199 protein-coding genes, 2 tRNA genes and 8 pseudogenes (2 of these 209 only partly in view) are annotated in these 230,686 nt (G+C 73.9%); 70 read left to right on the forward strand and 139 right to left on the reverse strand.

Annotated features, from left to right (window positions below; translation table 11 throughout):
- Both F1C76_04330 and F1C76_04335 read right to left on the reverse strand, forming a co-directional pair.
- Nucleotides 1–595, reverse strand: the 5' portion of a protein-coding gene (locus F1C76_04330) for an aldo/keto reductase (GenBank protein QNG35919.1). 407 nt of this gene lie to the left of the window's left edge; the window shows 595 of its 1,002 coding nt (coding positions 1–595); it begins with the start codon at nt 593–595; its stop codon lies off the left edge, out of view.
- A gap of 28 nt (nt 596–623) precedes the next feature.
- On the reverse strand, nt 624–1,406 hold the full coding sequence (locus tag F1C76_04335) for an aldo/keto reductase (protein ID QNG35920.1): 783 nt from the start codon (nt 1,404–1,406) through the stop codon (nt 624–626).
- Between the two features lie 97 nt (nt 1,407–1,503).
- Between F1C76_04335 and F1C76_04340 the strand changes: the two genes are divergently transcribed.
- The 4 genes from F1C76_04340 to nhaA all read left to right on the forward strand — a co-directional run bounded on the left by F1C76_04340 (nt 1,504) and on the right by nhaA (nt 6,082).
- Nucleotides 1,504–2,919, forward strand: a complete 1,416-nt coding sequence (locus F1C76_04340) for a cystathionine beta-synthase (GenBank protein QNG35921.1) — start codon at nt 1,504–1,506, stop codon at nt 2,917–2,919.
- Nucleotides 2,916–4,067 carry a cystathionine gamma-synthase gene (locus F1C76_04345; GenBank protein ID QNG35922.1) on the forward strand — a complete coding sequence of 384 codons (1,152 nt, stop codon included), beginning with the start codon at nt 2,916–2,918 and terminating at the stop codon, nt 4,065–4,067. Before F1C76_04340 ends, F1C76_04345 begins: the two co-directional genes overlap by 4 nt.
- A gap of 95 nt (nt 4,068–4,162) precedes the next feature.
- Entirely contained in the window at nt 4,163–4,657 is a 495-nt protein-coding gene (locus F1C76_04350) for a VOC family protein (protein QNG35923.1), read from the forward strand.
- A gap of 45 nt (nt 4,658–4,702) precedes the next feature.
- Nucleotides 4,703–6,082 carry a Na+/H+ antiporter NhaA gene (gene nhaA / locus F1C76_04355; GenBank protein ID QNG35924.1) on the forward strand — a complete coding sequence of 460 codons (1,380 nt, stop codon included), beginning with the start codon at nt 4,703–4,705 and terminating at the stop codon, nt 6,080–6,082.
- On the opposite strand, the gene F1C76_04360 is transcribed toward nhaA, so the two are convergent.
- On the reverse strand, nt 5,948–6,970 hold the full coding sequence (locus tag F1C76_04360) for a thioredoxin domain-containing protein (GenBank protein ID QNG35925.1): 1,023 nt from the start codon (nt 6,968–6,970) through the stop codon (nt 5,948–5,950). The genes nhaA and F1C76_04360 overlap by 135 nt on opposite strands.
- Here F1C76_04360 and F1C76_04365 point away from each other — a divergent pair.
- On the forward strand, nt 6,833–7,723 hold the full coding sequence (locus tag F1C76_04365) for an intradiol ring-cleavage dioxygenase (GenBank protein QNG35926.1): 891 nt from the start codon (nt 6,833–6,835) through the stop codon (nt 7,721–7,723). The two genes, F1C76_04360 and F1C76_04365, sit on opposite strands and share 138 nt — an antisense overlap.
- A gap of 50 nt (nt 7,724–7,773) precedes the next feature.
- Here F1C76_04365 and F1C76_04370 read toward each other — a convergent pair.
- From F1C76_04370 to F1C76_04385, 4 genes are all read right to left on the reverse strand, one after another.
- Nucleotides 7,774–7,850, reverse strand: a tRNA-Met gene (locus F1C76_04370).
- Between the two features lie 151 nt (nt 7,851–8,001).
- A tRNA-Met gene (locus F1C76_04375) sits at nt 8,002–8,075 on the reverse strand.
- A 62-nt stretch (nt 8,076–8,137) separates the two neighbouring features.
- On the reverse strand, nt 8,138–11,122 hold the full coding sequence (locus F1C76_04380) for a membrane protein (GenBank protein QNG35927.1): 2,985 nt from the start codon (nt 11,120–11,122) through the stop codon (nt 8,138–8,140).
- A 243-nt stretch (nt 11,123–11,365) separates the two neighbouring features.
- A complete protein-coding gene (locus tag F1C76_04385; protein ID QNG35928.1) occupies nt 11,366–12,400 on the reverse strand; it encodes a PDZ domain-containing protein in 1,035 nt (344 codons plus the stop codon).
- Nucleotides 12,401–12,531: 131 nt separating this feature from the next.
- Between F1C76_04385 and F1C76_04390 the strand changes: the two genes are divergently transcribed.
- The gene (locus F1C76_04390) at nt 12,532–13,968 is read left to right on the forward strand and encodes a zinc-dependent metalloprotease (protein QNG35929.1); all 1,437 of its coding nucleotides are present in this window, start codon (nt 12,532–12,534) and stop codon (nt 13,966–13,968) included.
- Nucleotides 13,969–13,972: 4 nt separating this feature from the next.
- Here F1C76_04390 and F1C76_04395 read toward each other — a convergent pair whose 3' ends face one another.
- Nucleotides 13,973–14,599 carry a M48 family metallopeptidase gene (locus F1C76_04395; GenBank protein QNG39006.1) on the reverse strand — a complete coding sequence of 209 codons (627 nt, stop codon included), beginning with the start codon at nt 14,597–14,599 and terminating at the stop codon, nt 13,973–13,975.
- Between the two features lie 374 nt (nt 14,600–14,973).
- On the opposite strand from F1C76_04395, the gene F1C76_04400 reads away from it, so the two are divergent.
- Entirely contained in the window at nt 14,974–16,065 is a 1,092-nt protein-coding gene (locus F1C76_04400; GenBank protein ID QNG35930.1) for a thiamine biosynthesis protein ThiF, read from the forward strand.
- A 31-nt stretch (nt 16,066–16,096) separates the two neighbouring features.
- Nucleotides 16,097–17,419 (forward strand): AarF/ABC1/UbiB kinase family protein, encoded by a 1,323-nt coding sequence (locus tag F1C76_04405; GenBank protein QNG35931.1) that lies wholly within the window; start codon nt 16,097–16,099, stop codon nt 17,417–17,419.
- Between the two features lie 289 nt (nt 17,420–17,708).
- Here F1C76_04405 and F1C76_04410 read toward each other — a convergent pair whose 3' ends face one another.
- The 4 genes from F1C76_04410 to F1C76_04425 form a co-directional block, all read right to left on the reverse strand.
- Nucleotides 17,709–17,939 (reverse strand): hypothetical protein, encoded by a 231-nt coding sequence (locus F1C76_04410; protein QNG35932.1) that lies wholly within the window; start codon nt 17,937–17,939, stop codon nt 17,709–17,711.
- Complete coding sequence (locus F1C76_04415; GenBank protein ID QNG35933.1) at nt 17,936–18,286, reverse strand: WhiB family transcriptional regulator; 351 nt, start codon at nt 18,284–18,286, stop codon at nt 17,936–17,938. Before F1C76_04415 ends, F1C76_04410 begins: the two co-directional genes overlap by 4 nt.
- A gap of 79 nt (nt 18,287–18,365) precedes the next feature.
- Nucleotides 18,366–18,581 (reverse strand): hypothetical protein, encoded by a 216-nt coding sequence (locus F1C76_04420; GenBank protein ID QNG35934.1) that lies wholly within the window; start codon nt 18,579–18,581, stop codon nt 18,366–18,368.
- A gap of 149 nt (nt 18,582–18,730) precedes the next feature.
- Complete coding sequence (locus F1C76_04425; GenBank protein ID QNG35935.1) at nt 18,731–20,809, reverse strand: ATP-dependent DNA helicase UvrD2; 2,079 nt, start codon at nt 20,807–20,809, stop codon at nt 18,731–18,733.
- Between the two features lie 76 nt (nt 20,810–20,885).
- Here F1C76_04425 and F1C76_04430 point away from each other — a divergent pair, with 76 nt between their 5' ends.
- From F1C76_04430 to F1C76_04440, 3 genes are all read left to right on the forward strand, one after another.
- Entirely contained in the window at nt 20,886–21,164 is a 279-nt protein-coding gene (locus F1C76_04430; protein QNG35936.1) for a mycoredoxin, read from the forward strand.
- A 281-nt stretch (nt 21,165–21,445) separates the two neighbouring features.
- Nucleotides 21,446–21,892: an ANTAR domain-containing protein gene (locus F1C76_04435; protein ID QNG39007.1), complete on the forward strand. Its 447-nt coding sequence runs from the start codon at nt 21,446–21,448 to the stop codon at nt 21,890–21,892.
- Nucleotides 21,893–21,894: 2 nt separating this feature from the next.
- Nucleotides 21,895–22,542: a uridine kinase gene (locus tag F1C76_04440; protein ID QNG35937.1), complete on the forward strand. Its 648-nt coding sequence runs from the start codon at nt 21,895–21,897 to the stop codon at nt 22,540–22,542.
- On the opposite strand, the gene nudC is transcribed toward F1C76_04440, so the two are convergent.
- The 6 genes and pseudogenes from nudC to F1C76_04470 all read right to left on the reverse strand — a co-directional run bounded on the left by nudC (nt 22,530) and on the right by F1C76_04470 (nt 30,267).
- Complete coding sequence (gene nudC, locus F1C76_04445) at nt 22,530–23,522, reverse strand: NAD(+) diphosphatase (GenBank protein QNG35938.1); 993 nt, start codon at nt 23,520–23,522, stop codon at nt 22,530–22,532. The genes F1C76_04440 and nudC overlap by 13 nt on opposite strands.
- Complete coding sequence (locus tag F1C76_04450; GenBank protein QNG35939.1) at nt 23,519–24,895, reverse strand: insulinase family protein; 1,377 nt, start codon at nt 24,893–24,895, stop codon at nt 23,519–23,521. The genes nudC and F1C76_04450 overlap by 4 nt, the downstream gene beginning before the upstream one ends.
- A gap of 28 nt (nt 24,896–24,923) precedes the next feature.
- A complete protein-coding gene (locus tag F1C76_04455; GenBank protein ID QNG35940.1) occupies nt 24,924–26,225 on the reverse strand; it encodes an insulinase family protein in 1,302 nt (433 codons plus the stop codon).
- A gap of 26 nt (nt 26,226–26,251) precedes the next feature.
- A complete protein-coding gene (locus tag F1C76_04460) occupies nt 26,252–27,136 on the reverse strand; it encodes a DUF2510 domain-containing protein (GenBank protein ID QNG35941.1) in 885 nt (294 codons plus the stop codon).
- 39 nt (nt 27,137–27,175) lie between these two features.
- Nucleotides 27,176–28,784 (reverse strand): annotated as a pseudogene (locus F1C76_04465) (serine/threonine protein kinase).
- 61 nt (nt 28,785–28,845) lie between these two features.
- Complete coding sequence (locus F1C76_04470) at nt 28,846–30,267, reverse strand: M20 family dipeptidase (GenBank protein ID QNG35942.1); 1,422 nt, start codon at nt 30,265–30,267, stop codon at nt 28,846–28,848.
- A 50-nt stretch (nt 30,268–30,317) separates the two neighbouring features.
- Here F1C76_04470 and F1C76_04475 point away from each other — a divergent pair, with 50 nt between their 5' ends.
- Entirely contained in the window at nt 30,318–31,151 is an 834-nt protein-coding gene (locus tag F1C76_04475; protein QNG35943.1) for an alpha/beta hydrolase, read from the forward strand.
- A 2-nt stretch (nt 31,152–31,153) separates the two neighbouring features.
- Here the strand turns inward: F1C76_04475 and F1C76_04480 are convergent, their stop codons facing one another.
- The 6 genes from F1C76_04480 to moeZ all read right to left on the reverse strand — a co-directional run bounded on the left by F1C76_04480 (nt 31,154) and on the right by moeZ (nt 41,109).
- Nucleotides 31,154–34,429, reverse strand: coding sequence for an ATP-dependent helicase (locus F1C76_04480; GenBank protein QNG39008.1), 3,276 nt, complete (start codon nt 34,427–34,429; stop codon nt 31,154–31,156).
- 53 nt (nt 34,430–34,482) lie between these two features.
- Complete coding sequence (locus F1C76_04485; GenBank protein ID QNG39009.1) at nt 34,483–37,629, reverse strand: ATP-dependent helicase; 3,147 nt, start codon at nt 37,627–37,629, stop codon at nt 34,483–34,485.
- A gap of 160 nt (nt 37,630–37,789) precedes the next feature.
- Entirely contained in the window at nt 37,790–38,113 is a 324-nt protein-coding gene (locus F1C76_04490) for a cysteine methyltransferase (protein ID QNG39010.1), read from the reverse strand.
- Nucleotides 38,114–38,115: 2 nt separating this feature from the next.
- A complete protein-coding gene (locus F1C76_04495) occupies nt 38,116–38,739 on the reverse strand; it encodes a hypothetical protein (protein QNG35944.1) in 624 nt (207 codons plus the stop codon).
- A gap of 541 nt (nt 38,740–39,280) precedes the next feature.
- The gene (locus F1C76_04500; protein ID QNG35945.1) at nt 39,281–39,865 is read right to left on the reverse strand and encodes a TIGR03086 family protein; all 585 of its coding nucleotides are present in this window, start codon (nt 39,863–39,865) and stop codon (nt 39,281–39,283) included.
- 83 nt (nt 39,866–39,948) lie between these two features.
- On the reverse strand, nt 39,949–41,109 hold the full coding sequence (gene moeZ, locus F1C76_04505; protein ID QNG35946.1) for an adenylyltransferase/sulfurtransferase MoeZ: 1,161 nt from the start codon (nt 41,107–41,109) through the stop codon (nt 39,949–39,951).
- A gap of 117 nt (nt 41,110–41,226) precedes the next feature.
- On the opposite strand from moeZ, the gene F1C76_04510 reads away from it, so the two are divergent.
- A complete protein-coding gene (locus F1C76_04510; GenBank protein QNG35947.1) occupies nt 41,227–41,670 on the forward strand; it encodes a VOC family protein in 444 nt (147 codons plus the stop codon).
- Here the strand turns inward: F1C76_04510 and F1C76_04515 are convergent.
- A pseudogene (locus F1C76_04515) lies at nt 41,667–42,616 on the reverse strand (DUF3152 domain-containing protein). The gene F1C76_04510 and the pseudogene F1C76_04515 sit on opposite strands and share 4 nt — an antisense overlap.
- Nucleotides 42,617–42,774: 158 nt before the next feature.
- Entirely contained in the window at nt 42,775–43,737 is a 963-nt protein-coding gene (locus F1C76_04520; GenBank protein ID QNG39011.1) for an alpha/beta hydrolase, read from the reverse strand.
- Between the two features lie 167 nt (nt 43,738–43,904).
- Here F1C76_04520 and F1C76_04525 point away from each other — a divergent pair, with 167 nt between their 5' ends.
- On the forward strand, nt 43,905–44,579 hold the full coding sequence (locus F1C76_04525) for a TetR/AcrR family transcriptional regulator (GenBank protein ID QNG35948.1): 675 nt from the start codon (nt 43,905–43,907) through the stop codon (nt 44,577–44,579).
- Nucleotides 44,580–44,688: 109 nt separating this feature from the next.
- Nucleotides 44,689–44,922: a DUF3107 domain-containing protein gene (locus F1C76_04530; protein ID QNG35949.1), complete on the forward strand. Its 234-nt coding sequence runs from the start codon at nt 44,689–44,691 to the stop codon at nt 44,920–44,922.
- A gap of 59 nt (nt 44,923–44,981) precedes the next feature.
- On the opposite strand, the gene F1C76_04535 is transcribed toward F1C76_04530, so the two are convergent.
- Nucleotides 44,982–45,647 carry a hydroxylase gene (locus tag F1C76_04535; GenBank protein QNG35950.1) on the reverse strand — a complete coding sequence of 222 codons (666 nt, stop codon included), beginning with the start codon at nt 45,645–45,647 and terminating at the stop codon, nt 44,982–44,984.
- A 330-nt stretch (nt 45,648–45,977) separates the two neighbouring features.
- Here F1C76_04535 and F1C76_04540 point away from each other — a divergent pair, with 330 nt between their 5' ends.
- From F1C76_04540 to F1C76_04555, 4 genes are read left to right on the forward strand one after another with little or no spacing between them, the layout of a single operon-like run.
- Entirely contained in the window at nt 45,978–47,711 is a 1,734-nt protein-coding gene (locus F1C76_04540) for a DEAD/DEAH box helicase (GenBank protein QNG35951.1), read from the forward strand.
- Nucleotides 47,712–47,748: 37 nt separating this feature from the next.
- Nucleotides 47,749–48,882, forward strand: a complete 1,134-nt coding sequence (locus F1C76_04545; protein ID QNG39012.1) for a PQQ-binding-like beta-propeller repeat protein — start codon at nt 47,749–47,751, stop codon at nt 48,880–48,882.
- A 20-nt stretch (nt 48,883–48,902) separates the two neighbouring features.
- The gene (locus F1C76_04550; protein QNG35952.1) at nt 48,903–49,820 is read left to right on the forward strand and encodes an alpha/beta hydrolase; all 918 of its coding nucleotides are present in this window, start codon (nt 48,903–48,905) and stop codon (nt 49,818–49,820) included.
- Nucleotides 49,817–50,680: a DUF2236 domain-containing protein gene (locus F1C76_04555; GenBank protein QNG35953.1), complete on the forward strand. Its 864-nt coding sequence runs from the start codon at nt 49,817–49,819 to the stop codon at nt 50,678–50,680. The genes F1C76_04550 and F1C76_04555 overlap by 4 nt, the downstream gene beginning before the upstream one ends.
- 1 nt (nt 50,681) lies before the next feature.
- On the opposite strand, the gene F1C76_04560 is transcribed toward F1C76_04555, so the two are convergent.
- The 4 genes from F1C76_04560 to F1C76_04575 form a co-directional block, all read right to left on the reverse strand.
- A complete protein-coding gene (locus F1C76_04560) occupies nt 50,682–51,491 on the reverse strand; it encodes a PD-(D/E)XK nuclease family protein (protein QNG35954.1) in 810 nt (269 codons plus the stop codon).
- Nucleotides 51,488–52,345: a PHP domain-containing protein gene (locus F1C76_04565; protein QNG35955.1), complete on the reverse strand. Its 858-nt coding sequence runs from the start codon at nt 52,343–52,345 to the stop codon at nt 51,488–51,490. Before F1C76_04565 ends, F1C76_04560 begins: the two co-directional genes overlap by 4 nt.
- A gap of 6 nt (nt 52,346–52,351) precedes the next feature.
- A complete protein-coding gene (locus F1C76_04570; protein ID QNG35956.1) occupies nt 52,352–53,029 on the reverse strand; it encodes a PH domain-containing protein in 678 nt (225 codons plus the stop codon).
- Nucleotides 53,030–53,328: 299 nt separating this feature from the next.
- Nucleotides 53,329–53,949 (reverse strand): hypothetical protein, encoded by a 621-nt coding sequence (locus F1C76_04575; GenBank protein QNG35957.1) that lies wholly within the window; start codon nt 53,947–53,949, stop codon nt 53,329–53,331.
- 182 nt (nt 53,950–54,131) lie between these two features.
- On the opposite strand from F1C76_04575, the pseudogene F1C76_04580 reads away from it, so the two are divergent.
- Nucleotides 54,132–54,484 (forward strand): annotated as a pseudogene (locus F1C76_04580) (NUDIX domain-containing protein).
- Here F1C76_04580 and F1C76_04585 read toward each other — a convergent pair.
- Entirely contained in the window at nt 54,481–54,987 is a 507-nt protein-coding gene (locus tag F1C76_04585) for a MaoC family dehydratase (GenBank protein QNG35958.1), read from the reverse strand. The pseudogene F1C76_04580 and the gene F1C76_04585 sit on opposite strands and share 4 nt — an antisense overlap.
- A gap of 95 nt (nt 54,988–55,082) precedes the next feature.
- On the opposite strand from F1C76_04585, the gene F1C76_04590 reads away from it, so the two are divergent.
- Together F1C76_04590 and F1C76_04595 are read left to right on the forward strand one after the other, a co-directional pair.
- Entirely contained in the window at nt 55,083–55,571 is a 489-nt protein-coding gene (locus tag F1C76_04590) for a hypothetical protein (protein QNG35959.1), read from the forward strand.
- A 20-nt stretch (nt 55,572–55,591) separates the two neighbouring features.
- Nucleotides 55,592–56,518: an MFS transporter permease gene (locus F1C76_04595; protein QNG39013.1), complete on the forward strand. Its 927-nt coding sequence runs from the start codon at nt 55,592–55,594 to the stop codon at nt 56,516–56,518.
- A gap of 21 nt (nt 56,519–56,539) precedes the next feature.
- Here F1C76_04595 and F1C76_04600 read toward each other — a convergent pair whose 3' ends face one another.
- A complete protein-coding gene (locus F1C76_04600; protein ID QNG35960.1) occupies nt 56,540–56,833 on the reverse strand; it encodes a hypothetical protein in 294 nt (97 codons plus the stop codon).
- 11 nt (nt 56,834–56,844) lie between these two features.
- Here F1C76_04600 and F1C76_04605 point away from each other — a divergent pair, with 11 nt between their 5' ends.
- Both F1C76_04605 and F1C76_04610 read left to right on the forward strand, forming a co-directional pair.
- A complete protein-coding gene (locus F1C76_04605; GenBank protein ID QNG35961.1) occupies nt 56,845–57,681 on the forward strand; it encodes an FHA domain-containing protein in 837 nt (278 codons plus the stop codon).
- A 1-nt stretch (nt 57,682) separates the two neighbouring features.
- A complete protein-coding gene (locus tag F1C76_04610; protein ID QNG35962.1) occupies nt 57,683–61,069 on the forward strand; it encodes a hypothetical protein in 3,387 nt (1,128 codons plus the stop codon).
- A 4-nt stretch (nt 61,070–61,073) separates the two neighbouring features.
- On the opposite strand, the gene F1C76_04615 is transcribed toward F1C76_04610, so the two are convergent.
- From F1C76_04615 to F1C76_04630, 4 genes are all read right to left on the reverse strand, one after another.
- Nucleotides 61,074–61,577 carry a hypothetical protein gene (locus tag F1C76_04615; protein ID QNG35963.1) on the reverse strand — a complete coding sequence of 168 codons (504 nt, stop codon included), beginning with the start codon at nt 61,575–61,577 and terminating at the stop codon, nt 61,074–61,076.
- Between the two features lie 33 nt (nt 61,578–61,610).
- Entirely contained in the window at nt 61,611–63,017 is a 1,407-nt protein-coding gene (locus F1C76_04620) for a wax ester/triacylglycerol synthase family O-acyltransferase (GenBank protein QNG35964.1), read from the reverse strand.
- Nucleotides 63,018–63,092: 75 nt separating this feature from the next.
- Nucleotides 63,093–64,373 (reverse strand): chromosome partitioning protein, encoded by a 1,281-nt coding sequence (locus F1C76_04625; protein ID QNG35965.1) that lies wholly within the window; start codon nt 64,371–64,373, stop codon nt 63,093–63,095.
- The gene (locus F1C76_04630) at nt 64,373–65,116 is read right to left on the reverse strand and encodes a flagellar biosynthesis protein FlgA (GenBank protein QNG35966.1); all 744 of its coding nucleotides are present in this window, start codon (nt 65,114–65,116) and stop codon (nt 64,373–64,375) included. Before F1C76_04630 ends, F1C76_04625 begins: the two co-directional genes overlap by 1 nt.
- A gap of 172 nt (nt 65,117–65,288) precedes the next feature.
- Between F1C76_04630 and F1C76_04635 the strand changes: the two genes are divergently transcribed.
- Nucleotides 65,289–65,528 (forward strand): helix-turn-helix domain-containing protein, encoded by a 240-nt coding sequence (locus F1C76_04635; GenBank protein ID QNG35967.1) that lies wholly within the window; start codon nt 65,289–65,291, stop codon nt 65,526–65,528.
- A 12-nt stretch (nt 65,529–65,540) separates the two neighbouring features.
- Here the strand turns inward: F1C76_04635 and F1C76_04640 are convergent, their stop codons facing one another.
- Nucleotides 65,541–66,110: a hypothetical protein gene (locus F1C76_04640; GenBank protein QNG35968.1), complete on the reverse strand. Its 570-nt coding sequence runs from the start codon at nt 66,108–66,110 to the stop codon at nt 65,541–65,543.
- Between the two features lie 90 nt (nt 66,111–66,200).
- On the opposite strand from F1C76_04640, the gene F1C76_04645 reads away from it, so the two are divergent.
- Together F1C76_04645 and F1C76_04650 are read left to right on the forward strand one after the other, a co-directional pair.
- Nucleotides 66,201–66,869, forward strand: a complete 669-nt coding sequence (locus F1C76_04645; protein QNG35969.1) for a hypothetical protein — start codon at nt 66,201–66,203, stop codon at nt 66,867–66,869.
- A 93-nt stretch (nt 66,870–66,962) separates the two neighbouring features.
- Nucleotides 66,963–67,499: a hypothetical protein gene (locus F1C76_04650; GenBank protein QNG39014.1), complete on the forward strand. Its 537-nt coding sequence runs from the start codon at nt 66,963–66,965 to the stop codon at nt 67,497–67,499.
- 67 nt (nt 67,500–67,566) lie between these two features.
- Here the strand turns inward: F1C76_04650 and secA are convergent, their stop codons facing one another.
- Both secA and F1C76_04660 read right to left on the reverse strand, forming a co-directional pair.
- A complete protein-coding gene (secA, locus tag F1C76_04655; GenBank protein ID QNG35970.1) occupies nt 67,567–70,557 on the reverse strand; it encodes a preprotein translocase subunit SecA in 2,991 nt (996 codons plus the stop codon).
- A gap of 37 nt (nt 70,558–70,594) precedes the next feature.
- Nucleotides 70,595–71,296: an SDR family NAD(P)-dependent oxidoreductase gene (locus tag F1C76_04660; GenBank protein ID QNG35971.1), complete on the reverse strand. Its 702-nt coding sequence runs from the start codon at nt 71,294–71,296 to the stop codon at nt 70,595–70,597.
- Nucleotides 71,297–71,382: 86 nt separating this feature from the next.
- On the opposite strand from F1C76_04660, the gene F1C76_04665 reads away from it, so the two are divergent.
- Nucleotides 71,383–71,775: a TIGR03618 family F420-dependent PPOX class oxidoreductase gene (locus tag F1C76_04665; GenBank protein ID QNG35972.1), complete on the forward strand. Its 393-nt coding sequence runs from the start codon at nt 71,383–71,385 to the stop codon at nt 71,773–71,775.
- A 79-nt stretch (nt 71,776–71,854) separates the two neighbouring features.
- Here F1C76_04665 and raiA read toward each other — a convergent pair whose 3' ends face one another.
- The 12 genes from raiA to F1C76_04725 form a co-directional block, all read right to left on the reverse strand.
- Entirely contained in the window at nt 71,855–72,526 is a 672-nt protein-coding gene (gene raiA, locus F1C76_04670) for a ribosome-associated translation inhibitor RaiA (GenBank protein QNG35973.1), read from the reverse strand.
- 78 nt (nt 72,527–72,604) lie between these two features.
- Complete coding sequence (locus F1C76_04675; GenBank protein ID QNG35974.1) at nt 72,605–73,378, reverse strand: ComF family protein; 774 nt, start codon at nt 73,376–73,378, stop codon at nt 72,605–72,607.
- A gap of 95 nt (nt 73,379–73,473) precedes the next feature.
- Nucleotides 73,474–75,177 carry a hypothetical protein gene (locus tag F1C76_04680; protein QNG35975.1) on the reverse strand — a complete coding sequence of 568 codons (1,704 nt, stop codon included), beginning with the start codon at nt 75,175–75,177 and terminating at the stop codon, nt 73,474–73,476.
- On the reverse strand, nt 75,174–76,673 hold the full coding sequence (locus tag F1C76_04685) for a HAMP domain-containing histidine kinase (GenBank protein QNG39015.1): 1,500 nt from the start codon (nt 76,671–76,673) through the stop codon (nt 75,174–75,176). The genes F1C76_04680 and F1C76_04685 overlap by 4 nt, the downstream gene beginning before the upstream one ends.
- Nucleotides 76,674–76,770: 97 nt before the next feature.
- Nucleotides 76,771–77,487, reverse strand: a complete 717-nt coding sequence (locus tag F1C76_04690; protein QNG35976.1) for a response regulator transcription factor — start codon at nt 77,485–77,487, stop codon at nt 76,771–76,773.
- Nucleotides 77,488–77,643: 156 nt separating this feature from the next.
- Nucleotides 77,644–79,131, reverse strand: a complete 1,488-nt coding sequence (locus F1C76_04695) for an adenosylhomocysteinase (GenBank protein QNG35977.1) — start codon at nt 79,129–79,131, stop codon at nt 77,644–77,646.
- A 128-nt stretch (nt 79,132–79,259) separates the two neighbouring features.
- Nucleotides 79,260–80,441 carry a mannose-6-phosphate isomerase, class I gene (manA, locus tag F1C76_04700; protein ID QNG35978.1) on the reverse strand — a complete coding sequence of 394 codons (1,182 nt, stop codon included), beginning with the start codon at nt 80,439–80,441 and terminating at the stop codon, nt 79,260–79,262.
- Between the two features lie 95 nt (nt 80,442–80,536).
- On the reverse strand, nt 80,537–81,502 hold the full coding sequence (locus F1C76_04705; GenBank protein ID QNG35979.1) for a cation diffusion facilitator family transporter: 966 nt from the start codon (nt 81,500–81,502) through the stop codon (nt 80,537–80,539).
- Nucleotides 81,499–82,641: an RpiR family transcriptional regulator gene (locus F1C76_04710; protein QNG35980.1), complete on the reverse strand. Its 1,143-nt coding sequence runs from the start codon at nt 82,639–82,641 to the stop codon at nt 81,499–81,501. Before F1C76_04710 ends, F1C76_04705 begins: the two co-directional genes overlap by 4 nt.
- 4 nt (nt 82,642–82,645) lie before the next feature.
- A complete protein-coding gene (locus tag F1C76_04715; protein ID QNG35981.1) occupies nt 82,646–82,843 on the reverse strand; it encodes a Trm112 family protein in 198 nt (65 codons plus the stop codon).
- A complete protein-coding gene (locus F1C76_04720) occupies nt 82,840–84,219 on the reverse strand; it encodes a phosphomannomutase/phosphoglucomutase (GenBank protein QNG39016.1) in 1,380 nt (459 codons plus the stop codon). Before F1C76_04720 ends, F1C76_04715 begins: the two co-directional genes overlap by 4 nt.
- Before the next feature lie 88 nt (nt 84,220–84,307).
- On the reverse strand, nt 84,308–84,670 hold the full coding sequence (locus F1C76_04725; GenBank protein QNG35982.1) for a DUF3499 domain-containing protein: 363 nt from the start codon (nt 84,668–84,670) through the stop codon (nt 84,308–84,310).
- A gap of 119 nt (nt 84,671–84,789) precedes the next feature.
- On the opposite strand from F1C76_04725, the gene F1C76_04730 reads away from it, so the two are divergent.
- Nucleotides 84,790–85,248 carry a metallopeptidase family protein gene (locus F1C76_04730; GenBank protein ID QNG35983.1) on the forward strand — a complete coding sequence of 153 codons (459 nt, stop codon included), beginning with the start codon at nt 84,790–84,792 and terminating at the stop codon, nt 85,246–85,248.
- Nucleotides 85,249–85,287: 39 nt separating this feature from the next.
- The gene (locus F1C76_04735; protein ID QNG35984.1) at nt 85,288–86,472 is read left to right on the forward strand and encodes a hypothetical protein; all 1,185 of its coding nucleotides are present in this window, start codon (nt 85,288–85,290) and stop codon (nt 86,470–86,472) included.
- Here F1C76_04735 and F1C76_04740 read toward each other — a convergent pair.
- Nucleotides 86,447–87,256 (reverse strand): hypothetical protein, encoded by an 810-nt coding sequence (locus F1C76_04740; protein ID QNG35985.1) that lies wholly within the window; start codon nt 87,254–87,256, stop codon nt 86,447–86,449. The genes F1C76_04735 and F1C76_04740 overlap by 26 nt on opposite strands.
- Nucleotides 87,257–87,347: 91 nt before the next feature.
- The gene (locus tag F1C76_04745) at nt 87,348–87,683 is read right to left on the reverse strand and encodes a WhiB family transcriptional regulator (protein ID QNG35986.1); all 336 of its coding nucleotides are present in this window, start codon (nt 87,681–87,683) and stop codon (nt 87,348–87,350) included.
- A gap of 304 nt (nt 87,684–87,987) precedes the next feature.
- Between F1C76_04745 and F1C76_04750 the strand changes: the two genes are divergently transcribed.
- On the forward strand, nt 87,988–88,938 hold the full coding sequence (locus F1C76_04750) for a 2-phospho-L-lactate transferase (GenBank protein QNG35987.1): 951 nt from the start codon (nt 87,988–87,990) through the stop codon (nt 88,936–88,938).
- Nucleotides 88,931–89,983 carry a coenzyme F420-0:L-glutamate ligase gene (locus F1C76_04755; GenBank protein ID QNG35988.1) on the forward strand — a complete coding sequence of 351 codons (1,053 nt, stop codon included), beginning with the start codon at nt 88,931–88,933 and terminating at the stop codon, nt 89,981–89,983. The genes F1C76_04750 and F1C76_04755 overlap by 8 nt, the downstream gene beginning before the upstream one ends.
- A gap of 48 nt (nt 89,984–90,031) precedes the next feature.
- Here F1C76_04755 and F1C76_04760 read toward each other — a convergent pair whose 3' ends face one another.
- On the reverse strand, nt 90,032–91,180 hold the full coding sequence (locus F1C76_04760; protein QNG35989.1) for a methyltransferase domain-containing protein: 1,149 nt from the start codon (nt 91,178–91,180) through the stop codon (nt 90,032–90,034).
- A gap of 221 nt (nt 91,181–91,401) precedes the next feature.
- Between F1C76_04760 and F1C76_04765 the strand changes: the two genes are divergently transcribed.
- Nucleotides 91,402–92,013, forward strand: a complete 612-nt coding sequence (locus F1C76_04765) for a dTDP-4-keto-6-deoxy-D-glucose epimerase (protein QNG35990.1) — start codon at nt 91,402–91,404, stop codon at nt 92,011–92,013.
- Here the strand turns inward: F1C76_04765 and F1C76_04770 are convergent.
- Genes F1C76_04770 through F1C76_04790 form a run of 5 tightly spaced genes read right to left on the reverse strand, consistent with a single transcriptional unit; the run spans nt 91,998 to nt 96,985 of the window.
- Nucleotides 91,998–92,924, reverse strand: coding sequence for a DNA-3-methyladenine glycosylase 2 family protein (locus tag F1C76_04770; protein ID QNG35991.1), 927 nt, complete (start codon nt 92,922–92,924; stop codon nt 91,998–92,000). The two genes, F1C76_04765 and F1C76_04770, sit on opposite strands and share 16 nt — an antisense overlap.
- A gap of 15 nt (nt 92,925–92,939) precedes the next feature.
- Entirely contained in the window at nt 92,940–93,710 is a 771-nt protein-coding gene (locus F1C76_04775) for an SDR family NAD(P)-dependent oxidoreductase (GenBank protein QNG35992.1), read from the reverse strand.
- 26 nt (nt 93,711–93,736) lie between these two features.
- Nucleotides 93,737–94,828 carry a mannose-1-phosphate guanylyltransferase gene (locus F1C76_04780; GenBank protein ID QNG35993.1) on the reverse strand — a complete coding sequence of 364 codons (1,092 nt, stop codon included), beginning with the start codon at nt 94,826–94,828 and terminating at the stop codon, nt 93,737–93,739.
- 49 nt (nt 94,829–94,877) lie between these two features.
- Nucleotides 94,878–96,683 (reverse strand): serine hydrolase, encoded by a 1,806-nt coding sequence (locus tag F1C76_04785; protein QNG35994.1) that lies wholly within the window; start codon nt 96,681–96,683, stop codon nt 94,878–94,880.
- Nucleotides 96,674–96,985 (reverse strand): hypothetical protein, encoded by a 312-nt coding sequence (locus F1C76_04790; protein QNG35995.1) that lies wholly within the window; start codon nt 96,983–96,985, stop codon nt 96,674–96,676. Before F1C76_04790 ends, F1C76_04785 begins: the two co-directional genes overlap by 10 nt.
- A gap of 431 nt (nt 96,986–97,416) precedes the next feature.
- Here F1C76_04790 and F1C76_04795 point away from each other — a divergent pair, with 431 nt between their 5' ends.
- The 3 genes from F1C76_04795 to F1C76_04805 all read left to right on the forward strand — a co-directional run bounded on the left by F1C76_04795 (nt 97,417) and on the right by F1C76_04805 (nt 101,989).
- Nucleotides 97,417–98,223, forward strand: coding sequence for an ABC transporter permease (locus tag F1C76_04795; protein QNG35996.1), 807 nt, complete (start codon nt 97,417–97,419; stop codon nt 98,221–98,223).
- Between the two features lie 80 nt (nt 98,224–98,303).
- Nucleotides 98,304–99,449 carry an ABC transporter ATP-binding protein gene (locus tag F1C76_04800; protein ID QNG39017.1) on the forward strand — a complete coding sequence of 382 codons (1,146 nt, stop codon included), beginning with the start codon at nt 98,304–98,306 and terminating at the stop codon, nt 99,447–99,449.
- Nucleotides 99,450–99,475: 26 nt separating this feature from the next.
- Nucleotides 99,476–101,989, forward strand: coding sequence for a glycosyltransferase (locus F1C76_04805; protein ID QNG35997.1), 2,514 nt, complete (start codon nt 99,476–99,478; stop codon nt 101,987–101,989).
- 44 nt (nt 101,990–102,033) lie between these two features.
- On the opposite strand, the gene F1C76_04810 is transcribed toward F1C76_04805, so the two are convergent.
- Together F1C76_04810 and F1C76_04815 are read right to left on the reverse strand one after the other, a co-directional pair.
- The gene (locus F1C76_04810) at nt 102,034–102,924 is read right to left on the reverse strand and encodes a glycosyltransferase family 2 protein (protein QNG35998.1); all 891 of its coding nucleotides are present in this window, start codon (nt 102,922–102,924) and stop codon (nt 102,034–102,036) included.
- Entirely contained in the window at nt 102,921–104,087 is a 1,167-nt protein-coding gene (locus tag F1C76_04815; protein QNG35999.1) for a glycosyltransferase family 4 protein, read from the reverse strand. The genes F1C76_04810 and F1C76_04815 overlap by 4 nt, the downstream gene beginning before the upstream one ends.
- A 109-nt stretch (nt 104,088–104,196) precedes the next feature.
- On the opposite strand from F1C76_04815, the gene rfbA reads away from it, so the two are divergent.
- Nucleotides 104,197–105,069: a glucose-1-phosphate thymidylyltransferase RfbA gene (gene rfbA, locus F1C76_04820; protein QNG36000.1), complete on the forward strand. Its 873-nt coding sequence runs from the start codon at nt 104,197–104,199 to the stop codon at nt 105,067–105,069.
- Between the two features lie 7 nt (nt 105,070–105,076).
- On the opposite strand, the gene F1C76_04825 is transcribed toward rfbA, so the two are convergent.
- Nucleotides 105,077–106,171 carry a glycosyltransferase family 4 protein gene (locus F1C76_04825; protein QNG36001.1) on the reverse strand — a complete coding sequence of 365 codons (1,095 nt, stop codon included), beginning with the start codon at nt 106,169–106,171 and terminating at the stop codon, nt 105,077–105,079.
- Nucleotides 106,172–106,237: 66 nt separating this feature from the next.
- On the opposite strand from F1C76_04825, the gene F1C76_04830 reads away from it, so the two are divergent.
- Together F1C76_04830 and F1C76_04835 are read left to right on the forward strand one after the other, a co-directional pair.
- Entirely contained in the window at nt 106,238–107,209 is a 972-nt protein-coding gene (locus tag F1C76_04830; protein QNG39018.1) for a glycosyltransferase family 2 protein, read from the forward strand.
- Nucleotides 107,206–108,288, forward strand: a complete 1,083-nt coding sequence (locus F1C76_04835; protein QNG36002.1) for a glycosyltransferase family 4 protein — start codon at nt 107,206–107,208, stop codon at nt 108,286–108,288. Before F1C76_04830 ends, F1C76_04835 begins: the two co-directional genes overlap by 4 nt.
- Before the next feature lie 7 nt (nt 108,289–108,295).
- Here F1C76_04835 and F1C76_04840 read toward each other — a convergent pair whose 3' ends face one another.
- From F1C76_04840 to rfbB, 7 genes and pseudogenes are all read right to left on the reverse strand, one after another.
- Nucleotides 108,296–109,642, reverse strand: coding sequence for a glycosyltransferase family 4 protein (locus F1C76_04840; GenBank protein ID QNG36003.1), 1,347 nt, complete (start codon nt 109,640–109,642; stop codon nt 108,296–108,298).
- Between the two features lie 59 nt (nt 109,643–109,701).
- Nucleotides 109,702–110,679: a class I SAM-dependent methyltransferase gene (locus F1C76_04845; GenBank protein ID QNG36004.1), complete on the reverse strand. Its 978-nt coding sequence runs from the start codon at nt 110,677–110,679 to the stop codon at nt 109,702–109,704.
- Between the two features lie 50 nt (nt 110,680–110,729).
- Entirely contained in the window at nt 110,730–113,204 is a 2,475-nt protein-coding gene (locus tag F1C76_04850) for a hypothetical protein (GenBank protein ID QNG36005.1), read from the reverse strand.
- Complete coding sequence (locus F1C76_04855) at nt 113,201–113,518, reverse strand: hypothetical protein (protein QNG36006.1); 318 nt, start codon at nt 113,516–113,518, stop codon at nt 113,201–113,203. Before F1C76_04855 ends, F1C76_04850 begins: the two co-directional genes overlap by 4 nt.
- Before the next feature lie 1,949 nt (nt 113,519–115,467).
- Nucleotides 115,468–116,769, reverse strand: a pseudogene (locus F1C76_04860) (hypothetical protein).
- Nucleotides 116,770–116,983: 214 nt separating this feature from the next.
- Nucleotides 116,984–117,841, reverse strand: a pseudogene (gene rfbD / locus F1C76_04865) (dTDP-4-dehydrorhamnose reductase).
- Between the two features lie 14 nt (nt 117,842–117,855).
- Complete coding sequence (gene rfbB / locus F1C76_04870) at nt 117,856–118,851, reverse strand: dTDP-glucose 4,6-dehydratase (GenBank protein QNG36007.1); 996 nt, start codon at nt 118,849–118,851, stop codon at nt 117,856–117,858.
- A gap of 176 nt (nt 118,852–119,027) precedes the next feature.
- Between rfbB and F1C76_04875 the strand changes: the two genes are divergently transcribed.
- From F1C76_04875 to F1C76_04890, 4 genes are read left to right on the forward strand one after another with little or no spacing between them, the layout of a single operon-like run.
- The gene (locus F1C76_04875; protein QNG36008.1) at nt 119,028–120,578 is read left to right on the forward strand and encodes a LytR family transcriptional regulator; all 1,551 of its coding nucleotides are present in this window, start codon (nt 119,028–119,030) and stop codon (nt 120,576–120,578) included.
- Nucleotides 120,578–121,372, forward strand: a complete 795-nt coding sequence (locus F1C76_04880) for a TIGR03089 family protein (GenBank protein ID QNG36009.1) — start codon at nt 120,578–120,580, stop codon at nt 121,370–121,372. Before F1C76_04875 ends, F1C76_04880 begins: the two co-directional genes overlap by 1 nt.
- 35 nt (nt 121,373–121,407) lie before the next feature.
- A complete protein-coding gene (locus tag F1C76_04885; GenBank protein QNG36010.1) occupies nt 121,408–122,190 on the forward strand; it encodes a CoA transferase subunit A in 783 nt (260 codons plus the stop codon).
- A 3-nt stretch (nt 122,191–122,193) separates the two neighbouring features.
- Nucleotides 122,194–122,862, forward strand: a complete 669-nt coding sequence (locus F1C76_04890; protein QNG36011.1) for a CoA transferase subunit B — start codon at nt 122,194–122,196, stop codon at nt 122,860–122,862.
- Nucleotides 122,863–122,900: 38 nt separating this feature from the next.
- Here the strand turns inward: F1C76_04890 and F1C76_04895 are convergent, their stop codons facing one another.
- From F1C76_04895 to F1C76_04905, 3 genes are read right to left on the reverse strand one after another with little or no spacing between them, the layout of a single operon-like run.
- Nucleotides 122,901–124,058, reverse strand: coding sequence for an acyl-CoA dehydrogenase (locus F1C76_04895; protein QNG36012.1), 1,158 nt, complete (start codon nt 124,056–124,058; stop codon nt 122,901–122,903).
- A gap of 20 nt (nt 124,059–124,078) precedes the next feature.
- Complete coding sequence (purE, locus tag F1C76_04900; protein QNG36013.1) at nt 124,079–124,588, reverse strand: 5-(carboxyamino)imidazole ribonucleotide mutase; 510 nt, start codon at nt 124,586–124,588, stop codon at nt 124,079–124,081.
- A 20-nt stretch (nt 124,589–124,608) separates the two neighbouring features.
- Nucleotides 124,609–125,802, reverse strand: a complete 1,194-nt coding sequence (locus tag F1C76_04905) for a 5-(carboxyamino)imidazole ribonucleotide synthase (GenBank protein ID QNG39019.1) — start codon at nt 125,800–125,802, stop codon at nt 124,609–124,611.
- A 78-nt stretch (nt 125,803–125,880) separates the two neighbouring features.
- Between F1C76_04905 and F1C76_04910 the strand changes: the two genes are divergently transcribed.
- Nucleotides 125,881–126,360, forward strand: coding sequence for a GtrA family protein (locus F1C76_04910; protein QNG36014.1), 480 nt, complete (start codon nt 125,881–125,883; stop codon nt 126,358–126,360).
- 97 nt (nt 126,361–126,457) lie between these two features.
- On the forward strand, nt 126,458–126,835 hold the full coding sequence (locus tag F1C76_04915; GenBank protein ID QNG39020.1) for an acyl dehydratase: 378 nt from the start codon (nt 126,458–126,460) through the stop codon (nt 126,833–126,835).
- Nucleotides 126,836–126,838: 3 nt separating this feature from the next.
- On the opposite strand, the gene F1C76_04920 is transcribed toward F1C76_04915, so the two are convergent.
- The 4 genes from F1C76_04920 to F1C76_04935 form a co-directional block, all read right to left on the reverse strand.
- A complete protein-coding gene (locus F1C76_04920) occupies nt 126,839–129,796 on the reverse strand; it encodes an SMC family ATPase (GenBank protein QNG36015.1) in 2,958 nt (985 codons plus the stop codon).
- Nucleotides 129,793–130,941 (reverse strand): exonuclease SbcCD subunit D, encoded by a 1,149-nt coding sequence (locus tag F1C76_04925; protein QNG36016.1) that lies wholly within the window; start codon nt 130,939–130,941, stop codon nt 129,793–129,795. Before F1C76_04925 ends, F1C76_04920 begins: the two co-directional genes overlap by 4 nt.
- Before the next feature lie 86 nt (nt 130,942–131,027).
- Nucleotides 131,028–131,594, reverse strand: a complete 567-nt coding sequence (locus F1C76_04930; GenBank protein QNG36017.1) for a PH domain-containing protein — start codon at nt 131,592–131,594, stop codon at nt 131,028–131,030.
- 34 nt (nt 131,595–131,628) lie between these two features.
- Nucleotides 131,629–132,366, reverse strand: coding sequence for a biotin--[acetyl-CoA-carboxylase] ligase (locus F1C76_04935; protein QNG39021.1), 738 nt, complete (start codon nt 132,364–132,366; stop codon nt 131,629–131,631).
- 167 nt (nt 132,367–132,533) lie between these two features.
- Between F1C76_04935 and F1C76_04940 the strand changes: the two genes are divergently transcribed.
- The 4 genes from F1C76_04940 to F1C76_04955 all read left to right on the forward strand — a co-directional run bounded on the left by F1C76_04940 (nt 132,534) and on the right by F1C76_04955 (nt 136,753).
- Nucleotides 132,534–134,108 (forward strand): acyl-CoA carboxylase subunit beta, encoded by a 1,575-nt coding sequence (locus F1C76_04940; protein ID QNG39022.1) that lies wholly within the window; start codon nt 132,534–132,536, stop codon nt 134,106–134,108.
- Nucleotides 134,105–134,320: an acyl-CoA carboxylase subunit epsilon gene (locus F1C76_04945; GenBank protein ID QNG36018.1), complete on the forward strand. Its 216-nt coding sequence runs from the start codon at nt 134,105–134,107 to the stop codon at nt 134,318–134,320. Before F1C76_04940 ends, F1C76_04945 begins: the two co-directional genes overlap by 4 nt.
- Entirely contained in the window at nt 134,293–134,919 is a 627-nt protein-coding gene (locus F1C76_04950; protein ID QNG39023.1) for a septum formation inhibitor Maf, read from the forward strand. The genes F1C76_04945 and F1C76_04950 overlap by 28 nt, the downstream gene beginning before the upstream one ends.
- A gap of 73 nt (nt 134,920–134,992) precedes the next feature.
- Nucleotides 134,993–136,753 (forward strand): ATP-grasp domain-containing protein, encoded by a 1,761-nt coding sequence (locus F1C76_04955; GenBank protein QNG36019.1) that lies wholly within the window; start codon nt 134,993–134,995, stop codon nt 136,751–136,753.
- Between the two features lie 73 nt (nt 136,754–136,826).
- Here the strand turns inward: F1C76_04955 and F1C76_04960 are convergent, their stop codons facing one another.
- The 4 genes from F1C76_04960 to F1C76_04975 all read right to left on the reverse strand — a co-directional run bounded on the left by F1C76_04960 (nt 136,827) and on the right by F1C76_04975 (nt 144,935).
- Nucleotides 136,827–139,349, reverse strand: coding sequence for a hypothetical protein (locus F1C76_04960; GenBank protein QNG36020.1), 2,523 nt, complete (start codon nt 139,347–139,349; stop codon nt 136,827–136,829).
- Nucleotides 139,350–139,454: 105 nt separating this feature from the next.
- Entirely contained in the window at nt 139,455–142,325 is a 2,871-nt protein-coding gene (locus F1C76_04965; GenBank protein ID QNG39024.1) for a hypothetical protein, read from the reverse strand.
- Nucleotides 142,326–142,743: 418 nt separating this feature from the next.
- Nucleotides 142,744–143,535: a phosphotransferase gene (locus F1C76_04970; protein QNG36021.1), complete on the reverse strand. Its 792-nt coding sequence runs from the start codon at nt 143,533–143,535 to the stop codon at nt 142,744–142,746.
- Nucleotides 143,532–144,935, reverse strand: a complete 1,404-nt coding sequence (locus F1C76_04975; GenBank protein QNG36022.1) for an NAD(P)H-quinone dehydrogenase — start codon at nt 144,933–144,935, stop codon at nt 143,532–143,534. The genes F1C76_04970 and F1C76_04975 overlap by 4 nt, the downstream gene beginning before the upstream one ends.
- A 126-nt stretch (nt 144,936–145,061) precedes the next feature.
- On the opposite strand from F1C76_04975, the gene F1C76_04980 reads away from it, so the two are divergent.
- Entirely contained in the window at nt 145,062–145,520 is a 459-nt protein-coding gene (locus F1C76_04980; GenBank protein ID QNG36023.1) for a gamma-glutamylcyclotransferase, read from the forward strand.
- Here F1C76_04980 and meaB read toward each other — a convergent pair.
- From meaB to F1C76_05005, 5 genes are all read right to left on the reverse strand, one after another.
- Nucleotides 145,517–146,506: a methylmalonyl Co-A mutase-associated GTPase MeaB gene (gene meaB, locus F1C76_04985; protein ID QNG36024.1), complete on the reverse strand. Its 990-nt coding sequence runs from the start codon at nt 146,504–146,506 to the stop codon at nt 145,517–145,519. The genes F1C76_04980 and meaB overlap by 4 nt on opposite strands.
- Nucleotides 146,506–148,713, reverse strand: coding sequence for a methylmalonyl-CoA mutase (scpA, locus tag F1C76_04990; protein ID QNG36025.1), 2,208 nt, complete (start codon nt 148,711–148,713; stop codon nt 146,506–146,508). Before scpA ends, meaB begins: the two co-directional genes overlap by 1 nt.
- Nucleotides 148,710–150,620, reverse strand: coding sequence for a methylmalonyl-CoA mutase (locus F1C76_04995; GenBank protein QNG36026.1), 1,911 nt, complete (start codon nt 150,618–150,620; stop codon nt 148,710–148,712). The genes scpA and F1C76_04995 overlap by 4 nt, the downstream gene beginning before the upstream one ends.
- Nucleotides 150,621–150,712: 92 nt before the next feature.
- Nucleotides 150,713–151,909, reverse strand: coding sequence for an amidohydrolase (locus F1C76_05000; protein QNG36027.1), 1,197 nt, complete (start codon nt 151,907–151,909; stop codon nt 150,713–150,715).
- Nucleotides 151,906–153,045: a glutamate--cysteine ligase gene (locus tag F1C76_05005; protein QNG36028.1), complete on the reverse strand. Its 1,140-nt coding sequence runs from the start codon at nt 153,043–153,045 to the stop codon at nt 151,906–151,908. The genes F1C76_05000 and F1C76_05005 overlap by 4 nt, the downstream gene beginning before the upstream one ends.
- Before the next feature lie 89 nt (nt 153,046–153,134).
- On the opposite strand from F1C76_05005, the gene F1C76_05010 reads away from it, so the two are divergent.
- Genes F1C76_05010 through F1C76_05020 form a run of 3 tightly spaced genes read left to right on the forward strand, consistent with a single transcriptional unit; the run spans nt 153,135 to nt 156,420 of the window.
- Nucleotides 153,135–153,959, forward strand: coding sequence for a purine-nucleoside phosphorylase (locus F1C76_05010; protein QNG36029.1), 825 nt, complete (start codon nt 153,135–153,137; stop codon nt 153,957–153,959).
- Entirely contained in the window at nt 153,956–154,789 is an 834-nt protein-coding gene (locus F1C76_05015) for an NAD(P)-dependent oxidoreductase (protein ID QNG36030.1), read from the forward strand. Before F1C76_05010 ends, F1C76_05015 begins: the two co-directional genes overlap by 4 nt.
- Nucleotides 154,786–156,420, forward strand: a complete 1,635-nt coding sequence (locus tag F1C76_05020; GenBank protein ID QNG36031.1) for a phospho-sugar mutase — start codon at nt 154,786–154,788, stop codon at nt 156,418–156,420. Before F1C76_05015 ends, F1C76_05020 begins: the two co-directional genes overlap by 4 nt.
- Before the next feature lies 1 nt (nt 156,421).
- On the opposite strand, the gene F1C76_05025 is transcribed toward F1C76_05020, so the two are convergent.
- The 3 genes from F1C76_05025 to F1C76_05035 all read right to left on the reverse strand — a co-directional run bounded on the left by F1C76_05025 (nt 156,422) and on the right by F1C76_05035 (nt 158,571).
- A complete protein-coding gene (locus F1C76_05025; protein QNG36032.1) occupies nt 156,422–156,985 on the reverse strand; it encodes a DUF805 domain-containing protein in 564 nt (187 codons plus the stop codon).
- A gap of 66 nt (nt 156,986–157,051) precedes the next feature.
- Nucleotides 157,052–157,948, reverse strand: coding sequence for a Gfo/Idh/MocA family oxidoreductase (locus F1C76_05030; GenBank protein ID QNG36033.1), 897 nt, complete (start codon nt 157,946–157,948; stop codon nt 157,052–157,054).
- On the reverse strand, nt 157,948–158,571 hold the full coding sequence (locus tag F1C76_05035) for a uracil phosphoribosyltransferase (GenBank protein QNG36034.1): 624 nt from the start codon (nt 158,569–158,571) through the stop codon (nt 157,948–157,950). The genes F1C76_05030 and F1C76_05035 overlap by 1 nt, the downstream gene beginning before the upstream one ends.
- A 57-nt stretch (nt 158,572–158,628) precedes the next feature.
- On the opposite strand from F1C76_05035, the gene deoC reads away from it, so the two are divergent.
- From deoC to F1C76_05050, 3 genes are read left to right on the forward strand one after another with little or no spacing between them, the layout of a single operon-like run.
- Nucleotides 158,629–159,618, forward strand: coding sequence for a deoxyribose-phosphate aldolase (gene deoC / locus F1C76_05040; GenBank protein QNG36035.1), 990 nt, complete (start codon nt 158,629–158,631; stop codon nt 159,616–159,618).
- A gap of 1 nt (nt 159,619) precedes the next feature.
- The gene (locus tag F1C76_05045; GenBank protein QNG36036.1) at nt 159,620–161,059 is read left to right on the forward strand and encodes an aldehyde dehydrogenase family protein; all 1,440 of its coding nucleotides are present in this window, start codon (nt 159,620–159,622) and stop codon (nt 161,057–161,059) included.
- Nucleotides 161,059–161,925, forward strand: coding sequence for an aldehyde dehydrogenase family protein (locus tag F1C76_05050; protein QNG36037.1), 867 nt, complete (start codon nt 161,059–161,061; stop codon nt 161,923–161,925). The genes F1C76_05045 and F1C76_05050 overlap by 1 nt, the downstream gene beginning before the upstream one ends.
- On the opposite strand, the gene F1C76_05055 is transcribed toward F1C76_05050, so the two are convergent.
- Nucleotides 161,922–162,416, reverse strand: coding sequence for a TetR/AcrR family transcriptional regulator (locus F1C76_05055; GenBank protein ID QNG39025.1), 495 nt, complete (start codon nt 162,414–162,416; stop codon nt 161,922–161,924). The two genes, F1C76_05050 and F1C76_05055, sit on opposite strands and share 4 nt — an antisense overlap.
- An 83-nt stretch (nt 162,417–162,499) precedes the next feature.
- Here F1C76_05055 and F1C76_05060 point away from each other — a divergent pair, with 83 nt between their 5' ends.
- Entirely contained in the window at nt 162,500–164,044 is a 1,545-nt protein-coding gene (locus F1C76_05060; GenBank protein QNG36038.1) for an MFS transporter, read from the forward strand.
- A 575-nt stretch (nt 164,045–164,619) separates the two neighbouring features.
- Here F1C76_05060 and F1C76_05065 read toward each other — a convergent pair.
- From F1C76_05065 to F1C76_05115, 11 genes and pseudogenes are all read right to left on the reverse strand, one after another.
- Nucleotides 164,620–164,832: pseudogene (locus F1C76_05065) on the reverse strand (hypothetical protein).
- 737 nt (nt 164,833–165,569) lie between these two features.
- Entirely contained in the window at nt 165,570–167,144 is a 1,575-nt protein-coding gene (locus F1C76_05070) for a DEAD/DEAH box helicase (protein ID QNG36039.1), read from the reverse strand.
- Between the two features lie 223 nt (nt 167,145–167,367).
- On the reverse strand, nt 167,368–168,426 hold the full coding sequence (locus F1C76_05075; GenBank protein QNG36040.1) for an adenosine deaminase: 1,059 nt from the start codon (nt 168,424–168,426) through the stop codon (nt 167,368–167,370).
- A 10-nt stretch (nt 168,427–168,436) separates the two neighbouring features.
- Nucleotides 168,437–169,249: an ABC transporter permease gene (locus tag F1C76_05080; GenBank protein QNG36041.1), complete on the reverse strand. Its 813-nt coding sequence runs from the start codon at nt 169,247–169,249 to the stop codon at nt 168,437–168,439.
- Complete coding sequence (locus tag F1C76_05085; protein ID QNG36042.1) at nt 169,246–170,166, reverse strand: ABC transporter ATP-binding protein; 921 nt, start codon at nt 170,164–170,166, stop codon at nt 169,246–169,248. The genes F1C76_05080 and F1C76_05085 overlap by 4 nt, the downstream gene beginning before the upstream one ends.
- A 71-nt stretch (nt 170,167–170,237) precedes the next feature.
- Entirely contained in the window at nt 170,238–171,518 is a 1,281-nt protein-coding gene (locus F1C76_05090; protein ID QNG36043.1) for a thymidine phosphorylase, read from the reverse strand.
- The gene (locus F1C76_05095) at nt 171,515–171,922 is read right to left on the reverse strand and encodes a cytidine deaminase (GenBank protein QNG36044.1); all 408 of its coding nucleotides are present in this window, start codon (nt 171,920–171,922) and stop codon (nt 171,515–171,517) included. The genes F1C76_05090 and F1C76_05095 overlap by 4 nt, the downstream gene beginning before the upstream one ends.
- Complete coding sequence (locus tag F1C76_05100) at nt 171,922–173,205, reverse strand: ABC transporter permease (protein QNG36045.1); 1,284 nt, start codon at nt 173,203–173,205, stop codon at nt 171,922–171,924. The genes F1C76_05095 and F1C76_05100 overlap by 1 nt, the downstream gene beginning before the upstream one ends.
- Nucleotides 173,202–174,464 (reverse strand): ABC transporter permease, encoded by a 1,263-nt coding sequence (locus F1C76_05105; GenBank protein QNG36046.1) that lies wholly within the window; start codon nt 174,462–174,464, stop codon nt 173,202–173,204. Before F1C76_05105 ends, F1C76_05100 begins: the two co-directional genes overlap by 4 nt.
- Nucleotides 174,461–175,990, reverse strand: a complete 1,530-nt coding sequence (locus tag F1C76_05110; protein ID QNG36047.1) for an ABC transporter ATP-binding protein — start codon at nt 175,988–175,990, stop codon at nt 174,461–174,463. The genes F1C76_05105 and F1C76_05110 overlap by 4 nt, the downstream gene beginning before the upstream one ends.
- A gap of 181 nt (nt 175,991–176,171) precedes the next feature.
- Nucleotides 176,172–177,242 (reverse strand): BMP family ABC transporter substrate-binding protein, encoded by a 1,071-nt coding sequence (locus tag F1C76_05115; GenBank protein QNG36048.1) that lies wholly within the window; start codon nt 177,240–177,242, stop codon nt 176,172–176,174.
- A 290-nt stretch (nt 177,243–177,532) separates the two neighbouring features.
- Here F1C76_05115 and F1C76_05120 point away from each other — a divergent pair, with 290 nt between their 5' ends.
- Nucleotides 177,533–179,047, forward strand: a complete 1,515-nt coding sequence (locus tag F1C76_05120) for a D-alanyl-D-alanine carboxypeptidase (GenBank protein QNG36049.1) — start codon at nt 177,533–177,535, stop codon at nt 179,045–179,047.
- On the opposite strand, the gene F1C76_05125 is transcribed toward F1C76_05120, so the two are convergent.
- The 4 genes from F1C76_05125 to hisC are packed head-to-tail and all read right to left on the reverse strand — an operon-like array spanning nt 178,794 to nt 182,759.
- The gene (locus F1C76_05125; GenBank protein QNG36050.1) at nt 178,794–179,888 is read right to left on the reverse strand and encodes a YihY/virulence factor BrkB family protein; all 1,095 of its coding nucleotides are present in this window, start codon (nt 179,886–179,888) and stop codon (nt 178,794–178,796) included. The two genes, F1C76_05120 and F1C76_05125, sit on opposite strands and share 254 nt — an antisense overlap.
- Before the next feature lie 38 nt (nt 179,889–179,926).
- On the reverse strand, nt 179,927–180,523 hold the full coding sequence (locus F1C76_05130; protein QNG36051.1) for a 2'-5' RNA ligase family protein: 597 nt from the start codon (nt 180,521–180,523) through the stop codon (nt 179,927–179,929).
- Nucleotides 180,524–180,533: 10 nt separating this feature from the next.
- On the reverse strand, nt 180,534–181,553 hold the full coding sequence (trpS, locus tag F1C76_05135; GenBank protein ID QNG36052.1) for a tryptophan--tRNA ligase: 1,020 nt from the start codon (nt 181,551–181,553) through the stop codon (nt 180,534–180,536).
- Between the two features lie 54 nt (nt 181,554–181,607).
- Complete coding sequence (gene hisC / locus F1C76_05140; protein ID QNG36053.1) at nt 181,608–182,759, reverse strand: histidinol-phosphate transaminase; 1,152 nt, start codon at nt 182,757–182,759, stop codon at nt 181,608–181,610.
- On the opposite strand from hisC, the gene galE reads away from it, so the two are divergent.
- Nucleotides 182,758–183,705 (forward strand): UDP-glucose 4-epimerase GalE, encoded by a 948-nt coding sequence (galE, locus tag F1C76_05145; protein QNG36054.1) that lies wholly within the window; start codon nt 182,758–182,760, stop codon nt 183,703–183,705. The two genes, hisC and galE, sit on opposite strands and share 2 nt — an antisense overlap.
- Nucleotides 183,706–183,802: 97 nt before the next feature.
- Here the strand turns inward: galE and F1C76_05150 are convergent, their stop codons facing one another.
- The 6 genes from F1C76_05150 to F1C76_05175 all read right to left on the reverse strand — a co-directional run bounded on the left by F1C76_05150 (nt 183,803) and on the right by F1C76_05175 (nt 189,782).
- Nucleotides 183,803–185,134 carry an HlyC/CorC family transporter gene (locus tag F1C76_05150; protein QNG36055.1) on the reverse strand — a complete coding sequence of 444 codons (1,332 nt, stop codon included), beginning with the start codon at nt 185,132–185,134 and terminating at the stop codon, nt 183,803–183,805.
- Nucleotides 185,135–185,289: 155 nt separating this feature from the next.
- Nucleotides 185,290–186,189 carry a DUF559 domain-containing protein gene (locus tag F1C76_05155; GenBank protein ID QNG36056.1) on the reverse strand — a complete coding sequence of 300 codons (900 nt, stop codon included), beginning with the start codon at nt 186,187–186,189 and terminating at the stop codon, nt 185,290–185,292.
- Between the two features lie 174 nt (nt 186,190–186,363).
- Entirely contained in the window at nt 186,364–187,581 is a 1,218-nt protein-coding gene (locus tag F1C76_05160) for an NADP-dependent isocitrate dehydrogenase (protein ID QNG36057.1), read from the reverse strand.
- Nucleotides 187,582–187,613: 32 nt separating this feature from the next.
- Nucleotides 187,614–188,567, reverse strand: coding sequence for a malate dehydrogenase (gene mdh / locus F1C76_05165; protein ID QNG36058.1), 954 nt, complete (start codon nt 188,565–188,567; stop codon nt 187,614–187,616).
- A gap of 48 nt (nt 188,568–188,615) precedes the next feature.
- The gene (locus F1C76_05170) at nt 188,616–188,915 is read right to left on the reverse strand and encodes a DUF3017 domain-containing protein (GenBank protein ID QNG36059.1); all 300 of its coding nucleotides are present in this window, start codon (nt 188,913–188,915) and stop codon (nt 188,616–188,618) included.
- A gap of 3 nt (nt 188,916–188,918) precedes the next feature.
- Nucleotides 188,919–189,782, reverse strand: coding sequence for a bifunctional methylenetetrahydrofolate dehydrogenase/methenyltetrahydrofolate cyclohydrolase (locus tag F1C76_05175; protein QNG36060.1), 864 nt, complete (start codon nt 189,780–189,782; stop codon nt 188,919–188,921).
- Between the two features lie 359 nt (nt 189,783–190,141).
- Here F1C76_05175 and F1C76_05180 point away from each other — a divergent pair.
- Nucleotides 190,142–190,612 (forward strand): annotated as a pseudogene (locus tag F1C76_05180) (hypothetical protein).
- A 2-nt stretch (nt 190,613–190,614) separates the two neighbouring features.
- On the opposite strand, the gene purH reads toward F1C76_05180, so the two are convergent.
- The 7 genes and pseudogenes from purH to F1C76_05215 all read right to left on the reverse strand — a co-directional run bounded on the left by purH (nt 190,615) and on the right by F1C76_05215 (nt 198,780).
- A complete protein-coding gene (purH, locus tag F1C76_05185) occupies nt 190,615–192,168 on the reverse strand; it encodes a bifunctional phosphoribosylaminoimidazolecarboxamide formyltransferase/IMP cyclohydrolase (protein QNG39026.1) in 1,554 nt (517 codons plus the stop codon).
- 8 nt (nt 192,169–192,176) lie between these two features.
- The gene (locus tag F1C76_05190) at nt 192,177–192,773 is read right to left on the reverse strand and encodes a phosphoribosylglycinamide formyltransferase (GenBank protein ID QNG36061.1); all 597 of its coding nucleotides are present in this window, start codon (nt 192,771–192,773) and stop codon (nt 192,177–192,179) included.
- A 37-nt stretch (nt 192,774–192,810) separates the two neighbouring features.
- Nucleotides 192,811–194,010, reverse strand: a complete 1,200-nt coding sequence (locus F1C76_05195) for a hypothetical protein (GenBank protein QNG36062.1) — start codon at nt 194,008–194,010, stop codon at nt 192,811–192,813.
- 124 nt (nt 194,011–194,134) lie between these two features.
- Entirely contained in the window at nt 194,135–195,484 is a 1,350-nt protein-coding gene (locus tag F1C76_05200) for a hypothetical protein (protein ID QNG36063.1), read from the reverse strand.
- Nucleotides 195,485–195,665: 181 nt separating this feature from the next.
- Nucleotides 195,666–196,544, reverse strand: coding sequence for a succinate--CoA ligase subunit alpha (gene sucD, locus F1C76_05205; GenBank protein QNG36064.1), 879 nt, complete (start codon nt 196,542–196,544; stop codon nt 195,666–195,668).
- A gap of 33 nt (nt 196,545–196,577) precedes the next feature.
- Entirely contained in the window at nt 196,578–197,741 is a 1,164-nt protein-coding gene (gene sucC / locus F1C76_05210) for an ADP-forming succinate--CoA ligase subunit beta (GenBank protein QNG36065.1), read from the reverse strand.
- 163 nt (nt 197,742–197,904) lie between these two features.
- Nucleotides 197,905–198,780 (reverse strand): annotated as a pseudogene (locus F1C76_05215) (hypothetical protein).
- Nucleotides 198,781–199,119: 339 nt separating this feature from the next.
- Between F1C76_05215 and F1C76_05220 the strand changes: the two are divergent.
- Together F1C76_05220 and F1C76_05225 are read left to right on the forward strand one after the other, a co-directional pair.
- A complete protein-coding gene (locus tag F1C76_05220) occupies nt 199,120–200,031 on the forward strand; it encodes an alpha/beta fold hydrolase (protein QNG36066.1) in 912 nt (303 codons plus the stop codon).
- 99 nt (nt 200,032–200,130) lie between these two features.
- Nucleotides 200,131–201,273: a M23 family metallopeptidase gene (locus F1C76_05225; GenBank protein ID QNG36067.1), complete on the forward strand. Its 1,143-nt coding sequence runs from the start codon at nt 200,131–200,133 to the stop codon at nt 201,271–201,273.
- Nucleotides 201,274–201,328: 55 nt separating this feature from the next.
- On the opposite strand, the gene pcrA is transcribed toward F1C76_05225, so the two are convergent.
- Nucleotides 201,329–203,620 (reverse strand): DNA helicase PcrA, encoded by a 2,292-nt coding sequence (gene pcrA / locus F1C76_05230; protein ID QNG36068.1) that lies wholly within the window; start codon nt 203,618–203,620, stop codon nt 201,329–201,331.
- Nucleotides 203,621–203,869: 249 nt separating this feature from the next.
- Between pcrA and F1C76_05235 the strand changes: the two genes are divergently transcribed.
- Entirely contained in the window at nt 203,870–204,154 is a 285-nt protein-coding gene (locus F1C76_05235; protein QNG36069.1) for a chorismate mutase, read from the forward strand.
- Between the two features lie 22 nt (nt 204,155–204,176).
- Entirely contained in the window at nt 204,177–204,914 is a 738-nt protein-coding gene (locus F1C76_05240; GenBank protein QNG36070.1) for a PIG-L family deacetylase, read from the forward strand.
- 62 nt (nt 204,915–204,976) lie between these two features.
- Here F1C76_05240 and F1C76_05245 read toward each other — a convergent pair whose 3' ends face one another.
- Together F1C76_05245 and F1C76_05250 are read right to left on the reverse strand one after the other, a co-directional pair.
- Complete coding sequence (locus tag F1C76_05245; GenBank protein ID QNG36071.1) at nt 204,977–205,624, reverse strand: response regulator transcription factor; 648 nt, start codon at nt 205,622–205,624, stop codon at nt 204,977–204,979.
- Entirely contained in the window at nt 205,621–206,817 is a 1,197-nt protein-coding gene (locus F1C76_05250) for a PspC domain-containing protein (GenBank protein ID QNG36072.1), read from the reverse strand. The genes F1C76_05245 and F1C76_05250 overlap by 4 nt, the downstream gene beginning before the upstream one ends.
- 134 nt (nt 206,818–206,951) lie before the next feature.
- Here F1C76_05250 and F1C76_05255 point away from each other — a divergent pair, with 134 nt between their 5' ends.
- Both F1C76_05255 and F1C76_05260 read left to right on the forward strand, forming a co-directional pair.
- The gene (locus F1C76_05255) at nt 206,952–207,887 is read left to right on the forward strand and encodes a PspC domain-containing protein (protein ID QNG36073.1); all 936 of its coding nucleotides are present in this window, start codon (nt 206,952–206,954) and stop codon (nt 207,885–207,887) included.
- Nucleotides 207,880–208,212: a hypothetical protein gene (locus F1C76_05260; GenBank protein QNG36074.1), complete on the forward strand. Its 333-nt coding sequence runs from the start codon at nt 207,880–207,882 to the stop codon at nt 208,210–208,212. Before F1C76_05255 ends, F1C76_05260 begins: the two co-directional genes overlap by 8 nt.
- A gap of 69 nt (nt 208,213–208,281) precedes the next feature.
- On the opposite strand, the gene guaA is transcribed toward F1C76_05260, so the two are convergent.
- Genes guaA through guaB form a run of 3 tightly spaced genes read right to left on the reverse strand, consistent with a single transcriptional unit; the run spans nt 208,282 to nt 212,495 of the window.
- Nucleotides 208,282–209,844, reverse strand: a complete 1,563-nt coding sequence (guaA, locus tag F1C76_05265) for a glutamine-hydrolyzing GMP synthase (GenBank protein ID QNG36075.1) — start codon at nt 209,842–209,844, stop codon at nt 208,282–208,284.
- A gap of 2 nt (nt 209,845–209,846) precedes the next feature.
- A complete protein-coding gene (locus F1C76_05270; GenBank protein ID QNG36076.1) occupies nt 209,847–210,968 on the reverse strand; it encodes a GuaB3 family IMP dehydrogenase-related protein in 1,122 nt (373 codons plus the stop codon).
- Between the two features lie 12 nt (nt 210,969–210,980).
- Nucleotides 210,981–212,495: an IMP dehydrogenase gene (guaB, locus tag F1C76_05275; GenBank protein QNG36077.1), complete on the reverse strand. Its 1,515-nt coding sequence runs from the start codon at nt 212,493–212,495 to the stop codon at nt 210,981–210,983.
- A 113-nt stretch (nt 212,496–212,608) separates the two neighbouring features.
- Here guaB and F1C76_05280 point away from each other — a divergent pair, with 113 nt between their 5' ends.
- On the forward strand, nt 212,609–213,007 hold the full coding sequence (locus F1C76_05280) for a hypothetical protein (protein QNG36078.1): 399 nt from the start codon (nt 212,609–212,611) through the stop codon (nt 213,005–213,007).
- Here the strand turns inward: F1C76_05280 and F1C76_05285 are convergent, their stop codons facing one another.
- Nucleotides 213,008–213,709: a response regulator transcription factor gene (locus F1C76_05285; protein QNG39027.1), complete on the reverse strand. Its 702-nt coding sequence runs from the start codon at nt 213,707–213,709 to the stop codon at nt 213,008–213,010.
- Between the two features lie 425 nt (nt 213,710–214,134).
- Between F1C76_05285 and F1C76_05290 the strand changes: the two genes are divergently transcribed.
- On the forward strand, nt 214,135–214,434 hold the full coding sequence (locus tag F1C76_05290) for a WhiB family transcriptional regulator (GenBank protein QNG36079.1): 300 nt from the start codon (nt 214,135–214,137) through the stop codon (nt 214,432–214,434).
- A 183-nt stretch (nt 214,435–214,617) separates the two neighbouring features.
- On the opposite strand, the gene groL is transcribed toward F1C76_05290, so the two are convergent.
- Together groL and F1C76_05300 are read right to left on the reverse strand one after the other, a co-directional pair.
- Nucleotides 214,618–216,261 (reverse strand): chaperonin GroEL, encoded by a 1,644-nt coding sequence (groL, locus tag F1C76_05295; protein QNG36080.1) that lies wholly within the window; start codon nt 216,259–216,261, stop codon nt 214,618–214,620.
- Between the two features lie 169 nt (nt 216,262–216,430).
- Nucleotides 216,431–216,739 carry a co-chaperone GroES gene (locus tag F1C76_05300; GenBank protein QNG36081.1) on the reverse strand — a complete coding sequence of 103 codons (309 nt, stop codon included), beginning with the start codon at nt 216,737–216,739 and terminating at the stop codon, nt 216,431–216,433.
- 197 nt (nt 216,740–216,936) lie between these two features.
- Here F1C76_05300 and F1C76_05305 point away from each other — a divergent pair, with 197 nt between their 5' ends.
- Nucleotides 216,937–218,175, forward strand: coding sequence for a methyltransferase domain-containing protein (locus F1C76_05305; GenBank protein QNG36082.1), 1,239 nt, complete (start codon nt 216,937–216,939; stop codon nt 218,173–218,175).
- Here the strand turns inward: F1C76_05305 and tsaD are convergent.
- From tsaD to F1C76_05335, 6 genes are read right to left on the reverse strand one after another with little or no spacing between them, the layout of a single operon-like run.
- Nucleotides 218,156–219,196: a tRNA (adenosine(37)-N6)-threonylcarbamoyltransferase complex transferase subunit TsaD gene (gene tsaD / locus F1C76_05310; GenBank protein QNG36083.1), complete on the reverse strand. Its 1,041-nt coding sequence runs from the start codon at nt 219,194–219,196 to the stop codon at nt 218,156–218,158. The genes F1C76_05305 and tsaD overlap by 20 nt on opposite strands.
- Entirely contained in the window at nt 219,189–219,608 is a 420-nt protein-coding gene (rimI, locus tag F1C76_05315) for a ribosomal-protein-alanine N-acetyltransferase (protein QNG39028.1), read from the reverse strand. Before rimI ends, tsaD begins: the two co-directional genes overlap by 8 nt.
- 14 nt (nt 219,609–219,622) lie before the next feature.
- The gene (gene tsaB / locus F1C76_05320; GenBank protein ID QNG36084.1) at nt 219,623–220,249 is read right to left on the reverse strand and encodes a tRNA (adenosine(37)-N6)-threonylcarbamoyltransferase complex dimerization subunit type 1 TsaB; all 627 of its coding nucleotides are present in this window, start codon (nt 220,247–220,249) and stop codon (nt 219,623–219,625) included.
- A gap of 26 nt (nt 220,250–220,275) precedes the next feature.
- A complete protein-coding gene (gene tsaE / locus F1C76_05325) occupies nt 220,276–221,229 on the reverse strand; it encodes a tRNA (adenosine(37)-N6)-threonylcarbamoyltransferase complex ATPase subunit type 1 TsaE (protein QNG36085.1) in 954 nt (317 codons plus the stop codon).
- Nucleotides 221,226–222,410 carry an alpha/beta hydrolase gene (locus F1C76_05330; protein ID QNG36086.1) on the reverse strand — a complete coding sequence of 395 codons (1,185 nt, stop codon included), beginning with the start codon at nt 222,408–222,410 and terminating at the stop codon, nt 221,226–221,228. The genes tsaE and F1C76_05330 overlap by 4 nt, the downstream gene beginning before the upstream one ends.
- A complete protein-coding gene (locus F1C76_05335; protein QNG36087.1) occupies nt 222,407–223,558 on the reverse strand; it encodes an alanine racemase in 1,152 nt (383 codons plus the stop codon). Before F1C76_05335 ends, F1C76_05330 begins: the two co-directional genes overlap by 4 nt.
- A gap of 138 nt (nt 223,559–223,696) precedes the next feature.
- On the opposite strand from F1C76_05335, the gene F1C76_05340 reads away from it, so the two are divergent.
- A complete protein-coding gene (locus F1C76_05340) occupies nt 223,697–224,854 on the forward strand; it encodes an IS30 family transposase (protein QNG36088.1) in 1,158 nt (385 codons plus the stop codon).
- A 17-nt stretch (nt 224,855–224,871) separates the two neighbouring features.
- Here F1C76_05340 and F1C76_05345 read toward each other — a convergent pair whose 3' ends face one another.
- The 6 genes in view from F1C76_05345 to rplM are tightly spaced (at most 32 nt apart) and all read right to left on the reverse strand, a layout consistent with a single transcriptional unit that may run on beyond the window.
- Nucleotides 224,872–226,299 carry an NAD(P)H-hydrate dehydratase gene (locus F1C76_05345; protein QNG36089.1) on the reverse strand — a complete coding sequence of 476 codons (1,428 nt, stop codon included), beginning with the start codon at nt 226,297–226,299 and terminating at the stop codon, nt 224,872–224,874.
- Entirely contained in the window at nt 226,296–226,670 is a 375-nt protein-coding gene (locus F1C76_05350) for a holo-ACP synthase (GenBank protein ID QNG36090.1), read from the reverse strand. The genes F1C76_05345 and F1C76_05350 overlap by 4 nt, the downstream gene beginning before the upstream one ends.
- A 1-nt stretch (nt 226,671) precedes the next feature.
- Complete coding sequence (gene glmS / locus F1C76_05355; GenBank protein ID QNG36091.1) at nt 226,672–228,534, reverse strand: glutamine--fructose-6-phosphate transaminase (isomerizing); 1,863 nt, start codon at nt 228,532–228,534, stop codon at nt 226,672–226,674.
- A 32-nt stretch (nt 228,535–228,566) separates the two neighbouring features.
- Nucleotides 228,567–229,919 (reverse strand): phosphoglucosamine mutase, encoded by a 1,353-nt coding sequence (locus F1C76_05360; protein QNG36092.1) that lies wholly within the window; start codon nt 229,917–229,919, stop codon nt 228,567–228,569.
- Between the two features lie 11 nt (nt 229,920–229,930).
- Nucleotides 229,931–230,350, reverse strand: coding sequence for a 30S ribosomal protein S9 (rpsI, locus tag F1C76_05365; protein QNG39029.1), 420 nt, complete (start codon nt 230,348–230,350; stop codon nt 229,931–229,933).
- An 8-nt stretch (nt 230,351–230,358) separates the two neighbouring features.
- Nucleotides 230,359–230,686 carry the 3' portion of a 50S ribosomal protein L13 gene (gene rplM, locus F1C76_05370; GenBank protein QNG36093.1) on the reverse strand. Its footprint extends 116 nt past the window's final position, so 328 of the gene's 444 nt are visible here — the last part of the coding sequence; its start codon lies beyond the right edge, outside the window; the stop codon is at nt 230,359–230,361.

Genomic DNA, 230,686 nt, shown 5'->3' on the forward strand with positions numbered 1-230,686 from the left:
TCCCGTGCGCACGCGCCTCGGCCAGCACGCCCGAGGACTCGAGGTCCCGGGTCCACAGCGACCACTCGCTCTGCAGCGCGGTGATCGGGTGCACCGCAGCGGCCCGGCGGACCGACTCGGCCGATGCCTCGGACAGGCCCAGGTACCGGACCTTGCCCTGCTGCACCAGCTCGGCCATCGCGCCGACGGTGTCCTCGATCGGCACCTGCGGGTCGACGCGGTGCTGGTAGTAGAGGTCGATGGTGTCCACACCGAGGCGGCGCAGGCTGTCGGTGCAGCGGGCGTACACGTTCTCCGGGCGGCCGTCGGTGACCATCGCCCCGGACGCGTCCCGGGACAGCGCGAACTTGGTGGCCAGCTGGACGTCGTCCCGGCGGGTGCGCAGCCGCTCGGCGAGCAGCTCCTCGTTGTGCCCGTCCCCGTAGACGTCCGAGGTGTCCCAGAAGGTGATGCCCAGGTCCAGCGCGCGGTCCAGGACGGCGAGGGACTCGTCGCGGTCGGCGGCCCCGTAGGACTGGCTCATCCCCATGCAGCCCAGCCCCTGCGCGGAGACCTCGAGCTCGCCCAGCCTGCGTCGTGCGATCGGTGCGGTCATGCCCCGATCCTGCGCCTGCCCGGCGGTGTCAGCCACGGGACAGCTCGTCCACGGCGTCCCGCTCGGCGTCGGTGAGGGCGAACCCGAGGACGTCGGCGTTGGCGCTGATCCGCGCCGGGGTGACCGACTTGGGGATGACGACGACGCCGTGGTCCAGGTGCCAGCGCAGCACCACCTGGGCAGAGCTCACCCCGTGCGCGTCGGCGATCCCGGTGAGCACCGGGTCGGCGAGGTCGGTGCTCTTGAACGGGCTGTAGCCCTCCAGCACCACCCCGCGCTGCCGGTGGCCCTCGAGCACGTCGGCGTCGAAGAGCGAGGGCGCCCAGCGGACCTGGTTGACCGCCGGCATCACCCCGGTGGCCTCGGCCAGCTCGTCGAGCATCGCCAGGGTGAAGTTGCTGACCCCGATGTCGCGGGTCCGACCGGCGTCCCGGGCGGCGACGAACTCCCGCCACACGGCGACGTCGTCCCCGCCCGTGGACCAGTGCACGAGCCACAGGTCGAGGGCCTCGACGCCCAGCGCGGCCAACGAGGCGTCCAGGGTGGCCTGCGCGGCGTCGGCCCGGTCCGGCGGCAGCTTGGTGGTCAGGAAGACCTCGTCCCGGGCGACGCCGGACTCGGCCAGCGCGCGGCCGACCTCGGCCTCGTTGCGGTACATCGTGGCGGTGTCCAGGTGCCGGTAGCCGGCCTCCAGGGCGGCCCGGACGGCGTCGGTGCAGGCGCTGCCGGTGATCTGCCAGGTGCCGAAACCGAGCAGCGGCATCGCGCCACCCCCGGGGAGAGCGGCGGTGGGCTGGGTGTGATCGGTCATGCCCGGGCCCTGCCCTGCCAGGGGTGGCCCGACACGTGGGATCGTCGGCAGGGACCGGGGACCCCGGCCGCCCCACCCCCACGCTGGAGGACCTCCCGTGCAGTACGCCGAGTCCGTCGTCGACCTGATCGGGAACACCCCGCTCGTCCGACTGACCAAGGTCACCGACCACCTGGGCCCCGACGCCCCCCTCGTGCTGGCGAAGGTCGAGTACGTCAACCCCGGCGGCTCGGTCAAGGACCGCATCGCCGTCCGGATGATCGACGCGGCCGAGGCCTCGGGTGCCCTGCAGCCCGGCGGCACCATCGTGGAGCCGACCAGCGGCAACACCGGCGTGGGCCTGGCCATCGTGGCGCAGCAGCGCGGCTACAAGTGCATCTTCATCTGCCCGGACAAGGTCAGCTCGGACAAGATCAACACGCTGCGGGCCTACGGGGCGCAGGTCGTGGTCTGCCCGACCGCGGTCGACCCGAGCGACCCCCGCTCCTACTACTCGGTGTCCGACCGGCTGGCCCGGGAGACCCCCGGTGGCTGGAAGCCCGACCAGTACTCCAACCCGGCCAACCCGCAGAGCCACTACGAGACCACCGGCCCGGAGATCTGGGCGCAGACCGACGGCCGGGTCACCCACTTCGTCACCGGTGCGGGCACCGGCGGCACCATCTCCGGCGTCGGGCGCTACCTCAAGGAGGCCTCCGACGGGCGCGTGCAGGTCATCGGCGCCGACCCCGAGGGCTCGGTCTACTCCGGCGGCACCGGTCGGCCCTACCTGGTCGAGGGCGTGGGCGAGGACTTCTGGCCCACCACCTACGACCAGACCGTCGCCGACGAGATCGTCGCGGTCTCCGACGGCGACTCGTTCGCCATGACCCGTCGCCTGGCCCGCGAGGAGGGCCTGCTGGTCGGTGGCTCCTGCGGGATGGCCGTGGTCGCCGCGCTGCGGGTGGCCGAGAAGCTCACCGCGGACGACGTGCTGGTCGTGCTGCTGCCCGACGGCGGCCGCGGGTACCTCAAGAAGATCTTCGACGACGAGTGGATGGCCGACTACGGCTTCGTCGAGGCCGCGGACGGCGAGACCGTCGGCGAGCTGCTGCGCGCCAAGTCCGGCGACGGCGACGCACTGCCGGCCCTGGTGCACACCCACCCCACCGAGACCGTCCGCGAGGCGATCGACATCCTCCGCGAGTACGGCGTCTCGCAGATGCCGGTCGTCCGGGCGGAGCCGCCGGTGACCGCCGGCGAGGTGGTCGGCTCGGTCGAGGAGAAGGCGCTGCTGGACGCGCTGTTCTCCGGTTCGGCCGCGCTGTCGGACACCCTGGAGAAGCACATGAGCTCGCCGTTGCCGATCATCGGCTCCGGCGAGCCGGTGTCCGCCGCGGTCGCGGCCCTCGGTGGCGCCGACGCGCTGCTGGTGCACGAGGACGGGAAGCCCGCCGGTGTCGTCACCCGGCAGGACGTGCTCGGCCATCTCGCCGGCATCCCCGCCGCGGTGCCTCCTACGGTGACGGCATGACCTCCGAGCCCACGCAGGGCTTCTCCACCCGGGCGATCCACGCCGGCCAGGAGCCCGACCCGACCACCGGCGCCGTCGTCGTCCCGCTCCACCTGACGAGCACCTACAAGCAGGACGGCGTCGGGGGGTTGCGCGAGGGCTACGAGTACAGCCGCAGCGCGAACCCGACCCGCACCGCGCTGCAGGAGGCGCTGGCCTCGCTGGAGCAGGGCACGACCGGGCTGGCCTTCGCCTCCGGGCTGGCGGCCGAGGACGCGCTGCTGCGCACGGTGCTCGACCCGGGCGACCACCTGGTCATCCCGATCGACGCCTACGGCGGCACCTTCCGGCTGATCAGCAAGGTGCTGGGCCGCTGGGGCGTCGACCACACCCCGGTCGACCTGGGCGACCTGGACGCCGTCCGCGCCGCCCTGCGCCCGAACACCAAGCTCATCTGGTGCGAGACGCCGACCAACCCGCTGCTCGGCATCGCCGACATCGCCGGTCTGGCCCAGCTCGCGCACGAGCACGGCGCGCTGCTCGCGGTGGACAACACCTTCGCCTCGCCCTACCTCCAGCAGCCGCTGACGCTGGGGGCCGACGTCGTGGTGCACTCCACGACGAAGTACCTCGGCGGGCACTCCGACGTCGTCGGCGGCGCGCTGGTCGCCGGTTCCGCCGAGCTCGGTGAGCGGCTGGCCTTCCACCAGAACGCGATGGGTGCCGTGGCCGGGCCCTTCGACGCCTGGCTGGTGCTGCGCGGGATCAAGACCCTCGGGGTGCGGATGGACCGGCACCAGGCCAACGCGGCCCGGGTGGTCGACTTCCTCACCGCGCACCCGGCCGTGTCCTCCGTGCTCTACCCCGGCCTGCCCGAGCACCGCGGCCACGAGATCGCGGCGCGCCAGATGTCCGGCTTCGGCGGGATGCTGTCGTTCCGGCTGGCCGCCGGCGAGGAGGCCGCCCTGGCGGTCTGCGAGCGGGCGCAGGTGTTCACCCTGGCCGAGTCCCTGGGCGGCGTGGAGTCCCTGGTGGAGCACCCGCACCGGATGACGCACGCCTCGGTGGCCGGCAGCGCCCTGGAGGTCCCCGCCGACCTGGTGCGCCTCTCGGTGGGCATCGAGGACGCCGAGGACCTCATCGCCGACCTGGAGCAGATGCTCGCCTGATCCGCCCGCAGACTCCCGCCCTCCAGGCGTGCTGCGCCCCTGCAGGGCCACAGGACGCCTGGACGGCGCGGGTCTGCGGTGAGATGGTTGAACGCATGACCATCGACCTGGCCGCCATCGAGGCGACCCGCGCCCGGATCCGCGAGCAGCACCTGCGCCCGGCCGGCGAGCGACCGGCCTCCACCGCCCGCGGCCTGCACCACACCGCGCTGATCAGCAGCGACGTCGAGGCCACCGTCGCCTTCTACCAGGGCGTGCTGGGCTTCCCGCTGACCGAGCTGATCGACAACCGGGACTACCCGGGCAGCTCGCACTTCTTCTTCGACATCGGCAACTCGAACCTGCTGGCGTTCTTCGACTTCCCCGGCCTGGACGTCGGCCCCTACGCCGAGGTGCTCGGCGGGCTGCACCACGTGGCGATCAGCGTCGAGCCCACCCGCTGGGAGGCCCTGGTCGCGAAGCTGACCGAGGCCGGCGTCGAGCACGTCGTCCACTCGGGGGTCTCGGTCTACTTCCGCGACCCCGACGGTGCCCGCATCGAGCTCATCGCCGACCCACTGGGTGAGATGTACGGGGAACACGTGCTGTGATGACGGGGTTGCGCAGCCGCTGACACTCGACCGGGAGGCACCCGCATGACCCAGGCCCCCCGCCCCGGACCCGCACTGCGCGTCTCGGTCCCCACGCTGTCCCCGTCCTCCAGGCTCTACATGGGCACCGAGGCCGGTGGCTCGGCGCTGCTGCTCGTCGGCACCCTGCTGGCCCTGGCCTGGGCCAACTCGCCGTGGGCCGCCGGGTACGACACGTTCTGGTCCACCCCCGCCTCGCTGGGCATCGGGGACGTGGAGCTGTCGATGGACCTGCGGCACTGGGTCAACGACGGCGCCATGGCGCTGTTCTTCCTCGTGGTGGGGCTGGAGATCACCCGCGAGGTGGCCACCGGCGAGCTCCGCGACCGGCGCTCGGTCGCCGCACCCGCCCTGGGCGCATTGGGCGGCCTCGCCGTCCCCGCGCTGGTGTACCTGGCCTTCAACCCGAGCGGGGAGGCGGCCTCGGGCTGGGGCATCGTGATGAGCACCGACACCGCCTTCGTGCTCGGCGTGCTGGCGCTGTTCGGCCCACGCTGCCCCGACCGGCTGCGGCTGTTCCTGCTGACCCTGGCGATCGTCGACGACATCGGTGCGATCAGCGTGATGGCGCTGTTCTACTCCGACGAGATCGTGCTGCCCGCCCTGGCCGTGGCCGGCCTGCTGGTCGTCGCCCTGCTGGTGCTGCGCTGGCTGGGCGTGTGGAAGCTGACCCCCTACGTGCTGACCGGCATCGCGCTTTGGCTGGCCGTCCACGAGTCCGGGGTGCACGCCACGCTGGCCGGCGTCCTGGTCGGCCTGCTGCTGCCCGCCCGGCCGCCGTCCCGCAAGGAGATCGACCGGACGGCGGCGTTCGGCCGCGCCCTGCGCGAGGACCCCGACGCGTCCAAGGCCCGCAGCACCAAGCTCGCGGTCGCCTCCACGGTGCCCGCCAACGCCCGGCTGCAGGAGTCCCTGCACCGGTACACCGCCTACCTCGTCGTGCCGGTGTTCGGGCTGGCCAACGCCGGGGTGGTGCTGAACGCGGAGACGTTGCGGGCCGCGGCCACCTCCACGGTCACCCTGGGCATCGCGGTCGCGCTGGTGCTGGGCAACGCTGTGGGCATCACCCTGGGGGCGTTCGTGGCGCTGAAGACCGGCTGGGGGGTGCTCCCGGGCGGGGTGCGCTGGTCGCACCTGATGGCCGGCGCCACGCTGGCCGGGATCGGGTTCACCATCTCGCTGTTCATCACCGACCTGGCCTTCGACGACGAGCTGCTGCGCGAGCAGGCCAAGATCGGCATCCTGCTGGGGTCACTGACCGCAGCGGTGATCGGCACCGTCCTCCTGCGCACCCTGGGCGAGCGGTTCCCGCTCTGCTCGCCGGCGTCCGACGAGCCACCGTCGCTTCCCCCGCGGCCCTGGATCGAGCCCGGCGTCCGGGTCTGAGCCCTGGCCGGCCGCGCCGATCGCCCGACGCAGCGAGGCCAGGTCCGGGCGGCCGCTGAAGAGCTGGCCGTCCACGAAGAGGGTGGGCGTCCCCGGCACCTCCAGCTCCACCCCGGTCTCGAAGTCGGCCACCACCTTGTCGCCAAAAGGCTGTGCCGCCTCCCCGGTGACCCGCGACGGGTCCAGCCCCAGCTCGACGGCGTAGCCGGCGAGGTCGGCGTCGGCCAGCCGGTCCTGGTGGCCGAACAGGTGCTCGTGCATCTCCCAGTAGGCGCCCTGGGCACCCGCGGCCTCCGCGGCCAGTGCCGCGGTCAGCGCGTAGGGGTGCACGTCGGCCAGCGGCCAGTGCCGGAACACCAGCTTCACCCCGCCGTCGGAGCCGTCGACCAGCGCCTTGAGCACCGGGGCGGCGGCACCGCAGTACGGGCACTCGTAGTCGCCGTACTCGAGCACGGTGACCGGGGCGTCCAGCGAGCCGTAGACGTGGTCCTCGGGCCGGACGTCGAAGGGCCCGCTCACGCCCGCTCCCCCGTCCCGACCTCGGCGCGCGTGTGGCCGGCGGACCCCGGCCGCCGGTCGCCCGAGGCGGTCCCGGACCGGCTGTCCGCCGGGTCGTCCCGCACGGTGGTGTCGTCCGGTGTCGTCATGGGCGCTGCAACGCCGGCGGCCGGCGGCGGCTTCCCGACGTTGACGGGCCCGGGCCCGCGGGCTTGACTCCGGCCGACCCCCGTCCGTCGTCGAGGAGACCCCATGCCCTCCCCCAGCACCACCCCCGACCGCGAGCTGTTCAGCGAGGAGCGCTCGGCCGAGGTGGTCGCGGCGTCCTTCGCCGGCACCACCGACCCGCGGCTGCAGACGGTGCTCACCTCGCTGGTCCGGCACCTGCACGACTTCGTGAAGGACGTCGAGCTCACCGAGGACGAGTGGGGCGCCGCGGTCGGCTTCCTCACCGAGACCGGCCAGGCGTGCACCCCGACCCGGCAGGAGTTCATCCTGCTGTCGGACGTGCTGGGGCTGTCGATGCTGGTCGAGACGGTGAACCACCGCACCGGCGGGACGGCCACGGAGTCGACCGTGCTGGGCCCGTTCCACATGGTCGACTCCCCCGTGCGCGAGCTGGGCGACGACATCGCCCTCGACGGCAAGGGGGTGCCCTGTCTCGTCTCCGGTCAGGTGACCGGCCCGGACGGGGACCCGCTGGCCGGGGCGACCGTGGACGTCTGGCAGACCAACGAGGACGGCTTCTACGACGTCCAGCAGCCCGACGTGCAGCCGGCCGGGAACCTCCGGGGGCTGTTCACCACCGACGTGGAGGGCCGGTTCTGGTTCCGCTCCGTCGTCCCCCGCTACTACCCGATCCCCGACGACGGCCCGGTCGGCCGGCTGCTCGCCGCCACCGGTCGGCACCCCTACCGGCCGGCGCACCTGCACTTCATCGCCGCTGCGGCGGGGCACCGCACGGTGACCACGCACGTCTTCGTGGCCGACAGCCCCTACTTGGACTCCGACGCGGTGTTCGGGGTCAAGGAGTCGCTGGTGCGCGAGGTGCCCGAGGTCGACGACGCCGCCCGCGCAGACCAGGTGGGGCTGGCCAACCCGTTCCGCACGCTGACCTTCGACCTGTCCCTGCTGCGGGACTGACCGGGGGCAACGCAGAAGGCCCGGACTCGAGGAGTCCGGGCCTTCCGTGGTGGTAGCGGGGACAGGATTTGAACCTGTGACCTCTGGGTTATGAGCCCAGCGAGCTACCGAGCTGCTCCACCCCGCGTCGCAAGAAGAACGTTACCCCGCGTCCACCGGCGACGTCCAACCCTTCCGGCGTGACGGTCCCCACCCCGACGAGGAGCGCCCTCCTCGTCAGGGGCGGGGAACGCAGCAGGCCCCGGACCTGAGGTCCGGGGCCTGCTGTCCTGCATCTGTAGCGGGGGCAGGATTTGAACCTGCGACCTCTGGGTTATGAGCCCAGCGAGCTACCGAGCTGCTCCACCCCGCGTCGGTGGACCAACCCTAACAGGGCCGGGGTGGGGGTCTCGACCGACCCCCACCCCGGCCTCGTCAGCCGGTCGGACTCGCCGCCGCTGCGGACTGGGCTGCCTCGAACGCGGCCGCCGCGGCCTGCAGGTCGGCCTGCGCCTGACCCACCGCGGCGAAGTCACCGGACTGCTGGGCAGCGGCCAGCGAGGCCAGCGCGGCCTGGATCGCCGCGACCGCGGAGTCCACGTCCCCGCCACCGGTGGCCGGGGGCGCCGAGGTGGTCGGTGCCGCCGTCCCGCTGGGTGCCGTCGTCGTCGGTGCCGTGGTCTCCCCGGCGTCCGGCTGGGTGGCGGCGTCCTCGTTGTCCGAGGCCACCGTCCCCGCGCCGGCCCCGAAGACCTGGTCCAGCGCCTCGGACAGGGTGTCGCCGTAGCCGATCCGGTCGCCGTAGTTGACCAGCACCTTCTGCAGCAGCGGGAAGGCGTTCTCCCCCGACCCCTCGACGTAGAGCGGCTCGATGTAGAGCAGCCCCGCGTCACCGATCGGCAGGGTCAGCAGGTTGCCGAACACCGCGTTGGACGTGTCGCTGTTGAACAGCGTCAGGTCCGGTCTGACCTGGTTGTTGGTCAGGAAGGAGTTCTGCACCTGCTCCGGCCCCCGGAACGGGGTGTTGCCGGGCAATCGGAGCACCTGGATCTCGCCGTAGGTGGCCGGGTCGGACGAGGCCGACACGAACGCCGACAGGTTGTCCCGCTGGAACGCGTTGAGCGCACTGGTCAGCTGGAACGTCGCACCGTCGTCACCCGGGCGCTGGGCCAGGATGTAGTACGGCGGCTGGAGACCGTCGGCCGCACCCTGGTTGGTCGGGTCGGTGGAGACCTGCCACCGGTCGTTCTGGTTGTAGAAGTCCGTCGGGTCGGTCACGTGGTACCGGGTGAGCACGTCCCGCTGGAGCTTGAACAGGTCCTCCGGGTACCGGACGTGGCTGATGAGCTCGTCGCTCATGTTCTCCCGCGGCTGGATGACCCCGGGGAACGCCTTCATGTACGTGGCCAGCAACGGGTCGGACTCGTCCCAGGCGTACAGGGTCACCGTGCCGTCGTAGGCGTCCACGGTGGCCTTGACCGAGTTCCGGATGTAGTTGAACTGGTCGTCGGGCAGCGCGGTCGTCCCGGTGCCGGTCAACGCGTCGGCCGCGGCCGTGCCCAGCTCCATCTGCTCGGCGTACGGGAAGGCGTCCGAGGTCGTGTAGCCGTCGAGGATCCACTGCACCTTGCCGTCGACCACCGCGGGGTACGGGTCGCCGTCCACGGTGAGGAACGGCGCCGCCTTCTCCACCCGGTCCAGCGGGTCACGGACGTAGAGCACCCGCGACTCGTCGTTCACCGCACCGGAGAGGATGAAGTTCCGCTCCCGGTAGTAGATGGCGAAGGTCAGCTGCCGGAAGAAGCTGCCGATCTCGACACCGCCGGTGCCGTCGTACGTGCGGTTGATCTGGCCCTCGTCCGACCCGCCCTCGGGCTGGTCGAACTCACGCGGGGTCTGGCCCTCGGGGGCGCCGACCACGGAGTAGACGTCGGTGCCGCCGTCGTTGAGCAGCTCGCCGTAGTAGATGCGCGGCTGGTCGACCTGGATGTCACCGGTGGTCGGCAGGTCGCCGGCACCGGAGAAGTTCGGCTCGCCGCCCTCCTGGCCGGCGACGACCTGGTTGGCCGGCGCGGCCACGAAGCCGTTGCCGTGGGTGTAGACGGTGTGCCGGTTGATCCAGGTGCTCTGGTTGTCCGTCAGCCCCGAGGTGTTGAGCTCGCGGACGGCGACCACGTAGTCCTGGGTGACCCCGTCGATCGTGTAGCGGTCGATGTCCAGCCGCTCCGGGAACCCGTAGACGTTGCGGATCTGCTGGCGCGCGGTGAACGTCTCGCTGAGCACGTTGGGGTCCAGCAGCCGGGCGTTGGGGATCGTCGTCTGGTCGTCCCGCAGGGCCGCGAGCGCGGCCTCGGGGTCGACGTCGGAGCCGTCGGTGTCGGTGGCGTAGTCCACGTACTCCACGTCGGAGAGCCCGTAGGCCTCCAGCGTGGAGGGGATGGCCCGCTGGATGAAGTCCGACTCCCGCTGGTCGGCCGAGGGCCGGACGACGAACTGCTGCACGATCGCCGGGTAGGCCACGCCGATGACCAGCGAGGACAGCAGCAGCAGCACGAGCGCGGCGGCCGGCAGCGCGAAGTTGCGGACGACGATGTTGGCGAAGAACGCGATCGCGCAGATGACCGCGACGAAGACCAGGATCGTCTTGGCCGGCAGCAGCGCGTTCACGTCGGTGTAGCTGGCACCGGTGAACACGTCACCGCGGGTGGAGTAGACGAGGCCGTAGCGGTCCAGCCAGTAGGCCACCGCCTTGAGGGCCACGAAGACACCCAGGAGCACCGACAGCTGCACCCGGGCGGCCGAGGAGAGCTTCTGGCCGGGGGTCTGCAGCCGCAGCCCGCCGAAGACGTAGTGGGTGACCAGCGAGCCGATCAGCGCCAGCACCACGATGGCGAAGCCGAAGCCCAGCGCCAGCCGGTAGAAGGGGTAGTCGAAGACGAAGAAGGAGTTGTCCAGCCCGAACTGGGGGTCGACCGTCCCGAAGGGCGTCGAGTTCCGGAAGGTCAGCCAGGTCTCCCAGCTGCCCTGCGCGGTGAACCCGGCGAACAGGCCCAGGACCACGGCCAGGCCGATGAGCACCTGCTTGCGGCGGGGCTCGACCGACTGGCGGTAGCGCTCCAGGTTCTGCTGCTCCAGGCTCATCGGCCGGAACGTGGGGCGGAACCGGTAGGCCAGGTAGACCGCCAGCGCGACCAGCCCGCCGGTGGCGATGCCGACGACGGCGAACAGGAGCAGGCGGGTCTGGATCTCGGTCCAGAACACCTCGGTGAAGCCGGTCTCGTCGAACCAGAGGTAGTCGACGTAGACGTTGGTGAGCGAGCCGATCACGGTGAAGAGCACCAGCAGGACGGCGATGACGCCGATGACCAGCTTGGCGCGCCGGGACAGGGTCGGCACCGGCACGGGGGGCCGCATGGCCACGGGCAGGCTCCTTCAGTTGCTGAGAACACACATCGCTGCTGTGACGTGCTGGGTCGTGCCGTTCGGGGTGTTCACGGCCCTGGGGTCACAGGTCCTCGACCGGTCCCCGACAGCCCCCCGACAGCCGGGCGGCCGAGGGTGACCGACGGTGGGGTCGTCTGCTCAACTGCCGCCGACGTCCGCTGGTTCCCTGGTCGTGGCGTCAAGGACACCACGTCGGGACGGCGTGCCGGTGGGAGGGCGTCAGCCGCCGGCGGTGCAGGGCTGCGGGGTGCCGCCGTCGCGGAAGACCTCGAGCGCGGTGAGCGCGTCGTCCAGGGTGGCCACCCGGGCCATGGTCAGCCCGGGCTGCGGCGAGGCGAGGGCCTCGGCGCAGTTGTCCGCCGGGACCAGGAAGAGCTCGGCGTCGATGTCCCGGGCGGCCACCAGCTTCAGCGGGATGCCGCCGATCGGACCGACCGCGCCGGTCTCGTCGATCGTGCCCGTGCCGGCGATGACGGCGCCGTCGGTGAGGTCGGTGTCCCCCACCAGGTCGATGATCCCCAGCGTCAGCATCAGCCCGGCCGAGGGACCACCGACGTCGTCCACCCGGATCGAGACGTCGAAGGGCGCCGACGGGGTCTGCAGCACCGAGACGCCCAGCAGGGCGCCGTCGCGGTCCTCCGAGGACGTCGAGGTGACCGTGGTGGTGCCCGCCTCGCCCAGCCGGGTGTAGGCGACCTCGACGTCGTCCCCGGCCGGGACGGCGGTCAGCGCGGCGTCGAGGGCCTCGGTGGTGGGGGTCGCGGTGCCGTCGATGCTCTCGATCGCGTCACCGGGCTCGAGCAGGCCGGCCGACGGGGAGTCCTCCGGCACGGTCTGGACGACGACCTTCTCCGGGTACCCCAGCTCGGACAGCGCGGCGGCGTTGGCCGACTGCTCGGAGGTGAGGAAGGCCTGCCGGTTCTGCTCCTGGGTCTCCTCGACCGTCTGCTCGGGCGGGTAGACGGTGTCCCGGGGGACGACGCTGACCTCGCTGTCGAACCAGCCCTGCACCGCACCGACCAGGGTGAGCGGCCGCTGCGGCACCCCGACCGTGGTCAGGTTGAGGTTGCCGGTGGTGTCGTTGCGCTCTCGGCCGTCGATGCTGATGATCGGGTTGCCGTCGACGTCACCCAGGGTGTTGTAGGTGGGTCCGGGCACCTGGGCCACGTAGGGCACGGGCAGGAACGTGCCGACCAGGCCGAAGGCCAGCAGCAGCACGACACCGGCGACGAGGACGGTCACACGACGGCTCACGGGCGTCGACAGTAGGTGACCGACGCGGCGCGGGCCTGCAGCTGAGCGGGCGCGGGGCGGGGGCTGGGTGTCCGCCCAGAGCGGACGGCAGGAGCGGGTAGCGGCCCCCCGGCGCGGTTACCGTGGGTGCCATGAGCGACGTGCCCTTCGGATTCGGCCTGCCCGACCGCGACCCGGAGCGCCGTGGCGACTCCGGCCAGGGGGGTCAGCCGAACGACCCGTTCGGGCTGGGCGCCCTCTTCGGCGGGGCCGGTGGCGGCTCGCCGGAGGACCTGCTGGGCAAGATGCCGCTGTTCGCCGAGCTGCAGAAGCTGATGAGCTGGTCCGGCGGACCGGTCAACTGGGACCTGGCCCGTCAGGGTGCGATCAGCCAGCTCGCGGCCGGCCACCAGCCGACGTCCGCCGCCGAGCAGAGCGAGGTCACCGAGGCGCTGCGCCTGGCCGACCTGTGGCTGGACCAGGCCACGGAGATGCCCTCGGGGATCGAGCGGACCGTGGCGTGGTCGCGGGTCGACTGGCTCGAGCAGACCCTGCCCGCCTGGGGTGCGCTCATCGACCCCCTGGCCGAGCGCGTGGTCGCCGCGATGACCGCCGCGCTGCCGGCCGAGGCGCAGGCGATGGCCGGTCCGCTGGCCGGGATGATGGGCCAGATGGGCGGCATGATGTTCGGCGCCCAGGTCGGCCAGGCCCTCGGCAAGCTCGCCGACGAGGTCGTCACGAGCACCGACGTCGGTCTGCCGCTCGCCCCGGCCGGCACCGCGGCCCTGGTGCCGCAGAACGTCGACGCGTTCCGCGCCGGCCTGGACCGTCCCGAGGAGGAGGTCCGCCTCTTCCTGGCCCTGCGCGAGGCGGCCCACCAGCGGCTCTTCGCGCACGTGCCGTGGCTCCGCCAGCAGCTGGCCGACGCCGTGCACGCCTACGCCCGGGGCATCCACGTCGACGCCGACGCGATCCAGCGGGGGCTGGAGGACGCGATGGGCGGCATGGAGGGCGGCTTCGACCCGCAGGACCCGGAGAAGCTGCAGCAGCTGCTGGGCAGCGGCGTCCTGGAGCCGGCCGAGACCCCCGAGCAGCAGATGGCGCTGCGCCGGCTGGAGACGCTGCTGGCCCTGGTCGAGGGCTGGGTCGACGTCGTCGTCGCCGAGGCCGCCGGCAAGCGGCTGCCCGGGCACGGGGCGCTGGCCGAGACCATGCGCCGCCGCCGCGCCTCCGGCGGACCGGCCGAGCAGACCTTCGCCACCCTGGTGGGGCTGCAGCTGCGCCCGCGCCGGCTGCGCGACGCCGCCACGGTGTGGGGCGCGATGACCGCCCAGCACGGCAGCGACGCCCGTGACCGGCTCTGGTCGCACCCGGACCTGCTGCCCACCGCCGACGACCTCGACGAGCCGCTGGACTTCGTGGGCAAGCAGGGCACCGGCTCCGGTGACCAGCGCGACGCCGACGGTCAGGACGAGTTCGACCGGCTCACCGCCGGGCTGGACCTGCAGGACCCCTCCACCGCCGAGGACGACGGCGACGGCGACGGCGACGGCGACGACCCTGCCGACGGGAAGCCCGCCACCAGCTGACCCCTCAGTCGGTGTCGCCCTGGTCCCCGACCGGGGCGGCACCGACCCGGGACTCCACGCCCTCCAGGAAGCCCAGCGCCCGCTCGGCCCGCGGGTACCGGCCGACCAGCGCCCAGAAGGCGTCGTCGTGCGCGGGCTCGAGCAGGTGGGCGAGCTCGTGCACCAGCACGTAGTCCACGACGTACTCGGGCATCCCACGCAGCCGGCTGGACAACCGGATCGTCCGGTCGGCGGGGGTGCACGAACCCCAGCGGCGGTTCTGGTTGTCCACCCAGCGCACGCTGCTGGGCAGCACGCCGCCCAGGTGGGCATCGGACAGCGCCCGGGCGCGGGCGGCCAGCTCGTCGTCACCGCCCAGGGTGCGGCGCCGACGGTCCTCCCGGGTCTCGAGCTTGGCGACCATCTGGGCCACCCAGCGACGCTCCTCGGCGGCGCTGAAGGAGGCCGGGATCAGCACGACGGTGCGGTCGTCCTCGCGGTAGGCGGTGACGGTGCGCCGCCGCCGGGGACTGCGGCGGACCTCGATCGCCCCCGTCCGCTGGGAGCCCGGCCCGTGTGCCTCGCCCGCCCCACGGTGGGCGCGGCCGGTGGAGACACCGGCGCGCCCGGACCCACGGAGGGCGGCCGGCACCGCGGCGGCGGTGTCGGTCGAGGTGGTGTCGGGGGTGTCCGGTGACTGCACCCACGCACGGTAACCACCGGAGGGCCGCTCATCCAGACCGCGGACACCCGGTCGGGGACGAGTGCACACGCTCGGTGGACATCCGGGCCGGGATCGGCCGCTCCGGGCGCCGTCCACAGGGTCCACGGGCCCTCCGGCCCGGCCCCGCGCGGACCCGGCCACCCGACCGGGCAGTTCCGCACCCGTCCCTCCCCTGCCCGTGCACAGCGCCGGGGCCACCCTCCCCACCTCGTCCACAGCTCCGTCCACAGGCGGTGGACAGAGCCCGACCGGGTTGTGGACGCCGGGCCGGTCCCGACCCCGTCCGGTGACACGCTCGGCCGGTGACCGAGAGCACCCACCCCCTGCTGCCCCCAGGGACCCCGCTGCTGCGGCTGGGCGCCGACACCCTGCAGATCGGCGGGGCCGACGGTGGCACGGGGTTGCGGGTGGGTCCGCTGGGCGAGCGGGCCCGTCGAGCCGTCGTCACGGTCCTGCGGTCCCTCGACGGGTCCCGGCCGGAGCGGTCGCTGCCCGCGCTGGCGGTCGCCTCGGGCGTCCCCGCCGACCTGCTGGCCGACCTGGTGGTCGGGCTGCGCTCCACCGGCCAGCTCGTGGACCTCTCCCCCGCCGACCTGCTGGCCACCGACCCCGGGCCGGCGGGGCGGGCGCGGGCCGGCACCGAGCTCCCCGCGGCGGTGGCGCCGGGCCCCGGTCGGTGGCGCGGGCGCCGGGCGTCGGCCGTCGTGGTGGACGGGGCCACCCGGGTGGGTGTCCCCCTGGCGGCCCTGCTGGCCGCCGGTGGGGTGGGCCGGGTGCACGTGGTCGACCGCGGACCCGTCCGGGCCGAGGACGTCGTGGTGGGCGGGCTGTCCGCCCTGGACGAGGGACGCCCCCGCGCGCTGGCCGCGGCCGACGCCGTGCGGCGGGTGGCCCCCCAGGTCGACCTGCGGCCGCTGCCCCCGGGGCGCCCCCCTGACCTGGTGGTCCTCTGCCGGCCGTGGGCGGCCGTCGACCCGCTGCAGGGCGGCCTGCACCGGGACGGGGTGCCGCACCTGGTGGCCACCGTCCGCGGCGAGACCGGTGTGGTCGGCCCGCTCGTGGTGCCCGGCCGGACCAGTTGCCTGCGCTGCGCGGAGGCGACCCGGCGCGACGAGGACCCCGGCTGGGCCGAGGTGGTCGCCGGTCTGCGGGAGCCCGTCGTCGGGTCACCCGGCGGCGGGCCGGCCAGCGGCAGCTCGCTGACCTGCCTGTCCACGGCCGCGGCGGCCGCCGCCCAGGTGCTCGCCCACCTCGACGGCGACGCCGCGCCCACCGTGGTGGGGGCGACGCTGGAGCTCCGTCCACCGGGGTTGGTCCCCGTCCGCCGGGTCTGGCCGGCGCACCCGGGGTGCCCCTGTCAGGCGGCCGGGGCAGCGGGCCCGCCGCCGATCTGACGCCTCGCTGCAGAACAGGGACACTGGAGGGGTGACGGACACCGGACGGGGAATCCCACGCACCTCGGTGTCGCGGACGGCGAAGCTGGCCTCGCTCCCGCTGGGCGCGGCGGGCCGGGCGACGCTGGGCATCGGCAAGCGACTGTCGGGCCAGTCGTCGGAGGAGGTCTCGGCCGAGCTGCAGCAGCGCACCGCCGAGCAGCTCTTCGCCGTGCTCGGCCAGCTCAAGGGCGGGGCCATGAAGCTGGGGCAGCAGCTCTCGGTGTTCGAGGCTGCCGTCCCCGAGGAGCTCGCCGCGCCCTACCGCGAGGCCCTGGTCAAGCTGCAGGAGGAGGCGCCCCCGATGCCGGTGCGCACCGTGCACGCGGTGCTGGCCCAGCAGCTCGGTGGCACGTGGCGGACCCGGTTCGCCGACTTCGACGACACCCCGGCGGCCGCGGCGAGCATCGGGCAGGTGCACCGGGCGACCTGGCGCGACGGCCGGGACGTGGCGGTCAAGATCCAGTACCCCGGTGCCGGTGCCGCGCTGATGGCCGACCTGAACCAGCTGTCCCGCTTCGCGCGGATGTTCGCCGTCCTGTTCCCCGGGATGGACGTCAAGCCGCTGATCACCGAGCTCAAGGCCCGGGTCGCCGAGGAGCTGGACTACGGCCAGGAGGCCGACTCCCAGCGCGCCTTCTCCGCCGCCTTCGTCGACGACCCGCAGATCAGCGTGCCCCGGGTGGTGGCCAGCGCTCCCAAGGTGATCGTGTCGGAGTGGATGGAGGGCACCCCGCTCGCCAAGATCATCACCGACGGCACCCAGGAGCAGCGCGACCGCGCCGGGATCCTGCTGACGGTGCTGCACTTCTCCGGCCCGCAGAAGGCCGGCCTGCTGCACGCCGACCCGCACCCGGGCAACTTCCGGTTGCTCCCCGACGGCCGGCTCGGGGTCATCGACTTCGGCGCCATCGCCCGCCTCCCCGGCGGGCACCCCGAGCCCATCGGCCGGCTGGTGCGGCTGGCGCTGGCCGACGAGCCCGAGCACGTGCTGGCCGACCTGCGCACCGAGGGCTTCGTCCGGCCCAACGTGGCGGTCGACGCCCGCGGGGTGCTGGACTACCTGCGCCCGCTGCTGGAGCCGGTCGCCACCGACCACTTCCACTTCACCCGGGCCTGGATGCAGGAGCAGGCCACCCGGGTGGGCGACCCGCGCAGCGAGGCGAGCCGCCTGGGCCGCCAGCTCAACCTGCCCCCGGCCTACCTGCTGATCCACCGGGTGACGATGGGGTCGATCGGGGTGCTCTGCCAGCTCGGTGCGGCCGGGGACTTCCGCGCGGTCTGCGAGGAGTGGCTGCCCGGCTTCTCCGCCTGAGGGCCGTCCCTCAGGGGTCCAGCCGGGCCTCGATCTCCCGGACGTGCCGCCGGACGCAGCCCGGGCACAGCACCCGCTCGACCCCGCCCCGGGTGGTCTCCCGGGCCCAGTCCAGCGGCACCGGCACGGGCGCCCGGTGGCCGCAGACCCCGCAGGCGGTCGGTGTCTCCATCCCCCGATGATGCCCGCCGCAGGACGACGACGGCCCCACCTGCTCCCTGGTCGGGGTGCGCGGGTGGGGCCGTCGGTGGTGCGCTCGGCGGGGTGGGTGGCGGGACGGGCGGCACGGTCAGCGCACCGCGGCGCTGGCCCGGGCGGCCCGGCGGGTCGCCCGCTCGGCGCGGCGCGCCCACCGTCGTGCGGCGACGACGCGGCGGGCCCGGGCGGCCGCGTCGGCATCGGCCACCAGGTGCTCCTGGTGCGTGCGCGCCACGAGCAGGACGCCGTCGTAGTGGTTGCTGGTGAGGTCCATGTCCCCTCCTCTCCGGGTCTGGTGGTGGTCGGTGCCGGGCCCGCTCACGCGGCGACCTTGCGGGGCCGGCCCCGGGGCCGCTTGCGGGCGATGACGACGCCGTGGTCGAAGATCTCCCCGCCCCAGACGCCCCAGGGCTCGCCCCGGTCCAGCGCGCCGGCCAGACAGTCGGTCCGCAGGGGACAGTCGACGCAGTGCGCCTTGGCCTCCTCCAGCCGGGCCGGGGTCTCGGCGAACCACAGGTCGGGGTCCTGCACCCGGCAGGGCAGGACGGGCCCGAGCTCGGCGTGCCGGTCCGGTGCCGGGTGTTCGATCGTGTGCTGCACGGCCGCTCTCCTTCTCCTCGTGCCGTGACCGGTCGACGGAGGTCCCGCCGACCGGGAGGTCGGTGGGATCGGCGGCGGACGTGACGGAGGCCGCGGATCCCGGGTGTGTCACCGGGTCCCGCGGCCTCGAGGAGGTCCGTGCGAGCTGCTAGCTCGGAGAGGTCCTCGAGGGCGGTGTGCCCGGGGTGGTGCTCTTCTCGTCGGTGGTGGCGCCGACCGGCAGACCGGTCATCGGGACGCGCAGCCGGACGGCGGCAGGCAGAGCGGTCCCCTGGAACCGGTCGGCCTGCGGGCTGGTGAGGCTGCCGCCACACGCGACGGAGACCCCGACGTGGATCGGGGTCTGGTAGGTGTTCGTGCCCATCTGGACCCCTCCTCTCGGGGCTCGGAGCGCGGCCGGTGGGCCGGGCTCGGGGTGGCGGTCAGGTCGTGCCCTCCGTCACCGGAGGGCGTGCTCAGGAGGCTAGGGGACCTCCCGGACAGCGGTCAACGCATTAAACGAGGCCGACCCGATCAGGTGTCCGCGGCCACCGTGGCCAGCACGTCCTCGCCGTAGGCCGCCAGCTTGCGGGCGCCGATCCCGGGCAGGGCGGCGAGCTCGGTGAGGGTGCGCGGCCGGGTCTCGGCGATGGCCTGCAGGGTGGCGTCACCGAGGACGACGTAGGCCGGCACGGAGGCCGCCGTGGCGGCCTCGGTCCGCCAGCTGCGCAGGGCCTCGAACAGCTGTCCGGCGGCGCCGTCGAGGACCACCGCGGCGCGCGCGGCGGGGGTCCTCCGGGCGGCTGTGGACTCCGGGGCGATGCCGGTGAGGAAGCGGCTGCGGGGGCGGGAGCGGCGACCCCCGGGCTGGCGGGACAGCGACCAGGACAGCGTCAGCTGCTCCCGGGCGCGGGTGACCGCGACGTACAGGAGCCGGCGCTCCTCCTCCACGGCGTCCGGGCGGTTCAGCGACTGCGCGATGGGCAGCACCCCGTCGACCAGGCCGACGACGAACACGGCGTCCCACTCCAGGCCCTTGGCCGCGTGCATCGAGGCCAGCGTGACGCCCTGGACGGTGGGGGCGTGCTGGGCGTTGGCCCGCTCGGCCAGGTGGGTGACGAAGCCGGCCAGGTCGAGCGTGGGCTGCTCGGCGACCAGGTCGACGGCGAGGTCGACCAGCGCCGACAGCGACTGCCAGCGGTCCCGGGCCGCCCCGCCGGGTGGGGGGCGGTGCTCGACCCAGCCGACCGACGCCAGCACGTCGCGCACGGTGGGCACCAGGGCGCCGTCGTCCCGGCCGGCGGCCGCACCGCGCAACAGCAGCACCGCCTCCCGCACCTCGGGCCGCTCGAAGAACCGCTCCCCGCCCTTGAGCACGTAGGGCACCCCGGCGTCGGCCAGCGCGGACTCGTAGACCTGGGACTGGGCGTTGATCCGGAAGAGCACCGCGATCTCTGCGGCAGGCAACCCGCCGTCCACCAGCGCGCGGCAGGCCGCGGCGACCGCGGCGGCCTCCGCGGGCTCGTCGGGGTGCTCCAGGAAGCGCGGCTCGGGGCCGCCGGCTCGCTGGCCGAGCAGGCGCAGCCCCGGCAGGCCGCGACGCCGGGGCGCCATCCCGATGATCCGGTTGGCCAGGCCGACGACCTCCGGCGTGGAGCGGTAGTCGCGCTCCAGCTTCACCACCTCGGCGTCGGGGTAGCGGTCGGCGAACCCGAGCAGGTGGTCGGGGTCGGCGCCGGTGAAGGAGTAGATCGTCTGGTTGGGGTCACCGACCACGCACAGCTCGGCCCGGCCACCCAGCCAGGCGTCGAGCAGCCGCTGCTGCAGCGGGTTGACGTCCTGGTACTCGTCGACGACGAAGTGCCGGTACTGCCCGCGCACCTCCCGGGCGACGTCGCGGTGCTCCTCCAGGGCGTAGGCGGTGACCAGCAGCAGGTCCTCGAAGTCCAGCGACCCGTCGCGGGACTTGGCCTGCTCGTAGCTGGCGTACACCGCGGCGACGGCGGCCGGCTCGAACGGGGTCTCCCGGGCCGCGGCCTTCGCCCGGGCCGGGTAGTCCTCCGGGGTGGCCAGGGTGGTCTTGGCCCACTCGATCTCACTCGCCAGGTCGCGCAGGCTGGCCCGGTCGGTGGTCAACCGGTTGCGGGTGGCGGCACCGGCGACGACCCGCAGCTTGTTCTCCACCAGCTCGGGCATGGGGCCACCGAGCACCCGGGGGGCGAAGTACCGCAGCTGACGCATCGCGGCGGCGTGGAAGGTGCGGGCCTGGACACCGCCCACGCCCAGCGCGGACAGCCGGCCCCGCAGCTCCCCCGCGGCCCGGGCGGTGAACGTCACGGCCAGCACCTGCTCGGGGGTGTAGACGCCGGTGTGCACGCCGTAGGCGATCCGGTGGGTGATCGTGCGGGTCTTGCCGGTCCCCGCGCCGGCCAGGATGCAGACCGGGCCGGTCACCGCCGCCGCCGCGGTGCGCTGCTGCTCGTCCAGGCCGGCCAGCACCGCCGCCGCGCTGTCGGGCGGGGGGCTCTCCGTCGACCCCGCACGACCCGACCCGAGCTCACCGACGACCACGGCCCGAGTCTGGCAGCCGGGTCCGACAGCCGGGGGAAGCATCCCCAGGGGGTCGTCGTTGTCCCGGGTGCGTGCGACCGCATGCCGTCGACCCGAGTGGCCGGCGTCCGCACCACCGATGGAGGATCGCTCCGTGAGCGCACCGACTGCCCCCGTGACCATGTACACCACCAGCTGGTGCGGCTACTGCGTCCGGCTGAAGAAGCTCATGCAGCGTGAGGGCATCGAGTGGGCCGAGGTCAACATCGAGACCGACGACGGTGCGGCCGACCTGGTGATGAAGGCCAACGGCGGCAACCGCACCGTGCCCACGCTGGTCTTCGCCGACGGCAGCGCCCTGACGAACCCCAGCATCGAGCAGGTCAAGAACCAGCTCGCACAGCTCCCCGGCGCGTGATCCCGGCTCCACGGCCCTCCCCGGGTGATGATCACCCTGGTGCGGGCCGTGGACGGCCCGCACCGCCGCGACCGTCCGGGTCGCCCCGAGGCAGGGAGGACGTGGTCGTGAGCACACCGGTCGGTCCCGCCGCGACCCCCGCCGAGCCCCACCTGGCCCCCGGTGACGACGTCGTGCGCACCGCGGCGGGGGCGCCGGCGTTCGTGGTCACCCGCACCACCCGGGGCTGGGCGGTGCTGACCCCCGCTGGAGCCGAGGACGCCCCCGACCTCGTCGAGGCCATGAGCCTGGCCGACCTGATCGCCGAGGATCTGGGCGCCTCGCCCGAACCCGGTCGCGACGCCCGCCGGGCCGCCCGGGGTGCGGTCGACGCCGCCGACGAGACCGACCCCCGCGACGCCCGGATCGCCGGCCTGGAGCGGACCGTCGCCCAGCTGGAGCACGCACTGGCCACCCGGGTCTCCACCGAGCGGGCCATCGGGGTGCTCGCCGCACGGTCGGGCTGCAGCCCCCGGGAGGCCTTCGAGGGGCTGCGCAAGCAGGCCCGGTCCGCCGGACGGTCGGTGCACGACCTGGCCCGCGAGGTCATCGACGGACTCACCTCGGCCCCGACCGTCCCGGCACCGGCCACTCCCCCGCCGGGCGACCAGTCCGCGCGGGGCAGTGCGCGTCGGGTCGAGCGCACCCGTGCCCGGCACGGGGCCGCCCCCGGTCCGGTCCAGGGCTGACCCTGAGCTCTCCGCTCCCGCTCACCCCCGTCGCGCTGGCCGACCGTCTCGCGGCCCTGCTGGCCGACACCCCGGCCGAGGCCGGCGCCGCCGCGCTACGGGTGGCCCTCGACGGGCCGGACGCCGCCGACCCCGAGGCGCTGGCCCGGGCGGTCGCCGAACGGCTCCCCGCGCTCGGCCGCCCGGTGACCGTCGTCCCGGCGGCCGGGTTCCTGCGTCCGGCCTCGGTGCGCCTGGAGCACGGCCGCACCGACCCCGACGCGCGGTACACCGACTGGCTCGACGTCCGTGCCCTCGCCCGGGAGGTGCTCGACCGGGTCGGCCCCGGCGGGCCCGGTGACGTGCTGCCCGAGCTGTGGGACGCCGTCCGGGACCGGGCGACCCGGGCCGTGCGGGTGCCCGCAGCCGGGGTCGTGCTGGTGCCCGGGGCGCTGCTGCAGGGCGTCGGGCTGGCCTTCGACGTGGTGGTGCACCTGCGGGTGGGCCCGGCTGCCCGGGCCCGCCGCACCCCGGCGGCGCAGGCCTGGGAGCTGCCGGCCTTCGACCGGTACGACGACGAGGTCGACCCGGTGGCGCTGGCCGACGTGGTCGTGCTCGCCGACCACGCCGACCGGCCGGCGCTGGTGCTGCAGGGCCGCTACAGCTCCTGAGCCAACCAGCGGTCGAGGATGTAGCGGGCGATGGAGACCGGCGGCGGCAGCGCGGCCGGTCCGTCACCGGCCAGCAGCTCGGCCCGGCTGAACCAGCGGGCCTCCTCGATCTCGTCGTGGTCGACCCGCAGCTCGGTGTCCACCGCACGCGCCGTGTAGCCCAGCATCAACGACTGCGGGAAGGGCCAGGGCTGGCTGGACACGTACTGCACGTCGGTGACCTCGAGACCGACCTCCTCGGCGACCTCGCGGGCCACCGCGGCCTCGGCGGACTCCCCCGGCTCGACGAACCCGGCCAGGATGGAGAACCTCCCGGCCGGCCACACGGCCTGCCGGCCCAGCACGCACCGGTCACCGCCGTCGTGCACCAGCATGATCACCGCGGGGTCGGTCCGCGGGAAGACCTCCTGGCCCGTGCTGGGGTCGCGCTGGGTCCAGCCGGCCTTCTCGATGGTGGTCGCCGTGCCCGTGTAGGGGCTGAAGCGGTTGCGCTCGTGCCACTCCACGATGCCCACCGCCTGGGCCAGCAGGCCGGCGTCCCGGTCGCCGAGCTCCCCGCCGACCTCGCGCAGGCCGGTCCAGCTGTCCACCGGCCGGCCGTTGACGGTCAGCGCACGCTCCCCCCGGACCACCGCGTACGGCACGCCGTCGGCGTGGCCGAGGTAGATGCCACCGGTGGGGAACCCCGGCTGGGTGTCCCAGACGAGCTCCGGACCGGCCGCCCCCTCGTGCACCGGCACCTGGCGCTTCTCGTCGATGGTCAGCACCTGCACCGGGCGGCCCTGTGCGGGGTCCTCGAGCAGCCGGTCCAGGTGGCCGCGGTCGTGGCCCACCCGGGACAGCACGGGCACGTCGTCCCCGGAGGAGGCGGTGGAGGTGACCCACACGCCGTCCTCGACGGGGGTCTCCAGCGGCGGGTGGCCTCCGGTCGGGGGCTCGGGGTTGTCGGCGGCGGTGCTGCCGCCGGGGGGGACGGTCACGCGGAGCTCCCGGGGGTCGTGGAGGGGACGGTCTCGACCGGGCCGAGGGCGCGCAGCTGGTCCTCGACCTCGCTCGCGTCACCGACCACGACCGTGGTGAGACCGGCGGGGTGCAGCCAGCGGCGCGCGGCCGCGGACACCTCGTCGAGGGTGACGGTGGCCAGGGCGGCCTGGTGCTCGGCCAGCCACTCGGGGGGCAGGCCGTGGCCGATCAGCGCGGACAGCGTGCTGGCCAGCCCGGCGTGGGTGGCCGTGGCCAGGGCCATCGTGCCCAGCACGTACCGGCGGGCGCCCTCGAGCTCGGCGTCGGTGACCGGCAGCAGGGCGATCCGGCCCAGCTCGTAGGTGGTCTCCAGCAGGGCGGGCCCGGTGACCCCGGTGGCGACGTCGGCGTCGACCAGGAACGAGGAGCCGGCGCCCAAGTGGTCGACCGCGCTGCGCGGGCTGTACGTGTAGCCGCGGCGTTCCCGGATGTTCTCCACCAGGCGGGAGGAGAAGTAGCCGCCGTAGACCATGTTCGCCAGCCGGACGGCCGGCAGCTCGGGGTCCAGCCGGCCGGGCGCAGGACCGCCGAGCCGGATGTTGGACTGCACGGCGCCCGGCCGGTCGACCAGCTGCAGCGGCTGGGGGCCGACGGTCGGCAGCGGCCCGGCCTCGACGCCGGTGCCCTCGCCCACCCAGTCGCCCAGGGCGGCGGCCACCGCGTCGGCGGCGGCCGCGGGGTCCAGGTCGCCGACGAGGACCAGCGTGCTGCCCGCGGGGAGCACCCGCTGGCGGTGGAGGGTACGTAGCGCGGCCGGGGTGACCTGCTCGACGAGGCCGGGCTCGGGCATCTGCACGGCGTAGGGGTGCTGGCCGTAGCGGCGGGTGGCCAGGGCAGTGCGGGCGACCACGCCGGGCTGGGAGCGGGCGATGCCGATCCGCTCGGTGACCCGGGCGCGCTCGGCGGCGACCTGGTCGGTGGGGTACGTGGGGCGGACGAGCAGCTCGGCGAGCACACCCAGCACGGCGGGCAGCCCGGCCGGGAGCATCGTCGTCCCCAGCAGGAGGCGGTCGGGGTCGGCCGACACCGACAGCTCGGCGCCCTCGGCCTGCAGCAGCTGGGCGACCTGGACCTGGTCGTGGGACTTCGTGCCCAGCAGCACCGCCCCGGTCAGGACCGAGGTGCGGGCCACGTGCACGGCGGCCGCGCGGGCGGAGGGGGCCGCGAACGGGATCCGCAGCCGCAGCTCGACCAGCGGGACCCCGGGCCGGGGCACGACGGCCAGCCGCAGCCCCGAGGGCAGCGTGCTCAGGTGCACCTCGGGCACCGGCTGCGGGCGGGGGTCACCCAGCGGCGGGACCAGGGAGAGGTCGAGGACGGGGGCGCTCACGAGGGGCCTCTCAGACGGTGGGGGGTGGTCACGATCGGGTGCGCAGCTCGAGGACGGCGGCGCTGTCGCGGGTGAGACCGCGGGCGGCCTGCTGCACGGCCTCGGGGGTGACGGCGGCCAGCCGCGCGGCCAGTTCGCCGGACAGCTCGGCGCGGCCGTGCACCAGCTCGGCGGAGGCGAAGCCCAGCGTGCGCCCCAGCACCGAGTCGGCGCCGCGGAGCAGCTGCGCGCTGGTGCGGGCCTGCACCCGGGTGAGCTCCTCGGCGGGCACGCCGTCCTGGGCGACCTTCTCGACCTCCTCGTGCACCGCGGCCAGCACCCGCTCGGGGGTGACGTCGGCCGGGTGGTGCACCTGGGTGGTGAGCAGGGTGGCGTCCCGGACGTCGAACGGGTCGCCGAACAGGCCCACGTAGGAGGCCTGGGCGACCGCGAGGTGGTCCTGGTGCACCAGCCGCAGCTCCAACCGGGAGGCGTCGCCCTCGCTGAGCAGCTCCGAGAGAAGCACGGTCCCGAGGTAGGTCTCCAGGTCACCCACCGGGTCGGGCACCCGCCAACCGATGGCCACCGCCGGTGCCGGTGCCAGGTCGTCGACCACCACGGCGTGCCGGGGGCCGGTCGGGGAGGCCTCCCCCGTGTAGGGCGTGGGCGGGGCCGCCCGGTGCGGGACGGCGTCGAACCACCGGCGCACCAGCGCCTCGGTCTCGGCGACGTCGAGGTCACCGCCCAGGCAGAGCACCGCGTTGGCCGGGGCGTAGTAGCGGTCGAAGAAGTCCTGCGCGTCGTCCACGGTGGAGGACTCGAGGTCGACGAAGGAGCCGTACCCGTCGTGGGTGTTGGCGAAGGACTCGAACGCGACCTCGGGCAGCTGCAGCCAGGGGAAGGCGCCGTAGGGCCGGTTGAGCACGTTGACCCGGATCTCCTCCTTCACCACGTCGATCTGGTTGCGGAGGTTCTCCTCGGTGATGGCCGGGGACGCCATCCGGTCGGCCTCCAGGAACAGCGCCCGCTCCAGCGCCTCGGCCGGCAGCGCCTCGAAGTAGTTCGTGTAGTCCTGGTGGGTGGAGCCGTTGAAGGTGCCGCCGGCGGCCTGGACGAGCCGGGCGTGCTCCATCTTCGGCACGTGCGCCGAACCCTGGAACATGACGTGCTCGAAGAGGTGGGCGAACCCGGTGCGGCCCTGCGGCTCCGAACGCATGCCGACGTCGTAGAAGACGCTGACGGCGACGACCGGGACGCTGCGGTCCGGGGCCAGCACGACGCGCAACCCGTTGTCGAGGGTGAACCGCTCCACCGGGTGCCGGAGGGTCAGATCGGCAGCGGTCGCAGTCACCGTCCGACCCTATCCGCGGGTACCGGTCACAACACCTCCACCGCCTCCAGCACCCGGTCGACGACGCCGTAGAGCTCGGCGTGGGTGTTGGGGATGGAGATGTAGAGCAGAGCCGGTGCCGGGCGACCGACGTCGACGACGAGCATCGCGGCGCGCTCCCCGCTGGCCTCGTAGCCCTCGACGTCCCAGCTGAGGGTGAACTCGTACAGCCAGGCGGGCGCGCCGTCGACGGTCATCGCCTCGTCGCGCAGCACCGCACGCTCGTTGGGTGCGGGGTAGTAGTTGCCCCGCGCGCTGTCGGCGACGGCCAGCGCGGTGGCCTGCTCGCTGCCCGGCCCGGCCCAGCCGTAGCCCTCGGCGACCGGCCCGGAGGTGACCTGGGCGATGAACTGCCCGCCGCTGGGCACGCCCTCCTGGGTGACGAAGAACTGGCCGGCCACCGACGTCGTCTCGAACGGGACACCGGAGGCGTACTCGTACCAGCCGTCGCCGAGGAACGGGTAGGAGATGCCGGCCTCCTCGTCGAGGATCCGCACCGTGCCCGGGTCGAAGGTCGGCCCGGCCGGGGCGGTGACCGCGGCCGACGTGGCGACCGGGGTGCTGCTGCCCGACCGGCCCAGGAGCACCGCCACGAGGACGACCACCACGACGGCGACGAGCACCCCGCCGCCCACCAGCAGCGGCGCGGTGCTGCTGCGCCGGGGCGGTGCGGCGGTCCACGGCGCGGCCGGACGCTGCGGGACCGGCTCGAACGCGGACCCGACGTCGACCCCGGGGCCGGCCGGTGTGGTGACGTCGGACCAGGTCACCCCGTTCCACCAGCGCACCAGGCCCGGGCCGCCGTCGGGGTCGGGGTACCACCCCGGTGCCGCCACCTGCGTCCCGCCCCCGGACTGCCCTGGTCCGCTCATGCCGGCGAGCCTAGGGGGCCCGGTGTCCGGGCCGGCGGGTCACAGGTCGTCCCGGTCGGCGGTGTCCCGCCACCAGGACAGCAGGGGCGGGAGGCCGTCGACGCCGCCACCCCGGGCGGACACGGTGGCCAGGCCCGGGCGGTCGTCCCAGGTCCAGGTGAGCACCGGGTCGCCGTCACCGTCCACCGAGCAGGCCAACCGGCCGACGGGCTGCTCGTCGAAGTCCGCCAACCGCACCCACCCCTGCTCGCCCTCGGACGCGGAGCACGTGTAGTCGTCGTCCCCCTCGAGCTGGGGCAGCCCGCCGGCGGCGACGACGGCCTCGAAGGCCGCGGCTGCCTCCGCCGGGGAGCCGTAGAGGTCGTAGCGCTGGGTGGCCGGGCCGTCCTCGGTGCCGCTGACCCCGCAGTCCAGGCCGGTGAGCACCGCGTCCGTGGGGTCGGTGACCGTGCAGGAGGACGGGTCGACGTCGGCGGGCAGCCCGACGGCGAGCAGGTCCTGTCGGGCACCGATCGCGTCGTCCTGGGCGTCCGACGCCCGGCCGAGGGCGAGCACGAGCCCGATCCCGAGGGCAGCCGCGACCAGCGCCAGGACGACGACGGTCACCGGCAGCACCCGGCCGGGAGCCCGCCGGGCGGGCGCCGTCCGGTCCGGCGCCCACGGCGGGGGTCCGGGGAACGGGGCCGGGGCACGCGGGGGCTGGGCCTGGACCGACGTCGGTGCCGGGCGGGGCCGTTCGGCCGTCTCCGGCCGGCCGCCGTCACCGGCGGCCAGGCCGATCGTGGTGGGCGCGGTGCCCTCGGTCGGCGGGAGCTCGGCGGGGCGGGGCACCTCGACGCCGCTGACGCTCAGCGCCGCACGGGCGGCAGCGGCCATGCCACCGGCCGAGGTCCACCGCTCCGCGGGGTCCTTGGCCAGCCCCCGCGCCACGATGGCGTCCAGCAGCGCCGGCACCCCGGGGGTGATCGAGCTCGGTGCCGGCGGCGGGGTGTTGACGTGGGCGTACATCTGGCTCGCGGCGTCCGCGGCGGTGAAGGGCCGCTGACCGGTGAGGGCCTCGAACAGCACGCAGGCCAGGGAGTAGACGTCGGCCGCCGCACCCAGCTCGCCGCCCAGGAACCGCTCGGGCGCCATGTACTCGGTGCTGCCGACGGTGAGCCCCGTGCCGGTCAGCGGCGGGCCGGTGCTGCTGTCCACGGTGCGCGCGATGCCGAAGTCGACGAGGTAGACGAAAGTCCTCCCCCGGCGCCGAGTCGGCCAGGTCGCCGCCGTCGGCCCGGCCGACGAGCAGCACGTTGGAGGGCTTGACGTCGCGGTGCACCAGGCCGTCGGCGTGCGCGGCGTCCAGTGCCCGGGCCACCTGACCGACGACGTCGACGGCACGGGCCGGGTCGAGCGGACCGGTGCGCCGCAGGAGAGCGGCCAGGTCCTCGCCCTCGACCAGCCGCATGTCCAGGAACAGCCGGCCCTCGATCTCGCCGTACCGGTGGATGGGGACGACGTGCGGTTCGCGCAGCCGGGCGGCCACCCGGGCCTCCCGGCGGAACCGCTCCCGGTAGCCCTCGTCGGTGGCCCACTGCGGGTGCAGCACCTTCAGGGCGACGTCCCGCTCGTGCTCGGCGTCGTGGGCCCGCAGCACCTCGCCCATGCCACCGCGCCCGAGCACCCCGAGCACCCGGTAGGGACCGAACTGCGCGCCCTCCTCCACCTCAGCGTCCGGCGAAGGGGACCGTGGCGAGCTCGCGCCACAGGTGGGCGGTGGCCTCGGCGCCGCGGTACAGCATCGGCAGCAGCACCCGCTCGTCCGGTGCGTGGATGCGGTCGGTGGGCAGGCCCGCGCCGAGGAAGAGCAGCGGGGCGCCGAGCACCTCCACCAGGTCGGCCTCCGGGCCGCTGCCGCCCTCGCGGGTGAACAGCACGTCCTCGCCCGGGACGTCGAAGGCCTGCCCGATGGAGCGCAGCAGCGCGTCCATCGCCGGGTGGTCCAGGTCGCTGGCGCACGGGCTCACCCCGCCGGCCGGCACGTGCACGTCGGCCTCGATGCCCGCGGGGGTGTGCTGCTCGACCCAGGCCCGCACCTGCTCCGCCAGGTCGGACGGCACCTGGTCGGCCACCAGCCGGAAGGTCACCTTGGCGTGTGCCTCCGACGGCACGATCGTCTTGTGCCCGGGCCCGGTGTAGCCGCCCCACATGCCGTTGACCTCGGCGGTGGGCCGGGCGCCGACCCGCTCCAGGGTGCTGAAACCGGCCTCGCCGGTGGCCGCGCGGGACGCCGCCGGGCCGGCCAGCCAGGCCGCCTCGTCGAAGGGCACCCGGCCCATCAGCGCACGCTCGCGCTCGGTCAGCGGACGCACCTTGTCGTAGAAGCCCGGCAGGGTGACCCGGCCGGACTCGTCGTGCAGGCCGGCCAGCAGCGACGCCATCGCGTGCAGCGGGTTGGGCACCGCGCCGCCGAAGGACCCGGAGTGCAGGTCGACGCCCGGGCCGCGCAGGGTGATCTCGGCATCGGCCAGCCCGCGCATCGCGGTCACCGCGCTGGGCACGTCGGCGGCGGCCATGCCGGTGTCGCTGACCACGACGACGTCGCAGTCCAGCCGGTCGCGCCGCTCGTGCAGCAGCTCGACGAAGTGCGGGGAGCCGGACTCCTCCTCGCCCTCGACCAGCAGCTTCACCGTCACCGCGGGGGTGTCGCGGCCGGTGGCAGCCAGGTGCGCACGCATGCCCAGCAGGTGGAAGGCGACGTTGCCCTTGTCGTCGATGGCGCCGCGGGCGTGCAGCTCGGGGCCGGCCGGGGTCTCCACCCGGGTGGGCTCGAAGGGCGGGTACGTCCACGCCTCCTCCGGGTCCACCGGCTGCACGTCGTGGTGGCCGTAGACCAGCGCGACCGGTGCGCCCGCGTCGGCCGAGGGCCACTCGGCGTAGACGGCGGGGGCGCCGGCGGTCGGCCACACCTCGACCACGGGGAAGCCCGTGCGGCGCAGCGCCTGAGCCAGCCACTGCGCGCTGGCGGCCACGTCGCCGGCCCGGGCCGGGTCGGCGGACACCGACGGGATCCGCAGCCAGGCGTCCAGGTCGGCGTGCAGGTCGTCCAGGTGGGCGGTCACGAAGTCGCGTTCGGCGTTGCTGCTCACCGCGCGACGGTAACGCGCCCCGCCGGGGCACCCGGGATACGTTCGGCGCCATGCCCCCCGGACAGCTGCAGGTGGACGTCGGCGACCTGACCTTCGACGTGCGGACCGACGGTCCCGAGGACGGCCGCCCGGTGCTGCTCCTGCACGGGTTCCCGCAGAACTCCTCCTCGTGGGCCGCGGTCAGCCCGCTGCTCGCCCAGGCCGGGCTGCGCACCTACGCCCCCGACCAGCTCGGCTACTCCCCCGGCGCCCGGCCCGACGAGCCCGAGGCCTACGCACTGCCCGCCCTGGCCCAGGTCACCGCCGACCTCATGACGGCCCTGGACGTGCCAGTCGCCGATGTCGTGGGCCACGACTGGGGCGCCAACGTGGCCTGGGCGCTGGCCGCCTGGCACCCCGACCGGGTGCGCACGCTCACCGCGGTGTCGGTGCCGCACCCCACCGCGTACACGCTGGCCTACCGGGCCGACCCGGAGCAGAAGGAGCGCTCGGCCTACATCAAGCTCTTCTGGCAGGTCGACAAGGCCGAGCGGGTCCTGCTCGAGGACGACGCCCGTCGGTTGCGCCGGCTGCTGGACGGGGTGGACCCGGAGGCCGTGGCCGACTACGTGGCCCACCTGCAGGCGCCGGGCGCGCTCACCGCGGCACTGAACTGGTACCGGCAGATGAGCGGGGACACCCCGGTGGACCCGGTCGGGGTGCCCACCACCTACGTGTGGAGCGACGCCGACGTGGCCGTCGGCCGCACGGCAGCCGAGGCCTGCGCGGACCAGGTGACCGGGGACTACCGCTTCGTCCAGCTGCCCGGGGTCTCGCACTGGGTGCCCGAGCACGCCCCGGAGGCACTGGCCCGGGCGGTGCTGGACCGGGTCGCCTCGGCCTGAGCTCACCGGTCCTCCCCGGAGACCAGGGCCAGGAGGCCGGCCTCGTCGAGCAGGTCGACCGGGCGCAGCGTCACCCCGGCGGCCACGTGGTGGAACCCGGCGCTGACCTGCTCCACCGGCACCCCGGTCAGCCGTGACCAGCCCAGCCGGTAGGCGGCCAGCTGCACCCCGGCCGCGGCCAGCTCCGCGGGGCCGGGCACCGGGCCGGTCTTCCAGTCGATCACCTCGTAGCCGCCGTCGGGGGTGACGAAGACGGCGTCGATCCGACCGCGCAGGGTGAGCGGGCCCAGCGGCGTCTCGAACGGCGCCTCGACGTCGACGGGCTGCCGGTCGGCCCACTCCCCGGCCAGGAACCGCTCCTGCAGGGCGGTCAGGGTGTCGTCCGGCGCGGCCGCGGCGTCGCCCGAGCCGGGCAGCTCGTCGATGTCGATGAGCCGGGACGCCCCGAACCGCTGCTCCAGCCAGAGGTGGAAGGCGGTCCCACGGCGGGCGAGCGGGGCAGGCGCCGCGGGCATCGGCCGGCGCAACCGGCGGGCCAGCTCGGCGGGGTCGCGGCGGAGCGCGACCAGGGCCGAGACCGACAGGTGGGCGGGCAGGGACACCTCGGTCGCCCCGCGGCCGGACTCGGCCCGCTCGCGGAGCAGCAGGTCGGCGTCGCGGACCCAGTCGGTGACCACGTCGTCGTCGTCGGCGCCCAGGCCGGGCTCCCCCAGCGGGTGCGCCCGGGTGGCCCCGACCAGCTCGGCGGCCGCGGTGAGCGCCCGTCGACGGGTGGCCGACAGCGGGTCCGTCGGCCACACCCCCACCGGCCACTCGGCCAGCGCCGGGTTGGTGGCGTCCTCGTCAGGGGCCTCGGCCCAATGGTCCACCACCCCGGCGCCGGCCTCGCAGGCCTCCCGGACGGCCTGCAGCAGGGTCGAGGGCCCGTTGGGCTTGACCCCGTCGCGCCACCAGCTGCCCGAGCAGAGCAGCAGCCGCTTGGCCCGGGTGACCGCCACGTAGCCCAGCCGGACCTCCTCGGCCAGCCCGAAGGCCTTCCACTCCTCGACGTAGGTGCCCAGCGCGTCCCGGACCACGGACTGGTCACCGGAGCCCGGGACGGGCAGGCGCAGCCGGGGCAGGTCCTCCCGGTCGGTCGCGCGCAGCTCGACCGGGACGGCACCCGGGTCGCTGATCCAGGAGTCGGAGGTGTCGGGCTTGCTCGGGAACTGCCCGACGGTCATCCCGGGCACGCCGACGACGTCCCACTCCAGGCCCTTGGCCGAGTGCCCGGTGAGCAGCTGGACCGCGTCGGGGTTGACCGCGATCTCCCCGGGTTCCAGGCCGCGCTCGCGGACCTCGGCGTCGGACAGGTAGCCCAGGAACGCCGGCAGCGAGGGCAGCTCGGCGAGGTCGGCGAACTGGGCCGCCACGGTGTGCAGCGCGTCCAGGTGGGTGCGCGGGGCACCCGGGGTGGCGTCGGGGTGGCTGGCCAGCTCGGTCTCCAGGCCCAGGGTGCGCACGACCTCGTCGACCAGGTCGGGCAGCGGCTCACCGAGCCGACCCCGCAGGCCACCGAGCTCGGCACCCAGCCGCCGCAGCCGCCGGTGTCCCTCGACGGAGTAGGCGTCGGGGCGGCCGAGGTCGTCCAGCGCCTCGACGATGCTGCCGCGCTCGGGGGCCAGCTCGACGACCGGCGCCGCGCCGGCCTCGTCCACGCGGGGACGGCGGTCGCGGACCAGCTGGCGGGCCCGGGCCTCCAGGGCGGCGAGGTCTCGGGGACCGATCCGCCAGCGGGCGCCGGTGACCAGCCGACCCAGCGCGTCCCCAGCGGTGGGGTCGACCAGCACGGTCAGCGTGGCCACCACGTCGGACACCTCGGGCACGTCGAGCAGACCGCCCAGGCCGACCACCTCGACCGGCAGCCCGCGGGCCCGCAGCGCCGCGGCGATGCCCGGGAGCTGGGCCCGGCGGCGGGCGAGCACCGCGATGGTGGGCCGCTCCCGGGCCGGGTCGGGCTCGGCGGGCCCGTGCCACTGCGCCGCAAGCCGGTCGGCCAGCGCCTCGGTCTCCTCGGCGATCGTGTCGTAGAGCCCGACGTGCACCTCGCCCGGGCCGGCCGTCGGCGCCGCGGTCAGGTCGGGCAGCGGGGACGCGTCCTCGGGCTGGGGCAGCCGCCCGGCGACGGTGTTGGCGATGGCCAGCACCGCCCGGTCGTTGCGCCAGCTGGTCGACAGGGTGAGCCGCTGCGCAGGCCGGTCGGCAGCACCCGGGAAGGTGCGCGGGAAGCGCTCGATGGTGCCCGAGGAGGCGCCGCGCCAGCCGTAGATGGACTGCCGGGGGTCCCCGACGGCCAGCACCGGGTGCTCGCTGTCCCCGCCGTACAGGGCCTCCAGCATCCGCAGCTGACCGACCGAGGTGTCCTGGTACTCGTCGAGCAGCACCACCCGCCACCGGGCCCGCTCCCGGCGGCCCACCTCGGGCGAGGCGGTGGCCACCCGGGCGGCGTAGGCCACCTGGTCGGCGTAGTCGATGGCGCCCGCGGCCCGCTTGCGCGCCTCGTAGGCCTCGACCATCGGCAGCAGGGCCACCCGGGAGCGCTGCCGGGCGAGCACCTTGAGCACGTCGGCGTAGGGCCCCTTGGTGCGGCCGGTCACCGGGTAGGCCCGGACCTGGTCCTCGAAGCGCGTGGTCCAGGCCCGCAGCTGGTCAGGGCTCACGTCGTGCTCGCCCAGCTCGGAGGCCAGCTGCAGGACGTCCTCGGTGGTGGTGACCAGCCCGAGCGAGACGTCGCTCATGTCGCCGGTGTGCGCGGCCACCGCGGTCGCCGCCTGACCCCAGCACATGGCCGGCCCCAGCACCCCGGCCCCGGGCTCGACGCCGATCCGCAGCCCGTGCTCGGCGACGATCCCGGCGGCGTAGCCGTGGTAGGTCGCCACCGTGGGCGCGGCCACGGCGAGCCGCTCGGCCAGTGCCGGAGCGGTGTCGGGGTGCCGGGCCAGCGCGGTCAACCGGAGCCGGACGCGGGCACCGAGCTCGCTGGCGGCCTTGCGGGTGAAGGTGAGGCCGAGGACGGCCTCCGGGGCCACGAGCTCGTTGGCCACCAGCCACGCGACCCGGGCGGCCATCGTCTCGGTCTTGCCCGACCCGGCCCCGGCGACCACCACCATCGGCCGGTCGACCGGGGCCGACACCACCGCGGCCTGCTCCGGCGAGGGGGCGTAGGAGAGCCCGCACCGCCGGGCCACCTCCGCGGGGTCCAGCAGCTGCGGCAGCGGGACGGCCGCCGGGGCGACCATGCCGGGGAGGTCGAAGGCGAGCTGCTCCTCGGGCTGCTCGCCGCGGCGGGGGGTCACCGGGTCACCTGCCGACCGGACTCCTGCACCGGGCAGCTGCGCTTGAAGGAGCAGCGGTCGCAGTCGGTGTCGGTGCGGGCGGCGAAGGTGGCCGCCCCCATGCCCTCGCCCACCTCGGCGACGAGCTCCCCCGCCCAGGTCTCCCGCGGGGGCACGTCGTCGGGCAGCGGGGCCTGCACGTGCTCCTTGGCCGCCTTCTGCGCCCCGCCGACCTGCAGCAGGGACGCCCCGCCGGGCACCGCGCCGTGCCGGGCGAACGCGCCCTCGGCCACCGCCACCTGGTAGGCGGCCAGCTGGCCGTGCTCGGCGACGGTGCGGGGTGCGGTCCTGCCGGTCTTCAGGTCCACCACGACCAGCCGGCCGGCGTCGTCGCGTTCGAGCCGGTCGACCTGCCCGCGCAGCCGCGCCCGGCCCACGGTCACGTCGAAGTCCTCCTCGGCGGCGACCAGCTCGCGGTCCCCCCGGGCGTGCCACCCCAGGAACTTGGTCAGCATCTCCTGGGCACGGTCCCGCTGGCGCTGGTCGAACCAACCGGGCCCCAGGTCGAGCCGGTCGAGCTCGCCGTCGAGCACCGCGGCGGCCTCGGCCGGCGGGAGACCCTCGGCGACCTGCTGGGCGACGTCGTGCACCGCCGACCCGACCGTCCGGGTGGTCTCGGGGGACGCCTCGGCACCCACCGCGCCGAGCACCCAGCGCAGCGGGCAGCGCTGGAAGGTGTCCACCGCCGAGGGCCGGACCCGTACCGCCTCGGCCGGGTCGACCAGCGGGGACTCGTCGGACAGCGGCGCCAGGCCCCACCAGCTCGACGGGTCGGCACCGGGCACCCGCTCCTCGGCCAGGCGGCGCAGCAGGGCGGCGGCGCTGGCCCGTCGGGCCGTCGGGGTGTGCGGGTCGGTGAGGGCCCGACGCAGGTCGGCCACCAGCGCCGGCAGGGTCAGCGCCCGGGGCAGCGGGGTGTGCGGGCGGGTGCCGTCGCCCTCGGCGGGCGGTTCGGCCACCAGGTCGAGGAACCGGCTGGCGTTGGCCCCGGCGTCGGCCCCCTCCAGGCCCCCGTCGACGGCGGTGACCACCAACCGGCGTCGGGCCCGGGTGACCGCGACGTAGAACAGCCGACGTTCCTCGGCCAGGGCGAGCGAACGACGGTCCAGCGTCGCGGTGTCGGTCCCGGCGGCCGCGTCGACCAGGTCCTCGGAGCCCAGCAGGCTGGCCCGCACCCGGAGGTCGGGCCAGACGCCCTCCTGCACCCCCACGACGCACACCAGGTCCCACTCCAGGCCCTTGGCGGCGTGCGCGGTGAGCAACCGGACCGTCTCCCCCGCCGGGGCGCGGGCGGCCCCGCCGTCCCCAGGCAGCTCCTGGGCCCCCACGTGGTCGACGAACTGGGCGACCGTGGCGTACGGCAGCCGGTCGACGAACGCGGCTACCGCGTCGAACAGCGCGACCACCGAGTCGAGGTCGCGGTCGGCCACCGCGCCAGCGGGACCGCCGCCGGCACTGGCGCGCGCCCACCGCGGCCCCAGACCGCTGGCCTGCCACATGGCCCAGAGCACGTCCTCCGCGCTGCCGCCGCGGGTGAGCGCGAGCCGCCCGGCGCCCAGCACGTCGGCGACCCGGTCGGCCGGACGCGCGACGTGGTCGGGCAGCGCCTCCAGCAGGGTGGCATCGGCGAGCACGTCGGCCAGCGGGGTGCCGCGCTCGGCCGGGTCGATCCCCCGGTCGACGAGCACCCGGCGGGCGGCCCGCCGGAGCCGGCGCAGGTCGAGCACGGTGGCCCCGCCGAGCGGGGAGGCGAGCAGGGCCTCGGCACCGGACTCGGTCACCCAGACCTCGCCGTCCTGGTCCGGTCCGGCTCCGGCGCCGTCCGCGGCCGGCGGGGGGAGCAGGGCGCGGAGCCCGGCCAGCAACGGCTCGACGGCCGGCTGCTGGGCCAGCGCCAGGTCGTCGGCGGAGACCGCGACCGGCACCCCGGACTGGCCGAGCGCCCGGCGGACCGGCGCCAGGGCCGACGACGTGCGCACCACCACGGCCATCTCCGACCAGGGCACCCCCTCGACCAGGTGGGCCCGGCGCAGCGTGTCGGCCACGTGCGCGGCCTCCACCGCGGGGGTGTCGAACACGTGCACCTCGGCCGTCCCGGCGGCGGTGTGCTCCCCGGGCTGCAGCCGACGGTGCTCCCACGGGCCGGGCAGCCCCTCGGCCACCCGGCGGCTCACCGCCAGCAGCTCGGCCCCCGACCGCCGGCACACCCCCAGCGACAGGCGCTGGGCCGGCCGGCCGTCGGCGTGCCGGAACCGCTCGGTGAACTCGGTGATGCCCCGGGGCTCGGAGCCGCGGAACGCGTAGATCGCCTGGTCGGGGTCACCGACCGCGACGAGGTCCCGCCCGCCGCCGGAGAGCAGGTGCAACAGCTCCACCTGGGCGGGGTCGGTGTCCTGGTACTCGTCGACGAACAGCCAGCGCGTGCGGACCTGTTCCACCCGCAGCAGCTCGGGGTCGGCCTGCAGCTCGGCGATGGCCTCGCGCACCAGCTCCGCCGGGTCGTACCCGCTGCCCGAACCACCGAAGGACGTCTCCAGCCAGGTGACGTCCTGGTACTGCTGGGCGAACCGGGCGGCGGCCACCCAGTGCGGCCGGTCCAGCGACCGGCCCAGCGCCGCCAACCGCGCGGGGTCGACCCCCCGTTCGGTGGCCCGCAGGACGAGTTCGCGGAGCTCCCGGCGGAACCCGGCGGTCTCCAGGGCCGGCCCCAGGTCGCTCGGCCACCGGAGCACGTCGTCCTCGACGTCCCCGCTCAGCAGTCGGCGGACGGTGAGGTCCTGCTCGGCCGAGGCCAGCAGCCGCGGCGGGGGGTCTCCGCGGCGCACCGCCGCCCGGTGCAGCACGCCGAAGGCGTAGGAGTGGAAGGTACGGGCGACGGGCTCCCGGATGGTGCGCCCGACCCGGGCGGTGATGCGGGTGCGCAGCTCGGCCGCGGCCTTGCGGCTGAAGGTGAGGACCAGCACCCGCTCGGGGTCCAGACCGGACTCGATCCGCCGGGCGACGGCCTCGACGATCGTCGTCGTCTTGCCCGTCCCCGGGCCGGCGAGCACCAGCAGCGGACCGCCGGGGTGGTCGACCACCGCCTGCTGGGTGGGGTCGAGCACCGGCCGCACGGCCGGTGGTGCGGTCGGTCGCACCAACCGGTAGCGGGGTGCGGCGACCGGCCCGGACACCTCCGGGTCGACACCACCGACGTGCGCCTCCGGCGCCTGCTGCGTTCCCCCCACGGCCACGGGTCGATCAGACCACGGGGCACCGACAGTCTCAGGCGCGGTGACGTCGGTCCGGCCAACCCACCTCTGCGAGGTCCACCCGGCCGCCCCGCAGCGGCACCCCGTCGGCGGCCAGCAGCTCGAGCTGGCGCACCCGCACCTGCTCGGCTGCGGTGCCGTCGGCGCGGACCACCCGGAACCAGGGCACCGCTCCCCCGCCCGTGGACAGCGCGCGGGCGACCCGCCGGGGTCCCACCCCGACGAGCCGCCCGATGGCGCCGTACGTGCTCACCCGCCCGGCCGGGATGGCCTCGACGACGTCGAAGACCGCCTCGTCCACGTCGACCGGAGCTCCGGTCGACGGCGGCTCGGACAGGGTCAGCCCACGTAGTTGCTGTTGACCCGCCACCACTCGTACAGGGCGGAGACGTCGGCCTGAGTGGTGCCCGGGCTGGTCACGTAGCCCTCGATGAGGAACTGGTCGTCGGTCCACACCAGCAGCACCGTGCCGTCGGTGAGGATCGCGCAGCCGACCTGGCCGGTCTGCGACCGGTCGTCGGTCGCCCACGGGTAGTAGCCCACGGTGGTGGAGCAGTCCTGCCCGGTCGGCAGCTCGCTGAGCCCGCCGCCGGTGACGTCGGTGAGGAAGACGTCGTCCATCGTCGTGGTGTCGGGGTACTGGTAGAACCGCGCCTGCGCCGGCCCGGGCTGGGTGAGCGCCGCACCGCACTGCGCGGCCGCCGTGTCACCGTCGCCGGCCAACGACGCCTCCTCGCAGTCGGTGAAGTCGCTCGGGAGCACCGACACGAGGTCCTCGGCGCTGCCGCCGGTCGAGGTCGGCTCGGAGGTCTCGGTGGACTCCGAGCTGGACGACGACGGGCTCGAGGACGTCGAGGAGGCCGAGCTGGAGCTGGTGGCCGAGGAGCTGCTGGCGATCGGCTCGTCGTCCCCGCCACCGAGGTTGACCACCAGCAGCACGGCGACGACGGCGACGATCACCACCGCGGCGACCGCCCCGATGATCAGGCCGGTCTTCTTGTTGCCCCCGCCCTGCGGGCCCTGCGGACCACCGCCGTACGGGCCGCCGGGCCCCCCAGGACCCCCGGGCCCGCCCGGGCCGCCGAAGCCGGGGCCGCCGGGTCCGCCCGGGGGCGGGCCGGCCTGGCCCGGCTGGCCGTAGCCACCGGCGGGCTGGCCGAACTGCTGGGTGGGCTGCTGGCCGAAGCCACCGGGCTGCCCCTGCTGCCCCGGCTGCCCGAAGCCGCCCTGCTGGGTCGGCTGCTGGCCCCACCCACCGGACTGGCCCGGGTCCTGACCGGGCGCCTGGCCCGGGGTCTGGCCGAAGACCTCGGTGGGCTGGTCACCACCGGGCTGACCCGGGAACGGGGGACGTCCACCGGGCGGAGGTCCGTAGGGGTTGTTGCCCTGGGGCGGCTGCGACATGGGTGCTGACCTCCTGCGATGCGGACTCGTCCGGTGCGGATCGTAGGTCCCCGGTGGCCGGTCCGCTGCACGGCACAACGACCCGCGCGCCCCGTTCGGGTCAGCTGCGGCGACCGAAGCGGGCCAGCAACCGGGTCTGCGCGTCGGCGCCGGCCGGCACCGGGACGGCGGGGTCGACCAACCCGGGGACGCCGTCGGGACCGAGCCGGTGCTCGGCGTAGACCAACCCGGCCTGCACGAGCTCGTCGTCCAGGACGGTGTCCCCGCCGGTGGCCCGGGCGAGGTCCCACGCGTGCACGGTCAGGTCCACCGTCATCTCGGCCAGGTAGTCGGTGCCGACCGTCGGCCCGGCCGAGAGGTCCACGGTCGAGGACATCGCGTCCGGGTCGGCCCAGGCGGTGAGCGCGGCGTCGGCAGCGGCCTCCCACGTCCCCAGCGGGTCGCCGTCCAGGAGCGCCTCCGTGCCGGTGGGCACCCGCGTGCCGGCCTCGGCCACCGACTCCCCGGCCAGCAGCGCCGGGGCCCACCGCTGCTCGGCCACGAGGTGTGCCACCAGGTCGGCCACGGTCCACCCGGGGAGGCACGCGGCGTCCCACTGCCCGGGCTCGACGGCGTCCACCCGGTCGGTGAACCGGGCCTGCGCCCGCTGGAAGAGCTCGAGGAGTGCCACGTGGTCCGGTGCCATGACCCCATGGTGACGTGCTGGAACGGCCCCCTCGCAGGGCCCCGGGCCGCGCGCAGCGTGGCCCGGGGAGCGAGGGGGTCCTTCTAGTAGGTGGGGAGCGCCTTGTCGATGCGGGTCGCCCAGGCGGTCACGCCGCCCTGCACGTGCACGGCGTCCTTGAAGCCCGCGGCCTTGACCGCGGCCAGCGCCTCGGCCGAGCGGACCCCGGTCTTGCAGTGCAGCACGATCGGCCTGTCCTGCGGCAGCGAGGACAGCGCGCGGCCGGAGAGGATCTCGTCCTTGGGGATCAGCGTCGCGCCCGGGATCGAGACGATCTCGTACTCGTTGGGCTCGCGGACGTCGATCAGGGCGAAGTCCTTGCCCGCGTCCATCATGTCCTTGAGCTCGTCGACGGTGATCGTCGAGCCGGCGGCGGCCTCCTGGGCCTCCTCGGACACCACACCGCAGAACGCCTCGTAGTCGATGAGACCGGTGATCGGCTCGCCCTCGGGGTCCTTGCGGATCTTGATGGTGCGGAAGGTCATCTCGAGGGCGTCGTAGACCATCAGCCGGCCCAGCAGCGTGTCGCCGATGCCGGTGATCAGCTTGACCGCCTCGGTCGCCTGGATGGCGCCGATGGTCGCGCAGAGCACGCCCAGCACGCCGCCCTCGGCGCACGAGGGGACCATCCCGGGCGGCGGCGGCACCGGGTAGAGGTCGCGGTAGTTCGGCCCGTGCTCGGCCCAGAACACCGACACCTGGCCGTCGAAGCGGTAGATCGAGCCCCACACGTAGGGCTTGCCCAGCAGCACGCAGGCGTCGTTGACCAGGTAGCGGGTCGCGAAGTTGTCGGTGCCGTCGACGATGAGGTCGTAGTCGGCGAAGATCTCCTCGACGTTCTCGGAGTCCAACCGGGTCTGGTGCAGCCGGACGTCGACGAGCGGGTTGATCTCCTTGATCGAGTCCCGCGCGCTCTCGGCCTTGGACCGGCCCACGTCGGACTGCCCGTGGATGATCTGGCGCTGCAGGTTGGACTCGTCGACGGTGTCGAACTCGACGATGCCCAGCGTGCCGACCCCGGCCGCCGCCAGGTACATCAGCACCGGCGAGCCGAGACCACCGGCACCGACGGCGAGCACCTTCGCGTTCTTGAGCCGCTTCTGCCCGTCCATCCCGACGTCGGGGATGATCAGGTGGCGGCTGTAGCGGCGGACCTCGTCGACGGACAGGTCGGCGGCGGGCTCCACCAGGGGTGGCAACGACACGTCGTTCTCCTCGTGACTGGGGGGCGTCCCCGGCCGGTGGCCGGGGTTCCTGCTGCGGGCAACAGCCTGGCAGGTGCCCCTCTTCCCACCCAGCGCAGACCCCTCCGGCGCCGCACCATGGGCGCCGTGACCAGCCCCTCCCCGCTGCGCCCGGGCGCGCCCACCCACATCCGCCTGACCGTCACCGACGTCCCCCGCGCGCAGGCGTTCTGGACCGACGTCTGCGGCTTCGAGACCGCCGTCGGCGGCCCGCCCCAGGACGACGACGGGACGGTCGCCGAGGCCCTGCAGGGCGGGGTCGTGATGGCCGGCCGGGGGGTCCGGATCGGGCTGCGGCCGGTGGACGCCGAGCGGGCCGGCGACCGCTTCGACCCCTTCCGGGTGGGCCTGGACCACCTCAGCCTGGCCGTGGACACCCACGCCGAGCTCGAGCAGGCGGCAGCCTTCTTCGACGAGGTCGGGGTGCCGCACGGACCGGTGCGCACCGCGATGGGCGCGTCCTACCTGGCCTTCTTCGACCCCGACGGCATCGCGATCGAGCTCACCGGGCCCTCCAGCTAGGGGAACGGCCAGGCGTTCTTCTGGCAGCCCTCCAGGCCCAGGGTCTGCTGCTGCATGACCGGGGCGAGCTGCCCGGCGCCGGGGCAGGGCTGGTGGCCGTTGCCCAGCGCGTGCCCGACCTCGTGGTTGACCACGTACTGCCGGTAGGTGGCGATGTCACCGCCGTAGTCGGGGACGGCGGTCTCCCAGCGGGCGAGGTTGATCACCGCACGCTCGCCGTACCGGCAGGACGTGTAGCCCCCGGTGCCCACACCGGGGCAGTAGGTCTCCATGCTGCCCGGGCTGACCAGGCTGACCCGGAAGTCGTACTCCCCCGCGGCGGCCTCCGCGGCGCCCACCCGCTGGAAGCTCATGGCCCCCCGGAGCCCCAGGACCGGGGGTCGCCGAGCGTGGCCTCGACCGCGGCGGCGAAGCCCGGGCCGTCGACCTGGATGCCGTCCTCGACCTCGACGACGAAGCGCTCCAGCGGTCCGCTGCCGTACACCGCCGAGCTGCCGTCCACGACCGTCACCGTGCCGGTGCCCTGCTCGACGTAGCTGGCCGGGCCGGTGGTGGCAGGGAGGTCGGTCGGGCCGGCGTCGCCCTCGGCGGGCGCGGGCTCGGCGGTGACCTCCGGCGCGGTCGTGGCGGGGGCGGCACGGGAGGAGACCGGCGCCGCCGAGCCGGCCGCCGTCGTCCCCGGGTCGGAGTCGGCCTGCCCGGTGCCGGTGACGGCGACGTCGACGAGCGCCAGCACGGTCAGCACCGCCAACAGCGGCACGGCGTAGGCCCGCCAGCCCCAGCGCGCGGCGAACCGGGCGAACCACCCGGTCGCGGGCCGACCGCCCCCGGTGCCGCGGCGGGTGACGAGCGGGTCGCGCCGGGCCACCAGCGGGCCGGGGCGGGGCACCGGCTGCGACGGGCGGGAACGCCGGGCACCGCGGGGCGGGCTGGGCCGGGGGCCCACGAGCGGGCGGTCGCGTCCGGAGCCCGCCCCGGGGCCGGCAGGCCGCTGGGGGTCGTGGTCCGGACGGGTCACGGCGGTGAGGCTCTCACGGCCACCGGGCCACCCGGTCGAGCGCACGGTCGGCCCCGGTCGTGTCGGACCGTCCCGTCCCACCCGCCTCAGCGACCCCGCTCGGCGGTCTCCTCGATCAGCCCGAGCACCGCGCGGGCGGTGTCCTCGGGTGCCTCGGTCATCGCCACGTGCCCGACCCCGGGCTGCACCTGCAGGCGCGCGTCGGGCAGCGCCGCCGCCAGCCTCGGGGCCATCCGGGGGTCGACCAGCTTGTCCTCCGCCCCCCACACCACCACCGTCGGGACGGCGACGGCACGGGCGGCCCGCCAGGCGTTGGCCCGGCCGACCCGCAGGTAGGAGGTCATCAGCCCACGCATGCTGCGGGTCAGCGCGCGGTCGGCCCACGGCTGGGAGTCCCGCAGCCGCATCTCCTCCACCGCCTCGTCGTACCGCGCCTTCGGGACCCGCGCCGGGTCGCCGAAGCACATCGCCAGGATCCCGCGGACCCGCTGCTCGGGGGTGCCCACCGACACCCGCCGCTCGGCCAGCGTGGGGATGCCGGGCAGCAGCAGCAGGGCGATGGCCCGGTCGAAGGCCGGCGGAACCCGGTAGACCGGCATCGCCGGGGAGACCAGGGTGAGGGTGGCGATCAGATCCGGGCGCCGGACGGCGACCAGCAGGCTCACCAAACCGCCCAGGGAGTTGCCCAGCAGGTGCACCGGCTCGCCCCGCCCCGACCCGGGCAGGTCGCGCACGTGCTCGAGGACGGCGACGACGGCGCGCACGTGCCGGGCGATGGCGTACCCGCCGCGGGGCGGCTCGGACTGCCCGAAACCGGGCAGGTCCACCGAGAAGCCCTCCAGCCGCACCGCCAGCAGGGCGGCCAGGTCCGTCCAGTTCGTCGACGCGCCACCGAGGCCGTGCACGTAGAGCGCCCGCTCGTGCGGGGCACCGTCGGCGGCCCCGTCGACCGGGCCGGTCCACGGGGTGTGGCGCAGGAAGACGGTGCCGCCGTCGGCCGGCACCTGCTCGCCGGGCCAGGCGGGGACGAAGGGCCGCAACCGGCGCATCCGGGTGGTCGAGAGCACGGCGGTGCGGGGCTCCCCCGTCGACGGGGCACTCGCGGGGGCACGGGTGGCCTCCGGGGCCGGCCGGGCGTCAGGCACGGCGGCGACGGTAGACCACCTCCGCACTCGGACCACCGGGTACCGAACCCGCCGGTAACATCTGCCGGGCCATGCACCCCTCCCGCCCGAGCTCCCCGCCCGCCGGCCCCGCTGTCGCGGCCCGCCGCACCTCCCGCCTGCCGCGGGGTGCGCGCCGCCTGCAGCTCCTGCGCGCCGCGCAGGAGGTCTTCGTGGCGCAGGGGTTCCACGCCGCGGCCATGGACGACATCGCCGACCGGGCCGGGGTCAGCAAGCCGGTGCTCTACCAGCACTTCCCCGGCAAGCGGGAGCTGTACCTGGCCCTGCTGGAGCAGCAGGTCGGCGAGCTGGCCGCGCAGGTCCGGCAGGCGATGAGCGGCACCGACGACAACCGCACCCGGGTCGACGGCGCGGTCGGTGCCTACTTCGACTTCATCGACGCCGACGGCGAGGCCTTCCGGCTGGTCTTCGAGTCCGACCTGCGCAACGACGACGAGGTGCGCCGCCTCGTCGACCAGGGCGCCCGGGCCTGCGTCGAGGCCATCGCCGAGGTCATCGCCGCCGACACCGGGGTGGACACCGAGCGCGCCCAGCTGCTCGCCTCGGGCATGACCGGGCTGCTGGAGACCAGCGCGCGCTGGTGGCTCCCCCGCAAGGGCACGGTGTCCCGCGACGAGGCCGTCGCGCTGATGAGCTCGCTGGCCTGGCGGGGCATCTCCGGCTTCCCGCGCATCGGGGACGACGACCACCCCACCCCCACCCGCTGAGCACGTTCGCTCTGGGCGCACCCCACCAGGCGGCTGCGGCCCCCGCGCTCGACTAGCGTCGCGGGCAGCAGCCAGACGAGGCCGCCCGACCAGAGGAGGCATCTCCAGCGTGGAAGTCAAGATCGGTGTCCAACACTCCCCCCGCGAGCTGGTCATCGACAGCCCGAAGACCCCGGACGAGATCGCGGCGGAGGTGTCGGCGGCCATGTCCTCCAGTGACGACGGCCTGCTGACGCTGGTCGACGAGCGCGGCCGCCGGGTCGTCGTCCCCACGAACAAGATCGCCTACGTCGAGATCGCCGAGGCCGACAGCCGTCGCGTCGGCTTCATCGCCGGCAACTGAGCAGCGCGGCCCACAGGGTCGCGAGTCCTCCCTGGGGGCGGTCCCGTCCGGGGCCGCCCTCAGGTGTTCAGACCGAGGGCCTGCATCCGCTCGGTGTGCGCGGCCATGATCCGCTGGAGCAGCTCGCCCACGCCGGCCAGCGAGCCCGTGCCCGCGATGATCAGCTCGGCGAGACCGTCGCGCTCGGCGATGACCACCTGCGACTGGGTGAGGGCCTCGCCCACCAGCCGCCGGGCCCAGAGCGCCAGCCGCCCGGCGACGGTGCGGTCGGCGGCGATCGCGGCGCGCACCTCGCGGACGGCGAAGTCGGCGTGCCCGGTGTCGGCGAGCACCTCCAGCACCAGGTCCCGGTCGGCGGGGGGCAGGAACGCGGCCACCTCCCGGTAGAAGTCCGTCGCCAGCCCGTCGCCCACGTGCGCCTTGACCAGGCCCTCGAGCCAGGTGCCGGCCCGGGTGGAGTCGTGGAAGGCGTCCAGCGGGGCGACGAAGGGCGCCATGGCCGCGGCCGGGGAGACCCCCAGCTCGACCAGCCGGGCCGAGAGCCGCTCGTGGTGCGCGATCTCGGCCGCGGCCATCCGGGCCAGCGCCGAGCGGCCCTCCAGCGTGGGTGCCAGCCGGGCGTCCTCGGCCAGCCGGTCGAAGGCGGTCAGCTCGGCGTAGGACAACACCCCGAGCAGGTCCACGACCGGCCGCACGTGGTCGTCGGGCTCGACGGGGCTGCTCACGGGTGGGGCCCTCCTGGTGGTCGACGGGTCCTCCCCCGGACGGGGGACGGCGCCCCGCGGGCGACGCTCAGGACCGGTGCGCACCGTATCCCGCGCTAGGATGGCGTCCGGCGGGCCGCACGGCTCGCTCTCCGTGTGCGCTGACGACCGCCGGACGACGACCGCCGGGGCCCTCCCCAGGGCACCGAGGTCGGTCTCCTCGGGCCGTCCACCACGACGTCCGGGTCTGCTGGCCGCGTCGGCGCTGGACCCAGATCCCGGAACCGACCGGGACCGTGCAGCGTCGGCGCCGCCGATGCGCCGGTCCCCCACCAGACCGAGGCGAGACCACTGACCTCCAGCCGACAAGACACCGACCAGACCGCCGTGAGCGCCCCGGAGCTGGAGCACGCCGAGACCGGCGCCCCCGCCCCCGAGCAGCTCGAGGCCCAGATCGACGAGCTGGGCGGCGCCCCCGTCCCGCCCGACGCGCCGCTGTTCAGCGACTTCGACGTGCACCCCGACGTCGTCGCGGCACTGGCCGAGAACGGCATCACCCGCACCTTCGCCATCCAGGAGCTGACCCTCCCGCTCGCCCTGGCCGGCAACGACCTCATCGGGCAGGCCCGCACCGGCACCGGCAAGACGCTGGGCTTCGGCGTCCCCATGCTCCAGCGGGTCTCCCCGCCGGCCGAGGGCGGCGACGGGGTGCCGCAGGCGCTGGTCGTCGTCCCCACCCGTGAGCTGTGCGTGCAGGTCTCCCGTGACCTCGGTGCCGCCGGTGCCAAGCGCGGCATCCGGGTGCAGGCCATCTACGGCGGCCGGGCCTTCGAGCCCCAGGTCTCGGCGCTGCAGGCCGGCGTCGAGATCGTCGTGGGCACCCCCGGCCGGCTGCTCGACCTCGCCCAGCAGGGCCACCTGATCCTGGGCAAGGTCAAGGTGCTCGTCCTCGACGAGGCCGACGAGATGCTCGACCTGGGCTTCCTGCCCGACATCGAGCGGATCCTGGCGATGGTCCCGGACAAGCGGCAGACGATGCTCTTCTCGGCCACCATGCCCGGCCCGATCGTGACGCTGTCCCGGTCGTTCATGTCCCAGCCCACGCACATCCGGGCGCACGGCAACGACGAGGGCTCGACGGTCCCCCAGACCACGCAGTACATCTACCGGGCACACAACCTGGACAAGCCCGAGCTGCTGTCCCGGGTGCTGCAGTCCCGCGACCGCGGTCTGGTGATGGTGTTCTGCCGCACCAAGCGCACCGCCCAGAAGGTCTCCGACGACCTCGTCGAGCGCGGCTTCGCCGCCGCCGCGGTGCACGGCGACCTGGGCCAGGGCGCCCGCGAGCAGGCGCTGCGGGCCTTCCGGGCCGGCAAGGTCGACGTCCTGGTCGCCACCGACGTCGCCGCCCGCGGCATCGACGTCACCGGCGTCAGCCACGTCGTGAACTACCAGTGCCCCGAGGACGAGAAGACCTACGTGCACCGGATCGGGCGCACCGGCCGGGCCGGCAGCACCGGCGTCGCCGTCACCCTGGTCGACTGGGACGACATCCCCCGCTGGCAGCTGATCAACAAGGCCCTGGGCCTGGACTTCACCGACCCGCCGGAGACGTACTCCACCTCGCCGTGGGTCTACACCGACCTCGACGTGCCGACGACGGCGACCGGCCGCCTCCCCCGCGCCCAGCGCACCCGCGAGGGCCTGGGCGGCGAGACCCTCGAGGACCTCGGCGAGACCGGCAAGCGTCAGAAGGCCGGCGACCGGGACCGTGGCGGTGACCGTGGTGGTGACCGTGGCGGCCGCTCGCAGGCCGGCGGTCGTTCGGGCCCGGGCCGGGAGACCGTGGGCGAGGACGAGGCCCCGTCCGTGGGCCCGGCCAAGAGCCGTCCGCGCCGGCGCACCCGGGGCAACGGCGAGGCAGCAGCCGGTGCGGCCGCCGCCAGCGACGGTCCTGCCGTCGAGGGCTCGGCCGCCGGCTCCTCCAGCGAGGCCCCCTCCGGGGACGGCACCACCAAGCCGCGGCGTCGCCGCCGCCGGGGCGGGGCCAACCGTGGCGGTGGCGGCTCGGAGTCCGCGGCCTGATGGCAGGTCGGCTCCTCGTCGCACCGGCGTGAGCCGGCTGCGGCGCCCGCCGCTGCGGGTCTGGGTCTGGACGGCTGCCGCCCTCGCGGTGGTCGTCGTCGCCGGTCTGCTCTGGCGCGGCTCGGACGCCGCGGCCACCACCAGCACCACCGCGGCCGAGCCGGCGGTCGCCACCGGCAGCCCGGCTGCCGAGCTGGCCGCCGCCTGGACGGCCACCCCGACCGGACCGGCACCCGACCGGGCCGTCGAGTCCGGCCGGGCGGTGCTGGCCCAGGACGACGGCTTCCGCGTGCTCGACCCGGGCACCGGGGACGAGGCGTGGCGCTACACCCGCAGCAACGCCCGGCTCTGCGGCGTCACCACGGTCTCCGACCGGGTCGTCGCGCTATTCTCCACCGGCGGCCGGTGCAACGAGATGGTCGCCTTCGACGCCGGGACCGGCGTGCGCACCTGGTACCGCTCCGCCGGGTTCGCCGCCGACGCGACGCTGTCCAGCACCCAGGGGATCGTGCTGGCCCGCAGCGCCGGGGGCGTGGCCACCGTCGACCCGATCGGCAACGGCACCCGCTGGCGCTACGAGGTGCCCGAGGGGTGTCGGCTCACCGACGCCGCCGTGGGCAGCTCCGGGGTGGCCGTGCTCCAGCGCTGCGGGGAGGACGCCAGCAGCGCGGTCCTGTTCGACGGGATCGACGGCACCCAGCTGTGGAGCCGCGACCTCGGCGTCCCCGAGGCCCGGCTCACCGGTGCCGACCGGCTGGTCGGGGTCGTCGCCGGCGACGCCCTGCAGGCCCTCTCCCCCGCCGACGGGACGACCCTGCAGGACGTCCCGCTGCCGGCCGGCGGAGGCGACGGACCGCTCCAGCAGGCCGGGACGGACGACGCGGTGCTCGTGTGGGCCCGCGGCACGGTCCTGGTGCTGGACGCGACCACCGGCGCACTGCGCTGGTCCCTGCCGGCGGTGGGCCTGCCGGCGGTGGACGAGGGCGGCAAGACCCCGGACGGTGCCGTGCTGGTCCCCGAGGACGGCGCGTTCGTCCGCCGCCAGCTCGCCACCGGGGACGAGGTGTCCCGCTCCACGGCGCCCACCGGCGCCCCGGTCGGTGGCCGGGCTGCCGTGGTGGGCTCGACCGTCGTCCTGGCCACGGCGGAGCAGGTCACCGCCTACCGCTGACGCAGGCGCACAATCGACGCATGCTCCCCGGCGGCTCCGAAGAGACAGCGCCCGACGACCTGCGCCAGCTGACCCGGTACGACGCCGCGCCGGTGTCCTTCCCCGGGGGCGCCGGTCCGCTCGCCGCGCTGGACACCGGCGCGGGCGCCCGCGGGGCGGTCCTCATGATCGCCGGGTTCACCGGCACGAAGGAGGACTTCGCCCCGCTGCTGGCCCCCCTGTCGGCGGCCGGCTGGCGGGTCGTCGTCCTCGACCAGCGCGGGCAGTACGAGTCCCCCGGGCCGGACGACCCGGAGGCCTACACCGTCGACCTGCTGGCCGCGGACCTCGTCGGCGTGGCCCGGGTGCTCCGCGAGGAGGGCCCCGACGCCCCGCTGCACCTGCTCGGTCACAGCTTCGGCGGCATCGTGGCCCGTGCCGCGGTGATCGCCGACCCCGGGCTCGTCGACTCCCTCACCCTGCTGGCCAGTGGTCCGGCCGGTCTCACCGGCCCGCGCGCCGAGCTGCTCGAGCACCTCGCGCCGCTCCTGGCGGCCGGCGGGGTGCGGCTGGTGCACGAGACGCTGGAGCAGCTGGCCCTCACCGACCCCCGGTCGCAGGACGTCCCGGTCGCCGTCCGGGAGTTCCTGGCCACCCGGTTCCTGGCCAACACCGAGGCCGGCCTCACCGGGATGGCCGCGGCCATGACCGAGGAGCCCGACCGGGTGGCCGAGCTGGCCGCCACCGGCGTCCCGGTGCTGGTCGCGCACGGCGACGCCGACGACGCCTGGACCCCGGCCGCGCAGACCGACATGGCCCGCCGGCTCGGTGCCCGGCACGAGGTGCTCACCGGCTCCGTGCACTCCCCGGCGATCGAGGTGCCCGCGCAGACGGTGCGGGTGCTGGACGACTTCTGGGCCGCCGTCCCGGCCCGCACCCACCAGGAGGCCGACGCGTGACCTCGATCAGGGACGTCACCCCCGCGCAGGACCTGGCCGGCTTCTTCGGCCCGGACTCGATCACCTGGCGGATCCACGCCGACCCCAGCTACTCCGTCGGTGGCCTCCGTGCCCTGCTGCTGCAGGCGCTGCACCCGGTCGCGATGGGCGGGGTCTCCCGGTTCTCGGTCGGCTTCCAGACCGAGCCGTGGGCCCGGCTCACCCGCACCGCCGAGTACGTGGCCACCCTGACCTTCGGCACCCGCCGGGAGGCCCTGCGCGCCGTCCGGGCCGTCCGCGGGGTGCACCGCGGGAAGTCCGACGTCGAACCGACCACCGGTCGCGCCTACAACGTCGACGACCCGGACCTGCTGCTGTGGGTGCACGCCTGCGAGGTCGACTCGCTGCTCTCGGTGGCCCGCCGCTCCGGCGTGCCGCTCACCGACGCCGACTGCGACGCCTACGTGGCCGAGCAGGTGGTGGCCGGCGAGCTGATCGGCTGCACCCCCGGCACGGTGCCCTCCTCGGTGGCCGAGCTCGCCGCCTACTTCGAGCGGGTCCGCCCCGAGCTCGCGCTCACCGACCCCGCCAAGGACGCCCTGCGCTTCATCCTGGTGCCCCCGATGCCCGGCTGGGTGCAGGTGCTGACCCCCGCCCGCCCGGCGTGGGCCGGGCTGGCCTCCCTGGGCGTGGCCACGCTGCCCCGGTGGGCCCGGTCGATGTACGGCCTGCCGGCCCTCGCCCTGACCGAGCCGGCCACCACCGCCGCGGCGCGGGCCTTCCGGCGCACCACCCTGGCGCTGCCGACCCGGGTCCGGGAGAACCCGACGCTGCGCGCCGCCCGCGAACGCGTCGCCGTCGGCACGCCCGTGGTCGCCTGACTCACCCGCGCAGCGCGGCCCGCCCCTCGGGGCAGGACCGACGGAACGGGCACCCCGCGCAGTGCTGCCCGGTGACGACCGGGAACGCGGTGTCGGGGTCCGCCCCGGCCTCGACGGCGGCCGTCGCCGCGGTGGCCTCCCGGGCGGTGGCCTCGGCCCGCTCCACGTGCTCGGCGAGGGTCCCCGGGGTGTGCTCGAAGGCCGCCACGGTCGCAGTGGGCAGGTGGTGCAGCTCCACCCGGGTGCAGGGACGACGGAACGTGCGCCGGACGCCGAGGACGTACAGCGCCAGCGCCTGGGAGTCCGCGGCCTCGGCCTCGGTGCTCGGCCGGCGACCGGTCTTGTAGTCCACGACGACCAGCTCCGCGCCACGCTCGTCGATGCGGTCCACCCGGCCCGAGACGCTCAGCGTCCCCGTCGTCACCGTGACCTGGCGCTCGGTGGCCAGCGGAGGATCGGCCGGGTCCAGTCCGGCGACGTGCTCCTCGACCCACCCGGCGGCCCGGGTGCGCCACTCCTCGGCGTCCGGGGCCTCCACGGCGGTGACCGTCGTCCAGTGCCGGTCCAGCAGCCGCCGGGCCGACGCCGGGGTGCGCTCGGCCACCGGCAGCTCCCACCAGGACCGCAGCGCGGCGTGCACCGCGGCCCCGACCGAGGCGTTCACCCGCGGCATCGACTGCGGTGGGGTGGGCCGGTCGACGTAGCCGAACCGGTAGCGCCGGGGGCAGGTGTCGTGGGCGGCCAGCTTGCTGGGGGTGGCGGTGAACAGCGGCTCGGGCAGCCCGGGCAAGTCGAAGGCCAGCTGGCTCACGCGGTCGCCGGGGCGCTGCCGGTGCCCAGGGACACCAGCCGGGCGTACTGCTCGGGGTCGGTGGTGCAGGCCGCGATCGGGGTCGTCTTGTTGCTGCCGTGGTAGTCGCTGGACCCGGTGGTCAGCAGGTCCAGGTCGGCGGCCAGGCCCCGCAGCAGGTCGCGGTCGGCTGGCACGTGGTCGGGGTGGTCGACCTCCAGACCCAGGAGCCCGGCCCCGGCCATCGCGGCGATCGCCTCGTCGCCGACGATCCGGCCGCGGGAGCGGGCCAGTCCGTGTGCGAACACCGGCACGCCACCGGCGGCGCGCACCAGGGCGATCCCCTCGAGGACGTCGGTGTCGGCCTTGGCCACGTAGTACGGGCTGGTGTGGTGCAGGAGGCCGGCGAAGGCCTCGTCCACCGAGCCGACCACCCCGGCGTCGACCAGGGCCCGGGCGACGTGCGGGCGCCCCACCACGCCCCCGGCGCTGCGCTCGACGAGCCGCGCCCAGCTGATCGGGTGCCCGTCGGCCGCCAGCGCGGTGACGATCCGTTCGCCGCGGCTGAGCCGCTCCTCGCGCAGCCGCTGCCGCTCGGCCGCCAGCTCGGGGGCGTCGGGGTCGAACAGGTAGGCCAGCAGGTGCACGCTGATCGGCGGCTCGTCGGCCGGGAACCAGCGGCAGGACAGCTCCGTGCCGGGGACGACGGTCAGCCCGGCCGGCGCGGCCGCGATCGCCTCGGCCCAGCCGTCGGTCGTGTCGTGGTCGGTGAGAGCGACGACGTCCAGACCGGCCGCCGCGGCCGCCTGCACGACGCCGGTGGGGGTGTCGGTGCCGTCGGAGACCGCCGAGTGGGTGTGCAGGTCGATGCGCATCACCGGTCAGCCTGCCGCACGGGTCCGACACCCGCGGCGGCGCCGCCGCTCAGCGCTTGGGGTTGCGGTACCCGGGGATCGGGCGGTGTCGACCCGGTGGTACGGATCGGGCGTCTCGGCCCGGGGCGGCGTACCGCCCGTCGGGCCGCCGCCCTCCTCGTCGTCCTCGCGCCGACCGCCGGCCGGGAACAGCAGCCCGGTGATCCGGTCGTAGAGGTCGGTGGCGTCGGGCAGGTAGGTGATCCGGGAGAGCGCCTGGTCCTGCCCGGCCGACTCGAAGCGGAACGTGCCGTAGCCGAGCACCTGCCCGACCGGGGTCTCCTGGTAGGTCAGGTCGGTGACCCGGCGCAGCGGCATCATCGCCACGGTGCGCACCAGCACCCCGCTGGTCATCAGCACCCGGCGGTCGGTCACCAGGAACTGCCGGACCCGCCACTCGACCACGTACACGGCCAGGTAGACCAGGGCGACCACGGTGACGACCAGCCCCACCGTGGCGGTGAAGCGGTTGTCCGGGTCGACCTGCAGCACCCACAGCCCGGCCAGCAGCGCGGGGACGCCGCGCACGGCCGGGCGCACCAGGACGGCCCAGTGCCGGCGGGCCGCGACGACGGCCTGCTCGTCGGGCAGCAGGTACTTGTCGGCGTCCTTGCTCGCGCGGGTGCGGCGCTCGGTGCCCGTCACGGGGCCGAACCCGCGGTCAGACCAGCGAGCCGACGAAGGACGCCAGCGAGGACGCGGCGTCCCCGAGGGCGGTGCCGGCGTTGCGCACGATGTCCGCCGAGTTCTCCGGCTGCTGGATCACGTAGAACAGCACGAAGGCGACGACGAGCCAGGTGAGGACCTTCTTGAGGTTCACACCGTCACCTCCGTCAGAGGGGGTGGGCAGACGCCGGGGCGTCGGCACGGTCGGGGAAGGACCGCGCCACATGAGTAACACGCGACGCACGCGTCACGTGGGCGCCACGCCGCGCGGCGCGTCGTCACGACCCGGGCAGGAGGTGTTCGGACGGCGGACCCAGCGGCAGCGTCGGCAGCACCCGGTCGCGCAGGTCGACCAGCACCAGGTCCTCGGCCAGCAGCCAGGCCGCCGACGCCGGCCAGGTCACCAACCACAACCAGACGCCGAACGCCTCCCCCACGAACGCCGCGCGGTCGTCGCTGGTCGGCACCTCCCACAGGGCCGCCCGCTGACCGGCCGCCTGCACCGCCGCCGACGACGGCCCGGCGACCAGCTCCCCGGGGTCCAGCCAGGGCAGCCCGGCGTACCCGGCACCCAACCCGGTGCCCGGCTCCTCCGCGACCAGCACGACCTCCGCCTGGCCGCCGAGCGGGGCGGGGCCGGCGCAGTCCACGACGATCCCCCGCGCACCGGGCTCGCCGCCCCAGGCCAGCCCGGTCACCGCCCAGCCCTCCGGCATCGGGTCCGGGACCCAGGCCGGGACCCGGGCGTCCACCGTCACCGCCGAGATCGTCGCGTGGTCGAGCACCGGCGTGTGGTGCAGCGGGGTCACCGCGGCGTGCAGGTGGCACCACGCCTGGTCCGACCCGGGCCGGACGACGAGGACCTCACCACACCGCGGACACACCGGGCTCGCGCTCATCCGGGCAACCGTCCAACCCCGGGGCCACCTCGTCAAGAGAAGGACCCCGTCGCCCCCCACCACTCGCAGGCTCGCGGCGTGGCCCGGCGACGGGGCCGTTCCATCCGGTCGCCGTTAGCGTCGCCGCCGTGACGGGGTTGGTGGCGTGTGTCGGGGGGATCGTGTTCGACCGGCGCGGGCGGTTGCTGGTCGTGCGGCGGGCCAACGACCCCGACGCCGGGGCCTGGTCGGTGCCCGGGGGCGGGTCGAGGCCGGGGAGGACCTGGCCGCCGCCGTCGTCCGGGAGGTCGCCGAGGAGACCGGGCTGACCGTGGTCGCCGGGCCCGAGGCCGGCCGGGTGCTCGTCCCGGCGCACGCGCCGGTCTACGAGGTCGTCGACCTCGTCTGCACCCCGACCGACCCCGACGCCCACCCGGTGGCCGGTGACGACGCGACGGACGCCGCGTTCGTCGACCGGGCCACCCTGGGTTCCCTGCGCTGCACGCCCGGGCTGGTCGCCACCCTGGACGGGTGGGGCCTGCTCCCCCGCTGCTAGCGGCGCACCGGCTCCGGACGACCGGGCTGCTCGCCGCCGCGCGCCTCACCGTAGGAGCGCTTGGGGATCATGACCTTGCGCCGGAACACGCAGACCACGGTGCCGTCCTGCTTGTAGCCGATCGTCTCCACGTGCACGACACCCCGGTCGTCCTTGGACGTCGACTCCTTCTTGTCCAGCACGGTCGTCTCGCCGTAGACCGTGTCCCCGTGGAAGGTCGGCGCCACGTGCTTGAGCGACTCGACCTCCAGGTTGGCGATGGCCTTGCCGCTGACGTCGGGGACGCTCATCCCGAGCAGCAACGAGTAGACGTAGTTGCCGACCACCACGTTCTTCCCGAAGTCGGTGGTCTCGCCCGCGAAGTGGCTGTCCAGGTGCAGCGGGTGGTGGTTCATCGTGATCAGGCAGAACAGGTGGTCGTCGTACTCGGTGACCGTCTTCCCGGGCCAGTGCTTGTAGACCGCACCGACCTCGAACTCCTCGTAGTACCGGCCGAACTGCACGGATCTGCTCCCGGTGTCGTCGTTGACGCAGGTTGGAGGGGCGCCGCACCGGTCACGGACCGGGTCGGACGTGGCGGCGATCCTACGATGGGCCGGTGACCCTCCAGTCCGCGCCCGAGGTGGCGGCCCCGCCGGAGGTCGAGCGGCTCTCGGCCGCCGGCCGCCGTGGTCGGCTGGCCGCCGCCGCCCTGGTCCTCGCACTGCTGCTGGCCGGCAGCGTCTGGGGCGACGACTCCGAGTTCCCCTTCGGCCCGTTCCGGATGTACTCCACCCGGGCCGCACCCGACGCCCCCGTGGTGTCCACCCGGGTCGTCGGGCTGACCGCCGAGGGCGAGGAGGTCCGGCTCTCCGGTGGCGAGGTGGGCCTGCGCCGCGCGGAGTTCGAGGGCCAGCTCCCCCGCCTCGTCGACGACCCGTCCCTGCTCGGTCTGGTCGCCGACTCCTACGAGACCGCGAACCCCGGCGGGCCGGACCTGGTGTCGGTCGAGGTCGTGCAGCGTCGCTTCGAGCTCGTGGACGGCGCCCGCACCGGCGCCTACACCGACGACGTGCTGGTCTCCTTCGACCTGGACGGTGCCGCGTGACCCGCAGCGCCGGCACCGCCGTGACCGACCGGCCCGAGACCGCCGCCGCCGTCCCGCTGACCCCCCGCTGGTGGTTCCGCCCGGTGCCGCTGGCCCGGATCGCGGTCTTCCGGGTGATCGCTTACCTGTTCATCCCGGTCGACGTCTTCCTCACCACTGCCTGGGTGCGCGCGCACGCCGACGTGCCGACCGAGTTCTACCAACCGCTGGTCATCGGTCGGCTGCTGCACCTGCCCACCCCCACGCACACCGTCGTCCTGGTCGTGCAGTGGGCGCTCGTGCTCGCCGCTCTCGCCGCCGCGAGCGGGAAGGCACCCCGGCTCCTGGGCTGGGCGGTCTTCCTGCTCTACGCGGAGTGGATGGTCATCGCGATGAGCTACGGCAAGGTCGACCACGACCGGATCGCCTTCCTCGTCGCCCTCGCGGTGCTGCCCACGATCGGCCGCGCCCGGTGGAAGGACCGGCGCTCCTCGGAGGCCGCGGGGTTCGGGGCGGCCGCCGTCCTGGTCACCGTGATGCTCACCTACTTCCTCGCTGCCTGGGCGAAGATGCGCTTCGGCGGCTGGGACTGGGCCACCGGCTCCACGCTGACCCGGGCCGTGCTCCGCCGCGGCACCGACCTCTCGCTGTGGACCCTGGACGTGGCCTGGCTGCTGCCCACCGCGCAGTGGCTGATGCTCGCCTTCGAGTTCGCCTCGCCGTTGATGCTGCTGGTGCGCTCGGACCGTGCCCGGGCCGCGCTCGTGCTGTTCCTGCTCGGCTTCCACGTGATGGTCTACGCCGGCGTCGGCATCATCTTCCTGCCGCACTGCATCGCGATCCTGTCGATCCTGCCGTGGGAGCGACTGCGTGGCGCCCGCGCCGGGCTGGCGGCCCGGCGGACACCCGCCACCGCCGGTGCCGCCGACGGGGACGGTGCCACCGGACCACCGGACCGCACCGGCTGACCGCCCCCGCCGGTCCGGGGGTCAGATCATCGCCCCGATCCGGGCGGCCATGTCGGCCTCGTGCTGCTGGTAGGCGGTCGCGACGTCGGACAGCAGGGTGCCCATGCCGGTCAGCGAGTCGCTGACGCCCTGGCTGGAGGCCCGCCACTGCTCGTAGAGCGCGCTGAACTGCTGCGCGGCCTGGCTGTCGCTCCACCCGTCGGTGACGCCGGAGTTGATGCTCGCCGAGAGCGTGCCCAGCCGGGACGACTGGTCGGCGGCCTCCCCCCGGCACTGCGCGGACATGGCCTGCAGGGTGGCGATGTCGACCTTCACGGTTCCTCCTCCTGGTCCGGGCACCTCCCGGTCGGTCCAGGACGCTAGGTCGGACGACGACCCGGCGGGCCCGGCCGTCCACAGGCCGGGGCGCTGTCCACAGATGTCCGTCGGCGCCCCCACGCGACCCCGTTCCGGGTGACAGTGCCCCCGTGTCACCGACCCCTGCCGATCCCGCGCCGGTGCCGCCGGACCGCCCGGCGCACCGGAGCTGGACCCTGCACGGCGCAGGGGGCGTGCAGGTCGACGTCGAGGTCCGCGCACCGGGGACGGCCACGGTGGCCGAGGTCCTCCACGCCCTCCCGGCCGCGGTGCCCGCCGGGGTGCCCGGCACGGGCGCGGACGGGTTGTGGTCGGGGTCGGACCGGTTGGACCCGGCTACCCCGCTGACCGACCCGGCACTCCACCACGGGGCCCGGTTGGGCCTGGGCCGCCCCGGTCCCCGCCCCGCGGCCGGCGGCTCCGCGGTGGAGCTGCACGTGGTGGGCGGTCCGGACGCCGGGCGCACCCTGCCCCTGGGCCGAGAACCCGTGACGGTGGGTCGCAGCCGGTCCTGCGGACTGGCCCTGGCCGACCCCGACGTCTCCCGCGCCCACGTCCGCGTCAGCGCCGGGACGACGGCTGTCCTGGTCGGCGACCTGGGCTCGGCGAACGGCACCGCGTTGGCCGCCGGCAGCACCACGGTCGACGGGGACACCCCGTGGCCACTGGGGCGCCCGGCTGCGGATCGGCTCCAGCACGCTGTGCCTGAGTGCCGCGACCGGCTCTCCCGTCGACCTCCGGCCCGCGCCGGGTGGACGCTGGGCGGTGCACCCGGCCGGCCGGGTGCCACCCCCGCTCCCCGGTGAGGTGACCGTCGCCGAACCCGCCGAGCCGCCCGAGCGCTCCCGCCGGGCACTGGCCTGGGTGGCCATCGCGTTGCCCGCGGTCGGTGGGGTGGTGATGGCCTGGGCCCTCTCGGCGCCGCACTTCCTCTTCTTCGCGCTCCTCAGCCCGGTCGTCGCGCTCGGCAGCTGGTTGTCCGACCGGGTGTCCGGTCGCCGGGGTCACCGGCGGGCGGTCGCCGAGCACGCCGTCGCCCTGGTCGAGGTCGAGCGTGCGCTCGCGGCGGCGGTGGAGCTCGAGGTCACGGCCCGGGAGACGGCCGTCCCCGACCCGGCCACCGCGACGACCGCCGCCCGCCGCCGGTGCGCGCCGTTGTGGAGCCGCTCGGCCACCGACCCGTGTCTGCTCGTCGTCCGGCTCGGGGTGGGGCCGGGGCCCACCCGGGTGCTCCGGCAGCCCGCCGGCTCTCCGGGCGTGCCGGTGACCGCCGAGGCCCTGCCGGTCACCGTCGACCTGCGGACGGGCGGACTCACCGTGCGCGGGCCCCGGGACCCGGTGCTGGGCGTGGCCCGGTCGGTGGTCGGTCAGGTGGTCGCCCTGCACCCGCCCCGCACCGTGACGCTGGCGCTGGTCACCTCCCCCGACCGGGCCCACGACTGGCGCTGGACCCGGTGGCTGCCGCACCTCGTGGGTCCCACGAGCGGGACCGTCGGCCACCGGCAGCTGCTCGTCGTGGACGCCCCGCTCGACGAGGCCCTCACCGCCCGGGTGCGCGCCGCCCGGGCCGCCGGGGTCAGCTGCCTGGTCCTCGCGGCCGGTCCCACACCCCTGGACGGTGACGGCACCGCCCTGCTGCAGGTGACCGGGGAGACCGGCAGCGGTGGCCGCCTGACCCGTCCTGCTGCCCCCGACCAGCCCCTGCTGCTGGACGCGACCTCGGCGGACGTCGCGGCGGCCCTGGCCCGCGACCTGGCGCCGCTGGACTGCCCACCGGAGTCAGGAGGCCTCCCCGCCGACGTCCTGTGGCGCGACCTCACCGACGCCGGCGCACCGTGGTCGGGCGACCGGACCTCCCTGACCGCCATCCTGGGCACCGGGGTGGACGGACCGGTGACCGTGGACCTGTGCGCCCAGGGCCCGCACGCCCTGGTGGCCGGCACCACCGGGTCGGGGAAGTCCGAGCTGCTGCGCACCCTGGTGCTGGGTCTGGCCACCGCCCACCCGCCGGACCGGTGCAGCTTCCTGCTCGTGGACTACAAGGGCGGGGCCGCCTTCGCCGAGGCCGCCCTGCTGCCGCACACCGTGGGCGTGCTCACCGACCTCGACGGCCCGTCCACCGCCCGCGCCCTGCGCTCACTGGGGGCCGAGCTCACCCGGCGCGAGCGGGTGCTCGCCGAGCACGGGGTCCGCGACCTGGCCCAGCTGCCCCCCGGCGTCGCGCTGGCCCGGCTGGTCATCGTCGTCGACGAGTTCGCCACCCTCACCGAGGACCTGCCCGGCTTCGTCACGGGCCTGGTCGGCATCGCCCAGCGCGGCCGCTCGCTCGGGCTGCACCTGGTGCTGGCCACCCAGCGGCCGGCCGGGGTGGTCAGCCCGGAGATCCGGGCCAACTGCACGCTGCGGCTGTGCCTGCGCACCACCGACGAGGCCGGCTCCCGGGACGTGCTCGGCGTGCCGGACGCCGCACTGCTCCCGGTCGACCGACCGGGGCGCGCCCTGCTGCGGACGGGCTCGGAGGACGTCGTGCCCGTGCAGGTGGCCCGGGTGGCGACCCCCGCGGCGGACCTCGGAGACCGCGTGCGGGTCACCCCGTCGTCGTGGCCCCCCGGTCCCCGGCTCGACCCGACCGCGCGCGACCAGGACGGGGAGACCGACCTCGCCCGGTGCGTGGCCGAGCTCGTCGCCCGGGCCGAGGCGGCCGGGGTCACGCGCCCGGACCGGCCCTGGCTGCCACCGCTGCCCGACCGGGTGGCGGCCGCCGACCTCGCCGCCGCCGGGCCCCGCCACGTGGCCTGGGGGCTCGTCGACCGGCCCGACCTGCAGCGCCAGGAGCCGTTGACCGTGGACCTGGCGGGCGGCGGCTGGCTGGTCGTCGGGGGCCCGGGCAGCGGCCGCACCACCGCGCTGCGCACCCTGCTGGGCGAGGCCGTGACCTCCCTGGGGCCGGACCAGCTGCACGTGCACGTGGTCGACCACGGCGGCGGGGCCCTGACGGCCCTGGCCGGGTCCGTGCCGCACACCGGGACGGCACTGGGTCGGGAGCACGGGCACCGCCTGCTCCGCCTGGTCACCCGCCTGCAGGAGGAGGTCGACCGCCGCCGCACGGCGGCCGGCGAGCACCCCGCGGTCCTGCTGCTGGTGGACGGCCTGGACTCCGTCGTGGCGGCGCTGGAGGAGGTCGAGCCAGGCAGCGGGGGCACCCTGCTCCTGCGGCTGGTCCGGGACGGCGCGGCCGTCGGGCTGACCTGCGTGCTGACCACCGACCGGGTCGTGCCCGGCAGCAGGTGGGCCGGTGCGGTCGGGGCCCGGCTGGTGCTGCCCCTGGGCGACCGGTCCGACTACGCGGCGGTGGGTGTCCCGGTCCGTCTGGTCCCCGGGCACCGGCCCCCGGGGCGGGGGCTGCTGGGCGAGGACGCCACCGAGGTGCAGCTGGCCGTGCCCCGCCCGCTGCCCACCTCCTGGCCGCCGCCGGTCACCGACCGGGGCCGGGCACCCGTCCGGGTCGTGGAGCTGCCCGCCGACCCCGTGCTGACCCTGCAGCGGGGACGACGTCCGGCCACGGCGGTGGCGCTGGGCCCCGGGGGCGACGAGGGCGACCCGGTGGTCCTCGACCTCGCGGTCACGGGCGGGCTCCTGGTCGCCGGGCCACCCGGCAGCGGCCGGACGACGACGCTGCTCGCGCTCGCCACCCGGCTGGCCGGCGCGGGGAGCGACGTCGCGTGGTGTTCCCCGCGTGGCGGCCGGACCCCCGGGGGCTGCACCGGGCTCCGGCCCGACGACGTGGACGGCCTGCGGGACTGGGCGGACGGACTCGGTGGGCGCCCGGGGGTGGTCGTGGTCGACGACCTGCCGGTGCTCCCGGACGCCACCGCCGACCTGCTGGGGACGCTCGGCCGACCCGGCGGGTCGGTGCTGCCCGTGGTGTCCGGGGGCACCGCGGACCTGGCCACGGCCTTCCGGGGGCCCGCCGTGGCCCTGCGCCGCTCGCGGACGGTCCTGCTGCTGCGCCCGGCCCGCGGGGACGCCGAGCTGCTGGGCCTGCGCCTGCCCCGGGCGCCCCTGCCACCGCGGCCCGGCTCGGGGTGGGCCGTGCTGGGCGGGGTGCCCGTGCGGGTGCAGGTCGCCCGGCAGACCACGCTCTCCGAGCCCCCCGAGCCCCCGGGACCCGAGGGCCGGCACCGTGCCCCGTGACGGGTCAGAGCAGGTCGAGCACCGGCCCGATCTCCTGGGTGGCGTACCAGGCGAGCTCGTGGCCCTCGGCCTGGTCGACCACGAACTGCGCGTCCTCGCTGCCCAGGTCGGCCTCCAGCACCACGCCCACGGCCCGCCGGACGTCGTCCTCGGCGTCGGCCACGTCGATGTGCGCGCTGGCGATCTCGGCGAGGGTGAGCTCGACCTCGGCCCGCGCGGCACCCCGGTCGGTGTCGGGGTCGCCCAGGGGCGTCACCGCTGCGTCGGGCACGTCCGCGGCCAGCACCACGCGGCGCCGGTGCGACCCCGGGTCGACGTCGACCAGGCGGAGGCTGGCCCGTGCCGCGCCGAGCAGGGCGGCGTACTCCAGCTCCTCGTCGTCGGCGTCCAGGTCGTAGAAGCCGCGCAGCTCGGGAGTGACCGCGAAGACGGTGTGCGGCCCGGCCAGCCGGCCCTCGTCGAGCAGCTGGCGCAGGAGGTTCGTGGTCGCCGGCAGGTAGACGCGCATGGGCCCAGTCTCCCGCACCCGGGAGACGCGACCTCAGCGGACCGCCTCGACGAGGGCGGCGACCTCCTGCTCGATCAGGTCGGCGAGCACGTCGACGTCGCTCACGCCGTCCCGGTCGGCGTTGAGCCCGACGTAGACGGTGCCGTCGTAGCTGGTCAGCCCGATCGACAGACCCTGTCCGCGCGCCAGCGGGACGACCGGGAAGACCTCCAGCATCCGGGCGCCGGCGGCGTAGAGCGGCACCTGCGGACCGGGCACGTTCGTGATGAGCAGGTTGAACAACCGCCGGGACAGCCCGCTGGCCGCCCGGGCGCCCAGGGCGTGCAGCGTCGGGGGCGCGAAGCCCGACAGCGCGACCAGCGCAGAGGCGCCCACCGACTGGCCCTGCTGGGAGGCACCGCGCATGGCGTAGCCGATCCGGGCCAGCCGGACGCGGGGGTTGGGCTCCCCCACCGGGAGGTCCAGGAGGAAGGAGGACACGCGGGTGCCGGCCTCGAACTCCCCGTCCCCGGACTCCGGGCGCACCGACACCGGCACCAGCGCCCGGATGGAGGTGGAGCCGATGACGGGCTCTCCCCGGGACAGCAGCCACTCGCGCAGCGCGCCGGTGATCGTGGCCAGGAGCACGTCGTTGACCGTGCCGCCGAGGGCCTTGCGGACGGTCTTGAGGTCGTCGAGGTCGGCCCGGGCGACGGCGACGCGCCGCTGGCGGCCCACCGCGCCGTTGAGCGGGCTGGTCGGGGCCGGGCGCACCGTGGTGCGGGCCAGGGCCGACAGCACCGAGCCGGCCGTGCCGAGCAGCCGACCCGCTGTGGTCCGCACGTCACCGGTGGCCGTCCGGAGGGTGTCCAGGACCGCGGTGGGGCGCTGCACGTACTCCTCGACGGCCTCCCACACCAGCTCCACCGACCCCGGGGGGCGCCGCGGGCGCCAGTCGTCGACCGGGGCCGGCCGGTCGGCGAGCACCGGGACGTCGTCCAGGATCACCTGCCCGATGTCGATGGCGCCCAGGCCGTCGACCAGGGCGGGGTGGGTCTTGGTGACCACCGCGATCCGGTCGTCGGCCAGCCCCTCGACCAGGTACATCTCCCACAGCGGCCGGCTGTGGTCCAGCGGTCGGGCGGTGAGCCGGGCGACGAGGTCCAGGAGCTGCTCCTCCGAGCCCGGGCGGGGCAGTGCGGAGCGGCGCACGTGGTAGGTCACGTCGAAGTCCGGGTCGTCCACCCAGGCCGGGTTGGCCAGGTGCCCGGGCACCTCGACGACCCGCTGCCGGAACCGGGGCACCAGCGGCAGGCGGGAACGCACCAGGTCCACGAGGTCCTCGTGGTCGAGCCCACCGCGGGGGGACTCGAGCACCAGGACGCCCGCGACGTGCATGGGCGTGTCGGGTTCCTCGAGGTACAGGAACGACGCGTCCAGCGAGGTGAGGCGATCGACCACGGTGCTCCTCCCGGTGAGGTGGCCCACGCTACGGGCGCGGGCGCGAGGGGGACACCCGACCGGGGACCACCGGGTTCAGCGACGTCGCCGCAGTCCCCGACGGGTCGGCGCGGGCACCTCGGCCAGCTCGGCGGCAAGGGTGCGGAGGGCCACCCGCAGCGGGGAGCGCTCGGCGACCTCGGCGAGGGTGCGGCCGGCGGCGAGGGCCGCGTCGGCCGCCCGCCTGTCGGCGGGCAGGAAGGCCCCCACGCGGATGCCGGCGAACCGGCTGAGCGCGGTGGCGATCTCCTGCTCGGGGTCTCCGGGCACCGGCCCCCGGCGGACCTGGTTGACGACGACCACCGGGGTGACGTCGGGCAGCACCTCGCGCAGCTGCCCCAGGGCGCGGACGGTGCGCTGCAGCGCGACCGGGTCGGCACCGCTCACGCACAGCACGGTGTCGGCCCGCTCCAGGACCGCCACCGTCGCGCCGTTGCGGCGCGGGGCGGCCGTGTCGAAGGACAGCTCCTCGTCCTCCTCCACGCAGAACGCGCAGTCGACGACGGTCAGCGCCGACAGCCGCCGGGCCTGCTCGAGGAGCGTCTCCACCGACTGCGGCCGGACCTCGGGCCAGCGGTCGGCCCGGGACAACCCCGTCAGCACCCGCAGCTGCGGCGCCACCGCCCACGCCGTCCGGGCCAGCCCGGGGACGTCGAGGGTGCCGGCCGATGCCAGCCGGGCCGCCGCGGCGATGCCGGGGGACTCGTCGAGCAGCCCGAGCACCTGCGCGACCACCCCGCCGTAGACGTCGGCGTCCACCAGCAGGGTGGACACCCCGAGCCGGGCGGCCTCGTCGGCGACGCTCACCGCGACCGTCGTCCGGCCCGGTGCCCCGGTCGGCCCCCACACCGCGACGACCCGCCCGCGCCCGGTGGGCCGGTCCGCAGGGTCCTCGGGCAGGCCCAGGACGGGCAGCGCGGCGCGCGGGTCGCCGACGTCGTGGCCGGTGGCAGGCACCCCGCTGACCGCCTCGCGCAGGGCGCGGGCGATCTGGGCGGCGTCGGCGTCGGCGGGGAGCACCCGGGAGACGCCGAGCTGGCGGAGCCGGTCGGCCCCGGTGCGGTCGCCGGGTTCGACCAGCCCGACCACCGCGACCCCGGCGGCGAGCAGCCGGGCCACCGCGTCGCCGTCGAGGCGACGGAGCTCGGCCGACAGCAGCGCGGCCTGCCCGGTCCCGGTCGCGGCGGCCGCGAGCAGGTCACCGATGTCGACGCACCGCCGGACGACCGTGACGCCGTGGTCGGCCCGGTCGAGCTCACCGACCAGCTCGGACTCCCAGGCCGCGCCGGTGACCGCGGTGAAGACCTGCAGCGCCATCAGCCGGTCGGCCCGGCCGTGGTCGGGGCCGTCGACCCCGGGGTCGCGGTCACCGGGCCCTCGGCGGACTCGCGGACCACGACGACCAACGCCCGGCCGCCGATCGCGGACAACACGTCCTGGGCGTCGTCGGCCCGGACCGCGACGACCACCTGGACCGTCGTGGTGGCGGTGGACAGCACGCCCTCCCCCCGACCGGACACCGCCTGCACGGGCGCGCCACCGACCACGAGGTCGACGTCGCCGGTGACGACGCCCGCCCCGGCAGCGGGGTCGGCGACGGCGTAGACGTCGACCAGCTGCCCGCGGGCCAGGCTGGGCGGCACGTAGCCGGCCTGGACGGGGAGGGCGAGCTGCACCAGGTCCGAGCCGGGTTCCAGGGCGGCCCGCGGGAGCAGCTCCCCCGCCGAGACCGCCCGGCCGAGCACCTGACCGGCGGGGCGCGTCGTGGTCGAGAGGTAGGCCGCGGCAGCGTCGTCGAGCCGGACGGAGGTGGCCACCAGGTCCTCCTCGGTCAGGACGGTCCCCGCCGCCAGGTCACCCGAGGCTGCCCAGACCGGCACCGTGGCGTCGGCGGCGGTGACCACCCGGGCACCGACCACGACGGAACCCAGCACGAGCAGCACGCCCAGGACCAGCCGCAGGTCCAGCCAGCGGGGTGGCCGCACCCGGCGTGGGGTGGGCCCGTCCGGTGGCGCGGCCGCGGACACGGCGTCCCTGCTCGTGCCTGTCCCCGTGGCCATGCCACTCCCCGTCGTCCCACGCGCCCCACTGGGCCCGGTCGGACGCAGATGATGACGTAGGAGACCGGACGAGTGCTCTGGTTGTCCACAGCTGCGGGTGTGGACTGCCCCGACGGGGTCACCGCCCGGGGTGCCAGACTGGGGCCACCTCACGAGGGAGACGACCGACACCGTGGCCACCCAGCGCTTCCTGACCCTCGACGACGTCGCGGAGATCCTCAACGTGTCGTGGTCGCAGGCCTACGCGTTGGTCCGCCGCAAGGACCTCATCGCCATCCAGATCGGCGGCCGGGGCCAGTGGCGGGTGGAGAACGAGGAGCTCGAGCGGTTCATCGCCCAGAAGTACGCCGAGGCCCGCGGGAGCACCCCTCCCCCGGTGTCGGCGGACGCCGAGGACGCCCGCACCTCGTGACGGCCGGGGCGCTCAGCCCCGGGACGACACCGCCGGTGACACGACGGCCAGAGCGGTGAGCACGACCGTCCGTACCTGACGGACGGCGGCCCGACGTCGCGGCTCGTCGGCGGGGTGCTCGGCGAGCTCGAAGTAGTCCGCGCCGACCCGGTCGACGGTCCCGGTGAGCACGCTGCCGTCGACCAGCACGCACTGCAGCGGCGCCCGGTCCCGGGCCAGTGCGCGCACCGCCCGGCGCAGGTCCCAGGCCCGGGCCACGAGACCGTCGTCCGCCGGGGCGGCGGTCGCCGCTCCCAGCCCGACCAGGGCGCAGACGCCGGCGGTCGCCACCAGGTGCTCGCGGCTGCGCTCGTCGACCAGCAGCACCCAGTCGGGTCCGAGATCGGCCACCCGACCCGACACCTCCCCGGCGCCGGTACAGGTCAGTCCGACCTCGTGCCCGCGGGCGCCACCGAGCCGGTCGAGCCACCGGAGCCGCCCCACCGCGGCCCGGGAGCGTGAGGCGCCCTCGGCCCGCTCCGCGGCGGACTCCGCGGCGTCGAACTGCGCCTGCAGGTCCGCGAACAGCTGCTCCCACCGCACACCGGCGAGGGTAGCTGTCCACAGATCCGTGCATTTGGTTGCGTTTGCTGTCTTTGAGCGTGTTCAGTGTCGACGACCGAGGAGGACGACGTGACGGTGCGACGCTGGGCGACGACGACGCTGGCCATGGCCGGCACGGCGGTGCTGCTCGCCCTGCTGGCCCCCGACCGGGCGCTGGTGGACGCCGTGCTGGCCGGTCCCCAGCAGCTGGTCGACACCCGGGGGTCCGACGTCCTCGTCGTCGTCCTCGCCTGGGTGCTCGCCGCGGCGTGCTGGGCCTGGGGTCTGCTCGGCCTGGTGCTCACCGGTCTCACCGCGGTGCCCGGGGTCGCCGGCCGGGTGGCCGCCGTCGCACTGCTGGTGCTGCTCCCCGCCGGTGCCCGGCGGGCGGCGGCCGTCGCCGTCGGCCTCTCGCTGGCGACCGGTGCCGTGCTCCTACCGGCGGGAGCGGCATCGGCGACCCCGGTCGTGACGGCCACCGCCGACGCCGTCCCCGACTGGCCGACGGCCGATCCACCCGCCCCCGTGCCCGACTGGCCCACCGCCCCGTCGGCGGAGGACCACGTGGTGCTGCGGGGCGACTGCCTCTGGGACGTGGCGGAGGCCTGGCTGACCGCCCGGTCCGGAGGCACCCCACCGACGACCGGCTCCGTGGCCGCGGCGGTGGCGGCGTGGCACCAGGCCAACGCCGACGTGATCGGCCCCGATCCCGACGTGCTGCTCCCGGGTCAGGTGCTCACCGCACCGCCCGCCCCCTGACCCGTTGCCCACCCGAGAGGACCGACGATGACCGTCGCACCCACGACCGCACCCGACCCCGCGCTGTCCGACCCCGGGGTGACCGATCCCGGGCTGACCGGCCGGGACGTGTTCGGCCGCCCGCGCCCGCACGGGGTGCACCTGCGCCTGGTGCGCACACCCGGCCCGACGGTCGACCCGCACCCGGTCACGTCGCTGGTGCAGCTCGGCGTCCGCCCACCCCGCCCGGTGTGGACCCCGGGCCCCCGCCCCCGGGTGGACGTGGTCGACGAGGACGGCGACTTCGGCCCCAGTCCCACGCGTCGCCTGGACCTGCCCGACCCCACGACCGCCGGACGCCGACTGGTGACCCTGACCCTGGAGGCCTTCACCGGCCGGCGGCCGTTCACCCAGCTGCGGTCCTCGTTCACCCTGCCGGTGTTCACCGCCGTCAGCCGGGGGCGGCGCCCCCGCTGGTGCGCCGAGGGGACCGGGCCGCTGCTGGTCACCTCGGTGCGCGTGTCCGAGCCGGTGGACGGGGTGGCGGAGGTCAGTGCGGTGGCCCGCCGCAACGGACGCGCCCACGCCGTGGCCGCCCGGCTCGAGGGCATCGACGGCGCCTGGCGGTGCACCGCCCTGCAGGTCGGCTGACGAAGGACCCCCTCGCCCCCCGGCCCACGCTCCGCGCGGCCCGGGCCCCTGCGAGGGGGCCGCTCCATCAGGTGGCGGCCACTCCGTGGCACTGCTTGTACTTCTTGCCCGACCCGCAGGGGCACGGAGCATTGCGGGCCGGGGTCTTCGTCCCGGTGACCGTCGCGGACTTCGCGGCCTTGGCCCGCCCGGACTCGGTGGTGGAGCTGTCCAGGCTCGGCGCGGAGTAGCTGAGCCGCTCGTCGGCCCGGGGCTCCTCGAGGCCCTTGACCGACAACGCCGGGCCGGTGCCGGTCTCCACCGGCGCGGGCTCGGCGGCAGGAGCCGGGGCCGGGGCCTGGGCCTGGGCCTGGGCCTGGGCCTGGGCCTTCGGGGTGCGCCGGGCCGTCGGCGTGGGGGCGGCACCGTCGGTCACCGCAGCCGCTGCGGGGGTCGCAGCCGGCGCGGCGGCGGCCGCAGCCGCCTGACGGGCGAGGACCCGCTCGTTGCCGGCCTGGGCCCGGGCGAGCGCCTCGGCCTCGGCGGTGTCCTGCTTGGCCTTGGCCTCCGCCTCCTGCTGCTCCTTGGTCTTGACCTCGAGGTTGAACAGGAAGCCGACGGACTCCTCCTTGATCCCGTCGAGCATCGCGTTGAACATGTCGTAGCCCTCGCGCTGGTACTCCACGACCGGGTCGCGGTTGGCCATCGCCCGCAGGTGGATGCCCGCACGCAGGTAGTCCATCTCGTAGAGGTGCTCGCGCCACTTGCGGTCCAGGACGCTGAGCAGCACGCGGCGCTCGAGCTCGCGGGTCACCTCGGCTCCCAGCGTCGCCTCGCGCTCCTCGTACTGGGCCTGCACGTCGGCGAGCAGCTCGCGCTTGAGCACGTCCGCGGTGAGCGCGGACTGGTCACCGTCGGCGTGCTCGTCGAGCAGGTCCTGCTGGTCCAGGCCCACCGGGTACAGCGCCTTGAGGCCGGTCCACAGCTGGTCGAGGTCCCAGTCCTCGGCGTACCCAGCCTCGGTGGCGCCGTCGACGTAGGCGCTCACGACGTCGTCGAGCATGGACTCGATCTGCTCGTGCAGGTCCTCGCCGTCGAGCACCTTGCGCCGCTCGTCGTAGATGACGGTGCGCTGGCGGTTGAGGACCTCGTCGTACTTGAGGACATCCTTGCGGGTCTCGTAGTTCTGCTGCTCGACCTGGGTCTGGGCCGACCGGATCGCCCGGCTGACCATCTTGGACTCGATCGGCTGGTCCTCGGGGACCCGCAGGGTGTTCATCATCGACTCGAGCATCGGGCCGTTGAACCGGCGCATCAGGTCGTCGCCCAGGGACAGGTAGAACCGCGACTCCCCCGGGTCGCCCTGGCGACCCGAGCGGCCGCGCAGCTGGTTGTCGATGCGCCGGCTCTCGTGCCGCTCGGTGCCCAGCACGTACAGACCGCCGGCGTCGACGACGTCCTCGTGCTCCTTGGCGACCTGGGCCTTGGCCTCGGCGAGCGCGTCGTCCCAGGCGGCCTCGTACTCCTCCGGGGTGTCCGTGGGGTGCAGGCCGCGGGCGCGGAGGGCGTCGTCGGCGATCACCTCGGCGTTGCCGCCGAGCTGGATGTCGGTGCCACGGCCGGCCATGTTGGTGGCGACGGTGACCGAGGCCAGCCGCCCCGCCTGGGCGACGATCGAGGCCTCCCGGGCGTGGTTCTTGGCGTTGAGCACCTCGTGCGGGATGCCCCGCTTGAGGAGCACCTTGGAGACCATCTCGGACTTCTCCACGCTCGCGGTGCCCACCAGCACGGGCTGGCCGGCCTCCACGCGCTCGGCGATGTCGTCCACCACGGCGTCGAACTTGGCCTTCTCGGTCTTGTAGATGACGTCGGAGCGGTCCTCGCGGACCATCGGGCGGTTCGTCGGGATGGGCACGACGCCGACGCCGTAGGTCTGGTTGAGCTCGGCGGCCTCGGTCTGGGCCGTGCCGGTCATCCCGGAGAGCTTCTCGTAGAGCCGGAAGTAGTTCTGCAGCGTGATCGTGGCGAGGGTCTGGTTCTCGTCCTTGATCGCCACCTTCTCCTTGGCCTCGATGGCCTGGTGCATGCCCTCGTTGTAGCGACGCCCGGCGAGCACACGGCCGGTGAACTCGTCGACGATGAGCACCTCGCCGTTGGTGACGATGTACTCGTGGTCCTTGTGGAAGAGCTCCTTGGCCTTCAACGCGTTGTTGAGGTAGCCGATGAGCGGGGTGTTGACGGCCTCGTAGAGGTTGTCGATGCCGAGCTGGTCCTCGACGAACTCGACGCCCTCCTCGGTGACGGCGACGGTCCGCTTGGACTCCTCGACCTCGTAGTGCCGGTCCTTCTTCATCAGCGGGACCATGCGGGCGAACTCGCCGTACCACTTGGCGGACTGCTCGGCCGGGCCGCTGATGATCAGCGGCGTGCGGGCCTCGTCGATGAGGATCGAGTCGACCTCGTCGACGATCGCGAAGTGGTGGCCGCGCTGGACCAGGTCGCCCTTGGTCCAGGCCATGTTGTCGCGCAGGTAGTCGAAGCCGAACTCGTTGTTCGTGCCGTGGGTGATGTCGTGGGCGTACTGCTCACGCCGCTGGGCCGGCTTCTCCCCGGAGAGGATCGTGCCGACCGAGAGGCCGAGGAAGCGGTGCACCCGGCCCATCCACTCCGCGTCGCGCCGGGCCAGGTAGTCGTTGGTGGTGACCACGTGCACGCCGTCGCCGGTCAGGGCGTTCAGGTAGGCCGGAAGGACACCGGTGAGGGTCTTGCCCTCACCGGTGCGCATCTCCGCGATGTTGCCCAGGTGCAGGGCGGCACCGCCCATGAGCTGGACGCGGTAGTGCCGCTGGCCCAGCGTGCGCCCGGCGCCCTCGCGGACGACGGCGAACGCCTCGGGGAGCATCGAGTCCAGCGACTCGCCGTCGGCGTAGCGCTCCTTGAACTCGTCGGTCTTGCCCCGCAGCTCGGCGTCGGTGAGGTCGACGACGTCGTCCTCGAGGGACTCGACCGCGTCGGCGATCTTGGACAACCGCCGGACGAGCTTGCCTTCACCAGCGCGCAGGATCTTCGAGAACACCACGGAGCCCAATGTAGTGCGGCCCTGCCACCGTCCCGGCTCAGCGCAGGACGAGCCGCTTCTCCTTCGGGTCCAGCACGACCTCGCGACTGCCCTGCCGCATCCCCTCGAGCACCGTGTCCACCACGGCCTGCTGGTCGAACCCGGCGGGCAGCTTCGGCGGCGAGCCGGCCAGCGCGCGGTCGACCAGGCCGGTGTCCACGTGCGGGGGCTTGACGTCCAGGACGGTCAGCGACCGGGCTCGCACCTCCCGCCGCAGCACCGACGCCCACGCCGACAGCGCGGCCTTGGAGGCGGAGTACTCGGCCATCTGCAGCGTCGGCGCGTCGGCCACGATCGCGGAGAGCAGGACGACCGCTCCCCCGTCGGTCAACCGGGGCAGCGCGGCCCGGACCAGGCTCATCGGGGCCAGCGTGTTCACCGCGAACAGCTCCTCGGTGACGGCGTCGTCGGCGTCGGCCGCCGGCCCGAACGCGACCACCCCGGTCGCGACGACGACCGCGTCCAGCCCGCCCAGGGCGTCGGCGGCAGCGGCCACGGTGGCCCGCACGGCGTCGACGTCGACGGCGTCCACGGTCCAGGAGGGCACCCCGCCGAGGTCGGTGGCCAGTGCCTGCACACGGCCGGGGTCGCGGCCGGTCACCGCCAGCCGGGCGCCGGCGCCGGCCAGACCCCGGGCAAGGGCACCGCCCAGCACGCCCGTCGCCCCGGCCACCAACACGCGCGCTCCCTGGAGTTCCACGGGTCGGTCCTGCCCCCGCCACGCGTGCGCCAACCGCGCTTCCGCAGGCGTACGGCACACCATGGGCCTCGCCGTACCCTGCGCCGGTGGCCCGTGACGAGCTCTCCGACGACCTGCGCACCTTCTTCACCGAGCGGCACCTGGCGACCCTGACGACGCTGCGGGCCGACGGGACCCCGCACGTGGTCCCGGTCGGGGTGACGTTCGACCTCGAGACCCGCACCGCCCGGGTGATCACCTCGGGCGGCTCGGTGAAGGCCCGGCACGTGCGGGACGGCGCCGGGACGGCACGGGTGGCGGTCTGCCAGGTGGACGGGCGGCGCTGGACCACGCTGGAAGGCGTGGCCACCCTGCGGGACGACGCGGCGTCGGTGGCCGACGCGGTGACGCGGTACACCGCGCGCTACCGCCAGCCGCGGGAGAACCCGGCCCGGGTCGTCCTGGAGATCGCCGTCGACCGGGTCCTGGGCAACCAGTAGGACCCCTCGGGACGCGCACGCCCGCCACGAGCCCCGGGACGGGGCCGGGGACTCGTGGCGGGCGCGCGGGTGTCGCTCCCTAGACGCCGGCGGTCTCCCGCGCGACGTCGGCCGCAATCGCATCGGCGTCGCCACCGGCGGAGTCACCGGCGAGCCGGATGAGGCCGTAGTCGTAGGCGTGCCGGCGGTAGACGACCGTCGGGATGCCGGTCTCCGCGCAGGCGAAGAGGAAGAAGTCGTGCCCGACGAGCTCCATCTCGTGCAGGGCCTGGTCCACCGTCATCGGGGTCGCGGGGTGCTGCTTCTCCCGGACGACGCGGCCGGGGAGGTGTTCCTCGGGCTCGAGCGGGTCGGCCCCGACGGGGGCCGGCTCACGGTCGACCGCGGGGGTGGCGTCGGCGAACGCCGCGCCGTCCAGGCGGACGCTGGCCGGGGTGCGGCGGCCGTGGTGCACCCGTCGCCGGTCGGCAGCACGGCGCAGCCGGTTCTCCAGCTTGGTGACCGCGGCGTCCAGGGCGGACTGGAAGTCCGCCGCACAGGCCTCGGCCCGGACGACCGGGCCCTTGCCCCGCAGGGTGATCTCCACGCGCTGGCAGTTGGCGGACTGGCGTGGGTTCTTCTCGTGGAGCAGTTCCACGTCGAAGCGCTCGATCTTGGCGTCGAAGCGCTCCAGCTGGCCGACCTTGTCCTCGACGTGCTGTCGGAAGTGCTCGGGCACCTCGACGTTGCGACCTCGGACGACGATCTCCATGTGACCTCCCGAACTCGGGTGTGATCGATCCGACGCTAGCCCCGCGCGGGGCAGCACCACAACGTGAACGACGGCGTCTCACCCCCACCGCCCGTGACGCACCGTGATCACTCCTGGCCCAGCGGTCACCGGGGGTCGAGCACCGGCCGGGGTCGCCGCGACCACGGCCGCCAGCACCGTGCCGGTCGCCGGCGCGACCGGCAGCGCGGCCGCCGCCTCGCACAGCGTCGCCCCGCTGGTCACCACGTCGTCGACGAGGACGACCAGTGCGTCCGGTGGCACCCCCGGGGCCCGCCGGGGCACGAAGGTGCCGGCCAGGTTGGCCCGGCGGTCGGCCGCGGTGAGCCCGGCGGAGTCCGCCACGCGCCCTCGTCGGGCGAGCAGTCGGGCACGTCGTGCGTCCAGCCCGGAGCCCCGCAGCTCGCGCACGGCGGCGGAGGTCAGCTCCCCCACGTGGTCCCGGCCGCGCTCGCGCAGCGCGGCCCGGCTGCTGGGCACCGGCACGAGCAGGAGGGGCCCGGGGCCGTCCCGTGCCGCCTGGCAGACCCCGACCACGGCGAGGGCCAGGGCCGCGCCGAGCGGGCCGGCGAGCTCGGCCCGGCCGTGCTCCTTGAACGCCAGCACCACCGGCTTGACCGGTCCGGCGTAGGGCCCGGCGGCGACCGTGGGCGGGAAACCCTCGGGATGCCGCCGCGGCCGGGCCAGGTGCGGGTGGGTCAGCCACCGGGCGCAGCGCGGGCAGACCACCTCCCCCGGGCCCCCGCACCCGGCACACACCCGCGGCAGCACGAGGTCGGCGAGCGGTGCGAGGAGGTCCTCGACCACGCTGCGCAGCACCCGGCGTCCGTCCACGGCCCCACCCTGGTGGGCCGTCGTCCCCCGCGGACGCCCCGCCGACGAGCTGTGGACAGACCCCACCGGTGTGGAGGACGGCGCCCGCGCCGTCCTCAGAGCGGGTAGAGGGGCGCCTCCCCGGGGAGCGGGCCGGCCCCCCGGACCAGCGTCGACCACGTGCCGCCCACCAGCTGCCAGAGCGTCCCGCCGGCCGAGACCAGCGGGGCCCGACTGGGCGCGGCGGCCACCGAGGTGGGCTGGCTCGGCAGCCCGGACAAGGTGACCGTCGACAGCCCCCAGCCGTCCACGCTGACGGAGTAGGGCACGGTGCTGTCCTCGGCGGCGTCCCCGGCGAGCACGACCAGGCTGCCGGCGTTGCGCCAGGCCACGTCGACCACCTGAGACAGCGCGGGGGCCACCGAGCGCAGGTCCCGCAGGGCGACCTGGTCGTCGCTGCGCACCACGGTGCCCACCAGGAGCTCGCCGCCGTCGGCGCCGCTGACCACGACCGCGGCCCGGACCCCGTCGGGGCTGAGCCGGAACTGCGTGGTCGGCCCCTGGCCGGCGAGGGTGGTGGCGGCGACGGTCTGCGGGGCGCCGGAGGCAGGGACCCGGATGACCTCGACGCCGTCCCGCACGGTCCAGACCTCGGGCCGGGTGGCCGCCGAGGTCGGCGGGGTGAGGGTGGTGGCGCTCAGCAGCGGCGCCAGGTCCCCGCCGTACGGCCCGTACAGCAGGGTGGCCTGTCCCCCGTTCCCGGAGACCGCCGCCAGCTGGCCGAGCGCATCGCTGCGCCCGTCGGCGGTGATCGCGGCCGAGGTGAGGCCGTACACCCCGGTGCCGGCCGGTCCCGGGGCCGCGGAGCCGTCCGTGGCCACCCGGAGCGCACCGGACGAGAGGTAGTGGCCGACCGAGGAGACCGGCACCGAGTCCGGGTCCAGCCCGGCCCAGTCGTCGACGGACTGCTCGTCGGGCACCCCCGGGACGTCCACCGGCTCGCCGTCGATGCGGATCCGCACCGCGCGCACCAGCGGGTCCAGGGACCACACGAGCTGGGCGGACAGGGCGCTGGCGTCGTCGTCCCCACCGGGCTCGGTGCGGGTGAGGTCGACGGTGGCGACCTGCCGCTCGACCACGACGTTGCTGCGCAGCTCGTAGCCCAGCAGCGGGTTGGCCACCCCGGCCGCGATGGCGGTGGAGGGGCCGGCGATGAGCCGGTCCACCAGCGACGTCGGCTGGTTGCCCCCGCCGACGAAGAACCGGGGGTCGGGCACGACCCGGGTGCCGGTCGGGTCGAGGAAGTAGGCGGAGACCTGGTCGTAGGTGCGCGAGAAGTCCGGTTCCAGGAGCACCAGCCCGTCGACCGGGTCGGCGATCCGCCACTCGCCGTCCTCCTGCACCAGCGTCGAGGTGCGGGTGAAGACCTGCTCGGCGCCGACGGTGAAGACGCCCTGTCCGTCGACGGTGCCGACCAGCTGGGCGGTGATCTCCACCGTGCTCCCGTCGGTGGCGACCGGGGCGTAGTCGCTGCTGATCACCGTGACGCTGCCGGTGTCCGACCACGTGTCGGCCGCCTCGGTGGTCAGGTACTGGCGGGCCACCGGGTGGTTGCGGGTGGTGCTGGCCATCGCCTCGACGAAGCCGCGGACGACCTCCTCGGGGCTGGCGCCGGCCTCGGGGGGCAGCGCCTCGATCCCGACGTCGGACGGCGGGTCGGCGACCTGGGTGATCTGCACGGTCGGGGAGCTGGTCGGCACCGTGGTGCAGCCGGTCAGCAGTGCGAGCAGCACGGCGACGCAGCCGGCCCGGGCCCTCACCGGGCCACCCCCGGACGACGGACGACGGCCGGGCGCAGCGGGAGGGGCGAACCGGTGAGCTCTGTGTCCGGGGACAGCGGGAGGGTCAACCGGAACTGGGCACCCTGGTCGGGCTGGCCCCAGACCTGCAGCCAGCCACCGTGCAGCCGGGCGTCCTCCAGGCTGATCGACAGACCCAGGCCCGAGCCGCCGACGGTGCGCACCCGGGCCGGGTCGGCCCGCCAGAACCGGTCGAACACGTGCTGGGCGTCCTCGGAGGACAGCCCCACGCCGTGGTCGCGCACGGTGATGGCCGCGGCTGTGCGGTTCGCGGCCAGCGTGAGCTCCACCGGCCGTCCGGCCCCGTGCTCGATGGCGTTGCCGACCAGGTTGCGCAGCACCCGCTGCACCCGGCGGGCGTCGACGTCGGCGATCACGGCGCGGTCGGGGGTGCGGACGTCGAGCCGGCAGCCGTGCCGCTCCGCGAGGGTCTCCATCCCGGAGACGACCCGGTGCAGCAGCGGGGCGAGGTCGGTGGGTTCGGGCTCGAGCACCGCGACCCCGGCGTCGTAGCGGCCCATCTCCAGCAGGTCCGACAGCAGGAGCTCGAACCGGTTGACCTCGGCGTAGAGCAGCTCGGCGGAGCGGGCGACGGCCGGGTCGAAGTCGGTGCGCGACTCGTAGAGCACCTCGGCGGCCATCTGCACGGTGGTCAGCGGGGTGCGCAGCTCGTGCGAGACGTCGGAGGTGAACCGCTGCTGCAGCTGGGACAGGCCCTCGAGCTGGGTGATCTGCTTCTGCAGGCTGTCGGCCATGGCGTTGAAGCTGCTGGCCAACCGGGCCAGGTCGTCCTCCCCGCTGACCGCCAGCCGTTCCTCCAGCTGCCCCTCGGCGAGCTTCTGCGCCCCCCGCGCGGCACGGCGCACCGGGTCGACCACCAGGCGGGTGACCAGCACCCCGATGCCGACGACGAAGAGGGTCAGCGCGATCCCGCTGATCACCACCGTGCTGCGGATGAGGGACAGGGACTCCTGCTCCTGGTCCAGCGGGAAGGCGTAGTAGAGGTCGACCTGCTCCCCGCCCTGGCCGTCGATGGGCACCGGGGCGCCGACCAGCAGCGTCGGTGCCGGTTGCTGACCGGCGTCGGGCATCTCGGCGTACTGGTAGTTCTGCGACCCGGCGTCCACGGCGCTGACCAGGGCCGGGGGCAGCGCGGGGTAGAGGAACTGCCGGCTGGCCGCGGGGCGGGCGGTGTCGCCGGTCCGGTAGACCATGACGACGTCGAAGTTGCCGGCCTCGCCGTTGCGGCTCTGCAGCTCCCGCACGGTGCGGTCCAGGGTGGACCGGACACTCGCACCGTCGCCGGTGACGATCCCGGAGACCTGCGACTGGGCGTAGGACACCCCGGCCTGCATCTGGTCGATGGCGGCGTTCCGCTTGACCTGCAGCAGCTGGTCGCTGATCTGCCGGAACAGCACGAAGCTCACGATGACGACGACGATGCCGGCGACCAGCATGGTGATCGCCCCGATCCGGAACTGCAGCTGCGACCGCCAGGCGCGCCACAGGGCCCGGGCCCACCGCTGGGCCGTGGCCCTCGGGTTCACCGGCAGGTCACGGCGGACCGGCCTTGTAGCCGACGCCGCGCACGGTGAGCACCACCTCGGGCCGCTCGGGGTCGCGCTCGACCTTGGCGCGCAACCGCTGGACGTGCACGTTCACCAGGCGGGTGTCGGCGGCGTGCCGGTAGCCCCACACCTGCTCGAGCAGCAGCTCACGGGTGAAGACCTGGCGGGGCTTGCGGGCCAGCGCCACGAGCAGGTCGAACTCCAGCGGGGTGAGTGCGATGGCCTCCCCACCGCGGGTGACCTGGTGGGCCGGGACGTCGATCGCGACGTCGCCGATGACCAGGTTCTCGGCCTGCCCGGTCTCCCCGCGGCGCAGCTGGGAGCGCACCCGGGCGACGAGCTCGACGGGCTTGAACGGCTTGGTGACGTAGTCGTCGGCACCGGCCTCGAGGCCCTGGACGACGTCGATGGTGTCGCCCTTGGCGGTCAGCATGATGATCGGGACGCTGGACTGGGTGCGGATGTCGGCGCAGATCTGCAGCCCGTTGCGCCCGGGGAGCATGAGGTCCAGCAGCACCAGGTCGGGCCGGACCTGCTGGAACGTGGCGACCGCCCGCGCGCCGTCGGCGACGAACGCCGGTTCGTAGCCCTCCCGGCGCAGCACGATGCCGAGCATCTCGGCCAGCGCGGCGTCGTCGTCGACGACCAGCACTCGCCCACGGGAGGGACCGGGGGGTGACGCAGCGGGTGACACGCCCCCCATTGTGCGTGAGCACCCCCGGACGCACCGCACCCTCCCGGATGAGATCCGGGAGGGTGCGGTCCGAACAGGAGCCGAAGCGGTCAGCGTGCCCCGCCTCGGCCTGCCTTCAGGGCCCCGCGGCGTGCGAAGCGCGTCGTGGGGGGAAGGCAGGTCCTTCTAGTAGCGGTAGTGGTCGCTCTTGTACGGGCCCTCGACCGGGACGCCGAGGTAGTCAGCCTGCACCTTGGACAGCTCGGTGAGCTTCACGCCGAGGGCGTCGAGGTGGAGGCGGGCGACCTTCTCGTCGAGGTGCTTGGGGAGCACGGTGACGCCGGGGGTCTTGCCCTCGTAGGCCGCGCGGTTGCCCCACAGCTCGATCTGGGCGAGCACCTGGTTGGTGAAGGAGTTGCTCATCACGAAGCTGGGGTGCCCGGTGGCGTTGCCCAGGTTCAGCAGCCGACCCTCGGACAGCACGATGATCGTGTGGCCGTCCTCGAACTTCCACTCGTCGACCTGCGGCTTGATGTTCGTCTTCACCACGCCGGGGGTCTTGGACAGACCGGCCATGTCGATCTCGTTGTCGAAGTGCCCGATGTTGCCGATGATCGCCTGGTGCTTGGTGGCGGCCAGCTGCTCGGCGGAGATGATGTCCTTGTTGCCGGTCGTCGTGATGATGATGTCGGCGGTGCCGATCACGTCGTCCAGCGTGGTGACCTGGTAGCCCTCCATGGCGGCCTGCAGGGCACAGATGGGGTCGATCTCGGTGACGATGACCCGGGCGCCCTGGCCGCGGAGGGCCTCGGCGCTGCCCTTGCCGACGTCGCCGAAGCCGCAGACGACGGCGACCTTGCCGCCGATCATCACGTCGGTGGCGCGGTTGATGCCGTCGATGAGGGAGTGCCGGCAGCCGTAGAGGTTGTCGAACTTGCTCTTGGTGACCGAGTCGTTGACGTTGATCGCCGGGAAGAGCAGGCGGCCGTCGCGGGCGAGCTCGTAGAGCCGCAGGACGCCGGTGGTGGTCTCCTCGGTGACGCCCTTGACGGCCTCGCCGATGCGGGTCCAGTACTGCTGGTCCTGGGCGAGCGTGTCGCGCAGGACCTGCAGGACGACGGAGAACTCGTCGCTGTCGGACTCGGTGGTGTCGGGCACGGCGCCGTCCGCGGCGAACCGGGTGCCGAGGTGGACGAGCATCGTGGCGTCGCCGCCGTCGTCGAGGATCATGTTCGGGCCGATGACGGTGCCGGACTCGTCACGGAACTCGAACAGGCGCTGGGTGCACCACCAGTACTCCTCCAGCGACTCGCCCTTCCAGGCGAAGACGGGGGTGCCCGACGGCGCGTCGGCGGTGCCCTCGGGGCCCACGGCGATGGCCGCGGCGGCGTGGTCCTGGGTGGAGAAGATGTTGCAGGAGACCCAGCGGACGTCGGCGCCCAGCGCGGTCAGGGTCTCGATGAGGACGGCGGTCTGCACGGTCATGTGCAGCGAGCCGGCGATGCGGGCGCCGGCGAGGGGCTTCTCCTCGCCGAACTCCTCGCGCAGGGCCATGAGGCCCGGCATCTCGTGCTCGGCGAGGGAGATCTCCTTGCGGCCGAAGCCGGCGAGGGAGAGGTCGGCGACCTTGAAGTCGTCGGTGGTCAGTACGCGTGCGCCAGTAGAGGCGGTCATGTCGCTCCAGAGTGTCCCGGCCGCGCCAGAGGGGCTGCGGCTGCGTCGGTCCTGTTCGTGAGCGAGCATGCCGAGGCTTCGGCGGGGCTCGTGCCGTCGCCCAGGCTACCGGTTGTGCGGCGCTGCCGTCAGACCGCGCGCAGTCCCGTGGTGGCCCGGTAGAGCACGGCGGGCCCCTGGGCGCTGACCGGGATCCCGGCGGGGAGGAAGGCCGACTGGCCCTTCTGCAGCACGAGCTCCCCGTCGTCGGTGCCGAGCACCGCGGTCCCCTCGGTGCACAGCAGCACCTGGGGGCCCGGGGTCCGCAGGCTGCCCGCGTCGACACCGAGCTCGGCGCGGGTGAGGTCGAAGTCCTCGACCGGCACCGGGTAGCGCAGCCCACCGGGGCCGAGGACCGGGCGGATGACCGGCACCCGGCCGTCGGTGAAGTCCAGCACCTCGATGAGCGCTGCCAGGTCCACGTGCTTGCCGGTCAGGCCACCGCGCAGGACGTTGTCCGAGCTCGCCATGACCTCGACGCCGGCCCCGGAGAGGTAGGCGTGCAGGTTGCCGGCGGGCAGGAAGACGGCCTCGCCGGGAGCCAGGGTCAGGTGGTTGCACAGCAGCGAGATCACGACGCCGGGGTCGCCGGGGTAGGTCTTCGCCAGGTCGGCAGCCCAGCGGTAGGTGTTGATGAACTCGGGGTCGTGGGCGGCGACGAACCGCTCGGCCCGCTCCGCCACGGCGGTGACCAGGGACTGCCGGCGCTTGACCGAGAGGGCCAGCAGCTGCGGGATCGCGACCTGCAGGCCGCCGCGGGCCAGCGCCGCGATCGTCGGCTTGAGCTCGGGGAGCTGCAGCTTGGCCAGGCAGTGCAGGGACTCCTCGACCGGCCGGAACCCGCACAGCGCCTCGACCGGGGTGATGGCGAGGAGGATCTCCGGCTTGTGGAACGGGTCCTTGAACGTCCGCGTGGGGTCGTCCTGGGCGACGCCGGCGGCCTCCTCGGCGGCGAAGCCGACCTCGGCCTGCGCGGTGGTCGGGTGGGCCTGCAGCGAGAGCGCCGAGTCCGCGGCGAGCACCTTCATCAGGAAGGGCAGCCGGTCACCGAACCGGTGCCGCACCGCCGTGCTCAGCAACCGGTCGGGCTCCGCGGCGATCGCCGCGTCGAGGGTCCGGCCGTCGGCGAGCACGCTGGGGGCGTCCGGGTGAGCGCCCATCCACAGCTCGGCGTAGGGCTGGTCTGCCGGAGAGGCGTCCCCCAGCAGCTCGGGGATCACGGTGCGACTGCCCCACGGGTAGTGCCGGATGGTGTTCGTCAGCTGCCACATCGTCCGCGAGGCTACTGGTGCAGAGGTCACCCAGGGGTCCTCGGCGGTGGTGACCCCGGACTCCACCCGCACGGGAGCCGCCCCACCCGGACGGGTCAGACGCCGGAGCGCCGGATGTCGGGTTCCAGGTAGATGACGCGGGCGATCGGCACCGCGGCCCGGATGCGCGCCTCGGCCTCGTCGATGGCCCGGGCCACCGCGGCGGCCGTGTCGTCGTGCTCGACGGCGATCTTCGCGCCCACGAGCAGCTCCTCGGGGCCCAGGTGCTGGGTCTTCATGTGGATGACCGAGAGCACCCGCTCCCCGCCCTCGAGCGCGTCCCGGATCAGCCGCTCCATCTCCGGGGTCGCGGCCTCACCGACGAGCAGGCTCTTCGTCTCGACCGCCAGGATCGCGGCCACCGCGATCAGCAGCAGGCCGATGGCGACGGTCCCCAGCCCGTCGTAGAGCCCGTTGCCGGTCGCCACCGTCAGCCCGACCCCCAGCAGGGCGAAGACGAGGCCGGTCAGGGCGGCGGAGTCCTCGAGCAGGACCACCGGCAGCTCGGGGGCCCGGGCGTGCCGGATGAACCCCCACCAGCTCTCCCCCGGCTTGCGCACCGCGTTGCTCTCGCGCACCGCCGTGCGCAGGGAGAACGACTCCAGCACGATCGCCACGCCCAGGACGCCGAAGGCCCAGACCGGGCTCGTCAGCTCCTCGGGCTCGAGCAGCTTGTGCACGCCCTCGTAGACGGCGAAGACCCCGCCGACGCTGAAGAGCACGACGGCGACCAGGAAGCCGTAGACGTAGCGGTCCCGGCCGAAGCCGAACGGGTGCTGGGGCGTGGCCTGCCGCTTCGAGGTGCGGCCGCCGATGAGCAGCAGCACCTGGTTGCCGGAGTCGGCGACGGAGTGGATCGCCTCGGCCAGCATCGAGGAGGCCCCGGTGACCAGGAAGGCGACGAACTTCGCGATCGCGATGCCGATGTTGGCTGCCAACGCCGCGAGGATCGCCGTCGTCCCACCACCGTGCGCCTCACCGCCGTCTGCGGGGGCCGGGGCGGTCGTGGGGGTCTCGCTCACGGGCGTGCGCTCCGTTCGGCGTCCAGGGCCAGCGCGAGGTAGACGGCGCTGAAGTCGGCGAGGGCGATCTGCCGGGCCACCCGGGCCAGGCGCGACTCCTCAGGGCCGTCACCGGCGGCGGCCAGCGCGCTGACGGGCACGTTGCGGTCGGCAGCGGTGCGCAACACCTGCGCCATGGCCTCCTCGGCGGAGTGGTCCTCGCCGGCGCTGCGGCCGTCACGGTCACCGCCCGCGGCGTCCCGGACGGTCAGCAGCCGCAGGCGGCGTCCCTCGTCGTCGGTGCGGTCGCGGAAGAAGTCGTCGCCCCCGGTGGGGGCGAGCGGCCCGCCGAGCACCGCGCAGGCAGCCACCCGCTGGTCGGGCAGCCGGAACGCCGGGGCCGGGAGTCCGGTCAGGGTGGCCAGCTGGTCGGCGACCCGGACGGCGGCGGCACCGGCGAGCGGGCCCTCCGCAGCGATCACCGGGAGCGCGTCGAGCAGCTCGAGCGCCAGGGTCTTGGCCGGGTTGAGGAAGGTCTCCCGCGCAGGTCCGCAGTCGCCGGCCACCTCGTCCAGGGCGAGGGCGACGGCATCGGGGTCGGCGGCCCCCGCGGGGAGCAGGCCGAGGTCGGTGACCAGCTGGAGCATCGGGGTGAGCAACGACCACAGCGTGGCCTGACGGACCCGGGAGGCCGGCAGCGCGACGTGCGGCGCCCGGCCGGCGGCGCACGCGGCGTGCAGCGGGGCACCCTCGGCGCCGATGCCGACCAGTGCCACGCCCCGGCGGGTCGCCTCGTAGGCGGGGAGGACGGCGTACCGGCCCGCGCCGGTCCGGGTGGCCACCACCGCGATGTCGGAGGGGCCGAGCCAGACGGGGAGGTCGGGCCCCGGGACGACGTCCACGGTCACCGGGCTCGAGGCACCGAGCAGGGCCCGCAGCACCGCGGCGGCGACGGCTCCCTCGCGGCGGGCGACGACCACCAGTCCCCGGGGGCGGCCGGCGTCGGTGACGCGGGCCAGCCCGGCCTCCTCGGTCAGCCGGGCGGTCTCGCGGACCTGGGCGCCGGCGCCGGCGACGGCGGGGAGCAGGCCCTGCGGGTCACGGGCCCGCAGCAGGTCGGGGGCGTCGAAGAGCTCCTCGGCCAGCTCGGGAGCGGTCATGCCGTCACGACGTGCGGTGCCGTGCCTCGTCGAGCAGCAGCACCGGGATGCCGTCGCGGACGGGGAAGGCGCGGTCGCAGGTCGTGCACAACAGCTCGGCCGCCCCGACGTCGAGCGTCAGGGGGCTGTGGTGAGTGTCCGGGCAGGCCAGGATCGCCAGCAGCGCGGGGTCGATGCCGAGGGTGTCTGCGGTACCGGTCATGCGCGCACCATCTCCAGGACGTGGTCGCGGACCTGGGTCATCCGCGCCTGGTCGGGGGCCTCGACGTTGAGTCGGAGCAGGGGTTCGGTGTTGCTGGCGCGCAGGTTGAACCACGCGCCGTCGGGCAGCTGCACGGTGAGGCCGTCGAGCTCGTCGAACCGGACGTCCTCGTCGGCACCGTAGGCCTCCCGCACCGCCGCCACCCGCCCGGCCGCGTCGGCGACGGTGGAGTTGATCTCACCCGATGCCGCGTAGCGGCTGTACTCGGCGGTGAGCTCGGACAACGTGCGGGTCTGCTCGCCCAGCGCGGCCAGCACGTGCAGGGCGGCCAGCATGCCGGTGTCGGCCCGCCAGAAGTCGCGGAAGTAGTAGTGGGCGGAGTGCTCGCCGCCGAAGACGGCGTCGGTGCGGGCCATCTCGGCCTTGATGAAGCTGTGGCCGACCCGGGTGCGCACCGGCTCCCCACCGTGCTCCCGGACGATCTCGGGCACCGCGGCCGAGGTGATCAGGTTGTGGATGATCGTCGTCCCCACGCCGCGCGCGAGTTCCCGGACCGCGACCAGTGCCGTCACCGCGGACGGGCTGACCGGCTCGCCGCGCTCGTCGACCACGAACACCCGGTCGGCGTCACCGTCGAAGGCCAGCCCGATGTCGCCCCCGTGCTCGACCACGGCGGCCTGCAGGTCGACGAGGTTGGCCGGGTCGAGCGGGTTGGCCTCGTGGTTGGGGAAGGAGCCGTCCAGCTCGAAGTACATCGGCACGATCTCGAGCGGGAGCCCGGACAGCACCACCGGGACGGTGTGCCCGCCCATGCCGTTGCCGGCGTCCACGACGACCTTCAGCGGACGGATCCCGGACAGGTCGACCAGGCCGTTGAGGTAGGCGGAGTACTCGGCGAGCACGTCGCGCGAGGTCACCGACCCGACACCCGTCGGCTCACGGTCGAAGGGGTCCCCGCCCGCGAGCAGGGCCTCGGACCAGGAACGGATCTCGGCGAGTCCGGAGTCCTGCCCGATGGGGGCGGCACCCGCCCGGCACATCTTGATGCCGTTGTACTGCGCCGGGTTGTGGCTGGCGGTGAACATCGCACCGGGCACGTCCAGGCTGCCGGCCGCGAAGTACAGCATGTCGGTGGACCCCAGCCCGGCCTCGATCACGTCGACGCCCCGGCTGAGCACGCCCTCGGCGAACGCCCGGGACAGCGGGATCGAGGTCTCGCGCATGTCGTGCGCGGTGACGACGGCACCGGCGCCGGTCTCGTGGTGCACGAACTCGGCGAACGCGGCACCGATCGCCCGGGCCACGCCCTCGTCCCACTGGTCGGGGACGACCCCACGCACGTCGTAGGCCTTGATCAACGACGACAGGTCGGGCACGCGGTCCACCTAGGTTCGGTCCTCACCACTCCGACGGGGGTGGCGCTCAGACCCTAACGACGGGCTCCGACGGTGTCGCGGCCACGCGTCAGGGGAGGTTGGGCAGCACCCGCAGGTGACCACGCCGACGCGGGGTGGACTCGCCCTCGGGAGCGTCCACCTGCTCGAACTCCGGCTCCGGCCGGGCCGCCTCGCGGACGGCGTCGGCGAGGGCCAACAGGTCGTCCCCGGTCGGGCCGGCGTCGTCGGTGTCGACCTCGTGCCGGACCACCTCCCAGCCGCGGGGCACCGTCAGGCGCTCGGCGTGGAACTCGCACAGGTCGTAGCTGTGCGGCTCGGAGTAGGTCGCCAACGGGCCGACGACGGCCGTGGACTCCGCGTAGACGTAGGTCAGGGTGGATGCCGCCGGCTGGGCGCACCCGCTGCGCGAGCAGCGTCGCGACTGCCTCACCACCGGTTCCTCACGTCTCGCACACTAACCGCGCCCACCGACATCCGTCACGAGGCACACCGTGCCGTCCTCCCAGCGGTGGGCACGGGCGGCCGTGTCCGTCGTAGGCTCGCCGCGCCATGGACCGTCCCCCCGCACGCGCCCGCCGCGACCGGCACGGCCGTGGCCTGCGCGGTCGCCTCGTCCCGCCCGGTGTGCCGCTGTCCCGCAGCCGCGCCGAGCAGTTCGACGACCTGGTCCTCGACGCCGTCGAGGCCCTGGAGCGACGCTGGGAGAAGGAGCTCGCCGGGGTCGAGTTCGCCGTCGAGGACGTGCCGTGGGTCGACCACAGCAGCCCCGACGAGGTGGTGCTGGACGCCGACGTGCTCGACGACGGCAGCGTGCCGCTGGCCCGGGTCCTGCCCGGCCACCGCGAGGGCGGCACCGAGCACCCCCCGCGGATCATCGTCTACCGGCGCCCCCTGGAGATCCGGGCCCACGACCGGGACGACCTGGCCGACCTCGTGCGGGACGTCGTGGTCGACCAGGTGGCCGTCCTGCTGGGCCGCGACCCGGAGGAGATCGACCCCACCGGTTGACCCCCGGGCCGCCCGGCGGGCCGTGTCATGCTGCCTGCCGTGGACCGGGTCGACGAGGGAACGGGCGCGACCGGGCACCGGGGGCGGTGGACCGGGCTCGTCGTGGGCGGGGCGGTCCTCGCCGTGCTGGCCGTGGCCGGCGCCTTCACCGCGTCCCCGGCTGCCGGCGCCTGGGTGCTCGCCGCCCTGGCAGCGGCCCTCCTCCTCGGCGGCGGCGCTGCTGCCTGGGCGGGACGTGGACCGGCCGCGGAGCCCGCGCCGGCGGTCACCGCACCGACCAGCCCGCCGGCCGCGTCGGCCGCGCCGGTGCGGGAGGTCGACGACCTGCAGGCGTTCTTCGAGGCCCCACCGGGCACGACCGACGCCGTCGGACCGACCGACGGACCCGGGGAGGCCGTCGCCCCGGCGACGACCCCCGCCCCGGCGACGACCTCGGCCCCGGCCTCGGACCACCGTCCCTCGCAGGCCGTGCCGGCGGCTGCTGACGAGGCCCACCGGACGACCGTGCGCCGCATCGCCGTGGGTGCGACAGCGGCACTCCTGGTCGTGGTGGTCGGGGCCGCCGTCGCCGCCGCGCTCACCCGGGACGAGACCCCGCGGGGTGGGGACGGCGCCGGGCGGGTCGACCGGGACGGCTCGGCGAGCCCCACCGACACGCCCACGACGACGGCCCCGTCGACCCCGACCTCGGCCCCGGCCCCGTTCACCGCCGCCGCGGCCGGGGACCTGGCCGGCGTCGTGGTGTCCCCCGGCCGCGACGGACTGGAGGCCGACCTGGTCTTCGAGGGCATCGTCCTGGAGCCGCGCGCGGTGGGTTCCACCGTGACCCGACCGGGCCTGGCCCTGAGCACCGACGGCCGGTCGGGTGTCGCCCACCTCGAGCTGCCCACCTGGAACTGCCTCTCGGCGACGGCCCCGGCCGACCCGGCTGCGGCCGGGTGCACGCCCGGACCGACCGAGTACGCGGACCTGGGCACCCCGACCCTGCGGGTCGACGTGGCCGGCGGGGACTTCGAGCTGACCGGGGACTTCCCCACGTACACCCGCCCGAACGGCTCACCGCCGGCGTACACGGGCCGCACCTACGCCGTCACGGTCACCGGCGGACCCGCGGGCGAGGCTCGCGGCGAGGAGGCACGGGCGACCGGCGAGCTGGGCCTCGGCGGAGCCACCACCGGGACCCGGACCGACACCGACGTCAACCTCGTCCGCGTCCCCGGCTGACCGACCAGGACGCCGCGGTCAACGACACCGACGGCTGGCCGGGGCCGCTGTCCAGCCCTCCGGTCTCGGTCCACCCCCACCAGGGGCGACGTGGTCCGTCACCGACCAGGGTGAGCAGCCCGGCCACGACGCGGCCGCCACGGACGACGACGGCGTGTTCCAGACCGCCCAGTCCCGCGTGCACCCGCGCCGCGGCACGGACCGGCCCGAGCCCCGCCCCCGGTGGACGCCGGTCCAGGAACGCCGGGAGCCACCGCTCGAGGTCGACCGGGTCCTGGGAGCGGTGCACGGCGCCCAGGTCGTCCAGCCGGTCCACCAGCGTGCGGGCGCGCTCGGTCCGGAAGTGGGCGCCGGTGCCGAGCCGGCGGGCCAGGGCGGACAGCGCCGGGTCGCCGAGCGGCAGGCCGGTCAGCCGCAGGGACCACCGGCCCGGCAGCGACTCGAGCAGCCCGACGACCCCGTCGACCAGCTCCTCGGCGGCTCCGTGGTCGACGACCGGGAGCCGGCGGGGCGGCGCCCCCGCCGGGTCGGGCAGGTCGCCGTCCCCGAGCAGGCGGACGGTCGTGACGGGCCCGCGCCGCCGGGACGACAGCAGGGCCGCCCCGCGGGGACGGCCCTGCTGGTGGGACTCGACGAGGACGCCGTGCAGACGGGCCGACGACGCCTGGGCGGCGGTGGTCAGCCACGGACCACGAGCGGTGACGGGTCCTCGGACCGTGAGCGGTGCGGTGGCGCGGATCTCACGCACCAGGCCGGCACGGCCGGCGGTGACCCGGGTCGTCATCGACCCAGTCGATCACAGGACCGGGTGGAACGGCCCGCCCCCGGGCTCCCGGCCCGAGCAGAGCTCGGGCGGGGGGAGGGCAGGTCCTCGATCAGACGGCGCGACGACGCAGCCGACGACGCTCACGCTCGGACAGCCCGCCCCAGATCCCGAAGCGCTCGTCCTTGCCCAGCGCGTACTCCAGGCACTCCATCTTGACCTCGCACCCGGTGCAGATCTTCTTGGCCTCCCGGGTGGAGCCGCCCTTCTCCGGAAAGAAGGCCTCCGGGTCGGTCTCGGCGCACAGGGCGCGCTCCTGCCAGCTCTTGTCGTCCTCGAGACCGGCGTTCCAGTCGGCGCCCCCCAGCGCCGAGACACTCGGCCCGTAGGCGGAGTTGCCCGCCGGAGCCTGCTGCTTGTAATCGCTCAACCACGACACCTCTGCCATGACGATGCGTCCCCTCTCGCCTTCGTCACGGTGCGTGACCTCCGGGCTGTTCCCGGGGGTCGTGCACCTGGTGACACCCGGGGAATTACACGCGTGTCGTTGTGCTCGGGTCAAGTCGGCCAGGTGTAACACCGAGTACCACGAGTCACAGCTGTCACGGCGGGTCTCGACAGGGTCACAGAACCCCCCGACACGCCGCGCCGATGCACGACATCTGCCCACGGACCCCCCTCGTTTCATGCAGATCAATCCGAGGGACTCCCGCCGTCCCGAACGGGACTTGCCATCGGGCACCATGGTGTGCATGGAGATCGTGGTCGTCGCCGGCGGAGTCGGCGGTGCCCGCTTCCTGGCCGGGCTCGTCACAGCAGCCCCAGGGGCCACGATCACGGCCGTGGTGAACACCGGGGACGACGTCACCCTGCACGGGCTGCGGATCTGCCCGGACCTGGACACCGTGATGTACACGCTGGGTGACGGCATCGACCCCGAGCGCGGCTGGGGACGGCGTGGTGAGACCTGGACCGTCAAGGACGAGCTGGCCGCGTACGGCGCCGAACCGACCTGGTTCGGCCTGGGCGACCGGGACCTGGCGACCCATCTGATCCGCACCCGGATGCTCGATGCGGGCTACCCGCTCTCCCAGGTGACCACCGCACTGGCCGAGCGCTGGCGGCCCGGGGTCACCCTGCTGCCGATGAGCGACGAACGGGTGGAGACGCACGTCGTGGTGGCCGACCCGGAGACCGGCCGGCAGCAGGCGATCCACTTCCAGGAGTGGTGGATCAAGCACCGGGCGTCCCTGGACCCCACGGCCTTCGTCCAGGTCGGTGTCGAGGACGCCCGGCCGGCACCCGGCGTGGTCGAGGCGTTCGCCACCGCCGACGCGGTGCTCCTGGCGCCCTCGAACCCCGTCGTGTCGGTCGGCACGGTCCTCGGGGTGCCGGGGATGCGGGAGGCCCTGCTCGCCACCCCCGGGCGGGTCGTCGGGCTGTCCCCGATCGTGGGCGGCTCGGTCGTCCGCGGGATGGCCGACCGGTGCCTGCCCGCCCTGGGCATCGAGGTGAGCGCCGAGGGCGTGGGCCGGCACTACGGGGCACGCTCGGACGGCGGGCTGCTCGACGCGTGGCTGGTGCACGAGAGCGACAGCTCCGACGTGCCCGGGGTCGACGTCCGCGCCGTGCCGTTGCTGATGACCGATCCCGACGCGACGCAGGCGATAGCCCGGGCCGCGCTGGACGCCGCGGGTGTCTGAGCCGGTCGGGCTGCGGGTCCTGCCGGTCGCCGGGCTGCCCGAGTTCTCCCCGGGGGACGACCTCGCCGGTGCGATCGCCGCCGCGGCGCCGTGGCTGGCCGACGGGGACGTCGTCGTGGTCACCTCGAAGGTCGTCTCGAAGACCGAGGGCGCCCTGGTGCACATCGGTGCCGACGAGGACCGTGAGGTCGCGCGGCAGCGTGCGATCGACGACGAGACCGTGCGGGTGGTGGCCCGCCGCGGCCCGCTGAAGATCGTGGAGACCCGACAGGGCTGGGTGGTCGCCGCAGCCGGCATCGACGCCTCCAACGTGGCCGCCGGCCGGCTCGTCCTGCTCCCCCGCGACGCCGACGCCTCGGCCCGGTCACTGCGCTCCTCGCTCCACGACCTGCTGGGCGTCACCGTGGCCGTCGTCGTCAGCGACACCTTCGGCCGCACCTGGCGCGAGGGCCTGACCGACGTGGCCGTCGGGTCGGCCGGCATCCCGGCCCTCCTGGACCACCGGGGGGACGTCGACGCACACGGCAACCGGCTGGAGACCACCCAGGTGGCCCTCGTCGACGAGCTCGCCGGTGCCGCCGACCTGGTCAAGGGCAAGCTCGCCGGCGTGCCGGTGGCGGTGGTCCGCGGGGTGCCCTTCGCCGCACCGCCGGAGGACGTCGGCACCCGGCCGCTCGTCCGCCTCGGGCCCGGCGACCTCTTCGCGTACGGCACCCGGGACCTGGTCGGCGCCCGCCGCCCGGTCGCGGACCCGGCCCCCCGCCCGGGCGGGGTCGAGGCCGTCGCAGCGGCGTTCCGGGTCGCCACGGCAGCGCTGCCCGAGTTCCCCGTGGTCTTCTCCTACGGCGGTGCGGACGACGGCGTCGTCGACGTGCACCTGACCGACGCGGTGTCCACCACGACGGCGGTCAACCTGGGCGCGCTGGTCGGGGCGGCCCTGGTGCAGCTGCACGCCGAGGGGTGGGCCACTCGCTGGGAGCCGGTGGGGACGCCCGGCGGGTCGTCGCTGGTGGGTCGGGTGCGGCTGGGGTCGCTGCCGGACTGAACCGGCCGGGACCGCGCAGCCCGCCCGGCCGGGGACGAGGACCCGCGGTCAGCGGGCGAGGCGCCCCGCGAGTCGTCGCACGGGCCCCAGGGCCCGTCGCTTGACGCGGATGAGCCGCATCTCCTTGTCGGTGACGACCTGCAGCGCCGCACCCTCCGGGACCTCCGGCACGACGGGCTCGTCCTCGACCACTGGTTCGGGGAGTCGCTGCTCCTCCGGCGCCGTGAAGCCCTCTGCCAACCTGCGGGACCGGTCGACGTCCGACAACGTCCGCGGCAGCCGGCGCAGGGTGACGTAGTACTCGAGGTCGTCCACGGCGGTGGGGAGCACGTCTTCGACGACGAAGTCGAGCAGTCCCAGAGACGCCAACACCGACAACTGGTCCACCAGCTCCGTGGGGGTGAAGAGCCAGACGTGGCAGTCGATGTAGTCGCTCGTGCCGGCGTGTGCGGCCAGTTGCTCCTGCACGTAGGCCAGATCGTGGATCCGGCCCGCTGGGCCCGGGTCCACGCCGCGCCAGGCATCCCCGGGGGTGATGACCACGGCCTCGGCATGGTGGTCGTACACCGCGCGCACCGAGGGCCGGGTGTCCCCGTCCTCGTGGGCGGCGAGCATCTGGCCGACCGTCGTCCGCGGGCGTCGAGCGTCGAAGCAGTACCGCCGGTCCGGGACCGCGAGCGCGAGGAGCCCGTCGTCGACGAGCGAGCCAGCCAGGTCGGCCAACCACCCGACCAGGTCGGGCACGTGCTCGACGACGTGCGAGGCGACCGCCCAGTCGAACGGGCCGACCCCCTCCGCCGCTTCCGTGATCGAACGGACCCGTCCGTCCTGGGTCAGCGGCATGTCGACCTGCACGATGTCCTCGACCGGCACCCCGGGGTGACCGGAGTAGTGCTGACGCAGCGACTCCGTCGTGTCGATGTCCACGTACCAGACATCGGCTTCGTCCTTCGTCACCATGGGCGCGTACAGCGGCCCGACCTCCAGGCCCCGACCGCGGGTCGTGTCCAGGCAACGGAGGGTCTTCGCGACCCGCTCGGGCCGGACGCGTGAGATGAGGTCGGGGACCGAGGCGTCAGCACTCCGTCCCTCGAGGGGCCCGACGGTCTCGAGGACCGTCTCGTCTACCTCGCGCTCCCCCACTGTGGGCGAGTTCGTCGTTCTCACGTCATCGGTGTCGATGTCGGCGATCGTCATCCCGGGGGCTCCCGTCTCGGACGCTGCACTACTCAGCGTGATCGGTGGGTGACCTGCGTCTGTGTGGAACCTATCAGTCCGGATGGTCGCGACCGGGTGCTCCGACGCCCCCGACGATCGGAGGAGCACCGCCTGTCACTCGGGTCCCACGCCCACCGGGAGCACTCGCCCACCGGGCCGCCAGCGCCGATCCCCGCGAGCTCTGCGGCTACCGTCACGCCGTGCAGATCCGTGAGCTCGACGTCCCCGACAGCTACGTGCTGGACCTGACCCCGCACGGCGACAGCCGGGGTCGGTTCACCGAGTGGTACCGAGCCGACGTGCTCGCCGAGGCCACCGGTTTCGGGCTGACCCTCGCCCAGGCCAACCACTCCGTGTCCGCCCGTGGCGTCCTGCGCGGCGTGCACTTCGCGCTGGTCCCGCCCGGTCAGGCGAAGTACGTCTACTGCCCCAGCGGGAAGATCCTCGACGTCATCGTGGACATCCGGGTGGACTCCCCCACCTTCGGCACCGTGGACGCCGTCGAGCTCGACAGCGAGAACCCGAAGGCCGTCTACCTCTCCGAGGGCCTGGGGCACGCGTTCGTGTCGCTGGCGGACAACACCTCGGTGACCTACCTGGTCTCCAGCGGCTACTCCCCCGGCCGGGAGTTCGGCATCAACCCCATGGACCCCGACCTGGCCCTGCCCTGGCCCACCGACGTCGAGTTCGAGCTGTCGGCCAAGGACACCGCCGCACCCACGTTGGCCGAGGCCCGCGAGCAGGGTCTGCTGCCCACGATGGAGCAGTGCACCGCGCGCTACGAGGAACTGCGCGCTCAGAACCGCCGGTAGTCCGTCGGGGCCATCCGCGGGCCGCGCTTGGGGGGCATCGTCCCGCCGATCCCGAGCAGCCTCACGACCCGCTGGCGATGGCCCCGCCAGGGCTCCAGCAGCTCGAGCATGCCGGCGTCGTCGGTCTTCCGGCCCGCCAGCGACCACCCCACCAGGTTCTTCAGGTGGTAGTCGCCGGTGCTGACCTGGTCGGGGCAGCCGATGGCCCGCTGGGCCACCTCGGCCGCCGTCCACACGCCGATGCCGGGGACCGACCGCAGCCGGCGCCGCAGGTCCTCGCAGTCGGTGTGGTCGTCGCACTCCAACCGGGACGCGACGCCCGCCACCGCGAGGAGGGCACGACGCCGGGCGCCGTCCAGACCGCAGCGGTGCCACTCCCAGTCGGTGACCGCCCGCACCCGCTCGGCCGGGGGCACGACCCGCATCCCCGCCGGGGCCGGCCCGGGGGCCGGCTCCCCCGCGAGCTGCAGGAGCTGCTTCCAGGTGCGGTGCGCCTCGATGCCGGTGACCTTCTGCTCCAGCACCCCGGGCAGCAACGCGTCCCAGACCCGCCCCGTGCTGCCGATCCGGAGCCACGGTGAGCTCCGGTGCAACCGGTCGACCAGCGGGTGCAGGTGAGCGGCGAACCCCTCGGGCCGGTCGTCGGCCCCCAGCCAGCGGGGGACGACGTCGACCGCCCACTCCGCACCCGGGCCCCACGCCTGGGCGCTGACCAGACCGGCGTGCACCGTGATGCGCACGGTGGCCGGTCCCACCGGGGTCGACGTCGTCCGCCAGGCGGCCCCGTCGGCCGTGTACTGCAGCGTGGGGTCGCCGTGACCGCGCCGGTGCGGGGACAGCGCCCGACGGACGTCCAGGGGCCAGTCCGGCCGCCAGGTCGCCTCGCGCGGTGTCTGGACCGTCGTGGTCAGGTCAGCTCCCTCGGGTCAGCGCGGCGCCATCCGCAGGGCGCCGTCCATCCGGATGACCTCGCCGTTGAGGTAGCCGTGCCGCACGACGTCCAGCGCCAGCTCGGCGTAGTCCGACGGACGGGCCAGCCGCTTGGGGAAGGGTATGCCCGCGGACAGGCTGGCCCGCGCCTCCTCCGACAGCCCGGCGACCATCGGGGTGTCCACCAGCCCGGGGGCGATGGTGCACACCCGGATGCCGACGCCGGACAGGTCGCGCGCAGCCGGCAGGGTCATGCCGACGACGCCGCCCTTGGACGCGGCGTAGGCGATCTGGCCGATCTGGCCGTCGTAGGCCGCGATCGAGGCGGTGTTGACGATCACGCCGCGCTCGCCGTCCTCGTCGGGCTCGGTGGTCGCCATCGCCGCCGCGGCCAGCCGGAGCACGTTGAACGTGCCGACCAGGTTGACCATCACGGTCTTGCTGAACACGTCCAACGGGTGCGCGGTGCCGTCGCGGCCGACGGTGCGCTGCGCCCAGGCGATGCCGGCGCAGTTCACCGCGATCCGCAGCGGACGGTCCTTGCCGGTGGCGTCGGCGATCGCAGCCTGGACCGACGCCTCGTCGGTCACGTCGGTGCGGACGAACGTGGTGTGCCCGCCGAGCTCCGCGGCCAGGGCCTGCCCGCGGTCCTCCTGCAGGTCCAGGATCGTCACGGCCACGCCCTCGGCCGTCAGGGCCCGGGTGGTGGCCTCCCCGAGGCCGGAGGCCCCGCCGGTCACGACTGCTGCGACGTCGAGGTTCTTCATGACCGGCAGGTTAGCGAGCGTTCACGTCAGCTGTAGCGACCGGGGAAGCGCTCCTCGGCCCTGGCGAGCAGCTGCTTGACCCGTTCGGCGTCCCCGACCGGGCAGACCATGGTGACGTCCGCGGTGTGCACGACGACGCTGTCCCGGACCCCCACGAGGGCGACGAGGTGGTCCGGGTCGTCGGACAGGACGACGTTCCCGCTGCTGTCCAGGGCCACCACGAGACCGCGGGTCGCGTTGCCGGCGTCGTCGGTGTCCAGGGTGCCGGCCAACGCCGGCCAGGAGCCGACGTCGAGCCAGTCGACGTCCAGGTCGACGACCAGCACCCGGCCGGGCTCGGCCGCCGCCGGCTCCAGGACCGCGTAGTCCACGCTGATCTTCGGCAGGGTCGGGAAGACCTCGGCCACCGTGGTCGCACGATCGGTGGACGCCACGATCCGCCGCAGCCCCTCGGCGGACTCGGGCAGGTGCTCGGCGAGGGCGTCCAGCACCGTCTGGGCGCGCCAGACGAACATGCCGGAGTTCCACACGTACTCCCCCGACGCGAGGTACTGCTCGGCCGTCTCCCGGTCGGGCTTCTCCCGGAAGGACGCGGCTTCGGCGGCACCCGCGACCTCGGTCGACGCACCCTTCTGCACGTAGCCGAAGCCGGTGGCCGGGGACGTCGGTGTGATGCCCAGCGTGACCAGCGCCCGGGGCCGGACCGCGAGGCAGTCGTAGGCCGTGCGGAGGGCGTCGGCGAACCGCTCGACCGGTCGGATGACGTGGTCGGCGGAGACCACCGCCAGCTCGGCGTCGGGATCGACGTCGGCGACCAGGGCCGCAGCGAGCCCGACCGCGTTGGCGGTGTCCCGGGCCACCGGCTCCAGGATCAGCCGGTCCGCGCCGAGCTCGGGCAGCGCCGCCCGGACCATGTCGCCGTAGCGGGCGGCGGTGCACACCCAGATCTGCTCGGTGGGCAACACGGCCTGCAGCCGGGTGAATGCCTCGGCGAGCAGGCTGTGCGCGCCGCCGTCGTCCTGGGCGACGACGTCCAGGAGCTGCTTGGGGCGGGCGGCCCGGGACAACGGCCAGAGCCGGGTGCCCGAGCCTCCGGCCATGATCACTGCATGGCGCACTCGGTCGCCTCCTCGTTCGGGGTCGGCGACCAGACCGCCGCCAGGGACCTCAGACCACCACAGCCTGACACCCGAGCTGCAGGTAGGTGCTCTGCGCGGTGATCGGTATGCCGTAAGCGCAGACGGTGTGCAGCCCCGGAGACACGGCGAACTCGGCGGCGAAGCCGTGCGTCTGACCGGTGTCGGAGAAGTGCGACGACAGGTCCGGCCTGGCCAGACCAGCCTGCACCGAACCCACCGCCACGTCGTCGGCGTACAGGTCCACCCGGGTCACCCCCGCCGCAGCTGCCGAGTCGACGGACCAACCCGTGACGGAGACGCGTCCACCCCGGGCACTCACGGTGTCCAGACTGCCGACGACGTTCTGGGGCAGGACCACGGCCACGCAGCCCAGGACGCTGTTGTCACCGCGGCTCCCGGCCACGTTGATGCCGAAGGCACAGACGGACGCCGCCCCCCCACCTCCGCTGAGAGCCGTCCCCGAGAAGCCGTGCCCCGCACCCAACCGGGGGAAGACCCTGGCGACGTCGGCCCGCGCACCCCCGGCGCTGAGCGCCGTGCCCGTCCCGGCGACGTAGACGTGCGCCTCCGTCGGAGTCGTGGGGCGGTCGGGATCGGCGGTCCAGCCCGCGACCGCCACCGTCCGCATCCCCGTGACCGTGGCCGAGTCGAGGTGACCGATCGGGTCGATCGCTGCCGTCACCGTCGCGCAGACCACGGTGTTCGCCGTCCCCGCACCCACGTTGATCCAGTAGGAACAGACCTGGTGCGTACCGCTGGCCACGGGGACGTCGATCGACCAACCGTGTCCCGAGCCGACCCCGGGGTACGCCGCCCCCACGTCCGGACGCGGGTCCCCGGCGTACCGGGAGGAGGCCCCCACGCCGTCGACGTAGGTGTCCACCCGGACGGGATCCTGGGGCACGTCCGGGTCGAACACCCACCCCCGCAGGCGGAACACCCCCGAGGACACCTCGGAGACCTCGTCCAGACTGCCCACCGGGTTCCGGCTGGACGCCGGTGGGGGGACACGACCTCCGGGGAAGAGCCGCTCGACCACTCCGGTGAGGGTCTGACCGGCAGTCGCGTAGGACGTGCCGGAGCCCACCTGCGACAGGACCACGACGACGAACCGGTTGTCCGCGCCGAGGACCCCGGACGTGTGCAGCCGCCGCTGGCCCTCTTGGCAGCACATCCAGCCCTGCTTGACGCCGCGGCTCTCGGCGGGCATGGCCTGCGGGATGCCGAAGAACTGGTCGAAGCCGTCCGTGCCGTTGCGCGTCGCGCTGCGCATCAGGCCCACCAGGTGGTCCCTGTCCTCCGGGACCAGTCCCCCGGCCAGCATGCCGCGGTAGAAGGCCATGATGTCGTGCGCGGTGATCTGGTACATGCCCCAGTAGCTCGGGGTCGGCGGTGGCCCGATCTCGGACAGGCCGTACTTGCGCGCCACCTCGGCCACCATGCCCTGCCCGCCGAACCGGCTGTACAGGCTGGACATCGCAGCGTCGTCGGAGCTGCGGATCATGACGTCCATCAGGGCCCGGTCCTGCGCCGACAGTGCGATCTGGCCCGTCCTGGCGCGGCTGAGGAGACTCTCGGCGACGAAGAGCTTGACGATGGACGCCGATCGCATACGGGTGTGGGACCAGACGTTCTCGCTGACGAAGCCCGTCTCCCGGTCGAGCACCGAGATGCCGACCTGGCCCCGCCCCGCCGCGAAGTCCGACGCCACCGTCATCTGCGTGGAGAGGTCGTAGGCGGGTGCGGCCCGGGCCACGGGAGCCGCGACGACGGCCAGGCTGGAGAACAGGAGTCCGGCCACGGTCGCCGCGACGGCGACCATCCTCAGCCGCACGTCGCCTCCAGGTCGAGCGAGCCCGTCGACTCCGACGTGCGTGCGTGGAACAGCGATGCAGCGAGCACGATGCTCTCCCCGTCTCGTTGGGTGCGGACGTCGACCACGTCGTTCTCCAGGACCACCCCGGGAGCGGTGACCGTCAGCCGGGCCCCGGTCTCGTCGGCCGCCAGGAGCACTGCCGATCCGTCGTCGAGGGTCATGGCGAGGGCGCCGGCGCCATCCGCTCCGCACGTGCCGACCACGTCCTCGTCGAACGAGGCGGTGCCCGTCAGCGCCAGGACCAGACGACCGGTCAACACGCCGGTGGGGAGTGTCGCGATCGTCTCAGCCAGCCCCACGGACGAGGGGTCCTCCGGGGGCGGCGCGAGCACGTCGTCCCCCGGCAGGTCGGCAGTCTCCCGAGCCGGTGCCGACACCGCCCCTGGAGTCTCGGCAGGGGTCGACGAGCACCCTGGGACGAGCACGGTCGACGCCGCCCCCAGGCCGAAGAGGACCCAGGAACGGCGTCTGCGGATGGTCACGACCGGTAGCGTCACAGCAACAGTGCGCTACGGCAACCACCTCCCCACTGCCGTGTCGTCCCGGCTCGACGTGGCGGGAGCCCAGTGGCCGGCCGTCCTGCGGACAGGCAGGAGCAGCCACGTCGTCCGGGACGAACGCCCCGGGAGCGGCGGGCTGAGCAGTTACAGTGGCTCCCCGTGATGGACAACCGCACGACGCCTGACGCCCGGTGAGCGCGCTCACCGATCTCCGCTCGTCCCGCGACCTGTTGGTCAACCTCACGATGCGCGAGGTGAAGGGCAAGTACAAGCGGACCGTTCTGGGACAGGCCTGGTCCCTGCTCAACCCGGTGGCTGTCATGGCGACCTACGCCGTGGTGTTCGCCTTCGTCCTGCGGGCTCGGCCCGAGGCCGGAGACCCGTCGGGTCTGGACGTGTTCGCCCTGTGGCTGGCGGCCGCTCTGCTCCCCTGGATGTTCTTCAACAACGTCGTCGTGTCGGGCATGAACGCGGTGGTGGGGAACGCGAACCTCATCCAGAAGGTCTACTTCCCGCGCGAGACCCTGGTCCTCTCGAACTCGTTCTCCTGGCTCTTCACGTTCTGCATCGAGATGATCGTGCTCATCGTCGCGACGCTGCTCTTCGGTGGTCAGCCGCTGCTGCTGGTCCCCGTGACGGCCTTCTTGATGATCCTCCTCGTCGCCTTCGGCACCGGCATCGCGTTCCTGCTGGCCGTCGCGAACGTGTACTTCCGGGACACCCAGCACTTCGTGACGATCTTCATGCAGCTCTGGTTCTACGCCACGCCGATCGTCTACCCGGTGTCGCTCGTCGTCGACGCGAATCCCGCGATCGCGACGGTGTACCGGCTCAACCCCATGGAGCGGTTCAGTGAGGCCTTCCGCAACACCGTCTACGACGGGCGTCTGCCCACCCTCAACACGACCATCTACCTGGTCGTCGTCTCCCTCGTGGTCCTGATGATCGGCTACAGCGTCTTCCGGCGCCGCCAGGGACGACTGGCGGAGGAGCTGTGAGCACCGCGATCGTCGTCGACGACGTCTCCAAGAGGTTCCGCCTGTACAAGGAGCGGAACCAGTCGCTCAAGGCCGCCCTCATGCGGGGCAAGCGGGCCACCTACGACGAGTTCTGGGCGCTGCGCAACGTCTCCTTCGAGATCCCGACCGGATCGACCTTCGGTCTCATCGGGGAGAACGGGTCGGGCAAGTCGACCCTGCTCAAGTGCATCGCCCGGATCCTCGAGCCCGACACCGGCGGGGTGAAGGTCAACGGCACGATGGCCGCGTTGCTCGAACTCGGTTCCGGGTTCCACCCTGAGATGTCGGGGCGGGAGAACGTGTACCTCAACGGCTCGATCCTCGGCATGAAGAAGGCCGAGATCGACCGGAAGTTCGACACGATCGTCGACTTCGCCGGCATCGACACGTTCATCGACCAGCCCGTCAAGAACTACTCCTCGGGCATGTACGTGCGCTTGGGCTTCTCCGTGGCCATCAACATCGATCCCGACGTGCTCCTGGTGGACGAGGTGCTCGCTGTCGGCGACGCCATGTTCCAGGAGAAGTGCATGGAGAAGTTCGCCGAGTTCCGGCGAGCCGGCAAGACCGTGGTCATCGTCAGCCACGCCATGGGCTCCATGCGATCCCTCTGCGACAACGTGGCCTGGCTCAAGCACGGTGAGCTCGTCGAGGTGGGCGACTCCAACGACGTGGTGGACACCTACGTCGACGAAGGGCACGTCGAACGGGTGGAGCTCTCCGACGGCAGTTCGAGGTGGGGCAGTGGCGAGGGCCAGCTGACGAAGATCGAGATGTTGGACGGTGAAGGCTCCGCGACCACCCGGTTCTACCCCGGCGACCCCGTGACGTTCCGGCTCCACTTCGACACGACGAAGCCGATCGAACGGCCCGTCTTCGGTCTGGCGATGGAGACGATCGAGGGTCTCTACGTCTGGGCTCACCACAGTCGCGACGGGAACATGGTCCCCGACCGGATCGACGGACCGGGGTCCGTGGACCTGGTGGTCCCCGCACTCCCCCTCCAGGCCGGCGCCTACGACCTGAACGCGTCCATCGTGGACTACACGACGACGCACACCTTCGACTTCCGGCGGTCGTGCTACCGCTTCGACGTCCTCAACCGCACGCCACACGAGTCCGGCGGTGTCGCCGTCCTGGGCGGGCAGTGGGGAAACCTCACCACGTCTGACCCGACGCCCCGCGTCACCACGACAACCGAGTGATCCAGGAAGAGAGCCCCACCGTGCCGGTGCCCCAGACGTTCCACCCGGGTGACCGGGAAGCCGGAGTCGTCTCCGTCGTCATCGTCAACTACCGAGGGGTCGAGGACACCCTCACGTGCATCCGCGGTCTGGCTGAGCTGGACTGGGCCGAGGACCGTCTGGAGATCGTCGTCGTCGACAACGCCTCCGGTGACGGCAGCGCCGAGACGATCCGGACCCAGGCGCCGCACGTGGTCCTGGTCGCCTCCGAGGAGAACACCGGTTTCGCCGGCGGTTGCAACCTCGGCGTGCGGCGTTCGCGGGGTGAGTACGTCGCGCTGATCAACAGCGACGCTCGTCCCGACCGCCGCTGGCTGGCCGAGGCGGTGGCCGTGCTGAAGAGCGAGACCTCGGTCGGGGCGGTCGCCTCCAAGGTCTTGGACTGGGCAGGCGAGAAGGTGGACTACGTCGGTGGGGGCGTCAACTTCCAGGGTCAGGGCTACAAGCTCGAGGCGGGCCGACCCGACAGCGACGAGTGGTCGACTCCCCGGGACGTCCTGTTCTTCACGGGTTCCGCCGCCGTGCTCCGGGTCTCCGCCTTCGCCGACGCCGGGGGGTTCGACGAGCAGTTCTTCATGTTCTACGAGGACGTGGACCTGGGTTGGCGTCTGAACCTGCTGGGCCACCGGGTGCGCTACGTACCGTCCTCCCTCGTCTTCCACCGCCACCACGCGTCCATCGAGAAGTTCGGCTCCTACCGCGAGCGGTACCTGCTCGAGCGGAACGCACTGCTGACGCTGTACAAGAACCTGGGCGAGGACGGTCTGCACGCGGCGCTGGCACCGGCGTTGATGCTCGCGGTCCACAACGCGATGCTGCTGGGCGGAGAAGACCCGACGGCGCTCGACCTGCAGCGGACGACGTCCGGTGACCGCGAGCCCGCCATGAGCGTCGACAAGCTCACCATGTCGGCCGTCCACGCCATCGACTACCTGGCCACGCACCTGACCTCGGTGGAGGCACAGCGTCGCGAGATCCAGGGCAGTCGGCTGCTCGCCGACGACGCCGTCCCCGGGCTCCTCGCCGGCATGCTCCAACCTGCCAGCCCGTTCGCGGAGTTCGGCCCGGTCTGGAGGTCCGCTGTCGACACGTTCGGCCTCGAGGGACACTTCTCGGTCCGGCGCAAGATCGCCGTCATCACCGCCGACACCCTCGCGCCCAGCATGGCGGGGCCCGCGATCCGCGCCTTCCACATCGCCGAGGAGCTGGCCGCCGAGCACGACGTCCGACTGGCCTCCACCACCGCGTGCTCGATCAGCCCCGCGACGGTCTCTGCGTCCTTCGTGAACGAGAGCAGGCTCCGCCTGCTGGTCGACTGGGCCGACATCATCGTCTTCCAGGGCTTCATCCTGCAGGCAGCTCCGTGGATCGCGGACACCGACAAGATCCTGGTGGTCGACATCTACGACCCGATCCACCTCGAGCAGCTCGAGCAGACGCGCGAGGACACCTACGACCAGCGCGAGCTGTGGGTCACCGCCACCACGAACTCGCTGAACCGGGACCTGCGCCGGGGCGACTTCTTCATGTGCGCCAGTGAGGAGCAGCGCCACTTCTGGCTCGGCCAGCTCGCGGGCATGAACCGGCTGAACCCCCTGAACTACGACCGCGACTCCTCCCTGCACTCACTCCTGTCGGTCGTGCCCTTCGGCATGGCGGCCGAGGACCCGGTGCGCACCGCTCCCGCCATCCGCGGGAAGGTCCCGGGGATCGGTCCGGACGACAAGGTGATCCTGTGGGCCGGCGGCGTCTACAACTGGTTCGACCCGGTGACCCTCGTGAAGGCGGTCCACCGCCTCTCCGAGACGCGACCCGACGTGAAGCTCTACTTCATGGGGATGAAGCACCCCAACCCGCACGTGCCCGAGATGAAGGTCGCCTGGGAGACGAGGCAGACCGCGGACGAGCTGGGGATGACCGGGCAGCACGTCTTCTTCAACGACACGTGGGTGGACTACGACCAGCGGCAGAACTACCTCCTGGACGCCGATCTGGGCGTCTCCACCCACTTCCAGCACGTCGAGACGACGTTCTCCTTCCGCACCCGCATGCTGGACTACCTGTGGGCAGGGCTCCCCATCGTGGCGACCGAGGGCGACTCCTTCGGCCGTCTGATCGAGTCCGAGGGGCTGGGGCTCACCGTCCCCGAGCGCGACGTCACCGCCCTGGCCGATGCCCTCGAGCGGGTGCTCTACGACCAGGAGTTCCGGAGCACGTCCATCGAGAACGTCCAGCGGGTCCGCGAACAGTTCCGCTGGCGCAGTGCGCTGGCGCCGCTGGTCGCGTTCTGCCGTGACGCGCACCGCGCAGCGGACCTCCAGACCCAGGCCCACGACCGCGCCCGGCTGGGTGTCGTCGTGCCGGCCATCACCGGGAGCATCGTCCGTCGCAACATCGCCTACGCCCGCGCTCGCCGCGCAGAGGTCGGGGTCGGCGGGATGATCAAGCACGGGGCGGTCAAGGCCGGGCGGTTGGCTCGACGAGGCGTCCAGCGCGTCTGAGCTGCAGGATCGGGGCGCCACCGGGAGGTGGCGCCCCGGGCGGCTCACGGGGAGCGGTCGTCGCGCCCTGCCGGGGCAGCCCCAGCGTCGATCCGTTCACTGAGTGAACTGGCCGCGAGCCTCGCAGCGAGTCCTGCCCTCAGTGCCAGGCGCAGAGGTGCGCGACTGGGCCCGGGGTGCCGGGCCGAGAGGAACCGCAGCGCGCTCACGTGGTGCGCCCGGCGCATCACACCCTGCACCCGCTTCGTGGAATGACCACCCTCGTGCACGATCTCGGCCGACGGCGCGTAGACGTGCCGCCACCCCCCGGCCCCCAGCCGGTCCCCGAGGTCGACGTCCTCGAAGTACATGAAGTACGCGGGGTCGAACCCACCGACCGAGTGGAACGCCTGAGCGTCCACCAGCAGGCACGCCCCCGACAACCACCCGGCGGGGCGTTCCCGGGGGGCTTCCCGCTCGCGGCGGTAGCGGGCCGTCCAGGGGTTCCGCGGCCAGGCGAAACCCAGGAGGGCATGACCGATGCCCGTGGACATGGAGGGGACGTCGCGGGCCGAGGGGTACACCTCGCCCTCCGGGGTCCGGATGAGCGGACCGACGGTGGCGGCGCGGGGCCAGCGGTCCGCCGCCGCCAGCATCTCGCCCACGGCGTCGCCCAGGAAACGCACGTCGGGGTTCGCGACCAGCACCCAGCCCGTCCGGACGTCCGCCATCGCCGCGTTGACCGCGGACCCGTACCCCACGTTGCCGCCGGTGTGGAGGACCCGCACCTCGGGACGCTCACGAGCCGCCCGCTCCGGGGCACCGTCCACGGAGCCGTTGTCTGCGAGGACGACCTCGACCCCGCGGGCTGACGTCCCTGCCAGGGAGTCCAGCAGTCCCTCGAGCACCTCTCCCGGGGAGAAGGTCACGACGACGACCCGCGCCAGGCGGCTCATGCTCGGACCGCCGTCGCGTACGTGGCCCGGTGGACCCGCGCACAGGCCGCCCAGGTGAAGGTCGCGGCCCGACGGGCTCCAGCCGAACGCAACTCCTCGGTGCGGCTCGGCGATCCGAGCAGGTCCGTGATGGCCGCGGCCAGGGACCCGACGTCGGGCTCCGCGTACTGGACCGCGTCTCCCCCCACCTCGGGAAGGGCGAGCCTGCGGGTGGTCAGCACGGCGGCCCCTGCGCTCATGGCCTCGAGGACGGGGAGTCCGAACCCCTCGCCCACGCTCGGGTAGACCACGATCTCGGCCCCGTTCAGCAGCGGAGAGAGCCGGTCCAGGGGCAGGTAACCGGGTCGGAGCAGACGCAGGGAGGACGGGACCCGCGCGACTGCGCCCTCCAGACGGTCGTCCCACCCCCGGCCCCCGACCAGCACCAGGGACGGCGGGTCGGGGGTGTCCTGACAAGCCGAGACCCACGCGTCGATGAGGGCAGGCACGTTCTTGCGGGGTTCCAGCGTCCCGAGGAACGCCAGGTAGCGCCCCGGGATGGCGAGCTCGACGCGCAACGCGTCCACCCGGTCTGCCGTGACGGGGTGGAAGACCGAGCTGTCGACACCGAGGTGGGCGACGTCGATGCGGGACCGGTCACCACCCGCCACACGGACCAGCTCGTCCCTGGTCGCCGCAGAGGGCGTGATGCACCTCGCGGCCCGTCTGAGCGAGACCCGTGACCAGGCGCGGAAGAACACCCGCTTGACGCGCAGGTGTGCCTCCGGGTGCGACCAGAAGGTCGCGTCGTGGAGTGTGACGACGACGGGGACCCTCGCCAGCAGGGGCATCGTGTAGTGCGGACAGTGCACGACGTCGGCTCCGACACTCCGGGCCATCCGGGGCAGAGCCACCTGTTCCCAGACCAGCCGAGCAGGTCGCCGACGTGCCCACGAGGGGGCCGCGAGTCGCCGGACCGTGGGGACGAGATCGGCGTAGTGCTGGGCGTCGTGGTCCTGGTGGACGACGACGACGTCCTGTCCCTCGGCGACGAGCGCCGGCAGGAGTTCGTCGACGTACCTCCCCACCCCACCCCTGTCACGCGGGACGGAGGTCGCGTCCACCAGCACCCGGGACGTCGGTGGAGGGGCGGTCTCTGCACGAGCGTCGGGTGCTGTGGTCATCGGTGTCCGAGCATAGTTCTCAGCCCCTCCGGACCGGGCCACGCCGCTCGACCGGCACCCGCCACGCACAGGGTCACACCCTGCCGGCGGTGGCCGATAGGGTCCTGGGATGCGCGGCATCATCTTGGCAGGCGGCAGCGGGACCCGGCTCTACCCGATCACCAAGGCGATCAGCAAGCAGCTGATGCCGATCTACGACAAGCCGATGGTGTACTACCCCCTCTCGCTGCTGATGAACGCCGGCATCCGCGAGGTCCTGGTGATCACCACGCCGGACGACCAACCGGGGTTCCAGCGGTTGCTGGGGGACGGTTCCGACATCGGGATCGAGATCACCTACGCCGTACAGCCCCGACCCGAGGGCCTGGCGCAGGCGTTCGTGATCGGCGCGGACTTCATCGGTGCAGAACCGGTCGCCCTGGTGTTGGGGGACAACATCTTCTACGGCACCGGGTTGGGCGAGAGCCTGAGGGCGAACACGAACCCTCACGGTGGGCACGTCTTCGCCTACCACGTGGCCAACCCCACGGACTACGGCGTGGTGGAGTTCGACGACGGCGGCAGGGTGATCTCGATCGAGGAGAAGCCGACGTCGCCCAAGAGCTCGTACGCCGTCCCCGGCCTGTACTTCTACGACAACCAGGTCGTCGACATCGCCTCGAAGGTCACCCCCAGCCCCCGGGGTGAACTGGAGATCACGGCGGTCAACGACGAGTACCTCCGTCGTGGGGAGCTCACCGTCACGGTCTTGGAGCGCGGCACGGCCTGGCTGGACACCGGCACCCACGCCTCGATGATGCAGGCGGCCGAGTTCGTCCGGGTGGTCGAGGAACGACAGGGTTGGAAGATCGGGTGCATCGAGGAGGTCGCATGGCGTCGCGGCTTCATCGACGACCAGAAGCTGGCTCTGCTCGCCGGACCGCTGAAGAAGAGCGGGTACGGGGAGTACCTGCTGGGCTTGCTGGAGGAGACCGGCCGCTGATCCGGGCTCAGACGAGGCTCTCGTAGAGGCTCGTCAGGTCGCCGGCGGCCTTCGCCCACGTGCTCCTGGCCGCCACCACGAGGCCGGCCGAGACCATGCGGTCGCGCTCCGACGGGTCACGAACGACGTCGGCGAGGACCGCCGCCAGCGCGCGGTGGTCGCCGACACCCGCTGTCCTGGTCGCGGATCCGCCGGTCTCCACCAGTGCCGGGTCCGAGGACGTCACCACGGGGACGCCGGCTGCCATCCCCTCGAGAACGGGCAGCCCGAAGCCCTCGGCTCTGCTGGGGACGACGAGGACGGTGGCTCGGGACAGGACGACGGCCAGGTCGGCGTCTGAGACGCGACCCAACAGCCGCACCCGCCCCTCACTGAGCCCGTGGCTCTCTGCCAGCGCCATGACGTCCACCCCACCCCACCCGGACTGGCCGACCACGATCAGAGGCAGGCTGACGTCAGATGGCTCCGCGAGAGCCCGGATCAGCACGTCGAGGCCCTTCCGGGGCTCCAAGGTGGCCAGGCTGAGCAGGTACCCGTCCGGGGGCAGATCCAGTGCCACCGCGCGGTCATCTGCGTCCGGTGGCGGAGTGGTCAACCCTCCCCCGACCCCTTCGCCGATGACGTGCACGGCCCGCGGGGTGAGGTGGGCGACGAGCGCATCGGCCACGGCCCAGGTCGGGACCACGACCGCGTCAGCGGTGTGGGCCACGCGTTCGGCCATGGCACGGTGCCAGGAGACCCCCCGCGGCGTGAGCGTCTCGGGATGGGTCCAGGGGACCGTGTCGTGGAGGGTCACGACGAGGGGGCGGTCCCGCCTGGGCGGGGCGAGCAGGGTGGGGGCGTGCACCAGGTCCGCCCCCCGGGGGACGGGGCCGAGGCCCCTCTCCCAGGCGGCGATGAGGCCCCGCCGCGGAAGCGGCAGCCGTCTCGGCCCGCGCACCCCGCGGATCTCCGCGCGCTCGGGGGACCGGTGCCACGCCGTCCAGGTCTCGACGTCGAGCCCCGGACGCTCGGACAGTGCGCGGACGACCTCAGCGGCGTACCGGCCGGTCCCCCCGGGGACCGGGGCCAGACACTGCTCCACGACAGCTGCGACACGCATCGGCTGAGCCTAGGTAGGGTCTCCGCGGTGGACCACCGGCACCCTTCGGACGACCCGCCGCACCCGGTGGTGACCCGGGACGTCGTCGTCGTCGTCGTCACCTGGCGAGGGGTGGAGTTCCTCGGCGACTGCCTGAGGAGCCTCGGGGCGCAGACCCTGGAGCACCGCGTGCTCGTCGTCGACAACGCCTCGGACGACGGGACCGCCGACCTCCTGCGTCGGGAGTGGCCGGCGACCGAGGTCCTGCGCACCGACCGCAACCTCGGGTTCGCCGGGGGGGTCGCAGCCGCTCTCGCGGTCGTCACGGAGCCGTTCGTCGCGCTCCTGAACGACGACGCCGTCGCCGATCCCACGTGGTTGGAAGAACTCACCCGGGCGTTGTCCCGCAGCCCTGAGGTCGCCGCCGCGACCGGCCTCGTCCTCCTGGGGGACGGCGCCACGGTGAACAACGCGGGGAACGTCCTGGTGGAAGACCTCTACGGCGGCGACCGGGGATACGGGGCCGACCCCGCCCGGTTCTCGAGTCCGGACGGGGTCTTCGGCTTCTGCGGGGGTTCGGCCCTCCTCCGGAGATCCGCTGTCCTCGAGGTGGGCGGCATGGCAGGCGAGCTCTTCCTCTACTACGAGGACACCGATCTCTCGTGGCGCCTGAGGCTGGCCGGGCACCAGATCTCCTTCGCACCGCGGGCTCGGACGCGGCACCGTCACTCAGCGAGCAGCGACCAGACCTCGCGGTCCTTCGCCCGGTACAACGAGCGGAACCGGTTGCTCGTGCTCGTGCGGTGCGCGCCCGCGTCCGACGCCACGTGGCAGCTGGTCAAGTTCGTGCTGGTGACCGCATCGATCTCCGCACGTCACCTCCGGCGCCGGCGCTCGGGGACGCCGTGGCAGCAGCACCCCGGCCTTCGGCTCGCGGTGCTGGGTGAGTTCGCACTGCACCTGCCCCGGGCCCTGCGCCGCCGGCGGCAGATCGGTCGCACGAGCGTCGTGTCCCGGGACCAGGTCCTGGCTGACTGGGGTCCGGGGAGGACGACGTGAGGGTCGCACTCGACGCCACCCCACTGCTGGGCCCGCGGACGGGCGTGGGCCAGTACGTCGACAACCTGGTCCGCTCCCTGGCGGGCCGGGGTGACGGCCCCGAGATCGTCCTGACCCCCTTCACCCTGCGCGGGGGAGAGATGCCGTCGGACGTACCGGCCGGCGTGCGGTGGAGACACCTCCCGGTACCGGCTCGGCTGCTGCAGCGTGCGTGGAGCCGGTCTCCTCACCCGTCGGTCGAGTGGTTCTCCGGTCCCGTCGACGTCTTCCACGCCACGAACTTCGTGTCCCCGCCGACGCGTCGTGCGCGGAGCGTGGTCACGATCCACGACCTGGGTTTCGAGACCTCGCCGGAGTCGGTGACCGCAGAGGTCGCGAGGTACCGGGAGCTCGTGCCCCGTGGACTGCAGCGGGCATCGGTGGTGCTCACCCCGTCCGAAGGCGTGGCGCAGGAGGTCCACGACGTCTACGGCGTGGCCACGGACCGCCTCGTCGTCAGCCCCCTGGGCGTGAGTCCGTCGTGGTCGCAGGCCGTCCCCCTCACCCGCGAGCAGCTGACGGAGCTGGGACTCCCGGACCGGTACCTGCTCTTCGTCGGCGCACGTCAGCCTCGCAAGGACCTCCCCACGCTGCTCGCGGCACATGCCGCGGCCCGGGCGACCCACCCTGACGTGCCGGACCTCCTCCTGGTGGGGCCCACGGGCTGGGGCACCCCCGTCGAGCCCGGCCCGGGGGTCGTCATCCGGGACCACCTGCCACGTGACCTCCTGCAGCGACTGGTGTCCACAGCGGACGCCGTGGTGATGGCCTCGCGGTACGAGGGGTTCGGACTCCCGGTCCTCGAGGCGATGGCCAGCGGGACGACTGTCCTGGCCAGTGACATCAGCGCGCACCGTGAGGTGGGGGGTGCGGTCCCTCGCTTCTTCCCCGTCGGGGATGCCGAGGCCCTGGCCCACCTCATCGTGACCGCTGTCCCGGACCAGGAGCGGGTGGCCCTCGGGCGTGCCCGCGCCGCGACCTTCACCTGGGAGGCCTGCGCCGAGGCCACTCTCACGGCGTACCGGCGCGCGTTGAGCTGACCCGGGGTCAGGACCCGGTCAGACGCCGGACTCGCCCGAGAACACGACGAACCACCTCGCGCACCCCGCCCTGGCGGACGTAGAGGACCAGGGTGCGGACGTCACCCCCGACACTCCAGCGCCTGGCCGGTGCCTGCATGCCCGGCGGACGCACCGCTGCGATGCCGGCCAGACGGTCGGCTGCCGGGCGGGGGTCACGGCAGTAGGCCAGCAGCGGCGCCAGCACGGTCGGCCAGGTGTACTCGTCCCGGACGCCCTGCACGGCTGCCCTGGCGTCGGCCGCCGCGGCGGGGTCCAGGAGCAGTCGCCGCAGCGCGTCCCGCAAGGCCGGGGCATCGCCTTCGGGGACGCTGGCGCCCAGACCCCGTGCGTCCACCAGGTCGGCGAAGTGGTCTCCCGTCGTGGTGACCACGGGCAGTCCCGCCCACAGGTAGTCCAGGATGCGGGTGCGGAAGGAGAACGCCGTCTCGACGTGGTCGAAGTGGGTGCTGACTCCGATGTCAGCGTCCAGGAGGTGGTTCTGCCGCTGGGAGTACTCGACCCAGCCGGAGTTGAAGAAGACGTGTTCACCCGTGAGGCCCAGGCGGTCGCTCAACGCCCTCGTCGCCGTGGCTGCCCGCATGCGCGGCACGTCCGGGTTCGGGTGCTTGAGCCCCATGAAGTAGAGCCTGACGTCGTGCACGTCCGCGCGCAGCAGGTCCACGGCCCGCACGACGGTCTCGGGGTCGAACCAGTTGTAGACCCCGCCCGCCCAGATGACGACCCGGTCGTGTGCGCCGATGCCCGGGACCACCCCCCTGATCCCAGGGCCGTCACGACGCGGGGGGTCGGCCGACAGCCCGAACGGGACGACGTCGATCAGACGCCGCAGTGTGCGGTCCTCGTCGTAGGTGCGGGGGTTCAACCTCCCGGCGGCCGCCAGCTGCCCCAGCCAGAAGTCACGCTGCTTCTCGCTGGCGCAGATGAAGAAGTCGCCCCGGACCATCTGGTCGTTGAGGGTGTTGACCGCTCCGGCGACGATGCGTGCGTACTCGTCAGGCTCCTCGTCCTTGGCCTGCTCGAGCTGCTCCAGGTGGAGCGGGTCGTAGACGTCGCACACCAGCAGCACGTCGGACTCGGTGATCCAGGGAGCAGCGGTGAGCAGGTAGCCCTGCACGATGGCGACGTCAGCCCATGCCACGTGCTCACGCAGTCCGTCGAACGTGACCGCGGCCGTCTCGAAGCCCTCGCCCGGGCGGTCGCAGGCGCTCGTGCTGACCAACCTGACGTCGTGCTCCCGGCCCAGTTCACCGGCCATGTGCCAGGACCGGATGGCCGGACCCGCCATCCGGTCGGAGATGGTGTCCCCGCACACGACCAGGACCCTGCGCTGCCTGACGGCCTCCGTCGTGCCGGCCTGCGTCACCGGCGCTGTCAACCCCGCAGCCGGCCGTAGACACGCCGCGGGAGGGCGACTGCGCGGAACGTCTTCGTCGCCTCCGTCCTGGCCACCAGCTGCTCGGCGCTCTCCCGCCCGTCGAGCGCCGTCTGCAGGGCCTGCTCGGCAGCCGCCAGCTCCCGGACGACCTTGTCCCGGTCGACGGTCATGGCGTTCAGGGCCACGTCGGTGTGCTCGGCACGGGCCTGGCACTGCGAGTGGGCGGCTCGCAGCTCGGCGAGCTCCCTGTTCGCGTCCAACAACCGCCAGGCCACCTGCGACTCCGCCCGGACGACGTCGTCGGGCGCAGCCCTGAGGACGAACTGGTAGACCCCCGATTCCGGGTCCTGACGGACTGCCTCGACGAGCTCGGCGGGGTAGTCAGCCGGGTCGAGCTGCAGCTCCGTGCCGAAGAGCGGCGCGTACGTCGCCCGGACGTCGACCGGGACCATGCCCGCCTCGCGGAGGAAGGCGTCGAGGTTGGACCGGGTGAAGAAACGGACGTGGGTCTCGTCCAGGAGTCCGGTGGACCGGTAGTCGAACTTCCCACGCAGCAGTGCGAGCCGGACGTCACCGTGGGCGATGTTCGGGACGGAGATGACGACACTGCCCCCGGGGACGAGGAGCCTCCTTGCCCCGCGGAGGACCGGGAGGGGGTCCCTGAGGTGCTCCAGGACGTCACCGAAGACGACGACGTCGAACGAGGCGTCCTCGAAGTCGTCGTAGATCCCCGGTGCCTCGAGGTCGCCGACGACCACGTGGTCCAGGAAGGGCCTCGCCTTGTCGGCCGAGGCCTGGTCGTACTCGATCCCCGACACGGCGTTGCCGTGCTCACGCAGCGCCTTCGCCAGGTACCCCGTCGAACAGCCGACGTCGAGGACCCGCTTGTTGGCGCCCACCAGCGCCATCATCAGGCCGTGACTGGTCTGGTCCTCTCCGGCGGACAGTTCGATGTCGTACTTGGAGACGGACACGATCAGCTCCTCGGGACAGGCAGGATCGTCAGGTTAACCCGCGCTGCCCCTCACCCCCGCACCGCCGTGCAACCCACCGGGGGATTGGTCGTGCCGGCGCCCAGGTTGAGCGCGAAGACGCAGACCTGACGTGCGTTCGCCGGGGCGGTGAAGACGCCGGAGAACCCGTGCAGCGGCCCTGCGCCGGGGCGGGCCCCGGCGATGTCGGGCCGGGATCCACCGGCCACCAGAGCGCCGGTGTACTGGCCGTCCACGTACACGTGCACGGTCACCGGGGTGGTGGGCAGGTCGGGGTCGAGTGCCCAGCCGGAGACGGTGAGGGCGCCACCGGTGACCTGTGCCGAGTCGAGGACCCCCTCGGGGTTGCGAGTAGCAGGGTCGACGACCACCACGCTCCGGCAACCCAGCGTGGGGTTCGTCGTCCCGGCACCGGTGTTGATCGCGTAGACGCAGACCGTGTGCCTGCCCGGGGCGAGCTGGGTGGACCAGGTGTAGCCGTGCCGGGGCCCGATGCCGGACACGGCCTGCGCGACGTCCGGTCGATCCCCGTCGGCGACCACGGACGCAGCGAACGCGCCGTCGACGTAGACGTGCACCGACGTGGGGGCGTCAGGAGCATCCGGGTCGACGACCCACCCGGAGAGGCCCAACGAGCCGGTCATCCCGACCACGGTGTCCAGGGCTCCGAACGGGTTCGCCTGCGCGGCGGTGGTGGTCCGGACGGACCGACACCCGAGGGTGGGGTTGGTGGTCCCGTATCCGCTGTTCAGCGCGTACACGCACACGGTGTGATCGCCCGCGCCGACGATGCCGCTCCAGTCGAAACCGTGGGCCGCTCCGGCGCCCGGTCGCGCAGCGGCGACGTCCGGGCGGGTGAGCCGGGCCGAGACCGACGCCACCTGGGTGCCGTCGACGTAGACGTGGACCGTCGCGGGAGCCGTGGGACTGTCCGGGTCGAGAGCCCAGCCCGTCACCCGGACCGTTCCACCGGCCCCGGTGGCGGTGTCCAGGGAGCCCACGGGGTCGAAGTCCCGCGGATCAGGGACGGTGACCTGCCGACAACCCAGGAGGGGGCTGGCCGAACCCCGACCGACGTTCAACGCGTAGACGCACACCGCGTGGTCCCCGGCCCTCGACGAGGTGGTCCACGAGAAGCCCGTGCCCGGTCCGGCCCCGTAGGCAGCCGCCACGTCCGGACGACCGACGCCCGTCGCGACGGACCGGGCGAACACACCGTCCACGTAGACGTGCACCGTCGTCGGGGCGACCAGGGCGTCGGGGTCGAACGCCCAGCCCCGGACGGTCACCTGACCTGGCACCGCGGAGACCTCGTCCACCTGGCCGACGGGCGCATGCGAGTCGACGTTCACGACGGTGCGGCAGCCGAGTTGCGGGTTGCTGACGCCCCCGATGTTGATCGCGTAGACACAGACCTCGTGGGAACCCAGGGACGCGTTCACGGACAGCTCGAACCCGTGCCGGGCGTCGACACCGTGGGCAGCCCCGACGTCCGGGCGGTTCCCGTCTGCCACGACTGCTGTGCGGTAGCTGCCGTCGACGTAGACGTGGACCGTCACCGGCTGCGACGTGTCCGTGCGATCGAAGACCCAGCCCCTGACGGCGTAGGAACCGTCGGCCGAGGAGACCGTGTCGAGGTTGCCCTCCGGCACCACGTCGGCAGCGCCCACCTGGGTCGAGCCGAACCAGTCCGTGAAGTAGAGCCAGAAGTTCCGGTTGCCGTACGCCGAGCAGCTGTTGCCGCTGCCGTAGCCGGCGGCCAACGCGGCCGCGTTCGGCTGGTAGGGCGTGTAGTTGTACAGACCGGCGGTCGCCTGGTTCTGGAGGACCACGGGCCCGGCGCCACAGGACGCCGTCGGGGAGAACCGCACCTGGTTCACGATGCCGACACGGTGCGTGTACCGGCTGGGGTTCGCCGCGTACACCTGGAACTGGCGCGCAGCGTTGTAGACCTGGTTGAAGAACCCGTAGTACTGGCTGTCACACGCTGCGGTGTCCGGGCACCCGAACCCCATGGCGCCCCGGTAGCGGCTCGCTGAACCGGTCCCCGTGACGAGCCCCTGCTCCTTCTGCAGCATGACCAACAGGGCTCGCGGGTTGATGCCGCAGGCGAGCCCGACCTTCGCGATGATCGCGGCCGCGGACTCCCCCGCTGCTCCCGCGTAGGTGGCGCACCGCGCATCGGCGGGGCGGGTCGTCGTGTCCTGCCGGAAGTCCTTGAGACACGGTGAACCGTCCGACGCCGTCCTGCACGACGCGCCCTTGGCGGTCAGGAAGGACTGCACGGACGCCGCGTCCATCGCGTCACCGTCGAAGAAGACCGCGTCGCTGATGATGTTGCCCGGGTCGAACTGGCTCGGGTCCGCGACCGTCTCCAGGACGGTCGGCCCCGGACCGACAGAGGGGGTGGTCGGGGCGCCCGACGTCAGCGCGACGAAGGCGGCCAGGACGGCGACCACCACGGCGACCGACCGGACTCGGCTGACGAGGGGTTCTGGGCTCCTCATCGCGCCGGCACCTCGACCGTCGCGGGAGCGGACGTCGCCGTCCCGGCGGCAGACGCGTACGACAAGGTCGCCTGCCACGCACCGGCCGTCAGTTCGTCGGCCTGTACGGAGAGGGTGCCGCAGGACGTGCCGGAGGCATCTGCCAGACCGGTCGACGTGGCCTCCACGACCACACCCGACCGGTTCAAGGAGAGCGTGCAGGTGCCGCCGGTCTCGACGACCCCGGTGACCACGCCGGAGGCATCCACACCACCCGGCTCGGCGAACCAACTGACGTAGGTCAACGCGACCTGGAGGTCGCTCCCGCCGGTCACCGGGGCAGGGTCCACGGCCGTGACCGGCGGGGTCGAGGGGCCGGCGGACGAGGGAGGAGCAGCTCCTGACGGCTCACCCGGTGTCGACGCCCCGCCAGGGGAAGGTGTCCCCGACGACGGGGCTGCGGACGAACTGGGCTGGTCCGGGGTGGCGCTGCCGGCGCCCACTCGTGTGTCGGGCGCACTGCACGAGGCAGCCGCGGCCACGACGGCGAGAGCCGAGGCCGCCACGGCGGCCTGCCGGACGATCGTGCGACTGGACATGTCCCGTGCCTCTCTGGGTCTCGAGCCGGTCACGCGACGGGACGGCAGCCGAGCGGGACGTTGCTGGTCCCGTCGCCGACGGCGATCGCGTAGGCACAGACCTGGACCGGACCGCCCCCCTGAGGTGCGGGGAGGGTCGTGGCGAAGCCGTGCTGGGGCCCGGCGCCGGGGTAGACGTTCTGGGCGTCAGGACGCGAGGAGTTCGCAGTCAGCGCGGTGCCGGTCGAACCGACGTAGACGTGGACCTGCAACGTGCGGGTGACGTCGTCCGGGTCCACGGCCCATCCGCGGACGGTGATGCGCCCGTCGACGGAGGACGCCTGGTCGAGAGACCCATAGGCCGCCCACGCCGATGCCGCGACCGTGACGGTGGTGCAGCCGATCGGCGGGTGGGTGGTGCCCTGACCGACGTTGATCGCGTAACCACAGATCTGGTGAGTGCCCGGCGACACGGAGAGCCGCGTGAGGAGGCCGTGCTCGGAGCCGACCCCGAAGGCCGCACCCACGTCGTCGCGGGTCGCATCGGCGACGACCGCGGTGCGGAAGACGCCGTCCACGTAGAGGTGCACCTGGACCGGGCCCGACGAGTCGGGGTCCAGTGCCCAGCCGCGGACGGTCGCGGTGATCCCCGAGACCGTGGCGCTGTCGATGCGGCCGGAGGGGTTCCAGGACTCTGCGGCCACGCTCACCTGGGCACATCCCTGGACGGGGTTGTCGGTACCGGCCCCCTGGTTGATGGCGAACACGCAGACCTGGTGCGCACCGCTGCGCAGGGTGATGGTGTCCCGGTACCCGCGTGCGGCGTCGACGGCGAAGCCCGGGAAGGCCGAGACGACGTCCGGGCGCGCACCGTCAGCCGTGAGCACGCGCTCCAGACGACCGTCGACGTACACGTGGACCGATCCGGCACGGTCGGCTGCATCCGGGTCCAGGACCCATCCCGCCACGGTGACGACCCGCCCCGACACGGTGACGCCGTCCAGTGAACCCACCGGCGCCGCCGGCGCCGCGGCCACGACCACGGGGCGGCAACCGAGCAGGGGGTTGACCGAGCCGGTGCCGGTGTTGAGCGCGTAGACGCAGACCGTGTGGGACCCCGGCGCGGCAGCGACGTCGAGGGCGAAACCGTGCGCAGGACCCGCGCCGGGGTAGGCACCGTCGATGTCCGGTCGGCGGACGTCAGCGGTCGCAGCCCGGACGAACTGTCCGTCGACGTAGACGTGCACGGGTGTGGGCTGGGTGGGTGAGCTGCCGTCCAGCGCCCAGCCGGCCAGGCCGATCCTGTTGCCGAGGCCGGACGCACCGTCGAACGAACCGACGGGATCAGGCTGGAAGCCCGCGACCGACACCGTCCGGCATCCGAGGAGCACGTTGGTGTTCCCCGCCCCGGTGTTGAGGGCGTACAGACACACCTGGTGGCTCCCCGGCGTGGCAGGCAACGAGGTGTCGAACCCGTGCGCCCGACCAGCTGTGGGGAACGCCGCGGCGATGTCCGGTCGAGACGTGTCGGCGTTGACCGCGGTGCGGAACGTGCCGTCGACGTAGACGTGCACCGGCGTCGGCTGGGCCGGGGTGTCGAGATCGAGGGCCCAACCGGTGACGCGGAGTCGTTCGAACCCGCCCGTGGCGGCGTCGAACGCCCCCTGGGGGGTGGACCGCTCGGCGTACACCGCAGCGGCCAGGGTGCGGATGTCGTTCAACCTCGCGTACCCGTACTGACCGGGACACGTGGTCGCCCCCACGTCACGGTGACCGAAGACCGTGGGGAGCGAGACGGTCGTCCCCGCCGCGTACTTCGAGGTGCCGCCGCCGCTGGAGGTGAGCGAGGTCCAGCCCCGAGGGTCCACCCCGTACAGGGAGAGCTTCCAACCGATCACCGCGGCGACGGTGTCCACCATCGGCTGCGTGGTGGGGACCTCCGCGTAGTTGCCGAGCATGGAGACGCCGAACGTGTAGGTGTTGAAGCCACCGGCGTGCGCTCCGATCACCGGGCTGGAGATGCCCCGGTCCCCGCTGTAACGCCCCTCCCAGGCACGTCCGAACTTGTCGACGATGACGTTGTAGCCGATGTCCCCCCAGCCGCGGCTGATGGTGTGGAAGGCGTAGATGGACCGCAGGATCGCCGGGACCGCAGCGGCGGTGTAGCCGTTGCTGTCGGCCGTGTGGTGCACGGTGGCGGCCTTGATCGTCGGGGAGTAGTCCGGGTCCCAGGTCCGGATCGACTCGTCCGCCCCCCACTGGGCACGGGAGTAGATGGCCGGCATCGTGAGGGCGGCGTGGGCCTGGTCCTGGACCGCGGGCGCGCCCAGGGACGTGTCCGCATCGCTGGTGCCCGGGTCGATGAGCTGGGTCTGCACGTCGGCGGGAGTCGACCCGTCGAGGGCCTGCACGACCACCTGGACGCCGTTCGCCGGGCCCGTGTAGTAGGGCGCGGTGCCGTCACGCAGGGCGGACTGGTCCACCGAGTCCGCCGGGGTCTGCTCGACGTCGTCCTGCTCGAGGGTCGTCCACTCGCCCCAGCCGTCGTCACCCGACTGCACCCGGAGCTGGACCCGCACACCCGTCACGGCAGGGTCATGGGCCCACGTGACACCCACGGCTGCGAAGCCCGCGGTGTCGGTCTGCGACACGGTCAGCGCCGGCACACCCTCGACCTCGTCACCGGTGACGGCCACGTCCTCGTCGGTCACCGTCCCGTCGGCGACGGGGTCGGCTCCGTCGTCGCTCGCGGGGGCCTCGTTCGTGCTCGTGGAGCCGGCCTGGCCCGTGGCGTCGGGGGAAGGGTCGTCTGGCGACAGGACGATCGAACCGACCTCCACCGGCGAGTCCGACCCGACAGCGACCACCTCGGCATCGGTGGCCACCACGGCCTCTGCCGCAGGCGCCCCCACCGACCCGAGCTCGACCTGCGCGATCGACGGTGGCACGGGTTCGGCCTCGGGCGCCGGTGCGGCGTAGACGGGCAGCACGAGAAGGGTCCCCGTCATGACGAGGAAGGCGGCAGAGCCCCCGATGAAGCGGCGCACGAGTGGTTCCTCCGATGAGCGACGAGCAACGACCGGGGGCGTTGCCCCCGACCGGTTCCGTCAGGGGCATCGTCACGTCGGCGTCCCACCTTGAGGAAGTCCCCCAGAAAGTGTCGGACCCCGCGCACAGGTGTCGTACAGCCTGCGAGCGGGGTCCGACCGGGGGACGGCGGCGTCAGGGCCGGAAGCCCTCCTGCATGGCCGTGGCCAGCGCCGTCCGCCAGTCCTGGCGCACGGGCAGCCCGGCCTGCTCCCACCCCGACCCGTCCAGGACGGAGTACGCCGGCCTGGGGGGCCGGACGGACGAAGTCCGCCGACGTCGTCGGCAGGACCCGGGCCGGGTCGGCGCCGAGCTCCTCGAAGACCGCCTGCGCCAGACCGCGCCAGCTCACCTGCCCGGTGTTCGTGTAGTGCAGGACGGGCGGGGCCGTCTCCACCAGTCCCAACGCCACCAGACCGTCGGCGAGGTCTGCCGACCACGTCGGGGAGCCGATCTGGTCGTCCACGACCGAGATCGTCTCGTTCTGGCCTTCAAGTCGAGCCATGGTCCGCACGAAGTTGCCACCGTGCCGGCCGTACACCCACGCGGTGCGCACCACCGATGCGTCACCCCCGACCTCGGCCACGGCCCGCTCCCCCGCGGCCTTCGTGCGCCCGTACGCCGAGCGGGGCGCCACCGGGGAGTCCACCGGGTAGGGCTGCGTCGCGTCCCCGCCGAAGACGTAGTCCGTCGACACGTGCACCAGGCGACCCCGGCCCGCCAGTTCCTCGGCCAGCCAGCCGGGGCCCGGCCGTTGACGACCAGCGCGGTGTCCTCGTCGGTCTCTGCGGCGTCGACCGCGGTGTAGGCCGCGGCGTTCACCACCACGGCCCGGTCGGCACCGGCGTCGTCCAGCCAGCTGCGCACGACACCCCGGACGGACCGCTCGTCGGTCAGGTCCATCTCGGCCCGACCGACGGCGGTGACGGACTCACCCCGCCCCTCCAGGGCGGCGAGGAGGTCGTGACCGAGCTGCCCCCGGGCCCCGGTCACCAGCCAGGCGGTGCTCACTGGCGGGCCGTGGCCGCCGCGGCCTTCAGCGGCTCCCACCAGGCCCGGTTGTCCCGGTACCACTGCACCGTCAGCGCCAGACCGTCCTCGAAGGACATCCGCGGGGCGTAGCCCAGGGCGCCGGTCTTCGAGTAGTCGACCGAGTAGCGGAGGTCGTGCCCGCCGCCGCGGGGGTCGACGATCTCCTGGACGGAGGACCAGTCGCGGCCGGTCGCCTCCAGCAGCTTCTCGGTGAGCTCGCGGTTCGACAGCTCCCGCCCGCCGCCGATGTTGTAGTACTCGCCCGGCGCCCCCTTCTCGACGACGAGCTGGATGCCCCGGCAGTGGTCGTCGACGAAGAGCCAGTCGCGGACGTTCGCACCCTCGCCGTAGAGCGGCACCGTGTGACCGTCGAGCAGGTTGGTCACGAAGAGCGGGATCACCTTCTCCGGGAAGTGGTACGGCCCGTAGTTGTTGCTGCACCGGGTGATCGAGATGTTCAGCCCGTAGGTCTTGGCGTAGGCCCGGGCGATCAGGTCGCTGCCGGCCTTGGCCGCCGAGTAGGGCGAGTTGGGCTCGAGGATGTGGTCCTCGACCCAGGAGCCCTCGTCGATGGAGCCGTAGACCTCGTCGGTGGACACGTGCACGACCCGGCCGATGCCGTGCCGGAGCGAGGCCTCGAACACCTGCTGCGCGCCCAGCACGTTGGTCAGGACGAACTCCGCCGCACCGGTGATCGAGCGGTCCACGTGGGACTCGGCAGCGAAGTTCACCAGGACGTCGTGCCCGGGGAGAGCGGCGTCGAGGTCGGCCGGGACGCAGATGTCGCCCTGCACGAAGCGGTAGCGCGGGTTGTCGGCGACCGGGGCGAGGTTCGCGAGGTTGCCGGCGTAGGTGAGCTTGTCGAAGACCGTCACCTCGGCGTCCTCGTAGCCCGGGTAACCGCCGGAGAGCATGGTCCGGACGTAGTGGGAGCCGATGAAACCGGCTCCGCCGGTGACCAGGATGCGCATCGAGTGGGAGTCCTTCGCGTTGGTGGTCAGCACACAGACGGGACGTGAGTGTTCCAGAGCGGGCGTCGCAGACCGGTTCTGACAGGTCGTCGTCGTATCGTCACGTCGATCCCGCCGCTGGACGACGACCCCTGGTGCGTGTGCCGAGGCGCCCCGCCCGACGTGAGGACGACACCGTGAGCACCTCCGAGGACCGCCCCGGCGGCAACCGCCCCCTCCCTCCCCGGTTGGACCCCCGGGCCGGTCGAGCCCCGCGGCACTCCGCACCCGGTCTCGCCTCGGCAGGGGCACCTCGCAGCAGCGGCCTGCGCCGCGCTGCCATCGGCGCCCGGGTGGTCGCCGGCCTGCTCTCCGTGGTGCTGCTGGCCACCGGCGGGTGGGGCTGGTACCTGGGCCGGGTCGTCGAGGCCAGCGTCAACCGGACCGACGCGATCCCGACCAGCGGCAACGACGGCGTCGCCGCCGTCGAGGACGCCAACTCCGCGATGAACCTGCTGCTGGTCGGCAACGACAGCCGGGCCAGCGCCACGGAGGAGGAGCTCGCCGAGCTCAACACCGAGGCCAACGACGGCATCAACACCGACACCATGATCTTGGTGCACGTCCCGGCCAACGGTGCCGCCGCGTCGTTCGTGTCCTTCCCCCGCGACTCCTACGTCGAGATCCCCGGCCACGGGTACGACAAGCTGAACGCCGCGTACGCCTACGGGATGCTGGACGCCCCCGACGGCGCGACGGACGCCGAGAAGCAGGCGATGGGGGCCCAGCTGCTCATCCAGACCCTGAGCCAGTTGACCGGGCTGTCCATCGACCACTACGCCGAGGTCGACCTGCTCGGCTTCTTCAACCTGTCCAGCGTCATCGGTGGCGTCGAGGTCAACCTCTGCAACGCCGTCCAGGACTCGTTCTCCGGCGTCGACCTGCCCGCGGGCGTCCAGACGATCAGCGGGGAACAGGCGCTGTCCTTCGTCCGCCAGCGGCACGGCCTCCCCCGCGGCGACTTCGACCGGATCATCCGCCAGCAGACCTTCATCGCCGGGATGATCCGCAAGATGCTGTCGGAGAACGTCCTGTACGACCTGGGCAAGCAGCGCCAGCTGGTCGAGGCGGCGGCGAACTCCCTGACCGTGGACCAGACCCTCGACCTGCTCGACCTCGCCGGGCAGATGCAGTCGGTGACCGCCGGGGCGATCGACTTCCAGACCGTGCCCTACATCGGCGACGACACCGACGACGCCGGGCGCTACATCCTGCGGCTGCAGGACGAGGACGCCCTGCACGCCTTCTTCGCCAGCCTCTCGGCCGAGCCCGAGACCCCCGCGTCGGCCAGTCCGACCGAGGCCCCGGCGACGGTCGACCCGTCCGAGGTCTCCGTCTCGGTCTTCAACGGGTCCGGCATCGCCGGAGAAGCGGCCACCGCCGCCTCGCAGCTGGAGGCGGCCGGCTTCACGGTCGCGGCCACGGGCAACGCGGACTCCACCGAGTACACCGCCACGGAGATCCGCTACGCCGCCGGTGACGAGGCCCTGGCCGCCACGCTCGCCGCCTCGATCCCCGGCGCCACCACCGCGCAGGTCGACGACGTCGAGTCCGGGGTCGTCCAGCTCGTGCTGGGGTCGGACTTCAACGGGGTGGGCACTGCGCTGGCCACGCCGGAGACCACGGCTGCCGCCCCGGTCGAGGGCGAGGACCCCCGCACCGCCGCCGACGTCACCTGCATCAACTGATGCCCACCCCCGCCGACCTGCTGGCCGCCGTCCTCCGTCGGGACGGCGCAGCCCCGCTGGTCACCCACTACGACGACGCGACCGGCGAACGGGTGGAGCTCTCGGGCACCACCCTCGCCAACTGGGTCTCCAAGACGGCGAACCTGCTGCAGGACGAGTTCGACGTCGGCCCGGGCAGCACGGTGGCCCTGGCCCTCCCGGTGCACTGGCAGACCGCGGCCGCCCTGCTGGCGGTCTGGTCCTGTGGCGCGGCTGTCGTCGACACCGCCGCCGAGGACGAGGACCGGCTGAGCGACGTCGACGTGGTGCTGGCCGAGCAGTCCAGGCTCGCGGCGATCGAGGAGCAGGGGGTCGACGAGCTCCTCGGACTCTCCCTGCACCCGCTCGGGATGGGGATGACCGGCTACGTCGGGGACGCCCGGGACTTCGCCCTCGAGGTGCGGGTGCACGGCGACCACTTCGCGCCGTACCAGCCCCCCACCCCGGACTCCCCCGGGCTGCTGCTCGCCGGGCTCCAGCTCACCCTCGGCGGCCTCGTCGACACCGCGACCGAGCTGGCCGGACGGCTGGGCATGGTGGCCGGGGACCGGGTGCTGGTCGACGAGCAGGCCGCCACCGAGGCCGGCCCGGTCGCCTGGTTGCTGGCCCCGCTGGCCGCCGGCGCCTCGATCGTGCTGAGCCGGCACCCGCTCCCCGGCGGTCTGCAGCACCGGGCCGAGACCGAAGGGGTCACCGCTACCCTCGGGCTCAGGCTCGACGGGATCCGCGAGCTGGGCCGCCCCGCTCAGAGCTGAGCCCGCCCAGCGACTCGACGGACGGTGGTCGCTGCATGGACAAGGTCGTTGCCAGCACAGCCGAGGCGGTGGCCGACATCGGCTCCGGCTCCTCGTTGGCCGTGGGTGGTTTCGGGCTCTGCGGGGTGCCGATCAAGCTGATCGACGCGCTGCTGGAGCAGGGCGCGGACGGTCTGACCACGATCAGCAACAACTGCGGCGTGGATGACGCGGCGCTCGGGGTGCTGCTCTACGCCGGCCGGATCGCCAAGACCATCTCCTCGTTCGTCGGGGGCAACAAGGAACTGGCCCGGCTCTACCTGTCCGGTCAGCTCGACGTCGAGCTCACCCCCCAGGGGACGCTCGCCGAGCGACTGCGGGCCGGTGGCTGCGGCATCCCCGCCTTCTTCACCCCCACCGGGGTCGGCACGATGGTCGCCGACGGCGGCATCCCCGTGCGCTACGACGCCGACGGCAACGTCACGCTGGTCAGCGAGCCCAAGGAGACCCGCGACTTCGGCGGCCAGGACTACGTCCTGGAGACCGCTCTGACCGCCGACTTCGCCCTGGTCCGCGCCGCGGTCGGTGACCGGCACGGCAACCTGGTGTTCCACGAGTCCGCGCGCAACTTCAACCCGCTGTGCGGCATGGCCGGCACCGTGACCATCGCCGAGGTCGAACGACTGGTCGAGCCCGGGGAGATCCTCCCGGAGTCCATCCACCTGCCCGGGGTCTTCGTGCAGCGCGTCGTCGAGGTCGGCACCGAGGGCAAGGACATCGAGAAGCGCACCACCCGCCCCCGCCCCGCCGCACCCACCGCCCAGACAGAGGAGGCCTGACCGATGGCTCTGACCCGTGACCAGCTCGCCGCCCGCGTCGCCCTGGACCTGCAGGACGGCCAGTACGTGAACCTGGGCATCGGCATGCCGACCCTGGTGCCCAACTTCATCCCCGACGGCGTGCACGTGGTTCTGCAGTCGGAGAACGGCGTCCTGGGCGTGGGCCCCTACCCCTTCGAGGGCGAGGAGGACCCGGACCTGATCAACGCCGGCAAGGAGACGATCACTCTGCAGCCCGGCGCGAGCTTCTTCGACTCGGCGCTGTCGTTCGGGATGATCCGCGGCAAGCACATCGACGTCGCCGTCCTGGGCGCCATGCAGGTCGACCCGCGCGGGGACCTCGCCAACTGGCTGATCCCCGGGAAGATGGTCAACGGCATGGGCGGGGCCATGGACCTCGTCCACGGTGCCCGTGAGGTCATCATCATGATGGAGCACGTCGCCCGCGACGGGTCTCCGAAGCTGGTCGAGGAGTGCTCCCTGCCGATGACCGGCAAGGCCTGCGTCGACCGGATCATCACCGACCTCGCCGTCGTCGACGTCACCAAGACCGGCTTCGTGCTGCGCGAAACCGCGCCCGGGGTGACCGTCGACGACGTCGTCGCGGCCACCGGCGCTCGGCTGACCGTGGCCGACGACGTCCGCGAGATGGTCATCCCGGTCTCCGCCTGACCCGTCCCCCGGGCCGCCCGCCGGCGGCCCGGGGGAGGTCAGCGCAGGATGTTGCGCGCGATGACCATCCGCTGGATCTGGTTGGTGCCCTCGTAGATCTGGGTGATCTTGGCGTCGCGCATCATGCGCTCGACCGGGAAGTCCTGCGTGTAGCCGGCCCCGCCGAACAGCTGGACGGCGTCGGTGGTCACCTGCATGGCGACGTCGGAGGCGAAGGCCTTGGACGACGCCGACACCATGGTGAGGTCCGGTCCGCCGGTCTCCCCGCGGGCAGCGGCGACGTAGACCAAGTGCCGGGCGGCCTCGATCTTCATGGCCATGTCGGCGAGCATGAACTGCACGCCCTGGAAGTCCGAGGTGCTCTTCCCGAACTGCTTGCGGTCCTTCGTGTAGGCGATCGCCGCGTCCAGCGCCCCCTGCGCGACGCCGACGGCCTGCGCGCCGATGGTCGGGCGCGTGAAGTCGAGGGTCTTCAGCGCGGTCTTGAAGCCGGTGCCGGGCTCACCGATGATCCGGTCGGCCGGGATCGTGCAGTCGGTGAAGATCAACTCGCAGGTGGGTGAGCCCTTGATCCCCATCTTCCGTTCCTTGGCGCCCACCGCGAAGCCCGGGTCGTCCTTGTGCACGACGAACGCGGAGATGCCGTTGGCGCCCTTCTCCGGGTCGGTCACCGCCATCACGGTGAACCACTCGCTCACGCTGGCGTTGGTGATCCACGCCTTGCCGCCGTTGAGCACCCAGGAGTCGCCCTCCAGGCGGGCGCGGGTCTTCATCGCCGCGGCGTCCGAGCCGGCCTCCCGCTCGGACAGCCCGTAGCTGATCATCGCCGCCCCGGAGGCGATGGAGGGCAGCACCTTCTGCTTGAGCTCCTCCGACGCCGACAGGATCACCGGCACCGACCCCAGCTTGTTCACCGCGGGGATCAGCGAGGCGCTGACGTCGACCCGGGCGACCTCCTCGATGACGATGCAGGTGGCGATCGCGTCGGCGCCCTCGCCGCCGTACTGCTCCTCGATGTGCGTGGCGTGGAAACCCGCGGCCGTGAGGGCCTTCTGCGCCTCGACCGGGTACCGGGAGTCGGCGTCGACCTCGGCCGCCCAGGGTGCGATCTCGCGCTCGGAGATCTCCCGGACCGCGGCCCGGATCGCGTCGTGCTCTTCGGTCAGTGCGTACAGCCCGCCGGCGTTGCTACCCACGCCCCCAGGTTAGCCGCGGTTCACACGCGGCGAGAGGCCAACCGCTGCTGCAGCGTCTCGTCACGCGCCACGACCGAGTCGGCCAGCTCGGCCTGGAACCGCTCGACCCGCACACGCAGCTCGGCATCACCCGAGGCCAGGACGCGTACGGCGAGGAGCCCCGCGTTGCGGCCGCCCCCGATGCTGACGGTGGCGACCGGGACCCCGGCGGGCATCTGCACGATCGACAGCAGGCTGTCCAGCCCGTCGAGCAGGTCCAGCGGCCGCGGGACGCCGATGACCGGCAGCGGGGTCGCCGCGGCGATCATCCCGGGCAGGTGCGCCGCTCCCCCGGCCCCGGCGACCACGACCCGGATGCCCCGGCCGGCGGCGGCCCCGGCCCACTCGAGCATCCGGTGCGGGGTCCGGTGTGCGGAGAGCACGTGCGCCTCCCAGGGCACGTCGAACTCGTCGAGTGCCTGCGCGGCCGGCTCCATGGTGGGCCAGTCGGAGTCGCTGCCCATCACGATGCCGACGATCGGGTGGCTCATGCTCGGGCTCCTGGGGTCGGTCAGTCGTGGTCGGGGAAGGCGAACGCCGGGTCGACGACGCCGTCGGCCAGGTAGCGGGCGGCCGAGACGGCGCGGGCCCGGACCTCCTCGAGGTCCTCCCCCAACGCCGTCACGTGCCCGAGCTTGCGACCGCGGCGTTGGCCCTTGCCGTACCAGTGCAGCTTGACGTCGGGCCAGTGCGCCATGAAGTGGTGGATCCGCTCGTCCAGTGCGGGCCCGGTCCAGTCCTCGTCCGCGGCGTCCCCGCCGAGCACGTTGGCCATGACGACGACGGGCGCGGTCATCGCCGTCGACCCCAACGGGTAGTCCAGGACGGCGCGCAGGTGCTGCTCGAACTGGCTGGTCCGGGCGCCCTCGATGCTCCAGTGCCCGGAGTTGTGCGGTCGCATGGCCAGCTCGTTGACCAGCACGCCGTGCGGGGTCTGGAACAGCTCGACGGCGAGCATGCCGACGACCCCGAGCCGGTCCGCGATACGGACCGCCATCTCCTGGGCGGCGGTGGCCAGCTCGTCGTCCAGGCCGGGGGCGGGCACGAGGGCCTCGTTGCAGACGCCGTCCCGCTGCACGGTCTCGACGACCGGGTAGACCGCCACCTGACCGAACGGCGAACGAGCCACCTGGGCAGCCAGCTCGCGGACCATGTCGACCCGCTCCTCGGCCAGCAGGGTGCCGTGCCGCTCCAGGAGGGTCGCCGCCTCGCCGCGGTCACCGACGACGAAGACGCCCTTGCCGTCGTAGCCACCGCGCGGGGTCTTGAGCACGACCGGCCACCCGTGGTCCCCCGCGAAGGCAACGACGTCGTCGGCGGTGTCGACCTGGGCCCACGCCGGCTGGGGCTCCCCGGCCTCGGCGAGCGCCCGGCGCAGGACCAGCTTGTCCTGGGCGTGCACCAGCGCATCCGGGCCGGGGGCGACCCGGTGGCCGCCGACCTGGAGGGCGTGCAGCAGGTCGGTGGGGACGTGCTCGTGGTCGAAGGTGACCACGGTGGCGCCCTCGGCGAAGGACTCCAGGTCGGCCAGCGACCGGTGGTCGCCGATGCGGACGTCCCCGGCCACGAGCGCCGCCGACTCGGCCGGGTCGGTCGCCAGCACCCGCAGCGTCTGGCCCAGCGCGATGGCCGCCTGGTGGGTCATCCGGGAGAGCTGCCCACCACCCACCATCGCGACGACGGGAGTGCCGGTCTCGGGGTGCAGGGGATCGGCCATGGTGGGGTCAGGTTATCGACCGTCGGACGAGCGTCGACCGGGTCGGTCTCCGTACAGTTCACGGTCGTGCCGCTGCTCGAGTCCCTGCGCCGTCGGACGGGCGTCAGCTGGCGCCTCCTGATCAAGGAGCTCGGCGCCTTCGGGATCGTCGGCGGGGTCTGCTTCGTCATCGACATCGGGCTGTTCCAGCTCTTCTACGCCCACCTGGGCTGGGGAGCGGTGACGGCCAAGCTGGTCTCCACGCTGATCTCGATGACGGTGGCCTACTTCGCCCACCGCTACTGGTCCTTCTCCCACCGGGCGCGCACCGGGGTGCGGCGGGAGTACCTGCTGTTCGCCGTCATCAACGGACTCACCCTGATGCTGGGCCTGGCGATCGTCGCCTTCGTCCGCTACCCGCTGGGGCAGGACGGCGCGCTCGTGCTCCAGATCGCGAACATCGGCTCGATCGCCCTGGGCACCGTGATCCGCTACCTCTGCTACCGCCGGTGGGTCTTCCCGGCCGCCGAGCCCACGACACCGGACCGCAACACCGAGACCGTGTGACACCGTGGCCGGCGTGAGCCAGCCGACCGTCTTCTTCGAGGACCTCACCGTGGGCCGGGTGTTCGACCTGGGCGCCATCACCGTGGACCGCGCCGAGATGATCGACTTCGCCCGCCGGTACGACCCGCAGTGGTACCACGTGGACCCGGAACGGGCGGCCGCCTCGTCGTGGGGCGACGTCATCGCCAGCGGCTTCTTCACCGCCAGCCTGTGCATGAAGCTCTACGCGGAGAACCTGCTGGACCACGCCGCCGCGGACACGTCCCCGGGGATGGACGAGCTGCGCTGGCTGGCCGCGGTCTACGGCGGCGACACCCTGAGCCTCGAACTCACCGTCGAAGACGCCCGGCCCTCGTCCCGCTCTCCGGAGCTGGGCACGGTGAGCCTGCGCTGGGTGCTCAGCCGGGACGACGTGCCTGTCCTGCGGATGCGCGGCCGGGGCTGGTTCCGCCGCCGCGAGCAGCTCCCGGACTGAGGCTCATCCCGCCAGTCGTGACCCGTCCCGGCCGGCGAGGACCTCGATCCGACTGGGGATGCGGGTGCGCAGCTCCTCCACGTGGCTGACCACCCCGACGACCCGGCCACCTCGACGCAGGTCGTCGAGCACCGTCATCACCGCGTCGAGGGCCCGGGGGTCGAGGCTGCCGAACCCCTCGTCGACGAAGAGCGTGTCGATCTGCACCCCGCCGCTCTCGGCGGTCACCACGTCCGCCAGGCCCAGGGCCAGGGCCAGGGAGGCCATGAAGCTCTCCCCGCCGGACAGCGTCTTGGTGGGCCGACGGACCCCGGTGTACTCGTCGAGCACGTCGAGGCCCAGCCCACCCCGAGCTCCGTGGCGGCCGACGGCGTCGCTGTGCAGGAACGTGTAGCGGCCACCGGACATCTCCTGCAGCCGACTGCTGGCCACCTCGGCCACCTGCTCCAGCCGCGCCGCCAGCACGAAGGACTGCAGGCGCATCTTCCGGGTGTTGGCGCCGCGGCCGGTCACCAGGTCGGCGAGAGAACCCACGTGGTCGGCGTGGGCGCGACGCTCGTCCAACCGGATCCGCGCGGTCGTCAGTGCCCCGACCAGCGACTCGAGGTCCACGAGACGGCGGGACGTGGCGACCGCCACGGCGACGGCGGCTTCCCGATTGGCGGTGGCGGAGCGGAGGGCCTCGCCGGTCGCTGCCTCGTCGGGAGCAGCGCCCAGGTCCACGAGGTCGGGCGCCGCGAGGGCCGACCGGGCAGCCTCCAGCGCCCGGTCGTGGTCGCGCAGCAGACCGTCCAGACGTCTCAGCTCCCCACGCTCCAGCAGTGCGGCGGCGGCCTCGGCCACGTCGGCGAAGCCGGCCTCCGCGGCACGGGACGAGGCACGTCCCTCGGCGGCAGCGAGGCCGCCGCGGGCCCGCAGGTGCATCGCCACCGCGTCGACCACCGCGTCGCAGCGGTCGGCCTGCCGTTCCAGCCGCCGCACCCGGCTGGCCAGGTCGTGGTCGTCGCCGGTCGCCCGGGTGAGCACCTCGGTCAGCTCGGCGTGGGCTGCCCGGGTCGCGTCCCGCTCAGCAGTCCGGGACGCCAGAGCTGCCCGGTCCAGCACCACCTGGCGGTCCTCGTCCTCGGCCCGCTCACGGAACGCCTCGAGCCCGCGCTGTGCCCGCCCGAGACCGGCTGCCGCCGCATCCGCCTCGGCCAGGGCCACGCGGGCCTCCTCCCGGGCCGCGGCTGCCGTGTCGGTTCCCACGCCGTCGGAGATCGCGACCGCCGCGGCCACCTCCGTGGTCCACCGGCCCTGGGTCTCCAGCGCCCCGTGCAGGTCGTGCTCGGAGCGCTCCACCGCGGCGCGGGCGTCGTCCTCCTCGGCCGCGGTGACCACGGTGCCGACGTGCTCGGCGGGTCGGGGGTGCTCGAGGGACCCGCAGACCGGGCAGTCGTCCCCAGCCGCGAGAGTGGAGGCGAGCTCGGCGGCCATGCCCTCGAGGCGGGCCGCGCGCAGGTCCGCGGCCCGCTCCCGGGCGCCGACGAGGCCCTCCCGCGCGGCGAGCACGGCGGCCTCCGCGGACGCGAGCTCTCGACCGGCCCGGTCGGCCGCGACGCTCGCGGCGGCCACGTCGGTGAGCCGGGCCAGGGCGGCCGCCAGCCCCGGCCGCCGGGACTGCGCATCGGTCGCCCGGGCGAGTGCGGCCTCGGCCGCAGCCTGCTCCGCCGGCCGAGCCGCGCAGCGTTCCTCGGCCTCGAGGACCCGGGAGGCGAGCACGTCCGCCTCGCGGTCCAACGCGTCGGCGGAGCGGCGCAGACCAGCAGCGCGGGCGACCTCCGGCTCGAGGGCGCGGGCTGCAGCTGCCTCGTCCCGCAGCGCACGAGCCGTCAGGGTGTCGGCAGGGGCGCCGTCCGCCACGGCGGTCCACGCGGCCTGGGCGACGTCGAGGTCGGCCGCAGCACGCTCAGCGGCCCGACCGGCGTGCTCGACGTCCTCCAGGACGTCCCGGAGGGGCTCGGCCCGACGGGCGGCCTCCACAGTCTCCCGGGCCGACTCGAGATCGGCGGCCCCGGCCGTCAACCCGTCCAGTTCCCGGCGGGCCCGGTCACGGCGGGTGTGCCGCTCGGCCAGCGACCGGGCCGCCGCGGCCTCCGTCTCACGCAGGTCCAGCTGTGCGCGGGCGGCATCGGCTGCGGCAGCCGACTCGACCGAGTCCTCCCGCGCGTCGGCGAGCACCTCGGCGACCCAGCGGTCGACCCCGGCCCCGGCGGCTCCCACCAGGTCGGGGGCCAGGTCCTCGGGCACGTCGACATCGGCGACCTGGGCGACCCGGGCCAGCACGGTGCCCACGGCCGTACGAGCGGCTCGGGTGAGCTCGTCGGCCTGACGCCGTTCCTCGGCCAACCAGTCCTCTGCCCGGGCGAACCGACCGACGTCGAAGAGCGTGCGCAGCAGGCGGCCCCGGTCGTCGGGCTCGGCCCGCAGGAAGCGGGCGAAGTCGCCCTGGGGCAGGAGGACGACCTGGCAGAACTGCTCGGCCGACAGCCCGAGGCGGGTGCGCAGGTGCTCCGATCCCTCGTCGATCCTGGTGCTGACCGGCTCCCACCCGCCGTCGGTGAGCCGCTGGACCGTCAGGGTCGCCTGCTCGATGGTCGACCCCGTGCCCCGCTTCTTCGGCCGTTGCTGCTCGGGCCGGCGGGTGATGCGCAGCCGCTCCCCACCGAGCGTGACCTCGCACCTGACCTCGGTGCGCACGTCGACCCCAGCGTGGTCGCTCCGCAACCGCTTCTCGTGACCACGGACCCCCGGCACGGTGCCGTAGAGCGCGAAGACGATCGCGTCGAGCAGCGAGGTCTTGCCCGCGCCGGTCGGACCCCACAACAGGAAGAGACCGTCGGCGCCCTTCTCGTCGAGGTCGACCGACACCTCGCCGGCGAAGGGACCGAAGGCCCGTACCGACAGCTGGTGGACCCTCATCGCGCGACCTCCTCCCGATCGGCCACCGCGAGCGCCCGGCCGAGCAGCTCACGCTCGGCTGCCGAGGCCCCGACGCCCCGGACGTGGGTGACGAACTCCCCGGCGACCGCCAGGTCGTCCCGGCCACGCAGCCGGTCGGTGTAGCTGCGCCCGTCGTCCCTGGTGCCGGCCCCGGACCACTCCAGGTGGACGCAGTGCGGGAACCGGGTCTGCAGCTGACGCATCGGGTCGGCGGGTCGGACCGCGTCGGTGAGCCGGGCGGAGACGAAGTGGTCGGTGACCACCTCGTGGGCCGGGTCGGCGAGGAGGTCGGCCAGGTCGCCGTCCAACACGGTCAGCTCCCGAGGGGTGGGCAGCACGACGGCCCGCACCTCGGCCAGACCGGTTGCGTCCAGGTCGACCAGCCAGACCTGCTTGCGCTGGCCGGCCTCGCCGAAGGAGTAGGCCATCGGCGAACCGCTGTAGCGCAGCCGCGGGCTGAGGGTCTGTGGCCGGTGCAGGTGACCCAGTGCCACGTAGTCGACGCCCTCGAACACGGCGGGGCTCACGAGGTCGACCCCGCCGACCGCGATGTCCCGCTCGCTCTCGCTGGGGAGGCCGCCACCCACGAACGCGTGGGCCAGCACGACCGAACGGGCACCGGGGCGGAAGTACAGGTCTGCCCGCACCTTGTCCATCGCGGCCGACAGCACGGCCTGGTGCGAGCGGGCGACGTCGGCACCGAGCTCGTGCCGGGCGACCTCGGGCTCCAGGAAGGGCAACCCGTAGACGGCGACCTCACCGTGCTCGTCGGCCAGCAGGACCGGTTCGTCGAGCGAGCCGGTGGACGCGCGCACGTGGACCCCCGAGGCGGTCAGCAGCCCGGAGGCGAAACCCAGCCGACGGGCGGAGTCGTGGTTGCCGGGGGTCAGCACCACCTTCGCGCCCGCGGCCTGCAGTCGGGACAGCACCCGGTCGAGGACGCCCGTGGCGTCCGCGGAGGGGACGGCCCGGTCGTACACGTCGCCGGCGACGAGCACCACGTCGACGGACTCCTCGCGCACCACCCGTGCCAGCCCGGACAGCACGGCCTCCTGCTCGGCCAGGAGCTCGGTGCCGTGCAGGGACCGGCCCACGTGCCAGTCCGACGTGTGCATCAACCGCATGGTCGCGACGCTAGGTGGACCCTCCGACAAAACCGCTCCGGGCTCGCCGTGACGGACCGGTCCGGGGCCCCTGGGGCAGACGGGGTTCAGCGCTGGGGCGGGACCGGCCCGGTGTCACCGCGGTAGTACTGGCCGATGTAGCCCGCGCTCTCCTGCGCCCGACGGTCGGCGTCCTCCTCGACCACGTGGTTCAGGAGCTGTTGCACGCCCTCGGAGTCCGGGATGGCGGAGAACACCGTGGACCCGCCGTCCCCGGCCGTCTCGATGGTCAGCGTCCCGGAGTTGATGATCCGGTCCCACAGGGTCTGGCTGTAGGTCACGTCGGTGATCCGGGACAGGCCGATGTCCCGGCCGGTGCGGGAGAGGATCCCCACCCGGTGCAGCAGCCGGTGCGTGGTGATCACGTAGTGCGTCGTCCGCCACCTCAGCAGCGGCACCACCACGAAGACGACGGCCAGCAGCAGCGCGACCACCACGATCACCAGGCGGTAGACCCCCTGGTTGGACCCCGACGGGATCAGGGCCGCACCGAAGGACCCCAGGCCGACGAGGGCCAGGAAGAAGACCACCGGCCAGAAGACGGTCAGCCAGTGCGGGTGCAGGTGCCGCACGACCTCTTCGTCGTCGCCGAGCAGCTTGTCGGGGTAGGCCACGCCGCCAGGATGACCGACCCCGACCCCGCCGTCATCACCCGGCGGCGCGGGGCCGCACGTGTCGCACGTCGCCGCTGGCCAGCTCCAGCCGCCCCTGGTCGGTCCGGACGACGAGCCGGCCGTCCCAGTCCACGGCCTCGGCGACGCCGTCCACCGTCCGACCGTCGGGCAGGGTGACGGTCACCTCCAGACCGACCGTGGAACACCAGGCCAGGTAGTCCCGGGCCAGGCCGGAGGACACCGGGTCACCGGCGTGCTCCACCCAGGTGCGGTACCGGCGTTCGAACGCACGCAGGTAGCCCAGCAGCACGGGTGCCCGGTCGACCGGGCGACCGGCGAGGAGCTGCAACGACGTCCCGGTGTCGGGCAGCTCGTCCTCACGGGTGGAGACGTTGAGCCCGACGCCGACGACGACGGCCGTCCCGGACGCCTCGGCGAGGATGCCGGCGAGCTTGCGGCCGTCGGGTGCGAGCAGGTCGTTCGGCCACTTCAAGGAGGTGCGCCCGACCTCGGTCAGCGACTCGGCCAGGGCCACCCCGGTCAACAGGGACAGCCAGCCGCGACGGGCGGCGGGGACGTCGGGACGCAGCAGCACCGACACCGTCACCCCCGCCCGGGGCGGCGACGTCCAGACCCGGTCCAGTCGGCCCCTCCCGGCGGCCTGGTGCTCGGCGACCAGCACGACGCCCTCGGCCTCGTCGGCCGCGGCCCGGGCGGTGAGCTCGGCATTCGTCGAGCCCACCTGCGACACCACCTCGACCGTGCGCCACATCGAGCCGTCGCGCGCCAGCACCGCGGAGAGCGCGGTCGCGTCGAGGGCGGGACGGTCCAGGTCGGACCAGCGTCCTGCGGGTGTGTCGGCCACGTCACCTACGCTACGGCGCTGTGACCACGGCTGAACTCGGCAATGCCGGCGAGGACGTCCCGGCGGACATCGACATGCACACGACCGCGGGCCGGCTGGCGGACTTCGAACGACGCCTGGACGAGGCCGCGCACGCGGGCTCGGACCGTGCGGTGGAGAAGCAGCACGCCGCCGGGAAGATGACCGCCCGCGAACGCATCGAGGCGCTGCTGGACCCGGGGTCGTTCACCGAGCTCGACGAGTTCGCGCGGCACCGGTCCACGAACTTCGGGATGGACGCCAAGCGCCCGTTCGGCGACGGCGTGGTCACCGGGTACGGCACCGTCGACGGCCGTCCGGTCTGCGTCTTCTCCCAGGACGTCACGGTGTTCGGCGGCAGCCTCGGTGAGGTCTACGGCGAGAAGATCGTCAAGGTGCTCGACCTCGCCATCCGCAACGGCTGCCCGATCATCGGGATCAACGAGGGCGGTGGCGCCCGGATCCAGGAGGGCGTGGTCTCCCTGGGTCTGTACGGCGAGATCTTCCGGCGCAACGTGCACGCCTCGGGCGTGATCCCGCAGATCTCGCTGGTCATGGGTGCCGCGGCCGGGGGGCACGTCTACTCCCCCGCCCTCACCGACTTCATCGTCATGGTCGACGAGACCAGCCAGATGTTCATCACCGGCCCCGACGTCGTGAAGACCGTGACCGGCGAGGACGTGACGCTGGAGGAGCTCGGCGGCGCCCGCACGCACAACACCAAGTCCGGCGTCGCGCACTACCTGGCCAGCGACGAGGAAGACGCCCTCGACTACGTCAAGGCGCTGCTGTCCTACCTGCCCAGCAACAACCTGGACCCGCTGCCGACCCTCGAGGTCGCCCCGGTCGAGGTCTCCCTGCCGGAGTCGGTCAGCGACCTGGACGCCGAGCTGGACACCTTCATCCCGGACTCCGCGAACAGCCCCTACGACATGCACACCGTCATCGAGCACGTGCTCGACGACGGCGAGTTCCTCGAGGTGCAGCCGCTGTTCGCCCCCAACATCCTGATCGGCTTCGGTCGGGTCGAGGGCCGGCCGGTGGGCATCGTGGCCAACCAGCCCACCCAGTTCGCCGGCACCCTGGACATCGACGCCAGTGAGAAGGCCGCCCGCTTCGTCCGCACCTGCGACGCCTTCAACATCCCGGTGCTGACCCTGGTGGACGTGCCCGGCTTCCTGCCCGGCACCTCCCAGGAGTGGGACGGCATCATCCGCCGCGGCGCCAAGCTCATCTACGCCTACGCCGAGGCCACCGTCCCGCTGGTCACCGTCATCACCCGCAAGGCCTACGGCGGCGCCTACGACGTCATGGGCTCCAAGCACCTGGGCGCCGACGTCAACCTGGCCTGGCCGACCGCGCAGATCGCCGTCGTCGGGGCCCAGGGCGCGGTCGGGATCCTCTACCGCAAGGAGCTCGCGGCCTCCGACGACCCGGACGCCCGCCGCGCCGAGCTGATCACCGAGTACGAGGACACCCTCGCCAACCCCTACATCGCCGCCGACCGCGGGTTCATCGACGCGGTCATCCCGCCCTCGCACACCCGGGTCCACGTCACCCGGGCGCTGCGTCTGCTGGCGAACAAGCGCCAGACGCTGCCGCCGAAGAAGCACGGGAACATCCCGCTGTGACCGAGCCGGCCCGTCCGCTGCTGCGCGTCGTCCGGGGCGAGCCCTCCGCCGAGGAGCTCGCCGCCCTGACCGTGGTGGTCGCGGTGCTGTCCCAGCGCCGCAGCCGTCGCCGGCCGACGCCGTTGGGGGCGTGGGCGTCCCGCGGGGACGTCGTACGGACACCCCTGCAGCCGGGTCCCGGTGGCTGGCGCGCCGCGGGGCGGTTCGCGTGAGCCGCCGGCTGGTCCTGGCCTCGGCGTCCCCTGCCCGACTGCAGCTGTTGCGGCAGGCCGGCCTGTCGCCCGAGGTCGTGGTCAGCGGCTACGACGAGTCGGCCGTCCGCTCGCCCCGGGTGGGCGAGCTGGTCGCCCTGCTGGCGACGGCGAAGGCGCAGACCGTCGCGACGGACCTCGCCGACGCCCTGGTCATCGGCGCCGACTCGTTGCTCGAGTTCCGGGGGGAACCCCTGGGCAAGCCGGTCGACGCGGCGGACGTCCGCGCGCGGTGGCGGCGGATGGCCGGACGCAGCGGCACGCTGCACACCGGGCAGGCGCTGCTCGACGTGCAGCGCGGCTCCATCGCCCGGCGCGACGTGGCCGTCGTGTCCACCACGGTGCACTTCGCCTCCCCCACCGAGGCGGAGATCGAGGCCTACGTGGGTTCCGGCGAGCCCCTCCAGGTGGCCGGTGCCTTCACCCTCGACGGGCTGGGCGCGCCCTTCGTCCGGCGCATCGAGGGTGACCCGTCGGCCGTCGTCGGCCTGTCCCTGCCCACGCTCCGGCTGCAGCTGGGCCGCCTGGGCGTCACCATCACCGACCTGTGGCAGGGCTGAGCAGCCTGACCGCGATCGTCGTCGTCGGGGCTGGCTACAGTCCGACGAGTTCTCATCGAGGAGGCTGTGCGCTGTGCAGAAGGTCCTGATCGCCAACCGGGGCGAGATCGCCGTCCGGGTCGCCCGCGCGTGCAAGGACGCCGGCCTGACCAGCGTCGCCGTCTACGCCGAGCCCGACCGGGACGCCCTGCACGTGCAGGTCGCCGACGAGGCGTTCGCGCTGGGCGGGAACACCCCGGGCGAGTCCTACCTGGTGATCGACAAGATCATCGAGGTCGCGAAGCAGTCCGGGGCCGACGCCGTGCACCCCGGCTACGGCTTCCTCTCCGAGAACGCCGACTTCGCCCAGGCCGTCCTCGACTCCGGGCTCACCTGGATCGGGCCCTCCCCCGCGGCGATCATCGCCCTCGGCGACAAGGTGCAGGCCCGGCACATCGCCACCTCCGTCGGCGCGCCCCTGGTGCCGGGCACGACCGACCCGGTCGACGGCGGCGAGGAGGTCGTGGCCTTCGCCGAGGAGCACGGCCTGCCGGTGGCGATCAAGGCCGCCTTCGGCGGTGGCGGCCGTGGGCTCAAGGTCGCCCGCACCATGGAGGAGATCCCCGAGCTCTTCGACTCCGCCGTCCGCGAGGCCGTGTCGGCCTTCGGCCGCGGTGAGTGCTTCGTGGAGAAGTTCCTGGACCACCCCCGCCACGTCGAGGCGCAGGTGCTGGCCGACACGCACGGCAACGTCGTCGTCGTCGGCACCCGGGACTGCTCGCTCCAGCGCCGCAACCAGAAGCTGGTCGAGGAGGCGCCCGCGCCCTTCCTGACCGACGAGCAGCGCGAGCGCATCCACTCCAGCGCCAAGGACATCGTCCGCGGGGCCGACTACGTGGGTGCCGGCACGGTCGAGTACCTGGTGGGTGTGGACGGCGACATCTCGTTCCTCGAGGTGAACACCCGCCTGCAGGTCGAGCACCCGGTCAGCGAGGAGACCAGCGGCATCGACCTGGTCCGCCAGCAGTTCCGGATCGCCGACGGCCTGCCGCTGGAGATCACCGAGGACCCGATCCCGCGTGGGCACAGCATCGAGTTCCGGATCAACGCCGAGGACGCCGGCCGGGGTTTCCTCCCCGCCCCCGGCCCGGTCACCGGGCTCACCGTTCCGCAGGGCCCCGGCGTGCGGTGGGACTCCGGCGTCGTGCTCGGCGGCGAGGTCGCCGGTGCGTTCGACTCCATGCTCGCCAAGCTCATCGTCACCGGCGCCACCCGGTCCGAGGCCCTCGATCGGGCCCGCCGGGCGCTGGACGAGCTCCAGGTCGACGGCATGGCCACGGTCATCCCGTTCCACCGGGCCGTCGTCCGGGACGAGGCCTTCACCTCCGAGCCCTTCAGCGTGCACACCCGCTGGATCGAGACCGAGTGGGACAACCAGGTCGAGCCGTTCGGTGCCGCCGCCGAGGGCGCCGAGCCCGAGGAGCGGCAGACCGTCGTCGTCGAGGTCGGCGGCCGGCGGCTCGAGGTCTCGCTGCCCGCCGGGCTGGCTGCCGGGGGTGGCGCACCTGCCGGCGCTGCTGCCAGGCCCCGCAAGCGCGGGGGCGGCGCGGGCGGCTCCGGTGCGTCCGGGGACAGCCTCACCTCGCCGATGCAGGGCACGATCGTGAAGGTCGCCGTCGAGGACGGTGCGACCGTCGCCGCCGGCGACCTCGTCGTCGTCCTCGAGGCGATGAAGATGGAGCAGCCGATCACCGCGCACAAGGCGGGCACGGTGTCGGGGCTGTCCGCGGAGGTGGGGGCGACCGTCACCAGCGGTGCCGTGCTCTGCACGATCACGGAACCGGCGAGCGAGTAGCTCTCGTCGACGACAGCGGGCCCCGACCGGATCGGTCGGGGCCCGCTGTCCTCAGGTGATGCCGTGGTCCGGGTCAGGCCGTGATCGACCGGCACCCCAGGCTGGTGTTCCGCGACGGGGTGTCCACGTCGATGGCATAGACACACACCGAGTGCGTACCCGGCGCCACCTGCGTGGAGAACGAGAACCCGTGCGCCGAACCCGACCCCGGGAAGACCGCACCCACATCCGGCCGCGACCCATCAGCCACCAACGCCGTCCCGCGACCATCCACGTACACGTGCACCTGACCGGCCACCAACGGCTGATCCGGGTCCAACGCCCAACCCCGGACACTCACCGTCCCCGCCGACGCAGCCAACGAGTCCCAACTCGCCAACGGCAACGCCATCTGCGTGGTGATCGACCGGCACCCCAGGCTGGTGTTCCGCGACGGGGTGTCCACGTCGATGGCATAGACACACACCGAGTGCGTACCCGGCGCCACCTGCGTGGAGAACGAGAACCCGTGCGCCGAACCCGACCCCGGGAAGACCGCACCCACATCCGGCCGCGACCCATCAGCCACCAACGCCGTCCCGCGACCATCCACGTACACGTGCACCTGACCGGCCACCAACGGCTGATCCGGGTCCAACGCCCAACCCCGGACACTCACCGTCCCAGCCGACGCAGCCAACGAGTCCCAACTCGCCAACGGCAACGCCATCTGCGTGGTGATCGACCGGCACCCCAGGCTGGTGTTCCGCGACGGGGTGTCCACGTCGATGGCATAGACACACACCGAGTGCGTACCCGGCGCCACCTGCGTGGAGAACGAGAACCCGTGCGCCGAACCCGACCCCGGGAAGACCGCACCCACATCCGGCCGCGACCCATCAGCCACCAACGCCGTCCCGCGACCATCCACGTACACGTGCACCTGACCGGCCACCAACGGCTGATCCGGGTCCAACGCCCAACCCCGGACACTCACCGTCCCCGCCGACGCAGCCAACGAGTCCCAACTCGCCAACGGCAGTCGCTGGCCCACGATGGCGATGGGGGCTGTCCCGCCGGCGCGCGGGACGACCGTCACCATCGCCTCGGTGCCTGCGGCGTACTGGACGGCAAGCCGGAAGTCCCCACCGGCGAGGGAGATGGTGGAACCAGACGGGACCACCGTCATCCGATCGGCGTCCCACCCAGCAGCAGACGTCGGGGTGCCGTCCAACAGGAGGGACGTGTCGTCGCCCTCGGCGGCGCGGCGCACCGTCACTCCCTCTTGCAGTTGGAACACGTCGTCGGCGGTCCCGAGCCACGCGTCCTGACCCGTGGGGGCGCGGTACTCCACCCAGTAGGTCGCCCCGTTCGCCGCGCTCAGCTTGAGGGCTCTCGTACCCCCGGACGCTGACACCGGGGACAAGAACACGTTCTCGGCCGCGCCCGAGGGCGTCAGTTCGGCCACCTGACCAGGGTCGAGGACGCCCAGACGAGCCGCCTGAGCCGTGTTCAGCGAACCCAGACGAGCCCAGGACGCCCCCATGACGTCGTAGAAGTCCCGGTACGGGGACACCTGACACGTACCCGCCTCGGTCGTCGCGTTGCACTGGAGCTGGGACGAGTGACCCAGTCCGAAGTTGTGCCCCAGCTCGTGGGCGAGGACCGACGTCCCGGCCGCCCTGACGTACAACCTCCCTCCTGAGGTCGCTGAACCGCCCACCTCTGCCATGCCGAACGAGCAACCGGGGAGGTTCTGTGGCAGCGAACTCACGTAGACGAGAAGGTGCTTGGTGGGACCAGGGGTCCACCCCGCGGCCGCGGCAGCCGCGTTCCACAGACCGGTGGGGTCAGAGCACGACGCGCCTGTGCTGACCCAGCCGGACGGGCCCGATGTGGTACCCAACTGGATGCGGCCCCCGCTCTGTCCGCGCCAGAAGTCCGCGACCGGTCCGTTCACCGCATTGGCGAGCGTGGCGACCGTCATCGAGTCGGCCTGGCCGCCAGCAGGCACCACCCGCACGATCGTGACGCTGTTCGTGACTGCGGTTCCGGCCGCAGCGACAGGAGGATCGACCGGAGCCGCGGCAACGACCGAGGCGGCGAGCACCTCTCGCGCGGCTGCCAGACCGTCGTCCTCGGCCGGGGCGTCGACGACCTCCCCACCGACCGTCACCTCGACGGTGGCACCGACAGGCACGCTGTCGACGTCGTCGGTCAGCACCCGCACCGAGGAGCCGTCCGACCGCTCGATGTAGGTCAGGGGTCCCTGCTCGGCGAGCTCGGCGTCGTGCACGCTCGCGTGCTCCGGCCAGGCCTGGACGAGCTCACCCACGACCGTGGCCCCGGTGACGGCGGCTGCCGGCGCCGCCGGAGCTGCATCCTGGGGGTCAGCTGTCGCGACGTCGGCCGGCACGTGGTCGGTCCCAGGAGACACCGAGCTGGAGGGTGCGGACTGCGAGCCGGCCGGCGGGCTCGGCGGGGCCTCTGCGGGGACGGTCGCGCCGGTGGTCACCTCGGCCATCGCAGGTGCGACGGCGACGAACGAGGCCACCACGGCGATGGCCGCGGCCACGACCACCGAGCGCAGGGCGAGCGACCGATCAGTGACGTTCACGCGAGCTCCTGATCGAGAGGGACGAGACGAGCTGTGCCCCGGCGAGATCGGGGTGGTGGTCATGGACGGGTACCTGATGTGTCGCAGCTGACGCCGGCGTGACTGCTACGCGGTCACCGAACGACAACCCAGCGACGTGTGCGCAGCCCGACCCGTCGTGTCGATCCCGTACACACACACCTGGTGCACACCCGCCGACACCGGCGTGGAGAAACCGAACCCGTGCCGAGACCCGATACCGGGGAACGGCACCTCCAGGTCCGGCCGCGACGCATTCGCCGTCACCGCGGTCCCACGACCGTCGACGTAGACGTGCACGTCGTTGGACGCCGGCACCACATCAGGATCGAAAGACCACCCCGACAGCGACAACACACCCTGCGACACCGACATCGAGTCCCACGAACCCATCGGCGAGGTCAGCCCCACCGACACCGAACGACAACCCAGCGACGTGTGCGCAGCCCGACCCGTCGTGTCGATCCCGTACACACACACCTGGTGCACACCCGCCGACACCGGCGTGGAGAAACCGAACCCGTGCCGAGACCCGATACCGGGGAACGGCACCTCCAGGTCCGGCCGCGACGCATTCGCCGTCACCGCGGTCCCACGACCGTCGACGTAGACGTGCACGTCGTTGGACGCCGGCACCACATCAGGATCGAAAGACCACCCCGACAGCGACAACACACCCTGCGACACCGACATCGAGTCCCACGAACCCATCGGCGAGGTCAGCCCCACCGACACCGAACGACAACCCAGCGACGTGTGCGCAGCCCGACCCGTCGTGTCGATCCCGTACACACACACCTGGTGCACACCCGCCGACACCGGCGTGGAGAAACCGAACCCGTGCCGAGACCCGATACCGGGGAACGGCACCTCCAGGTCCGGCCGCGACGCATTCGCCGTCACCGCAGTCCCACGACCGTCGACGTAGACGTGCACGTCGTTGGACGCCGGCACCACATCAGGATCGAAAGACCACCCCGACAGCGACAACACACCCTGCGACACCGACATCGAGTCCCACGAACCCATCGGCGAGGTCAGCCCCACCGACACCGAACGACAACCCAGCGACGTGTGCGCAGCCCGACCCGTCGTGTCGATCCCGTACACACACACCTGGTGCACACCCGCCGACACCGGCGTGGAGAAACCGAACCCGTGCCGAGACCCGATACCGGGGAACGGCACCTCCAGGTCCGGCCGCGACGCATTCGCCGTCACCGCGGTCCCACGACCGTCGACGTAGACGTGCACGTCGTTGGACGCCGGCACCACATCAGGATCGAAAGACCACCCCGACAGCGACAACACACCCTGCGACACCGACATCGAGTCCCACGAACCCATCGGCGAGGTCAGCCCCACCGACACCGAACGACAACCCAGCGACGTGTGCGCAGCCCGACCCGTCGTGTCGATCCCGTACACACACACCTGGTGCACACCCGCCGACACCGGCGTGGAGAAACCGAACCCGTGCTGGTCACCGATGCCCGGGAAGGTCCGCGGCAGATCCGGCCGGGAGCCATCAGCCGTCACAGCAGTCCCGACACCGTCGACGTAGACGTGTACGTCGTTGGAGGACGGGACCACATCAGGATCGAAAGACCACCCCGACAGCGACAACACACCCTGCGACACCGACATCGAGTCCCACGAACCCATCGGGGAGCGACCCCGGTCGATGCCGCTCGAGGGCGGTGCGACGGGCACCGTTCCGGTCGTGATCCGCACAGCAGCGCCGCTGGTCGAGACGCTCTGCACCGTGATGGCGAAGTCCCCGGACTGGACGGACACCGCCGTGCCCACGGGCAGCGAGGTCTGCAGGTCCGCGGACCAGCGGTCCGCGCGCGACGGGCTCCCGTCGAGCAGGAGCGAGGTGTTCGGCAGGCCGGAGGCCCGGCGCAGCACCACACCGCTGTCGACCCGGTAGAGGTTGCGCGAGTCACCCAGCCACGCGTCCTGGCCGCTGGGCTGGCGGTACTCCAACCAGTAGACGGTGCCGGTGCGGTCGGTGAGCTTGACCGCTCGGGTCCCGGACCCTGCCGAGACGGGGGCCAGGGTCACCGAGCGGGCGGCGGTGGACGGCGTCAGCGCGACGGTCTCCGAGGCCGGGAGGACGCCGATCAGCGCAGCCTGAGGCGCGCTGAGCGACCCGATCTGACCCCAGGAGATGCCCATGACGTCGTACAGGTCGTAGTAGGAGCGGGTCTGGCAGGTGCCGACCTCGACCGCGCCGTCGCACTGGACCTCCGAGGAGTGGCCCAGCCCGAAGTTGTGGCCCAGCTCGTGGGCGATCACCGGGGTGGCGACCTCACGGACGTAGGAGACGCCACCGGAGCCGACCGACGTGCCGACGGTGCCCAGACCGTAGGAGCAGTCCGGGGCGGCCGGGACGTAGAGCAGGAGGTGCTTGCCCGCGCCGCCGGTCCACCCGATCTGGGCAGCGACGTCGCTCCACAGCGCGTTGGGGTCGGCGCAGCCCTTGCTCGAGGTGACCCAGCCCGATCGGCCGGCCACGGCGGACAGCCGGATCAGGTCGTTGCTCTGGTCGGACCAGAAGGAGGCGACGCCGCCGTTGACCTGGTTGACCAGCGAGGTGATCGAGGTGCCGTCCGCGGACCCACCGGCCGGGACGACGAGGACGGCGGTGACGGTGTTGGTCGGGGCAGCCCCCGCCGCAGCCGTGGTCGGGTCCGGTGTCGCGGCCTGCAGGACCTCGGCGGCGAGCACCTCGCGGGCCGGGGCGACGCCCTGCTCCTCGCTGGCCTCGTCGGCCAGCTCCTCGCCCACGGTCACCTCGATGGTGGACCCGGTGCGGACGGCGGGCAGGTCCTCGGTGGGGACCCGCACGGCGTCGCCCTCGACGGGCTCGATCCAGCTCAGCGGGGCCTCGGCTGCGTGCTCGTCGCCCTCGTGGGCGTGCTCGTCGGCCGAGGGGTCCGGATAGGCCTGCACGAGCTCACCGACGACGGTGTCCCCGGCCTCGACCTCGGGCTCTGCCGTCGTCGACGGGGCTGCGGTCGGCTCGGGCGCGGACGTCGTCGGCTCGGCCGTCGGCTCCGACGTGGTCGTCGAGGACGGCGCGGGCGTCTCGGACGGCGTCGTCACGGGCGCGTCGGTCGACTCGGACGGGGCCGCGGTGGCGGGCGCCGAGGTGGTCTGCGGAGCCGACGACGTCGGGGCAGCCGTCGCGTCCTCCGCCATCGCCGCAGGGGCGACGACGAAGGTGGCGAGGACCGCGACGGTCGAGGCGAGCACAGCGGACCGCAGGGTGCGGCGGCGGTGGGCGAGTTGCACGTGGGGCTCCTGAGCAGAAGGGCGTTCGCTCAAGGTGATCGGCTCGACCCCCCACTTCCTGTAGCCCCTCCACCCGCTAGAGGTAGTGCCGCGCCTCCCGGGCGGCCGCAGCCCCGTACCCGCCACCGAACAGCAGCGCGTGGAGCAGCAACGGGTGCAGCTGGTGCAGGCCCGTCCGCTCCTCCCAGCCCGGCGCCAGCGGGGTGACCCCGGTGTAGGCCGCCAGGATCTCCGTCAGCAGCGGCGCACCGAACAGGTGCAGCAGCGCGAGGTCGGTCTCCCGGTGCCCGCCGTGCGCGGCAGCGGCGTCCACCAGCCACACCCGGGAGCCCGTCCACAGCAGGTTGCCGCTCCACAGGTCGCCGTGCAGCCGGGCCGGCGGCTCGACCGGGACGTCGGCCAGCCGCGGCAGCACCCGCTCGACCACCGCGGCCTCGTCGGACGTCAGGTGACCGGCGTCGACGGCCAGCCGCACCAGCGGGAGGAGTCGCGCCTCGGCGAAGAAGGCGGCCCAGTCGTCGAACGGCTCGGGGTCCAGCGGGATCGTCGCGGCGTACCCGCCGCCCCCGAACGCCGGTGGCCCCGACGCGTGCATCCTGGCCAGCGCCGCTCCGAACTCCCGGGCAGCGCCGACCGACGGCGCGGACGACGCCACCCACGACAGCGTCAGGGACGACGGGGTCACGTCGAGCACCTCGGGCAGCGGCGGCCCGCCGTCCACCCGCAGCCGGTCCAGCCCCCGCGCCTCGGCCTCGAAGAACCCGGCCGGTGCCCCGGTCAGCTCCTTGACGAACACCGGCCCGTCGGCCCGCTCGACGCGGAACGCCGAGCAGATGTCACCTCCGGGGACCGGTACCCGCGAGCTCACTCGTCGTCGGAGTTCATCAACCGCCGGCCGGCTTCGGTGATCGACCCCGAGAGGGACGGGTAGATCGAGAACGTCTGCGCCAGGTCGTCCACGGTCAGGCCCTTGCTGACCGCCAGCGTGATGGGCAGGACCAGCTCGGAGGCACCCGGCGCCACGACCACGCCGCCGACGACGACGCCGGTGGAGCGTCGGGCGAAGATCTTCACGAACCCGTCGCGCAGGTCGCTCATCTTGGCCCGGGCGTTGGTGGCCAGCGGCAGCTGGACGCTCTCGATGTCCGAGCCCTCGGGGATCGTCTTCTCCTGCACCCCGACCGTGGCGATCTCCGGGTGGGTGAACACGTTGCCGGCGACGGTCTTCAGCCGGATCGGGCTGACCGCCTCCCCCAGCGCGTGCCACATCGCGATCCGGCCCTGCATCGCCGCCACCGAGGCCAGCTGGAACACCCCGGTCACGTCGCCGGCGGCGTAGATCCCCGACACCGACGTGCGACTGACCCGGTCGACGACCACGTGCCCGGACGGCGACGTCGCCACCCCGCACTGCTCCAGGTTGAGCCCCGCGGTGTTGGGCACCGTGCCGACGGTCATCAGCGCGTGGGAACCGGTGACGACGCGGCCGTCGGTGAGGCGCACCTCGACCCCGGTCGCCGTCCGCGTGACCGACTCCGCGCGTCCACGCTCGGCGATCTTGCCGCCGCGGGACTGGAAGACCTTCTCCACGACGGCGGCTGCGTCGGCGTCCTCACCGGGCAGCACCTGGTCGCGGGAGGAGACCAGCGTGACCGGCACCCCGGCCTCCAGGTAGCCCGAGGCGAACTCTGCGCCGGTGACGCCCGAGCCCACGACGACGAGGTGCTCGGGCAAGTCCTCGAGGTCGTAGACGTCGCGCCAGGACAGGATCCGGTCGCCGTCGGGCTCGGAGCCGGGCAGCACCCGGGGGTCGGCGCCGGTGGCGATGAGGACGACGTCGGCCTCGAGCTCCTCGCGCACGCCGCCCTCCTCGTCGCAGATCTCGACGCGGTGCGCGGCCAGGCCGCGGATCTCGTCGGACAGCCGGGCCGCCCCGGTGACCGAGCGGACCCCGACGGAGTCCAGCCGGGCGCGGATGTCGGCGGACTGGGCCATCGCCAGCCCGCGAATGCGGCCGTTGACCTTGGCGATGTCGAGTTCGACGGTGGCGAGATCGGACCCCCGCAGACCCAGGACGGCGGAGTCGCGGACGGCGGTCATCGCCCCCGCGGCGGCGATGAGGGTCTTGGACGGCACGCAGTCGGTGAGCACGCTGGCCCCACCGAGCCCGTCGCGCTCGACCACGGTGACGTCGGCACCCAGCTGGGCGGCGACCAGGGCTGCCTCGTAGCCGGCCGGTCCGCCGCCGATGATCACGATGCGGGTCATGAGTGGTCCAACTCCCGTGCTGTGCGGTGGATGTGCTCCCCCATCCTCCCCGGTGGGCGGACCGCCCGGTGCCACCACCCCGGGTCGGGCTCACCACACCGGGGCGGGCGCCCGTAGGGTCGCCGCGTGGGCCTCTACGCGGCGTACGGCTCCAACTCGGACCCGGCGCAGATGCTGCAGCGCTGCCCGTCCTCCCCGCACACCGGCACGGGCTGGGTGCAGGGCTGGCGGCTGACCTTCGGGGCCGAGGAGCTCGGCTGGGAGGGCGCGCTGGCGACCCTGGTCCCGGCCGACGAGTCCGACACCGGCGTCTTCGTCGCCCTCTACGACCTCACCGCCGCCGACGAGGCCGCCCTGGACGCCTGGGAGGGCGCCGACCACGGCCTCTACCGCAAGCTGCACCTGCGGGTGCACACCCTGGCCGGGGACGTCGTGGCGTTCGTCTACGTGCTCGACGCCTTCGAGGGCGGGCTGCCCTCGGCGCGCTACCTGGGCGTGCTCGCCGACGCCGCCGAGGCCGCCGGCGCCCCGGACGACTACGTCGTGGACCTGCGCTCCCGGGAGTGCCGCTCGCTCGGTCGCTAGACCTCGACCGCCGGCGGGTCGGCCAGGAACGTCGCGACCAGCTCGCGGGCGGCCAGCGCCGGGGTCAGCTCGCCGGCCAGCACCCGCCGTTCCAGGTCCTTCGACGACGACCGGACGCCGGGGTGCTCCCGCAGCCGCGCCTCCAGTCCGTCCCGGACCAGCTGCCACGTCCAGCGGACCTGCTGGGCCTGCCGTCGGCGGTCGAACTCCCCCGAGGCGCGCAGCCGCTCGGTGTGCGCGACCACCTGGGCCCACACCTCGGACAGACCCTCACCGGTGAGCCCGGCACAGGTCAGCACCGGGACGTCCCAGTCGTCCTGCCCGCGCAGCATCCGGATCGCCCCGGCCAGCTCGCGGGCGGCCTTCCGGGCGTCCCCGGCGGACGGGCCGTCGGCCTTGTTGACCGCGATGACGTCGGCGATCTCCAGGATCCCGCGCTTGATGCCCTGCAGCTGGTCGCCGGTACGGGCCAGGGTGAGGAACAGGAAGGTGTCGACCATCTCGGCGACGGTGACCTCGGACTGCCCGACCCCGACGGTCTCCACCAGCACCACGTCGTAGCCGGCCGCCTCCACGACGACCATCGACTCCCGGGTGGCCTGCGCGACCCCGCCCAGGGTGCCGGCTGTGGGCGAGGGCCGGATGAAGGCGTGCGGGTCGACCGACAGCCGGGACATCCGCGTCTTGTCCCCCAGGATCGACCCACCCGAGCGCGCCGACGACGGGTCGACGGCCAGCACGGCGACCTTCGACCCGGCCGCGGTGAGGTCGACCCCCAGCTGGTCGATGAAGGTGGACTTGCCGACCCCGGGCACCCCGCTGATCCCGACCCGGCGCGCTCCCCCGGTGTGCGGCAGCAGCTCGACGAGCAGCTCCTGGGCCCGCTCCCGGTGGTCAGGCCGGCGCGACTCGACCAGCGTGATCGCCCGGGCCACCGACCGGCGGTCGGCGGCCCGGACCCCCTCGACGAGGGCAGGGACGTCCATCAGTGCCCGAGTCGCCCGGACAGCTCCCGCAGCAGCTCCTGCGCGGCCTCGGCGATCACCGTGCCGGGCGGGAACACCGCGGCCGCCCCCATCTCCTTCAGGGTCGGCACGTCGTCGGGCGGGATGACCCCGCCGACCACGATCAACACGTCGTCGGCACCGAGCTCGGCCAGGGCGTCCCGCAGCGCCGGCACGAGGGTCAGGTGGCCCGCGGCCAGCGAGGACACCCCGACCACGTGCACGTCGGCCTCCACGGCCTGCCGGGCGACCTCGTCGGGGGTCTGGAACAGCGGGCCCACGTCGACGTCGAAGCCGAGGTCGGCGAACGCCGTGGCGATGACCTTCTGGCCGCGGTCGTGGCCGTCCTGGCCCATCTTGGCGACCAGGATGCGCGGACGACGCCCCTCGGCCTCGGCGAACTCCTCGGCCATCGCGCGCGTCTCGGCCATCGGCCCGGACTCCCCTGCCTCCTCGCGGTACACCCCGGAGATGGTGCGCACCTGTCCGGCGTGCCGGCCGTAGACGGCCTCCAGCGCGTCGGAGATCTCCCCGACGGTGGCCTTGGCCCGTGCGGCGTCCACCGCCAGGGCGAGCAGGTTGTCCTCCAGCCCCGACCCGCGGGTGCCCTCGGCGGCGGCCCGCGCGGCGTCGGTCAGCCGCGACAGCGCGGTGTCCCAGGCGGCCTGGTCGCGCTCGGCGCGCAGCTCCTTCAGCCGCTGCACCTGCTGGGCGAGCACGTCGGCGTTGTCGACCCGCAGCACCTCGATCGCCTCGTCGGCGTCCACCCGGTACTTGTTCACCCCGATGACCGGCTGACGGCCGGAGTCGATCCGGGCCTGGGTGCGCGCCGCGGCCTCCTCGATGCGCAGCTTGGGGATGCCGTCGCTGATCGCCTGCGCCATCCCGCCGTGCGCGGCGACCTCCTCGATGTGCGCCCAGGCCCTGCGGGCCAGGTCGTGGGTCAGCTTCTCCACGTAGGCCGATCCGCCCCAGGGGTCGATGACCCGCGTCGTCCCGGACTCCTGCTGCAGCAGCAGCTGGGTGTTGCGCGCGATACGCGCGGAGAAGTCCGTCGGCAGCGCGAGCGCCTCGTCGAGGGCGTTGGTGTGCAGCGACTGGGTGTGCCCCTGGGTCGCTGCCATCGCCTCCAGGCAGGTGCGGACCACGTTGTTGTAGACGTCCTGCGCGGTCAGCGACCAGCCCGAGGTCTGCGAGTGGGTGCGCAGCGACAGCGACTTGGGGTTCCTCGCGCCCTCCCGCTCCACCAGCTTGGCCCACAGCAGTCGCCCGGCCCGGAGCTTGGCGACCTCCATGAAGAAGTTCATCCCGATGCCCCAGAAGAAGCTCAGCCGGGGCGCGAAGGAGTCCACGTCCATCCCGGCGTCCCGGCCGGCCTTCAGGTACTCGACGCCGTCGGCGAGCGTGTAGGCCAGCTCCAGGTCGGCCGTCGCCCCGGCCTCCTGGATGTGGTACCCGGAGATCGAGATCGAGTTGAAGCGCGGCATCTTCTGCGAGGTGTAGGCGAAGATGTCGCTGATCACCTGCATCGAGGGCCCCGGGGGGTAGATGTAGGTGTTGCGGACCATGAACTCCTTGAGGATGTCGTTCTGGATGGTCCCGCTCAACTGCTCGGGGGCCACCCCCTGCTCCTCGGCCGCGACGATGTAGAGCGCGAGCACCGGCAGCACGGCGCCGTTCATGGTCATCGAGACGCTCATCCGGTCCAGCGGGATGCCGTCGAAGAGCTGGCGCATGTCGTAGATGGAGTCGATGGCCACCCCGGCCATGCCGACGTCGCCGGGCACCCGCGGGTGGTCGGAGTCGTAGCCGCGGTGGGTGGGCAGGTCGAAGGCGACCGACAGCCCCTTCTGCCCGGCCGCCAGGTTGCGCCGGTAGAAGGCGTTGGACGCCGCCGCGGTGGAGAACCCGGCGTACTGCCGGACCGTCCACGGCTGGGTGGTGTACATCGTCGGGTAGGGCCCGCGGCCGTAGGGCGGGACGCCCGGGTAGCCGTCCAGGAAGTCCAGGCCCGCGAGGTCGTCCTCGGTCAGCAGGGGCGGGACGGCGATCCCCTCGGGGGTCTCCCACACCGCCTCACCGACCGGCCGACCGGTGTGCGCCTCGAAGGCGGCCGCCCAGTCGGCGGCGCTGCCGGCGTCCTGGGCGCGGCCCAGCTCGACGGATCCGAAGTCGGGGACCGTGCTCATGACCATGCTCCCAGCAGCTCGTCGAGGGTGGTGGTCAGGACGTCGACCGCGTCGCAGCCGGCGAAGACGTACCCGTCCACGCCGTCGACGGCCAGCTCCGGCTTGCCGGCCAGCCAGACCCGGGTCGCCCCGGCCGCCCGCAGCTCGGCGACCAGCCCGGCGGCGTCGGCGTAGTCGCGGTCGGACCCGCAGACGCAGGCCACCGTCGTCCCGGCCTCGGCGAAGCCGGACGCTCCGTCACCTGTGGGGGTGGCCAGCCCGCCGGCCTGGAAGAGGTTGGACGCGAACGACACCCGGGCCGTGTGCGCTGCGGGCTTCCCCAGGGTCGCCAGGTACACCGCCGGCCGGTCGCCGGGCTCGTCGGACCGGTCGCGCAGCTCCTCGAAGGCGCCCGCGGCCCGCACCCGCGGCAGCCCGCCCGGCCCGGGGGGCAGAGCCTCGGCCGCAGGACGACGCCGGGGCAGCTGCTCGTCCAGGTTGGCGAACTCGCTCACCCCGGTGACCGGGTCGCGCCGGGTGGCCAGCCGCTTCGACCGGGCCGCCCACGCCGCGGCGACCCGCTCGTGCACCAGGCCCGAGGAGAGGGCAGCGGCGTACCCGCCGGCTCGCTCGATCTCGGTGAACCACGCCCAGGCGGCGTGGGCGAGGGCGTCGGTCAGCGACTCGACGTACCAGGAGCCACCGGCCGGGTCGAGCACCCGGGCCAGGTGTGCCTCCTCGGTGAGCAGCGCCTGGGTGTTGCGGGCGATCCGCCGGGCGAAGGCGTCGGGCAGCCCGAGCGCGGCGTCGAACGGGGTCACCGTGACGGCGTCGGCCCCGCCCACGCCGGCGGCGAAGCAGGCCACCGTGGTGCGCAGCATGTTGACCCACGGGTCGCGCCGGGTGGTCATCACCGAGGAGGTGACGGCGTGCTGGCGCATGCCCCGCAGCTCGGCGGAGACGCCGGCGACCTCGCCCACCCGGTCCCACAGCCGGCGCGCGGCGCGCAGCATCGCGATGGTCGTGAACTGGTCGGCGGTCGCCGCGAACCGGAACTCCAGCTGTGCGGCCGCCTCGTCGACGGTGAGCCCTCCGTCGGTCAGTGCCCGCAGGTAGGCCACCGCGGCGGACAGGGCGCAGCCCAGCTCCTCCACCGCGGTCGCCCCGGCGTCGTGCACCACGGTCGCGTCGACGACGACCGCGCGCAGGTCGCCGTGCGCGGCCGCCCGGCGGGCCAGGTCGGCCAGTCCGGAGAGGTCCTGCTCCTGACCGGAGGTGGCCTGCACGCCGAGCGGGTCGAGCCCCAACGACCCGCCCGGGGCCAGGTCGGTGCGGCCCTCGACCAGGTCCAGGAACGCCTCGGCCGCCGGGACGCCGCCCTGCAGGGTCACCGGAGCCAGGTCCAGCAGCACGTCGGCCAGCACGTCACCGAGGGAGCCGACCGGGACGGCACCGTCGCCGACGACCAGCCACAGCGAGGTCACGCCGTGCTCGAGGTCGGCGGCGATCGCCTCCTTCGTCGTCCCCACGTCGGGGTCGGCGTGCCGCTGCCGCACGTCCCAGCCGGCCGGGATGCCGCCGCCGGCGGCCTGGTCGTCCGCGGCCGAGGGGGCGGGCCGGACGACCCGGCTGCCCCGGACGAACGGCGGGACGCCGGGCGCCCCGGTGCCGGGCAGGTCGGCCACGTCGGCAGCCGTGTACAGCGGTGCGACGTCGACCCCGGTGGCGACGGTGCGGCGCAGCGCGTCCTCGACGGGGTCGGGCAGCTCCTCCCGGCCGGCCTTGCGGAGCACGGCGGCGACCAGGTCGCGCCACTGCTCGCGGGTGGCGGCCGGGAAGTCCGCGGCGAGCGTCAGCTCGTCCGGAGCGGTCGGCTCGTCGGGTGCCTCGACCGTGTCGGTCGCGACGTCCGGGGAGGGGTGGCTCATCGTCGGGTCACCGTTCTCACTGCTCGGGGCGTGTTCGAGCAGTGTCTACCGCAGCCCTCCGACAACGCCGTCCGGAGCGGCTGTGGTGACCGTCACGACCGGGCGGGCACCGGCTGCTGCGCGTCGGCGGCGAGCGCCTGCAGCGCCGTCCGCGCCAGCAGCCGGACGCCGACCCCGATGGCCCGCTCGTCGACGTCGAAGGTGCCGCGGTGCAGGTCCAGCGGGGCTCCCCCGCCGTGCGTGCCGAGCCGGGCGAGGGCGATCGGCAGCACCTCGGCGAACCAGCCGAAGTCCTCCCCGCCCATGCTCTGCGGGCTGAGCACCACGTTCTCCGACCCCACCGTCTCCAGCGCCGCCGACCGCAGCAGGGCCACCCCGCGCGGGTCGTTGACCACCGGTGGCACCCCCCGCACGTAGTCGACGTCGACCTCGGCGCCCGAGGCCTCCCCGACCTGGCGGATCAGGCGGCGGACCAGCTCCTCGGCGCCGTCCCAGACGTCCCGGTCGAGCACCCGCACCGTGCCGCGCAGCTGCCCGGTCTCCGGGATGGCGTTGGCCGCGACACCGGCGGTGACCGCGCCCCAGACCAGCGACATCGCCGCCCGCGGGTCGACCTGGCGGGACAGCAGTCCGGGCACCTCGGTGACCACCCGACCCAGGGCGTGCACCAGGTCGACGGTGAGCTGCGGGCGGGCGGTGTGCCCGCCCGGCCCGGTGAGCGTGACCTCGAGGCGGTCGCAGGCCGCGGTGATCGACCCGGTGCGCAGGCCCACCCGGCCGACCGGCACCGACGGGTCGCAGTGCAGCGCGAAGGCCCGCGTCGCGCCCTCGAGCACGCCGGACCGCACCACCTCCAGGCCGCCGCCGGGCACCTGCTCCTCGGCGGGCTGGAACACCGCCCGCACGGTGCCCGGCAGCGCGTCCAGCTCGGCGAGGGCCTGCGCGACGCCGAGCAGCACCGTGGTGTGCACGTCGTGCCCGCAGGCGTGGCACATGCCCTCGCGAGTGGAGCGGTAGGGCACGTCCTTGAGGTCGGGCAGCGGCAGTGCGTCGATGTCGGCGCGCAGCACGACGACCGGCCCCCCGGAGCCGACGTCGCAGACCAGCCCGGTGCCGTTGGGCAACCGCCGCGGGGTCAGCCCGACCTGCCGGAGCTGTCGTTCCAGGAACGCCGTGGTCTCCCGCTCCACGAAGCCGAGCTCGGGGTGGGCGTGCAGGTGCCGACGGACGCCGACGAGCTCGTCGTGGTGCGCCTCGACCCAGCGGTCGACGGTCTCCGGGGCGCTCACGCCGCCGGGAGCCCGTCGCGCATCTCGGCCAGCAGGCTGTCGACGACCGGCTCGAGTCGGCCGTCGTTCGCCTCGGCGACCCGGCGCTGCCGCTCGTAGGAGCCACCGACCTCGATGATCCGCAGCACGTCACCGAGCTCCTCGACGCAGTCCAACCGGCGCGCGGTGGGGGTCAGCTCCTCGACCAGGTCGCGCAGCGCGTCCTTGACCGGCCGGACGGTGCCGCGGTCGTCGACGATGATCTCGGCGTCCAGGCCGTAGCGGGCCGCCCGCCACTTGTTCTCCCGCAGGATCCAGCTCGCCGGGGTGGGCAGCGTGTAGCCACGGTCGATCTCCCGGTCGAACTGCTCGACCAGGCACTGGGCCATGGCGGCGACGGCACCGATCTCGTCGAGAGTGGGCAGGCCGTCGCAGATGCGCAGCTCGACGGTGCCGAAGTCCGGGTGCGGGCGGATGTCCCACCACACCTCGCGGACGCTCTCGATCGCGTTGGTCGAGATCAGCGTCTCCATGTAGCGCTCGAAGCCGTCCCAGCCGCTGAGCTGGTAAGGCAGCCCCGCCGTCGGCATGCCCTCGAAGACCTTCGAGCGGGCGCTCGCCAGGCCGGTGTCGGCCCCGACCCAGTACGGCGAGGACGCCGACAGCGCCAGGAAGTGCGGGATGTAGGCGCACAGCGCGTTCACGATCGGGATGATCTTGTCCGGGGAGCGGACGCCGACGTGCACGTGGACGCCGAAGATCTGCAGCCGGCGGGCCAGCCACTGCATCTTCTCCACGAGCTGGGCGTAACGCTCCTTGGGCGAGATCTGCTGGGTCTGCCAGTCGGTCATCGGGTGGGTGCCCGCGCACATCAGCCCCAGGCCGCGCCGGTCGGCGGCCTCGACCACCTCGGCGAGCGTGCCGGCCAGGTCGGCCTTGGCCTCGGCGACCGTGCCGCAGATGCCGGTGATGATCTCGATCGTCGACTGCAGCAGCTCGTGCTTGGCCTTGGGGTGCTCGTCGGCGTCGGCCGGCTTGAGCTCGGCGAGGATCTCGTTGGCGCCCGAGGTGAGCTGGCGGGTCTCGCGGTCGATGAGCTGGAGCTCCCACTCGACCCCCAGGCTCGACCGCTCGGAGGAGGAGAAGGGGATCTGCACCGGGCGAGTGTAGGGACGGCGAGGACCATGCGCCGGGTGTGGAAACGGGCCGGTCCGAACTGTCACCCCCCTGGGCTAGCGTCCTGGACGTGAGCCAGACCCCTCCCGAGACCTCCCCCACCGACCCCGCCGCGCTGGCCACCCGCGCCGCGGCGGACCTGACGGCGGCGCTCGGCGGTGAGCACGACGTCGCCGTCGTCATGGGGTCGGGCTGGGCCCCGGCCGCCGACGCGTTCGGCCCGGCCGAGGCGAGCGTCGCCATCGGCGAGCTGCCCGGCTTCGCCGCCCCGGTCGTCACCGGGCACGGCGGGGAGATCCGCTCGGTGCGGGTCGGTGACACCCGGGTGCTGCTGTTCCTGGGCCGCACCCACCTGTACGAGGGCCGTGGAGTCGACCCGGTCGTGCACGGCATCCGGACGGCGGCTGCCGCCGGGGTGCGCACCGTGGTGCTCACCAACGCCGCCGGCGGCCTCTCCCCCGACCACACCGTCGGGCAGGCCGTCCTGATCAGCGACCACCTGAACCTGACCGCCCGCTCCCCGCTGGTCGGCGCCACGTTCGTCGACCTCACCGACCTGTACTCCCGCCGGCTGCGCGAGATCGCCCAGCGGATCGACCCGACGCTGGTCGAGGGCGTCTACGCCGCCCTGCCCGGCCCGCACTTCGAGACCCCGGCCGAGATCCGGATGCTCACCACGATGGGCGCCGACCTGGTCGGCATGTCCACCGCGCTGGAGGCCATCGCCGCCCGCGCCGCCGGGGTCGAGGTCGTCGGCCTCTCGATGGTCACCAACGCCGCGGCCGGCATCACCGGGGAGGCCCTGGACCACGTCGAGGTGCTCGAGGCCGGCAAGGCCGCCGCCGGCCGGCTCGGCGAGTTCCTCGTCCGCTTCATCGGGGAGCTGCCGGCATGAGCGGCCCCGTCCTGCTCACCGGGGCCGCCGGGTACATCGGCACGCTGCTGCGCGGCGGACTGCCCGAGCGCGGCCACGCGCTGCGCTGCCTGGACGTCGTACCGGTCACCGACACCCGGCCCGGCGAGGAGCACCTGGTCGCCGACGCCACCGACCTGGCTGCGGTCACCGACGCCGCCCAGGGCGCCTCGGCCCTGGTGCACATGGCCGGCATCGCCACCGAGTCCAGTTGGGCCGCGATCAGCCACGCCAACATCGAGGGCACGTACGTGGCCCTCGAGGCCGCCCGCCGCGCCGGCGTGCCCCGCGTCGTCCTGGCCAGCAGCAACCACGCCACCGGCATGTCCCCGCGGGTGGCGAACGCCCAGACCGACGCCCAACCCCGTCCGGACACCTTCTACGGGGTGTCCAAGGTCGCCATGGAGGCACTCGGCTCGCTCTACGTCGACCGCTACGGCCTGGACGTCGTGTGCCTGCGGATCGGTTCGGCCCTCCCCGAGCCGCGGGCGCCCCGGCACCTGTCCACCTGGCTGTCCCCCGACGACACCGTCGCCCTCGTCGACGCCGCGCTCACCGCCCCCAGCCCCGGCTTCGCCGTGGTGTGGGGGGTCTCGGCCAACACCCGTGCCTGGTGGGACCTGACCTCCGCCCGCGCCCTGGGCTACGAGCCGACCGACGACGCCGAGATGTACGCCGAGGCGATCACCAGCGCCCTGGGCGAGCCGACCCCCGGCACCGTCGAGCACGACCGGCTCGGCGGGGAGTACGCCGGCCCGGACTTCTCCATCGACGCGGTGGCCGCCCGGGCGCAGCAGGCCGACCCCTCGTGAGCGCGGCGGTGGACCGGGCCGTGGTCGAGCAGTGGATCGCCGACGACCCGCACCCGGGTGACCGCGCCGAGCTGCAGGCCCTGCTGGACGCCGGTGCCGACACCGAGCTCGCCGACCGGTTCGCCGCCCCCCTGGCCTTCGGCACCGCAGGTCTGCGCGGCCCGCTGCGGGCCGGGCCGGCCGGGATGAACACCGCGGTCGTCGCCCGGGCCGCCGCCGGCCTGGCCGCCCACCTGGTCGCCGAGGGCCGGGGTGGTCGCGGGGTCGTCATCGGCTACGACGCCCGGCACCGCTCCGACGAGTTCGCCCGGATCAGCGCCGAGGTGCTCACCGGCGCTGGGTTCGCCGTGCAGGTGCTGCCCCGCCCGCTGCCCACCCCGGTGCTGTCGTTCGCCGTGCGGCACCTCGGAGCAGACGCCGGGGTGATGGTCACCGCCAGCCACAACCCCCCGCAGGACAACGGCTACAAGGTCTACCTCGACGACGGCGCACAGCTCGTCCCGCCCGCCGACCGGCAGATCGAGGCGGCCATCGCCGCCTGCGGCCCGGCTCGCGAGCTCCCCCGCAGCGACGACTGGACCACCCTGGGCGACGACGTCGAGGCCGACTACGTCACCGCCGTGGTCGCGGCCGTCGGCCCGGCCCGGGTGGACCCCGAGGCCCGCCGCCGGCTCGTCGTCGCCTACACGGCCATGCACGGCGTCGGCACGACGACCACCCGCGCGGTGTTCGCCGCCGCCGGGTTCGCCGAGCTGCACGCGGTGCCCGAGCAGGAGCACCCCGACCCGGACTTCCCGACGGTGGCCTTCCCCAACCCGGAGGAGCCCGGCGCGGTCGACCTGCTCAGCGCCCTGGCCGAGCGGGTGGGCGCCGACGTGGCGATCGCCGAGGACCCCGACGCCGACCGCTGCTCGGTGGTCTGCGATGGGCGACAGCTGACCGGTGACGAGGTGGGCGTGCTGCTCGCCGACGCGCTGCTCCGTCGTGGGGTGGCCGGCACGTACGCGCGGTCCCTGGTCAGCGGGTCGCTGCTGGGCCGGGTCGCCGCCGGCCACGGCCAGCCCGCGGCCGAGACCCCGACCGGCTTCAAGTGGATCATCCGCGCCGGCTCCGAGGACGCCCCGCTGGTCTACGGCTACGAGGAGGCGCTGGGCTACGCGGTCAGCCCCCAGGTGGCCCGGGACAAGGACGGTGTCTCCGCGGCGCTCGCGGTCGCGCTGCTCGCGGCCGACCTGGGCACGCAGGGCCGCACCCTGCTCGACCGGCTCGACGAGCTGGCCGCCGAGCACGGGCTGCACGCCACCGGTCAGCTCTCGGTGCGGGTGGAGGACCTCACGCTGATCGACGACGCCATGGCCCGGGTCCGCGCGAGGCCCCCCGTGGCGCTGCTGGACCGGGAGGTGGCGTTCGAGGACCTCCGCGAGCTGGAGCCCCCGGTCGACGGGGTGCGGCTGCTCGGCGAGGGCGTGCGGGTCGTCGTGCGGCCCAGCGGCACCGAACCGAAGCTGAAGGCCTACCTGGAGGTCGTCGTCCCGGTCGCCGACCGCGCCGACGTGCCGGCCGCCCGCACCCGGGCCGACGCCGAGCTCACCCGGCTGCGCGGGGAGATGGCGACGGCCCTGGGGCTCTGACCTAGCGCCAGTCGGTCGGCGGGTAGTCCGGGGCGCGGTCCTGCGGGCCCGGGGTCCACGGACCGGGGGCCGGCGGGCGGTCCTCGGTGCCGGGCTGCGGCGACCAGATCTGGCGACCGCCGGGGGTGGTCTCCGGCGGGGTGGTGCCCGGCGCGAACGGCAGGGCCGACCCGCTGGCGTCCGGCACCGGGCCGTAGCGGTTGGGCGTCGGCTGGGTCGGCACCAACCCGCACATGCCCAGCACGGCGAACTGCCCGAACACCGGCACCAGGTTCAGCAGCACCCACAGACCCGACCGGCCCTGGTCGTGCATCCGGGTCACCTGGGCGGTGATCGAGGGCAGCACGGTCAGGATGCCGGTGACGATGACGAACGGGCCGTACTCGATGACGGCCGGGACGAGCGAGCCGTCCGCGGCGGTGCTGGGCTCCAGCGACGTGTAGCCGAAGGACACGTCGGCGGCCAGCGCCAGTGCCGACAGCAGGAGCAGCGGCACCACGTAGTGCAGCCAGAACGCGCGGCGGGTGATCCGCCCTCGGCGCACGTACCAGGTCCAGAAGTCCACGGGTCTCCCCTGTCGATGTGCCGGTCTCTCGAGTGGAACGTACGGGCGGGCAGCCGGTTCCCGCGGTCAGACCTGCTGGCGGGTGCCGCTCTGCACGGCCTGCTCGGCGGCCGCCAGCACCCGCACCTGGTCCCGGCCGAACGCCGCGTCGCAGGGGTGCGCCCCGCCGGTGAGCGCCGCGGCGGTCAGCTCGTCGACGGCCACCGCGTGCGCCTCGTGCGCCGTGGCGCCGTCCTCGGGCAGGAGCACCAGGCGGCCGGTGTCGCCGTGCACCCAGAAGTCCTCCCCCGCGGCCAGCGGGGACGCCGTCGCCGACAGGGTCATCGTGCTGGTCGGCCCACCCTCGTGCTCCAGGAGGACGCTGACCGTGCCGTCGGCGGCGCGGGTGCCCTGCGCGGCGACGACCGGCCCCAGGGTCGGGGTCAGCAGCGACAGCGCGTGCGGGCCGAGGTCCCACAGCGGGGCGCCCGGCCGGGCCCGCCACACCGACTCCCGGAACGGGCTGCCCGGGGCGAAGGTGTCGGCCAGCCAGGTGACCTGTCCGCCGACCAGCGCCGACCGGGAGGCCTGGTCCAGCCAGGTGTGCGTCGACGTCCGGAAGCGGTAGGTCAGGAAGACCACCGACGCGACCCCGGCGGCCGAGGTCGCGGCGACCACCCGCTCGGCGTCTGGCAGCGACATCGCGATCGGCTTCTCCAGCAGCAGGTGACAGCCGGCCTCGGCGGCGCGCACCGCGATGTCGGGCTGCACGTCCGGCGGCAGCGAGATCGAGACGGCGTCGACGTCGGCCAGCAGCGCGTCGAGGTCGTCGGTGCCCAGGACGTCGAACTCCGCGCCCGCGGCCTGCGCCTTCTCCTGCGATCGGCCCCAGACGCCCACCAGCTCGGCGTCGGGGTGCGCGTGCAGCGACGCGGCGTGCACGGTGCGCGCCCAGTAGCCGCTGCCCAGGACGGCGAAGCGCATCAGACGGCGCCGAACTGGCGGTCGCCGGCGTCACCGAGGCCCGGGACGATGTAGGCGTTGCTGTTGAGCTCCTCGTCGATGCTGGCGGTGAACACCCGCAGCGGCAGGCCGCTCTCCTCCAGCCGGGCGATGCCCTCCGGCGCCGCCAGCGCGCACAGCACCGTGATCGAGGTGCAGCCCCGCGCAGTGAGCAGCGAGCAGCAGTGCACCAGCGAGCCGCCGGTGGCCAGCATCGGGTCCAGCACGAAGACCTCGCGATCGACCAGCGACTCCGGCAGCGAGGCCATGTAGGCCTCGGGCTCGAAGGTGACCTCGTTGCGGGCCAGCCCGACGAACCCCATCTGGGACTCCGGCAGCAGCGAGTGCGCGGTGTCGGCCATGCCCAGCCCGGCGCGCAGCACCGGGACGATGAGCGGCGGGGCGGCCAGCCGGTAGCCCGTCGTCGTGGTCACCGGGGTGGTGATCTCGTACTCCTCGACCGCCAGTTCCCGGGTGGCCTCGAAGACCAGGAGCTCGGCGAGGTCCCGCAGCGCGGCGCGGAACGCGGCGTTGTCGGTGCGCTCGTCCCGCATGCGGGTCAGGCGGGCACGGGCGAGCGGGTGGTCGACCACGGTCAGCTGCACGGGGGAACGGTAACGGCCGTGGTCCCGGCGACCCAGCCGTCGGGGATGATGGCCGGCATGACCACCGCGCTCGACCCCTCGGCGCCCGCTGCGGTGCCGCCACGGACGACCCCGGACGCGTTCGCCGACGTGACCCGTTCGGAGTCGGCGTTCCGGTCCTTCCTGCACGGCCTGCCCGGCGTCGACCAGGTCGGCGCCGAGGCCCGCGCCGCCCAGCTGGGCACCCGGTCGATCAAGACGACGGCGAAGGCCTGGGCGATCGACACCGCCATCTCGATGGTCGACCTGACCACGCTGGAGGGCGCCGACACCCCGGGCAAGGTGCGGTCGCTGGCCGCCAAGGCCCGCCGACCCGACCCGACCGACCCGGGCTGCCCGGCCGTCGCCGCGGTCTGCGTCTACGGCGACCTGGCCGGCGTCGCCACCGAGGCCCTCGCCGGCACCGGCATCCACACCGCCGCCGTGGCCACCGCGTTCCCGTCGGGGCGGGCCAGCCGGGCGGTCAAGCTCGCCGACGTGCGGGACGCCGTGGGCAACGGCGCCGACGAGATCGACATGGTCATCGACCGGGGCGCCTTCCTGGCCGGCCGGTACCTCGACGTGTTCGACGAGATCGTCGCGGTGAAGGAGGCCTGCGGGTCTGCCCACCTCAAGGTGATCCTGGAGACCGGGGAGCTGCGCACCTACGACGCCGTGCGCCGGGCCTCGTGGCTGGCGATGCTGGCCGGCGGTGACTTCATCAAGACCTCGACCGGCAAGGTGTCCCCCGCCGCGACCCTGCCGGTCTGCCTGGTGATGCTGGAGGCGGTCCGCGACTACCGCGCCGCGACCGGGATCCAGATCGGCGTCAAGCCCGCCGGCGGCATCAAGACCACCAAGGACGCCGTGAAGCACCTGGTGATGATCAACGAGGTGGCCGGGTCGGACTGGCTCTCCCCCGACTGGTTCCGCTTCGGCGCCTCCAGCCTGCTCAACGACCTGCTCCTGCAGCGCCAGAAGCTCCGCACCGGCCACTACTCCGGCCCCGACCACGTCTCGGTGGACTGACATGACGAGCGTCTTCGCGTACGCCCCTGCCCCCGAGTCCCGCTCGGTCGTCGACGTCCGGCCCAGCTACGGGCTGTTCGTCGACGGCGAGTTCACCGCCGGCCAGGGCACGCCCCTGCAGACCGTGAACCCCGCGACCGAGGAGGTGCTCAGCGAGATCGCGGTGGGCACCGACGCCGACGTCGACCGCGCCGTCCGCGCCGCCCGCCGGGCCTTCACCCGGGTCTGGGGCCCCATGCGCCCGGCCGATCGCGGCAAGTACCTGTTCCGCATCGCCCGGCTGCTGCAGGAGCGGGCCCGGGAGTTCGCGGTCCTCGAGACCCTGGACAACGGCAAGCCGATCACCGAGTCCCGCGACGTCGACGTGCCCCAGGCCGCCGCGCACTTCTTCTACCACGCAGGCTGGGCCGACAAGCTCGAGCACGTGGGCCTGGGCGCCGCCCCCCGCCCGCACGGCGTGGCCGGGCAGGTCATCCCGTGGAACTTCCCGCTGATGATGCTGGCCTGGAAGGTGGCCCCGGCGCTCGCGGCCGGCAACACCGTCGTCCTCAAGCCGGCCGAGACCACCCCGCTGACCGCGCTGCTGTTCGCCGAGGTCTGCCAGCAGGCCGACCTCCCGCCGGGGGTGGTCAACATCGTGACCGGCGCCGGGGACACCGGCCGCGCCGTCGTCGAGCACCCCGACGTCGACAAGGTGGCCTTCACCGGCTCGACCGAGGTCGGCAAGCAGATCGCCCGCTCGATCGCCGGCACGCAGAAGGCGCTGACCCTGGAGCTGGGCGGCAAGGCCGCGAACATCGTCTTCGACGACGCCCCGGTCGACCAGGCCGTCGAGGGCATCGTCCGCGGCATCTTCTTCAACCAGGGCCACGTGTGCTGCGCGGGCTCACGGCTGCTGGTCCAGGAGTCGGTGCACGACGAGGTCGTCGCGGCGCTGCAGCGCCGGATCGGCACGCTGCGGGTGGGCGACCCGCTGGACAAGAACACCGACATCGGGGCGATCAACTCCCCCGAGCAGCTCGCCCGGATCCGGGAGCTGGTGGGCATCGGCCAGGCCGAGGGCGCCCACCTCTGGCAGCCCGCGGGCGAGCTGCCCGAGCGCGGCAACTGGTTCAAGCCGACGGTCTTCACCGACGTGTCGCCGGCGCACCGCATCGCCCGGGACGAGGTGTTCGGCCCGGTGCTCTCGGTGCTGACCTTCCGCACCCCCGACGAGGCCGTCGCCAAGGCGAACAACTCCCTCTACGGGCTCTCGGCCGGCATCTGGTCGGAGAAGGGCTCGCGGATCCTGTCGATCGCGAACCAGCTGCGGGCCGGGGTCGTCTGGGCCAACACGTTCAACCAGTTCGACCCGACGTCGCCGTTCGGTGGCTACAAGCAGTCCGGCCACGGCCGCGAGGGTGGCCGCATCGGCCTGCGCGCGTACCTGAAGGAGTCCTGATGAGCGACCGGTTGGCCGTGCGCAAGACCTACAAGCTGTACGTCGGCGGGAAGTTCCCCCGTTCGGAGTCCGGGCGCACCTACGAGGTCGCCGACAGCCGCGGGCGCTTCGTGGCCAACGCCGCGCGGGCCTCGCGCAAGGACGCCCGGGACGCCGTCGTGGCCGCCCGAGGTGCGTTCGCCGGGTGGTCGACCGCGACCGCCTACAACCGGGGCCAGGTGCTGTACCGGGTCGCCGAGGTGATGGAGGGCCGCGCGGCGCAGTTCGCCGACGAGGTCGCCGCGGGCGAGGGCCTGTCGGCGACGAAGGCCCGGGCCGCCGTGGACGCCGCGATCGACCGGTGGGTCTGGTACGCCGGGTGGACCGACAAGCTCGCCGCCGTCCTGGGGGGCACCAACCCCGTCGCCGGGCCCTACTTCGACTTCTCGATCCCGGAGCCCTCCGGGGTGGTCGCGCTGCTGGCGCCCCAGCGGTCCTCGTTGCTCGGGCTGGTCAGCGTGCTGGCGCCGGTGCTGGCCACCGGGTGCACGGCCGTCGTGGTCAGCTCGCTGGACCGGCCGTTGCCGGCGATCACGCTGTCGGAGGTGCTCGCCACCTCCGACGTGCCCGGCGGGGTGGCCAACCTGCTCACCGGCGACGCCGTCGAGATCGGCCCCTGGCTGGCCGAGCACGCCGACGTCGACGGCATCGACCTGGCCGGCACGTCCGGCGCGGTGGCGATGGAGCTGGAGCGCTCGGCGGCCGGCACGCTCAAGCGGGTGCTGCGGACGACGGTCGAGGAGACCGACTGGACCGCCGACCCCGGCCTGCACCGGATGACCCCGTTCCTGGAGACCAAGACGGTCTGGCACCCGATCGGGATCTAGCGGAGCACCTGCTCCAGCAGCTCCACGAGCGCGGGGGTGTCACCCCGCGTCGGCAGCCCGGCCAGCCCCTCCAGGTACAGCCCGTCGCCCACCAGCCGGACCAGTCGGGCCAGCACCGGGTCGGCGATCCGGGCCTCCAGGGCGGCTGACCACGCCCGGTCGGCCTCCAGCAGGGCTGTCCGGGCTGCGGCGTGCCCGGCGCCGGCCAACCGGAGCGTGGCCTGGTAGGTGCGGGTCAGCTCGCCCTGGGCGTCGGCGGTCGACGTGGTGAGCCAGTAGGCGACCGGCCCCTCGGGGGCCGAGCCGAGCGCCTCGACGTCGGCGGCCACGTGCTCACCCAGCCGCTCGGCCACCCCGTCGACCAGGGCGTCCTTGCTCGGGAAGTGGTAGAGCAGCCCGCCCTTGGAGACCCCGGCGGCGGCCGCGACGGCGTCCAGCGTCACGGTCGCGCCGACGCCGCTGACGAGGAGCTCCTCGTAGGCGTCCAGCAGGCGGGCACGGTTCGACGGTCGCGGCACGGTTCGTTACTGTACCGTCTGGACGGTAGAGTGACACCCACAGGACCGAGGACACGATGAGTACCGCCACGGCCGGCACACCGGTCGAGAACACCACCCCCCGCGCCGGACGACGGGAGTGGCTCGGCCTCGCCGTGCTGATGCTCCCGGTCCTGCTCGTCTCGGTCGACGGGACGGTGCTGACCTTCGCCGTCCCCTCGATCACCCGGGCCCTGGTGCCCAGCGGCACCGAGCTGCTCTGGGCCGTCGACGTCTACCCGCTGGTGCTCGCCGGTCTGCTGATCACCGCCGGCACGCTGGGCGACCGGTTCGGCCGGCGTCGGATGCTGCTGATCGGCGCCGCCGGGTTCGGCATCGCATCGGTGCTGGCCGCCTACGCCCCCGACATCCGCTGGCTGATCGCCGCCCGGGCCCTGCAGGGTCTCTTCGGCGCGGCCCTGATGCCCTCGACGCTCTCCCTGCTGCGCAACCTGTTCCTGGACCGGCAGCAGCGTCGGCTGGCCATCGCGGTCTGGGCCGCCGGGTTCTCCGGCGGCGCCGCCCTGGGCCCGATCCTGGGCGGTTGGCTGCTCGAGCACTACTGGTGGGGCTCGGTCTTCCTGGTGAACGTGCCGGTGCTGGCCGCCCTGCTGGTGGTCGGACCCCTGCTGCTGCCCGAGTCCCGCGACCCCTCCCCCGGTCGGCTCGACCTGGTCAGCGTCGGCCTCTCGCTGACCACGATGTTGCCGGTGGTCTACGCCATCAAGACCCTGGCCACCGGCGAGGTGTCGGTGACCAGCGTGGGCGCGGCCGTGCTCGGCGTGGCCAGCGGGATCACCTTCGTCCGCCGCCAGCTCACCGGCCGCGACCCGCTGATGGACCTGCGACTGTTCCGCTCCCGGGTGGTCACCGCCGCCATCAGCGCCAACCTGCTCAGCATCGCCGCCCTGACCGGCCTGCTGCTCATCACCTCGCAGTACCTGCAGCTCGTGCTGGGCGTCGGCCCACTCGACGCCGGCCTGCTCCTCGTGCCGGGTCTGATCGCCTCGGTGCTCGCGGGCCTGGCTGCGGTCCCGCTGGCGAAGGTCGTCCCGGTGCGCTGGCTGGTCGTCACCGGGCTGCTGCTCGGCGTGGCCGGGTACGTCGTGGCCACCCGGCTGGGCCCGGACTCCGACGTCCTCGTCGTCGTGCTGGCGTTCGGTCTGGTCGCCGCCGGCGCCGGGTTGTCGGAGACGCTGACCAACGACGCGATCCTCACCGCCGCACCGGCCGAGCGCGCCGGGCAGGCCAGCGCGGTCAGCGAGACCGCCTACGAGCTGGGCACCGGCCTCGGGGTCGCCGTGCTGGGCAGCGTGCTGGGTGCGGTCTACACTGCCCGCCTCGTGCTGCCCGCCGGCGTGGACGGCGCGGATGCCACCGCTGCCGGCACGCTGGGCGGCGCCGTGGACGTCGCCGGTCGGCTGCCGGCCGACACCGCGACCGCGCTGACCACCAGCGCCCAGGAGGCGTTCAGCGCCGGCATGGACGCCGCTGCGGGCATCGGGGCGGTCGTGATGGTGGGCGCCGTCGTCCTCGTGGCCACGGTCTGGCGGGAGAAGCGGACCCCGCAGGGCGACCGGTAGGGCTGATCACAGCCGGACACGGCAGGATGACCCCGTGGCCAGGCCCAGCATCGTCCCCATCGCCCTCACCCTCGACGACCGCACGGGCTACACGCTGTGGGCTCCTCCGTGGGAGGAGGACGGCGAGGAGTGGCAGGCCTTCCTCGGCAACTCCGAGGGCGAGACGGCCACCGTGCACCTCTTCCCGACCCCGGCCGCGCTCGCCGCGTTCTGCCGCAGCAGCACCGACCACGACCTGTCCGACCACCCGGTCTGGCCGGTCGTCGCCGGCCTGGGTGCCGCCGACCTCACCCCGGACGAGGACCACCGGTTCGACCTGGACGGGGTCTACGACGTCGTCGCCGACAACCCCGACCGCTGGGCGGTGGAGGAGCTCGCCGCGACCTTCGACGTCGTCGGCCGGATCGCCGAGTGCTGCGACACCGCACCCGACGAGGACGACGAGACCGACGACGACTCCGAGGACGACGAGACCGCCTTCGAGTCCGTCGCCGAGCTGATGGCCCAGCCCGAGGTCGCCATGCTCGGCCTAGGCGTCGAGGCGTTCGTCGGCCGCACCGGCGAGGAGTCCTGGATCAAGCTGGGCAGCTCGGTCGACGAGCTCTGGGAGGACGTCGTCGAGGAGGTCGACGAGCACCTGGACTGGACCGGCGCCGGCACCGTGGACGTCGCGGACTACCCGTCGGCCAGCGAGGAGTCGCAGTCCCGCGCGGCCGAGCCCGAGGACGCCGAGGCCGCCGACGTGGACGGGGACGACGACACCGAGGACGAGGACGTCGAGGTGGCCGCTGTCGTCCCCACCCCCACGAGCACCATCAGCGGGAGCCGGCTCACCGCCTCCCCGGCGGCCGTGGCCGCTGCCGCGGGCTTCTGGGAGGGCGTCGGCATCCTGCCCGTCGAGGTCGTCGTCCCCGAGGGCGCGGGTCTGACCCTGCGCTGCTACGTCGACGACGAGGCCCGCTTCCTGGGCCGCGACGGCGAGGTGTTCCTCTTCGGCACCCCCGCCGAGCTGTCGGCCTTCATCGCCGGCGACGAGGGGCACGACCTGACCGAGATCGCCTCCTGGCCCGAGGTCGCCGCCACCGAGACCCGGCCGCTGCCCGCCGACCAGGACCGCTACGACCTCACCGAGCTCGCCGAGCTGCTCAGCGAGGTGGCCGACGGTGCGGCCGGTCTGGTCGACCACGGCGTCCTCACCCAGCCGGTCGAGGGCGCCCGCGACCTGGCCGAGTACGCCGGACTGCCCCGGGTCGAGGAGCTGCTCGCCCCGAGCACCCCGCTCGGGCAGGCCGTGGCCCGCAGCGACCGCGAGCCGCAGGCCGCCCTGCGCGCCGAGGACGCCGCCGCCCTCACCGGCCCGTGGGACGAGCTCGTCCGCGAGGTCAGCACCGCCCTGGTCTTCCGGGACTGACGAGAAGCGCCCTTCTCGTCAGGAGTCCTGACGAGAAGGGCGCTTCTCGTCCTGCACAGCAGAACGGCCGGCCCCCCGTGAGGGGGACCGGCCGTTCAGCCGTTCAGGGGTGGATCAGTACGAGCGGGCCGGGCGGGGCGGGCGTCCGCCCTGGCCGCCACCGGTGGGGCGGGCGCCGGGCGAACGGCGGTCCCCGTAGGTGGGACGGTCACCGGCGGGACGGGCCGGACGGTCGCCGTAGGACGGGCGGTCACCGGCCGGGCGGGCCGGACGGTCGCCGTAGGAGGGACGCTCGCCGGCCGGACGGGCCGGGCGGTCGCCGAAGCCCTCGCGACGGGGACGACGGTCGCCGCCACCCTCACGACGCGGGCGACCCGAGGACGAGCCACCCCGCGAGGGACGGACCGGACGCTCGACGGGCTCGACGTGCACACCGGCCGCCACGAGCTCGGCGATCGGGGCGTCGCCCGGACGGATCCGGGACACGTCGGTGTTCACCGCGGCCTGGCGGAAGCGGCGCTTGGCCTGGCCCACCTGGTCGGGCAGCAGCAGCGAGACGACGACACCCGCGGCACCGGCGCGCGCGGTGCGGCCGGAGCGGTGCAGGTAGGTCTTGTGGTCTGCCGGCGGGTCGTAGTGCAGGACCAGCGACACGTCGTCGACGTGGATGCCGCGGGCGGCGACGTCGGTGGCGACCAGGACCGGCGAGCGGGCGTCGGTGAACGCCTCGAGCGCGCGGCGACGGGCCGACTGCGGCAGACCGCCGTGGATCGGCTCGGCCTTGATGCCGACCTGCTGCAGGTTGTCGGCGAGCCGGTCGGCGCCGTGCTGGGTGCGCACGAAGATGATCGTGCGGCCCGGGCGGGCGGCGAGCTGCTCGGTGACCCGCAGGCGGTCCGGGAAGGACACGCTGTAGGCGCGGTGCTCGGCCGGCGGCGCGGCGTCGGCGGCGGTGACCACCGAGTGACGGGCCGGGTCCTTGAGGTAACGACGGACGAGGCTGTCGACCTCACCGTCCAGGGTGGCCGAGAAGAGCAGGCGCTGACCGTCGGTGCGGGTCTGGTCGAGCAGCTCCTTCACCACGGGCAGGAAGCCCAGGTCGGACATGAAGTCCGCCTCGTCGATGACCGAGATCTCGACGTCGGTGAGCGAGCACTCGCCCTGGTTGATCAGGTCCTGCAGGCGGCCCGGCGTCGCGATGACGACGTCGACGCCGCGGCGCAGCTGCTGGATCTGGCGGTACATCGAGGCACCGCCGTAGACCGCGGCGAGCTGCACGCCGTTGGACTGGCCCAGCGGGGCCAGCGCGTCGTGCACCTGCTGCGCGAGCTCACGGGTGGGGACGAGCACGAGGCCACGCGGGGCGCGGCGACCGTGCTGGACGTCCTGGCCGAGGCGGTGCAGGAGGGGCAGACCGAAGGCCAGGGTCTTGCCCGAGCCGGTGGCTGCCTTGCCGAGCACGTCGCGGCCGGCCATGGCGTCCGGCAGGGCGGAGGTCTGGATGGCGAACGGGTGCCGGATGCCCTTGCGCTCGAGCGCGGTGACCAGCTGCTGCTGGAGACCGAGCTGGGCGAACGAGGGGCCGGTGGGCTCGGCGGCGGTCTCGACCTCGGGGGTCTCGACAGCGGCCTCAGGAGCCTCGGTGGTGGGAACGGTGGTGCTGGTGTCGACAGAGTCGAACGAGGACAAGCGGGAACTCCGATACAGATCGGGGCGCGTCCCGTGGGTGGTGCAGAGCTGCCGGGGGACCCGGCGCCTTCACTGGTGATCGCGTGCGTCGACGGTGACGCTGGATCTGCACGGATGCGCTCTTCCCCGGACAGGACCGTCCGGGAGGATGGCCGGCACTCGCCGGCACGTCGAGGTTAGCAGCGATCGCCGGGGATTGATTCCCACGGACGGGTGTGCGCGCTCACCCCCGCAGTGCGGCGTACCCCGACCGGACGTCGGCGAGCAGCTGCGCGCGGTCGCCGTCGGCCAGGAAGGCGGCGGCCACGGCCCGCTCGGTGACGGTCTGGACGTCGTCCCACCCCCAGCCGTGCGCGGCCACGACGGCAGCGAACTCGGAGCTGGTGGACACCCCGCTCATCAGCCGGTTGTCGGTGTTGAGGGTGACGGCGAAGCCGAGGGCGTGCAGCCGGCCGACCGGGTGGCGGGCCAGCGAGCTGTAGGCGCCGGTCTGCACGTTCGACGACGGGGCGACCTCCAGGGGCACCTGCTCGTCGAGCACCCGCTGCGCCGTCGGGCCCAGCGGTCCGCCGTCCTCGGGCACCTCGTCGGCGATCCGCACCCCGTGGCCCAGCCGCTCGGCGCAGGCACCGTCGAGGGCCACCCTGATGCTCTCGACGCCGTGCGCCTCGCCGGCGTGGATCGTGCGGTGCGCCTGCGCCCGGTCCAGCAGCGCGATGGCGGAGGGGTGCCGGTCGGCGGGGAAGCCGATCTCCGGGCCGGCAAGGTCGAAGCCAACGACGCCGGCGTCCCGGTAGCGGACGACGAGACCGGCGACCTCGTCCCACCGGTCGGCCTGGCGCATCGCGCACAGCAGCGTGCCGACCCGGATCGTCCCGGCTTCCCGTGCACCGGTGGCGTAGCCGTCGAGCATCGCCTCGACCGCGGCCTCGATCGGCATCGCGGTCAGCAGCTCCGGGGCCATGCGCACCTCGGCGTGCACCACGCCGTCGGCGGCGAGGTCCAGGGCGGCCTCCCGGGCGACCCGGTGCACCGCCTCGGGGGTCTGCATGACCCCGACGGTGTGCGCGAAGGTCTCCAGGTAGCGCACCAGGGAGCCGGAGTCGGCGGCCTGCCGGAACCAGGCCCCCAGGGACGCGGCGTCGTCGGCGGGCAGCTCGCGGTAGCCGATCTGGTCGGCCAGCTCGAGGACCGTCTGCGGCCGGAGCCCGCCATCCAGGTGGTCGTGCAGGAGCACCTTGGGGGCGCGGGCGAGGGTCTCCGGGGTCGGTGCGGCGGACATCCGCGGCACGCTACCCGTCCGCGCGGTCCCGCCAGCGGAAGGTCAGCACGCACAGCCCCAGCCCGACCGCGACCCACACCAGGAGCACCAGCGCGACCCGGCCCAGCTCCCACGACCCGGCCGGCTCCTGCGCGGCGAGGACGTCGGGCAGGAACACCGAGCGCAGGCCCTGGGCCATCCACTTCAGCGGGAAGACCGAGGCGATGGTCTGCATCCAGGTGGGGATCTGGTCGAACCGGAAGAACACCCCGGAGATGAACTGCAGGATCAGCGCGAACGGGGTGACCGTCGCCGACGCCGACCGACCGTTCTTGGCCAGGCTGGAGACGGCGATGCCCAGCAGGGTGCAGGCCGCCGAGCCGAGGAACGCGACCCACAGGAAGGTCAGCCAGTCGGCCCCGCTGGGCAGGTCGATGCCGTAGAGCACCACACCGACGACCAGCAGGATCACGATCGTCGCGACGGTCACGGCGAAGACCTGGGCGATCTTGCCGACGAAGTAGGCGCTCTTGGGCATGGGCGTGCCGGCCAGGTGCTTGAGCGAGCCGTCGCTGCGCTCGGTGGCGATGTTGATCGCCATGTTCTGCAGGCTCGCGCCCAGGATCCCGGCCGCGATCACCCCGGCCATGAAGTACTGGGTGAAGCTGACGCCGCCACCGATGTCGTAGTCCAGCACCGCGCCGAAGACGACGAGCAGGATCACCGGGAACATCAGCGTGAAGACGACGGACTCGCGCTGCCGGAAGAACTCCTTGAGCTCCACCCCGGCGCGCACCCGGTAGACCCGTGCCAGGGACGGGAGCTTCACCGTGGGGGCGCTCACGAGGCCACCGCCACGGTCTCGGCGGGGTCGGACTGGCCGATCATCTGCAGGTACACGTCCTCGAGCGTGGGCCGGGCGACGGCGAGGTCGGGGACCTCGCCGGGGAACCGGGCGGCCAGGGTGGCGACGAAGGCCGTGGGGGTGGCGGTCGCCTCGGTGCGTCGGGCGCCGTCCTCGGTCCAGCTGACGACGGCGGGGGCCTGCCCGCGGCCACCCAGGGCCGAGGGGACGGCGACCTCGACCAGCCGGCCGCCGGTGATGACCCCGACCCGGTCGGCCAGCTCCTCGGCCTCGTCCAGGTAGTGGGTGGTCAGCAGCATCGTCGTCCCCAGGTCGCGCAGGGAGCGGATCAGCGACCAGAACTGGCGCCGGGCCTCGGGGTCGAACCCGGTGGTGGGCTCGTCGAGGAACAGCAGCGCGGGCCGGCCGACGATGCCCAGCGCGACGTCGAGCCGGCGCCGCTGGCCTCCGGACAGCGACCGGCCGCGGGCCTTCGCCTTCTCGGTCAGGCCGACGAGCTCCAGCACCTCGGCCGGCTCGCGGGCGTCGGGGTAGTACGCGGCCTGGGCGGTCAGCAGCTCCAGGCAGGTCAGCTGGCTGTCGCCGCCACCGGACTGCAGCACGATGCCGATGTCGGACTTCCACCGCCGACCGCCGTGCGCCGGGTCGACGCCGAGCACCTGCACCTCGCCGCCGTCCCGGGAGCGGTAGCCCTCGAGCACCTCGACGGTGGTGGTCTTGCCCGCCCCGTTCGGGCCGAGCAGCGCGAACACCTCACCGCGGCGGATGTCGAGGTCCAGGCCGTCGACGGCGTTGCGGTCGCCGTAGCGCTTCACCAGCCCGCGGACGCTGATGGCCGCATCGGGGTCGAGCGGGCCGGTGCTGCTGGGTGCTGCCGTCGCGGCGGAACTGCTCACGGGGACCGAGTCTCCCCCATGTGTCTGTGCGGAGTGCCCGGGTGCGGGTTTCCTGCGCCCGGGCACTCCGGTCAGGCGGTGATCCGGTCCACGACCAGCGGCAGGGGGACGTCGTCGGTGTCCACGCCGACGGCGCCGTCCAGGGCCTGCAGGGCGCGCTCGATCCGGGTCGGGTCGTCGGTCTGCAGCTCCAACAGCGGCTGGCCGGCGGTGACCTGCTCCCCCACCCCGGCGTGCCAGACGACACCCGCGGCGGCGGACACCGGGTCCTCCTTGCGGGCCCGGCCGGCGCCGAGCCGCCAGGCGGCCACGCCGAGAGCGTAGGCGTCCAGCCGGGTGAGCGTGCCGGTGGCCGGTGCGGTCACCACGTGCCGCTCGGTGGGCTGCGGCAGCGGGGCGGTGGGGTCGCCGCCCTGGGCCCGGATCATCGCGTTCCAGCTGTCCATCGCCCGGCCGTCGGCCAGCGCGGCAGCGGGGTCGACGTCGGTGCGGCCGGCCCCGGCCAGCATCTCCCGGGCCAGCGCCAGGGTGAGCTCGACCAGGTCGGCCGGCCCGCCCCCGGCGAGCACCTCCAGGGACTCCGCGACCTCGACGGCGTTGCCCGCGGCCCGGCCCAGCGGACGGTCCATGGCGGTCACCAGCGCGACGGTGTGCACGCCGGCGGCCTCGCCCAGCCCGACCATGGTGCGGGCCAGCTCGCGGGAGCTCTCGACGTCCTTCATGAACGCCCCGGACCCGGTCTTGACGTCGAGCACCAGCGCGTCGGCGCCCTCGGCGATCTTCTTGCTCATGATCGAGCTGGCGATCAGCGGGATCGACTCGACGGTGCCGGTGACGTCGCGCAGCGCGTAGAGCAGCTTGTCCGCCGGGGCCAGGTCGTTCCCGGCCGCGCAGACCACCGCGCCGATGTCGCGCAGCTGGGCGAGGTACTCGTCCTCGCTCAGGTCGGCCCGCCACCCCGGGATCGCCTCGAGCTTGTCCAGCGTGCCGCCGGTGTGGCCCAGCCCGCGGCCCGACAGCTGCGGGACGGCGACCCCGCAGGCCGCGACGAGCGGGGCCAGCGGCAGGGTGGTCTTGTCCCCCACGCCGCCGGTGGAGTGCTTGTCCGCGGTCGGCCGGCCCAGCGACGAGAGGTCCTTGCGGACGCCGGAGTCGATCATCGCCTGGGTCCAGGCGGCGAGCTCGGCCGGTGTCATGCCGCGGAAGAAGACGCTCATCAGCAGCGCGCTCATCTGCTCGTCGGGCACCCGGCCCGCCGTGTAGGCGCCGATCACCCAGCGGATCTGGTCGCCGGTGAGCTCGACGCCGTCCCGCTTGGCCCGGATGACGTCGATCGCGTCGTGCGCGCTCACCGGGCGGCCGCCGCGACCAGGTCGTCGGGGCCGAACGCGTCGGGCAGCACCTCGCGCATGGGCACGATGCCCAGCGACACGGTCTCGATCATCATCTCCGCACCGCCGAACTCCCAGAGCAGCTGCCGGCACCGCCCGCACGGCATCAACGGCTGACCGTCACCACCGACGCAGGCCACCGCGACCAGCCGGCCGCCGCCGGAGCGGGCCAGCTCGCTGACCATCCCGCACTCGGCGCACAGCCCGATGCCGTAGGAGGCGTTCTCCACGTTGCACCCGGTGACCAGCCGGCCGTCGTCCACCAGCCCGGCGACGCCCACCGGGAAGTGCGAGTACGGGGCGTAGGCGTGCGTCATCGCCTCGCGGGCAGCGGTGCGCAGGGCGTCCCAGTCGATCTCGGGCATCAGTGTTCGCCTCTCCGGTACACGAGTCCGTCCGCCTTGGGCATCCGCAGCCGTTGCGAGGCCAGGGACAGCACCAGCAGCGTGGTGATGTGCGGGGTGAAGGACACGATGCCCTCGGGCAGCACGTCGATGGTCAGGTACCCCGACAGCGAAGCGGCGGCGAAGGCCGCGGCGATGATCGCCTGGGTGGCCTTGCGCCGGGTGGCCTGGTAGACCGCGACCCCGGCCAGCAGCACCGCGACCAGCAGCAGCAGCGCGACCACGCCGGTGCGGCTGCGCAGCTGCAGGGCGTCGGCGAAGCCGAACAGCCCGGCGCCGGCGGCCAGCCCACCGGGCCGCCAGTTGCCGAAGATCAGCGCGGCCAGGCCGATGAACCCACGGCCGTTGGTCTGGCCCTCGCGGTAGATGTTGGCGATGAAGACCAGGAAGACCCCGCCCAGGCCGGCCAGACCACCGGACACGATCACCGCGATGTACTTGAGCCGGTAGACCGGGACGCCGAGGGAGTCCGCGGCCGCCGGGTTCTCCCCGCACGAGCGCAGCCGCAGCCCGAACGCCGTCCGCCAGAGCAGCAGGTAGGCCGCCGGCACCAGCAGGACGGCGACGACGGTGAGCACGCCGACCCCGTTGGTCAGCCCGCGGAGCAGACCGGCGACGTCGGACAGCAGGAACCACTGCTTGCTCTCCAGGTCACCGAGCAGGTCGGGACCCGAGGACAGCACCGGCAGCGAGAAGCTCGGTGGACGCGACGACAGCGCCGGGGACTGGGTGACACCGCCGCCGGCCGGGTTGTCGGTGTAGAGCAGCTCGGAGAGGAAGCGGACGATGCCGCCGGCGAGGATGTTGATCGCCACACCGGAGACCACGTGGTCGACCCCGAAGGTCACCGTGGCGATCGCGTGCAGCAGGCCGCCGATCGCACCGGCGACGATCCCGCCGACGACTGCCCCGACCCAGCCCCACTGGTAGCCGGCGAACCCGGCCCCCCAGGTGCCCAGGATCATCATCCCGTCCAGGCCGATGTTCACCACGCCGGCCCGCTCGGCGAACAGCCCGCCGAGGGCGACCAGGAGCAGCGGCACGGCCAGCAGCAGCGCGGCCGAGAACGTCGAGGACGACGTCAGGGCCGCCTCGCCGCTGATCACCCGGACCGCGGAGAACAGCACGATCAACCCGACCAGGAGCCAGGTGATCCGGCGGGACCGGCCGCCGCCGAGGAACAGCTCGGTCACCGGCCCGCGGGAGGGCGCGGAGCGCTCCGTCGTCGTCACCGCGGTGCTCATGCCCGGCCGCCCGTCGTGTCGCTGCGGCCGGCGGACCCGGTCGCGGAGGTGAGTGCGGGGCCCTGCCCGCCGTCGGGTCCGGCACCGCCGGGGCCGTCGTCCGGTGGGAGGCCGCCGTCGGGCCCGAGGCCGCCGCCGGTGCTGCCGTCACCGGTGGACGGGGCGCTCACGGCGGCGCCGCCCTCGGCCCGGCGCCGGACGAGCCGGCGGGCGATCTCGTTGGCGACGACGACGGCGAGCACGATCGTGCCCTGGATGATCGTGACCACCGAGGCGGGGATGTCGGCGAACTGCAGCGGGATGGCCGCGCGGTCCAGGAAGCCGAACAGCAGCGCACCGAAGGCGATGCCGAGGGGGTTGTTGCGGCCCAGCAGGGCGACCGCGATGCCCAGGAAGCCCAGCCCGGCGGTGAACTCGGTGCCGTAGCTGTGCGTGGAGCCCAGCAGGTCGGGCAGCCCGATCAGCCCGGCGACGGCACCGGAGATCAGCATCGTCTTCACGACCATGCCGCGGGCGTCGACGCCGCTGGCGCTGGCCGCCGAGGGCGACAGGCCACTGGCGCGCAGGTCGAAGCCGAACCGGGTGCGCTTGATCAGCACCGAGATGACGATGCCGGCCAGGCCCGCGACCACCAGGAAGCCGAAGAGCTCGGTGCGCGGCTGGGCCAGGCCCAGCACGGTGAACAGCCCGTTCAGGTCGGGGAACCAGGCGGACTCGGGGAGCTCGCGGGTGGTGATGATCGAGGCGCCCTCACCGCTGCCGCGCAGCGGGCCGGTGAGCAGCGTGGACGCCAGCCCGGCCGCGATGAAGTTCAGCATGATCGAGCTGATCACCTCGCTGACCCCGCGGGTGACCTTGAGGACGCCGACGATGCCGGCCCACAGGGCCCCGACCAGCATGGCCACGACGATGATGAAGACCAGGTGCAGCGGGCCCGGGAGGGCGACCGCGGCGCCGGCGCCGGCGGCCACGATCGTGGCCAGCCGGTACTGGCCCTCGACGCCGATGTTGAACAGGCCCATCCGGAACGCGACGGAGACCGCCAGCCCGGCCAGGAACAGCGGCACCGCCCGGTTGAGCACGGTGACGATGGCCTGGGTCTGCTGGCTGGGGGTGTCGCCGAAGTCGAACATGACCTTGACGGCGGTCAGCGGGTCCTGCCCGATCACCAGGATCACCAGCGCGGAGATCACCAGCGCGACGCCGATGGCCAGCGCCGGGGCGATCAGCGAGGTGCCGAACCCACGCACCCGGTTCACGCCGGGCTCCCGGCGGCCTGCACGGCGCCGGTCATGTGCCCACCGAGCTCCTCGGGGGTCAGCGACGACGGGTCCAGGGTGGCGACGAGGCGGCCGCGCAGCATCACGTGCAGCGTGTCCGACAACCCGATCAGCTCGTCCAGGTCGGCCGAGATCAGCACGATCCCCATCCCCTCCGCGCGGGCGTCCTTGAGCAGCTCCCAGATGACCGACTGCGCGCCGACGTCGACGCCGCGGGTCGGGTGGGCCGCGATGAGCAGCCGCGGTGCGGCGCTCATCTCGCGGCCGACGATCAGCTTCTGCTGGTTGCCGCCGGAGAGCGCGACGGCCAGGGTGTCCGGGCCGGGGGCGCGGACGTCGTACTCGCTCATGATCCGGGCGGTGTCGGCACGGGCGCCGCGGCGGTCGATGAAGGGGCCCTTCACCGACGGCGGGCGGGTCTGGTGGCCCAGCACGCGGTTCTCCCACAGCGGGGCGTCCAGCAGCATGCCCTGGCGGTGCCGGTCCTCCGGGATGAAGCCGATGCCGCCCTCGCGGCGGGCCCGGGTGGTCCACCGGGTGATGTCGTCGGTGCCCAGCTCGACGGTGCCGGCGGCCAGCGGGCGCAGGCCCATGATCGCGTCGACGAGCTCGGCCTGGCCGTTGCCCTCGACCCCGGCGATGCCGACGACCTCGCCCTCGCGCACCCGCAGGGTCACGTCGTCGACCGCCGGTCGCCCGCCCGGGGCCGCGACGGTGACCCCGCTCATCAGGAGCACCGAGGCGTCCCGGACGGTGGAGGTGCGGGTCTGCGGCGTCGGCAGCTGCGCGCCGACCATCATCTCGGCCAGCTGCTTGGCCGACGTCGTCGCCGGGTCGGCGGTGCCCACGGTCGTGCCGCGGCGGATGACGGTGATCGAGTCGGCGACCTTGCGCACCTCGTCGAGCTTGTGGGAGATGAAGATGACGGTGAGGCCCTCGCGCTTGAGCTCGGCGAGGTTGCCGAACAGCTCGTCGACCTCCTGGGGCACCAGCACGGCGGTGGGCTCGTCCAGGATCAGCGTGGTGGCACCGCGGTAGAGCACCTTGGCGATCTCCACCCGCTGCCGGTCGCCCACGCCGAGGTCCTCGACCAGGGTGTCGGGGTCCAGACCCAGGGCGTAGGAGTCGGAGATCTCGGTGATCCGGCGGCGGGCCTTCTCCCCGATGCCGTGCGACTTCTCCGCACCCAGGACGACGTTCTCCAGCACGGTCAGGTTGTCGGCCAGCATGAAGTGCTGGTGGACCATGCCGACCCCGGCGGCGATGGCGTCCGAGGGGCTCTTGAAGACCACCTCGCGGCCGTCGAGCAGGATCTGGCCCTCGTCGGGGCGGTGCATGCCGTAGAGGGTCTTCATCAGCGTCGACTTGCCGGCGCCGTTCTCCCCCACGATCGCGTGCACCTCACCGCGGGCGACCCGCAGCTCGATGTCCCGGTTCGCCACGACCCCGGGGAAGCGCTTGGTGATCCCCCGCAGCTCCACCGCGAGCGGTGCTGACTCCGTCACTGGGTGCCTCTCTCGACGTCTCGACCTGCTGGTGGGCCGCAGGATCTGCGGCGGCCGGGGATCGCACCCCGGGGTCGTCCCGACGGGGGGACGGTACACAGCAGAAACGACGGGCCCGGGCGTGTGCCGCCCGGGCCCGTCGTCGTCCTGCCGTGCTGATGAGCTGCCGGTCAGCAGGGCATCAGGGGGTCGTCGGGACCTCGATGGTCCCGTCGATGATCTGCTGCTTGTAGTCCTCGATCACGTCGGCGATGTCGTCGATCTGGCCGCCGGAGACGGACAGGCCGACACCGTCGGTCGACAGGTCGTTGACGACGTCCGTGCCGCCCTCGACGTTGCCCTCGCTGTAGTCGGTGATGAACGCCTCGACGGCGTTGTCGACCCGCTTGAGCATCGAGGTCATGATCACGGCCTGCAGGGCCGGGTCGCCGACGGTCTCGTACTGGTCGGAGTCGACGCCGATGGCGCGGTTGCCCGAGGCCGCAGCGGCCTCGAAGACGCCCTGGCCGGAGCCGCCGGCAGCGTGGAAGACGATGTCGGCACCGGCCTCGAACTGACCCTGGGCCACGATCTGGCCACGGGCCGGGTCGCTGAACCCGGAGAAGTCACCGGCGGGCGAGATGTACTGCACCTGGACGGTGATGGCCGGGTTCACGGCCTGCGCGCCCGCGGTGTAGCCGGCCTCGAACTTCTCGATCAGCGGCGACTGGACGCCACCGACGAAGCCGATGTTGTCGGTCTCGGTCTTGGTGGCGGCGGCGACGCCGGCCAGGAACGAGCCCTGCTCCTCGGCGAAGAGCAGCCCGGTGACGTTGTCGCCCTTGCTGCTGCCGTCGAAGAGGGTGTTGGAACCGTCGACCTGGGCGAACGTGGTGTCCGGGTAGTCGGCGGCGACGTCGGCGATGACCTCGTCGTAGTTGAACCCGACGGCGATGACCGGGTCGTAACCGGCCTCGGCCAGCTGGGCCAGGCCCTCGGCGCGGTCGGAACCGTCGTCGTTCGGGCTGAACTCCTCGACCTCGCCACCGAGGGCCTCGGCCGCGGCCGAGGCGCCGGCGTACGCCGAGTCGTTGAAGGAGCGGTCGCCACGGCCGCCGGTGTCGTAGGCCAGGCCGATCTGCAGGTCGCCCGAGGCGGCACTGCCGCCGCTGGCGCTGCCGCCACCGGTCTCCTCGTCACTGGCACAGGCCGCCAGGGCCAAGCTGCCGGCCAGCAGCAGCGCTGCGGCCTTCATCCCACGCGCACGGCGCACGAAGGGTCTCCTCTCGTATGGGGCTGGTCCCGGGCCGGTGGCCCGGGAGACGCCCCGGGGTGTGCACTCCGGTGATCGGCTGCCCTGGCCCCGGGAGTCCCGGACGCCTGGCAGCGACGTCGGCACGCTATCCGCGCCGGACCGGCCAGCGGTGAGGTCGGGTGGACACCGAGACCCGATCGTTAGCGGGTGGACACACCGGACACACACGGGCGCCCGCTCGTCACGTGACGCAGCTGCACCGCGTGCCGGGGCCCCGTGCCGGCCACCCGCGGTTAGCGTTCCCCACCATGCGATCCCTGCTGCCCGGAGTGCGGGCGGCGGCGGTGGCACTGGTCGCCGGGCTCACCGTGCTGACCACCGCCCCCGCCGCGCTGGCCGAGTCCGACGCAGCTCCCCGCCCGAGCGTGGACCCCGCTGCCCCCACCCCCACCGCCCCGATGGACGGCGGTCCCCCGCAGGGCACCGCCCCCGACGGCAGCACGGTGGGCGGCGCGGGTCTGGACACCAGAGGGCTGGTCACCGTCGACGGCGCCCCCGCGCTCCCCGAGGGCATCGACGCCCGGGGCTGGCTGGTCGCCGACATGGACACCGGCGAGGTGCTCGGCGCCCAGGACCCGCACGGCCGCTACTACCCGGCCAGCACGCTGAAGACGCTGACCCTGCTGACCCTGGTCGGGCAGCTGGACCCGACGCTGGTCGTGGAGGGCACCCGCGAGGACGAGTCGGTCGAGGGCAGCCGGGTGGGCCTGGTCGCCGGCGGCCAGTACCCGGTGTCGCTGCTGTTCGACGGGCTGGTCATGCAGTCGGGCAACGACGCCGCCAACGCCCTCGCCCGGGCCGCCGGCGGCGTGCCTGCGACGCTGGAGGCGATGAACGCCACGGCCGAGCGGATCGGCGCGCTGGACACCGTCGCCGGCACGCCGTCCGGGCTCGACGTCGCCGGGCAGAGCTCCTCGCCCTACGACCTCGCGCTGATCATGCGGCAGCTGATCGCCGACCCCACCGCCGCGGCGATCCTGCAGACGCAGACCGCGCAGATGCCGGCCGTGGCCGGACTCACCGAGGGCTACCAGATCCAGTCGCAGAACACCCTGCTCACCGAGTACCCGGGCACCCTGGGCGGCAAGACCGGGTTCACCGACGCCGCCCGGCACACCTTCGTGGCCGCCGCCGCGCGCGACGGCCGGCGCCTGGTGGTCAGCCTCATGCAGACCGAGCGCTACCCGGTCTCGACCACCGAGCAGGCCGAGCGGCTGCTGGACTGGGGCTTCGCCGCGCCCACCGGCAGCGGCGTCGGCACCCTGGTCGACCCCGGCGACACCGAGCCCGTCGCGCTGCCCAGCGCGGTCGCCCCCGACGACGGGTCGCTGTCGCCGGAGGACGCGGTGGCCGCTGCGCAGGCGGAGCCCGCCGCCGCGGCCGCCTCCTCGGGCGGGGAGTCCTCGGTGCTGGTCCCGCTGGCCCTCGGGGTCGGCGCGGTCGGCATCGTCGGAGCCACGCTGGTCGGCCGGCGACGGGCGATGACGGCGGGTGCGCCCGCCGGCCGGGTCAGTCGGTCGGCGCCTGGGCCGTGGTCCGGGCGCGGGTCCGACGCACCCACCGTGGCGCCCAGCGGGCGGCGACCGCCCCCGCCGCCGCTCCCACCCCGAGCAGACCCCCCGCCAGCGCGAGGGGAGCAGGACGGGGACCGCGTTCGTCGACCAGCACCACGTCGGGCAGCCGGGTCGGCGCCTCGGGGCCCAGCGGCACCTGGCCGACCGCGTGCTCGACCGCCGGGAGGGTCGAGGTCCACGCGGCCGTGAAGAAGGCGAACCGGGCGACCACGTTGATCCAGATGATCAGCCCGACGAATCCGCCGAAGGCCGAGATCGTGGCGTTGCCGCCGATCAGGTTCAGGTAGTAGGCGCCGACGAACTTGAGCACCTCGAACCCGACGGCGCCGAACACCGCCCCGGGCAGCAGCTCGCGGGCCCGGTAGGGGGTGTTGGGCACGCCCTTGAGCAGCCAGAGGAAGACCAGGGTGTCCCCGACCAGGACCAGCCCGATGCCGAGTGCGGAGACCAGCAGGAAGTAGCCGGGCACCTCGTCGACGCCCAGCAGGTCGAGCAGGCCCGTCGCGGCCGTCGTCGTCCCGGCGGTGATGCCGATCGACAGCACACCCGCCCCGGCGAACCCCAGCAGCACGAGCAGGTCCTTGACGCGGTCGCCCAGGAAGTCGGGTTGGTCGGGTTTCCCGCGCCAGATGATGTCCATGCCCACGCGCAGCTTGTCGACCGCGCCCAGGCCGACGAACAGGAAGCCGACCAGGCCGATCAGGCCGGTCGTGCTGCGGGCGTCGATCGCGTCGGTGACCGCCGAGGCCAGCTGCTGTCCGGTGCCGCCGGGCACGGCCTCGCGGATCGCCGCGATCAGCTGCAGCTGCAGCAGCGGGCTGCCGGCCAGCACGAACCCGGCGATCGAGGCGACGAGCAGCACGACCGGGAACAGCGCCAGGAACACGTAGTAGGTGACCCCCGACGCCAGCAGGTCGCCCTGGGAGCGGTTGTACTGCCCGCCGGCGTGCACCAGGTGGTCCAGCCAGGGGTGCCTGGCCCGCTCGCGGTGCAGCAGGTCCCGCAGCCGGTCGATGGTCCGGGTCAGCACGTTGCCCCCGCCCTCGGCGGGCGGGGCGGTCGGTGCGCTCAGCTGCGTGCCGGTCCGGTCAGCGGGTGCTGGCGGGCCACGGCCCAGGCACCCGAGGGCAGCTGCTCGAACTCGGTGAAGTGCTCGACCCGGAAGCGGGCGTCGACGTCGGCCAGCTCGGACTGGGCCATGTCGAGCATGTCGGTGGGCACGTCGTGGGCCACGGTGACGTGCGGGTGGTACGGGAACGACAGCGGCCGCTGCAGCGGTCCGGTGCGCACGTCCCCGGCGACCGACGTGCAGTCGGTGACGCCGTCGGCGACGGCGACGAACACGACCTCGGAGACCGGGCGGAAGGTGCCCGTGCCCCGCAGGTGGACGTCGAAGGGCGGGTGCGCGCGGGCGACGTCGGCCAGGTGGGCGCTGATCGAGGGCCGGTCGACGACGGCGACCTCCGTGGGCGGCAGCAGCGTCACGTGCGGCGGGACCAGGCTGGCCTGCGGGTCACCGCACTTGGTGCGCCAGTCCACCAGCAGCTGCGCCCACGGCTCCGGGACGTCGACGACGACGCCCAGGACGGCGGTGTCGGCGGTGCTGCGGCGGCTGGACCGGCGGGGGACGAACGTGTCGTCGTGCCGGCGCTCGGGGCGGCTCACGCCGAGCCCCTCACGGAGTGGGCCCCGGACGCAGGAAGCCGATCCGGTCGTAGACCGTGGCCAGGGTCGGGGCGGCGACCTCGCGGGCCCGGGCGGCGCCGGCGGCCAGCACGGCCTCGAGCTCCACGGTGTCGGCGAGCAGCTCCGCCGTCCGGGTCTGGACCGGGGCCAGGGCGTCGCCGACCACCTCGGCGACCTCCTTCTTGAGGTCGCCGTAGCCGCGGCCGGCGAAGTGCTCCTCCAGCTCGGCGACGGTGCGCCCGGAGAACGCCGCGTGGATGGTCAGCAGGTTGGAGACCCCGGGCTTGTCGGCCGGGTCGAACACGACCTCGCGGCCGGTGTCGGTGACCGCGCTGCGGATCCGCTTGGCGGTGGTCTTCAGGTCGTCGAGCAGGTTGATGCAGCCGGCCTCCGGGAGGCTCTTGCTCATCTTCTTGTCCGGCTGCTGCAGGTCGAGCACCTTGGCCGCGCCCGGGGGGATGAACGCCTCCGGCAGGACGAAGGTGTCGCCGTACCGGCTGTTGAACCGGGTGGCCAGGTCGCGGGTGAGCTCCAGGTGCTGGCGCTGGTCCTCACCGACCGGCACCCGCTCGGCCTGGTACAGCAGGATGTCGGCGGCCTGCAGGATCGGGTAGGTGAACAGCCCGACACTGGTGCTGGACTGGCCCTGCCGGGCCGACTTGTCCTTGAACTGGGTCATCCGGCCGGCCTCGCCGAACCCGGTGAGGCACTGCAGCACCCAACCCAGCTGGGCGTGCTCGGGCACGTGGCTCTGCACGAACAGCGCGCTGCGCTCGGGGTCCACGCCCAGCGCGATCAGCTGGGCGGCCGACACCAGCGTGCGCCGGCGGAGCACGGCGGGGTCCTGCTCGACGGTGATCGCGTGCAGGTCCACCACGCAGTAGAAGGCCTCGTGGTCGGCCTGCATGCTGACCCACTGGCGCAGCGCCCCGAGGTGGTTCCCGAGGTGGAAGGAGTCCGCCGTCGGCTGGATGCCGGACAGCACGCGAGGGGCAGGCACGTCCCTCATCGAACCACGCGCCACAGCGGCACCGACCCAGACCCGCGGGATCGATCCTGCGGGTCAGGCCGCGGAGGTGGCGGCGGTCACCGCGTCGAGCGCCGCGAGGAAGACGTCGTCCTCCTCGGGAGTGCCGACGGTGACCCGCACGCCCTCCCCGGCGAAGGGCCGGGTGATGACCGCGCGCGCCTCCAGGGCGGCGGCCAGCCCGGCGGCCTGCTCCCCCACCGGCAGCCACACGAAGTTGGCCTGGCTGTCGGCGACGGCGTGGCCCCGGCGGCGCAGCTCGTCGGTCAGCCGGGTGCGCTCGGCGGTCACCTCGGCGACCCGGGAGACCACCTCGTCCTCGCTGGCCAGCGCGGCGACCGCGGCGGCCTGGGCGAGCATGGAGACGCTGAAGGGCACGTGGGTCTTGCGCACGGCCTCGGCGACGGCCGGGTCCTCCGCGACGAGGTAACCCACCCGCAGGCCGGCCAGGCCCCATGCCTTGGAGAACGTGCGGAGCACCGCGACGTTCGGGCGCCCGCGCATCAGCTCGATGCCGTCGGGCACCTCGGGGTCGGTCACGAACTCCCGGTAGGCCTCGTCCAGCACGACCAGCGTGCTGGCCGGGACCGCGTCGAGGAACCGCTCGAGCTCCGCCCGCCGGACCGCCGTCCCGGTCGGGTTGTTGGGGTTGCAGACGAAGACCACGCGGGTGGTGTCGTCGATCGCGGCGAGCAGCGCGTCCAGGTCGTGGGTGTCGGCCGGGCCGCCCTGGACGCCGGGCACCAGCGGCACCTGCACCGCGCGGGCGCCGGCGACCTGGGCCAGCAGCGGGTACATCTCGAACGAGCGCCAGGCGAAGGCCATGCTCGTGCCCGGGTCGGCGTAGGCCTGGGCCAGCTGCTGGCAGAGCATCACCGCGCCGCACCCGGTGGCGATCTGCGCCGGGTCGACGTCGTACCGGGCGGCCAGCGCCGCGGTCAGCACCCCGGCCCCGTTGTCGGGGTAGCGGTTGGTCTCCCCCGCGGTGTCGGCGATCGCCCGGACGACGGCGGGCAGCGGCGGGAAGGCCACCTCGTTGCTGGCCAGCTTCACCGCGCGCGGCACCCCGATCTCCCGGGCCAGGTCGGCCGGGTTGCGCCCGGGCTTGTAGACCGGCAGGGCGGACACGGCAGGACGGGGGCTGACCACGGGAGGGTCCTCCTGAGCTGGGTGGGAGGCTGTGCGCATGCGAGTTCTGGTCGCCGGTGGAGCCGGCTACATCGGCAGCGTAGTCACGGCCTCCCTCCTGGAGGGGGGCCACGAGGTGACCGTGCTGGACGACCTGTCGACCGGTCACGCCGACGCCGTCCCGGCCGGCGCGACGTTCGTGCAGGCCTCCCTGCACGACTCGGGCCCGGTGCTGGCCGACGTCCGGCCCGAGGCGGTGCTGCACTTCGCGGCCAAGAGCCTCGTCGGGGCGAGCCAGGTCTCCCCCGAGGACTACTGGAACACCAACGTCGGCGGGTCGCTGGCGCTGCTGGAGGCCATGCGCGCCGCCGACTGCCGCCGCATCGTCTTCTCCTCCACCGCGGCCACCTACGGCGAGCCCGAGTCCGTGCCGATCACCGAGGACGCCCCCACCCGGCCGACCAACACCTACGGCGCCTCGAAGCTGGCCGTGGACCACATGCTGACCTCCTACGCGGTGGCGCACTCCTTCGCCGCGGTGAGCCTGCGCTACTTCAACGTGGCCGGGGCCGGGCACGGCCTGGGCGAGCGGCACGCCACCGAGACCCACCTCATCCCGATCGCCCTGCAGGTCGCCGCCGGCACCCGCGAGGCGATCACCGTCTACGGCGACGACTACCCGACGCCGGACGGCACCTGCGTGCGCGACTACGTGCACGTGCTCGACCTCGCCGACGCGCACCTGCTGGCCCTGCCCGCCCCGGCCGCGGGCGAGCACCGGGTCTACAACCTGGGCAACGGCACCGGGTTCAGCGTGCAGCAGGTCGTCGACGCCGTCCGCGAGGTCACCGGGCACCAGGTCCCCGTCGTCGTCGGCGACCGCCGGGCCGGCGACCCGGCCCAGCTGGTCGCCTCCTCCGCCCGGATCCGCGCCGACCTCGGCTGGACCCCGCAGCACGCCGACCTGACCACGATGGTCCGCGACGCCTGGGCCCTCCTCACCTGACGAGAAGCGCCCTTCTCGTCCCTGGTCCTGACGACGGGCCCCGTCCCAGGGGCCCGCGGCGTGCGGAGCGCGTCGTGGGGTGGGACGGGGTCCTTCCTCAGGTCGCGGCGGCGCCGGTGCGGAGGGTGTCGCCGTCGATCTCGGCGGGCGGGGCAGGGGCGACGCTCAGTCGGGCGATCCGACGTCCGTCGAGTTCGGTGACGGTGATCGCGCGCCCCTCGTGCTCCACCGCGTCCCCCACGGCGGGAATCCGGCCGAGCTCGGCGAGCACCCAGCCGGCGACGGTCTCGTAGGGCCCCTCGGGGAGCTCCAGGCCGGTGGCCTCGGAGAAGTCGTCCAGGTTGAGCAGGCCGTCGACGTCGTGCGGGCCGTCGGTGGGCTCGTCGGTCTCCGGGACGGCGTCGTCGTCGTACTCGTCGTAGATCTCCCCGATGACCTCCTCGATGAGGTCCTCCAGGGTCACGATGCCGTCGGTGCCGCCGTACTCGTCGACGACGATCGCCAGGTGCTGGCTCTCCTTGCGCATCTCCGACAGCGCGGTCAGCACGCCGGCGGTGCCGGGCAGCTGCTTGACCTCGCGGGCCAGGTCCCCGACGGTCGCCGCGCGGCCGGCCGGGTGGTTCGGGAGGAACAGGTCGCGCACGTGTACGAACCCGACGACGTCGTCCTGGCTCTTGCCGACCACCGGGTACCGGGAGCGACTGGACTCCGCGACCAGCTTGGCCGCCCGGGACGCCGTCATCGAGGCCTCCAGGAAGTCGACCTCGGTGCGCGGGGTCATCACCTCGCGGACCTCACGGTCGCCGGCGCGGAACACCTCGTCGATCAGCCGGCGCTCGTCGCTGGACAGCGACTCGTGCGCTGCGACCAGGTCGCGCAGCTCCTCCTGGCTGATCGACTCCCCGCTCTGCTTGGGGTCACCGCCCAGCAGCCGGACCAGGACGTCGGTGGACTTCGAGAGCAGCCAGATGATCGGCCGGAAGACCGTCGCGATCCGGTTGAGCGGCGCGGCCACGATCAGCGAGAAGCCCTCGGCGCGCTGCAGCGCCAACCGCTTGGGGGTCAGCTCCCCGACCACCAGCGACAGGTAGCTGATCGCGATGGTGACCAGAACGAAGCTCAGCGGGTTCGCCAGACCCTCGCTCAGCCCCAGGCCGATCAGCCACTCGCCCAGCGGGGCGGACAGCGTGCTGGCACCGAACGCCGCGGAGAAGAACCCGGCGAGGGTCACCCCGACCTGGACGGCGGCGAGGAACCGGTTCGGGGTGGCCAGCAGGGTGCTCAGGGACTGCCCGCGCTTGCCCTTCTCGGCGAGCGCACGGACCTGCGACTCCCGCAGCGAGACCAGGGCGATCTCGGCACCGGCGAACGCTCCGCCGATCAGCACGAAGACCACGACCATGACGATGTTGAGCCAGACGTCGCTCACCGCGGCGTGCTCCTCTTGGGGTTGTTCGGGTGCGGGTGGGGAGTCCCCAGGGTCCCGTGTCCACGTCGGACGGTCCACCCGGCAACGGCGCAGCGGGGCGGGACGTTCCTGCCCACCCGGCCCGTGTACGGGGAAGAGGGGGTCTCGGGACTCGCTCAGAGCCCTCGTTCCCTGATCCGGGCCGCCATCAGCGCACGCACCCGGGCAACCACCTCGTCCGGGTGGTGCAGGTCGGCGGCGGTGAGGTGCAGCACCGTCCACCCTGCCGCCACCAAGGCGTTGAGCCGGCGGCGGTCCCGGCCCAGCTGACCGGGCTGCCCGTGCCAGGCCCCGTCGTACTCCACGGCGATCCTCAGCTCGGGGAAGGCGAGGTCGACCCGGGCCAGGAAGCGCCCGCCGTCGTCCCTGACCTCGAACTGGGGGACGGCGACCAACCCCGCGCACGCCAGCCAGACACGCACGCGGGACTCCGGCAGCGACTCGGCCCGCCGATCGGTGAGGCCGGCTGCGCGCTCGGCCCGGCGGTCGCCCCGTCCGCCCGTCAGCGTCGTTACCCCGAGGGCCAGGGCGACCGGCGACAGGGCGCCGCGGGCGAGGAGCACGTCCACCAGCGCCACCGCCTCGGCCAGCGGTTCCCAGCGGCCCAGGTCCAGGGCCGTGCGCACGGCGTCGGTGCAGCGCCGTCGGAGGACCACCGACGCCTCGTCGGACGGGACCCAGGCCTGGTGCACCCGCATGCCGGAGACCGGGCCGAACCGGACACCCGGCGGCACGGCCACGTGCACCGGCATCCCGGCATCGACGGCCTCGGTCGCCCCGTGCAGCCACGCGGCGCTCCGCCCGCAGAACACGGCCTGGGGCGGCATCAGCAGGGTCGCCCCGGCCAACCGGAGCCCGTGGTCGTCGGACAGGTCGGCGTCGGCGTGCACCTGACGGAACAGCGGCCGCCAGGCCCGGCTCCGCAGCTGGTCCCGGGTGAGCAGACCGTCGGCCAGCACGTCCTGGGTGCGGAAGACACGCCCGACGAGGGCGGCCGGACGAGCGGGTGCAGGCACGGGAGCAGCCTGCCGCGGGGACTCCCTCCCCCGCTGGCGTCGTCCACAGGCCCCGACTTCGAGGAACGAGGCGCCCCGAACGCGCTCAGGGGCCCCCGTTCCCCGAACCGGGCCCGGACGCGCGACGGCCCCCTCGACCGCGGGGGTCGAGGGGGCCGTCGGGACGGGCCTGGGTCAGGCAGCCATGGCCTTCTGCAGGTTGGTGTCGATGGCCGCCAGGAAGTCCTGGGTGGTGAGCCAGGGGGCGTCCTTGCCGATGAGCAGGGCGAGGTCCTTGGTCATCTGGCCACCCTCGACGGTCTCGATGCAGACGCGCTCGAGGGTCTCGGCGAACTCGGTCACCTCGGGGGTGTCGTCGAGCTTGCCGCGGTGCGCCAGGCCCCGGGTCCAGGCGAAGATCGACGCGATCGGGTTCGTCGAGGTCTCCTTGCCGGCCTGGTGCTGGCGGTAGTGCCGGGTGACCGTGCCGTGCGCGGCCTCGGCCTCGACGGTCTGGCCGTCCGGGGTGGCCAGCACCGAGGTCATCAGGCCCAGCGAGCCGAAGCCCTGCGCCACGGTGTCGGACTGCACGTCACCGTCGTAGTTCTTGCACGCCCAGACGTAGCCGCCCTCCCACTTGAGGTTGGCCGCGACCATGTCGTCGATCAGGCGGTGCTCGTAGGTGATCCCGGCAGCCTCGAACTCCTCCTTGAACTCGGCGTCGAAGACCTCCTGGAAGATGTCCTTGAAGCGCCCGTCGTAGACCTTGAGGATCGTGTTCTTGGTCGACAGGTACACCGGGTAGTTGCGGGCCAGGCCGTAGTTCAGCGAGGCCCGGGCGAAGTCCCGGATGGAGTCGTCGAGGTTGTACATCGACAGCGAGATGCCGGCCGACGGGGCCTGGAAGACCTCGCGCTCGATGGTCTCGCCACCGTCGTCGGGGGTGAAGACGACCTTCAGGGTGCCCGCGGAGGGGAACTTGAAGTCGGTGGCGCGGTACTGGTCGCCGTAGGCGTGGCGGCCGACGATGATCGGCTTGGTCCAGCCCGGCACCAGGCGCGGCACGTTCTGCATGATGATCGGCTCGCGGAAGATCACGCCGCCGAGGATGTTGCGGATGGTCCCGTTCGGGGAGCGCCACATCTGCTTGAGGCCGAACTCCTCGACCCGCGCCTCGTCCGGGGTGATGGTGGCGCACTTGACGCCGACGCCGTGCTGCTTGATGGCGTTGGCCGCGTCGATCGTCACCTGGTCGTCGGTGGCGTCGCGGTTCTCCATGCCGAGGTCGTAGTACTCGAGGTCGACGTCGAGGTACTTGAGGATCAGCTCGTCCTTGATGAACTGCCAGATGATCCGGGTCATCTCGTCGCCGTCGAGCTCGACGACCTTGCCCTGCACCTTGATCTTGCTCACGTGTGGGTGAGTCCTCTCTGTAGGAGGCCGACTCAGAGGTCGGCCACGTCCGCCTGCTTGGCTCGTACGGCCTCGGCTGCCTCGCGCAGCCCGGCCAGCTCGTCGTCGCTCAGGTCGCCCTCGACGACCCGCCGCACCCCGCCGCGCCCGATCTCGGCCTCGACCCCCAGGTAGACCCCGGAGATCCCGTACTGGCCGTCGACCCACGCGCAGACCGGCATGACCGCGCCGGAGTCCTCGATGACGGCGCGGGCCATCCGGGCCGCCGCGGCGGAGGGTGCGTAGTAGGCCGACCCGGTCTTGAGCAGCGCCACCACCTCGGCCCCGCCGTTGCGGGTGCGGTCGACGAGGTGGGCGATCCGGTCGGCGGCCAGCACGTCGGCCAGCGGCTTCCCGTCGACGGTGCAGCGGCTGGGCACCGGCACCATCGTGTCGCCGTGGCTGCCCAGGGTCAGGGTGCGCACCGAGGAGACCGGTACGCCCAGCTCCACGGCGACGTTGTTGGTGAAGCGCGCGGTGTCCAGCATGCCGGCCTGGCCCATCACCTTGGCGGTGTCGAACCCGGTGGCCAGCTGCGCCAGCGCGGTCATCTCGTCCAGCGGGTTGCTCACCACGACGACGACGGCGTCCGGTGAGGTCCGGGCCACGTTCTCCGCGACCTGGCGCACGATCCCGGCGTTGGTCTCGATGAGGTCCATCCGGCTCATCCCGGGCTTGCGGGGCAGCCCGGCGGTGATCACGACGACGTCGGAACCCTCGGTGCCCTCGTAGGACCCGCCGCCGACACCGACGACCCGGGTCTCGAAGCCCTCGATCGCGCGGGACTGGTTCATGTCGAGGGCGATGCCCTCGGGCTTGCCCTCGACGATGTCGGTGAGGACGACGGTCTCGAAGACGTCGTACTCCGCCAGACGCAGGGCGGTGGTGGAGCCGTAGAACCCGGCACCCACGACTGTGACCTTGCCAGAACGGGGCTGCGCTGCCATGGCCGCCAACCTAGCGGCGCCGGAGCCCCAGCGCCCGCGCGGGTGCGCTCACACCGACGGGATCGCCAGCGCGGTCGCGACCAGCACGAGCCCGGCACCCAGGGTGAGGACGACGTCGGTGGTCTGGCTGCGGACGGCGAGGAACCCGACCCGGCGGACCGGGAGCACCATCCGCGCCACCCCCGCGGTGAGCAGCCCGACCCCCATGAGCACGAGCCCCGCGCGCCAGTTGCCCGCGGTCACCGCGAGCAGACCGGCGATCACCACCAGCAGCACGACGGTCATCGGCAGCTGACGGAGCACCCCGGCCAGCACGGGCCGGCGGGTGTGGAGCGGTGCGCCGGCCACCGGTCAGGCCACGACGGTGTCGTCGGCCTGCTCGGCGAGGGTGACCACGTTGGACAGCAGCATCGCCCGGGTCATCGGCCCGACCCCACCGGGGTTGGGGGCGACCCAGCCGGCGACGTCCCACACGTCGGCGGCGACGTCCCCGGCGATCTTCCCGTCGACCCGGCTCACGCCGACGTCGAGCACGGCCGCACCGGGCTTGACCATGTCGGCGGTGAGCAGCCCGGGCACCCCGGCCGCGGCGACGACGACATCGGCGGTGCGGGTGTGCGCGGCCAGGTCGCGGGTGCCGGTGTGGCACAGCGTCACGGTGGCGTTCTCACTGCGCCGGGTGAGCAGGAGGCCCAGCGGGCGGCCGACGGTGACCCCGCGGCCGACCACGGTGACCTCGGCGCCGGCGAGCTCGACGCCGTGCCGGCGGAGGATCTCCACGATGCCCAGCGGAGTGCACGGCAGCGGCCCGGGGACGCCGAGGACCAACCGGCCCAGGTTGGTGGGGTGCAGCCCGTCGGCGTCCTTGGCCGGGTCCATCGCCTCCAGCACGGCGGCCTCGGAGACCTGGGGCGGCAGCGGCAGCTGGACGATGTAGCCGGTGCAGGCGGGGTCGGCATTGAGCTCGGCGACCACGGCGAGGACGTCGGCCTGGGAGGCGTCGGCGGGCAGCTCGCGCTGGATGCTGGCGATGCCGACCTGCGCGCAGTCGGAGTGCTTGGCGTTCACGTACCAGCGGCTGCCCGGGTCGTCGCCGACGAGCAGCGTGCCCAGACCGGGCCGGCGTCCGGCGGCGGCCAGCGTGGCCACCCGCTCGGTCAGCTCGGTGCGGATGGCCGCCGCGGTGGCCTTGCCGTCGAGTCGGGATGCGCTCACCGCTCCAGTCTGCCGCACCCACCCCTGCGCCCTTAGGGTCAGCGCCGCAGGTGTGGCGCTCCCCCGTCACCGAGCGCCGAGGAGAACCGATGACCGAGCCCGAACGCCGCGACACCACCGGTGCGACCAGCAGCGCCGCCGACCCCACCCGTCCGGTCGAGCCGGCCGCCGACCCGGCGACCCGCGCCCCGGGCGACCCGGTCAGCGACCAGACGACGGCGGTGCACCCGCTCCCCCAGCAGCCGCGGGACGAGACCCTGCCCGGGACGACGCGCAGCCCCTTCGCCGACGACGGCGGGACCACCTCCGGCCGCACCACCTGGCACCCCGAGCCCGACCCGCGGGACCACCCGGACGAGACCCGCCCCGAGTGGTCCACGAACCCGGTCGCCGTCCGCCGCCCGGACTCCGTCGCGGCGTTCCTGCTGCTGCTGTCGGGCATCGCGGCCGGGGTGAGCCTGCTGCTGCCCTGGACGCCGGACGGTCCGACCGGGCTGGACCTGCTCCGCGACGGCCTGGACACCTTCGGCCAGGACTGGACCCAGGTGTTCTCGAACGGTCTCTGGCAGCCCCTGGGCGTGCTGTTCGGGGGCGGCGTGCTCTTCGTCCTGGGCCTGCTGTTGCTGATCCCGGCGAAGGCGCACCGCTTCCTCGGGGTGCTCGCGCTGCTGGTGGCCCTCGCCGTCGTCGCGGCCGTGCTGGTGCCGCTGGCCGAGGCGGGCTGGGACCTGGCGGCCTTCGGAGCCGGCTTCTACGCCGCCCTCGCCGTCGCCGGCCTCGGCCTGCTCGGCGCCCTCAAGGCCGCCCTCACCGGCAAGAAGCTCGCCTAGCGCTAGTGGGCGAAGTGCCGGGTGCCGGTGAGGTAGAGCGCGATGCCGGCCTCGGCGGCGGCGGCAGTGACCTCGTCGTCGCGCACCGACCCACCGGGCTGGACGACGGCGGTGACCCCGGCGTCCAGCAGCACCTGCAGGCCGTCGGCGAAGGGGAAGAACGCATCCGACGCGGCGACCGAGCCCGCGGCCCGCTCCCCGGCCCGGGTGACGGCGAGGCGGGCGGCGTCCACCCGGTTGACCTGGCCCATGCCGACGCCGACGGTGGCACCGTCGGCGGCGAGCAGGATCGCGTTGGAGCGCACCGCCCGCACCGAGCGCCAGGCGAAGACGAGGTCGGTGAGGGTGGCGGCGTCCACGGGTGAGCCGGTGGCCAGGGTCCAGCTGGTCGGGTCGTCGCCGGGGGCGTCGATCGCGTCCACGGTCTGCAGCAGGAGGCCACCGCTGATCGGCCGCATCTCGACCGGCTCGGCCGCGCCGGGGGCCAGCCGGAGCAGCCGGATGTTCTTCTTGCGGGTCAGCACCTCGAGGGCGTCGGCGGTGAAGGACGGCGCGACGACGACCTCGGTGAAGACCTCGGCGATCTGCTCGGCGGTGGCAAGGTCGACCTCGCGGTTGGCCGCGATGACCCCGCCGAAGGCCGAGACCGGGTCGCAGGCGTGCGCCTTGCGGTGGGCCTGCGCGAGGTCGGTGCCCACGGCGATGCCGCACGGGTTGGCGTGCTTGATGATCGCCACGCAGGGCCCGTCGTGGTCGGCGGCGGCCCGGCGGGCTGCGTCGGTGTCGACGTAGTTGTTGTAGCTCATCGGCTTGCCGTGCAGCTGCTCGGCGTGCGCCAGGCCCGGGGCGCGGTCGTGCCGGTAGAGCGCGGCCTGCTGGTGCGGGTTCTCCCCGTAGCGCAGCACGTCGGCCCGGTCCCAGCTGCCTCCGAGCCAGGTCGGGAAGCCGGTCTCGTCGTCGGGAGCCAGCGTCGCGCCCATCCAGGAGGCGACAGCGGTGTCGTAGGCGGCGGTGTGCCGGAACGCGGCGACCGCGAGCCGCTGCCGGGTGGGCAGGTCGAAGCCCCCGGCACGGACGGCGTCGAGCACCTCGGTGTAGCGGGCGGGGTCGACGACGACGGCCACCGAGGGGTGGTTCTTGGCGGCGGCGCGGACCATCGCCGGGCCGCCGATGTCGATCTGCTCGACGCACTCGTCGGGGGTCGCACCCGAGGCCACGGTCTCGCTGAACGGATAGAGGTTGACCACGACGAGGTCGAAGGCGGCGATGCCGAGCTCGTCGAGCTGGCGGACGTGGTCGGGCTTGCGGCGGTCGGCCAGCATGCCGGCGTGCACGGCGGGGTGCAGGGTCTTGACCCGGCCGTCCAGGCACTCCGGGAAGCCGGTGACCTCCTCGACCGGGGTGACGGGGATGCCGGCGGCGGCGATCCGCTTCGCGGTGGCGCCGGTGCTGACGAGCTCGACACCGGCATCGGCCAGCCCGCGGGCCAGCTCCTCGACGCCGCTCTTGTCGTAGACGCCGAGCAGGGCCCGTCGGACGGGGGTGCGGTCGCTCACGGGGGCGCTCATCGCGGTGTCTCCAGGGGTCGGGTGGTGCAGAGGGTGTCCAGCGTGGTGACGAGCAGCTCGCGCTCGACGGTCTTGATCCGCTCGTGCAGCGCGGTCTCGTCGTCCCCGGGCAGCACCGGGACGCCGACCTGGGCGAGCACCGGACCGGTGTCCAATCCGGCGTCCACCAGGTGCACGGTCGCCCCGGTGGAGGTCACGCCGGCGGCGAGGGCGTCCCGGACGGCGTGCGCGCCGGGGAAGGCCGGCAGGAGCGCGGGGTGGGTGTTGACCACCCGGCCCGCGAACGCCCCGAGCACGGCCGGGCCGAGCAGCTTCATGAAGCCGGCGCAGACCACCCAGTCGGGGTCGTGCGCGGCCAGGCCCGCGGCCAGGGCGGTGTCCCAGGCGGCCCGGTCGGGGTGTGCCGACAGCGGGACGACGAAGGTCGGCAGCCCCTGCTCGCGGGCGGCGGTCAGGCCGGCGGCGTCCCGGTCGGCCCCGACGGCGACGACGTCGAAGGACGGACGCCCGGCGGCCAGCAGTGCTGCGGCCAGCGTGCCCGCGCCGGAGAGGAGGACGACGACCCGCTGGGGGGTCGCACGCTCCACCGACACGTGCGGGGACCTTACCGGGGGCCGGCGAGGCTCCGGTTCAGCGCCGGCGCCACCGGACGACGGCCGCGGACAGCCCGGCGGCGAGCCCGGCCTGGGCGGCGACGGAGAGCCCGGTGGCCAGCGGCGGTGCGCCGACGGTGGCCAGTCCGGCGTCCCCGAGCGACCCGGACGCCAGAGCGACGACGAATCCGGCGAGCACCCCGACCCCGACGCCGGCGACGACGCCCCACAGGGCGGCGGTGACCGCTCCCCCGTCGACCGCGGTGAGCCGGCGCGCCAGGGCGACCCCGGTGACGAGGCCGGCGAGCGCCGGCAGGGCCTGGGACACGAACGCCAGGAACGGCACCGCCTGGGTGTCGGGCAGCGCGGCCAGCAGCGGGAGGGCCGGGACCGCACCGAGGGTGACCCCTGAGGTGGAGACGAGGGTGCCGGCGCCGACGACGAAGCCCGGCCCGGCGGCCAGCCCGACGACCGCGGCGGCGGCGTTGGGCAGCAGCAGCACGCAGAGCCCGACCAGCCCGACGGCGCCCGCCCCCGCGCCGCCCAGGCCGGAGGTGAGCGCGGCGGCCCCGGCGGCGTCGCTGGCCAGGGCCACGGCCACGACGGCCAGGCAGAGGGCCAGCAGCGCGAGCACCCCGGCCAGGACGGCACGCGTGACCGCGCGCCCCGGCCCGGGGAGCCGGTCGGCGAGCTCGCCGGCCAGCCCGGACTCGCGCAGCACGCCCCAGCCGACGGCGACCAGGGCCAGCAGCAGGGCCCCGAGCCCGGCGCGCAGCAGGCCGACCTGCGCCGCGGGTGAGTCGACGGCAGCGGCGAGGGCGAGGGTGACGAGCACGTGCACGACGACCAGCACCGCGGCCACCTCGGCCAACGGCCGGACGGCCTGCACGTCGGCGCGGGCCACCACCCAGCGGGCCGCCCGCGCCAGGCCCCAGGCGATGCCCAGGCTGAGCAGCAGGGGGGCCAGCGCGATCGGGCCCGAGGTCAGCTGCAGGCGCGCCCCGGAGGCCAGCAGCCACAGCTGCCCGGACAGCCGGGCGTTGCCCGCGACGGGCAGGCCGCCGGTGGGGTCCAGCGCGGACACCACCACCAGGGCCAGCCCCAGACCCAGCAGTCCGACCGTGGTCACCGCGAGTGCACCGAGCCCGGCCAGGAGGGTCGGGTGCAGCGGCGGTGCGTCGCGTCGTCCGGGATCCCGCGGGGACCGGCCGGGCAGCCGCTGCAGCAGGGAGGTCACGGGTCCACTGTCCCAAGGCCCGGACCGACCGTGGCGCTGCACGCGCCGGGGTCGCGGCCCTCACACGCACGAGACCCGCCCCGGCTGTGCCGGGGCGGGTCTCGTGGCAGTGCGGCGGTGTGGCTCAGGCGTCGCCGGAGGGACGCGGCCGGTCGGGGTCGGACCCGTCGCGGTCGGCGTCCCCGGTGGCCGGCGGCGGGGGCGGGGTGGACGGCGCCGCGTAGGTCGGCGGGGCCGGCGGCTGACCACCGGGGCGCGGCTGGCTCCAGCTGGGGGTCGAGCCCTGGCCGTCCGAGACGGACGAGCCGGTGGACGGCTGGCCGGACGCGGACTGGCCGTAGGACTGCTGGCCGTACCCGCCGGGCTGGCCGTAGCCGCCCTGGGACTGACCGGACGGCGACTGCGGGCCCTGCTGGCCCTGCGAGCCGTAGCCCTGCGGGGCGGACTGCTGGCCGTACCCACCCTGGTCGGACTGGCCGTAGGACTGCTGACCGTAGGAGGGCTGGCCCGGCGACTGCTGGCCCGAGGACTGCTGGCCGTAGGAGGACCCGGACTGGCCGTAGCCGGACGGGGACTGCTGGCCGTACTGACCCTGCTGGCCGTACTGGTCCTGCTGGGGACCCGAGTGGCCGTGCTGACCGAACTGCGGGGCCGGCTGGTTGGCCCACTGCGCGGCCTGGCCGACGCCACCGGGCAGCGAGGGCTTGTTCTTCAGCTCCGGCAGCAGGCCCAGGACGGCGAAGGCCAGGGCGACCGCGGAGACCAGGAAGGTCAGCAGGGCGAAGATGCTGAACCCGGCGTCGAAGGTGCTGATCCACTCGATGAGCGTCATCAGGAACACCAGGCCGGTGAGCCCGACCGTGACGAAGCCGCGCGGGAACGGGGTCTTCAGGTCCACGAACGCCGGCAGCAGGGCCCAGACCGCGGCGACCAGCAGCAGGACGAAGGCGAAGGTCAGCAGGCCCGAGTCGAAGCCGTTGACGCTGAAGGAGGCGCCGAAGCCGAAGTCCTCGCTGAACCACGGGAAGACCATGAACAGCAGGTAGAGCACGACGCTGCCACCGACGACGTAGTCGGCGAGCTTCAGCTTCTTGGGGTCGAACCCGACCCCGGAGCCGCTGCCGGGGCCCTGCTGCCCGTAGGGGCCCTGCCCGTACTGCGGCTGGCCGTACTGCTGCTGTCCGTACTGCTGCTGTCCGTACTGCTGCGGCCCGGACTGCTGGCCGTAGGGCTGCTGGCCCGAGGGGGCGCCGTACTGGCCCTGCTGCGCGGGCTGGCCGTGACCGCTCTGCTGACCCTGCGGGCCGTAGGACGGGCTCGGCTGCTGGCCGGGCTGACCCCAACCACCCTGCTGCGGTCCGTTCGAGGACGGCTGACCCCAGCCCTGCTGGGGCTGACCCTGCGGCGCCCCGTAGGAGGGCGGACCCTGCTGGCCGGGACCGCCCGGTGTCTGGTCGGGTCCACTGGTCGTCATCGCGAGGTCTCTCCTGAGGTCGGTTCTCCGGCACGGTTCCGTGTCGATCTTCCTCGACGCATCGTCTCCACCACCTGATCGCCACGCAACCTCGGCGCGCGGGAGCACCCCCGACCGGGTCAGGAGACGCCGCTGCCCGGCACCCCACGAGGGGTGCCGGGCAGCCGTGTCGTGCTCGCGATCAAGCGCCGAGGAGCTCGCGCATCAGGCGGGCGGCCTCGGACGGGGTCTTGCCGACCTTGACGCCGGCGGCCTCGAGGGCCTCCTGCTTGGCCTGCGCCGTCCCGGCGGAGCCCGACACGATGGCGCCGGCGTGGCCCATGGTCTTGCCCTCGGGGGCGGTGAAGCCGGCGACGTAGCCGACGACGGGCTTGGTCACGTTGGCCTTGATGAACTCGGCAGCGCGCTCCTCGGCGTCGCCACCGATCTCACCGATCATCACGATGGCCTCGGTCTCCGGGTCGTCCTGGAAGGCCTGCAGCGCGTCGATGTGCGTGGTGCCGATGACCGGGTCGCCGCCGATGCCGATGGCGGTGGAGAAACCGATGTCCCGCAGCTCGTACATCATCTGGTAGGTCAGCGTGCCGGACTTGGAGACCAGCCCGATCTTCCCGGCCTGGGTGATGTTGGCCGGGATGATGCCGGCGTTGGAGCGGCCGGGGCTGATCAGGCCGGGGCAGTTGGGCCCGATGATCCGGGTGGCCTTGCCCTGGGCGTAGGCCCAGAACTCGGTGGAGTCCTTGACCGGGATGCCCTCGGTGATGACCACGCACAGGCCGATGCCGGCGTCCACGGCCTCGACGACCGCGCCCTTGGCGAACTTCGGGGGCACGAAGACGACGGTGACGTCGGCGCCGGTCTCCTTCATGGCCTCGGCGACGGAGCCGAAGACCGGGACGGACTGGCCGTCGAAGTCGACGGTCTGGCCGGCCTTGGAGGGGTTCACGCCACCGACCACGGCGGTGCCGGAGGCCAGCATGCGCTGGGTGTGCTTGCGGCCCTCCGACCCGGTGATGCCCTGCACGATGACCTTGCTGTTCTCGGTGAGGAAGATGCTCATTGTCTGAAGTCCTTCGGGGTCAGCAGGTCGGGATCAGGCGGCGGCGAGCTCGGCGGCCCGGCGGGCGGCGCCGTCCATGGTGTCGACCACGGTCACCAGGGGGTGGGCGGCCTCGGCGAGGATGCGCCGGCCCTCCTCGACGTTGTTGCCGTCGAGCCGGACGACGAGGGGCTTGGTGGCCTCGTCGCCGAGGATCTCCAGCGCGGACACGATGCCGTTGGCGACCGCGTCGCAGGAGGTGATCCCGCCGAAGACGTTGACGAAGACGCTCTTCACGGCGGCGTCGCCGAGGATGATCCCCAGGCCATCGGCCATGACCTGCGCGGAGGCGCCGCCGCCGATGTCCAGGAAGTTGGCCGGGCGGACCCCGCCGAACTCCTCGCCGGCGTAGGCGACGACGTCCAGGGTGCTCATGACCAGGCCGGCACCGTTGCCGATGATCCCGACCTCGCCCTCGAGCTTGACGTAGTTGAGGCCCTTCTCCTTGGCCGCGGCCTCGAGCGGGTCGGCGGCCGCGGCGTCCTCGAGGGCGTCGTGCCCGGGCTGCCGGAAGGCGGCGTTCTCGTCGAGGGTGACCTTGCCGTCCAGGGCGAGGACGGTGCCGTCGGGCGCCTTGGCCAGCGGGTTGACCTCGACCAGGGTGGCGTCCTCCTTCGAGAACACGTCCCACAGCTTGACGGCGATCTCGACGACCTGGTCGCGGACCTCGGCCGGGAAGGCCGCGGCGTCCACGATCTCCTCGGCCTTGGCGCGGTCCACCCCGACGGTGGCGTCGATGGCGATGCGGGCCAGCGCCTCGGGCTTGGTCACCGCGATCTCCTCGATCTCCATGCCGCCCTCGACGCTGGCCATCGCCAGGAAGGTGCGGTTGGAGCGGTCGAGCAGGTAGGAGAAGTAGTACTCCTCGGCGATGTCGCTGGCCTTGGCGACCATGACCTGCCGGGTCACGTGGCCCTTGATGTCCAGTCCGAGGATGTCGGTGGCGCGGGCCTTCGCCTCCTCCGGGCTGTCGGCGAGCTTGACGCCCCCGGCCTTGCCCCGGCCGCCGACCTTCACCTGGGCCTTGACGACGACCTGTCCCCCGATGTCACGGGCGATCGTCTCGGCCTGCTCGGGTGTCTCGGCGACGCCGCCGGGGAGCACGGGCACGCCGTGCGCAGCGAACATGTCACGGGCCTGGTACTCGAAGAGATCCACGAGGAGGGACCGTAACGCTCCTGTGACGCCACTGCCGAACACCGGATGCCGGTCGTGGGCGGCATCACAGCGCGTGCACGGGCGCTCATCGCCCGGTGGGCCACCCGTGGTCGTCGTCGTCCTCGACCCGGCGCGGGTCGGCCCGCAGCTCCCGCTCCCGGGGCTGCCACCGCCAGGCCAGCGCCGTCAGCCCCAGCGCGGCCAGGCCGAGCAGCAGCAGCCCGACCCCGGGCAGCGTCCAGTCCAGGTCCGCGGAGTGCCGGGCGTCGCGCAGCCCGCTCAGCCCGGCCTGCAGCACGGCGACGGCGACCGCGAGCAGTCCGCCGACGGCAGCCAGCCGCGGGCGCAGCGAGGGCGCGACGACGGCGCACAGCAGCACGGCGCCGGCCAGCAGCAGGCCGCCGAGCAGGGCGAGGCCGGGCCGTTCCAGCAGCGCCCGCGGCCCCTCCTCGGTCACCACGGTGACCAGCCCGGTGGTCGGGTCGGTGACCAGCCGGTCGGGGACGTCGGCGGCCGGCAGCGCCAGGCACAGCACCGCCCCGACCCCCACGAGCACCGCGGCCCCGGCCAGCACCGGCCGGCCCGGGTCCAGCTCACCGGCGTCCTCCATCACGGTGCGGCCCCAGGCGAGCAGCGCCAGGACGGCGGCCAGCACGGTGAGGCCCAGCGCGACCAGCCCCAGGGTCCAGCCGGTCGCCGTCTGCACCGACCCGGTGAGCACGCGGTCCCCGGCGAGCACCTCGACGCCGGGCCGAGCCGTCGACGTCGTCCCCTGGTAGAGCTCGATGAACAGCCGCCCGACGGCCAGCGCCCCGGCCACCGCGGCGTAGGCCAGGCCGAAGCGCGGCACCCGGCCCAGCGCGAGACCGGCGCCCACCGCGACCGCGACCAGCGGGGTGACCAGAGCGACGAGCACGTCGACCGGGCCGGTGGCCAGGGACAGCTCCCGGCCACCCACCACGAGGTAGGTGGGGAAGACCGCGACGGCACCGACCAGCCCGGCCAGCAGCAGGAGCGCCCCGGACACCCGCGCGAGCATCGGCACGTCCCCGAGGACCAGCCGGCCGGCCGGCGGCGCCTCCCGCACCGGACGCCGGGGTGCCGCCCCGGGTCGGGCCGTGGGCGGGGTGCGCCGGGCACTGGCTGCCGGACGGCGGGGTGCGGGCTTCCGCGTGGCCATGCGGGTCCCTCCCTCGGGGCTCGGGTGCGGTCCGCCGGTGACCGTGCCGGCCGCCGAGACCGCACCGTGATCGTGTCGACGACTCCAGGTGTGACCGCTGGCACAACGGGGCATTACGGTCGCGTGAACGGGGCAGCGGGTCCGGGCTCCGTCACGCACACCGGGCAGGTGTGCCCACCCGAGCTCAGGGAGGCGTCGATGACGACGGTCGCGTCGCCTCCAGACTGGCAGACCGGGCCGGGCCCGGCCGGCAGCGGCGTCCCCGGCGTGGCCGTGGTGTCCTCGGCGGCCCGCGCCCTCCGCACGCTGTGCACCCCGGCCGTGGTGGCCGGCGGGCTCACCGAGCTGGCCTGGGTCGGTGCGCACGCGCTGCTCTGGCCGCTGAACACCCGCACCGAGGTGCTGCAGCCCGACGCGGCGGTCCGGCCCGAGCGCCGCCCGCCCGCCGTCCGCGCCTTCTTCGCCGACGACCCGCTGGCCGCCCGCATCCCCGTCGTCCTGGTGCACGGGATGGTCGACAACCGCTCGGTCTTCACCGTGATGCGCCGCCGGCTCCGCCAGCGCGGCTTCACCTCGGTGAGCAGCTGGAACTACAGCCCGCTGGTGCAGGACGTGCGCACCGCCGCGCGCCGGCTCGCCGAGCACCTCGAGGAGGTCTGCCGGCAGACCGGGCACGACCGGGTGCACGTGGTCGGCCACAGCCTCGGCGGGCTCGTCGCCCGCTACCTCGTCCAGCGCCTGGACGACAGCCGGGTCGCCTCGCTGGTCACCCTGGGCTCACCGCACGGCGGCTCGATCTGGGCGCGGGCGCTGCCCCTGCCGCTGGCCCGCCAACTGCGCCCGGGGTCCCCGCTCTTCGACGAGCTGGCCGCCCCGGCCCCGGGCTGCGACACCCCGATCACCGCGGTCTACAGCGACCTCGACCAGGTCGTCGTCCCCGCCTCGTCGGGCCGGTGCGACCACCGCGACCTGCGGGTGCGCAACGTGCTGGTCTCCGGGGTCGGTCACATGTCGCTGCCCATCCACCGGGCGGTGGTGGAGGAGGTCGCGGCCACCCTGGCCGGTCACCGCAGCGTCGAGCGGACCTCCGCCGACGCCGAGGTCGCCTGACCCCTCCCGCACCGCCCAGGGGTCACCAGTTGTGACGAAGATGTCGACACAGCGACACGCCGCACGGTTGCCCGATCGCCTGCCTCACGCGTGGTCACAATGCGATCACGCCGACGGCAGACCCTGCCGGCGGCCCGTCGACCCCTGACGGACCATCGAGACGACGTCGCCCTCCCGCTCCGTCGTTGCCCCCGTGGCAGCGCCGGGCACCCGCTCCCCCGGTCGGGACGACGTCTGGAGAAGGTGCTCGTGCGCGCACGTCAGCTGGTCGGCCGTTCCCGGCCCGGCCGTCCGGACCGGGACAGGTCCGCGGCCGAGTCGTCCTCCGTGGACGCCGGACCCGTCGGTCTCCTCGACCGCCCCCGGCCGCGCGGCACCGACCTCGCCGACACCGAGCAGCGGCTGGCCGCCCGCGAGGCCGCCACCGCCACCGACCTGCCCCTCGTCGCCGCCGCAGCCGACCCGCTGGACACCCCGGGCGCGCTGGCCACCGCTGCCGCCGCCCGCACCACCGCCGCCCGCACCACCGCCGCCCGCGCCGAGGCCGCCCGCGTCGCCGCCCGGCCCGCCGGTCGCGCCCGCCGCCTGTCCCGTCCCCCGTCGCGGAAGGCCCCGCTGCTCCTGGTCGCCCTCGTCGTCGGCGCCGTCGTCGCGGCCCTGCCCGGCGGGATCGGCTCCCAGTCCCCGGTCACGGTGCCCGTCGCGGTGGCCGGCGACTACGGCCTGGGTGCCGCCGACAGCAACTTCGCCGGGGGCATGGACGACGTCGCCGCCCGCCGCGAGATCACCGAGGCCGAGGCCGCCGCCCGCCTGGACGCCCTCGCCGCATCCCGCGCCGAGCGCGAGCCGGACTTCGCCGTCCCCACCGTGGGCCGGATGAGCACCTGCTTCTGCATGCGCTGGGGCACCATGCACTGGGGCGTGGACCTCGCCGCCCCGCTGGGCACCGACATCGCGGCCGCCGCCGACGGGGTCGTGCTGCGCGCCGGTGCGGCCAGCGGCTACGGCAACGCCATCTACATCCAGGACGCCGACGGCAACGTCGAGATCTACGGCCACATGCGGTACCTGTTCGTCGAGGCCGGGGACGTCGTCTCCGCCGGCGACCTCATCGCGAAGGTCGGCAGCGAGGGCCAGTCCACCGGCCCGCACCTGCACTTCGAGATCCACGAGGGCTCCATGACCGGCCGCCCCATCGACCCCCAGGAGTGGCTGTCGGAGCGGGGCATCGAGATCGGCTGAGTGGGGGCCGGAGGCTCCCACTCAGCCGATCGGGACCGCCGGCCGGGCCGCCGTGTCAGAGCTTGACGAGGGGGGCGTACCTCAGCACCAGGCGCTTGGTGCCGCTGGAGCCGAAGTCGACGGTGGCCTGGGCCTTGTCGGCCGCCCCGGTGACCTCGACGACGGTGCCCAGGCCGAAGGCGTCGTGGCTGACCCGGTCCCCGACGTCCACGCTGATGATCTTCCGGTTTCCCACCCCGCCCCGGAGACCGCCGGTGGACAGCCCGGTGGCCGCGACCCGCTGCTGGGCTGAGCCGTACTGGGCGCTGGGCTTGGGGTCGATGCCGGTCCAGTGCAGGGCCTCGTCGGGCAGCTCGTCGAGGAACCGGGACGGCGGGTTGTACGCCGGCTGTCCCCAGCTGGTGCGCACCGTGGCCCGGGACAGGAACAGCCGCTCGCGGGCCCGGGTGATCCCGACGTAGGCCAGCCGGCGCTCCTCCTCGAGCTCCTTGGGGTCGCCGAGGGCCCGCAGGTGAGGGAAGACGCCGTCCTCGAGCGCGGTCAGGAAGACGACCGGGAACTCCAGGCCCTTGGCGGTGTGCAGGGTCATCATCGTGACCACGCCAGCGTCGTCCCCGGTGACCGGGATCTGGTCGGCGTCGGCCACCAGCGAGACCTGCTCGAGGAAGTCGGTGACGGTGCCCTCGGGGTTCACCGCCTCGAACTCGGCGGCCACGCTGACCAGCTCGTGCAGGTTGTCGACCCGGCCCTCGTCCTGCGGGTCGGTGGAGGACTCCAGCTCCGAGAGCAGGCCGCTGCGCTCCAGGATCGACTCCAGCAGCGCGCTGGGCCCCGACCCGGTGGCCAGCAGGTGCTCGAACTCCTCGAGCAGGGAGACGAACTCCTTGATGTTCTTCAGCGACCGGGTGGCCAGGCCCGGGGCGTCCTCCGCCCGACGCAGCGCGGTGGCGAAGGCGATCCGCTCCCGGTCAGCCAACTGCTCCACGCACGCCTCGGCGCGGTCGCCGATGCCGCGCTTGGGGGTGTTCAACACCCGGCGCAGGCTGACGACGTCGGTGGGGTTGCTGACCACCTTCAGGTAGGCCAGCGCGTCGCGGACCTCCTTGCGCTCGTAGAAGCGCACCCCGCCGACCACCTTGTAGGGCATGCCGACCCGGATGAACACCTCCTCGAACACCCGGGAGGCGTTGTTGGTGCGGTAGAAGACCGCGATGTCCTTGGGCTGGGCCTTGCCCTCGTCGACCAGCGCGTCGATCTGCTCGGCGACCCAGGCGGCCTCGTCGTGCTCGTTCTCCCCGACGTAGCCCTCGATCAGCTCGCCGTCGCCGGCGTCGGACCACAGGTTCTTGGGCCGGCGGGCGGTGTTGCGGGCGATGACCTGGTTGGCGGCCTTGAGGATGCGCTGGGTGGAGCGGTAGTTCTGCTCCAGCACGATCGTGGTGGCCTCGGGGTAGTCCCGCTCGAACTCGTCGATGTTGCGGATCGTGGCGCCCCGGAAGGCGTAGATCGACTGGTCGGCGTCACCGACGACGCACAGCTCGGCCGGGGGCACCGGGCCCCCGCCGTAGCCGACGATCTCGCGCACCAGGGCGTACTGGGCGTGGTTGGTGTCCTGGTACTCGTCGACCAGCACGTGCCGGAACCGGCGTCGGTAGTGCTCGGCGACGTCGGGGAAGGCGCGGAACAGGTTCACCGTGGTCATGATCAGGTCGTCGAAGTCCATCGCGTGCGCCTCACGCAGCCGCCGCTGGTACAGCCGGTAGACCTCGGCCAGCGTCTTCTCCGGCGGGGTCTGCGGGACGAAGGACTCCTCGTCGACCAGCTCGTTCTTCAGGTTCGACACCTGTGCGGCCAGGCTGCGGCCGGGGAAGCGCTTGGCGTCGAGCTCGAGGTCGCGGGCGACCATGGTCATCAGCCGGACCGAGTCGCCCTGGTCGTAGATGGTGAACGAGCTCTTCATGCCGAGCTTGGCGGCCTCGGCGCGCAGGATGCGCACGCACATGGAGTGGAACGTCGACACCCACATCGCCCGGGCCCGCGGGCCCACGAGCTGGGCCACCCGCTCCTTCATCTCCCCGGCGGCCTTGTTGGTGAAGGTGATCGCCATGATCTCGCCGGGGTTGGCCCCCCGGGCCCCGAGCAGGTAGGCGATCCGGTGCGTCAGCACCCGGGTCTTGCCCGAGCCCGCACCGGCCACGATGAGCAGCGGGGTGCCCTCGTGGACGGTCGCCTCGCGCTGCGGGACGTTCAGCCCGGCGAGCATCCGCTCGAGTTCGCGGCCCACCTGACCGGAGGGACGACGGGTCAGGGACGCGGTTCCCGGCAGGGAGGTCTGGGGGCTGCTCATGTCCTCCCCACTCTAGGACGGGGCACCGACGCCGACCGGGGTCCGTGGAGCGGCGCGGAGGGGTGTGGCCCGGCGCCGGGTGCTGTGCCAGACTCCCCCCGTGCTCAGCCGACGAGAGTTTGCCTACGGCCACCGGGATCCGGTCGCCGTCTCGCCGAGCTAGCCGCTCACCGACACAGCCCCGGGCCCCACGAGCCCGGGGCTCTCCTGTGTCCGGGTCGTGGGGCCTCCCCACCTGGAGGAACCCTCGTGACCACCCCGACCAGCACCGGCCCCGAGCCCACCGCCCCCGCCGAGCGGATCGCGCAGCTGCGGGCGGAGATCGACGCCTGCGACGCCGAGATCATCCGGCAGGTCCAGCGCCGGCTGGAGGTGTCCCGGGAGATCGGGCAGCTCCGGCGGGCCGCCGGGGGCACCCGGTTGTCCCTGGCCCGCGAGCAGGCCGTGCTGGCCGCCTTCTCCGACGCGCTGGGCCCGGCCGACGGCACGACGCTCGGGATGATGCTGCTGCGGCGCGGGCGCGGCGCCCTCTGAACGCGGACTAACCTGGCCCCTCGTGACCCAGCCCCCGAAGCAGCCCGCCGCGCACGTCGACCGGGTGCTCTGCGTCCTGGCCCACCCCGACGACGTCGACTTCGGCAGCGCCGGCACGGTCGCGACCTGGACGGCGGCCGGCACCGAGGTCGTCTACTGCATCGTCACCGACGGCGACGCCGGCGGTTTCGACGACACCCCCCGCGAGGAGATGCCGCTGCTGCGCCAGGCCGAGCAGCGGGCCGCGGCCGCCGCCGTGGGCGTCACCGACGTCCGCTTCCTGGGCTACCCGGACGGCCGGCTCGAGCTGACCCTGGACCTGCGCCGCGACATCAGCCGGGTCATCCGCCAGGTGCGCCCCCAGCGCGTGCTGACGTCGTCCCCGGAGCGCATGTACGACCGGATCGGCGCCAGCCACCCCGACCACATGACCACCGGGGAGTCGACCCTGCGCGCGGTCTACCCCGACGCGCGGAACCCCTTCGCCCACCCCGAGCTGCTGGCCGAGGAGGGCCTGGACGCCTGGACGGTGGAGGAGGTGTGGCTGGGCGCCAGCCCGCGCGCCGACCACGCCGTGGACGTGACCGATGTCGTGGAGCAGAAGTTCGCCGCACTCGAGTCGCACGTCACCCAGGTCGCGCACCAGCCAGAGGGCCAGCTGCGCGAGTTCGTGGGCGGCTGGATGCGCCAGACGGCACGCACCCACGGCCTCCCCGAAGGCCGCCTCGCCGAGGCCTTCCACGTGGTGTTCACCGCCTAGCAGAAGGACCTCCCTCCCCCCACTGCTCGCACGCTCGCAGCGGGCCCCTGAGGGAGGCCGGACTACAGCAGGCGATGGGTGACAGCCCACCTGGTCAGCTCGTTGCGGTTGGACAGCTGCAGCTTGCGCAGCACGTTCGAGGCGTGCGACTCCACCGTCTTGACCGAGATGAACAACCGCTGGCCGATCTCCCGGTAGGTGTAGCCGCGGGCCAGCAGCTGCATGACCTCCCGCTCCCGGGCCGACAGCAGGTCCAGCCCGGGGTCGACGTCGGGCTCCGGTGCGGGAGCGGCAGCGCCGGAGGCGAACGCGTCGAGCACGAAGCCGGCCAGCCGCGGGGAGAACACCACGTCCCCCTCGGCCACCCGGGCGACGGCGTCCCGCAGGTCGGGCCCGGAGATGGTCTTGGTGACGTAGCCGCGGGCGCCGGCCCGGATGACGGCGATGACGTCCTCGGCGGCGTCGGACACCGACAGCGCCAGCCAGCGGACGTCGGGCAGCTCGCCGCGCAGGGTCTCCAGCACGGTCCGGCCCCCGCCGCCGGGCAGGTGCACGTCGAGCAGGACGACGTCCGGGCGGGTCTCGCGGACCCCGGCCACCGCCCCGGCGACGTCGGCGGCCTCGCCGACCACCTCGACGGCGTCCCCCAGCTCGGCCCGCACGCCCGACCGGACCATGGCGTGGTCGTCGACGAGGAAGACCCGGGTCACGAGGCCTCCCGGGGCAGCGTCAACTCCACCTCGGTGCCCTCCCCCGGCCGGGAGTGCACGACCGCCGTGCCGCCGATGCGCTGGAGCCGGCCGACCACGGAGTCCCGCAGCCCGCGCCGGTCCGCCGGCACCGACCCGGGGTCGAAGCCGGCACCCCGGTCGCGGACGAAGACGGTCACCGCCCCGGGGGTGACCTCGCTGTAGAGCGCGACGGTGGTGGCACCGGAGTGCTTGGCGGCGTTCACGACGGCCTCCCGGGTGGCCTGGGCGAGAGCGGTCACGGCCTCGTCGGCGGGGGCGTCCCCGACCACGACGGGGTCGACGGCGACGGCGTGGTCGGCCTCGACCTCGGCGACCAGCCGGTCGACCAGCCCGGCCCAGGTGCCACCGGCCGCGGTCTGCGGGGCGTAGAGCCAGGCGCGCAGCTCGCGTTCCTGCCCGCGGGCCAGCCGGGTGACCTGGGCGGGGTCGGCGGCGTGCCGCTGCACCAGGGCGAGGGTCTGCAGCACCGAGTCGTGCAGGTGCGCAGCGACCGAGGCCCGCTCCTCGGAGCGGATCCGGGCCGCCCGCTCGGCCTCGCGGGAGTCCAGCAGCCGACGCCACAGCGGGGCGGTGGCCAGCACGATGCCGACCAGGACGACGAGGGTCGCAGCGAACCCGTTGCGGGCGTTGGCCAGCTGCCCGGTGGTGGCCAGCAGCAGGACCACCCCGCCGCCGGCGAGCAGCACCCCGGTCACCAGGCCCCAGCGGGAGGTGCCGCGGCTGGTGGTCCGGTCGGCGTCGAACTGGTACCAGATGACGGCCAGGCCGCCCCCGGCCAGCAGCAGCGGGACGACGACGTCCCCGCGGCCCCAGTCGGCGAACCGGGTCGACAGCAGGAGCACGGCCAGCCCGACCAGGCCGAGCCCGACGCCCTGCCTGCGGGTGAGCCGGGGCGGGGGCGGGGGGCGTTCGGCACCGGCGGGGGCGACCCGGACGAAGAGCCACAGCAGCGCGTAGGCGACCACCCCGACCCCGCCCAGGGACAGCACCACGAAGCCGATCCGGACGACGACGGGGTCCAGCCGCAGGTGGTCCGCGGTGCCGACGGCCACCCCGCCGATCCAGCGGCCGCGCCGCGGGCGGAGCAGCGGTGGCCGGTCGGTGGCGACGTCACCGGCGTGCGGCGGCGTCGTCGTCCCCGGGGTCGTCACGTGATCATCGTGGCACCGGTGCCCCCGACCGCGGTACCGGTGGACACCCGGACCCCGCGCCGCGCCGGGAACCAGGGTCGGGTCAGGGGGTTCCCCGATACCGGGCGGGCCCCGGCGGCGGCAGTGTCGTCGGCATGACCAGTGCAGCCCCTCCTCCCCTGCTCCCCCCGGCCGCCGAGACCCCTTCCGGCCCGCCGCCCCCGCCGCGGGGTGACGGCCTGCGGCCCCCGCTGCGCCGCAGCCGGACCGACAAGGTGCTCGGCGGGGTCAGCGGTGGGCTGGCGGACTACACCGGCATCGACACCCTGCTCTGGCGGGTCGGGTTCGTCGCGCTGACCTTCGCCGGGGGCACCGGGATCCTGGTGTACCTGCTGCTGTGGCTGCTCATGCCCCGCCGCCGGGACGGCGCACCCGCACCGGTTGCCGCCGAACCGGTCGGCCCGCGGTCACCGGTCCCCGGGATCACCGTCGCGGTGCTGCTCATCGTGGTCGGGCTGATGGCCCTGCTGGCCCGGACGACGTCCTGGGACCCCGGCGCCGTCGCCTTCCTGGGCGCGGCGCTGCTGGTGGTCGGCGTCGGGCTCGGGGTCGGCGCCTTCGCCCCGGGCCGCGCGGCCCGTGGCCCGCTGATCGCCCTGGGCGTGCTGCTGTCCTTCGCGCTGCTGGTCGCCTCGGCGACCGGGGGCAGCTGGCGATCGGACGCCGGCGGCCGGGGCGGCGTCGGGGACCGGACGTCGATCCCGCGGACCGCGGACGCCGTCCAGACCCGCTACGAGTCGGGGGTCGGCGACGTCACCCTGGACCTGACCCGGATCGACCTCGCCGACCTCGACCGGCCGATCACGACCACGATCAACGCCGGCGTCGGTGACGTCGAGGTGCTGGTGCCCGCGTCGGCCGACGTCCGGGTCAGCGTGTCGAACGGGCTGGGCGAGGCCGACGTGTTCGGCCAGAGCTCGGGCGGCACCTTCGCGGGCACCGGGTCCGACCCGTGGACCGGGGACGACAGCCCGGAGATCGTGCTGACCATCGAGTCCGGCATCGGCGACGTCGAGGTGTCCCGTGGCTGAGCCGTTCGACCCCAGCCGCCGCACCGACACCCCTCAGGAGAACCCCGTGCACCCCACCGAGCAGTTCGCGACCGCCGTCCCGCCCACCCGCGACACCGCCGTCCTCGGCGACACCTGGGCCGCTCCCGCGGCGCCGGTGCCCCCGCAGGAGAAGCGCCCCGACGTGGTCGCCCTGGTGGCGGGCGTGGTCTTCGCCCTCGTCGCGGTCATCGGGATGACCGGCGTCGACCTGCCGGGCTGGGTCTTCGGCGGTGGCGCGATCGCCGTCCTCCTCGTCCTGGCCGGCATCGCCCTCCTCGTCAGCGAGCTCCGCAAGAGAAGGTGACCGGATGGAACGGCCCCCTCGCAGGGCCCCGCGGCGTGCGGAGCGCGTCGTGGGGGGCGAGGGGGTCCTTCATTCCCACTCGATCGTGCCCGGGGGCTTGCTGGTCACGTCCAGAACCACCCGGTTGACCTCGGCCACCTCGTTGGTGATCCGGGTCGAGATCCTCGCCAGCACGTCGTAGGGCAGCCGGGTCCAGTCAGCGGTCATCGCGTCCTCGCTGGAGACCGGGCGCAGCACGACCGGGTGGCCGTAGGTACGGCCGTCGCCCTGGACGCCGACGGAGCGGACGTCGGCCAGCAGCACGACCGGGCACTGCCAGATCTCCCGGTCCAGCCCGGCGGCGGTGAGCTCGGCGCGGGCGATCGCGTCGGCCTTGCGCAGGGTGTCCAGCCGGTCGGCGGTCACCTCGCCGACGATCCGGATGCCGAGGCCCGGGCCGGGGAACGGCTGGCGCCAGACCATCGACTCGGGCAGCCCGAGCTGCACCCCGACCTCGCGCACCTCGTCCTTGAACAGGGTGCGCAGCGGCTCGACCAGGGAAAAGGTCAGGTCCTCGGGCAGGCCACCGACGTTGTGGTGGCTCTTGATGTTCGCCGTCCCGGTGCCGCCGCCGGACTCGACGACGTCGGGGTACAGCGTCCCCTGGACGAGGAACTCCACGGTCTCCCCGTGGGCCGAGGCGTCGGCTACGACGTCGGTCGCGGCCGCCTCGAACACCCGGATGAACTCCCGGCCGATGATCTTGCGCTTCTGCTCGGGGTCGCTGACCCCGGCCAGGGCACCGAGGAACTGCTCGCGGGCGTCGACGACGCGCAGGTCGACGCCGGTGATGGCGACGAAGTCCCGCTCGATCTGCTCGGTCTCGCCCTCGCGCATCAGCCCGTGGTCGACGTAGACGCAGGTGAGCCGGTCGCCGATGGCCCGCTGGACCAGCGCTGCGGCGACGGCGGAGTCCACCCCGCCCGACAGCGCGCACAGTGCCCGCTTGTCACCGATCTGGGCGGTGATCGCCGCGACCTGCTCCTCGACGACGTTGGCCATCGTCCAGGTCTTCTCCAGGCCCGCGATGTCGAACAGGAAGTGCTCGAGCACGGTCTGGCCGTGCGCGGTGTGCTTCACCTCGGGGTGGAACTGGACCCCGGCGAGCCGGCGGTCGACGTCCTCGAAGGCCGCGACCGGGGCGCCGGTGGAGGTGGCGGTGACGGTGAACCCGGGCGGGGCGGCGGAGACCGCGTCGCCGTGGCTCATCCACACCGACTGCTCCAGCGGGGTCTCCCCGAAGAGCCGGTTGCCGGTGGTCACGGTCAGCGGGGTGCCGCCGTACTCCCGGTCGCCGGTGTGGGCCACGGTGCCGCCGAGGCTCTGCGCCATGGCCTGGAAGCCGTAGCAGATGCCGAACGCCGGGACGCCGGCCTCGAACAGCGCCGGGTCGACCTGCGGCGCACCGGTCGCGTACACGCTGGACGGGCCGCCGGAGAGCACGATCGCGGCCGGCTTGCGGGCCAGGATCTCCTCCACCGGCACGTCGGAGCCCACGAGCTCGGAGTAGACCCCGGCCTCACGGATCCGGCGGGCGATCAGCTGGGCGTACTGGGCGCCGAAGTCGACGACCAGGACGGTCGGGAAGTCCATGCTCAACCCCCGATGACCAGGTCGACCCGCTGGAACTCCTTGAGGTCCCGGTAGCCGGTCTTGGCCATCGTGCGGGCCAGCGCGCCGAACAGGTTGGTGCGCCCGTCGGAGTCCAGGGCCGGGCCGTGCAGCACCTGCTCCAGCGGGGCGGTCGTGGTGACCGGGGCGGACACCTCGCCGCGGGGCAGCCGCGGGTGCGCCGCGACGGAGTCCCACCACGCGCCGCCGGCCGGGGCCTCGGTCGCCGCGCGCAACGGCTCGCCGACCTGGACGGCGTCGGCACCGCAGGCCAGTGCCCGGGCGATGGCGCCGGAGGTCTCGATCCGCCCGTTGGCGATGACGTGCACGTAACGGCCACCGGTCTCGTCGAGGTAGTCCCGGCGGGCCGCGGCGGCGTCGGCGATCGCGGTGGCCAGCGGCACCCGCACGCCCATGACGGCGTCACCGGTGGAGGCGCTGTCGGCACCGATGCCGACGATGACGCCGGCGGCGCCGGTGCGCATCAGGTGCAGGGTGGTCTGGTAGTCCGCGGCCCCGCCGACGATCACCGGGACGTCGAGGTCGGCGATGAACTCCTTGAGGTTCAGGGAGTCGCCCTGGGTCGTGACGTGCTCGGCGGACACGATCGTGCCCTGGATGACCAGCAGGTCGACCCCGGCGGCGAGCACGGCCGGGGCGAGAGCGGCGGTGTGCTGCGGGCTGATCCGCACCGCGCTGGTCACCCCGGACTCGCGCAGCTCCTTCACCCGGGCGGTGATCAGGTCGGGCTTGACCGGCTCGGCGTACAGCTGCTGCAGCAGGGCGGTGGTCGACGTCCCCTCGCCGGCGGCGTCGCGCAGCTGGCGGTAGACGTCGGTCGGGTCCTCGTAGCGGGTCCAGAGGCCCTCGGCGTTGAGCACCCCGAGCCCCCCGGCCTGCCCGACGCCGATCGCGGTGGCCGGGCTCATCACGGCGTCCGAGGGGCTGGCGACCAGCGGGATCTCGAAGCGGAAGGCGTCGATCTGCCACGCGGTCGAGACGTCGTCGACGTCCCGGGTGCGACGGCTGGGGACGATGGACACCTCGTCGAGGTCGTAGCCGCGGCGGGCGAAGCGGTTCAGCCCGATCTCGACGTTGTCACGCACTGGCACGAACGGTCACCGGGCCCTGTAGTTGGGAGCTTCGACGGTCATCTGGATGTCGTGCGGGTGGCTCTCGGTCAGCCCGGCCGCGGTGATGCGGGTCAGCTGACCGCGCTCCTGCAGGTCGGCGACGGTCGCGGCACCGGCGTAGCCCATCGCGGCACGCAGGCCACCGACGAGCTGGTGGGCGACGCCGGAGAGCATGCCGCGGTAGGGCACCTGGCCCTCGATGCCCTCGGGGACGAGCTTGTCGTCGCTGAGCACGTCGTCGGCGAAGTAGCGGTCCCGGCTGTAGGACTGGTTGCCGCGCTTCTGCATCGCGCCCAGGCTGCCCATCCCGCGGTAGGACTTGTACTGCTTGCCGTTCATGAAGACCAGCTCACCCGGGGCCTCCTCGACCCCGGCGAACAGGCTGCCGAGCATCACGGTGTCGGCGCCGGCGACGAGTGCCTTGGCGATGTCACCGGAGTACTGCAGCCCGCCGTCGGCGATGACCGGGACACCGGCCGGCTTGGCGGCCAGCGAGGCCTCGTAGACCGCGGTCACCTGCGGGACCCCGACCCCGGCCACGACGCGGGTGGTGCAGATCGAGCCCGGGCCGACCCCGACCTTCACGCCGTCCACACCGGCGTCGATGAGCGCCTGGGCGCCGGCGCGGGTGGCCACGTTGCCGCCGACCACCTGGACGCCGAAGTCCTTCTTGACCCGGGCGACCATCTCGAGCACCGCACGCTGGTGGCCGTGCGCGGTGTCCACGACGAGGACGTCGACGCCGGCGTCCACGAGCAGCCCGGCGCGCTTGTAGGCGTCCTCGCCGACGCCCAGGGCGGCGCCGACGACCAGGCGGTTGTCGGCGTCCTTGGTGCTGTTGGGGTACTGGTCGCGCTTGACGAAGTCCTTGACGGTGATCAGCCCACGCAGCCGGCCGGCCTCGTCGACCAGCGGCAGCTTCTCGATCTTGTGCTGGCGGAGCAGGGCGAGCGCGGTCTCCCCGTCGACGCCGACCGGGGCGGTGACCAGCGGCAACGGGGTCATCACGTCGCGCACCAGCCGGTGCTGGTCGCTCTCGAAGCGCATGTCGCGGTTGGTGACCATGCCGACCAGCACGCCGTCGGCGTCGACCACGGGGGCCCCGGAGATGCGGTAGCGACCCGAGAGCGCGTCGACCTCGCCGAGGGTGTTGTCCGGGGAGCAGGTCACCGGGTTGGTGATCATCCCGGACTCCGAGCGCTTGACCAGGTCGACCTGACCGGCCTGCTCCTCGGCGGCGAGGTTGCGGTGCAGGATGCCGACGCCGCCGGCGCGGGCCATCGCGATGGCCATCCGGGCCTCGGTGACGGTGTCCATGGCGCTGGAGACCAGCGGGATGGACAGCCGGATGCCGCGGGTGAGGAAGGTGCTGGTGTCCACCTCGGCGGGCACGACGTCGGAGGGGCCGGGGACGAGCAGGACGTCGTCGTAGGTCAGCCCCAGGGGGGCGAACTTGGCCGGGAGCTCGGGGACCGAGTCGTTCGTGGGGCTGGCCGACATGGGGTGCCGCCACCTCTCGCCTGGTGGTGGTGGCGCCGGGACGGCGCGCGAGGACCGTGCCCGATCGTAGGCTGCCGGGTCGGTCACACCCCGAGGACGCCTAGGCTGGGTCGGTGACCTCGTGGGACGACGCGTTCGGGACCGACGACACGGCCGACCAGCCGCCGCCTCCCCCGCTGACGATGGAGGAGCGCGCCGGGGTGCTCGACGACCTCGCCGAGCTGGAGGTCTTCCGTGCCCTGCTGGAGCCCACCGGGGTCAAGGGCATCGTCGTGGACTGCCCGGACTGCGACGAGGAGCACCACGTCGACTGGGCCCTGATGCAGGCCAACCTGCGCCAGCTCCTCGACGAGGGCCAGACCGGTCGGCACGAGCCGCCCTTCGACCCCGACCCCGACGACTACGTCAGCTGGGACTACGCCAGCGGGTACGCCGACGGCCAGGCCGCGCGGGCCGAGGCCGACGAGCCCACCGACGGTCCCCCGAAGGGGCGCCACTCCCGCGAGGGCTGATCAGCTCATCATGCCGCGGCGGAAGCCGCTGGCGACGGCCTCGGCGCGGTCCTTGGCGCCGAGCTTGCGGAACAGCCGGCGGGCGTGGGTCTTGATGGTGTCCTCGGACAGGTAGAGCTCGCGGCCGATCTGGGCGTTGGACTTGCCCTGGCTCATGCCGGTGAGCACCTGCATCTCGCGGACGGACAGGCTGACGGCCGGGACGTCGGCCCGGACGGCGGCGCGCACGGTGGTGGGGCCCGCGCCGGCGAGCGCGCTGGAGCCGCTCCACCCGGGGCCGGCCGGCGCGGAGGACGCCCCGACGGTGGAGAGCGGTCCGCTGTGCGGCGCACGGCCGGGCTCGGCGCGCAGTCCCGCGCGGGACAGGCCCAGGCCCATCTCGACGGGCGAGGCGTCCCAGCGCAGGTAGCCGCGGGCGCCGAAGGAGACGGCCGCCCGGACGGTCTCGGCGTCGTCGGGGGCGCCGAGGACGAGCACCGAGAGCCCGGGGTGCGCGCGGAGCACCTGGGTGGCGACGGCGAGGCCGTTGTCGGTCGCCCGCTGGGTGCCCACCAGCAGCACGTCGGGCTGACGGGTGGCCAGCCGGGCCAGCAGGGAGGCGCTGTCGCCGACGGCCTCGACCCGGCCGACGAAGGAGAGCGCGACCAGGCGCGAGGCGACGTCGTCGCGCACCCGCCGTCGTTCGTCGAACACCCACACCACGGCACCGCCGGCGGTCGCCGTGGCACTGCCGCCGTTCACGCCGGTCCTGGTCCTGTCCTCGATCACGTCTGCTCCTGTCGCTGCGCCGGGGGTTCCGGACGGCGAGGACCCGGTTTCCACCACACGGGTGGTCCGGGGTCCCCCACCCGGTGGTCGGCAGGCCCGAGGACCACCTTGATCCACTCGAGGGGTGGAGGACAGCGGGTGTCACCCTCCGGAGTGAGGAGCACACGTTCGGTGGGATGCGCCGGCGGGGGGCGTGACCCGCTGTGCAGCTGGACGGGTCCATCCGGACGCCTCGCACAGCTCTGGCGACCCCGCAACAGAAAGCATGATCGAGTTGCGTTTGACCGGGATCTGCCCGGGGCAGTTGCCTGGAGCGAGCCGGGCAGCACCCCCGGCTCAACGAGCCGAGGAGGGTCCACATGGCCGACATCCGCCGTCTGCCCACGCCTGTCGCCGAGGTCTGGGACTGGCAACTGCACGGTTCCTGCCGTGGCGAGTCCACGTCGTTGTTCTTCCACCCCGACGGTGAGCGTGGCCCTGCCCGCGCCCGTCGCCAGGCTGCCGCCAAGGCCGTCTGCGGCACCTGCCCCGTGATCGACGCCTGCCTCAAGCACGCGCTCAGCGTCCGCGAGCCCTACGGCGTGTGGGGCGGCATGAGCGAGGAGGAGCGCACCCGGCTCATCGCCTCCGAGCCCGCCCCGGTGGCCGCCGGCGTCTGACGCCGCCCCACCCGGGACCGTGAGGTCCCCCCAGAACCCCGAGAGGGCCGGTCGACCACGGATGGTCGACCGGCCCTCTCGTCGTTGCAGCAGCTGGCCGCTCAGGTCGACGAGCAACCAGCCGCAGGCCTCGTCGCAGGGCCCCACCCCGCGCGGAGCGTGAGGTGGGGGGCGACGAGGTCCTTAGTGGCTGTGCCCGTGCCCGCCGCCGTGGCCGTGGGTGTGGTGCCCACCGCCGGCGTTCCCGAGGCTCTCCTCGGGAGCCTCGACGACCGCGGAGTCCGTCGTCAGGATCATCGCGGCGATCGAGGCGGCGTGCCCGAGGGCGGCCTTGGTGACCTTGACCGGGTCGATGACGCCCTGGGCGGCCAGGTCGCCGTACTCGCCGGTCGCGGCGTTGAAGCCTCGGCCGGTGCCGAGCTCGCGGACGCGGCCGACGACGACCGCACCCTCGAAGCCGGCGTTGGAGGCGATCTGGGTCAGCGGGGCGTCCAGGGCCTTGCGGACCGACCGTGCGCCGGTGAGCTCGTCCCCGGAGAGGGAGAGCCCGTCGATCGCGGTGGCGGCGTGCACCAGGGCGGAGCCACCACCGGGGACGACGCCCTCCTCCACCGCAGCGCGGGTCGCGGCGATCGCGTCCTCGATGCGGTGCTTCTTCTCCTTCATCTCGACCTCGGTCGCGGCACCCACGCGGATGACGCCGATGCCGCCGGCGAGCTTGGCCAGGCGCTCCTGGAGCTTCTCACGGTCCCAGTCGGAGTCGGTGTCCTCGATCTCGCGGCGGATCTGGGCGACCCGCTCGGAGACCGCGGTGGGCTGCCCGCCGCCGTCGACCAGGACGGTGTCGTCCTTGGTGACGGTGACGCGACGGGCGGTGCCGAGCACCTCGAGGCCGACGTCGGACAGCTTGAGCCCGACGTCCTCGGACACGACCTGGCCGCCGGTGACGATGGCGAGGTCCTGCATGAAGGCCTTGCGGCGGTCCCCGAAGAAGGGGGACTTCACCGCGACGACCTTGATGGTCTTGCGGATGGAGTTCACGACCAGGGTCGAGAGCGCCTCGCCCTCGACGTCCTCGGCCACGATCAGCAGCGGGCGGGCGCCGGAGCCCAGCACCTTCTCCAGCAGCGGGAGCAGGTCGGCCAGCGCGGAGACCTTGCCGGCCACGAGCAGCAGGAGGGCGTCGTCGAGGACGGCCTCCATCGACTCCTGGTCGGTGACGAAGTAGGGCGACAGGTAGCCCTTGTCGAAGGCCAGGCCCTCGGTCACGACCAGCTCGGTGTCCATGGTGTTGGACTCCTCGACGGTGATGACGCCGTCCTTGCCGACCTTCTCCATCGCCTCGCCGATCAGGTCGCCGATGACGGAGTCCTGGGCGGAGATGGTGGCGACGCCGGAGATCGAACGACGGTCGTCGACCGGGATCGCGGCGGCGTCGAGGGCGGCCTGCACCGCGGTGACGGCGGCGTGGATGCCCCGGCCCAGCGCGGTCGGGTTGGCCCCGGCGGTGACGTTGCGCAGGCCCTCGTGGACGAGGGACTGGGCGAGCACGGTGGCGGTGGTGGTGCCGTCGCCGGCGACATCGTTGGTCTTGGTGGCGACGTTCTTGGCCAGCTGCGCGCCGAGGTTCTCGAAGGGGTCCTCGAGGTCGACCTCACGGGCGATGGTGACGCCGTCGTTGGTGATCGTCGGGGCGCCGAACTTCTTGTCGATGACCACGTTGCGGCCACGGGGGCCGAGGGTCACGCGGACGGCGTCGGCGAGCTTGTCGACGCCGCGCTCGAGGGAACGCCGGGCGTCCTCGTCGAAGTGGATGATCTTGGGCATGGGGACCTCTCGATCGCAGGTTCTGGGGGTGGGACGCGAACCGCCCCGGGACCCGGTGGTGCTCGGGTCGCCCGGGGCGGTTCGGTGGAACGGGAGCTGCTGGAACGGCCCCCTCGTAGGGGCCCCGCGCGTCGCGGAGCGGCGTGCGGGGGTTGAGGGGGTCCTTACATCACTTGACGACGACGGCCAGCAGGTCGCGGGCCGAGAGCACGAGGTAGTCCTCGCCGGCGTAACGCACCTCGGTGCCGCCGTACTTCGAGTAGACGACGACGTCGCCCACGTTGACGTCCAGGGGGACGCGGTTGCCGTTGTCGTCGATGCGACCGGGGCCGACCGCGATGACGGTGCCCTCCTGGGGCTTCTCCTTGGCGGTGTCCGGGATGACCAGACCGGAGGCCGTGGTGGTCTCGGCCTCGTTGGCCTGGACCACGACGCGGTCCTCCAGCGGCTTGATGCTGACCTTGGTGGCGGTGGTCACGTGGTGACTCCCCCTTCGGTTCGTCGAGCAGTGGCGTGAGTGGGTGGTGCGGTGCTGCTGATGCTGTGGCACGGGGGCCGGGGTCTGCCGTCGCGGGGGTCAGGCCCGGCCCGTGTCGATTGGCACTCTACCCATGCGAGTGCCAGCCCCTCAAGCGGGTCGCGCGCCGCGGGGGACCGTGGGCGAGGCTGTGCGTCGTGGCCAGCGACGACGAGACCGCGGAGACCCTCCGGCAGCTGCACGCGCTGGCCACCCCGGCGGGCACGGCGGCGCTCTCCCGGGCCGGGGAGCTGCTGGCCAGCCGCACCGACGTGGTGACCGCGCTGTCCCGGCTGCGCGCCGAGTTCGGTCCCGAGGTCGGCAACCCGGCGTGGGGGGTGGCCCGGCAGCGGGAGAAGGCCCGGCCCGCGTTCGGGGCCGACACCGACCGGCTGCTGTTCACCGGCGACGCCCTGGAGCAGGCCGGCCGCCCCGAGCTGGCCGACCGGCGGGCCGCCCGGCTCCTCGCCGGCGGCGCCGCCACCGTGGCCGACCTGGGCTGCGCCTCGGGCACCGACACCGTGGCGCTGGCCCGGGCCGGCGCCCGGGTGACCGCGGTGGACCGGGACCCGGTCGCCCGCGAGCTCACCACGCTCAACGCCGCGGCCCTCGGGCTCACCGGGGTGACGGTCCGCGACGCCGACGTCGTCGACCTGGTGGCTGCCGCCCACGAGGGGCGGGTGGCCGACTGCGAGGCCGCGGTCCTCGATCCGGCCCGGCGGGCGGACGGGCGCCGGGTGCTGGACCCCGACGGCTGGTCCCCGCCCTGGTCCACCGTGACCGCCCTGCTCGACGCGGTGCCCACCTGCGTCGTCAAGGTGGCGCCGGGGCTGGACCACGAGCGCGTGCCCGACGGCGTCGAGGCCGAGTGGGTGTCGGTCGGCGGCTCGATCGTCGAGGCCCTGCTGTGGGGGCGGGGCGTGTCAACGACCTGGCGGCGGGCGACCCAGCTGCGCGCGGGCACCTGGCACGAGCTCACCGCCGACGACGACCCCGGCCGGGCACCGGTGGCCGCCGTCCGGGAGTGGCTGCACGAGCCCGACCCCGCCGTCATCCGGTCCGGCCTGGTCGCGACGGTGGCCGCGGAGCTGGACGCCACCCTGGTCGACCCGCAGATCGCCTACCTGACCTCCGACGCGGCCACCGACTCCCCCTGGGTCAGCTCCTACCGGGTCACCGACGTGCTGCCCTTCGCCGTGAAGCGGGTCAAGGCGCTGCTGCGCGAGCGCGGCGTCGGCAGCGTGACGGTGAAGAAGCGCGGCTCGGCGGTGGAGCCCGAGGCGCTGGTCAGGCAGCTGCGCGGGCGGGGCGACGGGCACGCGGTCGTCGTGGTCACCCGGGTCCTCGACGTCCCCACCGTGCTGCTGTGCGAGCCGGCTACCGGGAGACCACGGTGACCGGCAGCGAGCTGTCGGCGCCCAGGTCCGGGGCGGACGGCGCGACGCCGGCCTCGACCAGCCGGGAGCCCAGCGCAGCGACCATCGCGCCGTTGTCGGTGCACAGCCGGGGGCTGGGCACCCGCAGCACGATGCCGGCGGCGTCGCAGCGCTCCTGGGCGACCGCGCGCAGCCGGCTGTTGGCGGCCACTCCCCCGCCGATGACGAGGTGGTCCACGCCGTGCTCGCGGCAGGCCCGCACGGCCTTGGCGGTGAGGACGTCGACCACGGCCTCCTGGAACGCGGCGGCGACGTCGGCGACCGGCACGGGCTCCCCGGCCCGCTCGCGGGTCTCGACCCAGCGGGCCACGGCGGTCTTCAGCCCGGAGAACGAGAAGTCGTAGGCCGCGTCCCGGGGGCCGGTGAGCCCGCGCGGGAACGCGATGGAGCGCGGGTCGCCGTCGCGGGCGGCGCGGTCGATCGGGGGTCCGCCGGGGAAGGGCAGCCCGAGCACCCGGGCGACCTTGTCGAAGGCCTCCCCCGCGGCGTCGTCGATGGTCTGCCCGAGCGGCTGCACGTCCTGGGCGAGGTCGGGCACCAGGAGCAGGGAGCTGTGCCCGCCGGAGACCAGCATCGCGATGCTCGGTTCGGCCAGCCGGCCGTGCTCGAGCTCGTCGACCGCGACGTGTGCGGCCAGGTGGTTGACCCCGTACAGCGGCACGCCCAGGGCCAGCGCGTACGCCTTCGCCGCGGCCACCCCGACCAGCAGCGCACCGGTGAGCCCGGGCCCGCTGGTCACCGCCACCGCGTCGACGTCGCCGAACCCCACCCCGGCGTCGGCCAGCGCCCGGTGCACGGTCGGGACCATCGCCTCCAGGTGGGCCCGGGAGGCGATCTCGGGGATGACGCCGCCGAAGCGCTCGTGCTCGGCCATCGACGTGGCGAGCGCGTCGGACAACAGGGTCTGCCCGCGGACCAGGCCGATGCCGGTCTCGTCGCAGCTGGTCTCGAAGCCCAGCACGAGCGGCTGGGTGTCAGCCACGCTTCATCACCACCGCGTCCTCGCCGCTGTTGGGGTAGTAGTTCAGCCGCACGCCGATCGGCACGAAGCCGCGCCGGGCGTAGAGGCCCTGGGTGGCCTCGTCGGTGGCCCGGACCTCCAGCAGCACGACCGGTGACCGGGTGTCGGCCTCGGCGAGCAGCGCGTCCAGCAGCCGGCCGCCGATGCCCTGGCCCTGCCGGGTGCCGGTGACCCCGATGGTGGCCACGTGCGCCTCGTCGGGGTAGGCGATCAGCCCGGCGTACCCGAGCACCTCGTCGCCCTCGACGGCCACGGTGTAGCTGCGGGTGTCGGGCATCCCGAGCTCCTCCAGGTACATCGCGCGGGTCCAGGTGTCGGGGGCGAAGAGCTCCTCCTCCAGCCGCATCACGGCGGTGAGGTCCTCGCGGGTCATCGGACGCAGCCCGATCACCGGGTCACCGGCTTGCGCACCACGTTGGGGACGGCGTCGGGGCGGCGCAGGTAGAGCGGGACGAGCGGCGCCGGGGGGCGCTCGAGCAGCGGGCCCGCGGTGCGCACCAGCCCGGCGGTGGACACCTCGGCGGCGGTCACGCCGCGGCCCAGCCGCTCGGCGAACCGGACGTCGCCGACCAGCGGCAGGTCGGGCAGCTCGAGCTCCTCGGGCCGGCCGACCCCGGGCTCGGTGGTCGGTGCGCCGGCGTCGTCGAAGGCCCGCCAGTGCACCTCCTTGCGCCGGGCGTCGGTGACGACCACCCGGGCACCGGAGCCGACCGCGTCCAGGCTGCAGACCCCGTGCACGGTCAGCCCGAGGGCGTCACCCAGCGCGGCGGCGGTGACGATCCCGACCCGAAGCCCGGTGTAGGGCCCCGGGCCCAGACCGACGACCAGCGCACCGACGTCGGTCAGGGTCACGCCGGCCTCGGCGAGCACCGCGGTGACCGTCGGGGTCAGCAGCTCGGCGTGCCGGGTGCCCGAGGCCAGTGCGGTCTCGGCGAGCACCCGGCCGTCCGGGCCGGTCGCGGCGAGCCCGACCACGAGGGTCGGGGTCGCGGTGTCGAGCGCCAGGACGAGCACGACGAGTCAGGTTAGTCGCCGCCGGGTCAGGCGCGGGTGGACTCCTCGACGTCGGGCAGCTCGCGGGGCCAGGCGGCGGGGTCGTCGGCGAGGTCCCAGAGCTCGGGGAGCAGCACCGGCCACACGGGCTCGGCCGCCGAGGCCAGCTCCTCCCGGGTCCACCAGCGGTGGCCCAGCAGGGTGCGCTGCTCGTCCTCGGTGTGGCCGGCCACCGAGACGTCGAACGCCGGCACCCGGACGACGTAGAACACGTCGGCCTGGTCCACGACCTGGTCGGAGTACCCGTGCCGGACCCGTCGGCGGGCGACCGGGCCCAGCACCTGCGCGGGGTCGACGTCCAGCCCGGTCTCCTCGGCGAGCTCCCGGACGACGGCGGTCAGCTCGTCCTCGCCGTCCTCGATGCCGCCGCCGGGCGTCATCCACCAGGTCGACACCGGCGTCGTCCCGGTGTCGCTGTCCCGGAACAGGAGCACCCGGTCGTGGTCGTCCAGCAGCAGCACCCGCACGGTCGCCCGACGGCGCTGCGGGCGGTCGGGCAGCTCGGCGAGCCGGGCGGTCCAGGACGGCCCGTGCGGCACCAGCTCGGCGGTGCGCACGTCGTCGTCGGCCCTGCTCAGCCCGACGACCAGGTGCTCGTCGGCCAGCTGCTCGACCAGCCCGTGCCCCCACTCCACGACGGTGACCGCCTCGTCGGCGGAGGCGTCGAGGTCCAGGTCGTCGACGTCGGCGACCGAGCCCAGCCGGTAGGCGTCGACGTGCACGAGCGGCACGCGTCCACCGCGGTGCACCCGGGCCAGCACGAAGGTCGGCGAGGTGACCGCGCCGGGCACGCCCAGCCCGGCGCCGATGCCCTGGGTCAGTGCGGTCTTGCCGGCGCCCAGCGGCCCGGCCAGCAGCACCAGGTCCCCGGCACGTAGCAGCCCCGCGAGCTCCACGCCGAGGGCGTGCGTGTCGGCCGGGGTGGGCAGCACCCGTCTCACGAGCGGGCCCGCTGTCCCACGCGGCGCAGCAGCCGGGTGACCGCCGCAGTGACCTCGGCGGGGTGCTGCAGCAGCACCAGGTGTCCGCTGTCCGGGACGACGACGTACTCCAGGTCCGGCGGGGCGTCGGGGGTGCCGGCCTCCTCGATGCGGGCCACGATGCGGTCGCTGTGGCCCTGCGGGATGAGCTTGTCCGCATCGCCGCCGAGCACCAGGACGGGCACCCGGGTCAGCGGCTCGATGGCGGCGCTGGCGTCCAGGCCGGCGATGGCCGGGTAGAACTCGCCGATCACGTCCACCGGGGTGCCGGCGATCATCGCGTCCACGTAGCGCACCAGGGCGGGGTCGACGTCCGGCCCGGCGAAGGACATCGTCTTGACGACCGCCGAGACGACGTCGCGGGCCACCCGGCGGGTGCGCTCGGCCCACTGCGGCCGGTGCCGCATGGTGTAGCCGGCGATCGGGAAGACCGCGGCGCTGAACCGGGTGAGCAGGTGCGGCAGCCCGAAGCTCAGGTCGGACAGGCCGCCACTCGAGGTGGACACCAGACCGACCCCGACCACCCGGCCGCCGAACAGGTCGGGCCGGCGGGCGGCCAGCGACAGCACCGTCATGCCGCCCATCGAGTGCCCGACGAGCACGACCGGTCCGCGCGGCGCCCGCGCGTCCAGGACGGCGACGAGGTCGTCGGCGAGCTGGTCGATCGTGGAGTGCTCGGCCGGACCGCGCCCGGAGGAGCCGTGCCCGCGCTGGTCGTAGAAGACCAGCCGGGCGTCGGGCCGGTGCCCGTTCGCGGTGGCCACCGCGGCTCCGAGGTCCCGGCGCTGGAACGTCCAGGACGCCATCGACAGGCAGTAGCCGTGCACGAAGACGACGGTCAGGGGCGCGTCCTGCGGGCCGACCTCCTCCACCGACAGCAGCACGCCGTCCGGGGTCTGCACGAGGGCGGTGGTGTCCGCCGCCCGGCTGGCGGTGCCCAGCGGGTCGTCCTCGCGCTGCACTGCCTCGGGCCGGTCGGTGGGCTCGATCGTCCCCAGCTCGGCGGCCGGGCCGAGCTGGGCGGCCGTGACCCGTCGACCGGCCGCCCGGGTGACGGCGACGCCCACCGCGGCGCCGGCCGCGGCCAGCCCGAGCACCCCGCCCAGGATGCCGACCGTCTTCGGGGTGGGGTGCTGGCTCACGCCGGCACCCCCGCGCTGCCGGTGTGCACCCGGGTGAAACGTCCGCCGACCCGGGTGACCAGCTCGTAGTGGATGGTGTCCAGCACGTCGGCCCAGTCCTGCGCGGTGGGCTCGCCGGCGTCGCCGGGGCCCCACAGCACGACCTCGTCGCCGGGGGCGATCGCGTCGTCCCCGACCTCGAGCACGAACTGGTCCATGCAGACCCGGCCGGCGATGGTCCGCTGTACGCCGCCGGCGAGCACCGGCGCCCGGTTGCCACCGGCCCGCGGCACGCCGTCGGCGTACCCGACCGGCACCAGCGCCAGGGTGGTCTCGGCGACCGTGTGGTGGGTGTGGCCGTAGCTGACCCCGGTGCCGGCGGGCACCCGCTTGGTGAGCGCGACGCGGGCGCGCACGGTCATCGCCGGGCGCAGGCCGTACTGCGCCGGGTCGCCACCGAGCGGGTCCAGGCCGTACACCGCGACGCCCGGGCGGACCATGTCGTACCAGGTGTGCGGCAGCGCGATGGTGGCCGCGGAGTTCGCCAGGTGCCGCCGCGCCTCGGTCAGACCGGCCTCACGGGCCAGCGCGGTGGCCTCCTCGAAGACCGCGACCTGGGCGGCGATCGTCGGGTGGGTGGGGGCGTCGGCGTAGGCGAGGTGGCTCCACAGCCCGGTGACGACGACGTCGCCGTCCTCCTGCGCCCGGACGGCGGCGGCCACCAGCCCGGGCCAGTCGGCGGGGGTCGCGCCCTCGCGGGAGAGCCCGGTGTCGACGAACAGCTGCACCCGGGCGGTGCGGCCGGTGGCCCGGGCGGCGTCCACGACCTCGGCCAGTGCCCACCCCGCGTTGACCGACAGCTCGACGTCGGCGGCGAGCCCGGCCGCGTAGTCCTCCCCCGGGGCGTGCTGCCAGGACAGCACCGGCGCGGTGACCCCGGCGGCCCGCAGCGCGAGTGCCTCCTCGAGCACGGTGACCCCGAGCGCGTCGGCGCCCCCGGCCAGCGCGGCCCGGGCGGCGGGGACCAGCCCGTGGCCGTACCCGTCGGCCTTGACCACCGCCATCAGCGGCCGGCCGACCCGCTCGCGCAGGGCTGCGGTGTTGGCGGCGATCGCGTCGAGGTCGACCACGACCTCGGCCCGGTTCTGCTCTCTCACGCCCGCGATCATCCCAGCCCCCCTCCCCCCGGCCCCTCCCCGACCCGACGCCGACGAGAAAGGCGTTTCTCGTCAGAGGTCCTGACGAGAAGCGCGGCGGTCTCAACGGGTGGATGCAACAGCCTCTGCAGATGATCACGGTGTCGTGGTCTGAGGGGTGGTCCGGTGGGGTTGTCGGTGGAGCAGCAGGATCAGTTGTGGGCGCGGTGGCGGGCTGGTGAGTCACTGCGCGGGATCGGCCGGTCGTTGGGGTTGTCCCATGCCACGGTGCACCGGCATGTCACGGCGTGTGGTGGTAGACGACCGGCGGTGCGGCGGCGGGGGCCGCTGGCGTTGAGCGTGGTCGAGCGGGAGGAGATCAGCCGCGGGATCGCCGCCGAGGCGTCGGTGCGGGCGATCGCGCGTGTGTTGGGGCGCGAGCCCTCCACGATCAGCCGGGAGCTGGCCCGCAACGGCGGGCGGGAGGCCTACCGGGCCGCAGCAGCCGATGCCGCGGCCGATCGTCGGGCGCTGCGACCCAAGCCGGCGAAGCTGGCAGTCAACGGCCGGTTGCGCGCCGAAGTGCAGCGTGGGCTGGCCCTGGAGTGGTCACCGCAGCAGATCGCGTCACGCTTGGTCGTGGACTTCCCCGACGATGAGGCGATGCGGGTCTCCCACGAGACGATCTACCTGACCTTGTTCGTGCAGGCCAGGGGCGGGTTGGCCCGTGAGTTGACCCGGTCGTTGCGCACCGGTCGGGCGACCCGGCACCCGCGCGGGGCCAAGCTTCCCTCCGGGCGGGGGCAGCTGCACGGGATGGTCCCGATCTCCGAACGACCCGCCGAGGCCACCGACCGGGCGGTCCCCGGGCACTGGGAGGGCGACCTCGTCTTGGGCAAGCTGCCCAGTGCAGTGGCCACCCTGGTGGAGCGCACCACCCGGTTCGTGGCGTTGGTGGCGCTACCGGAAGGCAAGAAGGCCGAGCAGGTCCACCCGGCTCTGGCCGCAGCGATCAGGCGGGTGCCAGCCCAGCTGCGCCGGTCCCTGACCTGGGACCAGGGCAAGGAGATGGCCGCCCACGCACAGTTCACCGTGGCCACCGGCGTCGACGTCTATTTCTGCGACCCCAAGAGCCCCTGGCAGCGAGGCAGCAACGAGAACACCAACGGCCTCCTCCGCCAGTACCTGCCCAAGGGCGCCGACCTCACGGCCTTCACCCAGCACGACCTCGACGCCATCGCCGCACGACTCAACGGCAGACCCCGCCAGACCCTGGGCTGGAAGACTCCCGCCGAAGCATTCAACGAGGCCGTTGCACACACCCGTTGAGACCGCCGTCCTTGTCGTCAGGTGTGGGTGAGGCGGCGGACGGCGGCGGGGAGGTGGCGGACCAGGTCGGAGGCGATCAGCGGGCCCTGCGCGGCGGCGAGCTGGCCGGCGCGGCCGTGCAGGTGGGCGGCGGCCGCCGCGGCCTCCACGGCGGGGAGCCCGGTCGCGAGCAGCGCGCCGGCGATGCCGGAGAGCACGTCCCCGGTGCCGGCGGTGGCCAGCCAGGGGGTGCCGGTGCCGTTGACGAAGGCGGTGCCGTCGGCGTCGGCGACCACCGTGGCGTCGCCCTTGAGCAGCACGGTCACGCCGAGGTCGGCCGCAGCGGCCCGGGCGGCACCGATCCGGTCGGCGCCCAGGTCCCAGCCGAAGCGGGTGAACTCCCGGTCGTGCGGAGTCAGCACGGTGGGGGCCGACCGGTCGCGGGCCAGGGCCGGATCGCGGGCGAGCAGGGTGAGCCCGTCGGCATCGACGAGCACCGGGAGGTCCGTGGCCAGCACCTCGGCGAGCACGGCGGCCGCGTCGTCGTCGGTGCCCATCCCGGGGCCGACCACCCAGGCCTGCACCCGGCCGGCGTCCGACGGTCGGCCGGCGGTGACGATCGCCTCGGGCCAGGCGGCCCGGACCCCTTCGGCGGCGGTGCCGGCGTACCGGACCAGGCCGGGCCGGGTGCGCAGCGCGGCGCCGGTGCAGAGCACGCCCGCACCGGGGTAGGTGGCCGATCCCGCGACGACGCCGACGACGCCCTGGCTGTACTTGTCGTCCCCGGCGCCGGGGTCGGGCAGCCGGTCGGCCACCTCGGCGTCGGTGAGCTGTCGGGCGGACGGCGCCGGCAGCTCCAGGCCGATGTCCACCAGGTGCACGGTGCCGGCGTGCCCGCGTCCCTCCCCCACGACCAGACCGGCCTTCACCGCGCCGAGGACGACGGTGTGCTGGGCCGGGAACGCCTCGCCGTCGACGGCCCCGGTGTCGGCGTCCACCCCGCTGGGCAGGTCGACGGCGACGAGCAGCCCCGGTCCGGCCACCGCCCGGGCGACGACGTCGGCGGCGGCCGGCCGGAGCCCGCCCCGGCCGCCGATGCCGACGATCCCGTCCAGCACGAGGTCGGCGCGCTCCAGTCCGGCGGCGCCGGGGTCGGTGACGGTGCGGCCCCCGGCCCGGCGGAGGGCGGCGAGACCGGCCGGGTGAGCCCGGTCGGGGTCCAGGAGCAGCGCGGTGACCGCGGCCCCGCGGCCGGCGAGGAAGGCCCCGGCGAACAGGGCGTCGCCGCCGTTGTCCCCGGCCCCGACCAGCAGGACCACCCGGACGCCGACCGCCCGGCCGACCAGCCGCAGGCACACGGTGGCCAGTCCGGTCGCGGCGCGCTGCATCAGGGCGCCCTGGGGCAGCCGGGCCAGCAGGTCGGCCTCCGCCGCCCGCACCTGGTCGGCGGTGTACAGCCCGGTCACGCGTCCGCCTCTGCGATCACCACGGCCGAGGCGATGCCCCCGTCGTGGCTCAGCGACACGTGCCAGCCGGTCACCCCGAGCAGTGCGGCCCGGGCGGCCACCGTGCCGCGCACCTCGATGAGCGGACGGCCGTGCTCGCCGACGGTCACCTCGGCGTCGTGCCAGTGCAGGTCCCCGGGGGCACCGAGGGCCTTCGCGAGTGCCTCCTTGGCCGCGAACCGGGCGGCCAGGGACTCACCGCTGCGTTCGGCCCCGGACGGCGTCCGCTGCTCGGCGGCGGTGAACAGCCGGTCCCGCAGCCCCGGCGTCCGGGTGAGCGAGGCAGCGAACCGCTCCACCGGACACACGTCGATCCCGACCCCGACGATCACCTCATTCCACGGTGACGGACTTGGCCAGGTTGCGGGGCATGTCGACGTCCAGGCCGCGGGTGTCGGCGATCTCGCAGGCCAGCACCTGCAGCGGGATCGTGGTGACCACCGGGGCGAGCAGCGTGGGCGTGCGGGGCACCCGGATGACGTGGTCGGCGTAGGGCAGCACGTCGTCGTCGCCCTCCTCGGCGATCACGATGGTGCGTGCCCCGCGGGCCCGGACCTCCTGGATGTTGGAGACCACCTTGCCGTGCAGCGACTCCCGGCCGCGGGGGGACGGCGCGATCACGATGACCGGGGTGCCGTCGCCGATCAGCGCGATGGAGCCGTGCTTGAGCTCGCCGGCGGCGAAGCCCTCGGCGTGGATGTAGGCCAGCTCCTTGAGCTTGAGCGCGCCCTCCAGGGCCACCGGGTACCCGACGTGCCGGCCCAGGAAGAGGATCGTGGACTCGGTGGCCAGCGACCGGCCCAGCGCGCGCACCTCGTCCATGCCCGAGAGCACCTGGGACACCTGCTCGGGCAGCTGGCGCAGCTCGGCGACGACGGCGGCGACCTCGTCCTCGTACTTCAGCCCGCGCACCTGGGCCAGGAAGAGCCCGACCAGGTAGCAGGCCACGATCTGGGTGAGGAACCCCTTGGTCGAGGCGACGGCGACCTCGGGTCCGGCCCGGGTGTAGAGCACCGCGTCGGACTCGCGCGGGATCGTCGAGCCGTTGGCGTTGCAGATCGCCAGCACCCGGGCCTGCTGCTCCTTGGCGTGCCGCAGCGCCATCAGGGTGTCCATCGTCTCCCCGGACTGGGAGATGACGACGACCAGCGTCGAGCGGTCGAGCACCGGGTCCCGGTAGCGGAACTCGCTGGCCAGCTCGACCTCGACCGGGATCCGGGTCCAGTGCTCGATGGCGTACTTGGCGATGAGACCGGCGTGGTAGGCGGTGCCGCAGGCGATCACGAAGACCTTGGTGACCCCGCGCAGGTCCTCGTCGGAGATCCGCACCTCGTCCAGCACGATCTCCCCGCGCTCGCCGAGGCGGCCCAGCAGGGTGTCGGCGACGGCCTGGGGCTGCTCGGCGATCTCCTTGAGCATGAACCAGTCGTAGCCGCCCTTCTCGGCGGCCGCGGCGTCCCAGTCGACGGAGTAGGCCAGCGGCTCGACGGTGTTCCCGGCGAAGTCGGTGACGGTCACGCCGCGGGTGCGGTGCAGCTCGACGACCTGGTCCTGGCCCAGCTCCAGGGCGTCGCGGGTGTGCCCGATGAAGGCGGCGACGTCGGAGCCGAGGAAGTACTCGCCGTCCCCCACGCCGACCACGAGCGGGGAGTTGCGGCGCGAGGCGACCAGCGTGTCGGGCTCGGCGGCGTGGCTGGCGACGAGGGTGAAGGCGCCCTCGAGCCGGCGGGAGACGACCCGCATGGCCTCGGCCAGCCGGCCCGGGCCCTCGGGCAGCGTGGGGTACACCGCGGCCAGCAGGTGGGCGACGACCTCGGTGTCGGTCTCGGAGGTGAACTCGACCCCGGTGGCCTCGACCTCGGTGCGCAGGGAGGCGAAGTTCTCGATGATCCCGTTGTGGATCACCGCCACGGTGCCGTCGGCGGAGGTGTGCGGGTGGGCGTTGCGGTCGGTCGGCCCCCCGTGGGTGGCCCAGCGGGTGTGCCCGATCCCGATCGTGGACGCCGGGAGCGCCTTCTCGGCGAGCTCCTTCTCCAGGTTCGCGACCTTGCCGGCCTTCTTGGCCGTGGCCAGCCGCCCGTCGGCCAGGACGGCGACCCCCGCGGAGTCGTACCCCCGGTACTCCAACCGGCGCAGGCCCTCCAGGACCACGTCCAACGCGTTCTGAGGACCGACGTACCCCACGATGCCGCACATGGGGTCTGACGATACGTCCCCCGGGGGCGTCCTCAGACGGCGGCGACGACCTCGGCGAGCCGGTGCGCGACCTCGTCGGCCTGCTCCTGGGTGGGGGCCTCGACCATCACCCGGACCAGCTGCTCGGTGCCCGAGGGGCGCAGCAGCACCCGCCCGGTGTCGCCGAGCTCCTCCTCCGCGGCGTTGACCGCCCGGGCGACGTCCTCGTCCTCGGCGACGGCGATGCGGTCGCTCACCGACACGTTCACCAGCACCTGCGGCAGCTTCTGGACGACGGAGGCGAGCTCGGCCAGCGAGGAGCCGGTGGCCGACATCCGGGCCAGCAGGGCCAGCCCGGTGAGCAGGCCGTCGCCGGTGGTGGCCCAGTCCAGGAACACCAGGTGCCCGGACTGCTCCCCGCCCAGGGACAGCCCGCGCGAGCGCAGCGCCTCCAGCACGTAGCGGTCCCCGACCGCGGTGGTGGCCACGGTGATGCCGGCGTCGCGCATCGTGTGGTGGAAGCCCAGGTTGCTCATCACGGTCGCGACGACCGTGTCGCCGACGAGCTCACCGCGCTCGTGCAGGTCCAGGGCGCAGATGGCGAGGATCTGGTCGCCGTCCACCAGCTCGCCGGTGGCGGTGACGGCCAGGCAGCGGTCGGCGTCCCCGTCGTGGGCGATGCCGATGTCGGCCCCGGTGGCGGCCACGGCGTCCCGCAGCGGCCCCAGGTGGGTGGAGCCGATGCCGTCGTTGATGTTCCAGCCGTCGGGGTCCCCGCCGATGACGTGCACCTGGGCGCCGGCCCGGCGGTAGACCTCCGGGGCGCAGACCGAGGCGGCGCCGTGCGCGCAGTCGACGACGACACGGACCCCGGCGAGCGGACGGCGCAGCGAGGACAGCACGTGCTCCACGTAGCGGGAGCCGGCGTCGGGCAGGTCGCGGACCCGGCCGACGTCGGCGCCGGTGGGCCGGTGGTCGGGGGCGTCGCTGGCCGACAGGTGGCCGGTGATCCGACGTTCGATGGCCGCCTCGACCGCGTCGGGCAGCTTGTGCCCACCGCGGGAGAACAGCTTGATGCCGTTGTCGGGCATCGGGTTGTGACTGGCCGAGATCATCACGCCGAGGTCGGCGCCGGTCTGGGCGGTCAGGAAGGCGACGGCGGGGGTGGGCAGCACGCCCACCCGCAGCACCTCGGCGCCCGCGCTCGACAGGCCCGCCACCACGGCGGCCTCGAGCATCTCCCCGCTGGCACGGGGGTCGCGGCCGACGACCGCGACGGGACGCTGGGTCCCGTCGCGGTCGGCGAGCACGCTGGCGGCAGCACGTGCCACCGAGAGGGCCAACTCCGGCGTGAGGTCGGCGTTGGCCCGACCCCGGACGCCGTCGGTCCCGAAGAGGCGACCCACGGACTGCCCGGTCAGCGCTTGGAGTACTGGGGCGCCTTGCGCGCCTTCTTCAGGCCGTACTTCTTGCGCTCGGTGGCCCGCGGGTCACGAGTGAGGAAGCCGGCCTTCTTCAGCGCCGGACGGTCGTCGGGCTCGACCTCGATGAGCGCCCGGGCGATCGCCAGACGCAGCGCACCGGCCTGGCCGGAGACGCCGCCACCGTGGAGCAGGCCGACCACGTCGTACTGCTCGTTCTTCTCGAGGATCACGAACGGCTCACGGATGAGCTGCTGGTGGACCTTGTTCGGGAAGTACTCCTCGATGGTCCGGCCGTTGAGCTTGAACTGGCCGGTGCCGGGGAGCAGGCGCACCCGGACGATGGCCTCCTTGCGGCGGCCGACGGTCTGGATCGGGCGACCGTCGGCGTCGGTCACGGTCTGGGGGGCCGTCATCGGGGTGGTCACTGGGACACCTGCTTGATCTCGTAGGTCTGGGGCTGCTGGGCGGCGTGCGGGTGCTCGGGCCCGGCGTAGACCTTGAGCTTGGAGAGCATCTGCCGGCCCAGCGTGTTGTGCGGCAGCATCCCCTTGACGGCGCGCTCGATGACGCGGTCGGGACGGGTCTTGATCTCGTCGCCGACGTTGATGGCCTTGAGGCCGCCCGGGTGACCCGAGTGGCGGTAGGCCGTCTTCTCGTCGCGCTTGGAGCCGGTCAGCGCGACCTTGCCCGCGTTGATGACGACGACGAAGTCGCCGACGTCCATGTGCAGGGCGTACATCGGCTTGTGC

The organism is Geodermatophilaceae bacterium NBWT11 (assembly GCA_014218215.1).
GTDB lineage: Bacteria > Actinomycetota > Actinomycetes > Mycobacteriales > Geodermatophilaceae > Klenkia.

What these genes read in the sequence shown, in the direction of transcription:
- F1C76_04335 (QNG35920.1), bottom strand. Translation starts at nt 1,406, where the DNA reads ATGACCGATCACACCCAGCCCACCGCCGCTCTCCCCGGGGGTGGCGCG.
- F1C76_04345 (QNG35922.1), top strand. Translation starts at nt 2,916, where the DNA reads ATGACCTCCGAGCCCACGCAGGGCTTCTCCACCCGGGCGATCCACGCC.
- F1C76_04350 (QNG35923.1), top strand. Translation starts at nt 4,163, where the DNA reads ATGACCATCGACCTGGCCGCCATCGAGGCGACCCGCGCCCGGATCCGC.
- nhaA (QNG35924.1), top strand. Translation starts at nt 4,703, where the DNA reads ATGACCCAGGCCCCCCGCCCCGGACCCGCACTGCGCGTCTCGGTCCCC.
- F1C76_04365 (QNG35926.1), top strand. Translation starts at nt 6,833, where the DNA reads ATGCCCTCCCCCAGCACCACCCCCGACCGCGAGCTGTTCAGCGAGGAG.
- F1C76_04390 (QNG35929.1), top strand. Translation starts at nt 12,532, where the DNA reads ATGAGCGACGTGCCCTTCGGATTCGGCCTGCCCGACCGCGACCCGGAG.
- F1C76_04420 (QNG35934.1), bottom strand. Translation starts at nt 18,581, where the DNA reads ATGGGCACGAACACCTACCAGACCCCGATCCACGTCGGGGTCTCCGTC.
- F1C76_04425 (QNG35935.1), bottom strand. Translation starts at nt 20,809, where the DNA reads ATGCTTCCCCCGGCTGTCGGACCCGGCTGCCAGACTCGGGCCGTGGTC.
- F1C76_04430 (QNG35936.1), top strand. Translation starts at nt 20,886, where the DNA reads ATGGAGGATCGCTCCGTGAGCGCACCGACTGCCCCCGTGACCATGTAC.
- F1C76_04435 (QNG39007.1), top strand. Translation starts at nt 21,446, where the DNA reads ATGAGCCTGGCCGACCTGATCGCCGAGGATCTGGGCGCCTCGCCCGAA.
- F1C76_04460 (QNG35941.1), bottom strand. Translation starts at nt 27,136, where the DNA reads ATGAGCGGACCAGGGCAGTCCGGGGGCGGGACGCAGGTGGCGGCACCG.
- F1C76_04475 (QNG35943.1), top strand. Translation starts at nt 30,318, where the DNA reads ATGCCCCCCGGACAGCTGCAGGTGGACGTCGGCGACCTGACCTTCGAC.
- F1C76_04480 (QNG39008.1), bottom strand. Translation starts at nt 34,429, where the DNA reads ATGGTCGCCCCGGCGGCCGTCCCGCTGCCGCAGCTGCTGGACCCCGCG.
- F1C76_04500 (QNG35945.1), bottom strand. Translation starts at nt 39,865, where the DNA reads ATGGCACCGGACCACGTGGCACTCCTCGAGCTCTTCCAGCGGGCGCAG.
- F1C76_04510 (QNG35947.1), top strand. Translation starts at nt 41,227, where the DNA reads ATGGGCGCCGTGACCAGCCCCTCCCCGCTGCGCCCGGGCGCGCCCACC.
- F1C76_04520 (QNG39011.1), bottom strand. Translation starts at nt 43,737, where the DNA reads ATGCGCCGGTTGCGGCCCTTCGTCCCCGCCTGGCCCGGCGAGCAGGTG.
- F1C76_04525 (QNG35948.1), top strand. Translation starts at nt 43,905, where the DNA reads ATGCACCCCTCCCGCCCGAGCTCCCCGCCCGCCGGCCCCGCTGTCGCG.
- F1C76_04550 (QNG35952.1), top strand. Translation starts at nt 48,903, where the DNA reads ATGCTCCCCGGCGGCTCCGAAGAGACAGCGCCCGACGACCTGCGCCAG.
- F1C76_04565 (QNG35955.1), bottom strand. Translation starts at nt 52,345, where the DNA reads ATGCGCATCGACCTGCACACCCACTCGGCGGTCTCCGACGGCACCGAC.
- F1C76_04575 (QNG35957.1), bottom strand. Translation starts at nt 53,949, where the DNA reads ATGAGCGCGAGCCCGGTGTGTCCGCGGTGTGGTGAGGTCCTCGTCGTC.
- F1C76_04615 (QNG35963.1), bottom strand. Translation starts at nt 61,577, where the DNA reads ATGCGCGTCTACCTGCCGGCGACCACGAACCTCCTGCGCCAGCTGCTC.
- F1C76_04625 (QNG35965.1), bottom strand. Translation starts at nt 64,373, where the DNA reads ATGGCGCTGCAGGTCTTCACCGCGGTCACCGGCGCGGCCTGGGAGTCC.
- F1C76_04630 (QNG35966.1), bottom strand. Translation starts at nt 65,116, where the DNA reads ATGGCCACGGGGACAGGCACGAGCAGGGACGCCGTGTCCGCGGCCGCG.
- raiA (QNG35973.1), bottom strand. Translation starts at nt 72,526, where the DNA reads ATGGAGATCGTCGTCCGAGGTCGCAACGTCGAGGTGCCCGAGCACTTC.
- F1C76_04685 (QNG39015.1), bottom strand. Translation starts at nt 76,673, where the DNA reads ATGCTGGTCGCCGGCATCGTCGTCGTCATCGTGAGCTTCGTGCTGTTC.
- F1C76_04690 (QNG35976.1), bottom strand. Translation starts at nt 77,487, where the DNA reads ATGGGGGGCGTGTCACCCGCTGCGTCACCCCCCGGTCCCTCCCGTGGG.
- F1C76_04695 (QNG35977.1), bottom strand. Translation starts at nt 79,131, where the DNA reads ATGACCGCCTCTACTGGCGCACGCGTACTGACCACCGACGACTTCAAG.
- manA (QNG35978.1), bottom strand. Translation starts at nt 80,441, where the DNA reads ATGTGGCAGCTGACGAACACCATCCGGCACTACCCGTGGGGCAGTCGC.
- F1C76_04710 (QNG35980.1), bottom strand. Translation starts at nt 82,641, where the DNA reads ATGACCGCTCCCGAGCTGGCCGAGGAGCTCTTCGACGCCCCCGACCTG.
- F1C76_04715 (QNG35981.1), bottom strand. Translation starts at nt 82,843, where the DNA reads ATGACCGGTACCGCAGACACCCTCGGCATCGACCCCGCGCTGCTGGCG.
- F1C76_04730 (QNG35983.1), top strand. Translation starts at nt 84,790, where the DNA reads ATGGACCGTCCCCCCGCACGCGCCCGCCGCGACCGGCACGGCCGTGGC.
- F1C76_04740 (QNG35985.1), bottom strand. Translation starts at nt 87,256, where the DNA reads ATGACGACCCGGGTCACCGCCGGCCGTGCCGGCCTGGTGCGTGAGATC.
- F1C76_04745 (QNG35986.1), bottom strand. Translation starts at nt 87,683, where the DNA reads ATGGCAGAGGTGTCGTGGTTGAGCGATTACAAGCAGCAGGCTCCGGCG.
- F1C76_04750 (QNG35987.1), top strand. Translation starts at nt 87,988, where the DNA reads ATGGAGATCGTGGTCGTCGCCGGCGGAGTCGGCGGTGCCCGCTTCCTG.
- F1C76_04760 (QNG35989.1), bottom strand. Translation starts at nt 91,180, where the DNA reads ATGACGATCGCCGACATCGACACCGATGACGTGAGAACGACGAACTCG.
- F1C76_04775 (QNG35992.1), bottom strand. Translation starts at nt 93,710, where the DNA reads ATGAAGAACCTCGACGTCGCAGCAGTCGTGACCGGCGGGGCCTCCGGC.
- F1C76_04800 (QNG39017.1), top strand. Translation starts at nt 98,304, where the DNA reads ATGCGGGGCAAGCGGGCCACCTACGACGAGTTCTGGGCGCTGCGCAAC.
- F1C76_04810 (QNG35998.1), bottom strand. Translation starts at nt 102,924, where the DNA reads ATGAGCCGCCTGGCGCGGGTCGTCGTCGTGACCTTCTCCCCGGGAGAG.
- F1C76_04815 (QNG35999.1), bottom strand. Translation starts at nt 104,087, where the DNA reads ATGACCACAGCACCCGACGCTCGTGCAGAGACCGCCCCTCCACCGACG.
- rfbA (QNG36000.1), top strand. Translation starts at nt 104,197, where the DNA reads ATGCGCGGCATCATCTTGGCAGGCGGCAGCGGGACCCGGCTCTACCCG.
- F1C76_04825 (QNG36001.1), bottom strand. Translation starts at nt 106,171, where the DNA reads ATGCGTGTCGCAGCTGTCGTGGAGCAGTGTCTGGCCCCGGTCCCCGGG.
- F1C76_04850 (QNG36005.1), bottom strand. Translation starts at nt 113,204, where the DNA reads ATGAGGAGCCCAGAACCCCTCGTCAGCCGAGTCCGGTCGGTCGCCGTG.
- rfbB (QNG36007.1), bottom strand. Translation starts at nt 118,851, where the DNA reads ATGCGCATCCTGGTCACCGGCGGAGCCGGTTTCATCGGCTCCCACTAC.
- F1C76_04880 (QNG36009.1), top strand. Translation starts at nt 120,578, where the DNA reads ATGCCCACCCCCGCCGACCTGCTGGCCGCCGTCCTCCGTCGGGACGGC.
- F1C76_04885 (QNG36010.1), top strand. Translation starts at nt 121,408, where the DNA reads ATGGACAAGGTCGTTGCCAGCACAGCCGAGGCGGTGGCCGACATCGGC.
- F1C76_04890 (QNG36011.1), top strand. Translation starts at nt 122,194, where the DNA reads ATGGCTCTGACCCGTGACCAGCTCGCCGCCCGCGTCGCCCTGGACCTG.
- purE (QNG36013.1), bottom strand. Translation starts at nt 124,588, where the DNA reads ATGAGCCACCCGATCGTCGGCATCGTGATGGGCAGCGACTCCGACTGG.
- F1C76_04915 (QNG39020.1), top strand. Translation starts at nt 126,458, where the DNA reads ATGATCGACTTCGCCCGCCGGTACGACCCGCAGTGGTACCACGTGGAC.
- F1C76_04920 (QNG36015.1), bottom strand. Translation starts at nt 129,796, where the DNA reads ATGAGGGTCCACCAGCTGTCGGTACGGGCCTTCGGTCCCTTCGCCGGC.
- F1C76_04925 (QNG36016.1), bottom strand. Translation starts at nt 130,941, where the DNA reads ATGCGGTTGATGCACACGTCGGACTGGCACGTGGGCCGGTCCCTGCAC.
- F1C76_04935 (QNG39021.1), bottom strand. Translation starts at nt 132,366, where the DNA reads ATGTGGCGCACGGTCGAGGTGGTGTCGCAGGTGGGCTCGACGAATGCC.
- F1C76_04940 (QNG39022.1), top strand. Translation starts at nt 132,534, where the DNA reads ATGCACACGACCGCGGGCCGGCTGGCGGACTTCGAACGACGCCTGGAC.
- F1C76_04975 (QNG36022.1), bottom strand. Translation starts at nt 144,935, where the DNA reads ATGACCCGCATCGTGATCATCGGCGGCGGACCGGCCGGCTACGAGGCA.
- meaB (QNG36024.1), bottom strand. Translation starts at nt 146,506, where the DNA reads ATGGACGTCCCTGCCCTCGTCGAGGGGGTCCGGGCCGCCGACCGCCGG.
- scpA (QNG36025.1), bottom strand. Translation starts at nt 148,713, where the DNA reads ATGAGCACGGTCCCCGACTTCGGATCCGTCGAGCTGGGCCGCGCCCAG.
- F1C76_04995 (QNG36026.1), bottom strand. Translation starts at nt 150,620, where the DNA reads ATGAGCCACCCCTCCCCGGACGTCGCGACCGACACGGTCGAGGCACCC.
- F1C76_05015 (QNG36030.1), top strand. Translation starts at nt 153,956, where the DNA reads ATGAGCGGCCCCGTCCTGCTCACCGGGGCCGCCGGGTACATCGGCACG.
- F1C76_05030 (QNG36033.1), bottom strand. Translation starts at nt 157,948, where the DNA reads ATGCGCTTCGCCGTCCTGGGCAGCGGCTACTGGGCGCGCACCGTGCAC.
- deoC (QNG36035.1), top strand. Translation starts at nt 158,629, where the DNA reads ATGACCACCGCGCTCGACCCCTCGGCGCCCGCTGCGGTGCCGCCACGG.
- F1C76_05045 (QNG36036.1), top strand. Translation starts at nt 159,620, where the DNA reads ATGACGAGCGTCTTCGCGTACGCCCCTGCCCCCGAGTCCCGCTCGGTC.
- F1C76_05050 (QNG36037.1), top strand. Translation starts at nt 161,059, where the DNA reads ATGAGCGACCGGTTGGCCGTGCGCAAGACCTACAAGCTGTACGTCGGC.
- F1C76_05060 (QNG36038.1), top strand. Translation starts at nt 162,500, where the DNA reads ATGAGTACCGCCACGGCCGGCACACCGGTCGAGAACACCACCCCCCGC.
- F1C76_05075 (QNG36040.1), bottom strand. Translation starts at nt 168,426, where the DNA reads ATGTCCGCCGCACCGACCCCGGAGACCCTCGCCCGCGCCCCCAAGGTG.
- F1C76_05095 (QNG36044.1), bottom strand. Translation starts at nt 171,922, where the DNA reads ATGCCCGAGATCGACTGGGACGCCCTGCGCACCGCTGCCCGCGAGGCG.
- F1C76_05100 (QNG36045.1), bottom strand. Translation starts at nt 173,205, where the DNA reads ATGAGCACCGCGGTGACGACGACGGAGCGCTCCGCGCCCTCCCGCGGG.
- F1C76_05120 (QNG36049.1), top strand. Translation starts at nt 177,533, where the DNA reads ATGCGATCCCTGCTGCCCGGAGTGCGGGCGGCGGCGGTGGCACTGGTC.
- trpS (QNG36052.1), bottom strand. Translation starts at nt 181,553, where the DNA reads ATGAGGGACGTGCCTGCCCCTCGCGTGCTGTCCGGCATCCAGCCGACG.
- galE (QNG36054.1), top strand. Translation starts at nt 182,758, where the DNA reads ATGCGAGTTCTGGTCGCCGGTGGAGCCGGCTACATCGGCAGCGTAGTC.
- hisC (QNG36053.1), bottom strand. Translation starts at nt 182,759, where the DNA reads ATGCGCACAGCCTCCCACCCAGCTCAGGAGGACCCTCCCGTGGTCAGC.
- mdh (QNG36058.1), bottom strand. Translation starts at nt 188,567, where the DNA reads ATGGCAGCGCAGCCCCGTTCTGGCAAGGTCACAGTCGTGGGTGCCGGG.
- F1C76_05200 (QNG36063.1), bottom strand. Translation starts at nt 195,484, where the DNA reads ATGACGACCAGTGGACCCGACCAGACACCGGGCGGTCCCGGCCAGCAG.
- sucD (QNG36064.1), bottom strand. Translation starts at nt 196,544, where the DNA reads ATGAGCATCTTCCTCACCGAGAACAGCAAGGTCATCGTGCAGGGCATC.
- F1C76_05220 (QNG36066.1), top strand. Translation starts at nt 199,120, where the DNA reads ATGACGACGGTCGCGTCGCCTCCAGACTGGCAGACCGGGCCGGGCCCG.
- F1C76_05225 (QNG36067.1), top strand. Translation starts at nt 200,131, where the DNA reads ATGCGATCACGCCGACGGCAGACCCTGCCGGCGGCCCGTCGACCCCTG.
- pcrA (QNG36068.1), bottom strand. Translation starts at nt 203,620, where the DNA reads ATGAGCAGCCCCCAGACCTCCCTGCCGGGAACCGCGTCCCTGACCCGT.
- F1C76_05255 (QNG36073.1), top strand. Translation starts at nt 206,952, where the DNA reads ATGACCAGTGCAGCCCCTCCTCCCCTGCTCCCCCCGGCCGCCGAGACC.
- guaA (QNG36075.1), bottom strand. Translation starts at nt 209,844, where the DNA reads ATGGACTTCCCGACCGTCCTGGTCGTCGACTTCGGCGCCCAGTACGCC.
- guaB (QNG36077.1), bottom strand. Translation starts at nt 212,495, where the DNA reads ATGTCGGCCAGCCCCACGAACGACTCGGTCCCCGAGCTCCCGGCCAAG.
- F1C76_05290 (QNG36079.1), top strand. Translation starts at nt 214,135, where the DNA reads ATGGCCGACATCCGCCGTCTGCCCACGCCTGTCGCCGAGGTCTGGGAC.
- groL (QNG36080.1), bottom strand. Translation starts at nt 216,261, where the DNA reads ATGCCCAAGATCATCCACTTCGACGAGGACGCCCGGCGTTCCCTCGAG.
- rimI (QNG39028.1), bottom strand. Translation starts at nt 219,608, where the DNA reads ATGACCCGCGAGGACCTCACCGCCGTGATGCGGCTGGAGGAGGAGCTC.
- F1C76_05335 (QNG36087.1), bottom strand. Translation starts at nt 223,558, where the DNA reads ATGATCGCGGGCGTGAGAGAGCAGAACCGGGCCGAGGTCGTGGTCGAC.
- glmS (QNG36091.1), bottom strand. Translation starts at nt 228,534, where the DNA reads ATGTGCGGCATCGTGGGGTACGTCGGTCCTCAGAACGCGTTGGACGTG.
- rpsI (QNG39029.1), bottom strand. Translation starts at nt 230,350, where the DNA reads ATGACGGCCCCCCAGACCGTGACCGACGCCGACGGTCGCCCGATCCAG.